At 67.6% G+C, this 229651-nt stretch carries 199 protein-coding genes, 1 tRNA gene, 2 pseudogenes and 1 riboswitch (1 of these 203 running past the window's edge); of the genes and pseudogenes, 105 read left to right on the plus strand and 97 right to left on the minus strand.

Annotated elements, in window-relative coordinates; genetic code table 11:
• Positions 1-490, minus strand: the 5' portion of a protein-coding gene (locus Q8X39_RS04535) for a MarC family protein (protein WP_305748445.1). Its footprint begins 113 nt before the window's first position; only the first 490 of its 603 coding nucleotides appear in the window; its start codon is at positions 488-490; its stop codon lies beyond the left edge, outside the window.
• A gap of 122 nt (positions 491-612) precedes the next feature.
• On the opposite strand from Q8X39_RS04535, the gene Q8X39_RS04540 reads away from it, so the two are divergent.
• Entirely contained in the window at positions 613-753 is a 141-nt protein-coding gene (locus Q8X39_RS04540) for a hypothetical protein (protein ID WP_305748446.1), read from the plus strand.
• Between the two features lie 359 nt (positions 754-1112).
• Here Q8X39_RS04540 and Q8X39_RS04545 read toward each other — a convergent pair whose 3' ends face one another.
• Complete coding sequence (locus Q8X39_RS04545) at positions 1113-1583, minus strand: hypothetical protein (RefSeq protein WP_305748447.1); 471 nt, start codon at positions 1581-1583, stop codon at positions 1113-1115.
• A 20-nt stretch (positions 1584-1603) separates the two neighbouring features.
• The gene (gene argH, locus Q8X39_RS04550) at positions 1604-3034 is read right to left on the minus strand and encodes an argininosuccinate lyase (RefSeq protein WP_305748448.1); all 1431 of its coding nucleotides are present in this window, start codon (positions 3032-3034) and stop codon (positions 1604-1606) included.
• A gap of 55 nt (positions 3035-3089) precedes the next feature.
• Here argH and Q8X39_RS04555 point away from each other — a divergent pair, with 55 nt between their 5' ends.
• Together Q8X39_RS04555 and Q8X39_RS04560 are read left to right on the plus strand one after the other, a co-directional pair.
• Complete coding sequence (locus Q8X39_RS04555; RefSeq protein ID WP_305748449.1) at positions 3090-4364, plus strand: sensor histidine kinase; 1275 nt, start codon at positions 3090-3092, stop codon at positions 4362-4364.
• A 10-nt stretch (positions 4365-4374) separates the two neighbouring features.
• Positions 4375-5229, plus strand: coding sequence for a LytR/AlgR family response regulator transcription factor (locus Q8X39_RS04560; protein WP_305748450.1), 855 nt, complete (start codon positions 4375-4377; stop codon positions 5227-5229).
• Between the two features lie 46 nt (positions 5230-5275).
• Here Q8X39_RS04560 and Q8X39_RS04565 read toward each other — a convergent pair whose 3' ends face one another.
• The 3 genes from Q8X39_RS04565 to Q8X39_RS04575 form a co-directional block, all read right to left on the minus strand.
• Positions 5276-6934 (minus strand): right-handed parallel beta-helix repeat-containing protein, encoded by a 1659-nt coding sequence (locus tag Q8X39_RS04565; RefSeq protein ID WP_305748451.1) that lies wholly within the window; start codon positions 6932-6934, stop codon positions 5276-5278.
• A 238-nt stretch (positions 6935-7172) separates the two neighbouring features.
• On the minus strand, positions 7173-8996 hold the full coding sequence (locus tag Q8X39_RS04570; protein ID WP_305748452.1) for a hypothetical protein: 1824 nt from the start codon (positions 8994-8996) through the stop codon (positions 7173-7175).
• Positions 8997-9461: 465 nt separating this feature from the next.
• The gene (locus tag Q8X39_RS04575) at positions 9462-11183 is read right to left on the minus strand and encodes a right-handed parallel beta-helix repeat-containing protein (protein WP_305748453.1); all 1722 of its coding nucleotides are present in this window, start codon (positions 11181-11183) and stop codon (positions 9462-9464) included.
• Positions 11184-11301: 118 nt separating this feature from the next.
• Here Q8X39_RS04575 and Q8X39_RS04580 point away from each other — a divergent pair, with 118 nt between their 5' ends.
• Positions 11302-12414 (plus strand): glycosyltransferase, encoded by a 1113-nt coding sequence (locus Q8X39_RS04580; RefSeq protein ID WP_305748454.1) that lies wholly within the window; start codon positions 11302-11304, stop codon positions 12412-12414.
• 40 nt (positions 12415-12454) lie between these two features.
• On the opposite strand, the gene Q8X39_RS04585 is transcribed toward Q8X39_RS04580, so the two are convergent.
• From Q8X39_RS04585 to Q8X39_RS04610, 6 genes are all read right to left on the minus strand, one after another.
• Entirely contained in the window at positions 12455-13462 is a 1008-nt protein-coding gene (locus Q8X39_RS04585) for an NAD-dependent epimerase/dehydratase family protein (RefSeq protein WP_305748455.1), read from the minus strand.
• Positions 13459-14622 carry a Gfo/Idh/MocA family protein gene (locus tag Q8X39_RS04590; RefSeq protein ID WP_305748456.1) on the minus strand — a complete coding sequence of 388 codons (1164 nt, stop codon included), beginning with the start codon at positions 14620-14622 and terminating at the stop codon, positions 13459-13461. Before Q8X39_RS04590 ends, Q8X39_RS04585 begins: the two co-directional genes overlap by 4 nt.
• 50 nt (positions 14623-14672) lie before the next feature.
• Entirely contained in the window at positions 14673-15815 is a 1143-nt protein-coding gene (locus Q8X39_RS04595; RefSeq protein ID WP_305748457.1) for a glycosyltransferase family 2 protein, read from the minus strand.
• A complete protein-coding gene (locus tag Q8X39_RS04600) occupies positions 15815-17017 on the minus strand; it encodes a hypothetical protein (protein ID WP_305748458.1) in 1203 nt (400 codons plus the stop codon). Before Q8X39_RS04600 ends, Q8X39_RS04595 begins: the two co-directional genes overlap by 1 nt.
• Positions 17018-17239: 222 nt before the next feature.
• Positions 17240-18430 (minus strand): glycosyltransferase, encoded by a 1191-nt coding sequence (locus Q8X39_RS04605; protein ID WP_305748459.1) that lies wholly within the window; start codon positions 18428-18430, stop codon positions 17240-17242.
• A gap of 20 nt (positions 18431-18450) precedes the next feature.
• On the minus strand, positions 18451-19869 hold the full coding sequence (locus tag Q8X39_RS04610) for an O-antigen ligase family protein (RefSeq protein ID WP_305748460.1): 1419 nt from the start codon (positions 19867-19869) through the stop codon (positions 18451-18453).
• Positions 19870-20130: 261 nt separating this feature from the next.
• Here Q8X39_RS04610 and Q8X39_RS04615 point away from each other — a divergent pair, with 261 nt between their 5' ends.
• Positions 20131-21327, plus strand: a complete 1197-nt coding sequence (locus tag Q8X39_RS04615) for a glycosyltransferase family 4 protein (protein WP_305748461.1) — start codon at positions 20131-20133, stop codon at positions 21325-21327.
• An 88-nt stretch (positions 21328-21415) separates the two neighbouring features.
• On the opposite strand, the gene Q8X39_RS04620 is transcribed toward Q8X39_RS04615, so the two are convergent.
• The 5 genes from Q8X39_RS04620 to Q8X39_RS04640 all read right to left on the minus strand — a co-directional run bounded on the left by Q8X39_RS04620 (position 21416) and on the right by Q8X39_RS04640 (position 27247).
• Complete coding sequence (locus Q8X39_RS04620) at positions 21416-22972, minus strand: lipopolysaccharide biosynthesis protein (protein ID WP_305748462.1); 1557 nt, start codon at positions 22970-22972, stop codon at positions 21416-21418.
• Positions 22973-23012: 40 nt separating this feature from the next.
• On the minus strand, positions 23013-23993 hold the full coding sequence (locus Q8X39_RS04625) for a polysaccharide deacetylase family protein (protein WP_305748463.1): 981 nt from the start codon (positions 23991-23993) through the stop codon (positions 23013-23015).
• An 87-nt stretch (positions 23994-24080) separates the two neighbouring features.
• Positions 24081-25337, minus strand: coding sequence for a GNAT family N-acetyltransferase (locus Q8X39_RS04630; protein WP_305748464.1), 1257 nt, complete (start codon positions 25335-25337; stop codon positions 24081-24083).
• 12 nt (positions 25338-25349) lie between these two features.
• Complete coding sequence (locus tag Q8X39_RS04635) at positions 25350-26405, minus strand: acyltransferase family protein (RefSeq protein WP_305748465.1); 1056 nt, start codon at positions 26403-26405, stop codon at positions 25350-25352.
• Between the two features lie 239 nt (positions 26406-26644).
• Complete coding sequence (locus Q8X39_RS04640; RefSeq protein WP_305748466.1) at positions 26645-27247, minus strand: PEPxxWA-CTERM sorting domain-containing protein; 603 nt, start codon at positions 27245-27247, stop codon at positions 26645-26647.
• Between the two features lie 328 nt (positions 27248-27575).
• Between Q8X39_RS04640 and Q8X39_RS04645 the strand changes: the two genes are divergently transcribed.
• Positions 27576-28769, plus strand: coding sequence for a GNAT family N-acetyltransferase (locus tag Q8X39_RS04645; RefSeq protein WP_305748467.1), 1194 nt, complete (start codon positions 27576-27578; stop codon positions 28767-28769).
• Positions 28770-28773: 4 nt separating this feature from the next.
• Here the strand turns inward: Q8X39_RS04645 and Q8X39_RS04650 are convergent, their stop codons facing one another.
• Positions 28774-29448: an RluA family pseudouridine synthase gene (locus Q8X39_RS04650; protein WP_305748468.1), complete on the minus strand. Its 675-nt coding sequence runs from the start codon at positions 29446-29448 to the stop codon at positions 28774-28776.
• Between the two features lie 103 nt (positions 29449-29551).
• On the opposite strand from Q8X39_RS04650, the gene Q8X39_RS04655 reads away from it, so the two are divergent.
• On the plus strand, positions 29552-30814 hold the full coding sequence (locus Q8X39_RS04655) for a mechanosensitive ion channel family protein (protein ID WP_305748469.1): 1263 nt from the start codon (positions 29552-29554) through the stop codon (positions 30812-30814).
• 57 nt (positions 30815-30871) lie between these two features.
• Here the strand turns inward: Q8X39_RS04655 and Q8X39_RS04660 are convergent, their stop codons facing one another.
• Complete coding sequence (locus tag Q8X39_RS04660; RefSeq protein WP_305748470.1) at positions 30872-32395, minus strand: fumarate hydratase; 1524 nt, start codon at positions 32393-32395, stop codon at positions 30872-30874.
• 366 nt (positions 32396-32761) lie between these two features.
• On the opposite strand from Q8X39_RS04660, the gene Q8X39_RS04665 reads away from it, so the two are divergent.
• Entirely contained in the window at positions 32762-33250 is a 489-nt protein-coding gene (locus tag Q8X39_RS04665) for an H-NS family nucleoid-associated regulatory protein (RefSeq protein WP_305748471.1), read from the plus strand.
• A gap of 659 nt (positions 33251-33909) precedes the next feature.
• On the opposite strand, the gene Q8X39_RS04670 is transcribed toward Q8X39_RS04665, so the two are convergent.
• Complete coding sequence (locus Q8X39_RS04670) at positions 33910-34131, minus strand: hypothetical protein (RefSeq protein WP_305748472.1); 222 nt, start codon at positions 34129-34131, stop codon at positions 33910-33912.
• Positions 34128-34445 carry a hypothetical protein gene (locus Q8X39_RS04675; protein ID WP_305748473.1) on the minus strand — a complete coding sequence of 106 codons (318 nt, stop codon included), beginning with the start codon at positions 34443-34445 and terminating at the stop codon, positions 34128-34130. Before Q8X39_RS04675 ends, Q8X39_RS04670 begins: the two co-directional genes overlap by 4 nt.
• A 113-nt stretch (positions 34446-34558) precedes the next feature.
• Here Q8X39_RS04675 and Q8X39_RS04680 point away from each other — a divergent pair, with 113 nt between their 5' ends.
• The 20 genes and pseudogenes from Q8X39_RS04680 to gpJ form a co-directional block, all read left to right on the plus strand.
• The gene (locus Q8X39_RS04680) at positions 34559-35032 is read left to right on the plus strand and encodes a hypothetical protein (protein WP_305748474.1); all 474 of its coding nucleotides are present in this window, start codon (positions 34559-34561) and stop codon (positions 35030-35032) included.
• The gene (locus Q8X39_RS04685; RefSeq protein WP_305748475.1) at positions 35013-36326 is read left to right on the plus strand and encodes a terminase large subunit domain-containing protein; all 1314 of its coding nucleotides are present in this window, start codon (positions 35013-35015) and stop codon (positions 36324-36326) included. Before Q8X39_RS04680 ends, Q8X39_RS04685 begins: the two co-directional genes overlap by 20 nt.
• A gap of 35 nt (positions 36327-36361) precedes the next feature.
• A complete protein-coding gene (locus Q8X39_RS04690; protein WP_305748476.1) occupies positions 36362-37858 on the plus strand; it encodes a hypothetical protein in 1497 nt (498 codons plus the stop codon).
• A gap of 3 nt (positions 37859-37861) precedes the next feature.
• Positions 37862-38428, plus strand: coding sequence for an NUMOD3 domain-containing DNA-binding protein (locus Q8X39_RS04695; protein ID WP_305748477.1), 567 nt, complete (start codon positions 37862-37864; stop codon positions 38426-38428).
• Positions 38429-38460: 32 nt separating this feature from the next.
• Positions 38461-39048: a phage scaffolding protein gene (locus Q8X39_RS04700; protein WP_305748478.1), complete on the plus strand. Its 588-nt coding sequence runs from the start codon at positions 38461-38463 to the stop codon at positions 39046-39048.
• 53 nt (positions 39049-39101) lie between these two features.
• Positions 39102-40028, plus strand: coding sequence for a N4-gp56 family major capsid protein (locus tag Q8X39_RS04705; protein WP_305748479.1), 927 nt, complete (start codon positions 39102-39104; stop codon positions 40026-40028).
• A 304-nt stretch (positions 40029-40332) separates the two neighbouring features.
• Positions 40333-40866, plus strand: coding sequence for a DnaT-like ssDNA-binding protein (locus Q8X39_RS04710; protein WP_305748480.1), 534 nt, complete (start codon positions 40333-40335; stop codon positions 40864-40866).
• Positions 40863-41177 (plus strand): hypothetical protein, encoded by a 315-nt coding sequence (locus tag Q8X39_RS04715; RefSeq protein ID WP_305748481.1) that lies wholly within the window; start codon positions 40863-40865, stop codon positions 41175-41177. Before Q8X39_RS04710 ends, Q8X39_RS04715 begins: the two co-directional genes overlap by 4 nt.
• On the plus strand, positions 41174-41479 hold the full coding sequence (locus Q8X39_RS04720) for a hypothetical protein (protein ID WP_305748482.1): 306 nt from the start codon (positions 41174-41176) through the stop codon (positions 41477-41479). The genes Q8X39_RS04715 and Q8X39_RS04720 overlap by 4 nt, the downstream gene beginning before the upstream one ends.
• Positions 41476-41877, plus strand: coding sequence for a phage tail terminator-like protein (locus Q8X39_RS04725; RefSeq protein WP_305748483.1), 402 nt, complete (start codon positions 41476-41478; stop codon positions 41875-41877). The genes Q8X39_RS04720 and Q8X39_RS04725 overlap by 4 nt, the downstream gene beginning before the upstream one ends.
• 33 nt (positions 41878-41910) lie before the next feature.
• Positions 41911-42822, plus strand: coding sequence for a phage tail tube protein (locus tag Q8X39_RS04730; RefSeq protein ID WP_305748484.1), 912 nt, complete (start codon positions 41911-41913; stop codon positions 42820-42822).
• 3 nt (positions 42823-42825) lie between these two features.
• Positions 42826-43443, plus strand: coding sequence for an NUMOD3 domain-containing DNA-binding protein (locus tag Q8X39_RS04735; protein WP_305748485.1), 618 nt, complete (start codon positions 42826-42828; stop codon positions 43441-43443).
• Positions 43436-43858 carry a hypothetical protein gene (locus tag Q8X39_RS04740; protein WP_305748486.1) on the plus strand — a complete coding sequence of 141 codons (423 nt, stop codon included), beginning with the start codon at positions 43436-43438 and terminating at the stop codon, positions 43856-43858. Before Q8X39_RS04735 ends, Q8X39_RS04740 begins: the two co-directional genes overlap by 8 nt.
• A 19-nt stretch (positions 43859-43877) precedes the next feature.
• Positions 43878-44180 (plus strand): phage tail assembly chaperone, encoded by a 303-nt coding sequence (locus tag Q8X39_RS20580; protein ID WP_455363812.1) that lies wholly within the window; start codon positions 43878-43880, stop codon positions 44178-44180.
• A gap of 12 nt (positions 44181-44192) precedes the next feature.
• Positions 44193-46877 carry a phage tail tape measure protein gene (locus Q8X39_RS04745; protein WP_305748487.1) on the plus strand — a complete coding sequence of 895 codons (2685 nt, stop codon included), beginning with the start codon at positions 44193-44195 and terminating at the stop codon, positions 46875-46877.
• A 9-nt stretch (positions 46878-46886) separates the two neighbouring features.
• Positions 46887-47234, plus strand: coding sequence for a phage tail protein (locus Q8X39_RS04750; RefSeq protein ID WP_305748488.1), 348 nt, complete (start codon positions 46887-46889; stop codon positions 47232-47234).
• Positions 47231-48844, plus strand: coding sequence for a phage head spike fiber domain-containing protein (locus tag Q8X39_RS04755; protein WP_305748489.1), 1614 nt, complete (start codon positions 47231-47233; stop codon positions 48842-48844). Before Q8X39_RS04750 ends, Q8X39_RS04755 begins: the two co-directional genes overlap by 4 nt.
• Before the next feature lie 113 nt (positions 48845-48957).
• Positions 48958-49569, plus strand: coding sequence for an NlpC/P60 family protein (locus tag Q8X39_RS04760; RefSeq protein ID WP_305748490.1), 612 nt, complete (start codon positions 48958-48960; stop codon positions 49567-49569).
• A gap of 21 nt (positions 49570-49590) precedes the next feature.
• On the plus strand, positions 49591-50589 hold the full coding sequence (locus tag Q8X39_RS04765) for a hypothetical protein (RefSeq protein ID WP_305748491.1): 999 nt from the start codon (positions 49591-49593) through the stop codon (positions 50587-50589).
• Between the two features lie 9 nt (positions 50590-50598).
• Positions 50599-52089: pseudogene (gene gpJ / locus Q8X39_RS20510) on the plus strand (TipJ family phage tail tip protein); the annotation flags it as partial.
• Positions 52090-54357: 2268 nt separating this feature from the next.
• On the opposite strand, the gene Q8X39_RS20515 reads toward gpJ, so the two are convergent.
• Entirely contained in the window at positions 54358-54735 is a 378-nt protein-coding gene (locus Q8X39_RS20515) for a pentapeptide repeat-containing protein (RefSeq protein ID WP_369538095.1), read from the minus strand.
• Positions 54736-56060: 1325 nt separating this feature from the next.
• Between Q8X39_RS20515 and Q8X39_RS04775 the strand changes: the two genes are divergently transcribed.
• The 5 genes from Q8X39_RS04775 (at position 56061) to Q8X39_RS04795 (ending at position 60721) form a co-directional block, all read left to right on the plus strand.
• Complete coding sequence (locus Q8X39_RS04775) at positions 56061-56639, plus strand: DUF4376 domain-containing protein (protein WP_305748493.1); 579 nt, start codon at positions 56061-56063, stop codon at positions 56637-56639.
• 30 nt (positions 56640-56669) lie between these two features.
• Complete coding sequence (locus Q8X39_RS04780; RefSeq protein ID WP_305748494.1) at positions 56670-57020, plus strand: hypothetical protein; 351 nt, start codon at positions 56670-56672, stop codon at positions 57018-57020.
• Between the two features lie 39 nt (positions 57021-57059).
• The gene (locus Q8X39_RS04785) at positions 57060-57461 is read left to right on the plus strand and encodes a phage tail fiber protein (RefSeq protein WP_305748495.1); all 402 of its coding nucleotides are present in this window, start codon (positions 57060-57062) and stop codon (positions 57459-57461) included.
• A 245-nt stretch (positions 57462-57706) separates the two neighbouring features.
• On the plus strand, positions 57707-58498 hold the full coding sequence (locus Q8X39_RS04790; RefSeq protein WP_305748496.1) for a hypothetical protein: 792 nt from the start codon (positions 57707-57709) through the stop codon (positions 58496-58498).
• A 9-nt stretch (positions 58499-58507) separates the two neighbouring features.
• The gene (locus Q8X39_RS04795) at positions 58508-60721 is read left to right on the plus strand and encodes a hypothetical protein (RefSeq protein ID WP_305748497.1); all 2214 of its coding nucleotides are present in this window, start codon (positions 58508-58510) and stop codon (positions 60719-60721) included.
• 230 nt (positions 60722-60951) lie between these two features.
• On the opposite strand, the gene Q8X39_RS04800 is transcribed toward Q8X39_RS04795, so the two are convergent.
• Both Q8X39_RS04800 and Q8X39_RS04805 read right to left on the minus strand, forming a co-directional pair.
• Complete coding sequence (locus tag Q8X39_RS04800; protein WP_305748498.1) at positions 60952-61089, minus strand: hypothetical protein; 138 nt, start codon at positions 61087-61089, stop codon at positions 60952-60954.
• Between the two features lie 464 nt (positions 61090-61553).
• Positions 61554-61739: a hypothetical protein gene (locus tag Q8X39_RS04805; protein ID WP_305748499.1), complete on the minus strand. Its 186-nt coding sequence runs from the start codon at positions 61737-61739 to the stop codon at positions 61554-61556.
• A gap of 742 nt (positions 61740-62481) precedes the next feature.
• On the opposite strand from Q8X39_RS04805, the gene Q8X39_RS04810 reads away from it, so the two are divergent.
• From Q8X39_RS04810 to Q8X39_RS04835, 6 genes are all read left to right on the plus strand, one after another.
• Positions 62482-62640: a hypothetical protein gene (locus tag Q8X39_RS04810; RefSeq protein ID WP_305748500.1), complete on the plus strand. Its 159-nt coding sequence runs from the start codon at positions 62482-62484 to the stop codon at positions 62638-62640.
• Between the two features lie 33 nt (positions 62641-62673).
• Positions 62674-62829 (plus strand): hypothetical protein, encoded by a 156-nt coding sequence (locus Q8X39_RS04815; RefSeq protein WP_305748501.1) that lies wholly within the window; start codon positions 62674-62676, stop codon positions 62827-62829.
• Between the two features lie 119 nt (positions 62830-62948).
• A complete protein-coding gene (locus Q8X39_RS04820) occupies positions 62949-63551 on the plus strand; it encodes a GIY-YIG nuclease family protein (protein WP_305748502.1) in 603 nt (200 codons plus the stop codon).
• Between the two features lie 220 nt (positions 63552-63771).
• On the plus strand, positions 63772-64236 hold the full coding sequence (locus Q8X39_RS04825) for a hypothetical protein (protein WP_305748503.1): 465 nt from the start codon (positions 63772-63774) through the stop codon (positions 64234-64236).
• On the plus strand, positions 64233-65168 hold the full coding sequence (locus Q8X39_RS04830) for a hypothetical protein (protein WP_305748504.1): 936 nt from the start codon (positions 64233-64235) through the stop codon (positions 65166-65168). Before Q8X39_RS04825 ends, Q8X39_RS04830 begins: the two co-directional genes overlap by 4 nt.
• Positions 65152-66540 (plus strand): VapE domain-containing protein, encoded by a 1389-nt coding sequence (locus tag Q8X39_RS04835; protein WP_305748505.1) that lies wholly within the window; start codon positions 65152-65154, stop codon positions 66538-66540. Before Q8X39_RS04830 ends, Q8X39_RS04835 begins: the two co-directional genes overlap by 17 nt.
• Positions 66541-67780: 1240 nt before the next feature.
• Here the strand turns inward: Q8X39_RS04835 and Q8X39_RS04840 are convergent.
• A complete protein-coding gene (locus tag Q8X39_RS04840; RefSeq protein WP_305748506.1) occupies positions 67781-68527 on the minus strand; it encodes a hypothetical protein in 747 nt (248 codons plus the stop codon).
• Between the two features lie 41 nt (positions 68528-68568).
• Complete coding sequence (locus tag Q8X39_RS04845) at positions 68569-69045, minus strand: hypothetical protein (RefSeq protein WP_305748507.1); 477 nt, start codon at positions 69043-69045, stop codon at positions 68569-68571.
• 90 nt (positions 69046-69135) lie between these two features.
• Here Q8X39_RS04845 and Q8X39_RS04850 point away from each other — a divergent pair, with 90 nt between their 5' ends.
• The 4 genes from Q8X39_RS04850 to Q8X39_RS04865 all read left to right on the plus strand — a co-directional run bounded on the left by Q8X39_RS04850 (position 69136) and on the right by Q8X39_RS04865 (position 72293).
• Positions 69136-69453 carry an HNH endonuclease signature motif containing protein gene (locus tag Q8X39_RS04850; protein WP_305748508.1) on the plus strand — a complete coding sequence of 106 codons (318 nt, stop codon included), beginning with the start codon at positions 69136-69138 and terminating at the stop codon, positions 69451-69453.
• A 375-nt stretch (positions 69454-69828) separates the two neighbouring features.
• Positions 69829-70875 (plus strand): tyrosine-type recombinase/integrase, encoded by a 1047-nt coding sequence (locus Q8X39_RS04855; RefSeq protein WP_305748509.1) that lies wholly within the window; start codon positions 69829-69831, stop codon positions 70873-70875.
• Between the two features lie 366 nt (positions 70876-71241).
• Positions 71242-71625, plus strand: a complete 384-nt coding sequence (locus tag Q8X39_RS04860; RefSeq protein ID WP_305748510.1) for a hypothetical protein — start codon at positions 71242-71244, stop codon at positions 71623-71625.
• Entirely contained in the window at positions 71622-72293 is a 672-nt protein-coding gene (locus Q8X39_RS04865) for a hypothetical protein (protein ID WP_305748511.1), read from the plus strand. The genes Q8X39_RS04860 and Q8X39_RS04865 overlap by 4 nt, the downstream gene beginning before the upstream one ends.
• 622 nt (positions 72294-72915) lie before the next feature.
• Here the strand turns inward: Q8X39_RS04865 and Q8X39_RS04870 are convergent.
• Positions 72916-73515, minus strand: coding sequence for a TIGR00645 family protein (locus Q8X39_RS04870; protein WP_305748512.1), 600 nt, complete (start codon positions 73513-73515; stop codon positions 72916-72918).
• A gap of 250 nt (positions 73516-73765) precedes the next feature.
• Here Q8X39_RS04870 and acs point away from each other — a divergent pair, with 250 nt between their 5' ends.
• A complete protein-coding gene (acs, locus tag Q8X39_RS04875) occupies positions 73766-75736 on the plus strand; it encodes an acetate--CoA ligase (protein WP_305748513.1) in 1971 nt (656 codons plus the stop codon).
• Positions 75737-75985: 249 nt separating this feature from the next.
• Positions 75986-77314, plus strand: coding sequence for an esterase-like activity of phytase family protein (locus Q8X39_RS04880; protein WP_305748514.1), 1329 nt, complete (start codon positions 75986-75988; stop codon positions 77312-77314).
• Between the two features lie 42 nt (positions 77315-77356).
• Here Q8X39_RS04880 and Q8X39_RS04885 read toward each other — a convergent pair whose 3' ends face one another.
• Positions 77357-78091: a helix-turn-helix domain-containing protein gene (locus tag Q8X39_RS04885; RefSeq protein WP_305748515.1), complete on the minus strand. Its 735-nt coding sequence runs from the start codon at positions 78089-78091 to the stop codon at positions 77357-77359.
• Positions 78092-78240: 149 nt separating this feature from the next.
• Here Q8X39_RS04885 and Q8X39_RS04890 point away from each other — a divergent pair, with 149 nt between their 5' ends.
• From Q8X39_RS04890 to Q8X39_RS04905, 4 genes are all read left to right on the plus strand, one after another.
• Positions 78241-78705: a hypothetical protein gene (locus Q8X39_RS04890; RefSeq protein WP_305748516.1), complete on the plus strand. Its 465-nt coding sequence runs from the start codon at positions 78241-78243 to the stop codon at positions 78703-78705.
• A gap of 10 nt (positions 78706-78715) precedes the next feature.
• Complete coding sequence (locus Q8X39_RS04895; RefSeq protein ID WP_305748517.1) at positions 78716-79531, plus strand: DUF2145 domain-containing protein; 816 nt, start codon at positions 78716-78718, stop codon at positions 79529-79531.
• Between the two features lie 83 nt (positions 79532-79614).
• Positions 79615-81570 (plus strand): MFS transporter, encoded by a 1956-nt coding sequence (locus tag Q8X39_RS04900; RefSeq protein WP_305748518.1) that lies wholly within the window; start codon positions 79615-79617, stop codon positions 81568-81570.
• A 65-nt stretch (positions 81571-81635) separates the two neighbouring features.
• Positions 81636-82010 carry a hypothetical protein gene (locus Q8X39_RS04905; protein ID WP_130482450.1) on the plus strand — a complete coding sequence of 125 codons (375 nt, stop codon included), beginning with the start codon at positions 81636-81638 and terminating at the stop codon, positions 82008-82010.
• Positions 82011-82166: 156 nt separating this feature from the next.
• Here the strand turns inward: Q8X39_RS04905 and Q8X39_RS04910 are convergent, their stop codons facing one another.
• The 5 genes from Q8X39_RS04910 to Q8X39_RS04930 form a co-directional block, all read right to left on the minus strand.
• Positions 82167-85658, minus strand: a complete 3492-nt coding sequence (locus Q8X39_RS04910) for a sensor domain-containing protein (protein WP_305748519.1) — start codon at positions 85656-85658, stop codon at positions 82167-82169.
• Positions 85655-87505: a PAS domain S-box protein gene (locus Q8X39_RS04915; protein WP_305748520.1), complete on the minus strand. Its 1851-nt coding sequence runs from the start codon at positions 87503-87505 to the stop codon at positions 85655-85657. The genes Q8X39_RS04910 and Q8X39_RS04915 overlap by 4 nt, the downstream gene beginning before the upstream one ends.
• Positions 87502-88533: an ABC transporter substrate-binding protein gene (locus Q8X39_RS04920; RefSeq protein ID WP_305748521.1), complete on the minus strand. Its 1032-nt coding sequence runs from the start codon at positions 88531-88533 to the stop codon at positions 87502-87504. Before Q8X39_RS04920 ends, Q8X39_RS04915 begins: the two co-directional genes overlap by 4 nt.
• A gap of 152 nt (positions 88534-88685) precedes the next feature.
• Entirely contained in the window at positions 88686-89771 is a 1086-nt protein-coding gene (gene serC, locus Q8X39_RS04925) for a 3-phosphoserine/phosphohydroxythreonine transaminase (protein ID WP_305748522.1), read from the minus strand.
• Positions 89772-89862: 91 nt separating this feature from the next.
• Positions 89863-91554, minus strand: coding sequence for a bifunctional metallophosphatase/5'-nucleotidase (locus tag Q8X39_RS04930; RefSeq protein WP_305748523.1), 1692 nt, complete (start codon positions 91552-91554; stop codon positions 89863-89865).
• Positions 91555-91684: 130 nt separating this feature from the next.
• Here Q8X39_RS04930 and Q8X39_RS04935 point away from each other — a divergent pair, with 130 nt between their 5' ends.
• From Q8X39_RS04935 to Q8X39_RS04950, 4 genes are all read left to right on the plus strand, one after another.
• Positions 91685-92821, plus strand: coding sequence for an NAD(P)H-dependent flavin oxidoreductase (locus tag Q8X39_RS04935; RefSeq protein WP_305748524.1), 1137 nt, complete (start codon positions 91685-91687; stop codon positions 92819-92821).
• Positions 92818-94239 carry an FAD-binding oxidoreductase gene (locus Q8X39_RS04940; protein ID WP_305748525.1) on the plus strand — a complete coding sequence of 474 codons (1422 nt, stop codon included), beginning with the start codon at positions 92818-92820 and terminating at the stop codon, positions 94237-94239. The genes Q8X39_RS04935 and Q8X39_RS04940 overlap by 4 nt, the downstream gene beginning before the upstream one ends.
• 139 nt (positions 94240-94378) lie before the next feature.
• Complete coding sequence (locus Q8X39_RS04945) at positions 94379-96340, plus strand: B12-binding domain-containing radical SAM protein (protein WP_305748526.1); 1962 nt, start codon at positions 94379-94381, stop codon at positions 96338-96340.
• A gap of 145 nt (positions 96341-96485) precedes the next feature.
• Positions 96486-97298 (plus strand): mechanosensitive ion channel family protein, encoded by an 813-nt coding sequence (locus tag Q8X39_RS04950; RefSeq protein WP_305748527.1) that lies wholly within the window; start codon positions 96486-96488, stop codon positions 97296-97298.
• A 34-nt stretch (positions 97299-97332) separates the two neighbouring features.
• Here the strand turns inward: Q8X39_RS04950 and Q8X39_RS04955 are convergent, their stop codons facing one another.
• Complete coding sequence (locus Q8X39_RS04955; protein WP_305748528.1) at positions 97333-98745, minus strand: methyl-accepting chemotaxis protein; 1413 nt, start codon at positions 98743-98745, stop codon at positions 97333-97335.
• Between the two features lie 351 nt (positions 98746-99096).
• Between Q8X39_RS04955 and wrbA the strand changes: the two genes are divergently transcribed.
• The 14 genes and pseudogenes from wrbA (at position 99097) to Q8X39_RS05020 (ending at position 111027) form a co-directional block, all read left to right on the plus strand.
• Positions 99097-99699, plus strand: coding sequence for an NAD(P)H:quinone oxidoreductase (gene wrbA / locus Q8X39_RS04960; RefSeq protein ID WP_305748529.1), 603 nt, complete (start codon positions 99097-99099; stop codon positions 99697-99699).
• A gap of 236 nt (positions 99700-99935) precedes the next feature.
• Entirely contained in the window at positions 99936-101054 is a 1119-nt protein-coding gene (locus tag Q8X39_RS04965; RefSeq protein WP_305748530.1) for a methyl-accepting chemotaxis protein, read from the plus strand.
• Between the two features lie 106 nt (positions 101055-101160).
• Positions 101161-101529, plus strand: coding sequence for a response regulator (locus Q8X39_RS04970; protein ID WP_305748531.1), 369 nt, complete (start codon positions 101161-101163; stop codon positions 101527-101529).
• Positions 101526-101873, plus strand: coding sequence for an STAS domain-containing protein (locus Q8X39_RS04975; protein ID WP_305748532.1), 348 nt, complete (start codon positions 101526-101528; stop codon positions 101871-101873). Before Q8X39_RS04970 ends, Q8X39_RS04975 begins: the two co-directional genes overlap by 4 nt.
• Positions 101874-101927: 54 nt before the next feature.
• Positions 101928-104297 carry a chemotaxis protein CheA gene (locus tag Q8X39_RS04980; RefSeq protein WP_305748533.1) on the plus strand — a complete coding sequence of 790 codons (2370 nt, stop codon included), beginning with the start codon at positions 101928-101930 and terminating at the stop codon, positions 104295-104297.
• A 236-nt stretch (positions 104298-104533) separates the two neighbouring features.
• A pseudogene (locus Q8X39_RS20585) lies at positions 104534-105232 on the plus strand (PAS domain-containing protein); the annotation flags it as partial.
• 6 nt (positions 105233-105238) lie between these two features.
• Positions 105239-106525, plus strand: a complete 1287-nt coding sequence (locus tag Q8X39_RS20590; RefSeq protein ID WP_455363814.1) for a methyl-accepting chemotaxis protein — start codon at positions 105239-105241, stop codon at positions 106523-106525.
• A gap of 10 nt (positions 106526-106535) precedes the next feature.
• Positions 106536-107087: a chemotaxis protein CheW gene (locus Q8X39_RS04990; RefSeq protein ID WP_305748535.1), complete on the plus strand. Its 552-nt coding sequence runs from the start codon at positions 106536-106538 to the stop codon at positions 107085-107087.
• 61 nt (positions 107088-107148) lie between these two features.
• A complete protein-coding gene (locus Q8X39_RS04995) occupies positions 107149-108024 on the plus strand; it encodes a CheR family methyltransferase (protein ID WP_305748536.1) in 876 nt (291 codons plus the stop codon).
• Positions 108025-108088: 64 nt separating this feature from the next.
• The gene (locus Q8X39_RS05000; protein ID WP_305748537.1) at positions 108089-108700 is read left to right on the plus strand and encodes a chemotaxis protein CheD; all 612 of its coding nucleotides are present in this window, start codon (positions 108089-108091) and stop codon (positions 108698-108700) included.
• A gap of 34 nt (positions 108701-108734) precedes the next feature.
• Positions 108735-109799 carry a protein-glutamate methylesterase/protein-glutamine glutaminase gene (locus tag Q8X39_RS05005; protein WP_305748538.1) on the plus strand — a complete coding sequence of 355 codons (1065 nt, stop codon included), beginning with the start codon at positions 108735-108737 and terminating at the stop codon, positions 109797-109799.
• 84 nt (positions 109800-109883) lie between these two features.
• Positions 109884-110183 (plus strand): hypothetical protein, encoded by a 300-nt coding sequence (locus Q8X39_RS05010; RefSeq protein ID WP_305748539.1) that lies wholly within the window; start codon positions 109884-109886, stop codon positions 110181-110183.
• 98 nt (positions 110184-110281) lie between these two features.
• Positions 110282-110809, plus strand: a complete 528-nt coding sequence (locus Q8X39_RS05015) for an ATPase (RefSeq protein ID WP_305748540.1) — start codon at positions 110282-110284, stop codon at positions 110807-110809.
• Positions 110806-111027 carry a hypothetical protein gene (locus Q8X39_RS05020; protein ID WP_305748541.1) on the plus strand — a complete coding sequence of 74 codons (222 nt, stop codon included), beginning with the start codon at positions 110806-110808 and terminating at the stop codon, positions 111025-111027. The genes Q8X39_RS05015 and Q8X39_RS05020 overlap by 4 nt, the downstream gene beginning before the upstream one ends.
• 42 nt (positions 111028-111069) lie before the next feature.
• Here Q8X39_RS05020 and Q8X39_RS05025 read toward each other — a convergent pair whose 3' ends face one another.
• The 3 genes from Q8X39_RS05025 to Q8X39_RS05035 all read right to left on the minus strand — a co-directional run bounded on the left by Q8X39_RS05025 (position 111070) and on the right by Q8X39_RS05035 (position 114248).
• Positions 111070-111972, minus strand: coding sequence for a response regulator transcription factor (locus Q8X39_RS05025; RefSeq protein WP_305748542.1), 903 nt, complete (start codon positions 111970-111972; stop codon positions 111070-111072).
• A 162-nt stretch (positions 111973-112134) separates the two neighbouring features.
• Positions 112135-112758 (minus strand): BON domain-containing protein, encoded by a 624-nt coding sequence (locus tag Q8X39_RS05030; protein WP_305748543.1) that lies wholly within the window; start codon positions 112756-112758, stop codon positions 112135-112137.
• A gap of 188 nt (positions 112759-112946) precedes the next feature.
• Complete coding sequence (locus Q8X39_RS05035) at positions 112947-114248, minus strand: PQQ-dependent sugar dehydrogenase (protein ID WP_305748544.1); 1302 nt, start codon at positions 114246-114248, stop codon at positions 112947-112949.
• A 132-nt stretch (positions 114249-114380) separates the two neighbouring features.
• On the opposite strand from Q8X39_RS05035, the gene Q8X39_RS05040 reads away from it, so the two are divergent.
• The gene (locus Q8X39_RS05040) at positions 114381-116735 is read left to right on the plus strand and encodes an ATP-binding protein (RefSeq protein ID WP_305748545.1); all 2355 of its coding nucleotides are present in this window, start codon (positions 114381-114383) and stop codon (positions 116733-116735) included.
• On the opposite strand, the gene Q8X39_RS05045 is transcribed toward Q8X39_RS05040, so the two are convergent.
• On the minus strand, positions 116729-118444 hold the full coding sequence (locus Q8X39_RS05045; protein ID WP_305748546.1) for a glycoside hydrolase family 3 protein: 1716 nt from the start codon (positions 118442-118444) through the stop codon (positions 116729-116731). The two genes, Q8X39_RS05040 and Q8X39_RS05045, sit on opposite strands and share 7 nt — an antisense overlap.
• 189 nt (positions 118445-118633) lie before the next feature.
• Here Q8X39_RS05045 and Q8X39_RS05050 point away from each other — a divergent pair, with 189 nt between their 5' ends.
• From Q8X39_RS05050 to Q8X39_RS05075, 6 genes are read left to right on the plus strand one after another with little or no spacing between them, the layout of a single operon-like run.
• Positions 118634-119713, plus strand: a complete 1080-nt coding sequence (locus Q8X39_RS05050) for a Gfo/Idh/MocA family protein (RefSeq protein WP_305748547.1) — start codon at positions 118634-118636, stop codon at positions 119711-119713.
• Between the two features lie 11 nt (positions 119714-119724).
• Positions 119725-120570, plus strand: coding sequence for a sugar phosphate isomerase/epimerase family protein (locus Q8X39_RS05055; protein WP_305748548.1), 846 nt, complete (start codon positions 119725-119727; stop codon positions 120568-120570).
• Complete coding sequence (locus Q8X39_RS05060) at positions 120567-121409, plus strand: alpha/beta fold hydrolase (RefSeq protein ID WP_305748549.1); 843 nt, start codon at positions 120567-120569, stop codon at positions 121407-121409. Before Q8X39_RS05055 ends, Q8X39_RS05060 begins: the two co-directional genes overlap by 4 nt.
• Positions 121409-122119, plus strand: coding sequence for a ribulose-phosphate 3-epimerase (locus Q8X39_RS05065; protein WP_305748550.1), 711 nt, complete (start codon positions 121409-121411; stop codon positions 122117-122119). The genes Q8X39_RS05060 and Q8X39_RS05065 overlap by 1 nt, the downstream gene beginning before the upstream one ends.
• Complete coding sequence (locus tag Q8X39_RS05070; protein WP_305748551.1) at positions 122116-123072, plus strand: ROK family protein; 957 nt, start codon at positions 122116-122118, stop codon at positions 123070-123072. Before Q8X39_RS05065 ends, Q8X39_RS05070 begins: the two co-directional genes overlap by 4 nt.
• A gap of 30 nt (positions 123073-123102) precedes the next feature.
• Entirely contained in the window at positions 123103-124293 is a 1191-nt protein-coding gene (locus Q8X39_RS05075; RefSeq protein WP_305748552.1) for an ROK family transcriptional regulator, read from the plus strand.
• 31 nt (positions 124294-124324) lie between these two features.
• Here Q8X39_RS05075 and Q8X39_RS05080 read toward each other — a convergent pair whose 3' ends face one another.
• The 4 genes from Q8X39_RS05080 to Q8X39_RS05095 form a co-directional block, all read right to left on the minus strand.
• The gene (locus Q8X39_RS05080; RefSeq protein WP_305748553.1) at positions 124325-125314 is read right to left on the minus strand and encodes a HupE/UreJ family protein; all 990 of its coding nucleotides are present in this window, start codon (positions 125312-125314) and stop codon (positions 124325-124327) included.
• Positions 125311-126156, minus strand: coding sequence for a peptidyl-prolyl cis-trans isomerase (locus tag Q8X39_RS05085; RefSeq protein WP_305748554.1), 846 nt, complete (start codon positions 126154-126156; stop codon positions 125311-125313). The genes Q8X39_RS05080 and Q8X39_RS05085 overlap by 4 nt, the downstream gene beginning before the upstream one ends.
• Before the next feature lie 212 nt (positions 126157-126368).
• Complete coding sequence (locus tag Q8X39_RS05090; protein WP_305748555.1) at positions 126369-128633, minus strand: hypothetical protein; 2265 nt, start codon at positions 128631-128633, stop codon at positions 126369-126371.
• A 165-nt stretch (positions 128634-128798) separates the two neighbouring features.
• Positions 128799-129248: a copper chaperone PCu(A)C gene (locus Q8X39_RS05095; RefSeq protein WP_305748556.1), complete on the minus strand. Its 450-nt coding sequence runs from the start codon at positions 129246-129248 to the stop codon at positions 128799-128801.
• Between the two features lie 153 nt (positions 129249-129401).
• On the opposite strand from Q8X39_RS05095, the gene Q8X39_RS05100 reads away from it, so the two are divergent.
• The 3 genes from Q8X39_RS05100 to Q8X39_RS05110 all read left to right on the plus strand — a co-directional run bounded on the left by Q8X39_RS05100 (position 129402) and on the right by Q8X39_RS05110 (position 134225).
• Positions 129402-130025: a TIGR02466 family protein gene (locus Q8X39_RS05100; RefSeq protein ID WP_305748557.1), complete on the plus strand. Its 624-nt coding sequence runs from the start codon at positions 129402-129404 to the stop codon at positions 130023-130025.
• Complete coding sequence (locus Q8X39_RS05105) at positions 130018-132696, plus strand: spermine/spermidine synthase domain-containing protein (protein WP_305748558.1); 2679 nt, start codon at positions 130018-130020, stop codon at positions 132694-132696. The genes Q8X39_RS05100 and Q8X39_RS05105 overlap by 8 nt, the downstream gene beginning before the upstream one ends.
• Positions 132697-132848: 152 nt before the next feature.
• Positions 132849-134225 (plus strand): DUF5666 domain-containing protein, encoded by a 1377-nt coding sequence (locus Q8X39_RS05110; RefSeq protein WP_305748559.1) that lies wholly within the window; start codon positions 132849-132851, stop codon positions 134223-134225.
• 38 nt (positions 134226-134263) lie between these two features.
• On the opposite strand, the gene Q8X39_RS05115 is transcribed toward Q8X39_RS05110, so the two are convergent.
• Positions 134264-135589 (minus strand): Do family serine endopeptidase, encoded by a 1326-nt coding sequence (locus Q8X39_RS05115; RefSeq protein ID WP_305748560.1) that lies wholly within the window; start codon positions 135587-135589, stop codon positions 134264-134266.
• A gap of 421 nt (positions 135590-136010) precedes the next feature.
• On the minus strand, positions 136011-136748 hold the full coding sequence (locus Q8X39_RS05120; RefSeq protein WP_305748561.1) for an IS5 family transposase: 738 nt from the start codon (positions 136746-136748) through the stop codon (positions 136011-136013).
• Positions 136749-137066: 318 nt separating this feature from the next.
• Here Q8X39_RS05120 and Q8X39_RS05125 point away from each other — a divergent pair, with 318 nt between their 5' ends.
• From Q8X39_RS05125 to Q8X39_RS05150, 6 genes are all read left to right on the plus strand, one after another.
• Positions 137067-138011, plus strand: coding sequence for a GSU2403 family nucleotidyltransferase fold protein (locus tag Q8X39_RS05125; RefSeq protein WP_305748562.1), 945 nt, complete (start codon positions 137067-137069; stop codon positions 138009-138011).
• 127 nt (positions 138012-138138) lie between these two features.
• Positions 138139-138534: a hypothetical protein gene (locus Q8X39_RS05130; RefSeq protein ID WP_305748563.1), complete on the plus strand. Its 396-nt coding sequence runs from the start codon at positions 138139-138141 to the stop codon at positions 138532-138534.
• A gap of 120 nt (positions 138535-138654) precedes the next feature.
• Positions 138655-139080: a hypothetical protein gene (locus Q8X39_RS05135; protein ID WP_305748564.1), complete on the plus strand. Its 426-nt coding sequence runs from the start codon at positions 138655-138657 to the stop codon at positions 139078-139080.
• An 84-nt stretch (positions 139081-139164) separates the two neighbouring features.
• On the plus strand, positions 139165-140103 hold the full coding sequence (locus Q8X39_RS05140) for a class I SAM-dependent methyltransferase (RefSeq protein ID WP_305748565.1): 939 nt from the start codon (positions 139165-139167) through the stop codon (positions 140101-140103).
• A gap of 39 nt (positions 140104-140142) precedes the next feature.
• Positions 140143-140853: a glutathione S-transferase N-terminal domain-containing protein gene (locus Q8X39_RS05145; protein ID WP_305748566.1), complete on the plus strand. Its 711-nt coding sequence runs from the start codon at positions 140143-140145 to the stop codon at positions 140851-140853.
• A 97-nt stretch (positions 140854-140950) separates the two neighbouring features.
• A complete protein-coding gene (locus Q8X39_RS05150) occupies positions 140951-142522 on the plus strand; it encodes a 3,4-dehydroadipyl-CoA semialdehyde dehydrogenase (protein ID WP_305748567.1) in 1572 nt (523 codons plus the stop codon).
• On the opposite strand, the gene Q8X39_RS05155 is transcribed toward Q8X39_RS05150, so the two are convergent.
• The 8 genes from Q8X39_RS05155 to Q8X39_RS05190 all read right to left on the minus strand — a co-directional run bounded on the left by Q8X39_RS05155 (position 142485) and on the right by Q8X39_RS05190 (position 149087).
• On the minus strand, positions 142485-142793 hold the full coding sequence (locus tag Q8X39_RS05155; protein ID WP_305748568.1) for a hypothetical protein: 309 nt from the start codon (positions 142791-142793) through the stop codon (positions 142485-142487). The genes Q8X39_RS05150 and Q8X39_RS05155 overlap by 38 nt on opposite strands.
• A gap of 49 nt (positions 142794-142842) precedes the next feature.
• Positions 142843-143709 carry an S-formylglutathione hydrolase gene (gene fghA / locus Q8X39_RS05160; RefSeq protein ID WP_305748569.1) on the minus strand — a complete coding sequence of 289 codons (867 nt, stop codon included), beginning with the start codon at positions 143707-143709 and terminating at the stop codon, positions 142843-142845.
• Between the two features lie 2 nt (positions 143710-143711).
• Positions 143712-144830, minus strand: coding sequence for an S-(hydroxymethyl)glutathione dehydrogenase/class III alcohol dehydrogenase (locus tag Q8X39_RS05165; RefSeq protein ID WP_305748570.1), 1119 nt, complete (start codon positions 144828-144830; stop codon positions 143712-143714).
• A gap of 138 nt (positions 144831-144968) precedes the next feature.
• Positions 144969-145796, minus strand: a complete 828-nt coding sequence (locus Q8X39_RS05170) for a TOBE domain-containing protein (RefSeq protein ID WP_305748571.1) — start codon at positions 145794-145796, stop codon at positions 144969-144971.
• Entirely contained in the window at positions 145793-146533 is a 741-nt protein-coding gene (locus Q8X39_RS05175; protein WP_305748572.1) for a sulfate/molybdate ABC transporter ATP-binding protein, read from the minus strand. Before Q8X39_RS05175 ends, Q8X39_RS05170 begins: the two co-directional genes overlap by 4 nt.
• Before the next feature lie 10 nt (positions 146534-146543).
• Complete coding sequence (gene modB / locus Q8X39_RS05180; protein ID WP_305748573.1) at positions 146544-147218, minus strand: molybdate ABC transporter permease subunit; 675 nt, start codon at positions 147216-147218, stop codon at positions 146544-146546.
• A gap of 57 nt (positions 147219-147275) precedes the next feature.
• Positions 147276-148040, minus strand: coding sequence for a molybdate ABC transporter substrate-binding protein (modA, locus tag Q8X39_RS05185; protein ID WP_305748574.1), 765 nt, complete (start codon positions 148038-148040; stop codon positions 147276-147278).
• A gap of 69 nt (positions 148041-148109) precedes the next feature.
• Positions 148110-149087 (minus strand): LysR family transcriptional regulator, encoded by a 978-nt coding sequence (locus Q8X39_RS05190; RefSeq protein ID WP_305748575.1) that lies wholly within the window; start codon positions 149085-149087, stop codon positions 148110-148112.
• A gap of 110 nt (positions 149088-149197) precedes the next feature.
• Here Q8X39_RS05190 and Q8X39_RS05195 point away from each other — a divergent pair, with 110 nt between their 5' ends.
• Positions 149198-150244, plus strand: coding sequence for a Gfo/Idh/MocA family protein (locus Q8X39_RS05195; protein ID WP_305748576.1), 1047 nt, complete (start codon positions 149198-149200; stop codon positions 150242-150244).
• A gap of 77 nt (positions 150245-150321) precedes the next feature.
• Here the strand turns inward: Q8X39_RS05195 and Q8X39_RS05200 are convergent, their stop codons facing one another.
• Entirely contained in the window at positions 150322-151068 is a 747-nt protein-coding gene (locus Q8X39_RS05200; protein WP_305748577.1) for a dienelactone hydrolase family protein, read from the minus strand.
• Between the two features lie 118 nt (positions 151069-151186).
• Here Q8X39_RS05200 and Q8X39_RS05205 point away from each other — a divergent pair, with 118 nt between their 5' ends.
• The 3 genes from Q8X39_RS05205 (at position 151187) to Q8X39_RS05215 (ending at position 154186) form a co-directional block, all read left to right on the plus strand.
• Positions 151187-151864: a response regulator gene (locus Q8X39_RS05205; protein ID WP_305748578.1), complete on the plus strand. Its 678-nt coding sequence runs from the start codon at positions 151187-151189 to the stop codon at positions 151862-151864.
• Positions 151861-153174: an ATP-binding protein gene (locus Q8X39_RS05210; protein ID WP_305748579.1), complete on the plus strand. Its 1314-nt coding sequence runs from the start codon at positions 151861-151863 to the stop codon at positions 153172-153174. The genes Q8X39_RS05205 and Q8X39_RS05210 overlap by 4 nt, the downstream gene beginning before the upstream one ends.
• A gap of 127 nt (positions 153175-153301) precedes the next feature.
• Positions 153302-154186: a restriction endonuclease gene (locus Q8X39_RS05215; protein WP_305748580.1), complete on the plus strand. Its 885-nt coding sequence runs from the start codon at positions 153302-153304 to the stop codon at positions 154184-154186.
• Between the two features lie 171 nt (positions 154187-154357).
• Here Q8X39_RS05215 and Q8X39_RS05220 read toward each other — a convergent pair whose 3' ends face one another.
• The 8 genes from Q8X39_RS05220 to Q8X39_RS05255 all read right to left on the minus strand — a co-directional run bounded on the left by Q8X39_RS05220 (position 154358) and on the right by Q8X39_RS05255 (position 166659).
• Entirely contained in the window at positions 154358-154675 is a 318-nt protein-coding gene (locus tag Q8X39_RS05220; protein ID WP_305748581.1) for a hypothetical protein, read from the minus strand.
• 733 nt (positions 154676-155408) lie between these two features.
• A complete protein-coding gene (locus tag Q8X39_RS05225; RefSeq protein ID WP_305748582.1) occupies positions 155409-156719 on the minus strand; it encodes an McrC family protein in 1311 nt (436 codons plus the stop codon).
• Positions 156720-156723: 4 nt separating this feature from the next.
• Positions 156724-158658 carry an McrB family protein gene (locus tag Q8X39_RS05230; RefSeq protein WP_305748583.1) on the minus strand — a complete coding sequence of 645 codons (1935 nt, stop codon included), beginning with the start codon at positions 158656-158658 and terminating at the stop codon, positions 156724-156726.
• Between the two features lie 19 nt (positions 158659-158677).
• Positions 158678-160402: an ATP-dependent nuclease gene (locus tag Q8X39_RS05235; RefSeq protein ID WP_305748584.1), complete on the minus strand. Its 1725-nt coding sequence runs from the start codon at positions 160400-160402 to the stop codon at positions 158678-158680.
• 42 nt (positions 160403-160444) lie between these two features.
• Positions 160445-162481: a site-specific DNA-methyltransferase gene (locus Q8X39_RS05240; protein WP_305748585.1), complete on the minus strand. Its 2037-nt coding sequence runs from the start codon at positions 162479-162481 to the stop codon at positions 160445-160447.
• A 35-nt stretch (positions 162482-162516) separates the two neighbouring features.
• The gene (locus tag Q8X39_RS05245; protein WP_305748586.1) at positions 162517-165270 is read right to left on the minus strand and encodes a DEAD/DEAH box helicase family protein; all 2754 of its coding nucleotides are present in this window, start codon (positions 165268-165270) and stop codon (positions 162517-162519) included.
• A gap of 342 nt (positions 165271-165612) precedes the next feature.
• Complete coding sequence (locus Q8X39_RS05250; RefSeq protein ID WP_305748587.1) at positions 165613-166380, minus strand: NYN domain-containing protein; 768 nt, start codon at positions 166378-166380, stop codon at positions 165613-165615.
• A gap of 203 nt (positions 166381-166583) precedes the next feature.
• Positions 166584-166659 (minus strand) — tRNA-Ala (locus Q8X39_RS05255).
• A 95-nt stretch (positions 166660-166754) separates the two neighbouring features.
• Here Q8X39_RS05255 and Q8X39_RS05260 point away from each other — a divergent pair.
• Entirely contained in the window at positions 166755-167621 is an 867-nt protein-coding gene (locus Q8X39_RS05260) for an alpha/beta hydrolase (protein WP_369538093.1), read from the plus strand.
• On the opposite strand, the gene Q8X39_RS05265 is transcribed toward Q8X39_RS05260, so the two are convergent.
• The 4 genes from Q8X39_RS05265 to Q8X39_RS05280 form a co-directional block, all read right to left on the minus strand.
• Complete coding sequence (locus Q8X39_RS05265) at positions 167622-168293, minus strand: RnfABCDGE type electron transport complex subunit B (protein WP_305748775.1); 672 nt, start codon at positions 168291-168293, stop codon at positions 167622-167624. It abuts the gene before it with no gap.
• Between the two features lie 4 nt (positions 168294-168297).
• Positions 168298-169539: a polyhydroxyalkanoate depolymerase gene (locus Q8X39_RS05270; protein WP_305748588.1), complete on the minus strand. Its 1242-nt coding sequence runs from the start codon at positions 169537-169539 to the stop codon at positions 168298-168300.
• Positions 169540-169805: 266 nt separating this feature from the next.
• A complete protein-coding gene (locus Q8X39_RS05275; RefSeq protein WP_305748589.1) occupies positions 169806-170669 on the minus strand; it encodes an HDOD domain-containing protein in 864 nt (287 codons plus the stop codon).
• Between the two features lie 141 nt (positions 170670-170810).
• Positions 170811-172976: a sodium-translocating pyrophosphatase gene (locus Q8X39_RS05280; RefSeq protein ID WP_305748590.1), complete on the minus strand. Its 2166-nt coding sequence runs from the start codon at positions 172974-172976 to the stop codon at positions 170811-170813.
• Between the two features lie 306 nt (positions 172977-173282).
• Between Q8X39_RS05280 and ppa the strand changes: the two genes are divergently transcribed.
• A complete protein-coding gene (ppa, locus tag Q8X39_RS05285; protein ID WP_305748591.1) occupies positions 173283-173825 on the plus strand; it encodes an inorganic diphosphatase in 543 nt (180 codons plus the stop codon).
• A 143-nt stretch (positions 173826-173968) separates the two neighbouring features.
• Positions 173969-175786 carry an ABC transporter ATP-binding protein/permease gene (locus tag Q8X39_RS05290; protein WP_305748592.1) on the plus strand — a complete coding sequence of 606 codons (1818 nt, stop codon included), beginning with the start codon at positions 173969-173971 and terminating at the stop codon, positions 175784-175786.
• Between the two features lie 325 nt (positions 175787-176111).
• Here the strand turns inward: Q8X39_RS05290 and Q8X39_RS05295 are convergent, their stop codons facing one another.
• Entirely contained in the window at positions 176112-177437 is a 1326-nt protein-coding gene (locus tag Q8X39_RS05295) for a GNAT family N-acetyltransferase (protein ID WP_305748593.1), read from the minus strand.
• Between Q8X39_RS05295 and Q8X39_RS05300 the strand changes: the two genes are divergently transcribed.
• Positions 177436-179148, plus strand: coding sequence for an NAD+ synthase (locus Q8X39_RS05300; RefSeq protein WP_305748594.1), 1713 nt, complete (start codon positions 177436-177438; stop codon positions 179146-179148). The two genes, Q8X39_RS05295 and Q8X39_RS05300, sit on opposite strands and share 2 nt — an antisense overlap.
• Positions 179149-179217: 69 nt before the next feature.
• Positions 179218-182118: a zinc-dependent metalloprotease gene (locus tag Q8X39_RS05305; protein ID WP_305748595.1), complete on the plus strand. Its 2901-nt coding sequence runs from the start codon at positions 179218-179220 to the stop codon at positions 182116-182118.
• 33 nt (positions 182119-182151) lie between these two features.
• Here Q8X39_RS05305 and Q8X39_RS05310 read toward each other — a convergent pair whose 3' ends face one another.
• Positions 182152-182415, minus strand: coding sequence for a hypothetical protein (locus Q8X39_RS05310; RefSeq protein ID WP_305748596.1), 264 nt, complete (start codon positions 182413-182415; stop codon positions 182152-182154).
• Here Q8X39_RS05310 and Q8X39_RS05315 point away from each other — a divergent pair.
• Entirely contained in the window at positions 182414-184165 is a 1752-nt protein-coding gene (locus tag Q8X39_RS05315; RefSeq protein ID WP_305748597.1) for a methyl-accepting chemotaxis protein, read from the plus strand. The two genes, Q8X39_RS05310 and Q8X39_RS05315, sit on opposite strands and share 2 nt — an antisense overlap.
• A gap of 33 nt (positions 184166-184198) precedes the next feature.
• Here the strand turns inward: Q8X39_RS05315 and Q8X39_RS05320 are convergent, their stop codons facing one another.
• A complete protein-coding gene (locus Q8X39_RS05320; protein WP_305748598.1) occupies positions 184199-186022 on the minus strand; it encodes an aminopeptidase P family protein in 1824 nt (607 codons plus the stop codon).
• A gap of 258 nt (positions 186023-186280) precedes the next feature.
• Here Q8X39_RS05320 and Q8X39_RS05325 point away from each other — a divergent pair, with 258 nt between their 5' ends.
• Positions 186281-186808, plus strand: coding sequence for a hypothetical protein (locus Q8X39_RS05325; protein WP_305748599.1), 528 nt, complete (start codon positions 186281-186283; stop codon positions 186806-186808).
• A gap of 12 nt (positions 186809-186820) precedes the next feature.
• Here Q8X39_RS05325 and pdeM read toward each other — a convergent pair whose 3' ends face one another.
• Both pdeM and Q8X39_RS05335 read right to left on the minus strand, forming a co-directional pair.
• Positions 186821-187489 carry a ligase-associated DNA damage response endonuclease PdeM gene (gene pdeM, locus Q8X39_RS05330; protein ID WP_305748600.1) on the minus strand — a complete coding sequence of 223 codons (669 nt, stop codon included), beginning with the start codon at positions 187487-187489 and terminating at the stop codon, positions 186821-186823.
• Between the two features lie 8 nt (positions 187490-187497).
• On the minus strand, positions 187498-190248 hold the full coding sequence (locus tag Q8X39_RS05335) for a ligase-associated DNA damage response DEXH box helicase (RefSeq protein ID WP_305748601.1): 2751 nt from the start codon (positions 190246-190248) through the stop codon (positions 187498-187500).
• Between the two features lie 161 nt (positions 190249-190409).
• On the opposite strand from Q8X39_RS05335, the gene Q8X39_RS05340 reads away from it, so the two are divergent.
• Genes Q8X39_RS05340 through Q8X39_RS05350 form a run of 3 tightly spaced genes read left to right on the plus strand, consistent with a single transcriptional unit; the run spans position 190410 to position 191778 of the window.
• On the plus strand, positions 190410-191210 hold the full coding sequence (locus tag Q8X39_RS05340) for a DNA/RNA non-specific endonuclease (protein ID WP_305748602.1): 801 nt from the start codon (positions 190410-190412) through the stop codon (positions 191208-191210).
• Between the two features lie 57 nt (positions 191211-191267).
• Positions 191268-191510, plus strand: a complete 243-nt coding sequence (locus Q8X39_RS05345; RefSeq protein ID WP_305748603.1) for a type II toxin-antitoxin system Phd/YefM family antitoxin — start codon at positions 191268-191270, stop codon at positions 191508-191510.
• A 4-nt stretch (positions 191511-191514) separates the two neighbouring features.
• Positions 191515-191778, plus strand: coding sequence for a Txe/YoeB family addiction module toxin (locus Q8X39_RS05350; protein WP_305748604.1), 264 nt, complete (start codon positions 191515-191517; stop codon positions 191776-191778).
• Positions 191779-191858: 80 nt separating this feature from the next.
• On the opposite strand, the gene Q8X39_RS05355 is transcribed toward Q8X39_RS05350, so the two are convergent.
• Entirely contained in the window at positions 191859-193214 is a 1356-nt protein-coding gene (locus Q8X39_RS05355; protein ID WP_369538094.1) for a TAXI family TRAP transporter solute-binding subunit, read from the minus strand.
• Between the two features lie 28 nt (positions 193215-193242).
• Positions 193243-194136 (minus strand): EamA family transporter RarD, encoded by an 894-nt coding sequence (rarD, locus tag Q8X39_RS05360; protein ID WP_305748605.1) that lies wholly within the window; start codon positions 194134-194136, stop codon positions 193243-193245.
• Positions 194137-194327: 191 nt separating this feature from the next.
• Between rarD and Q8X39_RS05365 the strand changes: the two genes are divergently transcribed.
• A complete protein-coding gene (locus Q8X39_RS05365) occupies positions 194328-196502 on the plus strand; it encodes a hypothetical protein (protein WP_305748606.1) in 2175 nt (724 codons plus the stop codon).
• 14 nt (positions 196503-196516) lie between these two features.
• On the opposite strand, the gene Q8X39_RS05370 is transcribed toward Q8X39_RS05365, so the two are convergent.
• A complete protein-coding gene (locus Q8X39_RS05370; RefSeq protein WP_305748607.1) occupies positions 196517-197755 on the minus strand; it encodes a hypothetical protein in 1239 nt (412 codons plus the stop codon).
• Positions 197756-197810: 55 nt separating this feature from the next.
• Here Q8X39_RS05370 and Q8X39_RS05375 point away from each other — a divergent pair, with 55 nt between their 5' ends.
• Entirely contained in the window at positions 197811-198386 is a 576-nt protein-coding gene (locus Q8X39_RS05375) for a hypothetical protein (RefSeq protein WP_305748608.1), read from the plus strand.
• A 204-nt stretch (positions 198387-198590) separates the two neighbouring features.
• Positions 198591-199709 carry a S1C family serine protease gene (locus Q8X39_RS05380; RefSeq protein ID WP_305748609.1) on the plus strand — a complete coding sequence of 373 codons (1119 nt, stop codon included), beginning with the start codon at positions 198591-198593 and terminating at the stop codon, positions 199707-199709.
• Positions 199710-199722: 13 nt separating this feature from the next.
• Here the strand turns inward: Q8X39_RS05380 and Q8X39_RS05385 are convergent, their stop codons facing one another.
• The 21 genes from Q8X39_RS05385 to Q8X39_RS05485 all read right to left on the minus strand — a co-directional run bounded on the left by Q8X39_RS05385 (position 199723) and on the right by Q8X39_RS05485 (position 220898).
• The gene (locus tag Q8X39_RS05385) at positions 199723-200028 is read right to left on the minus strand and encodes a GNAT family N-acetyltransferase (RefSeq protein ID WP_305748610.1); all 306 of its coding nucleotides are present in this window, start codon (positions 200026-200028) and stop codon (positions 199723-199725) included.
• 60 nt (positions 200029-200088) lie between these two features.
• On the minus strand, positions 200089-202620 hold the full coding sequence (locus Q8X39_RS05390) for a sensor domain-containing protein (RefSeq protein WP_305748611.1): 2532 nt from the start codon (positions 202618-202620) through the stop codon (positions 200089-200091).
• A 20-nt stretch (positions 202621-202640) separates the two neighbouring features.
• A complete protein-coding gene (locus Q8X39_RS05395) occupies positions 202641-204041 on the minus strand; it encodes a cyclic di-GMP phosphodiesterase (protein ID WP_305748612.1) in 1401 nt (466 codons plus the stop codon).
• A gap of 170 nt (positions 204042-204211) precedes the next feature.
• Entirely contained in the window at positions 204212-205129 is a 918-nt protein-coding gene (gene tolA, locus Q8X39_RS05400) for a cell envelope integrity protein TolA (RefSeq protein WP_305748613.1), read from the minus strand.
• Between the two features lie 43 nt (positions 205130-205172).
• The gene (locus Q8X39_RS05405) at positions 205173-205649 is read right to left on the minus strand and encodes an ExbD/TolR family protein (protein WP_305748614.1); all 477 of its coding nucleotides are present in this window, start codon (positions 205647-205649) and stop codon (positions 205173-205175) included.
• A 16-nt stretch (positions 205650-205665) separates the two neighbouring features.
• Positions 205666-206370, minus strand: a complete 705-nt coding sequence (gene tolQ / locus Q8X39_RS05410; RefSeq protein ID WP_305748615.1) for a protein TolQ — start codon at positions 206368-206370, stop codon at positions 205666-205668.
• Entirely contained in the window at positions 206367-206786 is a 420-nt protein-coding gene (gene ybgC / locus Q8X39_RS05415) for a tol-pal system-associated acyl-CoA thioesterase (RefSeq protein ID WP_305748616.1), read from the minus strand. The genes tolQ and ybgC overlap by 4 nt, the downstream gene beginning before the upstream one ends.
• A gap of 25 nt (positions 206787-206811) precedes the next feature.
• Entirely contained in the window at positions 206812-208425 is a 1614-nt protein-coding gene (locus Q8X39_RS05420) for a serine/threonine-protein kinase (protein ID WP_305748617.1), read from the minus strand.
• The gene (locus tag Q8X39_RS05425; RefSeq protein WP_407067965.1) at positions 208422-209645 is read right to left on the minus strand and encodes a pyridoxal phosphate-dependent aminotransferase; all 1224 of its coding nucleotides are present in this window, start codon (positions 209643-209645) and stop codon (positions 208422-208424) included. Before Q8X39_RS05425 ends, Q8X39_RS05420 begins: the two co-directional genes overlap by 4 nt.
• Before the next feature lie 82 nt (positions 209646-209727).
• On the minus strand, positions 209728-210219 hold the full coding sequence (gene nusB / locus Q8X39_RS05430; protein WP_305748778.1) for a transcription antitermination factor NusB: 492 nt from the start codon (positions 210217-210219) through the stop codon (positions 209728-209730).
• A gap of 38 nt (positions 210220-210257) precedes the next feature.
• Positions 210258-210722: a 6,7-dimethyl-8-ribityllumazine synthase gene (gene ribH, locus Q8X39_RS05435; protein WP_305748618.1), complete on the minus strand. Its 465-nt coding sequence runs from the start codon at positions 210720-210722 to the stop codon at positions 210258-210260.
• Positions 210723-210753: 31 nt separating this feature from the next.
• Entirely contained in the window at positions 210754-211854 is a 1101-nt protein-coding gene (gene ribBA, locus Q8X39_RS05440; RefSeq protein WP_305748619.1) for a bifunctional 3,4-dihydroxy-2-butanone-4-phosphate synthase/GTP cyclohydrolase II, read from the minus strand.
• 63 nt (positions 211855-211917) lie between these two features.
• Positions 211918-213048, minus strand: coding sequence for a bifunctional diaminohydroxyphosphoribosylaminopyrimidine deaminase/5-amino-6-(5-phosphoribosylamino)uracil reductase RibD (ribD, locus tag Q8X39_RS05445; protein ID WP_305748779.1), 1131 nt, complete (start codon positions 213046-213048; stop codon positions 211918-211920).
• A gap of 219 nt (positions 213049-213267) precedes the next feature.
• Positions 213268-214476: a hypothetical protein gene (locus Q8X39_RS05450; protein WP_305748620.1), complete on the minus strand. Its 1209-nt coding sequence runs from the start codon at positions 214474-214476 to the stop codon at positions 213268-213270.
• Positions 214466-215800: a hypothetical protein gene (locus Q8X39_RS05455; RefSeq protein WP_305748621.1), complete on the minus strand. Its 1335-nt coding sequence runs from the start codon at positions 215798-215800 to the stop codon at positions 214466-214468. Before Q8X39_RS05455 ends, Q8X39_RS05450 begins: the two co-directional genes overlap by 11 nt.
• Positions 215797-216606, minus strand: coding sequence for a prepilin-type N-terminal cleavage/methylation domain-containing protein (locus tag Q8X39_RS05460; RefSeq protein ID WP_305748622.1), 810 nt, complete (start codon positions 216604-216606; stop codon positions 215797-215799). Before Q8X39_RS05460 ends, Q8X39_RS05455 begins: the two co-directional genes overlap by 4 nt.
• Positions 216606-217061 carry a type IV pilin protein gene (locus tag Q8X39_RS05465; RefSeq protein WP_305748623.1) on the minus strand — a complete coding sequence of 152 codons (456 nt, stop codon included), beginning with the start codon at positions 217059-217061 and terminating at the stop codon, positions 216606-216608. Before Q8X39_RS05465 ends, Q8X39_RS05460 begins: the two co-directional genes overlap by 1 nt.
• Entirely contained in the window at positions 217055-217669 is a 615-nt protein-coding gene (locus tag Q8X39_RS05470; protein WP_305748624.1) for a GspH/FimT family pseudopilin, read from the minus strand. Before Q8X39_RS05470 ends, Q8X39_RS05465 begins: the two co-directional genes overlap by 7 nt.
• Positions 217670-217791: 122 nt before the next feature.
• Positions 217792-218235, minus strand: coding sequence for a transcriptional regulator NrdR (nrdR, locus tag Q8X39_RS05475; RefSeq protein WP_305748625.1), 444 nt, complete (start codon positions 218233-218235; stop codon positions 217792-217794).
• A 120-nt stretch (positions 218236-218355) separates the two neighbouring features.
• A complete protein-coding gene (gene glyA / locus Q8X39_RS05480) occupies positions 218356-219606 on the minus strand; it encodes a serine hydroxymethyltransferase (protein ID WP_305748626.1) in 1251 nt (416 codons plus the stop codon).
• 100 nt (positions 219607-219706) lie between these two features.
• A riboswitch (ZMP/ZTP riboswitch) is annotated at positions 219707-219837 on the minus strand.
• A 110-nt stretch (positions 219838-219947) separates the two neighbouring features.
• The gene (locus Q8X39_RS05485) at positions 219948-220898 is read right to left on the minus strand and encodes a lytic transglycosylase domain-containing protein (RefSeq protein WP_305748627.1); all 951 of its coding nucleotides are present in this window, start codon (positions 220896-220898) and stop codon (positions 219948-219950) included.
• Positions 220899-221156: 258 nt separating this feature from the next.
• Between Q8X39_RS05485 and Q8X39_RS05490 the strand changes: the two genes are divergently transcribed.
• Entirely contained in the window at positions 221157-222734 is a 1578-nt protein-coding gene (locus Q8X39_RS05490) for a UbiD family decarboxylase domain-containing protein (RefSeq protein WP_305748628.1), read from the plus strand.
• A gap of 285 nt (positions 222735-223019) precedes the next feature.
• Here the strand turns inward: Q8X39_RS05490 and Q8X39_RS05495 are convergent, their stop codons facing one another.
• A complete protein-coding gene (locus tag Q8X39_RS05495) occupies positions 223020-223814 on the minus strand; it encodes a YdcF family protein (RefSeq protein WP_305748629.1) in 795 nt (264 codons plus the stop codon).
• Between the two features lie 165 nt (positions 223815-223979).
• Here Q8X39_RS05495 and msrA point away from each other — a divergent pair, with 165 nt between their 5' ends.
• Positions 223980-224546, plus strand: a complete 567-nt coding sequence (msrA, locus tag Q8X39_RS05500; protein ID WP_305748630.1) for a peptide-methionine (S)-S-oxide reductase MsrA — start codon at positions 223980-223982, stop codon at positions 224544-224546.
• Here the strand turns inward: msrA and pdxH are convergent, their stop codons facing one another.
• Positions 224547-225197 (minus strand): pyridoxamine 5'-phosphate oxidase, encoded by a 651-nt coding sequence (gene pdxH, locus Q8X39_RS05505; RefSeq protein ID WP_305748631.1) that lies wholly within the window; start codon positions 225195-225197, stop codon positions 224547-224549. It abuts the gene before it with no gap.
• A gap of 322 nt (positions 225198-225519) precedes the next feature.
• Between pdxH and Q8X39_RS05510 the strand changes: the two genes are divergently transcribed.
• Complete coding sequence (locus Q8X39_RS05510; protein WP_305748632.1) at positions 225520-226146, plus strand: nucleotidyltransferase family protein; 627 nt, start codon at positions 225520-225522, stop codon at positions 226144-226146.
• A 64-nt stretch (positions 226147-226210) separates the two neighbouring features.
• On the opposite strand, the gene Q8X39_RS05515 is transcribed toward Q8X39_RS05510, so the two are convergent.
• On the minus strand, positions 226211-226891 hold the full coding sequence (locus Q8X39_RS05515) for a gamma-glutamylcyclotransferase (protein ID WP_305748633.1): 681 nt from the start codon (positions 226889-226891) through the stop codon (positions 226211-226213).
• A 144-nt stretch (positions 226892-227035) separates the two neighbouring features.
• On the opposite strand from Q8X39_RS05515, the gene edd reads away from it, so the two are divergent.
• Positions 227036-228865, plus strand: coding sequence for a phosphogluconate dehydratase (gene edd, locus Q8X39_RS05520; protein WP_305748634.1), 1830 nt, complete (start codon positions 227036-227038; stop codon positions 228863-228865).
• 47 nt (positions 228866-228912) lie between these two features.
• Positions 228913-229536 carry a bifunctional 4-hydroxy-2-oxoglutarate aldolase/2-dehydro-3-deoxy-phosphogluconate aldolase gene (locus tag Q8X39_RS05525; protein ID WP_305748635.1) on the plus strand — a complete coding sequence of 208 codons (624 nt, stop codon included), beginning with the start codon at positions 228913-228915 and terminating at the stop codon, positions 229534-229536.
• Positions 229537-229651 lie beyond the last annotated feature (115 nt).

Genomic DNA, 229651 nt, shown 5'->3' on the forward strand with positions numbered 1-229651 from the left:
GCCACACCCGGATCTTCTCGGCCAGCAGCAGCACCGTCGCGCAGATCACCATCGCGGCGGTCAGCGCACCGGCCCAGTCCAGCAGCCGCTCGGGCTGACGCGAGGCCAGCAGCAGCACCGTGGCCATCGCCGAAGGCCCGGCCAGCAGCGGCACCGCGAGCGGGAAGATGAAGGGCTCGCGCCCCGTGTCGTCGCTGCCGTAGATCTCCGAGCCACCCTTGAAGATCATGCGGATGGCAATGATGATGAGGATCACCCCGCCGGCCACTTCAAGCGAGCGCTCCGACAGGCGCATCAGCGTCAGGAAGTGCTGCCCGCCGACCATGAACAGCGCCAGCACCGCGAACGCGATGCATGCCTCCCGCAGGGCCACCCGCGTGCGCCGCTCCGGCGTCACGCCGCGCAGCACCGAGATGAAGATGGGGATGCTGCCGAGCGGGTCCAGCACGAGCAGCAGGAGGACGAGGGCGGAGGTGAAGCTGTGGTCCATGGGGCGGGATTGTGGCGGAGGGCTGCGCCGCGGCGCGGGCCGAACGGAGGGTATGCGGGCGCGAGAACCACATGAATCGGTCACTTGCCAGGTGCAAATTCGCATCGATAGACTCGTCCGCCATGCTCACCGACAACATCCTGAACGTGCTTGGATTGGTGTTTGTCGCCTACTGCGTCGGCTTGTTCGTCATCTTCTCGATTGGCTATCTTTCCCTCGGCCGCGTGGAATCAGACGACGAACTCGAAGAGCCGGACGACTGACACGAGTCATTCGGGCCCATCTCCGCTGACGCAGGGCAGCCGGCACAGCCGGTCGGATGACCGTGTTGGAACGGTCGATCCCCGCTCACGCGGGGCAGCCTCGCTCAAGGACACCCACCCTGCGGGCGAACCGTCCCGGCTGCCTTTGACCCTGTCCATGCGCTTGCTCCCAACCCGTGCAGGGGGCATCGCATCCGTGCCGGTTCATGGACTGAACCTGTCGTGTCGGACCTGCTCCCCTGGAAGGTCGCAGGCTAGGCAGCTTGCGCGGTGCTGCCAGCTACTTGAAACAGTAGTTTTTGCGTTCTCGAAACGCTTCGGATCGTGAGCGGCGGGGGTCGACCTCAGGCCGATGCACGTCAGGCATGGCGGCCCGCCCTCAATGTCTCGAACAGCCTCGCCTCACACGCCCCATCCCCGCACCGCCCGCAGGCATGTCGCCAGACAGGCCGCTGCCCGCGATCCCCGTGTTCATCGAGGCTCCGGGCCGCGCGCCGTGCCCGCCAAGTGGCGCCAGCCGCATCGGCATGGCCCGCCGCAGGCCCTGACAGCACCGCGTGTTCGACGCCCGCGCGGAACATCGCCGAGCGCAGCGCCGAGTCCGCTGGCGTGGCGCGGCCGTCGAGCGGGCCGTCGATGGGGCCGATCAGCACGAAGAAGACGCCCGCCGGCCAGTCCGGCGCATGGCCGGCGAGGATCGCCTGCGCGAGCGGGGATGCGTCAAGAACGTCGTGTTGGTCGGCTTTCCCGTCGATCAGCGCCTGTCGCAGTCGCGCACAGGCCGCCGGATCGGGGCCGATGACCGCGAGGCGCTCGGCGGCGGCGGTCATCGGTGCATCGCGAGGGGGGCTCAGGCCAGGCGGGCCTGGTGGCGCGCGATCTGGGCGCGCACCTGGGCCGGGGCGGTGCCGCCCAGCGTGTTGCGGGCGTTGAGCGAGCCGGACAGCGTCAGGGCCTCGGCGACGTCGGCCTCGATGCGGGCATCGAAGCCCTGCAGCGTGGACAGCGGCAGTTCCGACAGGTCCTGGCCCAGGCCGATCGCGGTCTTGACCGCGTGGGCGACGACCTCGTGCGCGTCGCGGAAGGGCAGGCCCTTCTTGACGAGGTAGTCGGCCAGGTCGGTGGCCGTTGCGTAGCCGCGCAGCGCGGCCCGCTCCATCGCGTCGCGCCGGACCTGCAGGCCGGCGCTGCGCGTGCCGTCGGCGGCCACTTCGCCGCCGATCATCTCGGCCATGATGCGCAGCGTGTCCTTGACCGTGTCGACCGTGTCGAACAGCGGTTCCTTGTCTTCCTGGTTGTCCTTGTTGTAGGCCAGCGGCTGGCCCTTCATCAAGGTGATCAGGCCCATCAGGTGACCGACCACGCGACCGCTCTTGCCGCGTGCCAGCTCGGCCACGTCGGGGTTGCGCTTCTGCGGCATGATCGATGAGCCGGTGCAGTAGCGGTCCGACAGGTTGATGAAGCCGAAGTTCTGGCTCATCCAGATCACGATCTCCTCGGCCAGGCGCGAGACATGCACCATCACCAGCGTGGCGAAGCCGCTGAACTCGATGGCGAAGTCGCGGTCGCTGACCGCATCCAGGCTGTTCTGGCAGACGCCCTCGAAGCCCAGCGTGCGGGCCACGCGCTCGCGGTCCAGCGGGTAGCTGGTGCCGGCCAGCGCGGCCGATCCGAGCGGCAGCCGGTTGACGCGGCGACGCAGGTCGGCGAGCCGCTCGGCATCGCGCGCGAACATCTCGACATAGGCCAGCAGGTGGTGGGCGAAGCTCACCGGCTGAGCCACCTGCAGGTGCGTGAAGCCCGGCAGGATGGCGTCGACGTTCTCGCTCGCCACATGCACCAGCGCACGCTGCATGTCGACCAGCAGCAGGGCGATGGCGTCGATCTCGCCGCGCAGCCACAGGCGCACGTCGGTGGCGACCTGGTCGTTGCGGCTGCGGCCGGTGTGCAGGCGCTTGCCGGCGTCGCCGACCAGCTGGGTCAGGCGGGCCTCGATGTTGAGGTGGACGTCCTCCAGTTCGAGCTTCCAGTCGAAGCTGCCGGACTCGATCTCGGCGCGGACCTGCACCATGCCGCGCTGGATGTCGGCCAGGTCCTGCGCGCCGATGATCCCTTGCGCGGCCAGCATGTCGGCATGCGCGAGGCTGCCGTCGATGTCGGCCTGCCAGAGCCGCTTGTCGAAGAAGACGCTGGCGGTGTAGCGCTTGACCAGCTCGCTCATCGGCTCGGAGAACAGGGCCGACCAGGCCTGGGACTTGGTGTCGAGTTGGTGGGTGCTCATGGCGCGTTGGCGATGCTTTTGGGGAGAATGTCGAGATTGTAGGGAGCCCCTTCCGATGTCCGACCGCCCCGTGTCCCGTCCGGCCGACGTGCCGCCGCCGCGCCCTTCGGCGCCGGCCCGCGACGATGCCGACATGGGCCCGACCACCTGGCTGGACGACCTGCTGCTGCAGAACGGCGACGTCACCTCGCCGGCCGGCTTGACCGGCGTGGCGACCGGCCACGGCCGGCTCGACGAGCCGCCGCGACCCGGCGACCCGGCGCTGCGCACCCCGCCCGCTGACGCCTTGCCCATCCCTCGCCCACCCGCGGGCCAGGCCGAGGCTTCCGCCTTCGACGTCTGCCAGGCCGGCGTGGTGCTGCGCGCGCTGCTGGCGGTGCATGGCGTGCTGGTGCTCGGGCTGGCCCATGTCGCGGTCGACCCGGCCGACTGGCTGGCCCGCAGCGCGCTGGTGGTGGCCATGGCGCTGCCCGCCACGCTGATGTGGCTGGCGCTGGTCTGCGCCCTGCGCGCGCGCTGGGAACGCCTGCCGCTGGCCGGCCAGTGGGCGGCGATGTGCGGCCTGGGCGCGCTGTGCGCGGCGCTGCCGTGGGGCCTGATCGTGCAGCTGGGGCTGGTCGCGCCGTCCGGCCTGGGCGTGCTGGCGCCGCTGGCAACCGGTGCGGCGCTGGCCGCCACGCTGTTCCAGGGCCTGCAGCTGCGCGCCCGGCTGCGTCTGCCGGCGAGCACGGTGGCGCGGCTGGCGGAGCTGCAGTCGCGCATCCGGCCGCATTTCCTGTTCAACGCGCTGAACAGCGCGGTCGCGCTGGTGCGGGTCGATCCGGCCAAGGCCGAGGACGTGCTGGAGGACCTCTCCGAGCTGTTCCGTGCCGCGCTCGTTGGCTCGGGTGACCAGGCCACGCTGGGCGAGGAGGTCGAGCTGGCGCGGCGCTACCTGGCGATCGAGCAGGTGCGCTTCGGCAAGCGGCTGCAGGTGATCTGGCAGCTCGACGCGGCGACCGACACGGCGCGCGTGCCGACGCTGCTGCTGCAACCGCTGGTCGAGAACGCCGTCAAGCACGGCATCGAGCCGGCGGCCGAGGGCGGCGTGGTGCACGTGCGCACGCAGGCCCACAAGGGCCAGGCGCTGATCAGCGTGACCAACACGCTGCCGCGCGCGGCTGAGACCCGCGCGGCCGCCGGCATGCGTGCCAGGGGCCAGGGCATGGCGCTGCGCAACGTGCGCGAGCGGCTGATGCTGCTGCACGACCTGACCATGCGTTTCGAGGCCGGCGTGATCGCCGCCGACCGCTACCGCGTGCGCATCGCGGTGCCCTTGAACGACCGCTGAGACACGCGCGATGGCCGATCACGACGGGGATCCCTCGACACGGCCGGCTGCGCTCGGTGCGCCGCTGCGGGTCGCCATCGTCGACGACGAGCCGCTCGCGCGGCTGCGCCTGCGCACGCTGCTGGGCGACTGCCTGGCCCCGCCGGCGCAGGTCGTCGCCGAGCTGGGCAGTGCCTCGGCCGCGCTGGAATGGCTGGCCCTGCACCGCTGCGACCTGCTGCTGCTGGACATCCACATGCCGGGGCTGGATGGCCTGCAGCTGGCCGCGCGGCTGCGTCACCAGGCCCATCCGCCGTCGGTGGTGTTCGTGACCGCGCATGTCGAGCATGCGCTGCAGGCCTTCGAGGTCCAGGCGCTGGACTACCTGACCAAGCCGGTGCGCCGGGCCCGCCTGCAGGAGGCGCTGGCCCGCGTCGCGCGCGGCTGGAGCGACACCCATCCGCAGGCGCTCCCGACCGCCGCGACGCTGCCTGCGCCGCTGGACGGGCCGTCGCCCGACGAGCCGATGCTGTGGATCGCCGACCGCGGCACGCGCCAGCGCCTGGCGATGTCGGAGGTGCTGGTGCTCAAGGCCGAGCAGAAGTACGTGACGGTGCGCACGGCCACGCGCACGCTGGTGCTCGATGAGTCGCTGGCCGAGCTGGAGCTTCGGCTCGGCCCGCGCTTCGTGCGCATCCACCGCAACGCCATCGTCGCGCTGCGGGCGGTGCGCTCGCTGCAGCGCCGGCCGGGCTCGATGGGCGAGGCGGCCGAGCAGGGCGAGGGCTGGGCGGTCTGCGTCGACCCGGACGGCGAATGGCTGGCGGTCTCTCGCCGCCAGCTCAGCGCGGTGCGCGAGGCGCTGGTGGGGGAAGGGCTGGGCTGAGGGGCCGGGCGGATCGGCCGGGCGGATGCACCGGGCCGAGAGGACCTCAGCGTTCCAGCGCGCCCATGTCCAGGGCCGCGCCGTTGCGGGTCCGCGCCGAGACCCGGCCATTGACCGAGATCTGGTAGACCGGCGTGATGCCCGCGGCGGCACCCACGCCCGCTTGCGCGGCATCGACCGGCACGCTGCCGGCCAGCGGCACCAGCGTGGCTGGATCGAGCGGCGAGGTGGTCCCGCTGCGCAGGTTGGCCGTGCCGTTCAGGGCGCCGGGCACGGCGTGATCGGCGTCGGAGTCCTGCCAGCCGGTCGAGATCCAGTTCTGGCCGAGTTCGACGATGCCGCCGGGGGTCCAGGCGCTGCCGTTCAGGTCGGTGGATTGCCGCACGTTGCGCTGCGAGAGGCTGACGCTGTCGCGCATGACGAAGACGTTGTTCCAGACCTGGGCGGTCTCTTCGGTGGTCGCGAGCTGGAACAGCCGGGCGCTGCCCCCGCCGATCACCAGCGTGTTGTGGAAGAAGTAGAGCGTGCCCTTGCGGAAGTTGGGCTCGCCCCAGCTCCCGCCCGGCGCCGAGCCGTAGTGGTCACCGCCGTAGTGGATGACGCTGCCGGTGTCCCCGCTCTTGACGATGACGTTGCCATAGACATGGCTGAGGCGGTAGGCCGGGTCGCGGGTCGCGGTGCGGGGAAAGTCCTCGGCCTCGACCAGGTCGATGGCATGGGCGCCGGCCTCGATCAGGTTGTAGCGCACCACCGTGCCGGAGGAGCGGTCCTTGATCGAGTTGCCACCGGCCCCGCTGCGCAGCGCGCGGTAGCGGTTGAACTCGATGACGATGCCCTGGCTGGCGGTGTAGGTCGTGTGCATCCGGTCGCTGCCGCCGATGCCCATGCCGGAGAAGTCGTTGCCCGCGATCCGGATGTCCTGGGTCACGGTGAAGTCGTTCTGGTCGATGCTGTCGTCGTTGGACTTGGTGAAGACCGCCATCTGGCTGTCGGTGATCTCGTTGTCCGCCAGGGTGATGTGGTGGCCGCGTTCGACCCAGATCGCGGCGCCGAAGTCGAGGTAGTTCCGGACATTGCCACCGGAGTCGACGAAGGCGTAGTCCGGATGCGCTCGGGTCAGGTGCAGGCCGTCGATCTGGATGTGGCTGGGCAGGCCGGTGTAGGCGCGTGCATCGTGCTTGATGACGATGATCGAGCGGCCTTCGTGGATGTCGCGATCGGCTGGCGTGTTGGCATAGAGCGGTGCCAGCGCGCGCCGCGCCACGGCGCCGTGGCCGTCGATGGTGGGCCGTTCATCCAGGCTGTTGCGCACGCCGCAGATCCGCACCGGGGCCTGCGCGGTGCCCTGGGCGGAGATCATGAACTTGCCCTTGTAGGGTGTCGGGCGCGGCAGGATGCGGACCGTGTCGCCGGCCTTCAGGCTTTCCCATGGCACCTGGTCCAGCTCGGTGTAGCGCTGGCCCGGCCCGACGGCATGGTCGACCGCGCCGGCGATGCCCGAAGGCTGGCACGCCGCCAGCGCCAGGGCGGCCTGCGGCGCAGCGGACGATGCCGGCGCGGGTGCGCCGCGGTCCTGCAGGCCGGGGCCACCCGATCCGGAGCCGCTGCCACAGGCGCTGGCCAGCGTCGTGGCCAGGATGGCGCCTGCCAGCCGGGCCAACCGGGCCATCCGGGCAAGGAGGCGCCCGGCGCGGTCATCGGACATGCGGGACGGCGAGGTGCAGGAAGTCAGCATCAGGATGGGTCGGAGTCGGGCCTGCAAGCATGTCCCTGCCCGGTGGCGAGGCCAAGTCAGCCGCATGGCCTGGCCGGCGTCATCCGTGCATCCGTCACTGCCGGGCCGTTGACTCCTCACGGAAGCGGCCGGAGATGAAAAAGACCCGGTGCCATGGTGGACACCGGGTCTCGGATCGGCCCCGTGCGGGCCGATGTCTTCGGGCCGATCAGCGTTCGACCGCGCCCAGGTCGATCGCCGCGCCGTTGACGTTGCGCACCACCGGCAGCCGGTTCGCATCGAGCTGGCGGTTGACCGGATGGGCGCTGGCGGCGGCCAGGCTGGCCACGCCGGTGTCGACAGCGGCCGAGCCGGTCAGCGGTGCGTAGCTGCTGGCGTCGTAGGGCGCACCGGTGCCGACCATCAGGTTGGCGGTGCCGGTCACGCTGCCCCGCAGCGTCACGCCGGCCTTGTTGGCCAGCCAGCCGCTGCGGATCCAGTTGATGCCCAGGTTCAGGTTGCCGTCCTTGACCCAGCTGGTGCCGACGCCGTCGTTCTCGGCTTCACGCAGCACCACCGCGGCGTCACCGTTGAACACGTTGTTCCAGGCCTGGACCGTCTCGTCGGTCGTCGAGATGCGGAACAGCTTGACCGAGCCGGTGGCGTAGGTGGTGTTGTTGAAGAAGTAGAGCGTGCCCTTGCGGAAGTTGCCCTCACCCCAGTTCGCACCCGGCGTGGAGCCGAAGTGGTCACCACCGTAGTGGACGAAGGCGCGCGCGCCGGTGCCCTGCTTGAGGATGTTGCCGTACACGAAGGTGCTGCGGTAGGCCGGGTCGGAGGTCGCGTAGAGGTAGAAGTCCTCGGCTTCGACCAGGTCCAGGCTGTGCGCGCCGCCCTCGAAGTAGTTGTAGCGGATCACGCTGCCGACCGAGCGGTCCTTGTGCTGGTTGCCGGTCGCGCCGGTGCGCATCGTCAGGTAGCGGTTGTATTCGAGGGTCAGTCCCACGCTCTGCAGGTAGGTGGTGTGCTCGAACCAGTCGTTGGCGATGCCGCTGTTGCTGAAGGTGTTGCCGGCCACGCGCAGGTTGCGGGTGCGGGCGAACTCGCCTTCGTCGCTCGACTTGCTGAAGATCGCCATCTGGCAGTCGCTGATCTCGTTGTCGGCCAGGGTCACGTTGTGGCCGCGCTCGACCCAGACGCAGGCCCCGAACATCGCGTAGTTCTTCGTCGCGCCGCTGGCATCGGTGAAGGTGTAGCTCGGGTGGGCCGAGCGGATCGCCAGGCCGTCGATCTGCACGTGCTGCGGATAGGCCTGGTAGGCCTGCGTGGCCAGCTGCTTGATGACGATGATCGAGCGGTTCTGGTGGATGTCGCTGACGCTGGCGCTGCTGCCGTAGGCCGAGGCGAGCTGGGTTCGGCTGACGGCGCCGTTGCCGTCGATGACGGGCCGTTCGTTGTTCGGGCCGCGCACGCCGCACACCCGCACCGGCGCGCTGGCCGTGCCCTGCGCGGCGATCAGGAACTTGCCCTTGTAGGGCGTCGCGCTGTAGAAGATCCGCACGGTGTCGCCGGCCTTCAGGCTTTCCCAGGGCACCTGGTGCAGGGCGGTGTAGGTCTTGCCGGCACCGACCTGGTAGTCGGTCGCGCCGGCCACGCCGGAAGGCAGGCAGGCACTCAGGCCCAGCACGGCCGGGGCGGCGCCGCCGGTGGAAGGGGCAGGGACCGGTGCAGGCGCGGGAGACGGTGCGGGTGCCGGTGCGGGGGCCGGGGCCGGAACGGGCGCAGGGGCCGGGGCGGGCGCTGGGGCAGGTGCCGGCGCAGGTGCGGGTGCGGGGGCCGGTGCCGGCGTGGGAGCCGGGGACCAGTTGCGACGGCGGCGCAGCGCCTCGGCGTCGGTCGCGGCGGCCGTGTCGGCGGCGACGGTCGTGTCGGTGCTGGCGTCGCCGCCGCCACCGCAGGCGGCCAGGCTGCTGAGCAGGATCCAGCCCATCATCAGGGCCAGGGGACGGGCGTGCCGGGGGGTGTTCTCGGGGGTGTGCTCGGGGGTGTACATCGGTGATCCCTTCGTCGTGGCGGTCCTGGTGGGGGACGGACCGTGTTGTCGTGGGATCACTATCGGCGGGGCTGGAACGGGGCCGGTTAGCAAAGGGCCGCAAAGGTAAGCGCGGCGTCCGGGCCGGCCTGCTTACACCTGACACGCAAATTCGATCGCGGCAACTGTGCCGCCTCAAGTCGAGGGTTGCTTCGTCGCATCGGCGTGCAGCAGTTCACGCCCGCGACGGGCGATCTTGCAACAAGGTGTGGCCCGATGGGGGCCTGGCGACCCATGCGGGTGACGGTCGAATGGCAACCCGGCTGACCATTCGATGCGCTTGCTGACATTCGGCTACAGGCCGCACGCCGGGCGGGGTGGCTCATCGAGTGAGCCTCTTTCAGTTCGTGATCGATTCGTGATTGATTCGGGATGGACGCGGGTTTCAGTCGGGATTCCCTTTGATCACCCGATCGGGGGGGTGGCTCACGGCATGAGCTCGAAGGCGCCGAGGTCGGGGGCGGAGCCGGTCTGCGGCCGGGGCGCGAGGCGGCCGGAGTTCACGTGCTGATGGGTCACGCCGAGGTTCTCGGCCGCCGCGCCGGCTGGCATGGTCAGCGGGGCGAGGCGGCCGAGGTCGTTGCCTGCCGCACCGGGGCGTGGCCGGCCGTAGCCGTCGAGGCCGGCCTCGGCGACGTCGATCACGCGCCCGCCGATGCGCAGGCGCAGGTCATGTCCGGGCGGACCATCGACCCGCTTGCCGCTGAAGAGGTTGGTGTCGGCCGTCTCGATCGTGCCGCGCTCCAGGCCGAGCCGAAGCTCGGCGCTGCCGAGGTTCTGGATGATGTTGCCGCGCAGGAGCACGCGCTGTTCCGGACCGGGCAGGTCGAACAGGGCGACCCACCACTGCTCGTTGCGGTCGACCCGCACGCGCACCGTGTTGGCATAGAAGTGGAGGGTGCCGCGGCGGAAGTGGCGCGGGTCGTTGTCGCCGCCCCAGTGGATCATCTTGATCGACCAGGCCCGACCGGCGCCCAGCCGGGTGTCGTTCTCGATCAGGTTGCCGTACACCCAGGCATGGGGATAGAGCGGGTCGCCGACGACCTGGGGCACGCCGTCCTCGATCTCGACCAGGTCGATCGCGCGGGCCGCAGCGATGACGTGGTTGAAGCGCACGACCGTGGCGCTCGACCGGTCCTTCATGGACGAGCCTCGGGCGCCCGCCATCAGCTGGCCGATGAAGTTGCCTTCGTAGAGCGCGCGGCGGGTCTGGATGTAGAGGTTGTGCTCGAACCAGCTGCCCGGCACGCCGTTGTCCCACAGCCGGCTGTTGCGCACGATGACGTGGTCGCTGGCTTCCTCGCGCGACTTGCTGTTGACGAAGACACCGTTGCCGTTGCGCGTGATGTCGCAGTTCTCGACCACCAGGTGCTCGACCGTGACCGCATAGATGCCGGCCGCGCCGCGCGAGTAGCGGCCGGTGCTGCCGTCCTGCGCGGTGTAGATCGACTGCGGGTGGCCGTCGGTGATGGTGAGGTTGCGGAAGTGGATGTGCTTGGCGCGATGGCCGAACGGGTCGCCGGGGGCGCGGAACAGCGTGAACACGCCCAGGTTCTCGCTGTGTTCCTTGTTGAAGAAGCGACGCGCGATGGCGTCCCGCGCGGTCACCGCGTTCGCGCCGCTGACCTCGGGCTTGCGGCAGTCGGCATCGGTGACGCCGTTGATCACGACCGGCGCCGTCTCGCTGCCTTGCGCACGCAGGCCGACCTTGGCCCGGTAGGGCTGCGCGCGGTGGTGGATGTTGACGACGTCGCCGGCCTGCAGGCTCAGCCAGGGCACCTGGTCCAGCTCGGTCAGGGGCTTGCCGGGGCCGACGTCGTAGGTGGTGCCGCTGCCCTTGAGTGCGGTCGAGCAGCCGTTGGCCGGCACCAGCGGCCGGGGCGCGGGCGGCCAGGGCTCGGTGTCCGCAGGCAAGGTGACGGGCAAGGTGGATGCGCCAGATGCGGCGGGCCGGCCGGCCTCGCCTGGGCCGCTGCTGGCGCCCGCGTCGGACGCGCTGCCGGGCATCGCGCCCGGGATCTCCTGGCCGGAGGCCTCGCTGGGCACGATCACGCGCTGCGCCATCGCCAGGCTGCCGGGCAGGCCGCCGATCAGCGCGAACAGGAGCAGGCAGCGGTGGGCAGCAGATATTCGGGCCTTGCGTGGCATGTGAACTCCTGAGGGTGTCGTGTCCGCGACAGCGGTCCGGTGGGCTGCGGACTGACCGCTAGCATGCGCGGCCGGATTGTCCGGTCTGGTTTTCATTGCAAGGCGGAGAGCCCTCGGAATGCGCGTGTTGCACGTGGTGGATTCCCTCGAATTCGGGGGACTGGAGCGGGTCGTGACCGACCTCGCGATCGAACAGAAGCGCATCGGCCATGAGGTCGCCGTCTTCAGCCTGCAGGCCACGACCGGCCTGGTGGGCGAACTCGAGGCGGCCGGGATTCCCGTGCTGATCGGCCACAAGCAGGGCTCGGCCGACCTGAAGCTGCTGCGCCTGCTGCGCCGGACGGTGATCGAGCGTCGCATCGAGCTCGTGCACAGCCACAACTTCGTGCCGAACTACCACGCTGCGGTCGCGACCTGGGGCCTGCTGTGGCGCAAGCCGACGCTGGTCAGCACGACCCACGACATGGGCACGCGGCTGTCGAACGCGCGGCTGCGCCGGCTCTACCGCTGGTCCTTGCGCCACACCGCCGGCGTGGCGATGGTGGGCCGGCAGGTCCACGACAGGTTCGTCGGTGAAGGCTATGTGCCGGCCAGCCGCGCGGTGACCGTGCTCAACGGCATCCCGGTCGAGCGTTTCGGCTGGTCGCCCGAGCGCCGCGAGCGCGCCCGCGCCACGATGGGCGTGGCCGCCGACGAGCTGCTGATCGGCGCGGTCGGCCGGCTGGTCGAGCTGAAGAACCACCGCCTGCTGATCGACCAGATGCCCGCGCTGCTCGAATGCGAGCCGCGCGCCCGGCTGGTCCTGATCGGCAGCGGCCCGCTGCACGACGAGCTGCAGGCGCGCATCGATGCGCTCGGCCTCGGCGACAAGGTGCGGCTGCTGGGCCAGCGCCGCGATGTGGCCGACTTGACGGTGGGCTTCGACGTGTTCGCGCTGCCTTCGCGCACCGAGGGCCTGTCGATCGCGCTGCTGGAGGCGGCCGCCAACCGGCTGGCCATCGTCGCGACGGCCGTCGGCGGCAACCCCGAGATCGTCCGCGACGGCGAGACCGGCCTGCTGGTGCCGGCCGACGACGGCTCGTCGCTGATGGAGGCGATGCTGCGCCTGCTGGACGACCCGTCCCTGCGGGTGCGGCTGGCCGCATCGGCCAGCGCCTGGGTGCGCGAGCATGCCTCGGTGGCCACGCTGGCGCGGGCCTACGACGCCTTCTACCGGCAGCGCATGGGCTGACGGTTGCGGCGGCCAGGACCCGCCGCGGCCGCCACCGGCCTCACTTGCCGTTGGCCTTCAGCCAGGTCCAGGTCTGGCCCAGGCCGTCCGAGGTCGGCACGCGCTGCGTCCAGCCGATCGCCTTCAGGCCGGCGTTGGTGTAGCGCAGCGGCGTGTACATCGAGCGCACCACGTAGGGCGTGAAGACCGCCGGCAGCTGGCCCTTCGAGCGTTCGTGGTAGGCCACCAGCCGGCGCGCGCCCCACATGAACAGCCAGAACGGCAGGCGGATCACGCGCAGCTTGCGGACGTGGCGGCGGTAGCCGGCGAGGTATTGCGCGCAGGTCGGCAACTCGTCGTCGACGACGCTGAAGCTGCTGCCATCGGCCGCGTGCAGCGTCGCCCGCGCGACCGCATCGGCGCAGTTGTCGACGTAGGTCAGCGGCAGCAGGGCCGGTCCACCGAGGCTGAAGAACCAGCCCATCACGTTCAGGCCGACCCGCGAGGAGAACGCGCCGCCGCCGGGGCCGTAGATCACGCCGGGGCGCAGCACGACGGTCTCGTAGCCATGCCGCGCCTTGCATTCGCGCAGCAGGTGTTCCTGGCGCGTCTTGGCGTAGCCGTAGGCACCGCGCTCGACGCCGACCGGCTCGATCGGGTGGTCATCGGCCAGCAGCGATCCGGCGCCCAGCGCCTCGGTGCGGTAGACCGAGAAGGAGCTGATCAGCACCAGGCGCCTGACGCCGGCCGCACCGGCGGCCTCGAACACGTTGCGGCTGGCGACCACGGTGTTGGCGAACATGTCGGCCGCCGCGCCCTTCATGCCGGCCGCGGCATGCACGACGGTGTGCACGCCCAGCATCGCGGCGTCGACCGCCGGCCGGCTCAGCAGGTTGGCGCCGACCAGCTCGATCGTGGCGGCGGGGAAGTCGCGCCGCAGCGCGTCGACGGCCTCGCTCGGGCCGACGTTGCGCACGTGCAGGCGCAGGTCGGTGACGCCTTGCGCGAGCAGGCTGCGGGCGATCTGGCGGCCGAGGAAACCGGCCGATCCGGTGAGCAGGACTTTCATGCGTGGGCCTCGGTCGGGGCGTCGTTGCGCGCGGCCGGCGTGGCCGTCGCGGCCGTCGCGACGGCTTCCTGGCGGGCAATGCCCTCGACGATCTGGTCGATGATGCGGGTCACGCGCAAGATCTGCGCGGCCGGCAGCGGGGCCGGGCCCTTGGCCTCGACGGCGTCGTAGTAGCGCGCGAGCAGCTCGCGCATGCACTGGAAGTAGTGGTACTCGTGGCGGCGGAAGCGGCCCAGGTTGCGCCACCCGTTGCCGGCGAACTGCCGCGCCTGCACCCAGGCCGGGAACAGCCGGCCGAGCGCGCTCGGCTGCGACCAGCGCGCGGTGCGCACCAGCGTGCGGGTGGTGTAGTCCAGCTCCAGCGAGTCCTGCGTGCCGATCACGCGCAGCTGGTGCTGCACCGGCCGGCCATGCGCGCTGACGTTGCCGGTCACGGTGATGCGGCCGCTGCGCAGGATGAAGCGCAGCTCGTCGGGCATCGCGTCGACGATGGCCGAGCCGGTCGGGCCTCGGCGGCGGAAGGCCAGCACCTGGGTCTCGATCTCGTCGCCCAGGAAGGGCACGACCTTGGCGAGCACGTGGTCGAGCACGTTGTGGAACAGCTTGCCGGGCAGGCGGTGGACCCAGTGGTTCGGGTCCGACATGACGGCCAGGCCGTAGTCGCCGGCCAGGTTGTAGCCATAGCTGGTGTCGAGGTGGACGATCTCGCCGAGCTGGCCGCCGGCGACCCACTGCGCCAGCTCCAGGCCCGGGGGCTCGTAGTTGTAGAGGTAGTTGACGCCGACCTGCCGGCCGGCCCGCTCGGCCAGCGCGACGATCTCGCGCGACTGGGCCTCGGTCAGCGCGAACGGCTTTTCCATGAAGACGTGGCAGCCGGCGTTGAAGCACAGCTCGGCCAGGAAGCGGTGCGAATCCGGCGGCGTGGCGATGTGGACCACGTCGGGGCGGCATTCGGCCAGCATCGCGGCGGCATCGGTGTACTGGCCGGGGATGCCCATCCGCACGGCCAGCTGCTCGGCCATCAGCGGCTCGCGGTCGCACACCGCGACCACCTCGCCGCGGCCGGTGGCGCGGATCTGTTCGACATGGCCGTCGGCGATCTTGCCGCAGCCGATGATGGCGATCTTGAGTCGGGGTGGGGCGTGGGGGGTGGTGGTCATCGGGGGCCGGGAAGAGGGTGGGGGCACGGGCGCGTCGGGACGCCGGGACGTCAGGTCTTGTCCCAGGTCGCGCGGGTCTGGCCGGCGAGGTGTCGCCACAGTCCCCAGACGGCGGCGAGGTTGAGCTGCGTGAAGACGGTGGCCAGGCTCACCAGGCGCAGCTTGCGCAGCCCCGGCGAGAGGCTGCCGGCCAGCGCGGCCAGGTAGAAGGCGGCCTGCAGCACGAAGGCCAGGGCATGGAAGGGCGAACCGTCCGCCGCCAGCCCGGCCGAGGCGAGCAGCGTCGCCAGCAGGAACCAGGGCGCCAGCAGCCGCATCACCTTGTGCGAGATGAACTGCAGCCAGACGCGGTTGCGGCGCGGGTCGAACAGCCAGCCCATGCGCGCGAAGGCCTGGTAGTTGCCGCTGAGCGTGCGGATCTTGCGGGTGCGCTCGCCGGCGATCTCGGCCTGCAGCTCGTCGTAGACCGGCACGCCGTCGTGCAGCAGCACGCGCTGGCCCTGCCGCACGATCTCCATCGGCACGAAGAAGTCGTCGAGGATGAAGTCTTCCGGGATCGGACGGAACAGCTCGGTGCGCAGCGCGTAGCAGGCGCCGGTCGTGCCCACGGTCGAGTCGATGCGGCTCTCGGCCTTGCGGATGGCCCGTTCGTAGCGCCAGTACAGGCCGACGCTGGCGGCGGTGCGGCTGCCGGGTTCGAGGTGCGTCAGCTCGCCCGAGCAGGCGCCCACGCCGGGCTGCTGCAGCGTGCGCACGAGCTGGCGCAGGGCATCCGGGTCGGTGCGCTGGCGCACGTCCATCAGCAGGGTGACGGGGCTGCGCACGCGCGCCATGGCGGTGTTGATCGCATGCGGCTTGCCGCGCCGCTGCGGCAGCGCGATCAGCTCGATGCCCGGTTCATCGGCGTAGCGCGCGACGGTGTCGTCGGTCGAGCCGTCGGAGACCAGGATGATGTGCAGCCGATCGGCCGGGTAGTCGAGCGCGCGCAGGTTGGCCAGCTTGGCCGCGATGCGCGCCGATTCGTTGTAGACCGAGATCACCACCGTCACGGCCGGCAGGTCGAGGTCCGAGGTGACGACCGACAGGCGGTCCAGCGGATCGGGCCGGCGACGCGCCAGCAGGGCCACCAGCGCCGGGTAGATCACGTAGACGTAGGCGATGGCCAGCGCCGACAGCCAGAACAGGGTGACCATCAGGCCACCTTGGCGTACGAGCCTTCGTCCGGGTGGACGCGGTAGGCCGGGCGCTGGATCAGCAGGTCGCGGTACTGGCCGGGCGATCCGCCCAGGCCGGCCTCGGCAGCCTTGGCGATGTTGTACATCTCGCGGGCGCTGACGAAGTGCGTCTGCCACTCGCGGCCGTCGTTGTACTTGGACAGCAGGTGCTCGAAGGCGCGCCGCATCGGCGTGCCCAGCAGCGTGTCGGTGTCGCGTTCCTGGGTGCCGTGGGTGTGGATCTTCACGAAGACCCATTCCGGCTTGCCCTCGACGTGCACGCCGGTCTCGATCCACTGGTCGACCCGCTCGGGCGTCGGCGGCGAGCTGGTGCGCACGTCGCCGTTCTCGATGCGCGGGATCAGGCCGAACTTGCGGTTGCGCCACATGAAGCCCAGCGGGCCCTGGATCAGCATCAGGTCGCCCTCGGCCTGGCCACCGACCTTCACGCGCTGGCCGGTGTCGTGCGACTTGCAGTGGTGCGGGTCGTCGGTGGCGTAGTAGATGCTGTTGATGGTCGAGGTCTGGCAGGGGTCCGGCGCGGCCGGCAGCGTGTAGTCGACGTAGCAGCCTTCCTCGCGCAGCACGATCAGCTCGTTGTCGACGCCGCAGCCCACGCCGTCCGGATGGGCGTTGTCGAGCGCCCAGTTGCCGTGGATGAAGGCCCATTGCGGCAGGCCGGTCTTCGGATCGACCGGCAGCGCGTCATGGCGGTCCACCAGCGTGCGGGTGAAGGAGCGCAGCTTGTCGCGCAGGCCGGCCTCGGTGTCCTTGTCGTGGTGCAGGTGGATCTCGATCTCGCCCAGGCCCATGCGGCACAGCGCGACGAGCTTGTCGAGGTGCTCCGGGCGGTACTCCTCGCCGGGGTAGAAGTAGCTGTGGATGGGCTGGCGGCCGTCGGCGTCGCGCAGGCCCTCGCACAGCTTCGGGTAGTCGTCCACCCAGCGTTGCACGCGCTGGCATTCGACCTCGTAGCTCGGCTGCTTCCACTGCGGCTCGTAGTGGTCGACGAAGCAGAAGATGACGTGCTTCGTGGTGCCGGCCGGCACCGGCTGCTTCGCGCGCCAGTCCTGGCGCAGGTACGCGCGCAGCCAGAGGTGGATGTTGCGCTGTCGCACGAACAGCACGAGGACGACGATCGCGGCCAGCAGGATGCCGACGAGGGCGAGCAGGAAGCTCATGGGTGGCGTGGTGGGTTGTGTTCGGTGAGCCAGGGCCCGAGCGGTCGGGCTGCAGGGCCGTTCCGAGGGTCGGGACGCGGGTCGTGTTCGGGTTGGGTTCCCCGGTCGCGGGACTCTAGCATCGGGTTTTCCCGGCGAGCCGAGGCCTCTTGCGGGCGACCGGATGTGGCCGGCGCCTCTGCGCAGAAGTGCGCGTGAAAAACGCCGGAAACCTGCGATGGATCAAGCGTGGACCGCCGCCCGGCGCTGCGCGACGACGGCCTCGCAGACCTTCAGCGTGTCGGCGGCCACGTCGTCCCAGGTGCGCCGGATGCGCGCGGCGATGGCCTGCTGGTCCCACTGGCGGGCCAGCACGCCGGCCAGCGCCTCGGTCAGCGCGGCGGTGTCGCGGGCGGGGATGAGCACGCCGTTGTGCGCATCGAGGATCTCGCGCATGCCGCCCACGTCGGTGCCGACCACCGGCCGCCCGCAGGCGACCGCCTCGACCACCACGTTGGGATAGCCCTCGCTCCAGCTCGGCAGGGTCAGCGTGTCGGCCGCGTTGATCCATTCGGCGACCTGCTCGGGCGGCAGCCCGCCGGGCAGGTGGACCCGGTCGGTCAGGCCGGTGGCGCGCACCAGGTCCATCAGCTGGGCCTTCATCGTGCCGTCGCCCACCAGCGCCAGGCAGACGCGCGGGTCACGCTGGGCCAGCGTCGTGAAGGCATCGACCAGCTCGCGCATGCCCTTGGCCTCGACGAAGCGGCCGACGTAGACGATCAGCTTCTCGTCGGCCTTCACGCCCAGCTTGCGGCGCAGCGTGGCCTGGTCCATCGGCCGGAACACGGCGGTGTTGAAGCCGTTGACGACGGTGTGGACCCGCTCCGGCGCGGCGCCGTAGTGCGCGATGGCGTAGCCGCGCATCGCCTCGCTGACGGTCACCAGCGCATCGGCGCCCTCGATGGCGCGGCGGGTCATGCGCGCGTTCAGGCCGTCGCGCACGTGGATGTCCGAGCCGAGCGCGCCGATCACGCAGGGGATGTCCAGCTGGCGCGCGGTGCGCAGCGCGGCATAGCCGTCCGGGTAGACCCAGTAGCCGAGCATCACGTCCGGCTGGAAGCGGCGCGCCCGCGGCGTCAGCGCCCAGCTCGCCAGGTGGCCGTTCAGGCCGCGGGTGAGCACCGGCAGCGCCGGGTAGGCGTAGTGCTCGACGTCGCAGCCGTCGAGCGTGTAGTCGGGGCCGACCTCGCCGTAGATGAAGCTGCGCGAGGTCAGCCCCGGCAGGCGCGGGTAGCGCAGGGTCTGGAAGAAGGTCCGCACCGTCGCGAGCCGACCCAGCGAACGCGCCGTCTCGTGGATGTAGCGCCCGCGCGTCTGGTCGAACGGGACCGGCAGCATGGGGGTGACGATGGCGATGCGCAGGGGAGCGTTCATGGGCAGCAGGGGGCGGCGGCTCAGAGCCGGTGGACAACGATGAAGCCGTAGACGGCCAGCACGGTGGTGATGACCATGACGAAGGTGTCGCGTCGCCAGGGCGGTGTCTCGGTCAGCAGGCCGGCACCCGGGTCGGGCGCGGGGCCGAAGGTCACGGCGCGGGTCGGCGCGGCGGCCGGCAGGCTGGCCCGGGCGATGGCGTGGTTGGCGATCCAGCTGGCCGAGGTCGCCAGGCCGAGCAGGAAGAACAGCGTCGGCGAATAGGTGCGCGACAGGAACCAGGCACAGGCGAGGAAGCCGACCAGCGCGGTGCGCATGTGGAGCGCCCAGCGGTGCTCGTCGGACGTCGCCGGCAGGTCCTTCACACCACGGCCGAGGTCCTTGAAGTTCAGCACGATCAGCGACAGCCAGAAGAAGTAGCCCACCAGCCCCAGCTCGGCGAAGGCGAGCACGTAGGAGTTGTGGGCGGTCAGGTAGTGGTGATCGGTGAAGTTGCCGAAGCCGGCACCCGAGAGCGGGTGCTCGCGCAGGAGCTGCAGGCCGACATGCCAGGACTCGATGCGCTCCTCGGCCGAACGCTCCTTCGACGAGAAGCCGCGCCCGCCGGTGGCCAGGCTGCCGGCGGCCGCGATCGCCACCAGCACGCCGCCGATCAACAGCGTGCGGGTGCGTCCATAGCGGTGCGCGAAACCCGCCATCACCATCGCGCCGACGCCGACGATCGCGCCGCGCGACTGGGTCAGGTACATGGCATAGCCCAGCAGGGCACCGGGCGCCAGCACCATCAGCGTGTTGCGCAGCCAGGCGCCGCGACGCCAGAAGGCCAGCAGCAGCGGCAGCAGCATCACCATGGCCTGGGCGAAGTCGTTCGGATCGTTGAGGAAGCCCGCGCCGCGGATGCGCCAGAGGTACCAGCCGGAGGTGTCCTTGGCCGGCACGATCTCGGACTTGACCACCTCGCTGAGGTCCTGTCCGTCGGCCTCGGCCTGCTCCAGCGCGGGGGTGATCTGGCTGACCACCAGCAGCGGCGCATTCACGCCGGTCCGGTAGGCCTGGATGCTGACCGCGCCCGCGCCGACCATGGCCAGCGCCAGGACGATCACCGACGCCTTCAGCCGCCCGAGGGTCGTGACGTTGAGGATGACCAGCACGAACAGCATCAGCGACGGGCTGAAGGTCGACAGCGAGGCCATCGCGCCGCCGGTCCAGCCGATGAAGACCTGCGACAGCGCCACCATCGTGGTCAGGCCCAGCAGCAGGCCCAGGTGCAGCCGGCGGGCGGCCAGTTCGCGGCGCAGCACCGACCGGGTCAGGGCGCTCACGAAGGCGATGCCCCAGATGAGCATCATCGGGCGGTACTCGCCCAGCTCGGGCGCGTACAGCTCGATCGGGCGGAAGAAGCTCATGAAGACGTAGAGCAGGAACAGCGCGAAGCTCATCGGCGGGGTCTGTGCTTTCCAGTCATGGGGCGGGACGCGGGGATGCGGCAGCGGCGGATGCTACTGGTGTCGACCCTGGGCTTCGTGAACCCGGTCGGGCAGTGCGTCACGCATCGCCGGACGGCGTGGGGCCGTGGCGGCAGGGGGCCCGCACACGCGGCCGGAAATCGTCGATCCGACACGCTCGCGCGGTCGACGCCCGATGGGCAGCCCCTACCATCCGGCCGGTTTCAAGACAGCGCCTGACCGAGGAATCCCCGTATGACGATGAACGCTGCGCCGCTCAAGCGCGTGCTCTACCACCACCGCACCCAGGGCAAGGCCGTGGAAGGCGTCCACATCCGCGGCATCGCCGATGCGCTGAAGGCCGAGGGCGTGGCCGTGGACGTGATCTCGCTGCCCGGCGCCGATCCGTATTCCAGCCCCAAGGCGATGTCGCCGACCCAGCAGGCGCGGCCCTGGATGAAGTGGGTCACCAAGCTGCCCGAGCCCTTCTTCGAGCTGGCCGAGCTGGGCTACAACCTCGTCGCCGGCTGGCGCATCCGCAAGTACCTGGCCGAGCACCGCGACGTCGAGCTGATCTACGAGCGCTACTCGCTGTTCATGTGCGTGACGGTGGCGATCGCCCGCGCCCGCGGCATCCCCATCATCCTGGAGATCAACGACTCGGCCATGGTCTACCGGGTCCGGCCGCTGTACTTCCTGCGCCTGGCCAAGTGGATCGAGGGCTGGGTGGTGCGCAACGCCACCGGGCTGGTGTTCGTCTCGGGCGTCTTCCGCGACCGGCTGCTCAAGGCGCACGGCACCATGGCCCCGGCCATCGTGACGCCCAACGCCGCCAACATCGACAAGTTCAGCTTCACGCAGGAACAGCGCGACCAGGCCCGGGCCCAGTGGAAGGTCGAGGGCCATGTGGTCTGCGGCTACCTCGGTGCCTTCGTGCCCTGGCACGCCATCGACCAGTTCGTCTACCGCATTGCCGATCGCCTGAAGGCAGCGCCGCACCTGCGCCTGCTGCTGGTGGGCGACGGCGCGACCTTCGACGCGGTGCGCGCGGCGGTCGAGCAGAAGGGCCTGACCGACCAGGTCGTGATGACCGGCCGCGTCGCGCATGACCAGGTCCCCGGCCTGCTGGCCGCGATGGACATGGCCGTGCTGCCCAGCGCGGGCGACTACACCTCGCCGGTCAAGCTGTTCGAGTTCATGGCCTGCGGCATCGCGCCGATCGCGCCGGACTTCGAGCCGATCCAGGAAGTCGTCGAGGCAGGCCGCACCGGCTGGATGTTCAAGGCCGGCGATCTCGAGCAGGCCGTGGAGATGGTGCTGGCGCACAGCCAGGACGTCGCGACGCTCAAGCAGGTCGGCGCCGCCGCGCGCCAGTACGTGACCGACAACCGGCAGTGGCGCCACAACATCCTGCAGCTGCTGGCGTTCCGCAAGTCGCTGGTCGGCCACTGAAGTTGGCCACCCGCTCCCGGCACCACGACCGGGGGCGTGACGAGCCGGCATCGACGGGCGCCCTGGGCGAGCGTCGTCCTTGCAGGTTTCAGGCGGCGTAGCGACGCAGCCCGGCGGTGAGGCGGCCGACCGGGCCGAAGCGGCGGGTCTGCTCGGCCAGGAAGTCCAGGTCCTCGGCGCTCCAGGCCCGCAGCCAGAAGGTCGCGGCGATGTAGAGGCCGACGAACGCGATGCCGGCGACGAAGGGTGCCAGCAGGCCGTCGACCCAGATCAGCGGCAGGCCGACCAGCCCGGCGGCCAGCACGGCGGCGGCGCACAGGCGCAGCATCGGCACGGTGGGCATGGTCATGCCGCCGACCCGCACGGCCACCAGCATCCAGGCCACCTGGATCACCACGGCGCTGCCGGCGTAGGCCATCAGCGCGCCGTTCAGGCCGTGCACCGGGATCAGCCACCAGGCAGCGGCACCGAACAGCAGCACCGAACCACCGGTCACGGCGGTGCGCACGCGCTGGCGGTCGGTGGTTGACAGCAGCGTGGCCAGCACGCCGGCCGGCAGCGTCAGGCCACCGAGCACCACCAGCACCTGGAAGGACAGCACCGCCTCGGCGTACCTCGCGCCGTAGAGCGTCAGCACCAGCGGCGCGGCCCAGAACACGCCCACGCCCGCCAGCAGCAGGCCGAAGGCATGGAAGACGCGCACCGCGTTGGCGCTGATGCGCTGGGTGCGTTCCTGGCCGCCCGAGCCAAAGCCGTGCGACATCAGCGGCATCAGCACCGAGTTCAGTCCCGAGGACAGCAGCTCGATGCCGCCGCGCGTCAGCGACATCGCCACGCTGAAGTAGCCCACCGCGTCCGCGCCGACATGCTCGTTCAGGAAGGGCACCATCATCGACGGCCCGTAGAGCACGGCCATCAGCGTCAGCAGCGCGGTCCACAGGTAGTGGTTGTTCACGCGGGCGGCCAGCGCCGGATCGAGCGGGGCCGGCGCCACCGGTGATCGCACCCGCTGCGCCATGCGCGAGAGCAGCAGCGGATGGACCACGCTGCTCAGCACGAACAGCGCGAGATAGGTCTCCAGCGAGGCGTCCACCAGCATCAGCGCGACCACGCAGGCGGCGTTGACGAGGCTGAGCACCGACATGGTCTTGGCCTCGATGCCGAAGCGGCCGTGGCCCTTGGCCATCGAGATGCCGAACAGGTACCAGGCCTTGGGCACCGAGGCGCAGGCGACGATCATCCAGACCGTGGACAGCCGGCCTTCCCAGCCGGCCGGGTGCAGCAGCGGCAGGGCCAGCGCGAGCGCGGCCGCCACCACCACGATCGAGATCCACTGGCGGATCCAGAACCAGCGGTGCAGGCTGTCCACGCCGGCCGGGTCGTTGCGGCCGAGGGTCTCGGAGACGTAGCGGATCGAGGTGGTCGTCAGCCCGTTGTTCATGAACATGACGACCAGGCCACCCAGCCAGACCAGGTAGGCATAGCGGCCGTAGTCGGCCGGACCGAGCGCGCGGGCCACCAGCAGGCTGGCCACCAGACCGGCGGCATAGGCGATGTAGGTCGACCCGGTCACCATCAGCGCGGCCCGCAGGGCGGCGGCCGCGCCGAAGCCCTTGTGGGTGGTCGAGGGAGGGGAGGTCGTCATCGCGGCGCCCGGTTTGCTGTCACCCAGGGGCAGGCCGGCATCAGCACTGCCCATGGCGCACGTAGGAAGAGGCCCGCATCAGTTGCAGGAACACCTTGGTGTAGGTGGTCTTGGACAGGGCCACGCGCGGGTATTCGTAGCGGTCGGTGTCCCGGTCGCCGACGCCGTAGGAGGTCGACACGGCCGAGGAATAGCCGGCCTCGCGCACGATCGCGGCATGGCGCGGGCCGTAGTCCGCGCCGGGCTTGCCGTTGGGGTAGGCGAAGGTCATCGGCGCGGTGCCCGTCAGGGCCGTCAGCGCGGCCCGGTTCTCGACGATCTCGCGCCTCGCGGTGGCGTCGTCGACGGTCGACAGGATCGGGTGGTTGACGGTGTGGCCGCCGATGGACATGCCCTCGCGCGACAGCGTCGTCACCTGCTCGGGCGTCATCATCACGTCCTCCGGCAGCGGACAGGCCACCAGGGCGGCCAGGGCCTCCGTGGCGGCCTGACGCTTGTGCGGCTCGTTGTGCTTGATGCCGCGCGTGATCACCGAGATCGCCCGCACCCGCGAGGCCGCGTCGCCCAGCTGCAGCGGCTCGATGCCCCAGTCGGCCAGGTCCAGCGGCCCGTCGGGCAGCCGGCGCACCGCTTCGAGCACCGTGTCGTTGAACATCCGGCCCTGGCCGAGAAAGCCCGAGGCCACGAAGAAGGTGGCCGTCAGGCCATGCCGGCGCAGCAGCGGCAGCGCGACGTCGTGGTTGTCGCGGTAGCCGTCGTCGAAGGTGATGCACAGCGTGCGCGGCTTGAGCCGGCCGTTGTGCAGCTCGTCGATCGCCGTCTCCATCGGAACCACGCGGAACAGGTCGGACAGCAGCTTGAACTGCAGGTCGGCCAGCGCCGCGTCGGGCACGCCCGGCTGGAGCGGGTCGGACCGGTCGAGCACGCGGTGGTACATCAGGACGGGCAGGCGCACGGGGCCCCTCGCGGCGTAGGCGAGGTTCGCGGTGGTGCGCAGGAGGCCGTGGGTGAGGAGGCTCATGTCGTTCGGCTCGGTGCCCTCGGGGGCGGGCATGCGTCTGGGTGGCCGCGCCGGTGAGGCGCAGGCTCGACGCAGTATCGGGACCTGTCAGTCCTCTTCCTTGGCAGGCTCTGAAGCCGGCACCACCTGGCGCGCGCGATGGTGATGTTTGACCTGCCGGACCCAGTTGCGCAGCCTTTTTTCGAGGCTGAAACGCAACGCCGGCTTGCGCCAGACCGACCAGGTCATGGTTTCCTGGACCGTCGCGACGGTGGCCTTGTACTGCGACTCGCCGGCCAGCAGGTCGTAGTGCGCGTGGCCAAGGCCGGCGTTGTGCTGGATCGCCAGCGTGTGCGTGACCAGGCCCGGCCGGCCGTGCTTGTCGAGCAGGCCGTAGTCGAAGCCGGACTGGTAGACGTAGAGGCGGCCGCCGCGCACGAAGGCGTAGAGGTAGCCCATCGGCCGCTCGCCGGCGCGCACCCGCAGCAGCTGCACGCCGCGCTCGGGCCAGGCCAGGCCGATCAGCCGGCGGTGGAACTCGAGGATGCCCGGCCCGGCGAAGGCGCCGCTCAGGCCGCGCTGCTTCCAGGTCATCTCATGCAGGCGCACCAGCTCGTCGAGGAAGGCCACCGCCTGGTCGGCGCTGGCGGCCTCGTCGACCGCCAGCGGGCCGATGACGCTCTGGTATTCCTTGATGCTGCGACGCACGAAGCGGCGCGAATGGCTGCTCAGCAGCGGCGTGAAGTCGAGCTTGGCCTCGCGCACCGCGTCGAGCGCGACGCCGGCCGAGCGCTTGGTCTCGTCCTCGGCCTCCAGGCCCTCGGGCAGCAGGCGGGCCCAGCCGTCACCGACCAGGCCGGGCAGGTGCAGTTCGGCGGCCGGACCGGCCACTTCGCGCCAGTGCGCCAGCATGGCCGCGCGCAGGGCGTCGCCGTGTTCTGGCAGGACCAGGAAGTCGTTGTGCTCGATGCAGATCTTGTCGATCACCGGATCGCCGCTGGCATGCAGGTGCCAGGCCTCGCAGAACGAGACCGGGCCGAGCTTGCGCCGGGTGCGCACCAGCAGCGCCAGGCCGACGACGTGGGCGTGCTGGCGTGCCTGCAGCAGCTGCACGTCGACGTGCGGCGGCAGCAGGCCCAGCCAGGCACCGATCCAGGGCCACGCCAGGAAGGCACTGGCCGAGGCGCCGACGCGGCTTTCGAGGCCGCGCCACATCGACTCGAGGCCGTGGACCTCGCGCAGCGGACGACAGCTCAGTTCCAGTCCGCCGAGCGCGGCGGACTCCGCGCCGATGCGGGCGGGCGGGGCGATGTTGAACGGCGCGGCGGCCGCAGCCTGCCGTTCGGTGACGGGAGCGAAGGACATCATCGAGGGGCTTCAGGCTGACTGCGCGGCAGCCGGCGACGCGGTGGTCACCAGCTTGGCCCAGCGGGGGCGGACGAACAGGAAGCGCAGCGCGCTGTCCTTGATCAGGCGGTGCAGCAGCAGCGGCACGGCCGCGCCGCACAGCACCGAGAGGGTGGCCACCAGGTGCATCGGCAGCTCGGGCAACTGGGCATGGACCAGCCGCGTGAACTGCGTCAACGGGATGTAGAAGCCCAGGTAGACCACGATCGAGTTGCTGCCGGCGTAGGACAGCCAGCGCAGCCAGGACACGTCGGCGATCAGGCTGCTCAACGCGATGATGGCGCTGATGCCGACGAAGCCGGCCAGCAGGTCCAGCCCGCCGACGTGGGTCAGGCCGGCGCTCACGGCAGCCTGGTTCAGGACCGCCCACAGCACGATCAGGCCCCAGGTCAGCGGCGGGCGCTGGCGGGCCTTTTCGGCCAGGTGATGGATCAGCGGCGCGCCGAAGTGGCCGCTCAGGAAGAAGACGTAGTAAGCGTTGAAGTTGTCCAGTGGCGCGAAGCCGGTGCGCACGTGGCTGGCCATCGCGGCCGCGGCGACCAGCCACAGCAGCCAGCGCGGCACGCGGTGCAGCAGCCGCGTGACGATGAAGAAGGCCGGCAGCGTCTGGATGAACCACAGCATGTGGTCCGGGTAGATCAGCTTCCAGATGTAGAGCTTGACCGTGGCGATCGCGCTGCCCGCCGCCGGTTCATGGCCCAGCACCGCCGTGTCGTAGGCCAGCAGGATGGCCACCCACAGCACCAGGAAATAGACGTAGTGCGCGACCTTGGTGTCGAGGTAGCTGCGCCAGGGCCGCTGGATCACGGCCGACAGGAACAGGCCCGACAGCAGGAAGAAGTCCGGCATGCGGAAGGGGCGGGCGAAGGCGGACCACGGGTCCAGCCAGCCGGCCTGTCCGAACAGCGCTTCGAGGTCGTTGCGGGCGTAGAGGCCGACCACCGCGATGATGCAGATGCCCTTGGCGATGTCGACCCAGCCATGGCGGCTGGATCGGGCGGCGCGAACCGGAGTGAAGCTGTTCATGCGGCGACGTGAAGACGGGTTGACGCGGGTCTGAGGGCTGAAGCAGCCGAAGAATACGGGTGAAACCCGTGGTTCATTCAGCTTCCAGCCAGCCGACTTCGGCAACTATTGCCGGCCCGGACGATTCATGCGGGGCGTCCCGATCCGGTCGTGAAAGGTCACCGCAGGCAAGAAAAAAGCGGGCCATGGCCCGCTTGTGCTTGTCGCGATGCGCCGATGACCCGGCGCGCCTGGCCTGTTCAGGCCGAGGCCTTGCGGCGCCGTGCCATGAAGCCGATGGCACCCAGGCCGGCCAGCATCATCGCGTAGGTCTCGGGCTCGGGAACTGCGGTGACGCTGACGCTGACGCCGTCGACGCGCAGCTCGCTGGTGGTGGCGAAGCGCACGCGGTAGTCGCCGCCGATGCTGTTGAAGGTGTGCGAGTTCGGGGTCCAGCCGGTGCTCGACAGCGCCGCAGGTGCGGGGTTGAGGCTCACGGCGGCGTAGCCGGTCGGGCTCCAGTGGTCCACGCTGAAGGTGCCGTTGCCCCAGGACAGGAAGTTCAGCGTGAAGTTGCCGGACGCCAGCGAGAAGCTCTGGTAGATCGCCGACGAGAACGGCGCGTAGGTCGGTGCGACCAGGCTGGCGTACTGCGAGCCGGCGCCGTCCGACAGCGAACCTTCCGGATTGACGATGCGCACGACGCCAGTGCTGCCCCAGCCATGGGTGCCGTAGCTGAGGGCGGTCGACGATTCGTCCGCATACGACGGCGCTTCGAACGAGCCGTTGACGATCTGGGCCTGGCTGCCCAGTGCCACCGCGCCGAGCGCGAGGGCGGTGAGGATCTGCTTGAACGACGACATGGCGTACTCCCTGGTGTTCCTGACGGGTCGGTGGTGGCGGTGCGGGGTCAAGGCACGACCTGTGGACATCAATCTATCGGACCCCGGCAGGCGCCGCACTCCCGCGCCTGCGGGGGAGTGGTCAGGTTCGTCACGAAATAACCCCCGTTTGAGGGGGTCGGATGGGTTAACTTCCGCCGCGTGACCTCCGCCCAGGCTGACGAGTGGAGGTTCACCTAGTATTCAGGATGATCTGGCCCGAGTCCGTTGCCGCGCGCTTGCAGGAACTGGCGCGAAGGTGACGCCATGTCGCGCCGCGGGCCGGCGAACGACCCTCCCACAAAAACCGATGTACGACGACAAAAAATGGTCGTTCCGCGTCACGCAAGGCACGAAGGGCCTGCAGGACCTGCTCGAGGAATGGCAGGCCCTGACCGATGCGTGGCCGGAACCGGCCCGGCTGGAACACCTGCACATGGCCGAATGGGCGCGGGCCTATGCCCACCACCTCGCGCCATCGCCCGGTCGCCTGATCTGGGCCAGCGTGCGCCATGGCGGCCGGCTGGTGGCACTGCTGCCGCTGGAGCGCACCGGCCGGCGCTCGCTGCGGCTGCTGACCAACGAGCACCTCTACCTGGCCGACGTCGTCACCGCCGAGGATGTGCGCGCGCTGTGGCCCGCCCTCTGGCGCTGGCTGCAGCATGACGCCGGCATCGCCTGGACCCGGCTCGAGATCGGCCGGCTGCGTGCCGACGCCTGGCTGGCCGAGGGCCTGCGCCTGTGCCCGCCGCAACGCATGTTCGACAACGCGGTCGGCGGCAGCGCCGACCTGGACGTCGATCGCAGCTACGACGCGCTGCTGAAATCGGCCAGCGCCAACCACCGCAGCAGCCTCGGCCGGGGCCAGAAGAAGGCCGCCGCGCTCGGCACGCTGCGCTACGAGTCCCACGCGACGCCGCAGGCGCTGGCCGAGGCCCTGCCGCACTTCATGGCGGTCGAGGTGTCGGGCTGGAAGGGTGAGCAGGGCGGTGCGATCGCCTGCCGGCCGGAATGGCAGGCCTTCTACGGCGAGCTGACGCAGACCCTGGGCACGCGGGGCGGCCAGCCCGGCCCGCGGGATCACTGCGAGATCGACCTGCTGTGGCTGGACGACCTGCCGGTGGCGACCATCTTCTGGCTGCGCACCGGCATGACGCTGGCGCTGCAGAAGATCGCCTACCGCGAGGACCTCGCGGCGGTCGGTCCCGGCAAGTTGATCCTGGCCCGGGCGCTGGAGCGGGCCTGCGCCGATCCGGCGCTGCGCCGCATCAGCTTCATCACCCGCTGCCCCTGGGCCGACGGCTGGCGCACCCAGGTCACGCCGGTGACGGCCCACATCGTCTATGCCGACCACCTGCGAGGCCGTCTCGCCGGACGGGTGCGGGAGCTGGCCCGGTGGGCCAAGGCGGCGCTGAAGGCATGGCGGTTCGGGCGCCGTCCACCGGCGACTCCGCCCGCTGATGCCGGTCCAGCCGGTCCCGCTGAACCGGCTGGACCGGCCTGAGCCCTCAGAACGGCGCCCCGGCCTCGAACACCCGCATGCCGCCGTCGCCCGGATGCGGCAGCTCCAGCCGGCAGGCATGCAGCAGCAACCGCGGCGACAGCGCCAGAACCTCCGGCGGCGCGTAGAGCGCGTCCCCGACGATCGGGTGGCCCAGCGCCAGCAGGTGGACGCGCAGCTGGTGGGTTCGTCCGGTGACCGGTTCGAGCCGGACCCGGCTGGTGCCCGGCAGCCCGTCGCGGTCCAGGCGTTGCCAATGGGTCCGCGACGGCTTGCCCTGCACCGGATCGACGATCTGGCGTGGCCGGTTCGGCCAGTCGCAGATCAGCGGCAGATCGACCGTGCCGGCGGCCTCGGCCGGGGTGCCGGCCACCACCGCCTCGTAGTGCTTGCGCACGCGGCGCTGCTCGAAGGCCAGGCTGAGCCGGCGCAGCGCGTCCGCGCCGCGCGCCATCACGATCACGCCGGAGGTCGCCATGTCGAGCCGGTGCACCACGCGGGCGTCCGGCCAGATCGCCTGGGCGCGGGCCGACAGGCAGTCCTGCAGGCTCTCGCCGCGTCCGGGCACCGAGGGCAGGCCGGCGGGCTTGTCGAAGACCAGCAGGTGGTCGTCCTGGTGCAGCACGACGAGGGGCACGTTGGCCAGCTCGGGCGGAATGCGGGTCTGGGGCAGCGGTGACATCGGCGTACACCTTGCCACAGAAGCCGGCGCGTCGGCTGGACCACAATCGCGCCCGTCTGCGGCCCGGCCGCGCTCCTGCCGGCCCGAGCCGGCCCTGTCGACGATGTTTGCTGCCGCCCCGGAACTCGACCAGCTGCTGATCGCCCTGACGCGCCGGGATGCGCTCTACGAGGCCCTCGCGCTCGCGGTGGCGCTGCTGATCGCCGCCAGCGTGGTCGCGCTGCTGAGGTCCCGTGTGCTCGCGGCCCGCGCGGCCGCCGGCCAGACCCAGCCGCTGGGCTCGATCTGGTTTGGCGACGCGCTGGTCGACGGCGTGCTGTTCCCGACGCTGGCGCTGGCGCTGGCCTACCTGGTGCGCCACCTGCTGCGCGATGCCGGGGTCACGCTGGCGGTCTTCAAGGTCGCGATCCCGGTGCTGCTGAGCCTGGCGATGATCCGCCTGAGCGTGCGCGTGCTGACCGTGGCCTTCCCCGAATCGCGCGGCATGCGGCTGGTCGAACGGACCATCTCCTGGATCGCCTGGGCCGCCGTCGTGATGTGGGTCACCGGCGTGCTGCCGGCGGTCATGGAAGGGCTGGACGACATCCAGTGGAAGATGGGCAGCCACCCGATCAGCCTGCGCACGCTGATCGAGGGCACGCTGTCGGCCGGCTTCGTGCTGATGGTCTCGCTGTGGATCTCGGCCGCGCTGGAAGCCCGCCTGCTGGCCGGCGTGCAGGGCGAGCAGCTGTCGCTGCGCAAGGCCGCGGCCAACGCGCTGCGGGCGATGCTGATGTTCGTCGGCCTGCTGGTCGCGCTCGGTGCGGTCGGCATCGACCTGACCGCCTTCAGCGTCATCGGCGGTGCGCTCGGCGTGGGCATCGGCTTCGGCCTGCAGAAGCTGGCCGCGAACTACGTCTCGGGCTTCGTGATCCTGGCCGAGCGCTCGGTGCGCATCGGCGACATTGTCAAGGTGGCGGACTTCGAGGGCCGCATCACCGACATCACCACCCGCTACACCGTGATCCGCGCCGTCAACGGCCGCGAGGCCATCGTGCCCAACGAGGTGCTGATCACGACCACGGTGCAGAACCTCTCGCTGACCGACAGCCGCCTGCTGCTGTCGACCGGCGTGACCGTGGCCCACGGCAGCGACGTCGCCACGCTGATCCCGGCGCTGGTCGCGCGCGTGACGGCGGTGCCGCGCGTGCTGGCCGATCCCGGCCCGGCGGTGCAGCTGCGCAGCTTCGCCAACATCGGCCTGGAGCTGGGCATCCACTTCTGGATCAACGACCCCGACAACGGGCAGGGCAACGTCATCTCCGACGTCAACCTGCAGGTGCTGGCGCTGCTGCGCGAGCACGGCGTGGACATCCCGCGGACCTGACGTGACAAGGCCCCGCATCGCGGGGCCTTGCGTCGAGGCCGGGGAGGCGTAGAGGGCTCAGGCTTCGACGACCGGAATTTTTCCGATCTTCGCCTGCCAGATCTTCGGACCCTCGATGTGGGCGCTGGTGCCGCCGGCATCGACGGCGACCGTCACCGGCATGTCGACCACGTCGAACTCGTAGATCGCCTCCATGCCCAGGTCCGCGAAGCCCACGACCTTGGCCGCCTTGATCGCCTTGCTGACCAGGTAGGCGCTGCCGCCCACGGCCATCAGGTAGGCGCTCTTGTTGTCCTTGATCGCCTGGATCGCGACCGGGCCGCGCTCGGCCTTGCCGACCATCGCGATCAGGCCGGTCTGCTCCAGCATCATGCGGGTGAAGCCGTCCATGCGGGTGGCCGTGGTGGGGCCGGCCGGGCCGACCACCTCGTCACGCACCGGGTCGACCGGGCCGACGTAGTAGATGACGCGGTTGGTGAAGTCCACCGGCAGCTTCTCGCCCTTGGCCAGCATGTCGGCGATGCGCTTGTGGGCGGCATCGCGGCCGGTCAGCATCCTGCCGTTGAGCAGCAGCGTGTCGCCCGGCTTCCAGCTCGCGACCTCGGCCGGCGTCAGCGCGTTCAGGTCGACGCGCTTGCTCTTGTTGTAGTCGGGCGCCCAGTGCACGTCGGGCCACAGGTCCAGGCTGGGCGCCTCCAGGAAGGCCGGGCCGGAGCCGTCCAGCACGAAGTGCGCGTGGCGGGTCGCCGCGCAGTTCGGGATCATCGCGATCGGCTTGCTGGCCGCGTGCGTCGGGTAGGTCTTGATCTTCACGTCCAGCACGGTGGTCAGGCCGCCCAGGCCCTGCGCGCCGATGCCCAGCGCGTTGACCTTCTCGTACAGCTCGATGCGCAGTTCTTCCAGCTTGTTGCTCGGGCCGCGGTCGAGCAGCTCGTACATGTCGATGTCGTCCATCAGGGCCTCCTTGGCCATCAGGACGGCCTTCTCGGCCGTGCCACCGACGCCGATGCCCAGCATGCCCGGCGGGCACCAGCCGGCGCCCATGGTCGGCACCGTCTTGAGCACCCAGTCGACGATGCTGTCGCCCGGGTTGAGCATGTACATCTTGGACTTGTTCTCGCTGCCACCGCCCTTGGCGGCCACCGTGACCTCGACGGTGTTGCCCGGAACGACCTCCATGTGGATCACCGCCGGCGTGTTGTCCCTGGTGTTCTTGCGGGCGAAGATCGGATCGTCCAGGACCGAGGCGCGCAGCACGTTGTCGGGGTTCAGGTAGCCCTGGCGCACGCCGGCGTTGACGGCGTCGTCGATCGAGCCGGTGAAGCCTTCCCAGCGCACGTCCATGCCGATCTTCAGGAAGACGTTGACGATGCCGGTGTCCTGGCAGATCGGGCGGCGGCCCTCGGCGCACATCCGGCTGTTGGTCAGGATCTGGGCGATCGCGTCCTTGGCGGCGGGCGATTCCTCGCGCTCGTAGGCGCGGGCCAGGTGGGCGATGTAGTCGGCCGGGTGGTAATAGCTGATGTATTGCAAAGCTGCCGCAACCGACTCGACCAGATCAGCGTATTTGATAGTAGCCACTGAAAACCCTTTACAAATCAACAAGTTAGCGCGTCGCAATAGACCAGTGTGACACCACTTGCTGTCAAAAACCTGTCTGTCACGATTTTGTGCAGGTCCACGCCGCACCCTGTGACACCCAAAAGCTCAATCATATCAACGACTTAGCTGCATATGCGCTGTCACATTCCGCAGCGTAGCATTTCCTCGCGGGCAGGTCCGTGCCCACAACAGCGTGTCTCCTACTTAGCTGCGCCCGCTAACAGCAGCCTCTTTTCCTCTTAGGGGGCTCGGCAAGATCAGCGGCATCTTTAGGTCGCCCTATGTGATCGTTTCTCGCAAACTAATCCTTATGCAATGTTGCATGTTGATTGTTAGGAGATTACGATGTCCGCTGCTAAGACCCCCGCTGTTACGCCCGCAACTGCAAAACCTATCAAGGAGCAACCGTCTATGGCTACCGAGAAGAAGCCCACCGTCGCAGACATCAATGCCGAAATCGCCCGCCTGCAAGCGCAGCGCGACGAGATGCGTGCATCCGAGATCACCGATGCTGTTGAAGGCTTCATCGCCAAGCTGAACGATGTCGGCCTCAGCCTGCAAGAAGGCATCGACCGCCTGAAGGAAAAGCTGCCGCCTTCCGCTGCAACCGCACCTAAGACGACTCGCGCACCACGTGCATCTAACGGCGAAGCCAAGGCACCGAAGTCCAAGAAGGCATTTGTGCGCGGCACCACCTACCACAACCCCGCAGAACCGGATAAGGACTGGGTTGCCGGAGGTGTTGGTGCAAAGCCAGGTTGGCTCGGTAAGTTGGTCAAGGGCAAGTCGTTCGAAGAGGCAAAAGCCATCTACGAAAAGTATGCAAAGACCTAAGCTGCACACAGCACCCAGTCAAGCCGCCCGCGAGGCGGCTTTTTTACGTTCATATCCAGCCGCTTTTCAGTGATAAAGCATAAATAACTATGCAAACAACAAAAGGAGAGCGATATGGCAGGTTTATTCATAATAGTGTTAGTCATTGGGGTCGCAGCAATATTGGTGCAGCCCGCTGGCAAGAGTGACGACAGCGATAATAACAACTAAAATACACACATAAAGGGGAAACAATGAGAGCATTTATATATTCAGCAGTGGCTACCGTGGCGTTACTGACTTCAGGCTGTGCGGCAGTTGCGCCAGCAGCAATCGTGGCAAGCACAATGCCAGATCGAGTCAATAAGAGCACCAAGCTGGCACCATACCCAGTAATCAATCCCATCGCGTTTGATAGGAACACAGACTACAGCGCAGCCAATAAACAACTGGCAATCAAATACAGCAGATATCAGTTTTGGCCTAATGCAGCTGAAATAGATGCCGAGTGTAGGCAGAAGATCAATCTCGTAGCTATCGCAAACGGATTGACACCATTCACCGAGACATTCCGCATAAAGCACGATAGAGATATGGTGTTTGGAATCAGCTACTGCTACGCATCAATGGAAATCCAGTAAGTAGCAGCACACAAGACGAAGCGCCCCTGGGGCGCTTTTTTATTGGCTGTTAGCTTGGGGTTTCAGCTTCTGCCCGCCCCCGACGGCAACAAACAGAACACCGATACCAGTGCCAAAGTTCATTAGATCGAACTGGCCTGTATGCACCGTGACATAGATTTGCAAGCCTAACGCAACCACAACCGCTGCACCACCCAGCACAGCAAGAAGCTCAAACGAAGTGCCGTCTTGTTCGGTGAATATGTCTTTCAGCAGCTTCATTTGCCGACCATATCCTTGATCGCAGCCATTAGCTCGATTCTCATATCCTTGATGTCTTGCTTCAAGTCTGCAAAGCCGGAACGTTGCTCGGCTCTAACCGATTCAAACTCTTTATCCATACGTGCTTCTATGCGGGCGACTTCGTCTTTGTGTGCCTTCTCTACAAGCTGTCGTTCCATTGCGTTTATCTTTTCCTCTGTGGAGGTGAATCGGTTATCGATGGCTGCTTTATCGCTGCTCCGTAGTGTGTTGATTATTCCGCCTGCTACTACAACGATCACGCCAAGCGCAGTCCATATTGTGATTGGGTCCATCGCCATCCCTTTTGTGCCAAGTTATTTTTTTATTTATCGACAAGATTGGATAGCTGCGGTCCAGCATTCAGTCCGCGTATAAATAGTGATGAATCTACAAAAGGAATCCTCAAATGGCTAAGAATCGCCCTTACAAGGAAACAAAGCGGGCTGACGTAAGTAGCGAAGGCCTAACCATCCGCCAGCAGGTCTACAACTTTGCGGCAAGTGGATATAGCAAGCGCAGCATCGCATCGAAGCTGGGTGTCAGTCTCAGTGACTTTGAAATCATCCTATCTGATGGATCTAATGGAATACAGATTGCGTATGACGCTGGCTGTGCAATGTTTGAAGAAGTTCATATCGAAGCACTGGAAGCGATTATGGATGACCCCGAAACAAGCAAAGGACTCAAGGCAAAGATTGCACGCGAGAACCTAAAGGCTAAATCGGAAGAGTGGGCTCCACAAACACGCGCAGTAAAGGTCACCGTTGAGAAAGGCCCAACTGAATACCAGTTCGAATCATTCACGGAAGCGGAGATAACCAACATCGTCCAAAGCAGTTTGGAGGCGGATAACAAGACTAATGCAGAAAAAGACAGCTAAGAAGATAAAGCTGCTGCCATATCAATCAGAGTTTCTACACGACGAAAGCAGATACGTTGCTCTTGTAGCCGGACTTGGAACAGGTAAGACCAAAGCAGCAACCTACAAGGCCCTCCACCTGTTGCAGATCAACAAAGGCTGCGACGGCATCGGATGCGAGCCCACTGGCCCACAGCTATCCATCTTCACAACGGAGATGAACAAGACGTGCCAGGAACTGGGCATCAAATACAACTTCAATGGCGGCGGTCGCAACAGCCCAGCGTTCTATGAGTTCGATATGGGCTATGGCCCGCAGAAGCTGTGGCTGGTATCAGCTGAGAACTGGCGTCGCACTTTAGTTGGATACAACGTCAGTTGGGGGTTCATCGACGAGTTCGACACCATCCCCGATAAGGACGACGCTGTAGCTTGTTGGAATGCACTGAATGACCGCATTCGTGATCCACGCGCCAAGTTACGCCAAGCGTTCTGCACAACCACACCTGAAGGCTATAAGCAGGTCGTGGAGGTGTTTGCAGAGGAAGTCTCTCCAGACGGATTAGTGACCAAAGCCAAGCCCAATCACAAGGTCTATCAGGTCGCTACTTCAGAGAACATATTCCTCTCACCCAAATACAAAGAAGACCAGCTGCGCCGCTATACGCCTACGCAAGCGCAGGCCAAGTTCTATGGCCGCTTTGTCAATGCATACGGTCATCGCGTCTATGACTGCTTTGATCGCACACGCAATGCAACCGAACTGACGATCAACGACTTCCCTGCGAACTCGATCTTGCACGTTGGAATGGACTTCAACGTAGGTGCAATGTCAGCGGTTATCAGCATCGTGCAAGGTGGTCGGGTCTATACCGTTGAAGAAATCATCGGTCCCGCTAACACCGATGCAATGGTCAAGGAACTCAAGTCGCGCTATCCCGGCCGCACCGTCTATGTCTATCCAGACAGCAGCGGTAAGAACCGTGCAGCAAGTGCAGATGGGGCTTCAGTCTCGTCAATCAGCAAGCTTCAAGCAGCTGGCTTCCAGTGCTTCTTCAAAGGCAATAACCCCAGCATCGTCAAAGAGCGAGTGCCAGCGGTCAATGCGCTTTACCTAAATGCATTAGGCGAATCACGCGCCTTTGTGAACATCACGCAGTGCCCGCAACTGGTCAAAGGCCTGGAACAACAGCAGTGGAAAGACGGTAAACCTGACAAGAGCAGTGGCTTAGACCACAGCTTGGATGCTTACGGCTACTTCTGCCACTTCAGATATCCAGTGCAAGGACAAGGGTCCATTTCTGTATACAACTGAGCTAAATAATAAAAACGAGACAAGGAAAGACTTATATGTTCGGATCAACAAACGATGCACCTGTAGCACTCGGCTTCACAGCAAAGCAGCTGGTAGATATGCTCAACAACGATCGTGCTGTTGATGCGATGAAGGCGTTGAACTATCTCGACGGCCAACAAGAGTCGGAGCTAATCAAAGTTCTAAACGACCCCGCACGCGGTCGCCAACGCTGGAAGGAACGCGGACTGACTCCGCGCTTCCGCAATCTAACCAAGATGGTTGTAGAGAAGTCGGGCTTGCTGTTCAAGGACGCACCGCCCACTCTTGAAATATTTGATGCAGGACTGGTTACTACAAACGAAGCGGCAACAGCGTTGCTCAATGAGTTGCTTACCCAAATCGAGTTTATAGAGTTCGGCATCAACTTTGACACTGCACTGAGATTGCTCAAGACAGCAATGATATTGGTTCAATGGGATGCGGAAGAAGCGCACTGGTGCTTCGATATCCTGCACCGTGGCAACTGCGAAGTGATCATTGATCCACGCTCACGCAAGCCTATCGGTATGGTGCATAGGACAGCAGACAATGAGTTCTGCGTATGGACGAATGAAGAGGTTATTGAAATCACGCAAGGAGAACACAGCCTGGGCGTGACCAACCGCGAAGCCAATCCATACGGAATCATTCCAATGGCGGTGTTCTACGACACCAATACACCACGCACTGGCTTTTGGGTTGAGCAAGATAAGAGTCTCGTGAATCTAAACGAGATGGTGAACTTGCATATCACTGATTCGGAATACTCGATCCTGTGGAGCAAGATGAGCACGCTGTTCACAAACATGCGTCCAGCAGGCGATGGGGATTCGAACTTTGAAGTGGCCGAAGTGGTCAACAGCCCACTGCCACGCATCGTGCCCACCAGTGCGCAGTCACCCGGCTACCTTGCAGGGCCTGGCAGTGCAGTGGTGCTGGACAGCATGGGCGTTGAAAGCCCGTTCGTCCGCTACGAGAACCCCAACATCGATCTCAAGCCGCTCAACGAAGTCGTTGACAGCTGGATCAAGGGCTACGCAGGTGACTGGAGCGTCCGCATTGAAGTGGCTGGACAAGGCCGCGCACAGAGCGGCTTCCAGCTGGTGGTCGAAGAGAGCGACAACCTCGACCTACGCAAGAAGCGCCAGCGCATGTTCGAAAGCGGCTTCAAGCGCCTTTATCGCGTCTTAGCTGCTGTGTTCAACACCGCCAGCGGGGTGACTGCGTTCCCACCCGATGCACAGCTTGTAGCGGTGTTTGACGACCCAGTCCTGCCAGTGGACATCCAAGTGCAGGAGACCGTGTGGGCGCAGCGCATAGCCGAGGGGCGTGCGACAACTATTGACTACTTCCAAGTGGTCTACGGCATCACACGCGAAGAAGCTGAGGAACGATATTTAGAAGTCATCGAATGGCAAAAGCGTGATGCAGTGCTGCGAAGCTCAATACAACCGATAGAGCCAGCACCGATAGACAGCACTACCGATTCGAGCAACGTAGCAGATAAGTAAAGGATGCAATCATTCTATATATATCTATATCGGGACCCCAAAGATCAAACGCCAGTTTACGTTGGAAAAGGTATCCACAACCGAGCTTACATACACGGATCAGCAAGCAGCAACCCAAAGCTAAAGAACCTAATCCGGTGTCGTCGAGCCGAGGGCTATGTTATCGAGCCAACTATCCATTACGAAGTAGATGAGGCAACTGCACTTGAAATGGAGAAGTTCTGGATCAACTTCTTCGGCCGAGCAGACCTTGGCGAAGGGACATTGTTCAATCTAACTGACGGTGGGGATGGATGCGGTGGGTGGAATAGAGGTCGAGTGCTGACTCCATCGCACAAAGCCGCTATCGGTGCTGCAAATAAAGGACGGAAGTGTCCACCGAACAGCGAAGAAGTTCGGAAGAGAAAGTCAGAGGCGGCAAAAGGTCGTCCAAAAACTGAAGAGCATAAAAAGAAGCTCTCGCTATCGCAAATCGGCAGAAAGAAAACACCTGAACAAGTTGAAAAGAACAGGCAAGCACAACTGGAACACAACCGCCGAAAACGAGAGCTTATTGAAAGTGATAAATAAAAAATCATAAGCCGGATGGCAAGGAGTTAGTTATGGCGGATGCCAATAATGTAAATAGTGCGGATGCACCACAAGAAACCCAAGTAGAAAGCACTCTAACAGCAGAGCAAATCCTTGCATTGCAAGACGAGTTAGCGACTACCAAAGTAAATCTTGAAAAGGCACGACGCGGAGAGAAGTTCAACCAGACAAAGCGCATTGAGCTTGAAGCTCAACTGAAAGACTTATCGGGTGCAGATGACTTCAAATCCAAGTTCGAAGCCGTATCCAGAGAGTTAGAAGACTTGAGAACAGCAAGTAAGAACCAGTTGATTGATAGCGTTCTAAAGGACGAAATCACTAAGGCAGGTGCTCGCTCAGTTTCGACGGTCCTAAAGCTTGTGGATCGTTCGAAGATTGCAGTAGCTGATGGACAGGTGGATGCCAAGTCCGTAGCCAGCGTAATCGAAGAACTAAAGAAAACAGACGCTGTGCTTTTCGAAGTTCCGAAAACACCAGATGTGAAGCGCCCAGGAGAGGCAGCACCGACCAGCAGTTTCAAGACTGAGATGGCCGCAGCTAAGACGCCAAAGGCTATTCAAGAAGTCCTACGCAAGTATGGAATGGGAAGCACGATATAACAATACATTCGCATAACAATATCCGCGAATAACAAAAATAAAGGGAGGCTCACATGCCGTTTACAACTAACCTAACAGGAACAACACAAGTCGATGACAGCATCCTAACCGCTTTTGATCAAGCAGTTTGGGTCGAAGTCGGACAGAACAACGTATCGGACGCGCTTATCACTAAGAAAGTGCAAATCGGTGCCAAGACAATCAATATGCCTAAGTGGGCACGTTCGGCTGTCGCAACAACAGCGTTGACAGAAACAGACGACATCACATCAACAGCAATCGCTGACACCAAGGTCACATTCACACCGCTTGAATACGGTAACGCATACACAATCACAAGCCTATCCAGCTTCCAAACTGGTGGACTTGTTGACTTGGCCGCTGCTGCATTGATCGGTGAGAACTACGCTTCCACAATGGACGCATTGGCAATCGCTGCACTTGATGCTTCGACAAACGCATACATCATCGGTGGCACAGCAGCTGGTTCGGTCACATCCGGTCAAGTCGCTTCGGACGTATTCCTAAACTACTTCTACAACAAGCTTGCTCGTAAGAACGTTCCAAGCATCAACGGTGCTTATGTAATGATGACTCACGATGACGTTATCGTTGACCTACGCGCTGCATCCGGTGTTGGTTCGTGGCAAGACGTGGTCAAGTATTCCGCTCCTGGTGAAGCACTGAACAACGAAGTTGGTATGTTCAAGGGCTTCAAGGTCGTTCGCAACAACCGTTCGACATTCGCTGACCAGACAGGCGCTGGAACCGTTGACCTATACAACAGCTACTTCTTAGGCCGCAACGCACTTGGCAAGGCCATCAGCAAGCAGGGCGAAGTTGTTCTAACAGGTCCATTCGATAAGCTAAACCGCTTCTACAACATCGGTTGGTATGAAGTATCGAGAACACAGATCCTTGACCAAGACGCCCTATGGGTTGGTCAGTGCGCATCCAGTGTTGGTGCTAACGCAGTCTAATCCTTAGTTGATTAGTAGAACAAAGCAGCCTCCGGGCTGCTTTTTCTTTGGGCGATCCGCATTGATAAATAAATCAAAAGGAATCACCAATGAGAAAAATGTTCGAGTTCAGTTGCCGTGAGTGCAATCACTACCAAGAGTCACTTGTTAGGGATGAGTCGGAATATCCGCAGTGCCCTGAAGGCCACGGACAGATGCAGAAGCTGATATCGACATCCACATTCCACTTTGTGGATGGTGCTGGCACAGACATGGGCAAGGCCTATGCATTCCGCAATCGCCCGCTTTGGGGAGGAACTAACTGATGACCACACTAATAGTCGAAGACGGCAGCAAGCCAGCAGGAGCTAACACCTATGTTGGACTTACAGAAGCTGATCAATACCACGTGAACTACGCCAATGTTGATTGGGCAGGCTACGACACAGAAAGCCGCAATCAAGCACTGGTGCAAGCTACACGCGCAGTCGATTTGCTGTATGGCGCACGCTATCAATCAGCAATCTATCCCAGCACCACACAAGAGCTTCTATTTCCCCGTATGTGGTTTGAAGACTTGAATGGTCGCATCGTCACAGACACAACCATACCCAAGTGCTTGAAGAACGCTGTGTGCGAGCTTGCATTGATGCAGATCAGCGGCACTGACATCCTTCCACAGAAGTCCACCGTAAAGAACGTCAAGAGCAAAAGCGTCAAGGCAGGTGAAGTGGCTACGTCAGTCGAATACTTCAAAGCAACTGATGGTGAGACATACAGCGGCTTCAACAAGATTGATATCACATTGCGCCCAATCCTAAAGGCTGCTGAAACAGGCAGCTGGAGGCTGACAGCGTGAGTTTCGATTACAGCAACCTACAAGTCGATATCACAGCCGTGATCGCAGAGTTCGGCCAGGTATGGTCTATCACACGCGGCACCGCTTCAGTAGGCAGAGCACGCGCTATTCGCGCCGCAGCGGACTTCAACAATGCGCGTGCTGGTATGCGACTCGCAGCTATTGGTGATGTGGTGCTGTTGTTCGACACCACAAGGGAGCTACTTCCAGGCGATACGGTCACTTGTGCCAAGAAGGCATACATCGTTTCGCGTGTCGAAGCAGTGCAGCCAGGAGACACAACCATCTATTACCGGGTCACTGCATCGTGAGCGACGGCAATCTAAGGCTTTTTATCGATCTGGAAACCAGGGCGCGTAAGTTCATTACCGAATGGTCGCTGGAGTTCAAAGAACGAGTGGAAGACAAGACGCCCGTCGTCACCGGCAACCTAAAGAACGGCTACTTCATCGTCAATAAACAATCCGGCTTTGAGTTCTCGAACATAGAAGAGTATTTCGGCTATGTGGAGAACGGAACCTTGCACTTCGCACCAAGACGAATGGTCGGCAGAACGCTGTTAGAAGCGGAAGACATAAGCCAAGTGGCTATGGAGAAAATCAATAAGAAATGAGCTACGCAGCAATCTATCAATCGATCGAAGCAACGGTCAAGACAGCACTGGGCACAACACCGCTTCAGCTGCCCAACACATTCATCAACACGCAAGGCGTCGCAGTCTTTGCACGCATCACCCATTTACCAGCAGCCGCATTCGCTGCAACGCTGGGCACAACGGGTCAAAACTCAAGACCAGGACTCTCGCAGGTTGATGTCTTTGTCCGCGCTGGAACAGGCTCTACAGCCCTTCCAGACACCATTGTTTCGGCATTCGGTCGAAGCACCCAATACACCTATGCCGATGGCAGTGTCTATGAACTTCTTGCTTATAGAGATGTCGGTAGTGCAGTTGAAGATGGGTATTGGCAAGAACGAGTCGTCATCCAGTGGAAGGCGATAACTAACAACTAATAAATATGAGTAATACTCAAAGGGAGACCACAAATGCCTAACTCAGTTGGATCACGCCACGACGTTGCCTTCATTGCGGAAGTAACACACGGCACCACACCCGCTACACCTTCTCTTGTTGCTTTGAACTATGACGGCTTCGATTTGAACCGCAAAGTATCAAACTTCGAAGACACAACCATTCGCTCAGACGGCAACGTAACTGATGTCTATCAGGGCAACTACACCGTCGAAGGCCAGCTATCACAACCGCTGCGTCCTACTGAAGCTGACACGCTATGGGAGTCGTTGCTACGCGGCACTTGGACAACCAACGTCCTAAAGAACGGAACCACACGCAAGTCGATCACGATGGAGCGTGCATTCCAAGACAACACACTATTCCAATCTTTCACTGGCGTTGTGGCTACTGGCCTAAAGCTATCGATTGGCAACAACTCAATGGTCAAGGCTGTATGGGCACTTCAAGGCCTAACAGCAACCGTTCCAAGCGGCACAACCATTGACGCTGGTTCAGGCTACACAGCAGCTTCCGCACTGACACCGTTTATTGAAGGCTCGGCAACGGTCTTCACAGAAGGCGGATCGACCATCGCCTATCTAACAGACTTCTCGTTAGACATTCAGAACGGCAGCAAGGCATTGAGCGCACTGGGTGCAAGTAACCCATCGGAAGTGCTTGGTGATCAAACAATGGTCAAGGGCACTGCAAAGGCCTACTTCCCAAGTGCTGCACTCTACACAAAGTTCTTGAACAACACATCATCGACATTCCAGATTGCAATGACTTCGGGTGCCAACTCGTTGACCATTCTGCTGCCGAAGATTCGTTATACAAACGTCGCCGTCCCAGTCAATGGCACAGGCCCGGTAGAACAAGAAATCGCGTTCACTGCTGTGTATGACTCGACAGAAGCCGCTTCGATCAAAGTGACGAGAGTTTGAGTTTTGAGGTATCACTATACCTATTTGATATTCAACTCGCTGTGCGGTTACTTCTACTACGGTGTCCGCACAACACCAGAAGATGTATTGCCTGAAGATGATACTTATATGGGGTCGAGCAAGCACTTGCAGGCCCTATACAAAAGATTTCCAGTAGCTTGGGTAAAGACGGTCATCAAGACCTACGACACACGAAGTCAAGCCGAGTTTGCCGAATACGAACTAACGACAGCCGAAGCGTTGAGTAACCGCTATTGTGTAAATAGAAGGCGTGGTGGGCTCGGTTGGCGTCTTGGTGCTCCTTGTAAAGAGGAAACCAAGAATAAGATAAGTTGCGCCAAGACTGGTTATAAGCACACAGAAGAGTGGAAGCAAGAAAACTCAAAGCGCCAGAAGGGCCACACCTTTGGATCAAGCGTGCTAATGGCTGAGCTTGGCATTGAACCCAAGCAACCAAAGACGGAACGCACTGCATCCGATGAAACCAAACAAAAAATGCGAGCAGCAAAGTTAGGAAAGAAACGAGACCCGGAGACGATTGCTAAAGTCAAAGCTGGTCAGCGAGCCTTCTACGCAAAACTAAAAGAACTAAAGAGAATAAAGGAAGCGTCTAATGACTAAACCATCGTTCAAAGAAATCCTCCGTCCCAAGCGTGCGGAGGTCAAGATCATGCATCCGGTCTATGGGGAAACAGAAGCCATCGTCTATCTCGTCGGTGGTTTCTCCAAGCAGTTCCGCGATGCACGCGACAGACTGATAAAGGAACTTGGGCCAGATGTGGATATCACAAAGGCCGATAGACCAACTCAAATCAAGTTCTTCGCAGAGCTTTATGCCAGTTGCGTGATAGGTTGGAATGAAGTGCTGACTGATGCGCACGCAGAGTTCAGCTATGACGCTGCATTGCAGCTATTCACTGATGCTGAAATCGAGTGGATAGGTGGTCAGCTATCGACCTTCATAAACGACTCAGCTAACTTTTTTCGACCAGAGCCTTCTGTCGTGGGTCAAGTGGGCAGCACACCAAACGAATGACCCCGAGCATGCGCGCCGATTGGAGAGCTTCCTTAGGCAAGCACGCGACGCAGGTGACAGCGATTCAGTCGCTGATCTAACACACCAGCTTGATCAAGTCCGTGAGCCACCAGTAACCGTTCCGCGTGCTGCTTGGCTCCGCGGCATCTATTTGCGACTGAGCAATAGACGAAGCTCGTCTATGAATGGCCCTGAGCCTATCCAGTTCAGCGAGATAGCTGCATTCCTAACTCTGCATCAACTGACACTTGAGTCCTGGGAGATACAGCTTCTGGAGACTATGGATATAGCTTTTCTCCAGTCGATAAATATACCTGAGTAAAGAGGTATATCAATGGACATAGTCAAGCTATTTTTCAAGGCCGATGCAAGCGAAGTAGATGCAGCACAGAAGAAGGTCGCTGACCTCGGCAAAGAGGTAGCAGACACCGAACGCAAGATGAAGACTGCTGAAGGGCAGACAGGCGGCTTTACGGGCGCGTTTGAGGCAATGGGTGGACCGCTGGGCGAAGCATCCAGCCGTCTCAAGGGATTCAAGGACAACATTGACGAGATGGTCGGTGCGTTCAACGGACTGGCTTCCGTGGGTGCAGCAGGCTCGCTGTTGGCTGTAGCTGGCGCGGCTGGTGTCCTGGCCGCGATCCGTTTTTCGGGCACGCTGGATGACATCGGGGACTTGGCTGAAAAGTTCGGTCTATCCGCCAGCCAGGCTAACTTGCTGGACCAGCAGCTGAAGTCCGCAGGCACCAGCATTGAGACCTACTACGCAGGCCTACAGCGGGTGTCCAACGCACTTGCCAAGGCCGACGAGGACGGCAAGAAGGCATCCGAAGCACTCAACGACTTGGGCATCAAGGTCAAGGACGGCGCAACACCAGTTGAGGTGCTGACCAGCGTCACAGCCGAATACGGTGCCAAGCTGCGTGAAGGCAGCGTCAGCGCCACAGAGGCCGCTGCACTACAGCAAGTCCTGGGTAGGAACTACCGCGAGGTGATCGTTGCTGCTGAACAGGCAGCTACCGCCCAGGAGCGATACAACTCGTTTGCACAAGCCGGTGTAGGCATCACCAAGGACGGTGTCGCTGCTGCAGGCGACTACGAACGGGCACAGAACGATGTGACCTTCGTGCTGAACGCAGTCGGATCCAAGCTGGTTGCTGATGTGATCCCCGCCTTCACCAATCTCATCAACGCATTCGTAGAGAGCTACAAGGCTGGTGGCGCCGTCAAAGGTGCGTTCGAAGCCATCGTGTTTGCTGCGAACGTGGTGATGGTTCCTATCCGCTTGATGATCGATGGCTTCATCACGCTCGATGCCTTGATGACCAGCGTTGGCAAGGGCTTGGGTGCAATCGCTGCGGCTGCTTCAAGCGGCTCGATGGCTCCCTTCAAGGAGTGGGCAGCGGAGTCACAGCAAGCGTTGGATCGTGCTGCACAGCGCGTCTCAGAGAACAAGCTATGGGGGCAAGGCACCGACGAGCTCGCCCCGGCCAAGTCACCCGCAATCACACCGCCTACACGTGGTGGCAGCGGCAAGACAGGCAAGGACAACACGCAAGCAGAGATGAATGCGCTGCTGGAACGCGGCGTAGCCATCCGCTCACGCGAGATTGATGCACTCAAGGCACTCAACGGGGAAAACGACGCCCTACTGAAGATCACACGCGACTACGACGCACTGATTGCACAAGCCGAATCCAAGAAGTTCTCCAGCGTTGCAGTCAAGCTGCAAGGGATGAAGGAAGAGGCGCTGAACACAGAACGCCAGATCCAGGCAGTCAAGGAAAAGAACAAGGCTGAAGAAGAGTCCAAGCGCATAGGCGCTGGTGTAGCTGCAATCCTCCAACAACAACAAGACATCACAGCCGGTGTGAATGGCGAGAACGTCGAAATGATAAAGCTTGAGCGCGAGATAGCAAAGGCCGAGTCAGATGCATTGGCAATAGGCAATCAATCATTAGCACTCAAAGTTCGTGCTCAAGGCGAAATGGCAAAGGCGTTGCTGGATGCGCGCCAGCAGACTGCGGAGGAAGAGCGCCAAGCCGCTGCACGCGCCAAGCTTCTTACCATATCCCAAGAACTGAACGCAATGAGTTCGAAGTGGATGAAAGACGCAGGCTTGCAGTCATTCAACTCCATCATTGGGCGCAGCTTCTCTCCACAAGAACAAGCATTGATGGCTAACAACGATCTTCGTGATCGCATTGAGTCGGAGTCATTTGCAAAGCAGGACTCCTTACAAACCTATGCAAACCAAGTCCGCGACAAGGACCCGTTGCAAGCCAAGGCAATAGAAGAACAGATCAAGACATTGCAGACCAACACCGAGGCTGCATTGGCAACACTGAGTCTGAACTTTGCGCAAGCACGCAAGGACTCGGACAACGCTTGGAAGGGTATGACAGCAGGTGCTAAGGCATTCGCTGACTCGATACCGACCGTGAATAAGGCGTTCAGTGACTTTGCACAGAAGGGCATTGGTGAGTTCAGCAACAGGCTGGTGTCGCTGATCACAACTGGCAAGTTCGGCTTCAAGGATATGGTCAACTCAATGCTGCAAATGCTGGCACAGCTGACCGTGCAGCTATTGGTTGTGAGACCCTTGTTAGCTGCTTTTGGCCTGGGAGGTGCAGTAGCTGGTGGAGCCATAAAGACTCAAGCCAATGGTGGTGCCTGGAGCGGTGGCGTGCAGATGTTTGCAGACGGTGGTGTGTTCGGTAGCCCCACACTCTTTAGACACTCAAGTGGTATAGGCGTGTTAGGTGAAGCCGGTCCCGAGTCTGTTATGCCATTGCGCCGCAACAGCCGTGGTCAGTTGGGTGTTATCGCTGAAGGCACAGGTGGCGGAACAAACATCCAGATTGGACAGATACAGGTCAATGTCCAAGGTGGTCAAACAAACGAACAAACAGGGCAAGTCGTTAGCAGCGCAATCGTTGAAAGGATGCGCCAAATAGCTGATGCTCGCATATCAGATGCTACACGCTCAGGCGGAATCATCCGTCGTGCAATGGCATAAGGAGAAGGGATGCCATACGCAATGGTTCTAACAACAAAAATACGCCAAGGCGTCAGCCGCACCAGCAAGCAACGGATTCGGCAAGCTGTCTTCGGTGACGGCTACTCGCAGGAAGTGCCGGACGGAATCAACGCACAGATGGATGTGCGCCAGAACGTAGGGTGGGACTCACTGACAGCAGCAGAAGTGGGCACAGCCAGGGCCATGCTGGATGCAGTAGGTAGCACGGACTACATCAGCTGGACCCCGCCAGGGGAGTCGGTAGAGAAGCGTTGGAAGGTGACCAATGAGGGCTACACCGAGACCTACACCGGCACGCTGACCAACATCACGTTCAACCTGCGCGAGGTGCCATGACCAGCTTGATCACCGACTACCTACGCCAACACGCGAATGACGAGCACGTAGAGCTCTACCAGATCGATCTAACCAGCCGTGGCGGCTCCGTGCTGTTCCTGTCGCCCAACGTCACCGACGCGGGTGCAGTGGTCTTCAACGGCAACACCTACACGCCCATGCCCATCACGATGTCCGCACCCCGTGTGGGCACTACAGGCACCCTTCCACAGCCCCAACTTTCGGTCGGAGTCACTGAGAGCGCCCTGGTGCGTGCGGCGCTTGTAGCGTATGGGGACTTGGCTGGCGTGCCAGTGACTCGCTTCAGCACTCGCACCAAGTATTTGGACGAAGCTTCGTTCAATCGCATCAACGCGCTGAACTACTCAGAGACCTTCAACGCTGCCATCTGGACCAAGACAGGCACAACGGTCACACCCGACGCCACTACTGCACCCGATGGGTCAGGAACAGCGGATGCCATCTTCGAGACTGCTACCACTGCGCAGCACTTCATCACCACCGTGAAGTCGTTTGGCACCTTTCAGTCGGGCGATTGGGTGAACTACTCCTGCTACATCAAATACAACGGAACCCCTTATGCATTGCTTTATGCATCAGCCAACTCCGGTGGTGGCATAGGTGGAGGTGTGTTGATTGATACGCAGACTGGTGCGATAGCTGCATACAACAACCAAACAAACGTATTCAATCCAAGTTCCGTTGATGTAGGTGGCGGGTGGTTCAAGGTGTCATTCACATCAACTACCACTGCAACTGGACCTATGTCGATCTACCTATCTGCTACAGCAAACGGTGGTGCTCCTGCTTATGCAGGGAATGCAGCCAATGGCGTGTATCTATGGGGCGCTCAACTACAAAAAGTGGACTCGGTTTCAGTTGATGCAGCAACAATGACTCCATCAGGACTGGCAACGATTACGCTGAACACTGCTACACAAACCGACCCATTGGGCGGAACGACATCCGACATCCTTGCAGACACAACTGGTGTCAGTGGAACGCACTACGCATCACAGAACGTATCGGGCTTCACCAAAGGCCAGCGAGTCACATATACAACACACTGCCGCGCAGGTAGTGTTTTGACCAAGGTGATGATTCGCTTTCTCGCAAGCACAGCACTGGCGACAACTGCTTACGCAAACATCGATCTTTCAACTGGGTCTGTTATGAGTCAGTCGAACTTGACTCAAGACCCAGTGATCAAGGCGCTGACCAATGGCTGGTATCGCATCAGCATCACAATCGACACCACTGCGGATGGCATCTTGAATCCGGCCATCATGCTATTGAATGCCGCCAATACCAACACTTATGTGGGAACTGGTGCAGGCGTCTACATATGGTTTGGTTCGCTCTCTTGGAACGATGGGTTGATGCCTTATCAGATGACCACCACAACGCACCAGCCCTATGCCGATCCCACTGCAACTTCGCCAGTGGATAGGTTCATCGTCAGTCAACTGCTGGACTTCGGTCCCGAAACGGTGACTTGGAAGCTATGCACGCCGATTGACCGTCCTAACCTGCGACTTCCACGATTGCAGTATCTCCCTGATCCAGTTGGTAATCACATTTGGGTGCCTGGTATGAGAAGGGTGCAGTGATCGGGGCCTTCCAGGCACAGGCTCAAGCAGCCTACCCCAACGAGACAGGCGCAGTGGTCATCAACGGCCAGCTGCACCCAGTGCGGAACGCAAGCGCGGATCCCACGCGCTACATGGAGTTCGACGCCCTTGATCTTGGGCTGCTTGAACTTCGACACGGCCGCATCGAGGCCTACCTACACAGCCACCCCTACGACAGCAGCAGGCCGTTCAACGACACGCACTACCGGCCTGAGTGGGCTTCGCATCGAGACATGGAGATGTGGATTGCACTGGGCGTGCCGTTTGGGATCGTGGCCACAGACGGACACGGCTGTAGTGATGTGCTTTGGTATGACGACCGCAACCGTGCCCCGCTTGAAGGGCGCGAGTTCGTGCATGGGCTTCACGACTGCTATTCCATCATCCGCGACTACTACCTGAGTGAGTTGCAGATTGACTTACCCAACTTCCCGCGTGGTTGGGGCTGGTGGAACGAAGGGCAGAACCTCTATCTGGAAGGCTTTGAACAAGCAGGCTTCCAAGAGATACCGCGTCAAGAAGCCCGCGTAGGTGACTGCATCATCTACAAGATCGGCACTGCATATCCAAATCACGCATCGGTGATCGTTGGGCCGGATGCCATCTTGCATCACCTAATCGATAGGCTGAGTCGCGTTGAAAAGAAGTCCCGTTGGTCCAGGCACGAAGCCTTAGCGGTGCGTTACGTAGGAGTCGATAAATAACTTATCACAAATAGGTTATTGATGACGAAGACGATTTACCTACATGGACCACTCGCTGAACGCTACGGACACGAGCCATTCACATTCAAAGCAAACAACGCAAGGGATCTGTTCTCGGGCTTGAAGATCATATGCCCCGGATTCCTAAACGAACTGCGCCGATACAGCAGCCTTGCAATCATCAAGCGTGATGGGGATCGAGTTGAGGGTGTTAGACAAGACGAATACACACTGAACTTCGGTCAATGGCAGGAACTGCACGTCATAGCTGGCGTGACGGCTGCTGGTGGTGAAGCGTTCGCTGCCTGGGCTGTGTCTGCGTTTGGTGCAACTGGAACAACGGCGACCTTCGTTTCGTTTGCTGCACAGGCTGTCTATGCCATTGCTGTGTCCTACGCAGTGTCGGCTGTGATCCAGTCATTTCAATCTACCCCAACAACCGAGAAGGCCAAGGCGACAAACGAGTCATCGCTATTCGACGGCCCTGCCAACAACAAACAACCAGGCTCAAGAGTTCAACTGAACTACGGTGTATTCCGCGTAGGTTCAGTGACGGTCAATCAAAAGATGACCGCTATCAGACAAGCACTCGCAGCCAATGACACCGTATCGCTGCTTGAGTCAACTACCAAGGTCATCAATATATTCACGAATGACCTGTTCACGACAGCACCGACCGTCACCAACTTTGTAATCAACGGCACCACAACTGCTGCGGGTGCGACTTACACATCAGGTGGACGCTCATACACGCTACTGGCAAACGGTCAGCTGACCATCGTAGCGGGAGCAGGTGCAGCGACGACAACGATTACCGTGAATGCAACCGACTCCGGTAATCCAATCAATCAAACCGTCACCGTCACTATCACAGCAAAGAGATATGAAGACTATCGCTCAAGTGGCTCAAGCACTCGCAGCACTGGCGTTGATTACACAGGTGGCAGTTCTACTGGCAATAGTGGATCAGGTTGGGACAGCGGTAGCGATACATCGGGCTATGGCTCGGGCACAGCATAAAGGGATCAGATGGATAACAACATTATTTTGGAAGGTGGCAAAGGTGGCGGTGGTGCTGCCTTTAGCGAGCAAGACAACACACTCAAGTCGAACACCTATGTTTCAACGCTTGAGGCCATAGGCTACGGATTGCAAGGCGGATTGGTGAATGGACTTGAATCCGTCTATCTCGACAACACCGCCCTGGTTGCAGCAGACGGCACCTACAACTTCAACGATGTCAGCGTGGCTGTCAGAGATGGCAGTGCATCGCAAACGGTCATCACCGGGTTCGAGAACATCGCATCGCCAGTGGTGGTCAACACGGATGTGGTTGCAGCAACGCCAGTGCAGCGCACGGTGTCAGCGGCCAGCGTGGCCGCAGTAGGCGTGACGATCCGCTTGCCCAACGGCCTCTACAACCAGAACACAACCAACAACTCGCTTGAGAAGACCACGCTTCGCTTCCAGATCAAGACCAAGCTGACTGCTTCGGGCAGCTTTGTGACGGTGCTGGACAAGACCTACAACGACAAGACAACCGGCCCCTACGAAGAGACCTTCCGCATCGACCGTCCAGCAGGCACTGGCACTTGGGATGTGCAGGTGGTTCGCGTCACAGCAGACAGCGGTGCTTCAACGCTGCGCAACAGCTTGAACTTCGCGTATCTCGTTGAATACGAAGCCGAGACACTGACCTACAACAACGTGGCATTGCTGGGCGTGTCCTTGAACGCTCAGGGTGTCAATGCAAGCCGCATCCCCGTTATATCAGCTGATTGGTATGGACGGATTATTCAAGTGCCAAACGTGCTGGACACCAAGACTCGGGTGTTCTCCGGCGTGTGGGACCTTGCAACCTTCAAGAACGACTGGTGCAACGACCCGGCCTGGGTGCTGTATGACCTCGCCACAGACACAGAAGTGGGACTTGGGCTGGATCCCAACGAGATCGACATCGCTTCGTTCTACAGCGCATCCATCTACAACAACACGCAGGTGTCATTCACTGGCTCCGACAGCGTGACGGTCTATGAGCCACGCTACTCGTTCAACTACCAGATCACGGAGGCCTTCACAGCCATTGAACTGCTGAACCAGGTAGCGGGTGCAATGAATGCCACGCTGCTATGGGTCAATGGACAGCTGACGCTGATCCAAGACCGTCCCGACACGTTCAGCCACGTGTTCACAAACGCCAATGTCGTTGGTGGCCGATTCAGCCGCGCAGGCACGCCCTACGACACGCGCTACACGGTTGCCAACGTGACTTGGAACGCCCCTGCGGACGGTTTCAAGCAGCGCATCACCTCCGTGCAGGACGCGGCTGGGATCGCCTTGTATGGCTACAACGAAGCCAACATCGCTGCATTCGGCTGCACCTCGATGGCCCAGGCTACACGCTACGCCAAGCACTACCTCTACTCATCGCTCTACACACCGAACACGATCAGCTTCACAGCAGGCGAGGTGGGCGCACTGGTGGTTCCTGGCGACTTGATCCGCGTGTATGACAACGTCTATGCAGGCGCCAATGCAGCTGGACGACTGCTGGCAGGCAGCACCACAACGGTCTTGAACTTGGACCGTGCAGTCAGCTTGAGTGCTGATGCGACGGTCACGGTATGGGGTATGGACGGCACGCTTTTTACGGATGTCGCAATCACCACAACTGGCACCGCCTCAACGATCACGCTGACCACTGCACTGGCATCCGCACCAACAGAAGGTGCCATCTTCCAGATCACCACCAACGGCGTGAGTCCAGAGACTTACCGCGTGATGGACCGTGAAGAGAAGGAGCCTGGGCAGTTCTTGATCACAGCTGGTCTCTACACAGCCAACAAGTGGACCTATGTGGAAGGCGGCTTGGCACTGCCGGTCCCGAAATACAGCAACATCACCGCGCCCGTAGTCAGCGCACCAACAGGGCTGTCGGTCTACGAAAAGAACATCTACACAGACCTGTCAGTCAGTCGCGTGCTGCACGTTTCGTGGGTGCAGCCGGTCAATCAGATCGTCACAGGCTACCGCGTCACCTACACCTTCAACGGCGGCACAAGGACGGTCACGGACGTCAAGCTGCCCTACATCGAGATTGATGCGGTCACAGGCACGCTGTCGCTGACCGTCCAGGCGCTGTCATACCGAGGCATCCCAAGCCGCAGTGCTGCACTGACCTACACGGTGGTGGCAACGGAGACAACTGGCTCGACGCTGAACGCACCAACAACGCTGGTGGTGGCAGGCACAGCAGGCACCACATTCACGACGCCTGACTTGATCGTGCAGTGGACCAACCCTTCCACGAACGGCACCACAAAGGACAGCGTGGCGCGCTTCAAGGTCGAGGTCTACAACGGTGCAACGCTGCTGAGAAGCCAATACGTTGAAGCTGTTCCGCCCGGTCAAACGCAAACCTACACCTACGCCTATGACAACAACGTGGCGGACGGCGGACCAAGACGCTCGATCATCATAAAGGTCTACTGCCAGGACGGCTCAATGAAGCTATCCAGCGCAGCGACTGCGACCTTCACAAACAACGCACCAGCGGTGCCAAGCGGATTGACCGTATCGGGAGGCGTTGGACAGGTGTTCATAACCAGCACGCTACCAACTGACACGGACTACGCGGGCACATTGGTTTGGGCATCGCTGACAACTGGCTTTACACCCGGTGCAGGCAACTTGGTTTATGACGGCTCAGATAGCGTCATCACAATCAAGAGCTTGGGTGCAGGAGCGCACTTCATAAAGGTTGCGCACTACGACTCGTTCGGCAAAGACTTTGCAGGAACGGGCTTGAACGTATCCACACAGCAGACCACAACGCCATCTGCAGGCGCTGGCATTCCATCAGGAACAACAAACCCAGGCACTGGCGCACAAGGCGATCTGTTCTTCAATACGACAGATAACAAGCTCTATCGCTACACGGGTTCAGCTTGGACCGCTGCTGTTCCAACCGTGGACCTAACTGGCACGGTTTCAACTGCACAGATAGCAGACAGCGCTCTGACAGCGGCGAAGTTCGCATCGACCATCAAGCCAGTTGAAGTTGTTGCAACGCTACCGACTACAGGCAATGTGGCCGGTAGAACCGTGTTCTTGACTACTGATAGCAAGCTGTATAGATACGACGGCACCAACTTTGTAGCCACCGTTCCAACATCCGATCTAACTGGAACTATTGGAACCACGCAGATTGCTGATAGTGCGCTGACTGCTGCCAAGTTCGCTTCAACAATCAAACCTGTTGAAGTGGTGGCTACTTTACCGACTACAGGTAACGTTGAAGGTCGCGTAGTCTACCTAACCACCGATAACAAGATATACAGATATGACGGTGCTGCATTCATTGCAACCGTTGCTGGCGCCGACATTGCTGCCAACTCTATAACAGCAGGACAGATTGCTGCTGGAGCAATAGGTGCAGACGAGATTGCGGCAAATGCGATTACCACAAAGGCATTGCTGGTTACTGGCAATAACTTAGTTGCGAACTCGGACTTTGCCACAGGCGACTACTCGAACTGGCGCATATGGGCTGCTCCAAGCAATCAAGCCATTCTTGCGGCAACAGATGTGTTGGTCCCTGCGGGTGCTCCGGCAAACTACGTATGTCGATTCTTCTTTACTTCAGCATCAGTCAACATTGCGACGTTTGCAGCGGTTAGCGCCTATTCGGATGCTGGATCAGCGAATGATGGTTTTGACGTCTTGCCAGGTAACGTGTATGACGTCCGCATCAATGCGGTCAAGTCAGCTGACTATGTTGCTGGATCGTCAAACGTGATGGCATATTTCTATAAGAATGATGGCACCTGGACGACAAACTTGGTTGCTATAACAGGCAATCCGCTGCTGACAACTTCTTGGTCTGAACTGAAGGGCTCGTTCACTGCACCTGCTGGGGCGTTGAAGTGCTGGATGTATGTTATCGCTCAATCCGTTACTGCTGGATCCTTCTTCTGGACGCGATTGAGAGTCAAGGAACGCGCGAATGCAGACTTGATTGTAGATGGTGCTGTAACTGCGGCAAAGATTGCTGCCAACACAATCACAGCAGGTCAGATTGCATCTGGTGCAATCACAGCAGACGAGATTGCTGCTAATGCAATAGCAACCAGCAAGCTGTTGGTCACAGGTCGTGGTGCCGCCCACAACGACGATCCGATGTTTACGGACACAAGTGCTTGGACGCTGACCGGAACTGGCACGACGTTCAACGTCGGAACAACAGCAACTGGAAATGCAGGTTCGTCATACCTATCGAACTCAACCGGCGCTTCGGATGCGCGTGCGTTCAGTCGTCGGATGCCAATCAATCCGAACAAGACTTATAGTTTGACAGCAAATGTATTTGCGGGAACTGGAAACAACCGCAATATGTATATCGTTGCGAACTTCTTCAATGCAGCAGGCACGCAGCTGGCGACTACACCAAACTGGGGAGGAACCTTCTCAGGCTACATATACGGTGCCCAACCAACCATTGGAGTCTGGACAGAGGTAGGTGGCAAGTTCGGTGACAGCGTAGCAGCACGCCCTATACCTGCAACAGCAGCATTCGTTGAAGTAGGTGTTTGGTTCCAGTATTCGGGCGCTGGCACTTCAGCTGTGCAGCAAGCTTGCCAGAACCTGCGCTTTACTGAAGCAGTAGAAAGCGCATTGATTGTGGATGGAACGATCACAGCAACACAGATAGCAGCTGGATCGATAACAGGAGATAGGCTGACTGCCAACACCATTACAGCAGGTCAAATCGCTGCAAGCACGATAACAACATCACAGATTGCTGCTAACACCATAGCAGCGGGGAACATTGCAGCTGGTGCGGTGACAACAGCTAAGTTGGCAGCTGGTGCGGTGACTGCAAACGAAATAGCAGCCAACACAATAACTGCTGCGAAGATTGCAGCAGGAACGATAACTGCGACTGAAATAGCAGCGGGGACGATTACAGCAGCAAAGATGGCTGCAGGAACTATCACTGCAAACGAAATAGCCACCGGAACCATTACGGCTGCAAAGATGACGGCTGGAACTATCACTGCTGCAAGTGGAATCATTGCAGATGCGGCCATTACAACGGCCAAGATTGGCACTGCGCAAGTCAATACCTTGCAGCTTGCGGGTCAGGCAGTAACTATCCCACTGGGATCTACGTCTACAACTGGAGATGCAAGCATTACCTATACCAGCACAGGTGCTCCAGTTATTATTATTTTCAGCACGGTGCTAATCGACGGCGCAAATGGAAACTATTGGGCTTCAAGTTCGAATCTAAAGAAGGGCACAACAACGATAAGCACTATTGGTGATTCGGGGGTGACAAATACAAGTGGAACCCAATATCACGCACTTACATCGTGCTATTACGATACGCCGTCGGCTGGATCAGTTACATACACGGTGAACAACACCATTGTATCTGGTTCTGATGTGACATTTTCAAAGAACACAATAACCCTAATCGAGGTAAAGCGATGAGATACATAGTATTTGGAGTGAACGGGGCGATTTTACGAACGGTCGATTGTCCAGAAGAGTTCGCATCGATGCAGGCACAGGAGAATGAATCGATTCTTCAATCAGATATCGGTGACGGCTCTACTCACTATGTCAGCGATGGGCAGTTGATTGAGTTGCCTATAAAGCCGAATGCATATTCAGTGTTTGATTTTCAGCAGCAGACATGGATTGATCCACGCACGCTGCTTGAGGTGCAGCTTGCAAAGTGGGAAGAGATAAAGGTCAGCCGGTCGGTTGAGATAGACACCACGATGAGCACTCCATACGGGCCATTCCAATGCCGTGCTGAAGATAGACAGAACATCACCGACTCAATCCTGCTTGCACAGACGCTGACTGCAATGTCGCAGCCGGTAGCCATTCAATGGACCTTGGCAGACAACAGCGTCACAACGCTTGACGCTGCACAGATGGTCACGGTGGGCTTGCTGCTGGGGCAGAAGGTGCAGGCAGCGCATGCAAAGGCGCGTGTCCTACGCACTGCGATTGAAGCAGCAACAACCATAGCTGAAGTGGAAGCCATCAGCTGGTAAATACTGGAAAGGAGTCCTATGAGTAATATTTTGAACTTAGAAATCGAACAAGGCAGCAGCTACACCTACACATTCAATCTTCTGGATATGTTGGGTGATCCATTTACGCTGACTGGCTATGACGCACGGCTACAGGTTAGACGCAGCTACGGTGCATCCAGCGTGCTGATCAACTGCACACTCTCAAACTCCAAGCTTGCAATCGTTGGCAATGCAGTGGTTTTGACGCTGACTCCTGCCGACACATCCAGCATCCGATTTGCGGAAGCTGAGAGCGAGACTGACGAATGGGTCTATGACTTGGAAATCGTAAGTCCGCTGAGTAAGGTATTCAAAGCAGCCAAGGGAACGATAACCATCCACAGAGAGGTTACTCGATAATCATAAATATAGTGGTCTACACAACCAAAGGAGACCACTATGCCAGCAACAACATTCCTTGCCAATAAGCTATTAGAACACCAAGTAGGTAAAACAGCCTACACAATGCCAACCGTCTTTGTTGGCCTAAGCTCCACAACTCCAGCCCTTGCAGGCACCGGCATCACAGAGCCTTCGGGTGGCTCATATGCCCGCGTAGCCACATCGGGTGCAACCTGGGCCACAGCCGCTTCAGGTTCTATCTCCAACGCTGCTGCGATCACATTCCCTACAGCTACAGCTGACTGGGCTGCTGCTGCCAACCTGACTTACGGTGTTCTATACGATGCATCGACCGCAGGTAACGTTTTAGGCTATGGCGTTTTGACCGTTGCAAAGAACGTGTTGAACGGTGATACAGCGTCAATCGCAATCGGCGGACTGACAATCACAATCAGCTAATCGGCCAGTTGGGGCTTAGGCCCCGCTATCAACCTACAACAATAGGAGGCCGATATGGCACAACACGTAGAAAACATAATCGACGAGAGCGATGCTCCGATCTTCACGCTTACTGCTGACACAGGGATGCGTGGCACTGCCATCACAACCGTTGGCATTTGGTATACGGAATCACAGATTACTCAGCTGGTCAACGCACTTGCTCGCTGCAATCAGTTCCTTGTGGATGAAGGAGCAGCTGGGTAATGGCAATCACAACATTAGATCAATACATTGGCGCTTCCAAGCAGAGCGTTCAATATGTCAAGACTGCTTCTCGCACAACCATAGCGGCTGCTTGGTTTAGCTTATTTGAGTTAGCTGGTAGCCCGGGTGCAGGCACGCTGGCAGGCACATCAACCACGACTGGCGTTGTTCCTACAGATACGACAGCTGGCTTTCCGCTGTTGAACTTCACGACTGGTAGCGGCTACATCAGCAGCGTTGACTTCAGTGGGTCGGTTGCTGCACGCATTCGCGTTTATGACTGCTTATGGAAGGGTGGCGCATATGCGTTCAACGCTTCTACTACTGGTCAAACACCTACTTCGTATTCGACACGAGTTCCAGGCGGAACAGACTACACAGGAACACAGATTTGGGTCGAAACGGTCACTGCATTTACAGGTAACCAGACATTCAACGTCACTTACACCAACCAAGATGGCACTACAGGTAAGACAACTGGTGCGGTCGGTATTGGTGCAGCACCTACTCTTGGTCGTATGTGGCAGCTACCGCTTGCGGCTGGTGATGTGGGTGTTCAAGGCGTTACCGGTGTAGTGGGTGCAACAGGAACAGCCGGAACAGCAAACATCCTTGTTCTTCGACCTCTATGGACTGGCCGTGTGCGCATAGCTAACGATGGTGACATTCACGGTCTGGACAAGACTGGTATGAATGAAATATTTCCTACTTCAGCCTTGTTCGTTGCTATTGCGCCTGATGGCACTTCATCGGGCATTCCTGAGCTATCGATTGAAGTAGCAAACGGATAAAGGAGACTTATGGGTCTACTCAGCCGTCAGTTTGGTCAGTTCTCTCAAGGGCGTTCTGCATTGGGTGCAACAGCACTCTATGGCAGATACTCTCCAGCGACCCGCATTACAAGTGGTTTATATGGATTTGCACTTCCTACGCTGTATGACATTGGGTGGCTTGCAGGTTCTTCTGCGTCTGCCCAATCTGGAACTGATGCGTGGACAGGTGCTGCCAATGTGCTGTCGTCGGATGACACCTATGCACAGCAAGTCCTGCCTGCAAGCACTACGGGTGTTTCGCTCTTGGTTACTGGATTCACTGGTCTAAGCGTTCCTTCGGATGCAACGATTATTGGCTTCCAAATAGAGGCAGAGGGCGCAGTGACCGCTGGGTCAATGACATTCCTTCAGTTTCAAATCAACGATGCTGTCACCACCTATCCTGCCACTCGCGCAGCACGAAGCTATCCTATAAACACTGCAACCGATTCGTTTGTTATCACTGGCTCCACTGCTGATGTCTTTGGTGGCTTGCGTGAAGGTGCTTCGGGTCCGTTCCGTGATTGGCTACCAACTGACTTGGACTCCAACACTCGTATTCAGATAAACGCCACTTCTGGTGCCGGTGGCGGCACGATCAGATTGGATCGTGTTCGTCTAAAGGTCATCTACTCCAGATATGACGCACCGGCAGGTGGATCAAAGGACTTTGCGCTGTCGATTGCAGAGACTGAATCGGTTGCTAATGCACTCCGTCGCACTCGCACGATCAATGCTGCATTGGTTGAGAGTGTTGCGATTGCGATTGCATTGGATGTGTCGGGCGGGGTCGTCAAGGACTTCGCGTTCTCTATTGCAAACGCTGAAGCACACACAATCGCGTTGGGTCGTTCGCGTCGTGTTGCGCTCACTTCAGCTGAAGTAGAAGCGGTGTCCATTGCTGCGCTGGCGCGTGCGCGGGGTCTTGCTGCATCTGTGGCTGAAGTGGAGTCGATCACAAACGCACTTCGCAGGACTCGCACCATTGCTGCAACCAATGCGGAAGTGGAGGCTCACGCATTGAGTGCCCAACGCACGCGCATCGTTACGGCATCGCTGGTTGAAGCTGTAGCGCACGCAATCACGCTGGACAAGACTGGGGACACAGGCAAGGTCTTCGCATTCACGATGGCCCAGGCCGAGGCACACACCGTAGCCGTGGCGCGTGCAAGGTCAGTGGTGCTGACTGCTGCGGAGGTTGAAGCGGTGTCCGTTGCTGCGCTGGCGCGTGCCAGGACGATTGCTGCGTCGGTGGGTGAAGTGGAAGCTGTATCCGCTGCGGTAAGGCGCACACGCGCAGCCAGCTTCGCCCTGGTCGAGACTGAATCGATCACAGCCAACTTCAGCAAGCTCAAGGCATTGACGCTGACGCTTGCGGAGACCTACTCGCACAGCTTCAGCTTCGTGAAGGTCAAGCTGTTGTCGCTGGCCGTTGCGGAGAGTCAGGTGTTGACCATTGCAGGCTTGAACCGCATCAGGACGGTCGCTGCCACGTTGAACGAAGTGCTGACGCAAGCCACCGCTCTACAACGCAGCAGAACCGTCACAGCAACGGTTGCCGAGGTGGAGGCTGTCGTTGATGCCTTGAGGCGTGTCCGTGCGCTGCAAGAGGCGATTGCGCAGGTCGAAACCGTAAGCATCACAGCCAGCAAGCTCAAGGCGTTGACGCTGACGGTGGCCGAGCTGGAAGCGGTCGCCGTAACGCTGCTGAAGTTCAAGAGCTTGGCGTTCAGCAGCACGCAGACCGAGACCTTGAGTCCGCAGCTACGCCGCACAAGGACCGTCGCTGCTTCGGTTGTGGAGAGCCAGGTCCTGGCAGGTAGCTTGAGGCGCTTGCGTGCGGAGGCGTTCAGCGTCTTCCAGGCCGAGGGCATCACTGCTGCGGTCAAGCGTGTGCGGGTGGTTGCGCAGACGATCTCAAATGCCCTGGGCTACAGCTTCACGGTTGATGTCACTACGCAGCAGGGCGACACGCCGCAGATCACGGTGTTGGTCAGTTGGCAGGAGTTCGAGTCGGTAGCTGGTGCGCAGCGGCTTGTGACGCGGTCTGCGACCTTGCTTGCCATCCAAAAGGCATCCGGCACAGCAACGGTTGTCACGGCCGGATCGGGTAGCAGCGTGGTGGTTGAAATGGAGTCTGCTGGTGTTGCTGTGATTACAGCGGGTTCGGGGACAACATCTGTTCCGGGAACGTCCAGCTGATCACCGAATGTTTTAGGTAGTCCTTTAGATCCCAGTGATGGGCGTAGAGGATTACCAGCAACAGCGACCACTCGCTTTCATCTGATAGCTCTATTTCGTATGCATCCCTGAGCGTAGGTGAGTAGGGTGGCGGCATATTGAATGAAGTCAGCATTGCTTCATCCACTTCGTCTATAGGTGATCTACGCAAGGCGTTGAATAGGTCGTCAAGTTCTAAATCTCTATCCATATCACTGATCCTTCAAGAACTTGAGCATCAACTCAATCTGATGGATCATTTTCTTCAATCGTGCCTGCTGTTGCACGTATTCTTCAAGTGCCAGCGTCAGCTGTGCCAAGGCTTGAAATAGTTCGTCTTCGTTCTTCATTGTTATTCTCCTGTGCTGTCACTAACGGCTAACTCATATTCGCATTGAATAGCTGGTGTTAGGCGCCGTGCAGTCTTGTTTATTTCTTTTAGTCTATCGATCAACTCAGTGTGAGTGATCCGTCCCCGGTTCTCTAAATCCAATGCATCAAGTGCATTACGGATCAGTTGGCTGGTCTCGCTCATTCTTTGGCGTGTATCTATAGTATTTGTGATGCGTGTTTCCTTTGGCTAACTGAGTGTTCCTGTATTGCTCAAGCTTCTCTGGCTTGTTGAGGCGCAAGTTCCTGTGGTATTCGGCTTGATACTGGGCATAGGACGAACTGCGTTTCCTAAGCTTGTTCCTATAAAGCCTGTCGCATTCGACGCAGCGACCGCTGTGTGAATGGCGCAAGCTCAATCCTTCTTCGTCGTGATGACCGTGCCTGCAGCCAGGCCCAAGGTATTTGTTTGGTGGGACTTCCATTAGGCGCGTCCCCATAAGATCCAAATCTCGTCATCTAAGGTGCTTGGCTCGTAGCCTTTCAGTCTCAAGATGATCTTTTCTTCTTCTGTAGTTGGTGCATATGCTGACCCGATAACTCTTACCTGTCTTCCGAGAATGCCCTTGGCCATCTCTGCTGGTGTTGGGCGATGTTTGTTTTGTTCCATTCTGGTTCTCCTTTGTTGTGCATATATTTATGCTTTATCAACAGAAGACCGTTCGAAATGGGGCAAAAAGATTCGGAATGACTCGCTAAATAGCTCATGTATAAAAAACAAGACCCCGAACTCACCAAGCTCTGCAACCTATACGGCTTATCGCGTAATCACGCCTGCCAATGGCGACTCAAGTGCAGGCGGCTTGGTTGGGATTTGTGGAGCTACACGCGACCAAAGAAGGAGCGGATCGTGCCCTTGGACCCTCCTGACGATCCCTCAACGCGCTGCTACGTGCTGGATGGGGGCAGCTGGCGATTGGCTGGCAAGTTGGAGGTGCAGGCCTACGTTCGATCGTGACACTACGGACAGGCTCCGACGGGGGCCCGAGCCACGGGCATGCGTCAGGGACAATATCGCCTGAAGGCTTCATCGGAGTTGAAAAAGTGAGCGTGCCAGGGGTTCTTCGGCAGACGGCATCCACTTCTCACGACGACGATCCGACACTGACGCAGCACCACGTAGGAAGGCAGCACATGGACAGCCAGAACGCTTCGACCCCTAAGACCAGCAGCCGCGCTGGTGCGTTGGCGCCTGTGCAGATCACGGTGCCGGACCAGCTGGCGCACTTCTCAAAGGACTCGCCTTGGGTGCGGCTGAGTGCGCTTGTGGTGATCCAGGGGGCGAAGGTTGCGTGCGCTGTTGCAGCGGCCGGTGGTGTTGGGGTAGCAGCCTACGTGCTGCGACACGCTGGGTGACGCTGACGAAGTGCGTCACGCTGGACTTCAGCAAGGAGGACCGCGACTTGCTCTGCTTCGACTGCGCCGACCTCTACAACATCCATGACTCGATCTACGGCGCTGGCGGCTTGCTGATCACACCTTTGGGGGATGGAGCGGCACTGCGCCTGTGACTACGCTAAATAGGTAGAGCACAGGAGGCGCAGATGAAGACATTAGAAGATTTGGAGATTGAATACGCAGATTACGTTATTGAACAGCAGCTAAAGCCGGGAGCGGTTCCGGTTGATCCGTTTGCTGTTTGGCTGATTGAACGCATTCCAGAACTGATCGATGACGATCTAAGTAGCTCAGTTGATTGATAAATAAACACGCAATCGGTCATTGCATATTTCCTATCAGTAGGCCCCGTGTAGCAATACGTGGGGCTTTTTTACGGCCATATCGGATGGTTTTTGGATGGATTCTGGTAAATAATAATATGAAAACAGAATACATCTATGCACTATACGACGTTAGGACTGGTGACTACTTCTATGTGGGTCGCACCAATGACCTAACAAGACGAATGGGCGAGCACTTACGTAATGCACGCGCTGGTCACACGGAACACAAATATCAGAAGATTAGGCAGATTGAAGACGCTGCCAGCTTGTTTGATTACGAACTGCTGGACACGATTGTTGATGTCTCACAGCCTTATGAAGAGTTTTGGGTCTATCAGCTGCTGTGCGAAGGCTGCGATCTAACCAACATGAAGGCTGGTGACGCAAAGCAGGCAGCGGAGGCTGATGCGATGCGCAGCATGCAGGGGCGTGGAGCGCGCTACAGCGACGCAGCCACGTTCCTGGATGCTCGACAGCGTGAGGTGGAGGAAGCTGCTGCAAGGGCTGCTACAGCGCGTCTGCACGCCAGGGCAAAGCGCCAGGAGCGTGCAGAGGAAGACTGGGACCCCATGCGCGTGCTGTTCGACTACGAGCGAGTTGACCAGAAGTTCGTGAGCCCCTGGATGCGTGAGCGCGAAGCACGGCGCTTGGCTGAGAAGGGCCGTGGGCACGTCCACCGAGGGCCGATACGCAAATGAGCGGTGTTTTGCGGCTCAAGTCATAAATAAGTGTGGTCAATGCAACGTTGATCAGTCTTGCTAACAAATCATCAAAACCGCACTGCCCCTTGACTGGGGCTTTTCGGTGGGTAAGGAGTGATGATCCAGACTCAAGCAAGACTTAGAAGAAATGACTCCTCTAAGTTTATAAACACGCATCTATAACTCTGGAGGGGGTTTTATGAGAATAACAAAAAGAATGAAATACTTCGGCATCTTCCACGCTGAAGCCAAAGAACTCAAAGTGCCTTTACTCGATTGCTGCGCAGGCGCAGTCGGCCTTGGCAATACAAAGCAAGCTGATTGGGTGGTCGACGCATACAACGCATATGCATATGAATGGGACTACATTGAGCATCTACCAAGAACTGAAGAGAATGACCAGATCTGGCGAGATTATATGAATGGCGAAGACAAGTTCAGTGGAGCCAAAGACACTACATATAAAAACTACGTAGGGATAGCATTCAAAGGAGAGTGGGCTGTCACTATTATGCTTCGCGGCGCTGCACCATTTAGAAGTCCAGTCAATAAAAGCACGGTGACGGGAGTCTACATTCACTATTTTGCAAAGGGCATACAGGTTGCAGGCGATAGCTTTGATCAGTGGCTATTAGTTGAGAAAATCAAAGGCAGACTATATGCCAAGGGTAGGGATATATGAAGATTACGTTCTTCAAATCTGAATGGGAGACCTACACGCCCGAGGAAATGTGTATGGAGGCATCTTGGGATGTGATAGCGGATATGCTAACCACGTTCGTGCAGGTGCCAAGTAAAGAAGCTACCGAGATGTATAACTTATGGAGCTTCCGAGTGCAGGATGGACAGATACACCGCTGCAAGGATGATTGCATTGCGCTTCACGGCTTGGTGCTGGACTACGATCAAAACCTATCAATGGTTGATGCGGTAGAGCAGTTTGCTGGCTTTGAGTGCGCTATCTACACCACGTTCAATCACGGCGTGGGCGGTCGGGACAAATACCGCGTGGTGCTGCCATTTGCAGAGCCTATGCCGGTAGCAGAGTTCAACAAGAAGCGGTGCGCGATGATCGAGGCCTTTCCAGGCGTTGATAGAGCCAGCTTCTCACGCTCACAAGCTATCTTCCTGCATAGCGGGCCTGACGCCGCACAGGCATTCAGTGCGCGTATGAGCGGGCATTACTTGGATTGGACGGTGTTCGAGGATGAAGAGGTTGTTGAATACACCACTGCACCGGCACGTGATCGCCGGGTTGATCCAGACTTTGACTCAGCATACCGACGCGCAGTGATTGAGTCGTTGGCAAGTTGCCGTGGCTTTAGGCACTTGAATGCGCTATCTATAGTGATCTTGCTAAAGAGTTGCGGAGCAACCTTTGAAGATTACTGCGCTGTGGTGTCGATTGCTGGGGACCAAGACTCCTGCATACAAGAAGATCGCAGCAGGACTGAAGCTTGGGCCGCTGTGCCCGACGATGTAAGAATAGGCAGAGATAAAAGAGATAAGTTTATAGCTAAGTTCGAAGGAAAGCCGGTTCGGGTTGAACGCATAAGCTTGTTAGAACAAAAAATACAAAGATTGAGAGGGGAACTAAATGAGATTACTAAGTGATATAGAGAAGAAGAGAGCGGAACTGGAGAAGGCTGAAGCCGAGTTTAGGATGTTGCAGGCAAGTTTGGATATTGGGTTCCCCGATACAAACGAGAAGGGCTTCCCGATCACCACGCTGGCTAACACTGAGGCACTACTGGCACACTACAAGATAACGGTGCGCTATAACGAGATGAAGAAGGAACCGGAAATAATCATTCCGCAGAAGCAGTTCCACGGTGACACCAAGAACAACGTCCAGATCACTTGGATACGTGACTTGGCGCGTCAAGCTAACCTACCAGTCACGGACATTAGCGAGCACCTGGACTTGATCGCAAACGCCAATGCCTACCATCCTGTGCGTGAGTGGATGCGGAGCATTACTTGGGACGGTGTTAGCAGGTTGCAGGACTACTATGACACTATAAAGAGCACGACCCCACAGAAGGAACTCTATATGCGCAAGTGGGCGCTGAGCGTGGTTGCAGCTTGCTTCAGGGAAGACTACCGCTTTGGTGCAGAGGGTGTCTTGACCTTCTTAGGCGGACAGGCTGCAGCTAAGACCACTTGGGCAGGAACGCTGTTCCCCCGCGTCGCTTCAGTTGATAACTGGGTCACTACGGGCTGCACCATCGATCCGCACAACAAGGACACACTACTGATCGCGCTATCCAGTGTGATCACGGAGATGGGGGAAATGGGCACCACATTCCGCAAGAGCGATAAGGAGAGCTTGAAGCAGTTCCTAACGCAGAAGGTCGATAAGCTGCGTCCGCCCTATGCTGAGAAGGTCAACAGCTACAGCCGACGCACGGTGTTCTTTGGCACCTCAAACGAACTGCTGATCTTGAATGACACAGAGAACAGACGCTTCTGGCCCATAGCTGATGTTGAGTTCCCTGCACACAACTTAGATGTCGAGCAGTTCTGGGCCGAGATGTATGCAATGTATCGTGCAGTGCTGCCCTTATGCGATACGCGCAGCGACAGCATCACTTCGGGTGAATGGGGTTGGTTCCTTAGCCCCGAAGAACGCTCACAGCTGACCGTCGATCAGGAGGACTTTAGAACTATCAGTCCTATCGTTGAGAAGCTACAGCACGCACTCTACCCTGCTGACGAGTGCGATGGCGCTAATGCGGAGTGGCTTGGTGCGACCATGATTTGCGAGCGTGCTGGTATCTTCAACCCCAATAGAGCACACGCCAACGAGGCTGCGGAGTGGTTGAAGACACAAGGCTACACCTATCGCAAGAATACAAAGCAGTATCGGATAGCCTTTGAGACGACCTACAACCGTGGTGAAGTCGGCTATGTGCATCGTGAACCGCGTGCTACGGCCCCGGATCTATCGTCGGTAAGGCTGGTGCGCACATCAAAAAACCGCTGAAGTGACTATGAGTGACTATCTATTGCTTGAGATAGTCACTCATAGATCAGTCGAGATAGCGTGAAATAGGGTCGAGATAACGTAAGATAGGGTCGAGATAGGTGCATATATACTACTAAGTTACTATAGTTACTATAGTTACTATCTATTTATAAACTAATATAGCAATAGCAGTATGTATGTATGCACAGACCTTGTTTTCGATAGTAACTTAGTAACGATAGTCACGCCGGTTCTTGTTGCGCGGGTGGAGCAGCTATGAAATCGCAACGACGCGCTGACCCAATAGATAAATAAAACTGAACGCTCACGCCATTGCGTTCCTCCTAAGAAGTAGGCCCCGAGTAGCAATACCCGGGGCTTTTTTTGTGCGCGATAAATATGCATATGGATGACATTGACCGCTTACTAATCAAAGCAAAGAAAGCTCTTGAAGAGAAGGAGCCACCTTGGAACGAAGTTCGCAAGAAGATGTTTATTGAGAGCTATATCAAGAACAACGGCGTTCGCAATGCAATCGCACGCGACTTGGGAATACACAGGAGTTATGTGTTTCACCTAATCCAGAAATATGAGCTTATTTAGAAAACAAAACAGCGAAATGCCTTTGTGCAGCGAATGATTGAGTGCCGTGGGCAATGATTGACACCCGCCTCCGGTATTTTTTTGTCAACCTAAAAATCGCCTTTGTTACGACTTTTACATGTTGTGGGATCTACCGCCACACAGCCATTCGTAACCCAGGTTGACGTAACCGTGATTACATAACCCTCGTGGTGGTCTCTTCAGAATGAATAAAGGTCAACCGATATATTAGACGAAAGTCGTTATTATTCTGTAGCCATTACAGCCAAGGCCGCGAGGCTTGCAGCCTCGCGTAGACCGTGACAATCAAGTGACACACCCTAAGAGACCGTCGCGAGGCTGCATAACCTATTGATTACTGGAAGGTTTTCAAGCCTAAGAACGGTCGAGTCAGGGTGTGTCGTATATGGTGTATTACTTACACCACCTTGATAAACGTGATTGCACTCTGTCAACCTATTGTGCTTTCATTGTGTCGGGTCGAATAGCTGTTCAATGTGCCAGGACATTGGTTGACAGAGTGGGGCACCCGCGTTTGGAAATGGAGTGATGCGGTTGCGATGGCATCTTTATTTTGGACAGCTAAAAACCCTCGGGATACCACCCTTCGATAACCGGGCTCCATTATTCAAACATCGGAAGCGTGCCATAGCTCCTATTCTTTTGGCTGCGTTCTCTTTTTGATACCCGGAAATATTGCTGTTCGACTCTTGATCAAGTCAGCCCTGGTCTTAGGGTCGCTCTCGAAAACATCAGACAGGCTTGTCGGCACGAACCCCTTCCGTTCCGTAATCAGTTTTTTTACTTGTAGTTCATCCTCGCCGTTCTCCTTTCTGACGCGATTGCCAACTTCTTGCAATGCCTCAGATAGTTTTGAGATTTCTTCAACAGAGTTAGAAAACAATGGCTCGCCTTTAGCGGTCAGTTTATGCGCTTCGATTGCCGCTTCAATCGCTGCAACTTCAATCATTGCAGTCTGCGCTCGGAACAACGCCCGTTGTGCAAGCGATTGACTTGCAAGCTCGGCGCGTGAAGCAGCCATCTCTTCCCGCTGCAATCGAAGTTCTTCCCGCTGCAACTTCAGCTGTTCTTGCTGCGTTCGAAGGGATAGAAAAACAGCTAAGAACGCGAACCCGCTGAACAGCGAGTTGACGACACCAAACGTATCGCCAATCTGCCCGCGCGTCGGCCAATCCTTGCCTATCAATATTGCAAGCGCGGGTATCGTTACCCATAGCACCAATACGGCCCAATACATTCCTTTCCGACTATCTTCAGGTGCCGCTGGTTTCTCAGCTTGAGCAGCTTCCACAGACTCTTCGTGCTCAGTGTGTTCGACTTGCGGAGTAGTCTCGTCTACTTCAGTAGTCTCAGCGGATTGCTTTTGGTTATCTTCACTCACGATCATCCTCCTTCAGTTGTCTATAGTTCAGTGCTTGAGCGTCATTCGTTTTGCGATCTGACAATGACATATGCGGCATAGAACCGAACACCGAATGTCAGCACAACCATACCGAACAACAAACCGACTCCGCTCCATTGCGAATGGAACGCTGCTGCCAACATGCCGATTGGAACAACACCAACACCAGCAATGATCAAGCCTATGAATACGGCCCATCCGCCCCAAAGTTCGTAGGAGAAGAGAAACCCACTCAACCAGGCTACCACTCCAAAGTAATAGGAGAACAGCATCATTGCATGACCAGCAATAGCTCTGGTTGCACGCAGGAAGGACATTGGAAGCGCGACAAGTAAAGTTATCGCTACCAAGATCCATCCAATCTCTATCATTGTCGGAAGGACATTTCCTGAGATCCAATGGATTCCCAAGAAGAGAAATCCGACAACAATACCGATGATTGCCATTATTGCAAGCAACACGGCAATAGATCCAATACCTTTGAGTCTTTCAAGCATGTAGCCTCCCATTGGCACTTGTTGCGTCGTTCGATTGTGAAGCCGCGTCTGTGCGTTGTCCAACACAGGGCGCACCAGACTAAATAGTGCGTGGACCATCTGCGCACCTATGCACGCCTCATCGACCAAGCCCAAGCCCGCCTGCTGCTGTCCAGCCACGGCTACCACCTGCACCACATCGTGCCCAAGAGCCTGGGCGGCACTGACGACACCAGCAATCTGGTCTTCCTGACCCACCGAGAGCACGTGACTGCTCACACCCTCCTGGCGCACATCTGGCCCAACCAGTGGTTTGCGGTGCAGATCATTGCGCTTCGCACGCGCCAGCGCCTACCGCGTTGGAAGCGGCGTCGCATCACGTGGCAAACAGCATTGGTGCATCGGCTTGCACGCGCTCGCGGCGTGTAATACGCGACATACCGCATTCGTAAAGAGGTCCGAAACGGATCACATTCGGCTAAATATGTGACCCATAAAGGACTGATTTACTATGCAAAACACACCAAAAATAGCCGAAATAAAACATATGGTAGTGCGACCTATCGCTAACGGAATGATCGTGGAAATCGAGACGGATTCTGACGATCTAACCTTCAGCTTCAAGACCTACCGCCAAGTGCTGCGCTTCCTAAAGAGCTTGGAAGCGCCTAACCCTAACCAAAAGAAAGCAACCGATAGACCCGGCGCATAACCACGACTCAGCTGTTCCGGTCGCCCTGTAACAAGAAAATCAGCACACTTGACTCAGCACGCCTAAATAGGTGTCTAAACAAGGAGTCCAAGATGGCGTTGATAAAGAGAGGCAATGTGTGGCACGTTCGCGTGCAGATAGCGGGCGTGATGATTGCGCGCTCAACCAAGACCAGCAATAAGCGGCAAGCTGAGATGCTGGAAGCAAAGTGGGTGAATGAGGTTCACTCAGAAGTGGTCGTAGCTGGGCGCAGGCCCGTTACCGTGCAGCGGGCGTTTGAGGTGTTCTTAGAGAGCAGGCGTGGCACAGCTGGATATGAAAGCTGTGCGGTCAAGCTCCGTGCATTCGATCCCTTCCTGAAGAGGCAGCTTACGGAGGTCACCGCCGCGGAACTGCGTGCGCGTGCGCTGGAGCTTGTTGATGAAGGCTATTCGATCAACACGATCAACGTATCGATCATTTACTGGAATGCGATCCAGAACCACTGCACCAAGGCTGGCTACACGGCTGGCGTGAAGATCAAGCGCCTAAAGGGCGGGGAAGGGCGCGTGCGCTTCCTATCGGACACAGAAGTGGATCAGTTGCTGGCTGCACTGGACCCCGAATCGGGCGCTTACCGGGAGCGGCGCAAGGCGCAAGACAACCTGGACTTCACCGTGCTGCTGCTGCACACAGGCGCACGCGAGCAGGAGATTGCGCGGCTCAAGCTGAGCCAAATAGATCAAGCGGCCGGCACCATCACCATCCACCGCAGCAAGGGCGGCACGGACACCACGCTGAAGATGAGCCGTGCCGTGGTCGAGCTTGTGGCGCGCAGGATGGTTGCTGCTGAGGCCCCGCTGCCTGAAGGCCAGTCGCTGCATGGGCGTGCGGACGAGACGCACCTGTTCCCCGAGCGTGCCAAGGGGCGCTACAACAACGAGTTCATCAACAAGGCTGCAGCCAGAGCCGGGCTCCGGGACGTGACCTGCCACGTGATGCGGCACACCTTCGCGTGTCGGATGCTCCGCGCAGGGCTGTCGCTCAACGAGGTGCAGCACTTGCTGGGGCACAGGCACCTGACCAGCACGATGCGCTACGCGCACCTTGTGCCCAATCTGACAGCCACCCGGGCTGCTGAGGTGCTGGACGCCAGCTGACGCGCTGCAAGACCCCCTACAAGCCCCGCAAGGGGCATTGACCCCGTAGGCGGTGTGGGCTTAGGCCCAAATCGAACCCATAGTGCAAAAGCCCCTCCCGAAGGGGCTTTTCTCATTTACGGGCATCGCTCTAAATCCACCGAAAAACGCGCAATCCTGGGAAAAACTTTGCCCGGGTAAGGGGTAGGTATAGGTCGGTCGTTTTTATTGGCTCCGACGTTTCTATATCTTCCGAGCTAACTTTGACAAGCGGTCTCGCCGGCTCCTACATTTGAGTCCTGCCGCAGCAATCAACAGCAGCACGTAAGTCAGACGCCTAAAGGAGGCCCTGACGAGCGTGCAGCCTGCGGCATGGAGAGATAACTCATGACTTATAAAAAGGACTGCATCGTATGTGATGTGAAGATAGCGAACGAAGACTCCGTGTGGGTCTATGTGCGCATTGATCGAACGGCGTGGGATCAGCTCACGCCCACTCAGCGATATGCCTTCGTTCACTTGCTTATTCGTGACAAGCTTGTGGATGGAGTTATTTTTGATTCATTCTCTATCCTGGGCCAAGAGACCAACGGGTGGCGACCTGTTTATGAGACAGGCAACGGTATCAAAGTAACGATTGCTGATCTTGAGCAGTTCGGTGCCATTGGCTACAAGTGGGAGCTCAAGGGCTTCACTACTGAAGCCGAGATGTGGGAGTGCGAAGGCTTCAGCGACGACGAGGACCTTGAAGACGAAGAGGAGGCAGCATGAGCATCGACCCTAAAGACCTGTTCCTGCGTGCCGAGTGGCGGCGCGATGACCAGCTGGTGCAGTCTGCGCACTTCCCTTGCCCGGTGGATGTGTGGGATAGCTGGTCGCCTCGGGAGCGGTATACCTACTTCCGAAAGCGGGCGATTGAACAATGCGAGCCCGGCATCGAAAAGGATTGCACGCTGCATATGGACTGCAAGTGGCTTCGTTTCGAGATCGACGGCATGATTGTTGACACCGTCGAAGAACTTATCAAGGACGACTTCCTCCAGGAAGAGTGGCACCTCTATGGGCACGAATCCAAGGAGGAATACGAAGCCGAGGTGTGGGACGACGATGATGATGAAGGCGATTACGGGGTCTGGATGATTGCTTTCAGGGTCTATTGCACTTTTCATCACCACGGATCACATTGGGAGGATGCCCTGGTCGAGTCCGATAAGTGGGACCAAGCTGATCCACCTCGGCGTGTCGAACTGCTTTATGAAGCAGCCAAGGAAACGTGTCTGGAGGCCGGTTATGGCCCGGTCGAAGGGGTTTTCGTCGTTCACGAAACGGATCACGTCGTCACGCTGTCGCAGGTGGCCCTTTTCACGTCTCAGGCGGCTGTAGATATGAAGTTCGCCAAGCTCGAGTTCGTTAGGGAGGACGAAGTTGAGAAAGCGTAAGTTCCGCTATGTGCGACTTTGGCTGCTGAAGGCTCGGTCCCGCAGGCGTTGGATATCCAGCGGAGGGTGGCGCCGATAGAAAAAGCCCCCAGGACTTACACCCTGGGGGCTAATGATGCGGTTTCACATTTTGTTGGCGTCTAAAACCATCACCTAAAAGCCGCCTTAGAGCACTCTCACGGGTGCAATAAGGGATTTTGTGATCGGCCAGCCGGGGAGGGCAACCGGAAAGCGAGGGCCTGTGCCCCGTCACGCCGTGCGTAACTTTTGTTGAACTCCGCTGCACGCTATATTGCACACACAGCGGGGTCAAAGCACCAAAAAATCCAATCAAATCAATGACTTGCGCCAGAAATGTCGTGTGTTAGCGGCAGATGCTGCTTTTTACTTGAAGTTATCCAAGCAAGTCGTTGATTTCATTGACTTTTTAGCCGCGTGCTGAATAGCTGATGTACTGCAGCGCGGCGGCGACGCTCTCGACGAGGTCGGCTTGACGGATGGTGGTCATGGCGGTCACGGGGGGGTGAGCAGGCAAGGCGGTCAGTTTAGCCAGCCGACCCCCGCCACAGCCTGACAGGTGTCACCCCGAACGCGCTGCGCGCGCGGTCGGGATCCGTCGTCGTCAGTGGTGACCGCCGTCCTTGGCCGGCACCGTCATGAGCTTGTCGGTGTAGGCGATCGCCAGCGCCGACAGCAGGAAGACCACGTGGATCGTGGTCTGCCACAGCAGCACCTTCTCGGTGTAGTTGTCGGCGTTGATGAAGGTCTTGAGCAGGTGGATCGAGCTGATGCCGATGATGGCGGTCGCCAGCTTGACCTTCAGGACCGAGGCATTGACGTGGCTGAGCCACTCGGGCTGGTCGGGATGGTCCTCGAGCCGCAGCCGCGACACGAAGGTCTCGTAGCCGCCGACGATGACCATGATCAGCAGGTTGGAGATCATCACCACGTCGATCAGCGCGAGCACCACCAGCATGATGATGGTCTCGTTCAGGCCGCTGACCGGCACGTCGCTCTTGTAGCCGATGCTCTTGACCAGCTGCTCCAGCGCGTGCTGGTTGCCGAAGGCCGCCTCGATCAGGTGGACCAGTTCGACCCAGAAGTGGAAGACGTAGACCGCCTGCGCCAGGATCAGCCCCAGGTAGAGCGGCAGCTGCAGCCAGCGGCTGGCGAAGATCAGGTTGGGCAGCGGGGCGAGCTTGACTTGTGCAGGGTCCTTCATCGGGCTCTTCTGGGGTTCGGGATCGGGTTGGAGGGGCGCCACCGGGGTGGTGGCATCGGGAAAACCGGAGCGATTCTAGGGTTGGGCCATGTCAGGATGACGGCGGATTCGCGAGCCCCGGCCACTTGCCTGACGGCGGGTTGACAAGCCGCTGCACCGCAGAGTCAGGGGCTCGTAAGAGCCCCTTTCTAAGGTGCGGCCCAATCACGTAGACCCATCCAGACCCCACTGAACTGTCGGAGACAAGCACATGAGCGAAGCCGAGATCAAGCTGTACAACCCGAGCGCCGCGGTCCAGGCCGCTGCCCATGTGTCCGGCATGGCGGCCTACCAGGCCCTCTGCGACGAGGCCGAGCGCGACTACGAAGGCTACTGGGCCCGTCTGGCGCGTGAGCTGCTGTCCTGGAAGACGCCGTTCACCAAGGTCCTCAACAGCGACCACGCGCCGTTCTTCAAGTGGTTCGAGGACGGCACGCTCAACGCGTCCTACAACTGCCTGGACCGCAACGTCGAGCGCGGCCTGGGCGACAAGACCGCCATCATCTTCGAGGCCGACGGCGGCGAGGTCACCCGCGCGACCTACAGCGAACTGCTGGCCCGCACCAGCCAGATCGCCAACGGCCTGAAGGGCCTGGGCATCACCAAGGGCGACCGGGTCGTCATCTACATCTCGATGTCGATCGACGGCGTCGCGGCCATGCAGGCCTGCGCCCGCATCGGCGCGACCCACTCGGTCGTGTTCGGCGGCTTCTCGGCCCAGTCGCTGCGCGACCGCATCGAGGACACCGGCGCCAAGGCGGTCATCACCGCCGACTTCCAGGTCCGTGGCGGCAAGCAGCTGGCGCTCAAGAGCATCGTCGACGAGGCGATCGCGCTGGGCGGCTGCGACTCGGTGGCCAACGTCGTCGTGGTCAAGCGCACCGGCGCGCCGATCAGCATGACCGCCGGCCGCGACATCTGGATGGACGACCTCGTCGCCGGCCAGTCGACCACCTGCGAGCCGACCTGGGTCGAGGCCGAGCACCCGCTGTTCCTGCTGTACACGTCCGGTTCGACCGGCAAGCCCAAGGGCGTGCAGCACAGCACCGGCGGCTACCTGCTGCATGCCGCGCTGACCACCAAGTGGACCTTCGACCTGAAGGCCGACGACGTGTTCTGGTGCACCGCCGACATCGGCTGGGTCACCGGCCACACCTACATCACCTACGGCCCGCTGGCCCTGGGTGGCACCGAGATCGTGTTCGAGGGCGTGCCGACCTACCCGGACGCCGGCCGCTTCTGGAAGATGATCCAGGACCACAAGGTCTCGATCTTCTACACCGCGCCGACGGCGATCCGCTCGCTGATCAAGGCCGCCGAGGCCAACGACGCCGTGCACCCGAAGAGCTACGACCTGAGCAGCCTGCGCCTGCTGGGCTCGGTCGGCGAGCCGATCAACCCGGCCGCCTGGGAGTGGTACCACCAGCACATCGGCGGCGGCCGCTGCCCGATCGTCGACACCTTCTGGCAGACGGAGACCGGCGGCCACATGATCACCCCGCTGCCGGGCGCGACGCCGCTGGTGCCGGGCTCCTGCACGCTGCCCTTCCCCGGCATCCAGGCCACCGTGGTCGACGAGACCGGCAAGGAAGTGCCGTGGGGCCAGGGCGGCATCCTGGTCGTCAAGAAGCCGTGGCCGTCGATGATCCGCAACATCTGGGGCGACCCGGAGCGCTTCAAGAAGTCCTACTACCCCGAGGACTTCAAGGGCCAGCTCTACCTGGCGGGCGACGGCGCGATCCGTGATGCCAAGACCGGCTACTTCACCATCACCGGCCGCATCGACGACGTGCTGAACGTCTCCGGTCACCGCATGGGCACGATGGAGATCGAGTCGGCGCTGGTCAGCTGCACCGAGCTGGTCGCCGAAGCCGCCGTGGTCGGCCGTCCGGACGACACGACCGGCGAGGCCATCTGCGCCTTCGTCGTGCTCAAGCGACCGCTGCCGGTCGGCGATGAGGCCAAGGCCATCGCCAAGCAGCTGCGCGACCACGTCGGCAAGGAAATCGGCCCGATCGCCAAGCCCAAGGACATCCGCTTCGGCGAGAACCTGCCCAAGACCCGCTCCGGCAAGATCATGCGCCGCCTGCTGCGCTCGATCGCCAAGGGCGAGTCGATCACGCAGGACACGAGCACGCTGGAGAACCCGGCGATCCTCGGCCAGCTCGGCCAGAACTACTGACGGCCCCACCCTGCGGGCACGCAGGGTTGCCCCCCGAGGGGGCTGCGCGGGCCGGCTTGGGGCGGCCCGGCGCTCGTCCCGCGAGCGCCACCGACCCTGGCCCTGACGCCCCGCCCTGCGGGGCGTTCGCGTTTCTGGTGCATGGCTGGGAAGGGCCGGAAACGGCCGGGAAGGGCCGGTCCGCCTTCACCGCAGGGACACGTGCGCGACGGAGGATGGGATGGCCCTCAACCCACCCCGAAGGTCCCCATGCGCACGTCGTCGAACCTGAAACTCGGATCCATCTCCCTCGCAGCCCTGCTGCTGGCAGGCGTGGCTCACGCCCAGACCCTGACCGGCTGGGCCCAGATGTCGGCGGCCACCTTCTCGGATGGCCCGACCTCCGGCCAGTTCATCACGCCGAACGCCTTCGGCACCCACCTGCCGCCCTACGTCGGCAGGCAGCCCGTCCAGGGCTTCTCGGGCGTTCTCAAGGGCCCGCGCAAGAACACCTTCCACTTCCTGGTCGACAACGGCTTCGGTGCCCAGGGGAACTCCGCCGACAACGTGCTGCGTGCCTACGCGCTGGCGATCGACTGGCACACCGTCCAGGGCGGCAGCGGGACCGTCACGCCGGCCGACTGGCAGTCCGGCAGGCCGCGCGCCAGCTTCGATGCCGCGAGCCGGCTGCAGCTCAACGACGCGCGCCGCAACCTGACGCTGCCGATCCAGGCCGACAGCACGCACTACTACGGCAATCCGGCGAATCCGCTGGTCGACCCGGCCATCCGCGACGGCCGCCTGCTGACCGGCGCCGACTTCGACATCGAGTCCTTCCGCCGTGACCACAAGGGCAACTTCTGGTTCGGCGACGAGTTCGGTCCCTACCTCGTCAAGACCGATGCGAAGGGCACGGTCCTGCGCAGCGAGATCCCGATTCCGGGCGTCCAGGCGCCGCAGAACAAGGACGTCGTCGCCGGCAAGGCCGTCGCCAACCTGCCGGGTTCGGGCGGTTTCGAGGGCCTGGCCATCGACCGCAGCGGCCATCGCCTGTACACGCTGCTGGAACGCACCGTCACGGGCGATCCGGTCGGCACGCTGCGCATCGACGAGTTCGACGTCGACACCGAGTCGTACACCGGACGCCGCTTCGTCTACCCGCTCGATGCCAAGGGCAGCAACATCGGCGACATGGTGGCCTTCGACGACCAGCGCTTCGTCGTGCTCGAGCGCAACAACGGCACGGCCACCACGCCGAACCTGGCGCCGTTCAAGAAGGTCTACCTGATCGATCTCGAGGACGTCTCCGCCGGGGGTGTCGTGCGCAAGACCGAGCTGGTCGACCTGATGAACCTGGCCGATCCGCACGACCTGGACGGTGACGGCAGCACCGTCTTCACCTTCCCCTACGTCACGATCGAGAACGTGCTGGTGCTGGACCCGCGCACGCTGCTGGTCGTCAACGACAACAACTTCCCGTTCGGTGGTGGGCGCGCCGCTGCCTCGGACAAGACCGAGTTCCTGCGCATCCGCCTGCCGGTGTCGCTGGTGCCCGCCGCACGCGACGCCGATCGCGACGCCGATCGCGACGACGAGTGAGTCCGGCGCGACGGGCGCAGGCCGGGAGGCCGGTGCCCGTCGTCAGCCGCGCTTCAATTCCGCGAACGGTCCGAACAGCCAGGACCGCATGCCGATGACCAGCGTGTAGGGCCGCTTGTGCGCCTCGGGCAGGCGCTGGTCGGCCAGGTGCTGGTGGGCGAAGTCCTGGGCGACGCGGCTCAGGCGTTCGTGGAAGGCGTCGGCCTGGGCGTGGCCGATCTCGCCGTGGACCAGGGTGAGCAGCTCGCCCTCGGCATCGAAGCCGCCGGCGTAGTAGTCGGGCACGACGGTGCGGCGGAAGTAGTCCATCACCGGCCCCATCGGCCGCCAGCGGAAGGTCTTGGCCAGGCGCAGCCGGTAGCGGTTCAGCGGCTTGAGCTCGATCACGCCCAGCCGGTCGAGTTGCACGAAGTAGCGCACCAGCTCGGCCTCGTCGTAGCGGTAGCTCGCCAGCACCTGCTCGAAGGTCCACTGGCTCAGGCAGCAGATCGCCGCCAGCAGCAGCTTGCGGTCGGCCACCACCGCGCGCTCCTGTTCCAGCGTCAGCTCGTGACGGGCCGGCTGCTGTTCGGCCACCCGCTGCGCGAGTTCGGCGAAGTCGGTGCGCAGCACCTGGCAGATCGCGTCGATGCGGCTCAGCGGCATGTCGCCCTGCGACAGCATGCGCTTGACGCTGGACTCGGCCATGCCCAGCGCCACGGCCAGCTGCGCATAGGTGATGCCGGCGGTCTTCAGCTCGCGCTTGATGACCTGGATCAGGTCGGCGGTGGTCGACATCGGGCGGGTCTCCTGAGGATGTGTGGCCATCGGTATTGCGATTCGATACCGATGGTGCGTGTTGATGATATGTCGTGCCTTCTCGTTGCACCTTCGGGTCGACCCCCGCACGATGCGTTCCTCGTCAACCCCAGCCTCCCGGAGACCCCATGAAGCCCCTTGCCCTGACCCTGCTGCCGCGCCGCCTGCTGCCACGCCGCCTGCTGGCCGTCGCGCTGATCTCGACCCTGGCCTGGACCGCCCCGGCCCGGGCCCAGCGCGATGCGGTCGTCGACGCCAGCGCGGCATCCTCGGCCGCGCTGAGCCTGCCGGTGGCCGCCGTCGCGTCGACCGGTTTCGTCGTGCTGGGCGGTGCGGCGGTGCTGACCGTCGTGGCCGTGCAGGCCTCCGCCACCGGCACCGTCTGGGTGCTGGAGCGCGCCTCCGACGGTGCCCGCGTGGTGCTGCGGTTCTCCGGCAGGCTGGCGCGCGGTGCGGCGGTCGGCGCGGGCACGGCACTGAGCGTCACGACCGTCGCCGCCGGCACGCTGCTGTCGGCCTCCGGCGAGCTGCTGTGCTTCGTGCCGCGCCCCGAGGCGAGCGCCCTGATGCACGACCAGCGCCTGACCTTCTGAGGAGCCGGCCATGAACCGATCGATCCGTCGTTTCCCGGCCGTGGCCGCGCTGGCAGCCCGGGTGGCCCTGGTGGCCCTGGCCGCAGCGAGCCCCACCGCCCAGGCCGGCCAGAACTGCGAGGCCCGGCCGCTGCGCACCGAGTCGGCCGCCCAGGCGCTGGAACTGGCCAGCCGCGTGGGCGATGCCCTCGACGCCACCGGCGCGCGGGTCGTGCTGCTGGCGCGGGCCGGTCGCAACCTCGATGAGTGGGGCCTGCGCTGGTCGCACCTGGGCCTGGCCTACCGCGACGACGCGGCCGGCGGCTGGCAGGTGGTCCACAAGCTCAATGCCTGCGGCACGGCGACCGGCGACCTGTTCCGGCAGGGCCTGGGGCCCTTCTTCCTCGACGACGTCTACCGCCACGAGGCCGGCGTGCTGGTGCCCACGCCCGCGCTGCAGGCCGCGCTGCTGCCCCTGCTGCGCGACGACAGCCGCGTCACGCAGTTGCAGCACCGTGCCTACAACATGGTGGCCCACCCCTGGTCGACCCGCTACCAGCAGAGCAACCAGTGGGTGCTGGAGACGCTGGCCCTGGCCGCCGAGCCGGCCATCGCCGACCGCTCGGGCGCGCAGGCCTGGCTGCGCTTCAAGGGCTACCGGCCGACCGTCCTGCGCATCGGCCCGGTGCAGCGGCTGGGCGCGCGCGTGGGCACGGCCCACATCGCCTTCGACGACCACCCGGACGCCGACCGCTACAGCGACCGCATCGCCACCGTGACGGTCGAATCGGTGTTCGCCTTCCTCGCCGGCAGCGGCCTCGGCACGCCCCCGCAGGTGCTGCGATGAACACCGCCGCAGGACCGTCCGCCGGCGGGCCTTGCACCACAATCGTCGGCGTTGATCCCGCCGGTCCCACCCGTGAGCAGCCCATGACCCATGCCTCTCCGTCGAACGAGTCCAGCCAGTTCGACCTGCTGCGCCAGCGCCGCTTCGCGCCCTTCTTCTGGACCCAGTTCCTCGGCGCGGCCAACGACAACTTGTTCAAGTTCGCCTTCACCGTGCTGGTGACCTACCAGCTGCAGGTCGCCTGGCTGCCGCCGGCGCTGGCCGGGCTGGTGATCGGCGCGCTGTTCATCCTGCCCTTCGTGCTGCTGTCGGCCACCAGCGGCCAGCTGGCCGACAAGTTCGACAAGGCGCGCGTGATGCGGGCGGTCAAGAACCTCGAGATCGCCATCATGGCGGTCGCCGCCTGGGGCTTCCTGCTCGACGATGCCGGCCTCAAGGTGGTCGTGCTGCTGGGTTGCGTCTTCCTCATGGGGCTGCACTCGACGCTGTTCGGCCCGGTCAAGTTCGCCTACCTGCCGCAGCACCTGGGCGAGCAGGAACTGACCGGCGGCAACGGCATGGTGGAGATGGGCACCTTCGTCGCCATCCTGCTGGGCAACGTCGCCGGCGGGCTGCTGATCGGCCTGCCGGAGATCGGCGCAAAGGCCGTGGCCGTCGCCTGCCTGGCCGTCGCCGTCGCCGGCCGCCTGGTGGTGCAGCGCGTGCCCGACACGCCCGCAACCGACCCGGACCTGCACATCAACCACAACCCGTTCACCGAGACCTGGGCCAACCTGAAGCTGGCGCATGCCAACCTCGTGGTGTTCCGTTCGCTGCTGGGCATCTCGTGGATGTGGTTCTTCGGCGCGGTCTTCCTGAGCCAGTTCCCGTCCTTCGCCAAGGAGGTCCTGCACGGCGACGAGCGCGTGGCCTCGCTGCTGCTGGTGGTGTTCTCGATCGGCATCGGCGCGGGCTCGCTGCTGTGCGAGGTGCTGTCGCGCCGCCATGTCGAGATCGGCCTGGTGCCGCTGGGTGCGATCGGCATGAGCGTGTTCTCGATCGACCTGTACGTCGCCAGCCGCGGCCTGCCGGCGCCGGCCGGTGGCGTCGCCCACACGCTGGGCAGCTTCCTGGCCCAGCCGGCGCACTGGCGCGTGATGCTGGACCTGGCGCTGCTGGCGCTGTCGGCCGGCCTCTACAGCGTGCCGATGTACGCGCTGATCCAGCTGCGCTCGCCGGCCAGCCACCGGGCCCGCATCATCGCGGCCAACAACATCCTCAACGCGCTGTTCATGATCGCCAGCTCGCTGCTGGCGGGGTTGCTGCTGGCCTCGGGCGCCAGCATCCCGCAGGTCTTCCTGGCGACCGGCCTGGCCAACGTGCTGGTGGCCGGCTACATCTTCCTGCTGGTGCCGGAATACCTGCTGCGCTTCGTCGCCTTCGTGCTGACCCACGTCGTGTATCGCGTGCGGCTGCGCGGCCAGGCGCACCTGCCGGTGCAGGGCGCGGCCATCGTCGCGGCCAACCACGTCAGCTACGTCGACGCGGTGCTGCTCATGGCGATCAGCCCGCGGCCGATCCGCTTCCTGATGGACCACCGCATCTTCGCGGTGCCGGTGCTGGGCTGGCTGTTCCGGCTCGCCAAGGCCATCCCGGTGGCGCCGCAGAAGGAAGACCCGGTGGCCTACGAGCGCGCCTTCGAGCAGGCCCGCGCGGTGCTGGCCGGCGGCGACCTGCTGGGCATCTTCCCGGAGGGCGGCATCACCCGCGACGGCCAGTTGCAGCCCTTCAAGGGCGGCATCATGAAGATCGTCGCCAGCCACCCGGCGCCGGTCGTGCCGGTGGCCCTGCGCAAGCTCTGGGGCTCGACCTTCTCGCGCATCGAGGGCGGCCAGGCGATGGTGCGGCCGTTCCGGCGCGGCGTCTTCAGCCGCATCGAGGTGCTGGTGAGTGCGCCGATCGGGCCCGCGCAGCTCAGTCCGGAGGGCCTGCAGCAGGTCATCCAGCACAGCCTGGATGTGCCTTTGCCACGACGCCGCGCGCAGACCGGCATGGCATGATCCGCGCCCCGCGTCGGGACCCAAGCGTCCGGTGCGGATCTTCCAACCCCACACCGCCTTGCACCATGGACCTGAAGCTGCCGATCACCATCAACGACGAACTCAGTGACGACGTCATCGAGTCCACCGGCATGCTCGACCTGGCCAGCGGCGAGATCCGCGACGTGAAGTACCTCGAACACGACCTGGAGGCCGACGGCTTCCCGGCCGAGTCCGAGGACTACGAGTTCACCTGCGGCATCCTGCGCAACGGCAACAAGGAAGTCGAGTTCCGCATCGAGGTCGACGTGGTCGGCCGCAAGTACTCGATCACGCCGACCGAGCTGCTCGAACTCAAGGGCCGCGCCGCCAAGCTCTTCACCGCCCCCCCGCCGGAAGTGGCCGCCGCCGCAGCCGCTGCCGCCGCCAAGGCTGCCGCGAAGAAACGTCCCCGGAAGTGATTGCCTGAGGCGAGAGCCCGTCGGACACAGGGTGTCCGACGGACCGGGCGACGGACACGGGGTCGTCCGACGGGCTGGTGCCGACGGGCCTCCCGACCCCTCCCTTGCCGACCAACGTGACCCTCTGCGGTCATGCCGCGTGCTCACCCCTTGCGGTCAGCCCTCGCCCTCATCCCCTCGCATGCCCTGCACCCGCAGCAGCGCCGCGAACTCGTCCGGGGGGATCGGGCGGCTGCACAGGAAGCCCTGGTAGCGATCGCAGTGCTTGAAGCGCAGGAAGGCCAGCTGGTCGACCGTCTCGACGCCCTCGGCCAGCACGCGGATGCCCAGGCTGTGGCCCATGGCGATGACCGCCGCGGCGATCTCCATGTCGTCCGGGTCGTTGGGGATGTCGGCGATGAAGCTGCGGTCGATCTTCAGCACGTCCAGCGGGAAGCGCTTGAGGTAGGCCAGCGACGAGTAGCCGGTGCCGAAGTCGTCGATCGCGATGCCCACGCCGATCGCACGCAGGCGCTGCAGCACGTGCAGCGCCTCCTGCTCGCGTTCCATCAGCGCGCCCTCGGTCAGCTCCAGCTCCAGGCGTTCGGCCGGCAGGCCGGTCTCGATCAGCGTCTGCATGACCTGGGCCGCCAGGTCGACGTGGCGGAACTGGCGCGGTGACACGTTGACGGCCAGCGTCAGCGGCGGCAGGCCCTCGTCCAGCCAGGCCTTGCCCTGACGGCAGGCCTCGGCCAGCACCCAGGCGCCGATGTCGCCGATCAGGCCGGTGGTCTCGGCCACCGGGATGAAGCGGCCAGGCGGGATCAGGCCGTGTTCCGGGTCCATCCAGCGCACCAGCGCCTCGGCGCCGACGATGCGACCGCTGTGCAGCTCGACCTGCGGCTGGTAGTGCAGCAGCAGCTGGTTCTCGACCAGCGCGCGGCGCAGCCGGGTCTCCAGGTGCAGGCGCTCGCGGGCGGACTGCGTCATCTCGTCGGCGAAGTAGCGGTAGACACCGCGTCCGTCGCCCTTGGCGCGGTAGAGCGCCGCGTCCGCACCTTGCAGCAGCGCCTGCGCGTTCTGGCCGTGGTCGGGGTAGATGCAGATGCCGATGCTCACGCCGACGTTGACCTCCACGCCGTCGCTGCTGCGCCAGGGCTGCGACAGCGCGCCCAGCAGCTCGCTGGCCAGGCGGGCCGCGTCGTCGTCGTAGCGCAGGTCGTGCATCAACAGCGCGAACTCGTCGCCGCCAAGCCGGGCCAGCGTGTCGGACTGGCGCAGCCGGCCGGTCAGGCGCTGCGCGACGTGCTGCAGCAGCTCGTCGCCGGCCAGGTGGCCGTAGCTGTCGTTGATGTCCTTGAAGCGGTCCAGGTCCAGCAGCAGCACGGCCAGGCGGCGGTTCTCGCGCTGGGCCTGGTGCAGCGCCTGCTCGATCTGCTGGTTGAACAGCAGGCGGTTGGGCAGGCGGGTCAGCGGGTCGTGGTGGGCCAGGAATTCGAGCCGGGCCTCCGAGTCCTTCATCAGCGAGATGTCGGCGAACACGCCGACGTAGTGCGAGAACTTGCCGGTGACGTCGCGTACGCCGCTGATCGACAGCAGCTCCGGGACCAGCTCGCCGTCCTTGCGGCGGTTCCAGATCTCGCCCTTCCACTGGCCGGTCTGGTCCAGCTGGGCCCACATCGCCTCGTAGAAGCTGGCCTCGTGGCGGCCCGAGCTGAGCATGCGCGGCGAGCGGCCCATGACCTCCGCCTCGGTGTAGCCCAGCAGGTCGGTGAAGGCCCGGTTGACCGAGACGATGCGGCGCCGGGCGTCGGTGATCATCACGCCCTCCTGGGTGCTGTCGAGCACCTGGGCGGCCAGGCGCAGGCGTTCCTCGTCGCGCAGCCGGTCGGTCAGGTCCGACAGCACGCCCGAGAAGCGCATCGGCTTGCCCTGGGCGTCGCGGTGGCACATGCCGCGGCCGTGGAACCAGCGGTTCTCGCCGTCGTAGCAGAGCATCCGGAAGGTCGCGTCGAAGCGCGTGCCGTCGTCGATCGCATCGCGTGCGGCGGCGCGGGTGCGCTCGCGGTCCTCCGGGTGGACGTGTTCGAGCGGCCGGAACGCCGACGCGAACGGTGCGTCACCGGCATAGCGCAGCAGCCGCTCGCAGCTGCTGGAGTAGCTGCCCTGACCGGTCTGCAGGTCGACGTCCCAGAGGCCGTCGCCGGTGCCGTCGATGGCCAGCAGCAGGCTTTCCTCGGTGCGGCGCTGCGCCTGCCGGGCGTTGCGCTCGCCGGTGATGTCGCGGGCGACACCCAGCACGACCTCGTCGCCGGCGCGGGCGGTGCGCATCTCGAACCAGTGCTCGCCGTCGGGCAGCGCCAGGCTGTATTCGAAGGGATCGGGCTGCTCGCCGGCGAGGGTGCGGCGGATGCGTTCCTCGGCCTGCGCGGCCAGCGCCGGCGGCAGGAACTCGTTCAGGCGCTTGCCGACGAAGCTGTCACGCGGGCCCAGCAGGTTCTGCTCGTTGCTGGTCCAGACATCGACCAGCCGGGCATCGGCGTCGAACAGGAAGATCAGGTCCGGCAGCGCCGAGACCACCGCGCGCAGCTGGGCGGCGCTGGCCGCCAGCGCGACCTGGGCCTCGCGCTGGTCTTCCAGCAGCGACAGCAGCGCCAGGCGCGAGCGCTCGGCCTCGGCCAGCAGCTCGCGGTTGCGCTGGCCGGCCTGTTCGAGCACGTGCAGGTTGTGTCGCTCGCGGGTGACGTCGCGGCCGACCGAGATGACGCCGTGCGGGCGCTGGTCCGGCCCGAGCAGCGGCGAGATCACGAGGTCGATGCTGGCCTGTGCGCCGGCCTCGCCGGTGAGCTGCGCCTCGCGCCGGATCGGCTCGCCACGTTCGAGCACCTGCCGGTCGATGTCGACGGTCTCGCTCGGTGCGCCGCCGCGGTAGACCTCGTCGGGCGTGCGGCCGATGATCTCCGCCGCCGGCCGGCCGATCAGCCGCTCGGCGGCCGGGTTGACCAGCTGGTAGCGCCCGCCGATGTCACGCACCGCCAGGCAGTCGGGGATGCTGCGGATGATCTGTTCGAGCTGGGTGCGTTGCAGGTGCAGCGCGTCCTGAGCGGCACGCAGCTCGCTGATGTCCTGGATGGTCGAGATGAAGCGGGTCGGCGCATGGCCCGCATCGGCCGCGCCGCGCCGCCGGTCCTCGTGCGCGAGGGTGACCGTCAGCAGCACCCAGACCGAGCTGCCGTCCGGACGCAGGTAGCGTTTCTGCATCCGGTAGAAGGGGATGCGGTGGGCCAGCAGCTCGGCCATCTGCTGCAGGTCGGCGTCGAGGTCGTCCGGATGCGTCAGCTCGTGGAAACGCATCGCCAGCAGCTGTTCGGGCGTGCGGGAGACGATCTCGGCATAGCGCCGGTTGACGTGGCTGAGTCGGCCATCGGACTCGGTCAGGCTCATGCCGACATCGGCCAGGTCGATCAGGTCGCGGAACTGGGCATGCGCGGCCTCGGCGATGCGGCGTCGGCGCAGCGCCCAGGCCAGCAGCCCGCCGGCCAGCAGCGCCGCGATCCCGGCCTGGCCCAAGGCCGTCGGCCCCCATCCGGCCGAGCCCAGGGCGGCCACGCCGAGGCTGGCGGCGAGGACAAGTGCAGCGCAGGCGGCCGTGCGGGTCGTGTCGGTCACGTGGGCGTGTCGGGATCGGTCGGGTGGGTGGGGGCGGACGGGCTGCCGGACGCGTCGGCGGGCCCAGGCGCGCGCGCGGCTGCCGGGTCGGAAATTGTCGTCGCCTCGCCGGCCCGGTAACGCGGCGGCAGGCCCAGGCGTGTGCGCAATTCGTTGACCTCGGCCTTCAGTTCGGCAACCCGCTCCTCGCGGTCGATCACGCCGGCCTGCCAGCGCCGCAGCTCGTCGAGCTGGCTGGCCATGCGCTGGTCGGCCTCGCGTTCGCGGCTGGCGTCGATGGCCTGCAGCACATGGCCCTGGAAACGGCCGTCGGCGCTGCGCCGCGGCACGGCCTTGACCAGCACCCAGGCGTGGCTGCCGTCGAGCCGGCGCAGCCGCAGGTTCTGCTCGAAGCTGCCGGGCTGGGCGATGGCGCGACGCCAGTCCATCCAGGCCGCGTCGAGGTCCTCGGGGTGGACCAGGCTGAGCCAGTCGGTCTCGCCCAGCGCCTCCTCGGCCTGGCCGGTCCAGGCCAGCCAGGGCTGGTTGCACCAGACGCTGCGGCCGTTGGCATCGGTCGTCAGGATCAGCGAGTGACCGGCGTTGGCCAGCGCGCGGTAGTGCAGTTCGCTCTCGGCCAGCGCCTGTTCCAGTCGGTAGGACTCGGTCACGTCGCGGAACACGATGACCACGCCGCGCAGTTCGCCGCGCCCGTTGCGCAGCGGCGCGGCGCTGTCGGCGATGTGGGTGCGGCGGCCCTGGCGCGACACCAGCACGGTGTGGTTGGCCAGCCCGACCACCAGGCCGGTTTCCAGCACGCGCTGGACCGGGATCTCGGCCGGCGCGCCGGTCTGGGCATGCTCGATGCGGAAGACCTCGCCGACCGGCCGGCCGCAGGCCTCGTACTCGCGCCAGCCGGTCAGCGCCTCGGCCGCCGGGTTGAGCAGCGTGATGCGCTGCTGCGCGTCGGTGGCCAGCAGCGCGTCGCCGGTCGAATACAGCACGGTCGACAGCCGGTCCTCGCTGGCGAGCAGGTCGTCGCGGTGCTGTCGCAGCGTGTCGACCATGTGGTTGAAGGCGACGGCCAGCTCGGCGACCTCGGCCGGGCCGGTCTCGGGCGCATGCAGGCTCAGGTCGCCACGGGCCCAGCGCTGGCTGATCGCCTGCAGCCGGCCCAGCGGCCGGGCCAGGCCCAGCTGGATGAGCGCGGCAACGACCAGGATCAGCGCCAGCTGGGCCAGCAGCTCGGGTGAACGCTCGCGCACCTCGCGCAGCGCCAGGTCGTCAAGTGCGCCGGCCAGTTCCATGCGCAGGTAGACCACCGAGCTGGCCAGCTGGCGTGGCTGGCGCAGGTCGACGGTGCGACCCAGGTAGCTCTGCAGTCCGGTCAGGCGCGTGCCGTCCGCGCCGACGTGCATCTGCGGCAGGCGCGTGGCCAGGCTGGCGTTCATCCAGGCCGGGTCCCAGTCGGGGATCGTGTCGGCGGCCTGCCGGCCGATCCAGCTGCGCCGGTGGGCATGGCGGATGCGGCCGTCGGCGTCGATCACGGCGACCTCGCGCACCAGCGGAAAGGTCATCAGGTGGCTGATCTCGCGCCAGACGCGGTCGATGTCCAGCGTCTGTCCGGCCGACCCGGTCGACGACAGCGCCGAGGCCGAGCCCGGTTCATCGACGTCGCTGTCGAGCCGCACCAGCCGGTGCATCTCGGTGTGCATCTGGTGGCGTGCGGTCTGGGCCAGCCGGTCGACCGAGGACGTCCGGGCGCTCCACAGGCTCGATCCGGCCGTCGCCAGCAGCATCAGCGCGACGGCCAGCGGCAGGCTCACCCGCAGCGGCAGACGCAGGGCCTTGCGCCAGGGCGACGTCATGTGCTCGCACCCCGGTCGGCGTCGGCCGAAGGCAGCGTCTGCGGCAGCGCCTCGACGCTGCTCAGGCCGTCCAGCGGCGGACGGCGCGGCAGCATGTGGCTCATCTGCATGATCTCGACCAGCGATTCGGCGCTGGCCTGCAGCAGCGGCGCCGAGCCGCCCAGCCACTGCCGGTTGGCGACCAGGTCGGGCAGGAAGAGGCCCTCGTAGGCCTGTTTCAGCTCGGCCGGCGACAGGGCCAGCTGGGCCTGCAGCGAGTCCAGCAGCCGCGCATCGGCCTGCTGCCAGCGCGCCAGCATCTCGAAGTGCGCGGACACGATGCGGCGCAGGCCGACCGGATGCCGTGCCAGCACCTCGCGCCGCACCGCCAGCACGTCGACGATGGCGCCGGGCATGGAGCGGCTGTCGAACAGGCGCTTGCCGCCCAGCGCGATCGCCTGGCTGACGACCGGCTCGAAACTCACCAGCGCGTCGACCTGGTACTCGCGCCAGGCCGAGAGATGTTCGGCCACCGTCATCACCACCGGCTCGACCTGCTCCAGCCGCAGGCCGGCGCTGCGCAGCGCCGCGTGGAGCACCAGCGCGCCGACGGCGCTCTGCTCGACGCCGATGCGCCGCCCGGCCAGGTCGGCCAGGTCGCGCACGCCGGGTCGGGCGACCACCGCGTCGCCGCCGCGCGATTCGTCGAACACCAGCACCGCCACCAGGTCCAGGCCATCGGCCCGCGCGGCCAGCAGCTCGTCGAGCGTCAGCGCGCCGGCCTCGACCGTGCCGGCGGCCAGCGCCTGCAGCACGTCGGACGCCGCCGGCATCTCGATCAGCCGCATCCGCCTCGCATCGAGCCGACCGAGTTCCTGGGCCGCATGCACCAGCGCATAGCCCGGCCAGACGTTGCTGGCCAGGCGCAGCAGCGGCTCGTCCCGGGCGCAGCCGGCCAGCGGCGGCAGGGCCAGCGCGATCGAGCCTGCCGCACCCAGGCGCAGCACCTGCGCCAGCCAGTCGCGGCGGGCAGGGGCGCGGATGGGCATCCGGGGAGGGCGGTCAGGTTCGTGCATCGGGCGCTCGCGGTGGGCTCCAGGGGATCGGGGCCGGATCACCCCAACCGGCGAGCTTGGGGATGCGGGCCGTCGGGCCGGTTGATCTGCATCAAGCGCGGCCTCGCTTCGGAAACGGTTTCGACTCAGCCGTGGCGCCGCGCGAAGTCCTTCATGTGGTCGACCAGGCATTGCACGCCCGCGACCGGCATGGCGTTGTAGATCGACGCGCGCATGCCGCCGACCGAGCGGTGACCCTTGAGCTGGACCATGCCCAGCGCCTCGGCCTCGGCCAGGAAGGGCGCGTCCAGGCGCGCGTCCGGCAGGCGGAAGGGCACGTTCATCCGCGAGCGGTCCGGCAGCGCGACCGGGTTGACGTAGAAGCCGCCGCTGGCATCGATGGTGTCGTACAGCATCGCGGCCTTGCGGCGGTTCTGCGCCTCGATGGCGACCAGGCCGCCCTGCTCCTTGAGCCAGCGGAACACCAGTCCGGCGATGTAGATCGCGTAGGTCGGCGGGGTGTTGAGCATCGAGCCGTTGTCCGACTGCTGCGCGAAGTCGAAGGCGCAGGGCGTGATCGGCAGCGCGTGGCCCAGCAGGTCGTTGCGCACCACCACCAGCGTCAGGCCGGCCGGGCCGACGTTCTTCTGCGCGCCGCCGTAGAGCAGGCCGAACTTCGTCACGTCCAGCGGGGCCGAGAGGATGTTGCTGGAGACATCGGCCACCAGCGGCACGTCGCCGCTGTCGGGCGTCCAGTGGTATTCGACGCCGCCGATGGTCTCGTTCGAGCAGATGTGCACGTAGGCCGCGTCCGGGTCCAGCTTCCAGGTCTCGAAGGCGGGGATGTGGTCGAACTTCGTGGTCGCCGAGCTGGCCACCTCGTTGATGCGGGCATAGCGGCTGGCCTCGCTCATGGCCTTGCTCGACCAGGTGCCGGTGTTGACGAAGTCGATGCTCGTCTTCGAGCCCAGCAGGTTCATCGGCACGATGGCCATCTCGCCGATCGCGCCGCCCTGCAGGAACAGCGTGCGGTAGTCGTCCGGCACGCCCAGCAGCTCGCGGAACAGCGACTGCGCCTCGTCCAGGATGGTCATGAACTGCGGACCGCGGTGGCTCATCTCCATCACCGACATGCCCGAGCCGTGCCAGTCGAGCATCTCCTCGGCGGCCTGGCGCAGCACGCTCTCGGGCAGGACGGCGGGGCCGGAGCTGAAGTTGTGGACGCGGGTCATGCCGGGGCTCTCCTGGGACGGGTCGGGGAGGGTGGGAAAACGGGGTGGGCCGGGGAGGATACCCAATGCGGGCTGCCGGCCCGGGCGGGACTCAATCCAGTTTCTGGATGCGGTCCAGCCGGCCGGGCTGGACGCGGTCGTTGCCGCGGAACCAGACCTCGATCGCGTCAAGGTCCATCAGGCCGGTGCGGCGATCCTCGCCCTGTGCCAGCACGGTGAAGCCGTCGCCGCCGGCGGCCAGGAAGCTGTTGACGGTGACGCGGTAGCGCCGTTGCGGCTCGATCGGCTCGCCGTGCAGCCGCAGGCTGCCGGGCACCACGCGCTGGCCGACCGGCGCGCTGGCGCGCCACTGGTAGCTCAGGCCGCGCGAGACCTGCAGCATGCGCGGCTTGGGCTGGTTGAGCCACTGCTGCTCCAGCACCTGGGCCAGCTGCGCGCCGCTCAGGCTCAGCGTGACGAGGTTGTTGTAGAAGGGCTGGACCGCGAAGACGTCCTCGTAGCGCACCTGGCCGTCGTCGCCCGGCTTCAGGTCGGCGCGCAGGCCGCCGGGGTTCATCAGCGCGATCTGGGCGCCGCCGCTGGACGGGTGTTCGGTCGCCCTGAGCTGCGAGTCGGCGACGACCTGGCCCAGCGTCGATTCGCCGGCGGGGCTCTCGTCGCGCGTCAGCGGCGCGCTGAGGCGCCCGACGATGCGGCGCGCCAGCGGCGCGGCCAGCGGCTCCCAGGTGGCGATCAGGCGGGTCTGCGCGGCCTCGCGGGCGAACTGGTCGTGGCGCACGACGACGTTGGCGGCACGCGCCTCGACCACGTCGCGGCTGCGCCGGTCGATCGTCAGGTCGATCTCGCTGAGCACCGTGCCGTACTTGTCGGCACTGGTCACCAGCCGGCCGGCGATGCGGCAGTTGTAGGCCCGGTGGGTGTGGCCGCTGACGACCACGTCGACGGCCGCATCGAAGCCCTCGACGATCTTCACGATGGGGCCGGAGATCGACGGACATTCGTCCGGTCCGCCGCTCGGGAAGCCGCCCTCGTGGATCAGCACCACGATGGCCTCGACGCCCTGGCCGCGCAGCCCGGGCACCAGCGCGTTGACGGTGGCGACCTCGTCGCGGAATTCCAGCCCGGCCACGCCGCTGGGCGTGACGATGCCCGGCGTGTCCTTGAGCGTCAGGCCGATGAAGGCCACCGGGATGCCCTCGAAGCGCTTGATGACGTAGGGCGGCAGCAGCGGCCGGCCGGTGGCGGTGTCGATCGTGCTGGCGGCCAGGTACTGGAACCTCGCGCCGCCCCAGGACGCGTTCGGGCCGCGGCAGCCGTCCTTCGGGTGGCAGCCGCCCTGCTGCTGGCGCAGCAGCTCGGCGCGGCCCTGGTCGAACTCGTGGTTGCCGACCGCGCTCGCCTCCAGGCCCATCAGGCCCAGCGCCTCGATCGTCGGCTCGTCGTGGAACAGCGCCGACAGCAGCGGGCTGGCGCCGACCAGGTCACCGGCCGCGACGAAGACATGGTTCGGGTTTTTCGCCCGTGCCGCCTGCACCGCGCTGGCCAGGTATTCCGCGCCGCCGGCCGGCACCGCAACGGTCTTGCCCGGATCGGCCGGATCGGCCAGGCGGATGCCGCCCAGCGGGGGCTTCAGGTTGCCGTGGAAGTCGTTGATCGCGATCACCTTGACCCGCACCGGCGGCGGCGGCGTGCTCGCGCAACCGGTCACCAGGGCGGCCAGCAGCAGGACGGACGAGGCCACGCGGAGCGCGGCAGCGGCACGGTTCGGGCGGGGTGCGTTCATGGGTGGCAAGTATCGGCGCGGCATCGCGCGGGAAGGCCGCTGGACAGCGGCGACGCAACACCCGCCTGACCTGCCGCCGGCCCGTGCGGGCAAACTGTCGCGTCTCGATGCTTGTTCGGAAGTCGACGACATGAACCGATGGACCCGCCTGGCCGGCACGCGCCTGCCGCTGATCCAGGCCCCGATGGCCGGCGTGCAGGACCACCGCCTGGCGGCGGCGGCCGGTGCGGCCGGCGCGCTGGCCTCGCTGCCCGTCGCGATGCTCACGCCCGAGGCCCTGCGCGACCAATTCGAGGCCCTGCGTGCGGTCCATGACGGGCCGGTCAACCTCAACTTCTTCTGCCACGTGCCGCCGCAGCCCGACCCGGCCCGGGAGGCCGGCTGGCGCGCCGCGCTGGCGCCCTTCCATGCCGAATGGGGCATCGACCCGGCCACGATCCCGTCCGGTCCGGGCCGCACGCCCTTCGACGCCCCGATGGCCGCGCTGCTGGCCGAGCTGCGGCCGGAGGTCGTCAGCTTCCACTTCGGCCTGCCCGAACAGGCCCTGCTGGACGCGGTGCGCGCGACCGGCGCGCGGGTCATCGCCTCGGCCACCACCTGCGACGAGGCGGTCTGGCTGGCGCGCCAGGGCGTCGACGCCGTGATCGCCCAGGGCCTGGAGGCCGGCGGCCACCGCGGCACCTTCCTGCCCGAGGGCATCGACCTGTTCCGCGCCGACATCGCCCAGGTGCGCGCCATGCCCTTCGACCCGCTGGCCGCGATGCCAGCCCAGCCCGGCCTGTTCGCGCTGCTGCCGCAGGTGGTGCGTGCGGTGCCGGTGCCGGTGATCGCCGCCGGCGGCATCGCCGATGCGGCCGGCGTGCGTGCGGCCTTCGCCCTGGGCGCCTCGGCGGTCCAGGTCGGCACCGCCTTCCTGTGCTGCGACGAGGCGCGGACCTCCGACCTGCACCGCGCCGCACTGCGCGGCAGCGCGGCCGACCGCACGGCGCTGACCAACGTCTACACCGGCCGCCCGGCGCGTGGCCTGGTGACCCGCCTGATGCGCGAACGCGGCCTGCTGGACCCGCTCGCGCCGGCCTTCCCGCTGGCGGGCGCTGCACTGGCGCCGCTGCGTGCGGCGGCCGAGGCGGTCGGCTGTGCCGACTTCAGCCCGCTCTGGTCCGGCCAGAACGCGAGCGGCTGCCGGGCCGTGCCGGCCGCCGAGGTGGTGCGCTCGCTGTTCGACGGCGTGGCCTGGCAGGACGCCCCGGCCGGGGATTCGGCATGAACGACCTGTCGTCGCTGCGCGCGGTCTACGACGGCCGCCTGCTGACCGAGCCGGCCGACATGGCGCCCTTCCTGACCGACTGGCGCGGCAAGTGGACCGGCCGCGCCTGGGCGGTCGCCCAGCCCGACACGGCCGGGCAGGTCGCGGCGATCGTGCGCTGGTGCCATGCCCGCCGCATCCCGGTCGTGCCGCAGGGTGGCAACACCGGCCTGTCCGGCGGCGCGACGCCAGACGACAGCGGCGCGGCGCTGCTGCTGTCGCTGCGCCGGCTGCGGCGGGTGCGCGAGGTCGATCCGCTCAACAACACCATGACGCTCGAAGCCGGCCTGACCCTGCTGGAGGCCCGCCAGGTGGCGCAATCGGCCGGCCGGCTGTTCCCGCTCAGCCTGGCCGCCGAGGGCAGCTGCACCATCGGCGGCAACCTCGCCACCAACGCCGGCGGCGTGCAGGTGCTGCGGCATGGCAACGCGCGCGAGCTGTGCCTGGGGCTGGAGGTCGTCACGGCCGAGGGCGAGCTCTGGTCCGGCCTGCGCGGGCTGCGCAAGGACAACACCGGCTACGACCTGCGCGACCTCTACATCGGCAGCGAGGGCACGCTCGGCGTCATCACCGCCGCCGTGCTCAAGCTGGTGCCGCCGCCGGCCGCGCAGGTGGCGGCCTTCGTCGCGGTGGCCAGCCCGGCCGACGCGGTCGAGCTGCTGCAGCGGGCCCAGGCCGCGCTCGGCCCGCGGCTGACCGCCTGCGAGCTGGTCAGCGACGTCTGCCTCGGCCTGGTCGAACGCCACATGCCGGCCTGCCGCTCGCCGCTGGCGCGGCGTTCGCCGTGGTACGTGCTGATCGAGCTCAGCGAGCCGCGCGACGAGGCTGCCGCGCTGGCCGCGCTGGCGTCGCTGCTGGGCGACGCGCTGGAAGCCGGCCGGGTGCAGGACGCGGCCGTGTCGAGCTCGCTGGCGCAGTTCAAGGCCCTGTGGGCCTTGCGCGAGAACGTCTCCGAGGCCCAGGGTGCCGAGGGCCGCACCATCAAGCACGACATCGCGTTGCCGATCTCGCGCCTGGCCGACTTCATCACCCGCACCGATGCCGCCATCGCCGCGCGCTGGCCCGGCCTGCGCCTGGTCACCTTCGGCCACCTGGGCGACGGCAACCTGCACTACAACGTCTCGCCACCCGCCGACCGCTGCGGCCCGGCCGGTTCCGCCGACGCGGCCTGGTTCCTGTCCCACGAGGCCGACCTGAACCGCCTGGTCCACGACGCCGTCGCCGCGCTGGGCGGCTCCATCTCCGCCGAACACGGCCTGGGCGTGCTGCGGCGCGACGAGGCGGCGCGCTACAAGAGCCCGGTCGAACGGGCGTTGCAGGCTGCCCTCAAGCAGGCGCTGGACCCTTCCGGGATCATGAATCCCGGCAAGGTGATGTGAGCCCCTCGCCCGGCGGGTACGCCGGTCGATCCCCCTGGGGATGCGGGCCGGCTTGGGGCGGCCCGGCGCTCGGCCCGAAAGCCCTCGTGATGCCTGGGGTGCCGGACAATCCGGGCGCTCCTTCCTGCCTCCGCCCCGCATGCCCCTGCCCACCACCCTCAGCCCCACGCCGCGCATCCTGAGCGTCATCGCGCCGATGACGCAGCTCAACACGCCCTATCCGTCGAGCGCCTACCTGACCGGCTTCCTGCGTTCACGCGGACACCAGGCCGTGCAGGAGGACCTGGCGCTGGCGCTGGCGTTGCGGCTGCTGTCGCGCGAGGGGCTGGGTGCCGTGCGGGAGCGCATCCTGGCGATGCCGGACGGGCAGCGCGGGCCGCTGGCGCAGGGCTTCCTGGACGAGGCCGGGCGCTACCTCGCGACCATCGGTCCGGCCATCGCCTTCCTGCAGGGCCGCGACAGCACCATCGCCCACCGCATCGTCAGCCGGGCCTTCCTGCCCGAGGGGCCGCGCTTCGCCAGCCTCGATGCCTACGAGGATCCCGACGATCCGGACGGCGGCGACCCGCTCGCCTGGGCCTTCGGTGCGCTCGGTCAGCAGGACCGCGCGCGGCACCTCGCGACGCTCTACCTCAACGACCTGGCCGACGTGGTGCGCGAGGCCATCGACCCGCGCTTCGAGTTCGTCCGCTATGCCGAGAGCCTGGCGATGAGCCAGCCGACCTTCGACCCGCTGGCGCAGGCCCTGGCCGCACCGCCGACGCTGGTCGACGAGCTGCTGCACGGCCTGACGATGGACGCCTTCGCGCGCCACCGGCCCGAGGTCGTGCTGGTCTCGGTGCCCTTCCCGGGCGCGGTCTACGCGGCCTTCCGGATCGCGCAGGCGATCAAGGCCCACGCGCCGGCCACCGTCATCGTGCTGGGCGGCGGCTACGTCAACACCGAGCTGCGCACGCTCGACGACGCCCGCGTGTTCGACTGCTTCGATGCCGTCACGCTCGACGGCGGCGAGCGCCCGCTGCTGGCGCTGCTGGAGCACCTGTGCGGCCGGCGCGGACCGAGCCGGCTGGTGCGGACCTTCGTGCGCGATCTGCCCGATGCCGATCACCCGGAAGGCCGCGTGCGGCTGGTCAACTTCGTCGAACCGGACATCCCCTTCGAGCAGGTCGGCACGCCGACCTGGGACGGCCTGCCGACCGACCGCTACCTGTCGCTGCTGGACATGCTCAACCCCATGCACCGGCTGTGGAGCGACGGGCGCTGGAACAAGCTCACCGTCGCGCACGGCTGCTACTGGAAGAAGTGCAGCTTCTGCGACGTCGGGCTGGATTACATCGGCCGCTACGACGCGGCCGGCGCCGAGGTGCTGGTCGACCGCATCGAGGCGATCGTGGCCGAGACCGGCCAGACCGGCTTCCACTTCGTCGACGAGGCCGCGCCGCCGAAGTCGCTCAAGGCCCTGGCCGCCGAGCTGCAGCGTCGCGGCACGGCCATCAGCTGGTGGGGCAACGTGCGCTTCGAGAAGAGCTACAGCCGCGAGCTGTGCGAGCAGCTCGCCGACAGCGGCTGCATCGCCATCTCGGGCGGGCTGGAGGTCGCCTCGGACCGGCTGCTGGCGCTGATGAAGAAGGGCGTCTCGGTCGACCAGGTCGCGCGCGTCACGCGGGCCTTCACCGAGGCCGGCATCCTGGTCCATGCCTACCTGATGTACGGCTTCCCGACCCAGACCGTGCAGGACACCGTCGACGCGCTGGAATACGTGCGCCAGCTGTTCGCCGAGGGCTGCATCCAGTCGGGCTACTTCCACCGCTTCGCCTGCACCGTGCACTCGCCGGTCGGCCTCGACCCGGCGGCCTACGGCGTCACGCTGCGGCCGCTGCCCGAGCCGCCACCGGGGCGCGTCTTCGCCCGCAACGACATCGGCTTCGACGACCCGACCGGCGTCGACCACGACGCCCTCGGCATCGGCCTGCGCAAGGCGCTCTACAACTACATGCACGGCATCGGCCTGGAAGAGGACGTGCGCCAGTGGTTCGACTTCCACGTCCCCAAGACCCGCATCAACCGCCAGCGCATCGCCCGGGCGCTGGCCGAGGGTTGACCGGGCGGCTGCCCCACCCCTGTGGCGCCCCGGCCTCAGCCGTGATGGAAGGCGCAGATTCTGCTTGGGTTGTAACCCTGAATCGGCAGAATCGCGCGCCGAGCGCCGGCACCTGCCGGTGCCGTCCACACCGGAGGGAACCGAGATGAACATGCAGGCCATCGAGAGCTTTCTCAGCACCACGCTGACCGAACTCGCCATCAAGATCGCCGCGGCGATCGCGTTCTGGATCATCGGCCGCTGGCTGATCGGCAAGGTGGTGTCGGTGATGCAGGCGGCGATGAACCGCAGCGCCGTCGATCCGACGCTGACCAAGTACCTGGGCTCGATCGTCGCCATCGCGCTGAACATCACCCTGGTGCTGGGCATCCTGGGCTATTTCGGCATCCAGACGACCTCGTTCGCGGCGATGCTGGCGGGTGCCGGCGTGGCGATCGGCGCGGCCTGGAGCGGCATGCTCGGCAACTTCGCGGCCGGCGCCTTCATGCTGGTGCTGCGGCCGTTCAAGGTCGGCGACTTCGTCCAGATCGGCGGCACGGTGGGCACGATCCACGAGCTGGGCCTGTTCGGCACGGCCATCATCACGCCCGATAACGTGCTGACCCTGATCGGCAACACCAAGATCTTTGCCGAGAACATCGTCAACTACTCGGCCCGCCCGGTGCGCCGCGTCGAGCGCACCGCCCAGCTGGCCGGCAGCGTCGATCCGCTCGACGCCATCGCCCGCTTCAAGGCGGCGGTCGCGCAGATCCCGAACGTCGCCACCAGCCCGGCGCCGGAGGTGAACCTGCTGGACATCAACCTGGTCGGCTGCGTCATCTCGGTGCGCCCGTACTGCCACACCGACCACTACTGGCAGGTCTATTTCGACACCAACGAGACGATGGTGCGGGTCTGCCAGGAAGCCGGCTGGCCCGCGCCGACGCCGGCCCAGATCGTCCGGACCGTCGCGGCCTGAACGAGCGCGGCGGCTCGGCCGCTGCGTGCAGGGCTCAGGACGCGACGCCGAAGCCGTCCAGCACCTTCGACAGCCGACCGGCCTGCTCGCTCAGGCTGGCGGCGGCGGCGGCCGACTGCTCCACCAGCGCGGCGTTCTGCTGGGTCATGCGGTCGAGCTGCTCGACCGCGTCGTTGACCCGGGCGATGCCGCCGGACTGCTCGTCCGACACGCTGCTGATCTCGGCCAGCGTGTCCGAGACGCGCTGCACCGACTGCACGATCTCCTGCATGGTCGAACCGGCCCGCTGGACCAGCACCGCGCCGGCCTCGACCTGCGTCATCGAGCCGCCGATCAGCGACTTGATCTCGCGCGCCGCCTCGGCCGATCGACCGGCCAGGCTGCGCACCTCGCTGGCGACGACCGCGAAGCCGCGGCCCTGCTCGCCGGCACGGGCGGCCTCGACGGCGGCGTTGAGCGCCAGGATGTTGGTCTGGAAGGCGATGCCGTCGATCACGCCGATGATGTCGCCGATCTTGCGCGAGCTGGCCTCGATGCGCGACATGGTGCCGACCACCTCCGAGACCTCGGCGCCACCGCGATGGGCGACCACGGCCGCGCTGCCGGCCAGCTCGTTGGCCCGTCGGGCCGACTGGGCCGACTGCTGCGCCGAGCCGGTGATGTCGGCCATCGACGAGGCCGCCTGCTGCAGGCTGGAGGCGGTCTCCTCGGTCCGGTTGGACAGGTCGATGCTGCCTTGCGCGATCTCGTGGCTGGCCTGGTCGACATGGCCGACCGACTGCTGCAGCGCCTGCACCGCCTCGCGGACCTGGACCAGCGCCCCGCGCAGCGCCGCGCCGGCGGGGGTGCGGGCCTCGGCGCTGGCGCTGCTCAGGTCGATGCGGGCGTGGCCGTGGGTGCGGTCGCCCTGCAGGCGCTCGACCATCCCCGCGAGTTCCAGGCCCTGGCGGGTCTGCTCGCGCATGGTCATCGCGAAGGTGACCTCCAGCGCCGTCTGCAGCACCACGTAGGTGGCATGCAGGAAGACCGCCGGCAGGCTGGGCGAGGTGATGCAGTAGACCTCCAGCCCGGCCGCCTGCAGGCGGTCGAAGCCGACGTGATGGACCGCGAACAGCCCGGCGGTGAAGACGATCGGCCGCCAGTCCTGGTAGACCAGCAGCAGCGCGAGCAGCGCGAAGACGCCGAAGTGGAACTCGCTCGTGCCGCGTCCCAGCTGGATGTGCAGCGCCACCGAGGCCGCCAGCGTGGCCGACAGCACCAGCCGCGACAGCAGCGTGCCGCGCGCCATGCCGACCGCCGCGCCACCCAGGGCCAGCAGCAGCGCCGAGCCGATCAGCGCCAGGCCCATGCCGCCGTAGTGGCTGGCGATGGCCACCGCGGCCGCTGCGCTGGCGGCCAGCGTCGCCAGCAGGATGACGTCGGCACGGTCGCCAACGCTGTTGCGCACCGAAGGGCTCGGGCGGGAAAGGGATCGGGATGGCACAGGGGACTCCGGGGACAGCAGGAATCCATGCAGTCTGGGGTCCGCACCTGGGCATCCAAGGGCGGAACAGGGGCGGCGCAGTCGGGCTCTTCGTTTTCCTTGATGGGCGTGCGGCCGCCGATGCCGGGTGCCGGCGGGCCCGCCGGCCCGACCCACCCGGCCCCGGCACCGTTCGCCGCGATTGAACGCAAGGCTCAAAACCATCGGGCCTGCGTGGCGCCCGTCCTTCCCACAATGCAGGTGTCCGCTGCGACGGTGCCCTTCGGGCGTGCGCGCCGCGGTCCCCATCCACAGTCGTCAGCGCAGGAGTCATCCATGGCCAAGGTTCTCGTTCTCTATCACAGCTTCTACGGTCACGTCGAAGCGATGGCCCATGCCGTCGCCGCCGGCGCGCGCGAGGTCGCCGGTGCCCAGGTGGACGTCAAGCGCGTGCCCGAGACCGTGCCCGCCGACATCTTCGCCAAGGCCCACGGCAAGGCCGACCAGGCCGCCCCGATCGCCGAGCCGGGCGAGCTGGCGAACTACGACGCGATCATCTTCGGCACCGGCACCCGCTTCGGCAACATGACCGCCCAGATGCGCAACTTCCTGGACCAGACCGGCGGCCTGTGGGCGACCGGCGCGCTGGTCGGCAAGGTCGGCTCGGTGTTCGTCTCCAGCGCGACCCAGCACGGCGGCCAGGAAAGCACCATCCTGACCTTCATCCCGACCCTGCTGCACCACGGCATGGTCTACGTCGGCCTGCCCTATGCCGAACAGCGCCAGACCGGCCTGGACGAGATCAAGGGCGGCAGCCCCTACGGCGCGTCGACCATCACCGGCAGCAACGGCGAGCGCATGCCCAGCGAGCAGGAGCTCGGCATGGCCGGCTTCCAGGGCCGCCACGTGGCGACGATCGCGACCAAGCTGTTCGGCTGACACGGCCAGGACGCATGTCGCATGCAGGCCGCCTCCGGGCGGCCTTTTTCATGTCCGCCCGATCGCGTCGCCGGGCGCCAGCGGGCAAACCGGGTTGACCTGGATCAAGGGGGTCCCGATCCCGGCCCCGATCGGCGGTCTGGGCCGGGATCACCCCTTTCTTCGGGCTATCCGGATGGCGGCCAGCAGCGAAAGTCTCGACACCCCGTCGTGTCCCGACCTCACCTGCTGTTGCCATGTTCTCACTCACCTCTCTCCTCTGGCCGGCCCTGTTCACCGCGGCCTGGCTGTGTGCCGGCCTGCTGCAGATCGGCTGGGCCGGCTGGCTGACGGGCGCACTGCTCGCGGCCTGGGCGCTGGGTCTGCCGCAGCGCTGGCGTGACCGGCTGGCCGGTGGCGCGCCGCACGAGGCGTCCCAGGTCGTCTCGGTCAGCGAGGCGGCCCGTCGCATCGACGAGGCCACCCAGCTCTGGACCCAGCACATCCAGGGCGCACAGGCGCAGATGCGCGAGGCGACCGAGCGCCTGATTGGCGGCTTCCGATCCATCCTCGACCAGCTCGACGAGATCACCCATGCCGATGCCGGCACCGACGACGACTCGGCGCTGGTCCAGCGCGTGAACATGCTGGCCGACTGCGAACGCGAGCTGCGCGCACTGGTGCAGGGCTTCGGTGCCTTCATCGAGTCGCGTGACCAGATCCTCGGCACCGTGCGTTCGCTGGACCGGGTCTCCAGCGGCCTGCGCACCATGGCCGAGGACGTCGACGGGCTGGCCCGCCAGACCAACCTGCTGTCGATCAACGCGGCCATCGAGGCGGCCCGCGCCGGTCCGGCCGGACGCGGCTTCGGCGTCGTCGCCGCCGAGGTGCGACGCCTGTCGACCGCCTCGGGCGAGACCGGCCGGCGCATCGGCGAGCAGGTCCGCCAGTTCGGCGAGCAGGTCCAGGACACGCTGGCCCAGGCCACCGAACGGGTGCGCGACGACCAGAGCCTGATCCAGCAGTCGGAGAAGACCGTCAGCGCGGTGATCGAGCGGGTCGACCACACGGTGGAGGTGCTCAACGCCCGCACCGTCGACCTCGCCCAGCGCAGCGACGCGGTGCGCGGCCAGGTCGAGCAGCTGCTGATCGCCTTCCAGTTCCAGGACCGGGTGCAGCAGATCCTCGACCAGATCACCCAGTCGATGGCCTCGACGCGGGCCTGCCTGCACGAGGCCGCCGAGACCGGCCGGATGCCGCAGGCGCAGGACTGGGAGGCGCTGCTGAGCGCGGGCTACACGACGGCCGAGCAGAAGGACCTGAGCATCGATCCGGGCCAGGCCACGCAGGCCTCCGGCGGCGCGGTGTTCTTCTGACGCCGGATGTCCATCGGTCGGTTTTTCACCGTCTTTTTCGGCTTTCGGGCCGCCACGGGTCGACCGATCCTCACCACCTGATCCCTACCTTCACGGCGTTCCGCTCATGAGCAAGACCATCCTGATCGTCGACGACTCGGCCTCCTTGCGCCAGGTCGTCTCCATCGCGCTGACACGAGCCGGCTACGACGTGATCGAGGCCGGCGACGGCATGGACGCGCTGACCAAGCTCGACGGCCGCAAGATCAACCTTGTCGTCAGCGACGTGAACATGCCGCGCATGGATGGCATCACCTTCGTCTCGCAGATGAAGGCCAATGCCCGCTACAAGTTCACCCCGGTGATCATGCTGACCACCGAGAACGGCGGCGACCGCATGCAGCAGGGCAAGGCGGCCGGGGCCAAGGCCTGGATCGTCAAGCCCTTCAACCCGCCGGTGCTGCTCGACGCCGTGGCCAAGCTGGTGCTGCCATGAACGACGCCGTCGCAACGGACACCGCCCTCGCGGCAACGCCTGCCGTGAGCTGCACGCTGCCCGCCGAACTCACCATCTTCACCGCCGCCGAGACCCGCGATCGCCTGCTGGCCCTGCTGGCCCGGGCCGAGGCCGAGGACCTGCCGCTGCACGTGGACGCGTCCGAGGTGCTCGACGTCGACGGCGCCGGCGTGCAGCTGCTGGTCTCGCTGTCGCGGCAGTGCGAGCGCGACCGGCGTTTCCTGCGCCTGCTGTCGCCCGCCGACGCGCTGGTGCGTGCCTGCCAGGTGCTGGGCCTGAGCTTCTGGCTGTCCGCGCAGACGCCGAGCGCCGACACCGCCTGATGTCCCTTGCGGCGTGCGCAGCGCCGCTCCCGCCTTCTTCCACCGGAACGGATGATGAAGAAAAAGACCCGTGACATCGACCTCGGCTTCGTCGCCGAAGCGCTGCCCTCGTTCATCAACGAGGCCACCGAGCAGGTCGAGCAGATCGAGCAGCTGCTGCTGCAGCTCGAGGAAGATCCCGGTGACCGCGACAAGCTGGACGCGCTCTTCCGCTGCGCCCACACCGTCAAGGGCTCGGCCGGCATCTTCGGCCTGGACCGTGTCGTCGCCTTCACGCACGACGTCGAGACCTTGCTGGACCGCCTGCGCGAAGGCCGCATCGACCTGGACCTGCAGGCCAGCACGCTGCTGCTGCAATGCAATGACCAGATCCGCCTGCTGGTCACGCAGGCCGCCGACGCGCAGTCCGAGACCGACGAGCAGCTGGCCTATCGCCACGAGCTGACCCGGCGCCTGCAGGCACTGCTGGGCGCACCGGCCGAGGCCGCACCGCCTGCGGCCGACGCAGCGCCGACGGGCGCGCCGGCGGTGCCGCGCTGGCACCTGTCGGCCACCTTTGGTCCGGACACCTTCCGCAACGGCATGGACCCGCTGTCGGTGCTGTCCTACCTGGACACGCTGGGCGAGGTGCATGCGATCCGCTGCGACGTCGAGGCCGTGCCGCCGCTGGACCGCATCGACCCGGAAAGCTGCCACGGCGCCTTCCAGTTCTCGTTCGACAGCGAGGCCAGCCGCGAGGAGATCGAGGCCGCCTTCACCTTCGTGCGCGACGACTGCACCGTGCGCCTGATCGCGCCGGGCGCGCCGGTGTCGCACTTCCGGGCCCTGATCGAGGCCATGCCCGATCAGCCGCGCGTGGGCGAGATCCTCGTGGCCATCGGGGCCATCTCGCGGGCCCAGCTCGATGCCGGCCTGGCCGAGCAGGAAGCGGTGCGCGCGGTCGCACCGGGGGCCGTGCCGCGCCTGGGCGACCTGCTGCAGGCCAGCACCGGCATCGATCCGGAGGTCATCAGCGCGGCGGTCAGCAAGCAGCAGGCCGAGGTCCGCAAGCCGGTGCGCGAGTCGCGCGCTGCCGAGCCGGCCGGCCACGCGGGCGACGAACACCGCTACATCCGTGTCCAGGCCGACCGCCTCGATGCGGTCATCAACCTGCTGGGCGAACTGGTCACGGCCGGCGCCGGTGCGGCCATGCTGTCGCGCCAGACCCGCCAGACCAGCCTGGTCGAGGCCCACGTGCACATGGGCCGCCTGATCGAGGAGATCCGCAACGGCACGCTGCAGCTGCGCATGGTCCCGATCGGCGAGACCTTCAGCCGCTTCCGCCGGGTCGTGCGCGACACCGCCGCGCAGCTCGGCAAGGAGGTCGCGCTGGAGATCCTGGGCGGCGAGACCGAGCTGGACAAGTCGATGGTCGAACGCATCGTCGACCCGCTGATGCACCTGGTGCGCAACAGCCTGGACCACGGCCTGGAAAACGCCGAGGAGCGCGTCGCGGCCGGCAAGTCCGGCACCGGCACGCTGATGCTGAGCGCGCGCCACGAGTCCGGCACCATCCTGATCTCGATCGAGGATGACGGCCGCGGCATCTCGCGCGAACGCGTGCTGCAGCGCGCCTGGCAGCGCGGGCTGGTCGAGCCTGGCGTGACACCTTCGGATGCCGAGATCCTCAACCTGATCTTCGCGCCCGGCTTCTCGACCGCCGAGCAGGTCACCAACCTGTCGGGCCGCGGCGTCGGCATGGACGTGGTCAAGCGCAACATCGAGGCGCTGCGCGGCAGCGTCACGGTCCACAGCCTTCCCGGTCGCGGCACCCAGATCCTGATCCGCCTGCCGCTGACGCTGGCCATCATCGACGGCTTCCTGGTCAGCTCGGCGCAGTCGCGCTTCGTGCTGCCGCTGGCTTCGGTGATCGAGGTCATCGAGGGCCGGCGCGAGTGTGTCGACCGCATGGACCGGCTCGACGACGGCGACACGCTCGACAGCGGCCGGCGCTGCGTCGAGCTGCGCGGCGAGATGCTGCCGGTCATCGACCTGCGCACGCTCTACGACCTGGAGGCGCCGCCGGCCGAACTGCCCAGCATCGTCGTGGTGAAGGGCCATTCCGGTCCCTTCGGCATCGCCGTCGATGCGCTGATGGGCCAGCACCAGACCGTCATCAAGCCGCTCGGCCCGATCTTCCGGTCGCTGCGTGGCATCTCCGGTTCCTCGATCCTGGGCAACGGCGAGGTCGCGCTGATCCTCGACGTCCAGTCGCTCGGCCAGCTGGCCGAACGCACGCCGCCGCCACCGCCGCCTGCGTCCGGACGACGACGAGGCGCCAGAACCGACACCGCGACCGCCAACGCCACCGTCAACGCCAACGCCAACGCGACCCCCACCGACACCGACACCGCTCGCACGAACCTCGAAGGACAGACCCCATGAACCCGAACCAAGCCTCCTGGATTGCCCGCCTGTTTGCCGGCTCCGCCCTGCGTGACGCCGCCGCCGAGGTCCAGCGCACCGAGCAGGCCCGGCTCGAGTCCGAGCGTGCGCGTGCCGCCACCGAACGCGAGCGCGCGGCCGCCGAACAGGCCACCGCCGCCGAGAAGGCCGCCCGGGCCGAGCTGGCCGCGCGGCTGGCCGAGGTCGAGTCCGAGCTGAAGGTCCGCACCGACATCATGAACGTCACGAGCATCGTCTCGTGGTCGGACAAGAAGGGCGACATCCTCTCCATCAACGACAAGTTCATGGAGGTCTCGAAGTACGGCCGCAACGAGCTGATCGGGCATCCGCACAACACGACCCGTCACCCGGACATGCCCAAGGAGACCTTCAAGTCGCTGTGGCAGACCATCGGTCGCGGCGAGATCTTCCGCGGCGTCATCAAGAACCGCGCCAAGGACGGCACGCCCTACTACGTCGACGCGGTGGTCGCGCCGATCCTGGGCGCCAACGGCAAGCCCGAGAAGTACCTCGGCGTGCGCTACGACATCACCGAGGTCGAGCTGGAGCGCCACAACGCACGCGGCATCCTCGGCGCGATCGACCTGTCCTACGCCTACATCGAGTTCGACCTGAAGGGCCAGGTGCTCAAGGCCAACGCGAACTTCCTCGGCCTGATGGGCTATCGCGAGGACGAGGTGGTCGGCCGCCACCACCGCATGTTCGTCGAGCCGACCTATGCGGTCTCGCCGTCCTACGAGCAGTTCTGGCGTGACCTCAACGACGGCAAGCCACACAGCGAGGTCTTCAAGCGCATCACCAAGTCGGGCCAGGAGGTCTGGATCCAGGCCGTCTACGCGCCGGTGCGCGACGAGATGGGACGCGTCAACAAGGTCGTCAAGATCGCCACCGACGTGAGCGCCGAGGTCAAGTCGCGCCAGATGCTGACGCTGGCCGTCGAGCAGGCCCAGGAAGTGGCCCAGGCCGCCGGCGCCGGCGACCTGACGCGCCGCATCCCGCTGGAAGGCAAGACCGGTCCGATCGCGGCCCTGTGTGTTGGCGTCAACGCGTTGATGGAGACCACCTCGGTGATCTCCGCCGACGTCGGCCGCGTGCTGGCCGCGCTGGCCAACGGCGACCTGTCGCAGCGCATCACCGCCGACTACGCCGGCACCTTCGGCCAGCTCAAGGCCGATGCCAACGCGACCAGCGAGACGCTCGCGGCCATCATCGAGGACGTCGGCCGGGTCTTCTCCGGCCTGTCCACCGGCGACCTGAGCCAGCGCATCGTGCGCGAGGCGCAGGGCATCTTCGAGCAGGTCAAGCTCGACGCCAACTCGACCAGCGAGAAGCTCGCCGGGATCATCGAGGAGGTGCGCGGCGCGGCCGACCAGCTGACCAGCGCGTCCAGCCAGGTCAGCGCGACGGCCCAGTCGCTGTCGCAGGCGGCCAGCGAGCAGGCCGCCTCGGTCGAGGAGACCACCGCGTCGATCGAGCAGATGTCCGCCTCGATCTCGCAGAACAGCGACAACGCCAAGGTCACCGACGGCATGGCCGCCAAGGCCTCCAAGGAAGCCGAGGAGGGCGGCGAGGCCGTCACGATGACGGTCAAGGCGATGAAGCAGATCGCGGCCAAGATCAGCATCGTCAACGACATCGCCTACCAGACCAACCTGCTGGCGCTGAATGCGGCCATCGAGGCGGCGCGGGCCGGTGAACACGGCAAGGGCTTCGCGGTCGTCGCCGCCGAGGTCCGCAAGCTGGCCGAACGCAGCCAGGAAGCGGCCAAGGAGATCGGCGACCTCGCCTCCAACAGCGTGTCGACCGCCGAGCGCGCCGGCAAGCTGCTCGACGAGATCGTGCCGTCGATCAAGAAGACCTCCGACCTGGTGCAGGAGATCTCGGCCGCTTCCGAGGAACAGAGCTCGTCGGTGACGCAGATCGGCGGCGCGATGGGCCAGCTCAGCAAGGCCACGCAGCAGAACGCGTCGGCCTCCGAGGAACTGGCCGCGACCAGCGAGGAGCTGTCCGGCCAGGCCGAGCAGCTGCAGCAGGCGATCTCCTTCTTCCACGTCGGCGGTGGCGATGCCGGCCGCCGCACGGTGGTCGACTTCGACGGCGGCCAGCGTCGCCGCAGTGCCCCGGCGGCCAGCGCCCGGCCGGCAGTGGCCAGTCCTTCGGCGCGTGGCACCGGCACCCTCGGCGCCGCGAACTTCCGGCCTTACTGAGGAGACCGGCATGACGGCCGCTCCCTCTCCTGTCACGGCCGATGCGGCGGGGTCCGATGACCTCGATCCGGCCGCCTCGCAGTTCCTGACCTTCTGGCTCGGCGAGCGCGTCTTCGCCGTCGGCATCGAGGCGGTGCGCGAGATCATCCAGTACGGCCAGATGACGCTGGTGCCGCGCACGCCTAGCTTCGTGCGCGGCGTGATCAACCTGCGCGGCTCGGTCGTGCCGGTGATCGACCTGCAGGCCCGGCTCGGCCGCGGCCGGGCCGAGGTCGGCGAGAAGACCTGCATCGTGATCTTCGAGGCCCATCGCCAGACCAGCCACCAGGTCGAGCGCGTCGAGCTTGGCCTGATGGTCGATGCGGTCAGCGAGGTCATCGACATCGACGCCGCCCAGGTCGAGCCCGCACCGCCCTTCGGCAGTGCCGTCGGCCGCGAGTTCATCCGCGGCGTGGTGCGTCGCCAGGAGCGCTTCATCACGCTGCTGGAGACCGGCCACGCGCTCGACATCGAGGCACTGGCGACCCTGTGCGACCAGGAACAGGAGCGGCTGGCGGCCTGATCGCCGGACGCTCCTGCCTGCGCCCCATGCACCCCACGAGCCTTCCCACGCAAGCCCAGCCATGAGCCTTGACCTCAGCCATCCCCCGGTGCTCGGCGCCTTGCCGCCGCAGCCGACCGTCGACGACTTCTCCGACCGCACCTTCGGCCGCATCACCGCGCTGATGTACGAGACGGTCGGCCTGTCGATGAACGAGACCAAGAAGTCGCTGGTGGCCTCGCGCCTGGCCCCGCGCATCCAGCGCCTGGGCCTGCGCGGCTACGACGACTACCTCGCGCTGCTGCTCGACGAGCACGAGGCGGCCGAGTTCCAGATGGCGGTCGACCTGCTGACCACCAACGAGACCTACTTCTTCCGCGAACCGCACCACTTCGAGCTGCTCGAGAAGGAGCTGATCGCGCGCCACAGCCGCGCCCCGCTGGCGCTGTGGAGCGCGGCCTCGTCCTTCGGCGACGAGGCCTACAGCACCGCGATGCTGCTGACCGAGCTGCAGAAGTCCGGCCAGATCGGGCCGGACTGGAGCATCCTCGCCACCGACATCAGCCACCGCGTGCTGCTGTCGGCCAAGGAAGGCGTCTACCCGGTCGACCGGCTGCGCCATGTCAGCCCGGAGCGCCTGAAACGCCATTGCCTGCGTGGCGACGGGCCGGCCGAGGGCCAGGTGATGGTCAAGGAAGAGGTCCGCTCGCGCGTGCGGTTCGGCCAGCTCAACCTGTGCCGCCCGATCACCGGCATCGGCCCCTTCGACATCGTCTTCCTGCGCAACGTGCTGATCTACTTCGATGCCGAGACCAAGCGCGCGGTGATCGACCGCGTGGCCGCGACCATCAAGCCCGGCGGCATCCTCTTCATGGGCACCGCCGAAGGCCGCGCCCATGCCGAGTCCGGGCTGGAGCCGCTGGTGCCCGGCGCCTTCCGCAAGCCGGTCAAGCGCTGAGATCGCCGACCCCGCCGAGCCCACCGAGCCCCATGCGTCCACCGAGTCCACCGAGCCATCCCGCATGCCAGCCCTGACCGCACCCGCCAGCCTGGCCGACGTCTTCCCGCCGCCGCGCGTGCACCTGCTCAATCCGGGTGACGTGGTGGTGGCCGCGAGCGGCAACCGTCTGGACACGCTGCTGGGCTCGTGCGTCGCGGTCACGCTGGTCGACCCGCGCGGCACGATCGGCGCGATGTGCCACATCGTGCATGCCAGCGACAGCGACGCGCGTCGCGCGCCCGACACCCACCATGCCCGCGATGCGCTGCAGGCCATGGCCGATGGCCTGCTGGCGCGCGGCATCGCGCCGCGCCTGTGCCTGGCGCGGGTCTACGGTGGCGCGAACATGTTCCCGGGCCACTACCCGAGCCGCTACCCGAGTCATTCCCCGGGCCACGACCCGTGCCCGGCGCGTGCCGGCAACGGTGAAGGCCCGCACGTCCCTCAGCAGGTCCAGCAGCACGTCGGCCAGCGCAACGTCGCTCGGGTGCTCGAACTGCTGGCGGCCGGCGGCATCCGCGTCGTCGAGCAGTCGGTCGGCGGCAACGGCTACCGCAAGCTCAGCTGGCGCATCGGCCTGGACCTGCCGCAGTGCACGGTGGTCGATGCCGCCGCCCCTTCCGATCCCGCCTGAGCCACCGCCTCAGGCCCAACGTCCGCGAGTTCCCATGCCGTCCATCCAGGTCTATGTGGTCGACGATTCGGCCGTCGTGCGACAGACCGTCGCGCATCTGCTCGCCGGCCTGGCCGACATCGAGCTGATCGGCAGCGCGCCCAATCCGCTGATCGCCGCCGAGGCGCTGCGGCGGCTCAGGCCCGACGTGCTGCTGCTCGACATCGAGATGCCCGGCATGGACGGCCTGACCTTCCTGCGCCAGCTCATGGCGAGCAACCCGATCCCGACGGTGATCTGCTCGACGCTGACCAACGAGGGCGGCAAGGTCGCGCTCGAGGCGCTGGCCGCCGGCGCGGTCGCCGTGCTGGGCAAGCCCAAGCTCGGCCTCAAGCAGCACCTGCAGGACAGCCGGCTGGAGCTGATCCAGACCCTCAAGGCGGCGGCCCGTTCCAAGCCGCGCCGACGCAGCGCCGAATGCGCGGCCAGCGAGCCGACGCCCTCGCCGCTGCGCAGCGGCACGGCCGCTGGCGTGCATGCGCTGGCGATCAACAAGCCCGTGGTGATCGGCAGTTCGACCGGCGGCACCCAGGCCATCGAGTGGGTGTTGCGGCAGATGCCGGCCGATGCGCCGGGCATCGCCATCACGCAGCACATGCCGGAGAAGTTCACCGCGCTGTATGCGCAGCGGCTGGACGGCCTGTGCGCGATCAACGTGCGCGAGGCCCGCGACGGCGACCGCCTTGAACGCGGCGTCGCGCTGATCGCACCGGGCGGCAAGCACATGCAGTTGCGCAAGGCCGGCGGCCAGTACTACGCGGTCGTCAGCGACGGGCCGCCGGTCAACCGCCACAAGCCCTCGGTCGACGTGCTGTTCCGCTCGGTGGCCGAATGCGCCGGCCGCAACGCGCTGGGCATCATCATGACCGGCATGGGCGACGACGGCGCGCGCGGCATGCTGCAGATGCACGACACCGGCGCGCGCACCGTGGCGCAGAACGAGGAGACCTGCGTGGTCTTCGGCATGCCCAAGGAAGCGATCAAGCTGCACGCGGTCGACGACATCCTGCCGCTGGAGGCCATCGGCCGGGCCATCCTGCAGTTCGACGCGCGGGCCTGAACGGCCACTGGGCCGGACACAGCCACGGGCCCTGCCAGGTTGCATCCGTCATCGGCGGCTGCGCTGGCGCAACGCACCGGCAGCGTGCCCGTCGCACACTGGGCCCAGGGCCGAAGGGTCGGCCTGATGTGCCTGGCGCGCCTGTTGCGCCTGATGTGCCTGGCGCGCCCGATGAGCTGGATGTCCGCGATGTTCCGAGTCCTGTCCTCCCTGCTGTTCGCCAGCCCGCTGGCACGGGCCGCCACGCCCGAGACCGGCAGCAACTGCCTCGCCCTGCTCGGCGGCCGCCTCGACGCCCGCTGGGGCATCCCGCTGGCCATCGTGGCCGGCGCGCTGGTGGCCTGGGGGCTGGTGGTGGTGGTGAGGCGCTTGCTGAAGGGCTGATGTACCTGCCAGGCCCGCCTGGCCTGCAGGCGGGGCCCGTCTAACATCTTGACCAGGCACTGTCGCCGGGTTGCGCTGAACCGATGGTTCGGCCGGAGATGCTGAGCGTGGAACGCAAGGTCATCATCATCGCGGGACCGAACGGGGCTGGGAAAACCACCTTCGCGCGGGAGTTCCTGCCCCATGAAGCCGGGTGTCCGGTCTTCCTCAACGCCGACCTGATCGCTGCCGGTCTCGCGCCCTTCGCACCGGAACAGGCTGCTCTCCAGGCCGGCCGGGTGATGCTGCAGGAGCTGGATCGACACTTCGCCCAGGGTGTCAGCTTTGCCTTCGAGACGACCCTGTCGGGCCGTGGTTACCTGTCGCATGTGCAGGCCTGGCAGCGTGCTGGCTACAAGGTCAAGCTGATATTTCTGCGGCTGGACAGTGCCGAAGAGGCGATCGCACGGGTCGCGCAGCGCGTGAGGCAAGGCGGACATCACATCCCGGCCGATGTGATTCGTCGACGGTTCCGCACCGGCCTGAGCAACTTCGAGAGCCTCTATTCGCCCCTGGTCGATGCCTGGGTCCTCTACGACAATGCTGGAACCGTGCCGGTGCTTCTGGACTGGAACGAGAAGCCATGAACCCTCACACCATCGACACCGCACGCGACGATGACCTGCGACTGTCCATGCCTGCCATGCAGCGGGCTGCGCGGCGGGCGTTGGAGTTGGCGCGGCAATCGGGAACGGCCATCGTCGTGACTCGCCAGGGCGTGATCGAGACCATCTATCCGCCGCCCGTCGGGACAGGGGCCGTGGCAGCAGGGGAACCCGGCGCGAGCTACGGCGATGTCACCTGAGGGTGTGCGCACCACGCGGCCGCGTGGCGACCGGCCAGAGGCTCAGTACAACGTCTCGACCGCCGCATCGAAGCGGTAGCCCGCGCCGCGCTCGGTCACGATCAGGGTGGGGTGGAAGGGGTCGGCCTCGATCTTGCGGCGCAGCCGCAGCACCTGGACGTCGACCGTGCGGTCGTAGACCTCGGCGTTGTGCAGGCGCGAGAGCGTCAGCAGCTGGTCGCGGCTGAGCACGCGCTGCGGCGCGCTGCAGAAGGCCAGCAGCAGGCTGAACTCGCCATTGCTCAGTTCGAGCCTGCGGCCGTCCGGCGCGTTCAGGCGGCGGGTGCGCAGGTTCAGCTCCCAGCCGGCGAAGCGGCAGGCGCGGCGCGGGTCCTCGCGGACCGCCACCGCGCCGTTGGCCGTGGGCGTTGCCGCGCTGGCCACGGTGGCCGCCAGCAGCGCGCCGGCCGGCGGCTGCGCGCGGCGCAGCACGGCGCGGATGCGCGCGAGCAGCTCGCGCGGGCTGAAAGGCTTGGTGATGTAGTCGTCGGCGCCCAGCTCCAGGCCCATCACGCGGTCGGCTTCCTCGGCCAGGCCGGTCAGCAGCACGATGGGCAGGGTGGGCACGCGCTCGCGCAGCTGGCGGGCCAGGTGCAGGCCGTCCTCGCCGGGCAGGCGCAGGTCCAGCACGACCAGGTCGATCGCGTCGCGGTCGAACTGGCTCATCATCGACCGGCCGTCGGCGACCGCGCTGACGCGCAGGCCGTGCTCGCCGAGGTAGTCCTGCAGCAGCTGGCGCAACGACGGGTCGTCGTCGACGACGAGGATGTGCGCGCTGCCTGCCGCTGCGGTGGTCTCGCGGGGGCTTGCGGACGGCTCTGACGGACGCTCGTCCGTCGGCGGCCTGATCGGCGCCAGGCCCGTGTTCATCGAGGTCGTCGCGGATCGGGGCAGGGTAGTGTTCACGCGGGGTACTCCGCCTGTCGCCCGTGATCCGGGACCGCATCTGGGCTCAGGCGAGGCCAATGTAGCCGTCCCGGGCTCGACCCCGCTGCAATCCCGGGCTTGCGACATGAAGCAGGCCGCCGCCGGCCGCGGACCGGACGGACCGGTCCGTGGCCTGGCCCGTCATTCGCTGGCCCACGAACGGAAGCTGGTCTGCACCTGGGTCACGCCGGCGACCTGGCGGGCGGCCTGGTAGACCGCCTGTTCGTCGGCGGCCGAGGCCAGCCAGCCGCTCAGGCTGACGCGGCCATCGCTGGCTCGCACCATCAGCTCGGTGTTCTTCTGCTCGAAGGCACCGGACTGGATCAGTGCCTGGCGGACCTTGGCGGCCAGCGCGTCATCGGACGGGATGCCCGTGCTCATCGGGCCTGCGGCGGTCGGGGCGCTGTACAGCTCGGGGTCGGCCAGGCCGACGCGGTAGTCCGGTTCGGTCGACCAGGCGCGCAGCCGCGTCGACACCGATTGCACGCCGTCGACCTGGCGGGCGATCTGGCTGGCCGGTGCGACATCGTCGGCGTGCGAGACCCAGCCGCTGATCTGGACGCGGCCCTGATCGGCCGTGATCGTGAGGTCGGTCTGGGCGTCCTGGAAGGGCGCGGCGGCCAGCACGGCGGCTTGCACCTTGTTGGCCAGTGCGCGGTCGGCGTCGGTGTTGCCGACGACGCCACCGGCCTGGGCGGCTCCGGTAGCGACCAGGCTGGTCAGCAGGGCGGCGGCAGCGGCGACTCGTTGGAAACGCGTGTTCATGATGGGTGTCCTTGCAGGTCAGTGGGGGTCCGCAGGCTGTGTCCGTCTGCGGTGAGTCCAATGTCCGTTCGGCGCGTTACCCGCCGGCTGCAAGGCCCGCAGCAGCGGTTGCGTCTGCAACCGTGCCGTCATGACCGATGTCACCGTGTCACCCTTGATGTCACGCGACGCGTCGCCACGCGGGTGTGTCAGGCCCCGGTCACGCGCCAGATCACGTTGCCGACGTCATCGGCGACCAGCAGCGAATGGCCGTCCGTGCCGATCGTCACGCCGACCGGGCGGCCCCAGGACTCGCTCTCGTCGGGCGCCAGGAAGCCCGACAGGATGTCGCGCGGCGCGCCAGCGGGCTTGCCGTCGACGAAGGGCACGAAGATGACCTTGTAGCCACTCAGCGTGCTGCGATTCCACGAGCCGTGCTGGCCGATCACCATGCCGTCCGGATAGCCCGGCAGCGTGCCCGCCGGCATCCAGCACAGGCCCAGCGAGGCGGTGTGGCCGCCCAGCGCGTAGTCGGGCTGGATCGCGCTGGCCACGCGGGCGGCGTTCTGCGGCACGCGGTCGTCGACGGTCCGGCCCCAGTAGCAGTACGGCCAGCCGTAGAAGCCGCCCTCGCGCACGGAGGTCAGGTAGTCCGGCGGCGTCTCGTCGCCAAGGCCGTCGCGTTCGTTGACGACGGTCCAGAGCGCGCCGGTGACCGGCTCCCAGGCCAGGCCGACGGGGTTGCGCAGGCCCTCGGCAAAGAGCCGCGTCTGGCCGCTCTGGCGATCGTGTTCCCAGATGCAGGCGCGGCCTTCCTCGGCTGGCAGGCCGTCGTCGCCGATGTTGCTGAGCGAGCCCACGCCGATGTAGAGGCGCCGGCCGTCCGGGCTGGGCAGGACGCTGCGGGTCCAGTGGCCGCCCTGCTTGAAGCTCGCGAGCGTCGTGCCGGGCGCGTCGATGCGGGTCTGGCCGTCCTGGTAGGGGAAGGCGACCAGGCCGTCGGTGTTGCCGACGTAGAAGGTGCCGTCCAGCAGCGCCATGCCGAAGGGCTGGCGGAGGTCCTTCAGGAAGGTGTGCTGCACCTCGGCCACGCCGTCGCCATCGGCATCGCGCAGCAGCGTGATGCGGTTGGCGCTCTGGCCGGTGGCGGCCGCGCGGGCCATGGTGCTGACCATCGCGTAGTCGAACAGCGAGTTGATCGTGCCGGGCAGGAAGCAGGCCTCGGCCACCGTCACGTCGCCGTTGGGCAGCACCAGCATCCAGCGCGGATGGTCCAGGCCGCTTGCAAAGGCGTTGACCTGCAGGCCGGCGGCGGCGACCGGCTTCGTGCCCGGTGCCCAGCCGCGCGCGGTCGGCATCTTCAGGGTCGGCAGGATGCCTTGCGGGCGGGCCTGCGGGATGCTGGGCTGCGGCCCCATCGCCTGGCGTTCGACGGTGCCTTGCCGGCGCCGCCAGCGGATCGCGACGTGGCCGAGTCCGGCGACGACCTGCGACATCAGTTGGGTGAACACGCCTGGGCCTTGCATGGATGGGTCTCCTGTAGAAGGCGCGGATGGTAAGCAGGCCCGATGACCGATGTAACCGGCCTCACCTGGGTTGCGGCGGCGACAGGTCCGGGACGTTCGCGCTAGGCTCACGCCGCCATGAACGATGCCGACCTGACCGATCCGCCCTCGCCCTGGGCCGCGCCGCGCTGGCATGAACTGCTGCGCACCCGCAGCGTGCTGGCCGTGCTGGTCGGCGAGGCGGCGGTGGCCCTGCTGGTGGCCGGCGGGCTGTGGACGCTGCGGGCGCAGACGCTGGAGGCCGAGATGCGCACGCTCGGTGCGCTGGCCGGCGCCATCGCCGCGCAGGCCGACAGCACGCTCGGCACCGCCGATGCCGTGCTGCGCGCCACCCGGGCCGAACTGGGCGACGGCCTGGTCGACCCGGCCCATGCCAGCCTGCACGAGCTGCTCAAGGCCCGCGTCGCCGCGCTGCCGCGGGTGCGGGCGCTGTCGGTGCTGGATGCGCAGGGCCACATCGTCGCGACCTCGCGCGTGGCGAGCGCGCCGGCCGGCGGTCCGGCGTCGAGCCGGCCGGGCGGGCCCGCCTCGCTGGCCACGCGCGACTTCTACGTCGGCGCGCAGCGCAACGGCCCGGCCGGGCTCTACATCGGCGAGCCCTTCCGCAGCCGCCAGTACGGCGGCGAGGTCTCGGTCGGCTTGTCGATGGACTGGCGCGATGCCGACGACCGCTTCCGCGGCGTGGTCGTGCTGGTCACGCAGCCGGACTTCCTCGACGGCGGCTACGCGGCGGTCATGCCCTCGCCGGACATCGCCGTGGCGCTCTACCGGCGCGACGGCCTGCGCGTGTCGCAGCCGGCCGACGAGCGTGGCGACACGCTGGTGCCGGCCACTTCTGCGTCGACCACCACTGCGTCGACCACTTCTGCGTCGACCACTTCTGCGTCGACCACTTCTGCCTCGGCCAGCCCGCCCGCCAGTCCGGCCGGCGGCCCGGCACTCGAAGCCCCCATGCCGCCCGAGGTGCTGCGCGCGCTGTGGGACGACCCGGAGGCCACGCAGGGCCTGCGCTACACCACCCGCGACGGCCGCCAGCGCCTGGTCGCCGTGCAGCCGCTGGCGCACCACCCGGTGCTGGTCGTGCTGGGCCGCGACCAGGGCGCGGCGCTGGCCGACTGGACCGCGCTGGCCGGCGTGATCGGCGCCTTCGCCGCATCGGCCCTGCTGATGACCTGGCTGCTGACGCTGCGCCATGCCCGCGAGGCGGCGCTGCGGCGGGCCTCGCAGGCGGCCTGGGCGGCCGACCAGGACCGCGCGCTGCGGGCCCGCAAGCTGGAGGCGCTGGGCACGCTGGCCGGCGGTGTCGCGCACGACTTCAACAACGTGCTGGCCGCGGTGATCGGCTGGGGCGAGCTGGCGCGCGGCCAGGCCGACGACGGCTCGACCCAGGCCCGCCAGCTCGACCAGGTGCTGCAGGCCGGCCAGCGCGGCAAGCTGCTGGTCGAACGCATCCTGTCCTTCAGCCGGGGCACGCCGTGCCGGCACGACACGCTGTGGCTGCAGCCGGTGGTCGACGAGGCGCTGCGCATGCTGGAGGCTTCGCTGCCGCCGGGCATCGTCCTGACGCGCCAGCTGCAGGCGCCGCAGGCCGCGATCGACGGCGACGCCACGCTGATCCACGAAGCGGCGATGAACCTGTGCACCAACGCCATCCAGGCCATGCCCGAGGGTGGCACGCTGCGCGTGTCGCTGGGCGTGGACATGCTCAGCCGCCCGCGCCTGCTGCATGCCAGCACGCTGCAGCCCGGCCGCTACGCGCGCCTGAGCGTGACCGACAGCGGCCCGGGCATCCAGCCAGAGGTCATGGCGCGCTTGTTCGAGCCCTTCTTCACGACCCGCTCGGCGCTGCGAGGCACCGGCCTCGGGCTGGCGGTGGTGCACAGCGTGATGGCCGACCTGGGCGGCGCCATCGACGTGCAGAGTCCATCCGGCCAGGGCGCGACCTTCTCGCTCTACTTCCCCTGCGTCGACACGGTGCCGGCCCCGCCGCCACCGGCCGTGACCGAGGCCGACCTGCCACGCGGTCGCGGCGAGGTGGTGCTGGTGGTCGACGACGAACCCGCGCTGGTCGAGCTGGCCGAGGAGATGCTGGCCGAGCTGGGCTACGAGCCGGCCGGCCTGAGCGACAGCGCGCTGGCGCTGGCCCGCTTCGATGCCACGCCCGACCGCTTCGACCTGGTGCTGACCGACGAGCTGATGCCCGGCCTGTGCGGCACCGCGCTGGCCTGCGAGATCCGGGCCCGCCGGCCGGACCTGCCCATCGTGCTGGCCAGCGGCTACGGCGGCCCGCAGCTCGACGAGCGTGCGGCAGCCGCCGGCATCACCGTGCGCGTGAGCAAGCCGCTGACGCGCGCCGAGCTGGCCCGGGCACTGGCTCAGGCCCTGAGCCAGCCGCAGCGGGACGGGCCGGGCGTTCGATGGCGTGCTCAATAGGCCGCGTCCGGCAGCCCGCAGAACGCGTCCACCGGGCTGATGCCGGTGTAGGGTTCTTCGCCCAGCAGCCGGCGCAGCACCGCGTCCTGCACCGGCCGGGCCGCCGTGTAGGCGTTGACCACGCAGGGCATGCGCGGTGCGTCGTAGAGGTAGTAGGGCTGGCCGAAGGACACCAGCACCGTGGGGATGTCGTGCCAGAAGCGCCGCATGCCCAGGCGCCAGTCGCCGTGCACGCGGGCCCAGTCCAGGTAGATGTGCGACTGCACCAGCAGCGATTCCTGCGCCAGCAGGTAGAGCACCAGGTCGGTGTCGGCCGGCGTGGGCGGGTTGGCGGGGTCGAAGGCGCGGACCTCGAAGCCGCGCTCGCGCAGCTGGTCGGGCAGCGTCAGCGGCATCGGTGGCTGGCCGGCGAAGCCGTCGCGGGCCGGGTCGGTCAGGACGACGATGCGGCGATGCGTGTCCAGGCTCAGCGGCAGCGTGCCGCGCACGTCCTTGACCTTCGTGACGCTGGCACCCGCCACGCGCGCCTCGACCTCGACGTGCTCGGTGCGGCGCACCGTCGCGCGGGCCTGTTCGAGCGGCGGCAGGCGCTCGTCCAGCGTCATGCGGTGCAGGCCCAGCGCGGCCTTCAGGCCCAGCACGCGGGTGACCGCCTGCTCGATGCGGGCCTCGCTCAGCCGGCCGTCCGACAGCGCGCGCATGACGTGCGCGAAGTCGACCTCGAAGGGCGCCGGGAACAGGAACACGTCGCAGCCGTTGGCGATCACCTCGGGCGCGAAGGTGGCCCGGTCGGCCCAGCTGCCCAGGCCGGCCATGGCGCAGGCGTCCGACACGATGAGGCCGTTGAAGCCCAGCTCGCCGCGCAGCAGCGTCTCGTTGAGCAGGCGCGACACGCAGGCCGGCCGGCAGGTCTCCAGGCCGCTCTCGCCGTGCGCCTGTGCATAGGCCGGCAGGGCGATGTGGGCCGACATCACGGTCATCAGGCCGTCGTCGATCAGCTCGCGGTAGATGCGGCCGTAGCGGGCGTGCCAGTCGGCCGGCGACAGCGGGTTGATCGTGGTGACGAGGTGCTGGTCGCGGTCGTCGAAACCTTCGCCGGGCCAGTGCTTGGCGGTCGCGGCGATGCCGTGGCGCTGGAAGGTGCGGACGTTGACGCGGGCCTGTTCGAGGATGGTTGCCGGGTCGCTGCCGTAGGAGCGGGTCGCGACGATCGCGCTGCGGAAGGCCGCGTTGATGTCGACCACCGGCGTGAAGGTCCAGTTGTAGCCGAGCGCCCGGGCCTCGCGGGCCAGCACCGTCACCGCCTCCTCGGCCAGCGCGGTCGAGCCGGTGGCGGCCAGGCCAAGCTGGTTGGGCAGGCTGGTGCCGAAGGGGATGCCGATCGCGCCGCCCTCGATGTCGCCGCTGATCAGCGGCGGGATCTCGCAGCGTTCCAGCAGCGCGCGGGTGGCCTGCCAGCTGGTCGCCAGGTCGGTGCCGGCAAAGCGCGTCACGCCGCCGACGCGCAGGCCGGCCAGCCGGTCGATGGTGGCCGGGTCGTCGCCGTGGCAGGCCAGGTTGAAGAGCTGGCGCACCTTGTCCTCGGTCGACAGGGTGCGCAGCAGGCCCTCGACCCAGGCGATGCCGGCGTCGTCGAGGTGGAAGGGGGCGAGGCGCAGGGCCGACAGGGTGGGCGTGTGCATCGGGTTCAGCGGGCTCAGCGGGCTCATCGGGACATCCTTCTCGGCCAGGGCAGGGAAGGCGCACGATAGCCGCCGCGCGAGGCCGCTCGCCATGCTCGCAAGCCATGAGCCGGACCGTGTCGAGCCCCTGCCCGTGCGGTCTCAGGGTTTGCATCGATGAACAACAAACCTCATCGACGCTAAATTTGTTCTGCAAGCAAACAAAGGACGCAAGCCATGCCATTCACGAAGGACGACCGCCTGCTGCGCGTGGGTGTGCTGGGCTGCGGCCCGATTGCCCAGGCGGCCCATTTCGAGAGCTGCACCAAGGCGCGCAACGCCGAGCTGCATGCCATCTGCGACGTCGCCGAGGACCTGCGCCAGCGCATGGCCGCGACCCACGCGCCGCGCAGGCAGTACGGCGACTACGCCGCGATGCTGGCCGATCCGGAGGTCGACGCGGTCATCGTCGCCACCTCCGATGCCTTCCACGTGCCGGCGGCGATCCAGGCCCTCGAAGCCGGCAAGCACGTGCTGTGCGAGAAGCCGCTGGGCGTCACGGTCGAGGAGACGCTGGCGCTGCAACGTGCCGTCGAGGCCAGCGGTCGTGTCCTGCAGGTCGGCCACATGAAGCGCTTCGACGCAGGCCTGCAGGCCGCCAAGGCTTTCATCGACGACGAGATGGGCCAGCTGCTGGCGCTGAAGGTCTGGTACTGCGACTCGACCCACCGCTACACCATGACCGACGCGGTGCAGCCCTTGATGGTCACCAGCGCGGCGCGCCGCCAGCCGGCGCAGGACCCGAAGGCCGACATGCGGCGCTACCTGATGCTGGCGCATGGCTGCCACCTGGTCGACACGGCGCGCTACTTCGCCGGTGACATCGTGGCGGTCAACGCGCGGCTGTCCGAACGCTACGGCGCACGCTGCTGGTTCATCGAGACCGAGTTCGCCAATGGCACGCTGGGCCACATGGACCTGACCGTCGCGGTGCGCATGGACTGGCACGAGGGTTTCCAGATCTACGGCCAGCACGGCAGCGTGCTCGGCAAGACCTACAACCCCTGGTACTACAAGAGCAGCGACGTCGACATCTTCCACGAGAAGGACGCCACCACCCGCCGCCCGCTCGGTGCCGACGGCCACTTCTACCGTCGCCAGCTGGAGGCCTTCGCCGACGTGATCCTGCACGGCGCGCCGATGACCGGTGCCAACGTGCGCGATGGCGTCGAGTCGGTCCGCGCGATGGTGGCCATCGCCCGCAGCGCCGAGAGCGGCCGGCCGGTGCGGCTGGCCGATGTCGAAGGCGGGCTGTGATGGGGGCCGCCATGCAGCTCGGCATCTTCGCCAAGACCTTCCCCGGCCGCGACCCGCAGACCGTGCTGGCGGCGGTGCGCGCGGCCGGCTACACGGCCACGCAATACAACATGGCCTGCTCCGGCCTGGCCGCGATGCCCGATGCCATCGAGGTTCCCGCGACGCAGGCGGTGGCGCAGGCGGCGCGGGACCACGGCATCGCGATGACCGCCGTCTCGGGCACCTACAACATGATCCACCCCGATGTGGCCGTGCGCGAGACCGGCCAGGCCCGGCTGGCGACGCTGGCGGCGGCCTGCGCCGGGCTGGGCACCCGTGTCATCACCTTGTGCACCGGCACGCGCGATGCCCACGACCCGTGGCGCGGCCATGCCGACAACGACACGCCCGAGGCCTGGCGCGACCTGCTCGCCGCGATGGAGACGGCCATCGCGATCGCCGACCGCCATGACCTGCTGCTGGGCATCGAGCCCGAACTCGCCAACGTCATCAGCTCGGCGCAGAAGGCCCGCGCGCTGATCGACCAGCTCGGCAGCGACCGGCTGCGCATCGTGCTGGACCCGGCCAACCTGTTCGAGGTGGCGAGCCTGGCCGAGCAGCGCGAGACCGTCGCCGCCGCGATCGACCTGCTGGCCGACCGCCTCGTGATGGGCCATGCCAAGGACCGCCATGCCGACGGCCGCTTTGCCACCGCCGGCACCGGCGTGCTGGACTACCCGCACTACCTGGCCTGCCTGACGCGCGTCGGCTTCGACGGCCCGCTGATCACGCACGGCCTGGGCGCCGACGAGGCGGCCGGCGTCGCCACCTTCCTGCGCGGCGCGCTGGCCGAGGCCGGCATCGGGGTGCGCGCATGAACCTGGCCCGCCTGCATCCTGGCGAGCTGCGGCGCGAGGGTCTGGCGCTGACCTTTCACGATGTCGGCGATGCCGTCGGTCGCCTGCCCTTCGTCTTCCAGCACGGCCTGTGCGGCAGCGTCGCGCAGACCGCCGAGGCCTGTCCCGACACGCTGGACGACGGCCGCGAGGTCCGCCTGCTGACGCTGTCCTGCCGCGGCCACGGGCCGTCGCCGCTGGGCGAGCCGGCGCGGCTGTCGATCGCGACGCTGGCCGACGACGTCGCCGCGCTGATCGAGCAGGCCGGCGTGGGCCCCGTCGCGCTGGGCGGCATCTCGATGGGCGCGGCCATCGCCCTGCGCCTGGCCGTGCGACGGCCCGACCTGGTGGCGAGCCTGGCGCTGGTGCGGCCGGCCTGGGTCACCGCAGCGGCGCCCGTGAACGGTCGGCCCAACCTCGAGGTTGGCGACTGGCTGGCCCGCCTGCCGCCGGCAGCCGCCCTGGCCGCCTTCGAGGCCAGCGCGACCGCGCGCTGGCTGGCCGAGGTCGCGCCCGACAACCTGGCCTCGCTGCGCGGCTTCTTCAGCCGCGAGCCGATCGCCGAGACGGTCGAGCTGCTCAGGCGCATCCCGGCCGACGGGCCCGGCGTGAGCGACGACGACGTGCGCGCGATCCGCGTGCCGGTCAGCGTCATCGGCCATGAGGCCGACGCGATCCACCCGATGGCCCATGCCCGCGCGCTGGCCGCCCTGATGCCGCACGCCCGCCTGGTCGAGATCACCCCCAAGGCGCTCGACAAGGCCGCCTACCTGAACGACCTGCACGCCGCCTTGCGGCAACACCTCCGGAGCTTGGCCTGATGTCCACTTCTTCCCGTCCCGCACCCGGCTGGTTCGACCGCCTGCCGACCACCCGCCCGATCGCCGAGTTCTCGGTCTGGTCGGCCGACCTGCTGAACATCGGCCGCGACCTGCAGCGCATCCACCCGCATGCGGACCTGCTGCACATCGACGTCGCCGACGGCCATTTCGCGCCGGCCTTCCTGTTCTTCCCCGACCTGCTGGCACGCGTGCGGGCCGCCAGCGACGTGCCGGTGCATGTCCACCTGATGGTCGAGGACAGCATCCTGGCCGCGCAGATCGACCAGTTCGCCGACGCCGGGGCCGACGTCATCACCGTGCATGCCGAATGCCCCAGCGTGGCCTCCGGTGCGCTCGACCACATCCGCCGCCGTGGCTGCATCCCCGGCCTGGTGCTGCGGGTCGAGACGCCGGTGGCGACGCTCAGGCCCTACCTGGCGCAGATCCAGTTCATCACGCTGCTGGGCACCGCCATCGGCGTCAAGGGCAAGGGCCTGCACGAGGACGCGCTGGACCGCCTGCGCGAGGCCCGCGCGATGGTCCGCGAGGCCGGCCTCGACGGCCGCATCCGCGTCATCGCCGACGGCGGCATCCGCCACGAGACCGTGCCGCAGCTGCGCGCGGCCGGTGCCGAGGGCGTCGTGCTCGGCTCGCTGGCCTTTGGCGATGCCGACCTGGACGCCCGCATGGCGTGGCTGGCCGCGCAATGACAGGCACCGCCGCAGCACGTTCGCTCGCCGTGGGCGTGGACCTCGGCGGCACGCAGGTCCGCACGGCCCTGATGCGCGCCGACGGCGAGCTGCTGGCGCGCGCGGCCGAGCGGACCGACCTGGCCGGTGGGCCGCGCGCGGTGGTCGGCCAGATCAGCCGCCTGGTCGCGGCCGTCACGCAGGACGTCGCACCGGAACACCTGGCCGGCGTGGGCGTCAGCTCGCCGGGGCCGCTGGACAACGTCGCCGGCGTGGTGCTGAGCATCTCGACCATGCCGGGCTGGGTCGACATCCCGCTGGTGGCCTGGCTCACCGAGGCGCTGCAGCGGCCGGTGGTGCTGGAGAACGACGGCGTCAGCGCGGCCATCGGCGAATGGCGCCACGGTGCCGGCCGGGGCCTGAGCGACTTCGTCTACGTGACGGTCAGCACCGGCATCGGCGGCGGCGTGATCGCCGGCGGCCAGGTGCTGCGCGGACGCCGCAGCATGGCCGCGCACATCGGCCACATGACGACCCAGCCGCAGGGCGAGACCTGCACCTGCGGCAACCAGGGTTGCTGGGAAGCGCAGGCCTCCGGCACCGCCTTCGGTGACCGCGCACGACGCGAGCTGGCCGGCCGCCCGGACAGCGCGCTGGCCACGATCGGTGCGGCGCTGGACGGCCGCCACGTGATGGACGCGGCCCGTGCCGGCGACGCGCTGGCACGGGACCTGGTGGCGCACGAGGCCGCCGAACTGGGACTGGGGATCGTCAACCTGCTGCACATCTTCAGCCCGCAGGCGGTGGTGATCGGCGGGGGCGTGTCGGCCGGCTTCGACCTGCTGCAGGCCGGCATCGCCGAGCAGGTGCGACGCCGCGCGCTGCCGCCGTTCCGCGACGTGCCGGTGGTGCCGGCGGCGCTCGGCCCGAACGCCGGGCTGGTCGGCGCGGCCTCGCTGGTGCTGGCGGCCTGACGGCGACCTCCGGAGCGATCGACCGTGTCCATGCCCCGTGCCGTTCGGCACATCAACGAGGTCCGCATCCTCGACACGCTCTACCGCGTGGGCGTCACCACCCGGGCCGACCTGGCGCGCGAGCTGGGCCTGATGCGCTCGACCGTCGGCAACCTGATCGTCGGCCTGATCGAGCAGGGCCTGGTCCGCGAGACCGAGGTCAGCGGCGCGGCAACGGCCGGCCGCACCGGGCGTCCCGGCCAGCTGGTGCAGCTGCACGCCGGCCATGCCGCCTTCATCGGCGCGGACATCGGCGTGGGCCACCTGTCGGTGGTGGCGATCGACCTCGCGGGCCAGGTGATCCACAGCCGCACGATCGGGTTCCGGGCCGAGGTTGGCGCGGTCGATCCGGCCATCGACCGTCTGGCCGGGCTGACCGAGGCGCTGCTGCGCGAGCTGCCCGCCGGCCAGGCGGTGCAGGGCCTGAGCGTGGTCGTGCCCGGCCTGGTCGACCCCGACGGCATCGTCGTGCGCGCGCCGGTGCTCGGCTGGCAGCAGGTGCCGGTGCAGCGCCTGCTGGCCGAACGGCTGGGCTGGGACCGGCCGCTGAGTTCCGAGAACGACGCCAACGCCTTCGCCGCCGCCGAGCTGTTCGGCCGCGACCGGGCACCCGGTGCCGAGGCGCTGTTCGTCTACCTCGACGCGGGCGTCGGCGGCGGCATCGCCAGCGCCGGCCGCCTGCTGCGTGGCCAGCGCGGCCAGGCCGGCGAGATCGGCCACATCCACCTGGGCGAACACGGCTTCGAGTCGCGCACGGCGGTGCAGGGCTCGTTCGAGAGCTACGTCGCGCGCGAGGCCGTGCTGGCGCGCTTCCAGCACCACGGCGGCACGGCCCGGGACCTCGACGCCTTCCTCGCCGCGCTCGACGCCCAGGTCCCGGCCGCGTGGCGCACGCTGTCGGAATGGGCCTGGTGGATGGGCCGCGGGCTGGCCTCGCTCATCAGCGTGCTCGACCCCGGCCGCATCGTGCTCGGCGGCCCGGTGGCCGCGCTGTTCGAGCCGGCCCGTCAGGAGGTGCTGGCCTCGGTCCGCAAGCACCTGGTGCCGCCGCTGCAGCTGCCGCGCATCGAGGTCTCGTCGCTCGGCACCGATGCCTGCGCGATCGGCGGCGCGCTGCTGCTGCACCGCGCCCACCTGTCGATCGACGAGCGCCTGGTGTATGGGGCGGGCGGGCCGGGCTGAGGGCATCGCGTCGGCCTGCCCGCGACCCCGCTCAGGCCAGGATGCGCACCACCCGGGAGATCGTCCAGAACGCCGCCATCGAGCCGATGGCGTAGAGCGCCGGCGTTCGGGCGATGCGGGTCTCGGGCCAGCGCGAGAGCGTGCGGGCCAGGGCCCAGCACAGGGCGACCACGCCCAGCTGGCCGAGTTCGACGCCGACGTTGAAGGTCAGCAGCGCGACCGCGAAGTGCTGCTCGGGCATGCCGATGTCGGACAGCGCACCGGCGAAGCCCAGGCCGTGCACCAGGCCGAACAGGAAGGCGACCAGCGCCGGCCAGCGCCGCGACAGCGTCTGGCGCTGGTGCAGCGCCTCGCCCGCGACCAGCAGGATGGACAGCGCGATGGTGGCCTCCACCGGCGGCGGGCGCAGCGTCAGCAGGCCGCTGGCGCTGAGTGCCAGGGTCAGGCTGTGAGCCACCGTGAAGGCCGAGATGGTCAGCACCAGCTGGCGGTTGAAGCCGACCAGGAACAGCAGGCCGACCACGAACATCAGGTGGTCGATGCCGCTGAGGATGTGCTCGAAGCCCAGCAGCGTGTAGGCGCTGGCGATCTCGCCGACGCCGCGCTTGTCATCGGCGCCACCGTACAGGCGCACCGACGGCTGGGCCGAGGTCAGCGTGTAGACGCGGCTCTGGCCGTCCTGCCAGACCACCTTGACCATCGCGGCCGAGTAGCGCTTGCCGATGCCGTCGATGCGCAGCGGGCCGCTCAGGCCGTCCGCGCCGCAGCGCAGCGACGGGCCGTCGGCGCGGCAGCCTTCGGGCCAGACCGGCTCCAGCTCGCGGCTGGCCGGGCGGTTGCCCACCGCGGTCCATTGCCACAGGTAATCGGTGGTTGAGAACTGGCGGACTTCCATCTCCGCCATGCTCATCTCGTGCGCGGCGACGGGCCAGGCCAGCAGCGCGAGGCAGGCGAGCAGCAGGCCGCGCAAGCCGCGCAATCCACGCAAGCCGCGCCGCAGCAGGATCTGCAGCCCGCTCATCGCGCGTCCGCCTCGATGCGGATGCTGTACTTCTTGGCCAGCGCACGGACCGCGTCGGTGCGCAGCTGCGACATGCGGGCGTCGGTCCAGTCCTGCAGCACGACGTTGCGCAGCTCGTCGAAGTCGGCCGGCTTGCCGCCCTGGCGGCCGTCCAGGCGAATGGCCCGCCAGCCCTCGCGCGAGGGCAGCGCCATCCAGGTGCCGGTGGGGGCCTTGGCCAGCTCGGTGGCAAACGCGTCGCCATAGCCCTGCTGGACGTTGGCCTGCGGCCGCCCCTTGAAGGCGCGCAGGCCGGCGTTCTGCTCGCCGGCCACGCCCTTGTTCAGGGCCTCGACGAAGGCGCGGATCGCGGCCTCGCCGGTCTCGCCGGCCAGCACGGCTTCCTCGAAGTCGTAGCGGGCCGGTTCATCGTATTTCGCGCGGTTCTCCTCGAACCATCGGCGCAGTTCCTGCAGCTCGACCGGCGGGGCCTTGAGGTTGGCGTCGACGACGCTCAGGGACTTGAAGATCACGCGCTCGCGGATGGCGGTGTCACCCTTGTCGACCTGCAGCGCCAGGCCCTCGCGGTAGAGCACCTCGTTGTCCAGCCAGGCCTTGCGCAGGGCCTCCAGCTCGGCGGGGTTGGGCTCGCGGCCACGGCTGGCCTTGAAGAGCTGGCGGGCTTCCTCGTCGACCTGGGCGTCGACCACGATGGTGCGGGCGTCCATGGCGCGGCCGTTCACCACATGGTCGATGCCGAAGATCGCCGCGCCCAGCAGCAGGAAGTGCAGCAGCGGTTCGCGGGTCCAGGCGGGCAGGCCGGCGATGCGCTGGCGCAGCGCTTGGGAGGCGGGCGGGTTCACGGGGAGCGCGTCGGACATCGGCAACGGGGTGGACATCGTCGTGGGTGCACCAGGCAGGAAAGGGATCGGGAGGGGAAGGCGGCCGATGGCGGGCATGCCTCGGATCGGCCGTCAGAAACGGCAAGCGCCGCGCGAGGGTTCGCGCGGCGCGTCAGGCCTGGCCGACCCGTCCGGGCGGCCGCAGCCGCGAGGACGGGTCAGCGGCCCGGGTCTCAGCGCAGGCCGGCGACCTTGGTGCTGCCGCGCACTTCCAGGTAGATCGGGTTGCTGTAGAACCAGAGGTCGGACCAGGCGGCCACGTCGTAGGCGACGTACTTGACGCCGTTGATGAGCGGCAGGTGGGCCGGGCAGCCGTCGATCGTGTTGCCGGTGTAGTTCACGCTGTTGGACGGCACGTTGCTGCCGACGACCGTGCACGGGATCTTCAGCGAGCCGACCGACGTCGCCGTCGTGGTGGTCGCGTTGGTGTGCAGGTCAGGCAGCGGGTTGCCGCTGGCATCGGTCTCGAACGGCACGTTGGCCGGCAGGTTGCTGCCGCGCAGGCGGACGAACTGCGAAGCCTCGACCGCGGACAGACGGAAGCTCATCTTCTTGAACTGCGCATCGTCGCGGAAGGTCGACCAGGACTGGGCGTTGAACGTGCGCAGCATCTTTGCCGACGTGTTCTTCGCGCCGGCCGGGACGGTGCCCATGTCCGGGTTGGCCAGCCAGGTGCGCGGCCATTCGCCGGCGTAGTCGGCCGAGCCTGCGGTCTTGTAGCCGGTGACCAGGCCACCGATCACGTCGACGTGGTCCAGCACCGGCTTGTTCAGCGGCTGCTGGATGCCGACCTGGGCCAGCGACGGGTTGGCGAAGGTGTAGGGCGAGTAGTTCGCGCCCGACGGGTCGCGCAGGGCGACCGCGACGATCACGCTGGCGCCACGCGGCACGACCAGCTTCTCGCCCATCGTGGCGCAGCCGTCCTCGTCGACGGTGGCGTTGCGGCGAGCCGCCTTGACCGCCATCTCCTCGACTTCCGACGCCTTGCGGCCGCCTTCGGCCACGCAGGCCACGAAGGCCAGGCGGTCGATCAGCTGACCGGCCGAGACGAAGGTGTTGCCGGTGCGCAGGCCGTCGACGATGCGCTGGGGCATCGTGCGGGCGGCAGCGCCCTCACGCTCGTGGTCGTCGTCCTTGCGCTGGACCAGCGTGTAGTTGCGCTGGTATTCGCCGGGGTAGAAGTCCTGGGTCGAGCGACGGTCGTCCGGACCGAAGCTGCCGCGGTTGTGCCAGTCCGAGCTGGCGAAGAACCACCAGTTGCGGCCTTCGCCCAGCAGCGCGTCCCACACGCCGCCGACCTGGGCACCGTAGACGCCGGTGCCGCCGTAGGTGGTGCCGCCGACCGAGTCCACCAGCACGCCGCCGATGTTGTTGCGGGCGGGGAAGTACTCGCCACGCTCCGACGACGCGCCGTGACCCGGCTGGGTCTCGAAGCCGAAGGCGATCTTCGGCGCGACGTTGTTGAAGTTGCGCAGGTGCTCGATGTTGAAGCCGTTGTTGCCGTTCGGGTTGAACGGGCCGGCGCGCTCCAGGTGGGCGGGCACGTAGTAGCTGCCGTTCGGATGGTGCTCGGCCATCCACTTCAGGGCCTCGACCGTCTTCAGGTGGCCGCGCTCGCCGGCGCCGGCGCCGCCGGCCGGGACCAGCTTCTTGGCCAGGTCGTTCCAGCTCGGATCGGCCGCGTTCGCGCTGCCGGTGACCGAGCAATCCCAGTTGTTGCCCACGCCGCTGGTGGTCGTGGTGTTGCCACGGCTGGTGTCGGTGACGTTGCGGTCAAAGCAGTAGGACCACTGCGCCAGCGCATTGGCATTGCCCAGGGCGACATAGCCCGGGCCGGTCGGCAGGCGCGACGCTTCCGGACGGTTCGGGATCTGGCCGGTGATGACCGACATCGAGGCATGCTCGTGGCCGGCGACGACCGACTCCATGCCCATGAACATCGGCTTGTTCTGGTAGGCGGCCAGGTACTCCAGCAGCGGGTACTGGAATTCCTGGATCGACTGCCAGCGCCACATGTTGCGCGACGGTGCGGTGCCGGACACGGCGCCCTTGACCTCGACCGGCGGGTTGGTGTTCTGCCAGGTGGTGCTCGGGCCCTGCAGCGTGCCGGCCGCGTCGAAGACCAGCGGGTAGGCCGGGGTGGCCAGGCTGGCGTCCTCGGCCAGCGTGCAGTTGCGGTTGCCGCTGCCGCCGTGGCCTGCTTGCACGAACCAGTCGAGGCCCCACGGCGTCTCGTTCTTGTCGGTGGACTTCTTCACCAGCTTCTGCATCGAGATGGAGCCATCCGAGCAGGTGGTGTGGTTGTGGAAGTCGCCGGCCACGTAGGTGCCGGAGGGCTTGCCGGCGGTCGCGCCGTCGGCGACGCCGCCGAGCGCGAGCACGCCGAGGGCGGCCACGGCCGCGCAGGCGATCGGGTGACGCTGGAAATCGAACTTCATTGGGTGGCTCCTGGGAGTTCGTGTGAAGGGGACCGCCGCAGCGGACGGGACGGGATCACCCGTTGCCCGACGCGACCGTCGTGAAGGAAAACTGATTGTTGATTTCGGGCATGTCTGCGCCGTGACCGGCCCGTGACGGGCCCGGTCGGTCGGCGCATCGGCGCCTCAACGGAAGCGCGGGTAGTCGACGTTCAGCGTCGCCAGCACCATGCCGCCCTGCTCGAAGACCAGCCGCATCGGGTAGGTGCGGGCGATCTCCAGCGGATGGCGCAGCCCCAGCAGGCGCAGGCGGTGGCTACCGCGCTCGTCCAGCACCGACACCTGGCCTTCGGGAATCTCGAAGGCCAGCGCACGGGCCTCGCCGTCGACCACCAGCTCGGCGCCTTCGGCCACCGGGGTGATGACCTCGATCAGGCGGTCGGCCACCGTCACGTCGTCGAAGTTCATCGACACCAGCGTGGTGGTCGCGCCTTCGGGCGTGGCACGGGTCCAGGGGTGGACCACGCGCAGGTTGGCGGAAAAGTATTCGCAGGCACGGGCCTGGGGCAGCAGCGTCGCGCCCGCCAGGGCGGCACCGGTGCCCAGCAGGCGGCGGCGGGTGTAGGCAGCTTTCATGAAGACTCCTCGAAGTCGAAAACTTGAGATGGGCTCGTAGAGGTCGTTTCGGTTTTGCCGGACCCTAGGTCGGGACCGTGACGCTGACGTGACCAACCTTGTCGCGCGCCGGCCGCATGGACGCTGCGCGAGGTGCTCCGGACAATCCGTGGCATGCAAGACGTGATCGGCCTCTTCCCCACCCCGCTGCTGCGCATCCCGGATGCCATCGGACCGGCCCTCTGCCAGGGCCTCGTGACGCACTTCAGCGCCCAGGCCGACCGCGAGAACAACGCGTCGGCGAACCTGTCCCACACGGCGATGCTCAAGCCCTCGGACAGCCCCCTGCTGGTCGAGGTGGCGCAGGCGGTCACGCCGCACCTGAGCGAGTTCGGCGTGCTGCTGTTCGGCGAGCGGCTGGGCTGGTCGCTCAAGGAGATGTGGGTCAACGTGCTCGAACGCGGCGGTCGCCAGGCCATGCACAACCACGCCAACAGCTTCATCTCCGGCGTGGTCTACCTGACGCCGACGCACCCCGACGCGCGCACCGTCTTCATGAAGTCGCCCGGCAGCACCGACTTCGCCTTCCGCAACGACCACGCCGGCACCGTGACCGGCCCGTACAACGCCGACAAGTGGATCAGCCCGCAGCCCGAGCCGGGCTCGATGGTGCTGTTCCCGAGCTACCTGATGCACGCGGTGCCGCCCAACCCGGGCGAGCGCCGCATCTCGCTGGCCTTCAACGCCATCCCGACGCGGCTGGATTCGTGGGGCTACACGGTGTCCTTCAGTGGCTGAGGCCGGCCGGCTGCCGGACCGCCGGCTCGCGCTGGCGGTGCTGCTGACGACCCTGTCGGGCTGTGCCGCGCTCGGTGACCAGATCGTCTGGACCCGCCAGGGCAGCCTCTGGCTCGGCCAGGAGACCGCCGCGGTGCTGGCGGTGCTGGCGGCCTTCTTCGGCGGGCTGGCGCTGGGCGGGCTGGCGCTCGGCCCGAGGCTGGCCGGCAGCCGGCATCCGGCGCGCTGGTATGTCGGCCTGGAGCTGCTGATCGCGCTCTGGTGCGTCGCGCTGGCGCTGTGGCAGGCACCGGTCAGCCGCTGGATGCTCGACCTGATCGGCGACCGGCCCGGCCCGCTGTGGCACGCGCTGGTCGCCTTCGTCGGCACCTTCGTGCTGCTGCTGCCGGCCACCGCCGCGATGGGCGCGACGCTGCCGGCGATGGAGCGCCTGCTGGGCCTGCACGACCCGGTCGACGGCCGCGCCCATCCTGGCCTGCCCGCGCTCTACGCCGGCAACACCCTCGGTGGCGTGCTCGGCGTGCTCGCCGCCGCCTTCTGGTGGGTGCCGGCCTGGGGCCTCGGCCGCAGCGCGCTGCTGTGTGCCGCGCTCAACGTGGTCTGCGCGGCCGGTGCCTGTTGGCTGGCCCGGACCGGGGCGACGGTGCATGGATTGAAACGCGCGGCCGCGCCCGTGGCCAGCGCTCCCGGCCGCGCGTCGCCCGGCACCTTCGGCCATCCGGCCGCCGTGCTCGCCTGGACCGGCCTGCTGGGCATCGGCCACGAGGTGCTGGTGGTGCGGGTGCTGACCCAGGTGACCGAGAACACCGTCTACACCTACGCGCTGCTGCTGGCGGTCTACCTCGTCTGCACCGCCGCTGGCGCGGCCCTGTTGCAGCGGGTCCGTCCGCCCGAGGACGACACCGCCATGCAGCGCCGCTCGATGCAGCTGGCGCTGGCGCTGGCCTGGGCCTGCCTGCTGTCGGGACTGGCGCTGTGGGGGGCGGGCTGGATCCGCGCCCAGGCGGGCATCGCCTTCGGAGCCGGCCTCGGCGCGGCGCTGCGGGCCGAGGCGCTGCTGGCGCTGGCCGCCTTCGGCCTGCCGGCGCTGGCGATGGGCGCGCAGTTCGCGCACCTGGCGATGCAGGCGCGACGCCGCGGCCTGGACCTGGGCCGCGCCTTTGCCGCCAACACCGGCGCGGCCGCGCTGGCGCCGCTGGCGGTGGGCGTGGTCCTGATCCCGCTGCTGGGCAGCGCCTGGACCTGGCTGCTGATCGTCGCCGGCTACCTGCTGCTGGCCCAGCGCAGCGCGGCGGCCTTGCCGGGCCAGCGGCCCTGGCGCGGGATCGCCGTGCCGGCCGTCGCCTGGGCGCTGGTGGCCGTCTGGGCGCCGCCGCTGGCCCTTGTCGACGTCCCCGAAGGCGGCCAGCTGCTGAGCCACCGCGAAGGCCCGGCCGCCGCCGTCAGCGTGGTCGAGGACGCCGGTGGCGTGCGCACCCTGCGCATCGACAACCGCCAGCAGGAAGGCAGCAGCGCGACCCGGCTGGCCGACGGCCGCCAGGCCCTGCTGCCGCTGCTGCTGCACCCCGCACCGCGAACGGCGCTGTTCCTGGGCCTGGGCACCGGCGTGACCGCATCGACCGCCGCCAACGACCCGGCGCTGCAGGTCGACGTGGTCGAGCTGCTGCCGGAGGTGATCGAGGCCATGCCCTGGTTCGCGGCCCACGACGGCAGTCCCGGTGCGGCCCGGCTGCGCGTGCAGGCGGCCGACGCGCGCCGCCATGTGCGGGTCTCGCGCCAGTCGCACGACGTCATCGTGGCCGACAACTTCCACCCGGCCCGCAGCGGCTCGGGTGCGCTCTACACCGTCGAGCACTTCCAGTCGGTCGACCAGCGCCTCGCGCCCGGCGGCCTGTTCTGCCAGTGGCTGCCGCTGCACCAGCTCGACCTGGGCAGCCTGCGCAGCATCGTGCGCAGCTTCCTGACGGTCTGGCCCGAAGGCGTCGCGGTGATCGCCACCCACAGCCTGTCGACGCCGGTGCTGGGCCTGATCGGCCGGCGCGACGGCCTGCGGATCGACCCGGCCGCCTTGCACCAACGGCTGGCCGATGCGGCGGCCGGCCTGCAGCCCGCCCGCCACGGCTACGTCGATGAACTGGCCCTGCTGGGCAGCGTGGTGGCGACGCCCGACGCGCTGGCCGCCTGGTCACGCGATGCCGAGCCGAACACCGACGACCACCCGGTCGTCGCCCACCTCGCGCCACGCATCACCTACGCACCCGATTCGCGCCCGGCCGACCGCCTGCTGGCGCTGCTGGGCGAGTGGCAGGTCAGCCCCGGCCGGCTGCTGGTGGACGGTGCCGACGCGGGCCTGACGTCGCGTCTCCTGGCCTACCGCCAGGCGCGTGACCGCTACCTGCAGATCGGCCGCGACGCCCGAGCGCTGGCCGACGTGCGCCGCATGCTGGCCCAGGTCGGCGAGCCCTTGCGCCAGGTGCTGGCCCTCAGCCCGGACTTCCGCCCGGCCTACGACCCGCTGCTGCGCATGGCCGACGCACTGGTTGCCGTCGACCCCGCGGCCGGCCGGGCGCTGCTGGCCGACCTGGTGCGGCTGCAGCCGGCCTGGCCGGAAGCGGGCGAGCGCCTGAAGGCGCTGGCGGCGATGCCCGCCGATCCGGTCGACGCCCGCTGACCTCGCGGGGTCATCCCGCCACCCTTGGAGCTGCCTTAACGGGATCGACTTTCCCGGGACTTGGCCTTGCTGGTCGTGGGTTGAAATGGGATGATTTCCCACATGCAGGGAGGCAAGTGCTTCTTTTGCCCCAACCCCACCGGAGTCACACCATGTCCCATGTCCCCCAGCTACCTGCCTCGCGCGGCCGATCCTTCGCGCTGACCGGCATCGCCGTGGCCACTTCCCTGGTCCTCGTGGCCTGCGGCGGCGGCGCGTCCAACGGCACCGGCGCGTCGGCCAGCGGCTCGACGGCGGCCGGCACGATCAGCGGCTTCGGCTCGGTGATCACCAACGGCGTCCGCTACGAACTGAACGGCACCACCCTCGTCGACGAGAGCACCGGCACGACGACCACCTGCAGCGACAACCTCGGCAACTGCGGCCTGAAGATGGGCATGGAGGTCGAGATCGAGGCCGACGACGTCCGCCGCAGCAGCGACGGTTCCACGCCGAGCGCCGATGCGAAGGCCATCCACGTCGGTTCCTCGATCCTCGGCCCGGTCACCTCGGTGGCCGCCGACGGCAATTCGATCGTCGTGCTGGGCCAGTCGATCGCCCTGACCACCAACACGCGCTTCGAGGGCGGCATCCAGCCCGTCGCGGGCCAGGTGGTCGAGGTCCATGGCCTGCTCGACCGGTCGGTCACGCCGGTGCGCTTGTCGGCCAGCCTGGTCGAGGTCAAGTCGGGCCCGGTCAGCAGCTACCGCCTGCGCGGTCGCTTCGACAAGGCGGCGGGCACCATCGGTGGCGAGCCGATGTCCTTCGCCACCCTGACCGGCGAGGACCTGGCGCGCTACGCGGCGGCGATCGATGGCCAGGTTGTCCGGGTCAAGCTGTCGACAACGGCGGCCACGGACGGTCGCTGGGTCGTCACCGCCTTCAAGTCCGGTGAACGCCGCTACGGCTCGGCCGACCATGGCAAGCATTCAGAACAGGAAGGCTTTGTCGAATCGGTCACCACCGCCACGCCGGCAGGCGCGACCGCGCCGGTGGTGACCGGTCTGGTCGTGAACGGCAACGCCATCACGGTGCCGGCCGGCTTCCTCGGCCTGGAGGGCGGCAGCCTGGACCAGCTGGTGGTCGGCGCCCGGGTCGAGGTCGAGGGCCAGGTCCTCGACGGCGCGCTGGTGGCCAGCAAGATCGAATTCAAGAAGGCCAGGAAGCGCTCCGAGCGCGGGGCCGACGATGCCTCCCAATCGCAGGAGTTTGAAATGCACGGCACGCTCGCCCTCGGCACCCAGCCGAACACCCTGGTCGTTCGTGGCCTGACCTTCGACCACAGCGACGAGGCGGCGATCCGCCTGCCCGCCGGGGTCACCCTGGCCGACGTCCTGACCTGGGCGGAGCAGGGCAAGTTCGTCGAGATCAAGGGCTACCTCATGGCCGATGGCTACACCTACAAGCTCAAGAGCATCAAGCTTGACAGCCGCCCGACGACGCCCGCCCAGGCGGCGTCGGGGGCCGCCGCGTCCGGATCGGCGACCTGAGCCGAGGTCGACCCAGCGCCTGAACGGCAGCCTGTTCGTCAGCCCAGCTGCACCGGCACGAACAGCTGCTGACCGTCGCGCGAGACCAGCAGCGCGACCTGGCGCGGGTGCTTGGCGAGCACGTCCTTGACCTGCTCCAGCCGCTCGACCGGCTGGCCGTTGAGCGAGAGCAGCACGTCGCCCGGCTCGATGCCTGCGAGCTGCGACGGGCCCGAGACCTGCTCGACCAGCAGGCCGTGGTCCAGCCCGGCGCGCTTCAGTTCCTGCCGGTTCAGCGGCCGGATCGCCAGGCCCAGCGCGCCCTGTTCCGGCGCGGCCGAGGCGCTGTCCTGCGAAGGCTCGGCACGGCCCAGCGTCACGCGCAGGTCCTCGCCCGACCTGTCGCGCCAGATCGCCAGCTTCATGCGTTCACCCGGCCGGGCCAGCCCGACCCGGCTGGACACGTCGCCGGCCACCTGCACGGGCTGGCCGTCGACCGCCGTGATCACGTCGCCCGACTTCAGCCCGGCCTTGGCGGCCGCGCTGCCCGGCATCACGCTGGCGACCAGCGCGCCGTCCGGCGCCTTCAGGCCGAAGGACGCGGCCAGCGGCGCCGACAGGTCCTGCAGCGTCACGCCCAGGCGGGCATGCTCGACCTTGCCGGACATCACGATCTGGTCCTTGACGTGCATCGCCACGTCGATCGGGATCGAGAAGGCCAGGCCCTGGAAGCCGCCGCTGCGCGAGTAGATCTGCGCGTTCACGCCGATCACGCGGCCTTCGGCATCGAACAACGGGCCGCCCGAATTGCCGGGGTTGATCGCCGCATCGGTCTGGATGAAGGGCACCACGTTCTCGCCCGGCAGCGAGCGGCCCTTGGCGCTGACGATGCCCTGCGAGGCCGTCTGCTCGAAGCCGTAGGGCGCGCCAATCGCCAGCACCCAGTCACCGACCTGGGCGCGCTGCACGTTGCCCAGCGTCACGACGGGCAGGCCGCTGGCGTCGATCTTCAGCACCGCGATGTCGGTGGCCGGATCGCTGCCCAGCACCTGGGCCGCGAACTCGCGCCGGTCCGACAGCTTGACGGTGACCTGCCGCGCGTCGCGCACCACGTGGGCATTGGTCAGCACCAGCCCGTCGGCGCTGACGATGAAGCCCGAGCCCTGGCCCCGGAACGGCTGCACACCCTGCGGCGGCAGGCGCAGGCCGGGAACGCCCCGGAAGAAGCGGAAGAACGGGTCGTCGGCCGACGGCGCGGCGTCGTTGCCGGCCTCCTCATCGCTCGCCTGCCGCAGCCCGGCGACGGTGACCCCGACGACCGCCGGTCCCTGCGTCTGCACGATCGCGCGGTAGTTCGGCACCTGCGCCGCCGGCAACGCGGCCATCGGCGCGGACGGGATCGCTGACGGGGTCGCTGACGTCGCCGCAACAGCGGTCGTCCTGTCCCGCTGCAACCAACCCGTCAACGACCACCCATCGGCCGCCCCGGCTGCCAGCGTGACAACCAACAGCATCGACGCCAGCGCGGTGGCGGTAAGTTTGCGGTTCGTGGACATGCATGTGCTCCTGTTCCAGTCCTGCGCCGACGCGGGGATCGCGTCGTGCCTGGGGGGCAGTGTGGGGAGGGGAGGTGAGGGCGGGGTGAGGGGGAGGTGAGGCGGGGGTGAAGGTGAAGGCTCAGGGACACTTCCTGAAACCCGCTCCACGTCGTTGATTGCGGCATGAGGACCGCCGGGTTCAAGCAGTCGGAGCGCAGGAGGCCGTCAACGGCCCCATTCAGGCCCCTCGCGGCGCGCCTTTTGGCCTTCAGGCAGGCCGTGCAGACGCACCTGCGCTCATGACCAGCCACGCCAGTCTTCGCGCGTTGCAGGCCGCGCACTGCAGCGTGATGGCCAGCGCCTTGCGCGCCAGCGTCATCGCGCGCACGCACTTGCCGCCCTGCTGGGCCAAGCGGGCGAAGACGTGTTCGACACGCGAGCGCATCCGGTTGATCGTGCGGTTGCGCTGCTTCAACCGGGTTTGGGCCGTCCGCCCGGGCATGGCCCGGCGCGCGATGCCATCGGCAAGCTCGTGTTGTTGCAGCGTCTGCCGGTTGGCCGCCCTGTCGTAGCCCCGGTCGGCCAGCAGGCGGTCTCGGGTGTTGGCCGCCTGCAGCACCTCGGGCAGTTGCTGGCCGTCGTCGGCGTTCGCCGGCGTGACCTTGAGCGTGCGGATGAGCTTGTAGCGCGCGTCCACGTTGCCGTGCAGCTTGTAGCCGTCGTAGCTCTTGCCGTGCTTCTGCGTCCAGCGGGCATCACGGTCGATGTGCGCCAGTCGCTTCTTGCTCCAGCCTTCAGGCGTCTGGCCCTTGTTGAGCGCTTCGCGTTCGGCGGTGTGGGCCTGCGTGATCGGTGCCTGCACGATGCTGGCGTCCACGATCTGCCCGCCGCGCGGGATGAAGCCGTGCGGCTGCAACTGCTGGCTCAGGGTCTCGAAGATCGCCCGTCCACCCAGCCCGCCTTGGGCCAGGCGCTGTCGGAAGCTCCACAGCGTGCGCGCGTCCACCCTTCTTGCGATCGGCCCGAGGGCAAGCCGCATCCACCGCTGCGGCCAACGCGTTGAAGTCCACCAGCGCATTGATCGCCACCAGCGTCTGCACGTAGCCCTCGACCTTGGCCTTGCGCTGGCGCGCCAGGGACAGGTCGTCGACCGCTTCTTCCGGGAAGATGCTCGAGGGCTTGATGCGCGGCGCGATCATGCGCCGCGTGGTGCCGGCTCATGGGCCGAGCGAACAGGGGGTTTTCGAGAAGTTCCCACACGCAAGTCCTTGTCACACAACGCTTGGCCGTATAAATTCGACTTCTGATTTCTCTACGGCCAACGATGGACTACCTACCCCTGCCGGACAACGCCGCGCGACAGTTCATCGATGCGATGACGGTGTTCAATGAGCATCGACGCGCCCGGGCGGAGGCTACCAAGCACGCCGGCGGGATGTACTGGAAGCGCCAGGCGGGCTATGAGTACCTGGTCAAGACCTTGCCGGACAACCGGCAGCGGCGCATCGGGCCTCGCAACGAGGAGACCGAGCGCACGCTGGAAGCCTTCACGCAGCGCAAGGCGGCATCCGAGTCCCGGCTTCGCTCGTTGCGCGAGGCCCTGAAGGAGGCCGAGCGGCTGAACAAGGCCCTGAAGGTCGGGCGCGTGCCTCAGCTGGTGGTGGATCTGTTGCGCACGCTCGATGAGGTCGGCCTGGGGCCGCACTTCGTCGTCGTCGGCACGCACGCGCTCTATGCCTACGAGGCTGCGGCCGGCGTCCGGATCGTGCAGGACGCGCTGGCGACGCAGGACGTGGACCTGTTGTGGGACGCCCGTCGCCGGGTCCAGTTCATCACCGATCTCGAACGCCTCGACTCGTCGATGCTGGGCATCCTGCAACGCGTCGACGCGAGCTTCCGCCGCAAGGAACTGAACAACGAGACCGCCATCAACGATCGTGGCTTCGAGGTGGACTTCCTGCGGCGTGTGCCGGTCGAAGGTGATCCACACCCCTTCCGCTTCTCGGACGACGAGGGCGATCTGTGGCCGGTGCAGGCCCTGCGCGCTTCCGTGCTGACCGATGCCCCGAAGTTCGAGCAGGTGGTGGTCTCGGCCACCGGGAAGATGGCGCTGATGCGCACCATCGATCCGACGACCTTCGTGGCTTTCAAGCGCTGGTTGAACGACGCCGCGCCGCAGCGCCCGCCGCTCAAGCGCCGACGCGATGCACGACAGGCGGACATCGTTCAAGCCCTCCTCGACGACGGCCAGCTGCTGCCTCAAGCCTGACCACCGCACCCCGCGCGTGCGCTTTGGGACGCCAGCCCGCGCCCCACGCCCCCCCGCTCCGGGATACCCACACCCGCGTTCGCCCCGCATCCCCCTAGGATGAACGCGTCACCCCGGAGCCCTCCCGATGCCTGCCCGCCGGTCCCTCGCCCTGATGCTGACGCTCGCCTGGCTGGCGACGGGGCTGCAGGCCGCACCCGCCGAGCTGACCTTGCCGAGTTGCGTCGCGGGCAGTCCGCCCATCCAGCTCCCCGTCTCCACCGAGCAAGCCCTGCTCACCCCCGCCGACCGCCAGCACTTCCAGACCGCCGCCGAGCAGCGCTATCCGCTCTACCAGCGCGGCGGGATGGTTCCGGCGCAGGTGCTGTTGCTGAAGCGGGAGGGGCGCTGGGTCTACGTGACGCTGTGGCGCCACGGGCATCGCGGGACCTGCGTCGCGGCGCTGTTCGCGGCCGAGCGCTTCGACTTCACGCCGGCCTGGCTGGCGAAGTACCGGCCAGCGCCGCTGGACGCGCTGGATTGACCGGCGGGCGGTGCTGCGTCGCGTTCCCCGAAGGACGCAAGGGATTGCGCCATCCGCCGTTCAGCCTGCCCATTCCCGGGGTGGCGGCGGATGCCCCGGAGGGCATGATCGCGGCCCATCATGTCCGACGACCTCCGCGCCCCTCCGACCCGTGCCTATGCCGGCGGCCCGACCCTGCCGGGCGAGCCGGTGCAGATCTGGATCCGCTCCAACCACCCCAGTGACCGCAGCCAGGACGTCGTCGTGACCGTCCGGCCCGGCGAGTCGCACGAAGGGCTGAGCTACGCGCACATCGCCGCCTCGCTGCAATCGCACGGCTGGGTCGACCTGCCGCGCCGGACGGCGGCGGTGGCCGAGCCGGTCGCGGTGCTGCGCGAGGTGGCCGCGGCCTATGTCGCGCGCTTCCCCGGCGAGACCGTGCCGCAGCCCTTCGCCATCGCCGACGAGGAGGTCGCCCGGGTCCTGCAGGCGGCGATCGCGGCCGGTCGGCCGGTGCCGGAAGACCACGACTGGTGGTGGTTCGTGCCGGGCGACGCGGCGGGCTGAGGCCGTCCGGGGCGAGTCGGCCACGCACCGGCAGGGCCCGGGCGGCCTGCCTAAACTCGCCGACCTCTCACGACCGATGCCCCCATGCAAGCCCTGCTCGACGCCATCGCCACGATGGCTCTGCCCACCGATGCCGTGCGCGTCTTCCACGGACGCGGGGGGCGGCATCCGGGCTGCGAGCACTGGACGCTCGACGCCTGGCCGCCGGTCTTCGTGCTGACGAGCTTCCAGCCGGTCGAGGCGTCCGAGCTGACCCGCGTCGGCGAGGCCCTCGCGCGGCGCTGGGCCGAGGTCGCGCCGACCGGCGAGACCCTGAACTGGGTCTTCCAGCAACGCCAGCCCGGAGGCCGCGTCGAGACCCGCCTGATGGCCGGCGCGGTGCCCGATCCGCATGTCGTGCACGAGGACGGCACGGCCTACCTGGTACACGTGCTCAAGGGCCAGAACCACGGCCTGTTCCTGGACATGGCGGCCGGGCGGCGCTGGGTGCGCGAGCATGTGCGGCAGTGGCCGGGCCTGAAGGTGCTGAACCTGTTCGCCTACACCTGCGCCTTCTCGGTCGTGGCGATGCAGGCCGGCGCGCGTGGCGTCGTCAACCTGGACATGGCCGACGGCGCGCTGGCGATCGGGCGGCGCAACCACACGCTCAATGGCCTGCCGGCCAGCGCGGCGGCGGGCGTCTCCTTCCTGGCCCACGACCTCTTCAATTCCTGGGGCAAGGTCGGCCGCGCCGGTCCCTACGACCTGGTCATCGTCGACCCGCCCAGCTACCAGAAGGGCAGCTTCGTCGCGACCAAGGACTACGCCCGCCTCATCCGCCGCCTGAGCGACCTGCTTGCGCCCGGCGGACATGTGCTGCTGTGCCTGAACGCGCCCGAGCTGGGCACCGGCTTCCTGACCGCGCAGATGACCGAGCTGGCGCCGTCGCTGCGCTTCGTCGAGCGGGTGGCCAACCCGCCCGCCTTTGCCGACGTCGACGACGAGCGCGCGCTGAAGGTGCTGGTCTACGCGGCGCCGGACTGAATCCCGCCCCCCCCATCCACCCACCCACGAGGACCTGCCATGAGCATGCTGGACGACTTCCCCATCACCCGCCGCTGGCCGGCGCAGCACCCGGAGCGGCTGCAGCTGTACTCGCTGCCGACGCCCAACGGCGTCAAGGTCTCGATCGCGTTGGAGGAGAGCGGCCTGGCCTACGAGCCGCACCTGGTCCGCTTCGACACCAACGACCAGATGACGCCGGAGTTCCTGTCGCTCAACCCGAACAACAAGATCCCCGCCATCCTCGATCCGGACGGCCCGGGCGGGCGGCCGCTGGCGCTGTTCGAGTCCGGCGCGATCCTGGTCTACCTGGCCGACAAGACCGGCCAGCTGATGCCGCTGGACCCGGCGCGGCGCTACGAGACGCTGCAGTGGCTGATGTTCCAGATGGGCGGCATCGGGCCGATGTTTGGCCAGCTCGGCTTCTTCCACAAGTTCGCCGGCAAGGACTACGAGGACAAGCGCCCGCGCGACCGCTACGTGGCCGAGTCGCGCCGCCTGCTGGGCGTGCTGGACCAGCGGCTGCGCGGCCGCGCCTGGGTCATGGGCGACGACTACACGGTGGCCGACATCGCCATCCTCCCGTGGGTCAACAACCTGGTCGGCTTCTACGGCGCGGGCGAACGGGTCGGCTGGGCCGACTTCCCCGAGGTGCAACGCGTGCTGGCCGCCTTCCTGGCCCGTCCGGCGGTGCAGCGTGGCCTGAACATCCCGGCCCGGCCGGCGGCCTGAGCGTCGAACGGCGGCAACAAGATGAACTATGTTGCCTAGTTGACGTAGTGATGCATTAAAGTTCCGGTCATCCGCCCACCGCATGCAAGGAACCGCGATGACCGAACTCCTCCCCAACTTCGTCCACGGCGCCTGGGTCACCGGCACCGGCGCCGGCACCCCGCTGGTCGATCCCGTCACCGGCGCCGAGCTGGTGCGGGTCTCCAGCGCCGGGCTGGACCTGCCGCGCGCCTTCGCCTTCGCCCGTGAACAGGGCGGGGCGGCGCTGCGGGCCATGACCTTCGGCCAGCGCGCCGAGCGGCTGGCGGCCATCGCCAAGCTGCTGCAGTCCCACCGCGAGGCCTACGGCGCGATCGCGCTGGCCGACTCAGGCACCACGGCGGCCGACACGGCGGTCGATGTGGACGGCGGGATCTACACGCTGGGCCAGTACGCCCGCTGGGGCGCGAAGCTGGGCGACGCGAAGGCGCTGCTGGACGGTGGCGCGACGCCGATGAGCAAGGACGGCGTGTTCCAGTCCCAGCACCTGCTGGTGCCCACGCGTGGCGTCGCGCTGTTCATCAACGCCTTCAACTTTCCGAGCTGGGGCCTGTGGGAGAAGGCCGCGCCGGCGCTGCTGGCCGGCGTGCCGGTGATCGTCAAGCCGGCCACCGCGACCGCCTGGCTGACCCAGCGCATGGTCGCCGACGTGGTCGCCAGCGGCCTGCTGCCCGAGGGCGCGCTGTCGGTCATCTGCGGCAGCTCGGCCGGGCTGCTGGATCAGCTCCAGCCCTTCGACGTGCTGAGCTTCACCGGCTCGGCGCAGACGGCCGAGCTGATCCGCTCGCATCCGGCGGTGGTCAGGCATTCGGTGCGCGTCAACATCGAGGCCGACAGCCTCAACTCGGCCCTGCTGATGCCCGGCGCGAGCGACGAGGCCCAGGCCCTGTTCGTGCGCGAGGTGGTGCGCGAGATGACGGTCAAGTCCGGCCAGAAGTGCACCGCGATCCGCCGTGCGCTGGTGCCGCAGGACCGCTACGAGTCGATCGGCGCGGCCATCGCCGCGAAGCTCGCCGGCATCACCACCGGCGACCCGCGCGACGCGTCGGTGCGCATGGGCGCGCTGGTCAGCCGCGAGCAGTTCGACGCCGTGCAGGCCGGCATCGTCGAACTGGCGACGCAGGCCCGCGTGCTGTTCGACGGCCGTCGCCAGCCCCTGGTCGGTGCCGACCCGGCCGTCTCGGCCTGCCTGGCGCCGACGCTGCTGGCCTGTGACGACCCGGACGGCTCGGACCTCGTCCACCGCGTCGAGGTCTTCGGCCCGGTGGCCACGCTGATGCCCTACCGCGACCTGGCCCACGCCCAGGCGCTGATCGCCCGCGGCGAAGGCTCGCTGGTGTGTTCGCTCTACGGTGACACGGACGGTGAACATGCCTCCGCACTGGCGGCCTGCGCAACCGAGCTGGCGGCCTGCCACGGCCGCGTCCACATCGTCAGCCCGTCGGTGGCGACGACCCAGACGGGGCACGGCAACGTCATGCCGCAGTCCCTGCACGGCGGCCCCGGCCGGGCCGGCGGTGGCGAGGAACTCGGCGGACTTCGTGCGCTCGGCTTCTACCTGCGCCGCGCGGCGGTGCAGGCCGACGGCGCGGTCATCCAGTCGCTGGGCGCCTTGCCGCTGACGGTCTGAGCGCCGTCCGGCGGCCCGCGCCGCATCGCTTGCACGCGTCCAGCTCGAAGCGGTAGCCGACGCCGTCGATCACGAGCTGACCGGGAAGCTGCTGCGCGAGCGTGCCGACCTCCAGGGCCTCGATGTCTCCGGCGGTGGCGTCCAGAGGACGCTGGCGATCTCCCACCCCTTCGACCGCCGGGCTGACGAGATCGTCGCGGCCACGCTGCATGCCCGCAAGGCCGCCACCGAGCCGGGCAGCCGAGCGGTGCAGGTGCCGTTCGAGCTCCACACGCGCGAGAACCTGTGATCGGCCGCGCCCTTGCGGCGCGGCCGGCGCCTCAACCCCGCAGCTGCTGCGCGTGGTGCCTCAGGTGGTCGTCGATGAAGCTGGCGATGAAGTAGTAGCCGTGGTCGTAGCCGGCCTGGCGGCGCAGCGTCAGCGGCTGGCCGACGGCGGCGCAGGCGGCCTCGAAGGCGTCCGGGTGCAGCTGCTCGGCCAGGAACTTGTCGGCCAGGCCCTGGTCGATCAGGATGCCGCCAGGGTAGGGCGCGGCCTTCTGCGCGGCCATCAGCAGGCTCGCGTCATGAGCCACCCAGGCCGACTCGTCCTGGCCGAGGTAGCCGGTGAAGGCCTTGCGGCCCCAGGGGCAGCGGGTCGGCGCGCAGATCGGCGCGAAGGCCGAGACGCTGCGGAACATGCCCGGATGACGCAGTGCCAGCGTCAGTGCGCCGTGGCCGCCCATCGAGTGGCCGGTCAGCCCGAGCCGATCGCCATCGAGGCCGAACTCGGCCACCACCGCCGGGATCAGCTCCTGCAGCAGGTAGCTCTCCATGCGCCAGTGACCGGCCCAGGGCGCGTGTTCGGCATCGAGGTAGAAGCCCGCGCCGACGCCGAAGTCCCAGTGGTGGTCCTCGCCGTCGACACCCGCCCCGCGCGGGCTGGTGTCGGGCATCAGCAGCGCCAGGCCCAGCTCGGCGGCCAGGCGCTGCGCGCCGGCCTTCATCGTCGCGGTCTCCTCGGTGCAGGTCAGGCCGGCGAGATAGGTCAGCAGCGGCACCTTCTGCCCCGCGACGGCCTGCGGCGGCAGGAACAGCGCGAACTTCATCGGCAGGCCGATGACGCCCGAGGCGTGCTTGAAGAAGCGCTGCACGCCGCCGAAGCAGCCGTGTTCGCTGACGGGTTCGAGGCGGTCGAAGCTCGCCATGTTCAGAACTCCACGACGGCGCGGATGGACTCGCCGCGCTTCATCAGCGCGAAGCCCTCGTTGATGTCGGCGAGCCTGAGCTTGTGGGTGATGAGGTCGTCGATGTTGATCTTGCCGTCCATGTACCAGTCGACGATCTTCGGCACGTCGGTGCGGCCACGTGCGCCGCCGAAGGCCGAGCCTTCCCACTTGCGGCCGGTCACCAGCTGGAAGGGCCGGGTGCTGATCTCGGCACCGGCCTCGGCCACGCCGATGATGATGCTGCGGCCCCAGCCCTTGTGGGTGCACTCCAGCGCGTCGCGCATGACCTTTGTGTTGCCGATGCACTCGAAGCTGTAGTCCGCGCCGCCATCGGTCAGCTGCACGATCGCGTCGACCAGCGAGCCGCCGGCAGCGGCCACGTCCTTCGGGTTGATGAAGTGGGTCATGCCGAACTTCCGGGCCATGGCTTCCCGGCCGGGGTTCAGGTCCACGCCGATGATCTTGTCGGCCCCGACCATCTTCGCGCCCTGGATCACGTTCAGGCCGATGCCGCCGAGGCCGAACACGACCACGTTGGCGCCCGCCTCGACCTTGGCGGTGAAGAGCACGGCACCGATGCCGGTGGTGACGCCGCAGCCGATGTAGCAGACCTTGTCGAAGGGCGCGTCCGGGCGGATCTTCGCCAGCGCGATCTCGGGCACGACGGTGTGGTTGGCGAAGGTGCTGGTGCCCATGTAGTGGAAGATGGGCTTGCCGTCGAGGCTGAAGCGGCTGGTCGCATCGGGCATCAGGCCCTTGCCCTGGGTGCCGCGGATGAGCTGGCACAGGTTGGTCTTGCGGCTCAGGCAGAACTTGCACTGGCGGCATTCGGGCGTGTAGAGCGGGATGACGTGGTCGCCCTTCTTCAAGGTCGTCACGCCGGGCCCGACATCGACGACGATGCCCGCGCCTTCATGGCCGAGGATGGCCGGGAAGATGCCTTCGGGGTCCGCACCCGACAGCGTGTAGTAGTCGGTGTGGCAGATGCCGGTGGCCTTGATCTCGACCAGCACCTCGCCGAAGCGCGGCCCGTCCAGATCGACCGTCTCGATGGTCAGCGGCTGGCCGGCCTTCCAGGCAACGGCGGCTTTCGTCTTCATGGTGTCTTCCTCGTGGTGTTGGTGGGGATCGGGCCGGTCGTCCAGGCCGGTCGGGCGGGGCCTGCAGCGCGCGGGATTGTGCCCAAGCGATGCCCTGCGTGGCATGACAGGCGGTTGACCCCGCCGCCGCGTTGTCCGTCAGGCCAGCACCGCCAGGATCACGTCCGAAGCCTTGACCAGCGCGACCGCCGGGATGCCTTCGGCGAGGCCCAGGGTGTCGACGCTGGCGCTGGTCACGGTGGCGACGAGCTGGCCGCCGCCGGTGAGGGCCAGCACCACCTCGGCATTGACCGCGCCGGGGCGCACGGCCGCGACGGTGCCGGCAAGCTGGTTGCGGGCCGAGAGGCGCGCGCCGTCCAGGCCGGTGGCCAGCAGCACATGGGCCGAGGGCACCAGCACGATCACCGCGAGCTGGGTGCGCAGGCCCAGCGATTCGGTGCCGTCGCGCGGGATGATGGCGACGACGCGGGTGCCGCCGGCCAGCGTCACCTCGACCTCGTCGTTGACGGCGCCGGAACGCACGGCGGTGACGGTGCCCAGGAACTGGTTGCGCGCGGTGGTCTTCATGTTCAGGGCCTGCAGCAGCGAGTAGTCCTGGTCGAGGTCGAAGGCCTGTTCGGCCAGCATGGCGACGAAGCGCTGGTGGACCGCGTCGAGCTGCGTGTAGCGCTGCACCAGCCGTTCGCCATGCGCGGTCAGCCGGGTCGATCCGCCGCCGCGACCGCCGGTGCTGCGCTCGACCACCGGCTCGCCCGAGACCCGGTTCATCGTGTCGATCGCGTCCCAGGCGGCCTTGTAGCTCATGCCGTAGGCCTTGGCCGCCTGCGTGATCGAGCCGTGTTCGGCGACGCTGCGCAGCAGCGCGATGCGGCCGTGGCCGCCCAGGCTCTCGTCGCCCGAGGTGATCCACAGCGAGCCCTTGACCGCCAGCGGCCGGGCCTTGCTGTCGCGTCGGCGTGTCGTCATGCCGGCACCTCGTTGACCACCCGGCCGGCCTCGATCTGGACGACGTGCTGGGCCAGCGCCTGCACGTCCTCCTCGTCGTGCGTGATCAGCAGCAGCGGCAGGTCCAGCTCGGTCTGCAAGGCCAGCAGCTCGGCCCGCAGGCTGCGGCGCAGGCCGCTGTCGAGCGCGGCGAAGGGCTCGTCGAGCAGCAGCGCACGGGGCCGGATCGCCAGCGCCCGCGCGAGCGCCGTGCGCTGGCGCTGGCCGCCCGACAGCTGGTGCGGCAGCTGGCCGGCCAGCGAGCGCAGGCCGAAGGCGTCGATCCAGCGTTCGACCTCGGCATCGGCGGCCTCGCGGCCGGGGTTGAGCCAGCCGGTGCGGCGGCCGAAGGCGATGTTCTGGCGCACGCTCAGGTGCGGGAACAGCGCGTAGTCCTGGAACATCAGCCCGAAGGACCGCGCCTGCGGGCTGAGCGAGCGGCCGGCGGCGGTGTCGCAGATCTCGCGTCCGGCCACGGCGATGCGGCCGGCGTCGGGCCGGTCGATGCCGGCGATCAGGCGCAGCGTCTGCGACTTGCCGGCGCCGGACGGCCCGTGCAGCACGACCCGCCGGGCCGTGCTGCGCCACTGCACGTCGAGCGTGAAGCGGGCCTCGCCCTGGCGCAGCCGGCGTTGCAGGGCGATGTCCCAGGTCCAGGGTGATCCGGCATGAGGGGCGGGATCGGGTGTGGGATCGCGTGCGGGATGAGGTGCGTTCATGTCGGGTTCCTCAGCCCCGTGCCGCGACGCGGCCGGGCAGCAGGCGGCCGACGCTCAGCAGCACCGCCAGGCAGACCACCGAGGTGACGGCGACGAGGAAGTCGGCCGTGGCGTCCTGCCCGGCCTGGACCGCCTCGTAGACCGCCATCGACAGCGTCTGTGTCTTGCCGACGATGCTGCCGGCCACCATCAGCGTGGCACCGAACTCGCCCATCGCGCGGGCGAATGCGAGCAGCAGCCCGGCCAGGATGCCGCGCCAGGCCAGCGGCAGCGAGACGCGCAGGAAGACCGCCCACTCGCCCAGGCCGAGCGAGCGGGCGGCGTCCTCCAGCTGCGGCTCGACGGTCTCGAAGGCGGCCCGCGCGGCCTTGAAGACCAGCGGGAAGGACACCACCGCGGCGGCCAGCACGGCGGCCTGCCAGGTGAAGACCAGCCGCAGCCCGAACTGCTGCAACAACCAGCCGCCGAGCGCGCCCTGGCTGCCGATGACGACCAGCAGGTAGTAGCCCAGCACGGTCGGCGGCATGACCATGGGCAGGGTCAGCACGGCGTCGATCAGGTCACGACCGGGCAGGCGCCGGTGCGCCATCAGCCAGCCCAGGCCGACGCCCAGCAGCAGGTTCAGGGCGGTGGCCCAGCCGGCCACCTTGAGCGTCAGCGCGAGCGCGGTCCAGGCGGTGTCCATGTCGACGGGTCGGGGCTGATCGTTTCGGGCTGTTCGTTCCGGGCTGAACGGTGCCGCTCAGGGCCGGCCGAAGCCGTGCCGCGCGAACACCGCCTGCGCGGCGGGCGAGCCGAGGAAGTCGACGAAGCGGGCCGCGTCGACCGGGTTGGGCGCGCCGACCAGCGGCGCGGCCGGGTAGCGCACGGGGCTGCGGGTGGGCACGGTCAGCGCGACCTTGACCTTGTCGGGCATCAGCGCGGCATCGGTGGCGTAGACGAAGCCGGCGTCGACCTCGGCCCGCGCGACGTAGTCCAGCGCCTGGCGCACGCTGCTCGCGCCGATCATCTTGGGCTCGACGGCGCGCCACAGGCCGGCCGCCTCCAGCACGCCCTGGGTGTAGCGCCCGACCGGCACGCTGGCCGGCAGGCCGATGGCGATGCGCCCGTAGTCCGGCTGCGCCAGGTCGCCGATGGCCGCCGGCATGCGCGCCGCCCGGGCCGGCACGATGACGACCAGCGCATTGCGCACGATGTCGCGCCGCTGGGCCGCCAGCACCAGGCCGCGGGCCTGCGCCTGGTCCATCGTTTCCTGGTCGGCGCTGGCGAACACGTCGACCGGCGCACCCTTGGCGATCTGCTGCAACAGCGCCCCCGAGGCCCCGAAGTTCAGCTGCACCTGGGCACCGGGATATGCCACCTCATACAACGGTGCCACCTCGCGCAGCGCGTTCGTCAGGCTGGCGGCGGCGGAGACGGTCACCTCGGCGGCGAGTGCCTGCATGGCGATGACGAGACTGGCAAGTGTCAGGGCGGCGTGGCGCAGGCGAGGGAGCAGGGGCAGCATGACGAGGGGCGGGAGGGGCCGTGATGTCCATCAGGATACAGCGAACGACGGTCCCCCACGACCGGGGCTTCACCTCACCGACGTGTCCAGCGCGTGCGCGCCGCGCTGCAGGCGCTCGATCAGGAACTGCGTGCACAGGCGCAGGCGCACGGTCTGGTCGAGGCGGGCGGCGGTGACGGCCCAGACGTCGGCGCCCTGGTGGTAGCCGGGCAGGACGCGGACCAGCTCGCCGCGGCGCAGCTGCTCGGCGACGTCCCAGCTGGCCAGCAGGATGATTCCGCGGCCGTCCAGCGCCCAGTTGCGCACGATGTCGCTGTGGTTGGAGCCCATCGGGCCGGTGACGCGCACGGAGGCCGGGCCGTCCGGGCCGCTCAGGCGCCAGACGCCGAAGGTCTGGTGGCGCTCGCGGTAGAGCAGGCAGTCGTGGCCGGCCAGTTCGGCGAGGTTCTGCGGCAGGCCGCGCCGGGCGACGTAGGACGGCGCGGCGCAGAGCACGCGGGCGTTGCGGGCGACCGGGTGGGCGATCAGGTGCGGCTCGGCGACCTCGCCCATGCGGATGTCGATGTCGAAGCCCTCGGCCAGCAGGTCGACGCGGCGGTCGAGCAGCTCCAGCCAGATCTCCAGCCCCGGATGACGCGCCTGCAGCTCGGCCAGGATGGGCGAGACATGGTGGCGGCCCAGCCGCAGGCTGGTGCTGATGCGCAGCGGGCCGCTCAGCGTGACCGGCTCGCCGGCCGCCTCGGGCGTCATCGCCACGCTGTCCTGCAGCCGGTCGGCCGCCTCCAGCACGCGCAGCGTCCAGGCCAGTGCGGCGTCGCCGGCCTCGCTGATCAGCACCCGCCGGGTGGTGCGGTGGAACAGCGCCACGCCGAGCGCCCGCTCCAGCTCGGCCACCCGCTTGCTGACGTAGGCCGGCGACATGCCCAGCTCGGTCGCGGCGGCAACGAAGCTGGCGCGGCGCGCCACCAGCGCGAAGACGCGCAGGTGGTCGAGGTCCCAGCCCTTGGCGGGCGGCTTGGGGATCGGTGCGGGGGCGGGACGGGCCATTGGTGACGGTTCGTGAATTGAGTCGCGACGCAGATCCGGATTACAAACCGGAACGTCAGCATTAACGTTGCGGCTCCGACCCCTCACTTCCGGTTTCTCCAGGATCCCCCATGAGCAAGACCCGCATGGCCGTTGCCGGCGCCGGCTACATCGGCCAGGCCCACATCGAGGCCATCGTGCAGGGCGACGGCACGGCGCTGGCCGCCATCGTCGACCCGTCGCCGGCCGCGCACGCGTTGGCCGAGGCGCACGGCGTGCCGCTGCATGCGACGCTGGACGCGCTGATCGCGCACGACCGGCCCGACGGCATCGTGCTGGCCACGCCCAATGCGCTGCATGTGCCGCAGACGCTGGCCTGCATCGCCGCCGGTCTGCCGGTGCTGCTGGAAAAACCCGTGGCACCGACCGTGGCCGAAGCCGCCGAGCTGGTCCGGGAGGTCGAGGCGCGCGGCGCGCGGGTGCTGGTCGGCCACCACCGCGCCCACAGCCCCATCATGGCCAAGGCCCGCGAGGTGATCGCCGGCGGACGGCTCGGGCGGCTGGTCGGCGTGATGGGCAGCGCCACCTTCTACAAGCCGACCGAGTACTTCGAGGCCGGCCCGTGGCGGCGCGAGAAGGGCGGCGGTCCGATCCTGCTGAACCTGATCCACGAGGTCCACAACCTGCGCATGCTGTGCGGCGAGATCGCCGCGGTGCAGGCCTTCTCGTCGAACGCGGTGCGCGGCCATGCGGTCGAGGACACGGTGGCGATCAACCTGCGCTTCGCCAGCGGCGCGCTGGGCACCTTCCTGCTGAGCGACACCGCCGCCTGCGCGCGCAGCTGGGAGCAGACCAGCTGCGAGAACCCGGCCTATCCGAGCTACGACGACGAGGACTGCTACGTCGTCACCGGCACGAACGGCAGCCTGTCGGTGCCGACGATGCGCCTGAAGACCTACCCGCGCCCGGAGGACCGGTCGTGGTGGAAGCCGTTTGACGTCGACCGCGTCGACCTGGTGCGCGACGACCCGATCCGCCACCAGATGGCCCACTTCGCCGCCGTCGTGCGTGGCGAGGCCGCCCCCCTGGTCAGCGCCCGCGACGGCCTGAACAACCTGCGCATCACCGAGGCGGTGGTCGAGGCGGCGGCGTCGGGGCGGGTGGTGGAGGTGGGGTGAGGTGAGGTGAGGTGAGGTCAGGTCAGGTCAGGTCAGGTCAGGCGCGGGCCGGCGGCGAGACTAGCCTGGGTGCCGCTTCAGCCCTGGAACGCTGAACCGAAGAACCCGATCGCCTGAGCCCACGCCGCGTCGGCGCAGGCCGGGTCGAAGCGGGGCCCCTCGTCGCGCATGAAGGCGTGTTCGGCCGGGTGCAGGCGCTGCTCGACGCGCACGCCGGCCGCGCGCAGGCCGGCCTCGACGGTGGCGCGGCCTTCGGGCGGGATGTGCGGGTCGTGTTCGCCCCAGACCAGCAGCAGCCGGCCGCCGATGCGCGGCAGGGCGGCGAGCGTGCCGGCATCGGCGTCCTGGCCCAGCTTGCCGTTGTGGACGCCGGTGGCGTAGAAGCAGACGGTGGCCTGCACGTCGGCCTGCAGCGCGGCGCGCAGCGCCAGGTGGCCGCCGATGCAGAAGCCGGCGGCGCCGATCCGGCCGGGCGTGACGGCGGGGTGGCGGCCGAGCCAGTCCAGCGCGTCGCGGCAGTCGGCGTCGAAGGCGGCGACCGGCGTGCGCAGCGCGTTGTCCAGCCCGCGCGTGCGGCCGGCGTCGTCGAAGGGGATGGCGGTGCCGGGCGCTTCGAGCCGGCGGTAGATGTCCGGCGCCAGCACGGTGTAGCCATGGCCGGCCAGGCGGACGCAGGCGCGCTGCATCGGGCCGGTGACCTGGAAGATGTCCGAGTAGAAGACGATGCCCGGCCAACGGCCCGGCGCGTTCGGGCGCGTCAGCAGGCAGCGCATCGTGGCGCCGTCGGCGGTCGGGATGTCGACCGGTTCGGTGGTGACGATCATGGGCGGAGGTCCTGTCGGGCGTGAGGTGAGGCGGGCGTGAAGGTCGCGAGTTTGCCGTCTGGACGGGTACACGCCACTGCCAGAATGAAGCGTCCCTTGCCTGATGGAGCCCCGTCCCATGCGCGTCCTGCTGGTCGAAGACGACACCATGATCGGCGAGAGCCTGCGCGAGGCGCTGCGCCGTCAGGGCATGGCCGCCGACTGGGTGCGCGACGGCGACGCGGCCGATGCGGCACTCGCCACCGAACGCTTCGACGCCGTGCTGCTGGACCTGGGCCTGCCGCGCCGCGACGGCCTGAGCGTGTTGCGTGCGCTGCGCGAGCGCGGCGACACCACCCCGGTGATCGTGCTGACCGCCCGCGACGCGCTGCCCGACAAGGTCGCCGGCCTCGATGCCGGTGCCGACGACTACCTCCCCAAGCCCTTTGAACTGGACGAGCTGCTGGCCCGCCTGCGCGCGCTGCGGCGCCGCCACGAGGGCCGCGCCCTGTCGGTGCTGCAGGTGGCCGACCTGCGGCTCGATCCGGCCACCCACGAGGTCAGCCGCGCCGGCCGGCCGGTGCTGCTGTCGGCGCGCGAGTTCTCGCTGCTGCAGCTGCTGCTCGAACGCCCCGGCGCGATCGTCTCGCGCGCCCAGCTCGAAGACCGCCTCTACGGCTGGGGCGAGGAGGTCGAGAGCAACGCCATCAGCGTCTACATGCACCAGCTGCGCAAGAAGCTCGGCGACGACCTGCTGCACACGGTGCGGGGTCTGGGTTACTACGCCGGCCCCGCCAAGGACGGCCGCTCGACATGAGCCTGCTCGACACGCTGCGCGGGCGGCTGTTCGCCTTCCTGCTGATGCTGGCGGGCATGACCGCAGTCGGCGTGGGCGGCGGCACCTGGCTGAGCGTGCGGGCCGAGGCCGACGGCCTGTTCGACTACCAGCTGCAGCAGATGGCGCTGTCGCTGCGCGACCAGGGCGGCGTGACCGATGCGGAGTCGGCGGCCCTGTCCAACCCGGACCTCGACTACCTCGTGCAGGTCTGGTCGGTCGAAGGCCTGTCGCTCTACAGCAGCCGCCGTCCCGGCGTGACCGAGGCCCTGCCGCCGCGCGCGGTGCTGGGCTTCAGCGACCAGCGCATCGGTGACGAGGACTGGCGCGTCTACGGCGCGGCCACGCCGCTGCGCGTCATCCAGGTGGCGCAGCCGCTGTCGGTGCGACGCCGTCTGGCGACCTCCGCCGCGTTGCGCAGCATGCTGCCGATCGCGCTGGCCGCGCCGCTGGCGGCCGGGCTGATGTGGTGGCTGATCGGCGTCTCGCTGGCGCCGCTGCAACGGGTCGTGCAGGCGGCCCGGTCGCGCGACGCCGCCAGCCTCGACGCCTTGCCGACCACCGGCCTGCCGGGCGAACTCCAGCCGCTGGTCGGGGCCTTCAACGGCCTGCTGGCGCGGCTGTCGACCGCCTTCGAGCAGCAGCGCACCTTCGTCGCCGACGCGGCCCACGAGCTGCGCACGCCGCTGACGGCGCTGAAGCTCCAGCTCGGCCTGCTGCAGGGCGCCGCGCCCGGCCCCGAGCACGATGCCGCCGTGCAGCGCCTGGGCGCCGGCATCGACCGCGCGGCCCACCTCGTCGAGCAGCTCCTGGCGCTGGCCCGGGCCGAGCCGGGCGCGGCCTCGGCACCGATGCAGCCGGTCGACCTGGCCGACATCGCCCGCCTCGCCCATGCCGATGCGGCCTTGCTGGCCGAGCGCCGCGGCGTGGTCATCCACTGCGAGGCCGAGCAGCCCGTGCCGATGCAGGGCGATGCCGCGGCGCTGCGCAGCGCCATCCGCAACCTGCTGGACAACGCGGCCAGGTACGGCGCCCGGACCGTCCGCCTGCGCGTGACGACCGAGTCCGGCCAGCCGCTCCTGCAGGTCGACGATGACGGCCCCGGCATCCCTCCCGAGCTGCGCGAGCGCGTCTTCGACCGTTTCCAGCGCGGCGAGGCCCAGACCGGCCAGGTCGACGGCAGCGGCCTCGGCCTGGCCATCGTGCAGGCGGTGGCACGGCGGCATGGGGCGAGGGTGGGGCTGGGGGTGTCGGAGATGGGGGGGGTGAGGGTGGAGATGGGGTGCGGATAGTGCTGAAAGGTCGGGCGATTGCGGCGCAGGCGAGGCACTTTTGCGCGAATCGTGGACGTTGGTGCGGGAGTGGCCTTGCTGGGCAGCAAGAATCGCGACGGTCGATTTTTCGAGTTCAGGGAGAACCATGTCGCGTCGTCGTCGTTCCAGCCCCGCCGAGAGGCTGCTTGACCTGGTGTCCCGCTTGCCCTGGTGGGCCGATGTATTGCTGGCACTGCTCAGCCACGTCTGGCTGCATCGGCTGGCCGGTCGGCCGATGACCGCCATGGCGCAGCCGGGGCAGCTGGGCGAGCTGCTCACGCAGACCCTTGCCACCACCCTCGCGAGCTGGGGCCAGTACATCGTGCCCTCGCTGTGCCTGGCGGGTGCCGGACTGTCCGCCTGGCGACGCCGAGAACGTCGGCAATTGATGGCGGACGTCGTGCAGGCCCGCTCAGCCGACGCCGTGGACGGCCTGAGCTGGCAGCAGTTCGAGCAACTCGTCGGCGAGGGCTTCCGCCAGCAGGGTTACCGCGTGACCGAGACAGGCGGCGGCGGCGCGGACGGCGGGGTGGACCTGGTGCTGACGAAGGGCACGGAGAAGTTCCTGGTCCAGTGCAAGCGATGGCGGGCACAGCGGGTCGGCGTCGACGTGGTGCGCGAGCTGTACGGCGTCATGGCCGCCCGGGGCGCGACCGGCGGATACGTGGTGAGTTCAGGGCGCTACACCGACGATGCCCTGGCGTTCGCCCAGGGTCGCAACGTTCGTCTGATCGACGGCCCGCGACTGCAGGCCTTGCTCCGCCAGGGCCGCCGCGCTTCGCCCGATTCGCCCAATGGTCGGAGCGCACCTCCCGCGAACCCGCGCTCCCGTCCTCCGGAGGTCGTCGACTTCCCGGCCAGCGCGCCTTCCTGCCCGCTCTGCGGCAAGGCCATGACCCGCCGCACCGCCCGCCGCGGCACCCACGCGGGCACGGCGTTCTGGGGGTGCACGGGGTATCCGGCTTGCAAGGGGACGAGGGCGATGGGGTGAGGCGAGATCGCTTCGGCTCATCAAGCTGCGCGATCGCAGCTTCGCACCGGCCGCGCACGCCGTTCTCGACGCCTTGCGTGAACTGGCGCTGCCCCTGCGCACCGCAGTTGCCGCTGCGGGACCTGGCGGTCGCTGACCGCGTGGATGTTGGGCGAGCAGGGCGGGCCAGGGTCAGCAGCGGGGCGGTCCCGGGCCCTGCACCCAAACCCCCGCCTCCCTCAACCACCGCATCCCCTGCCGCAGGCTGTCGAACTGCGTGAGCACCACGCGCACGAAGCTGGCCGGGTCGTCGAAGACCTCGCGGCCGAGCAGGCCCAATTCGAGCTGGGCGCGGGCGACGGTGTTGGCGTCGAGGTGGTAGGTGACATCCGGCAGCCTCGGGCCGCCGAAGTCCAGGGGCTCGAACAGCAGGTGCAGCGAGCGGTCGGCGCGCATCGTCACCGTCACCCGTGACTGCTCGGCGCCGTTGCCGTCGACGAGCTGGTGCATGGCGCTGACCTTTTCCGGGGATGACGCCGTGTCGGCCTGCGTCAGCTGGCGCAGGAAGGCATAGAAGGCCGGGTCCTGATTGCCGTAGAGCCGCAGTTGCAGCGCCCGTTCGGCGAGGCGTTCCTCGTCGCGTCGGCGGCGCAGCAGGTCGACCTGCCAGTCGGCCCAGTGGCCGCAGTTGAGCAGCAGGTCTAGCCATAGCGACCAGGCGCACTGCGTCGGGTCCAGCGCCTGTCAAGCGACACCCAAACCCATCCCCAGGGGGGTAGTTTTGCGTGGCGGCTGACAGCGCCGCCCATCCTGCCGTGCCGGCGGTGGCGCTGACGAGGGCGCTCGGGTCGTCCTGAACCAGTCCCCAGCCATCCGGCCAGATCGACGGCCCTGGCCGGCCGGACGGCTGCCACATGACGTAGACCCACTGGGCCGGGTAGCGGTCGACGTGGTCATCGGACTCGACCCGCCGGGCCTCGTCCAGCCGCAGGACGGCGGCGCTCCAGCGGCCCGATGGATCCAGCGCGGGCGCGGGGCCGGGACGGGGGCGGAAGGGCGGGAAATCGTTGACGGCGGTCCACATCGGCGGCTCCTGGGATGACCTGCCGATGATGGGGAGGGGGCGGGCTCAGTTCGTGAGCCAGTCAGGATTTGGGCGGATCGCGCTGGCCCAACCAGCGGTTTACCTCGGCGGCTGATCTGGAAATCAAAACGAAATCTGGTGCAGTCGACCCGCCATCTATTAATGGATTTCGGTTGGGTTGATTGAATCTGATGAATCATCTGACCATAAGGGCACCAGCTTCACTGTGATTGTGATGTCGCCTTCCAGCTCCGCTGTCATGAGCTTGAACACCGGAGATCGCCGGAGGTTTACGAGTTCGGAAGGTCGTGGGTAAGCCAGTTCCAGCGAGGTACAGCCATATCGCAATGCATATGCGAGCAGTTGGTACGCATCGGCCTCTTCCACGCCGAAGTTGGCCGCCAATGGATTCAATCGTTTCCACTTCGCATCGACGATGCGGTCAATGCCTGAGGCTCCACCGTCTTCGCCGACGTGCCAGACCGTGATATCCGGCTTCAGCATGAACGCTTCGAGCGGGCCGTGAGTTGCCAGCGGCAGCGGGGGGCCTTGCGTGTGTACGACGCGACTGGAACCTGAATCGGCTTCCTCCAGCTTGGCTGTGTGGGCCTCGAACAGCTTGTTCATGTCAAACAGCAAACCCGGGGCTTGCGATGTTCCCGCGCTCATGGCTGGGCTGGCCATGGCCAGCAGCCATTCGCACCATGTCAGCAACTGGCCATAGCGATGGGTCGTGCGGTCACGGGGCAGGCGCGCCACGTCTGCCGACGAGATCCTCGTAGCCGACACGCTGGCATACCGGGTGTACGTCTCAAACCACATCCGCTGCGTACTGGCTCTGCTTGGCCATGTTCGGCACGCTTCCAGCGTCGCCTTGACGGCGCGGTTGTAGGCGTTGTCAACGGTGAACTCGTCATACTCGCAATGAAGCAAATGGGGCCGCGCCAGATTGCGGCGAACGTGTCCGTGTGCCTGGAAGCGCCCTTTGATGACAACCAGGTCTTCAGCCGTCCCCACATACCGACTCAACTGGCCGCGCCTAGCTTGTTCCAGCGCGCATTTGAGGAATGCCTCAATGAAGACGTCCAGAAGCGGGGCGTGGGCAGCCTGCTGCGGAACCGGTCCGATCTTGGTGAGGGTCACCAATCGGGCACTGTGCAACATGGCCATGAGGGCGCCCCGGGCTTGCTTCAACTCGTCGGGTGTCCGGAGGTCTGACATGCCGACCTTGGGCAAGACTTCCACGACGCAGTTTGGCAGTCGAACGATGCCGCAGTGTTGGGCGAGCTTGATGCCACCTGAGTGCCGCTGGCAGAACCCTCGACGCAGTTCATTGAGTCGAAGAAGCGCCTGCGCCTCAGTCTCCGAAAATACTGGGAAGTTGTCCGCCGATGTGCCAGGTTCATCACCATGCTCGACGATGGGGATGACCTCGTGCTCCAGAACTGTGATGGTGCGCAGGCCTCCCATTGCATCAACCCCCGTTCTGCGCGGGGCCTGGACCTTCTTCAGGTTGAATCACGGCTTCGACCGTTGGTGCCTCGTGGATGTATTTCCCCCCGTAAAGCGACATCACTTGAGCTTCGCTCCAGGTGCCAGGATCTCCTACCGAGAAGGTCGGCCGCGCTTCCGTGCCGACATCCTGCTTGGCACCAGGGAACAGCTCTGACGGCGACAGAGACCTGGACCTGAAGAACACGCTTTCCTTGCTGTTTCCAGTCAAGACGAGACGCACCTTTTCCATATCTTCGAAGAAGTACTCCTGGAGCAAGGGGATCACGCGCTGCGCCAGTACCTGTTGCAACTCGGCGAGGGAAGTGATGCCCATGAAGACCGCATGTCCGATGGCATGGTCTCGGTCCAGGAGGTATTCAAGTCGGTCATTCAATCGCTGGAGCAAGGCCCGCAGGTCAACTGCTCCCACCATCGCTGGCTCGATGAGGTCGGGCTCGGGCGGGCACTCCTGGAAGCGGAAGCGTCGTCGAAGGGCGATGTCCATCATTGCAATGGAACGGTCCGCCGTGTTCATGGTTGCCACCAGGTTCAGGTTGTCGGGGACACCAAAAGGCGCCGACAGCCCTGGCAGCGTCACCCAAGTGCCCGCGTCATTCGGCGTGCTGCCTGCAATCACTCGCTTGCTCGGCTCGATCAATGTGATCAACTCGCCGAAGACCTTGGCGACGTTCGCTCGGTTGATCTCGTCGATGAACAGGGTGAATTGCTGTGTCGGGTTGGCATGTGCCTTCTCACAAAGCATCAGGAACGGACCTTTGTGAAAGGCAACCCCAATGCCCGAGCCATTCTCGGAAGGCACTGGTCTCAGGCCTCCAATGAAATCTTCGTAGGAGTAGCTGGGATGGAAAGCCACGAAAGCAAAGTCTTCGCCTTCGTCAAAGGCGGCCTTCATCCGCGCCTGCATGTCATGCGTCTTGCCAGTGCCGGGCGGTCCGTACAGGATCAAGTTATCGGCAAGACGCAGCGTGGGTTTCGCGTTCGTTGCGGCCTCAACATCGTACTCCGGGTCAGGCTCATGCGCGGACAACGGTACAAGATTCGCCACTGGGCCGTATCCACTGCCAGTCACGGCCGATACTTTGCCTGCGGGCGCTACCGGCTTCTTGATCAGCGTGCCGACAGGCAATACGTAGTAGTCAACGGCGCCGGGGTGCTGCACCTCCAGGCGTCTGCGCAGGTCTTCCAGGGCGGCATCCATGGCCGGACGGCTTTCGCCCAGGGCTCGCGTCCATATCTTGTGTGCTCTGGCCACCTGAAACTTGTTTCCTTGACTGAAAATTCTTTCAAAAGTGTCCGGAAAAAGAACATGGCACAGCGTGTGATAGAGCTGCCTCCCCTTGCCTGACGGTATTCCATCCAGCCATTGCGCGAAGCCGTGAGCATCCTTCAGCAGTGCCTCTCGATCGCTGCGGGGCTTGTTGATGAATGCTGAAAACGCCTCGACGGCGAATGCAATTTCCATCCAAAGGTAGTTGTTGTAGCCCGGTCCTGCGCTGCCCAAACCTGACAGCACCGGCATCGTCAAGAAAGCTGACATTGAAGGAAATGGTGCCGCTGGGTTCATGTTCCAGATGCGCTCCAGCGTCCTCACCTTTGTTGGCGCTCGCAGGTTGGTTGGGCCAAGTTGCACGATCCAAAAGACCTCTGTCATCAGTGCGACATCAAGCGCTTGACAGGTGGACAACTGGCTGGCGAGTTTTTCGTAGAAGCGGCCATCACCCACGTCGGGCTGCTTGACGTAGTTGTCTATCAGGGCTTGGAAGTGGCCGTTTGTCCAAAGGGGCAGGGAGTCCAGGAACAATGACTCCTGGTCAAGCAGGCAGCGTTGCTTGAACCTGTCGGCTGCTTCGAAGATCTGAGCAGCGAGGGGGTGATTGGGGTTGTAGCGGCTCATGCTGATTTCAAGTTTGGTGTCAGGCTATGGCCAAGGCTGCGCAAAAGTGGTCACGTAGGGCTTTCAGGCTGGAAGGTTGAATCTTCCCTCCAGTGATCGCCTTCATGATTTCAAGCGGCTTCTTGTCGTTGCCTTTAGGCACAGACAGGTCAAGAAATTCCTCCAGGCATCCTGTGAACTTCACCGGCGGCGCCAGCGTCATCGGATTGGCGCATGTATCGATCAAGTCGTTGACGGCACCATGAAGGTTCTGTCCGTGGTCGTCGTCCAACATGATTCCATGTGGAATGCCATAGGCCTCCAGCAGCGCCATGTATCGATGCAGGTTGAATTTACCAAGGGCATCGATGACACAGATGCGATGCCGCGCCAAATCGTGCCACTCGTTCGCGAGTAGATAGTTGAAAAGGGCCCGCTCAGTCGCGCCTTCGACCAATAGCACTCGGTCAGCAAAGAACAGCGAGGCCCGCTCGCCGTCCAGCCAAAGCTGGAATCGAAACCGTTCCTCCTGCTCGGCGATGTGCGCCTCCGGTGGGGCGGCCATCATGTCTCTGGCCCGTTTTTTGGTGTTGTCGGGAATTTTCGGGTCGTCGATGAAGGCCTGCAAGGCGACCATCAACTCTCCACCTCGGTCAAATAGATCCTTGATCTGTCCGCCCCGGGGTTGGAATGCCTGACTCGAACCGTTGCTACGCTGAATCCGAACCAACTGGCCGATGTGCTCAGCCGCCTTGCCGGCAAATGTTGTCGAGTGGGTCGTGATGATCACCTGCTGGCCGGGTTCAGCGCCAAGGCGGCGCAGGTGATAGGCCATGCTCTCCTGCTGGCTGGGATGCAGGAAAGCCTCCGGCTCCTCAAACAAGACCAGCGAGAACGTCGGATTGAATTCTTTCTTGTCTGCCTTCTTCTCGTCCTTGAACGTCGGTGCGAGTCGGATCAGTTCATAGATGACAGATCGTTGGAAGCCATGTCCATAGCGATCGAGATCAAACCCAAATTCGCCATTGGCCGAATCGACGAATTCAAATCTCACGAGCGACTTCGAAATGTCCTCGGGCGCTACGGCGCCGACCGACAAGTCGATCTTGATGTTCCAAGATGCGATCGCGTTGTTCAGTGGCGCCGAAATCTCACTCAGGAATCCACTGTTCTGGCGAGCCTCATTGTTCAATTTCTCGAATGCCGCCGAGACTTCCTTGAAGGCCTCGCTCTTGGCGACGACTTTCTTCAGCAGAAAGTTCAACATGTTTCGCAGCGGAGATGGTCCCGACATCTTTGTCTGCTCTGCGGGCGTGGTCAGTGCTGGTACAAAGACGATTTGACCAACCTTGGCAGCGCCGACGTTCTTGGCGCCGTAGAACAATTCCGTGTCGAGGGCTCCGCTTATCAGCCCGAAGATGTTGCTCTGACCAGATTGGACCCTTGTCTTGTCGTCAGACTTGAAATAGCGTCGAACCGTCAGTTGCTGGTTGTTTGCGCCGGACTTGTATTTCTCGGCCAGGCCGCTCCATTCGTCGTCATCCAGGGCGAATGTCAGTTGTACCCATGACTCTTGATCCACAGTGCTGGCCCTGGGGAAGTCATCCGACGACCACTTCAGGTCGTCATAGAACGCCCTGAGTGCATTCATGACGGTACTTTTGCCCGCATTGTTTGCGCCGACGAGCAATGTGTAGTCGTGAACCTCGATGCAGAGGTCGATGATGGACCGATAGTTGTGGATTCTGAGTTCTTGAATCTTCATTTTGTGGCTCCCTGAACGATTCTTTCGAAGGGTAGAGTCGGTTTAGTCGATTGCTTTGGTCACAATCACTTCTTCCCCCAGCATGTCGATGATCTTGACGGCTACCGTCGAGCCGGCGGGCTGTGCAGGCATTTCATATCGCCCGTTCACCAGGTCTTGCTTGCGTTCCGGCACGTCGGCCAGCGCCACGTTGAAAACTTGGCCGTCGTACTGTGGGTCGATCAAGATGCAATCGACCACGGCGCGCCAATCGGTGATCTGGGCACGGAACACGCCTTGCTCCAGGTTCAGGCGCTGCATGATGGTGGGCGATACCACATCCTGCACCTCGACCACCAGCTTGGCGCTGGCCCCGTCGCCCATGCGTTCGGCGTTGACCTGGGCGGTCAATGGCTCGTGCTTGATGATGCCGCCGAGCTTGCGATCGGTTCGCAACTCAACCACATGCAGCTTGTTGACCGGTCGGTTGCGGTTGTAGGTTTCCACCCAAGCCCGCGCGTCATGTTGCCAGCCGAGGCAGACCACCATCACGTCGCGCTCTTCGGTCGGCCGTGTCTTCAGTTCATTGCGGACCGCCTCCAGGTCCAGTGGCGTCAGCGGATGATTGAACGGCACGATCTTGACCAGGCGGCCTCCTTGAGTGCCTTCGAAGAATGAGTCGGTACGCGTACGCGTGACACCCAGATGTTGACAGGCCAATTCGACAACTTCATTGTGTTGGATTTGGAGGTCGTAGTCGTTGACTCTGTAGGTGGCGAAGCCGAGCTGGCTTGGCTTCTGGCAAGTCTGCGCTATTCCGATCAGGTCGCCTTGCTGAGGTACGCAAGCATCAGCTGCCTGGGTTTTCATTAGGTCCTGGATGCGTTTGGCCGTCGTTTGAATTGCTCCTTTGTTGATGTCACAGCCGATCCAGCGTCGGCCGAGTCTTTGCGCACTGACTGCGGTAGTTCCAGAGCCTAGGAAGCAGTCGAACACGATGTCTCCGGGGTTCGAAGAAGCCGAAATCACGCGGTCGATCAATGCCTCAGGCTTCTGCGTTGGGTATCCGAGAAGTTCCTGGGACTGGTTGTGAATTGGTTTGATATCAGACCAGATGTCCTGGGCCGTTCCACCTTGCTCAATCGCCTCATCCATGTAGCGCTTGAGGCGAGGCATGCCACCCTCGCTCTTTGGCCAATGAATTCGACCTTCTACCTCCCATTGCTCCAGCTGCGAAACGCCCACCTTCCAGTGGTTGCCCTTCTCGGCTGGCTGAATGCCCCGCCAAGACTTGCCGGTTTCACCTTTGCGAAGCCCTCTTGCGGTCAGATCCGACCGCGCGTAGCGACGCCCCGTTCCCTCCTCCGTCTGATCGAAAAACTGCTCCAGATAGGTCTCCCGAAGTTCAGTCCGCTGTGGATTCCAAACTCGATCGGGGGCGCCGTAGTAGTAGATGGTGTCGTGAATAATCCCAAATCTTCCTGAGTCGTTGTGCGCGCTTAGTCGTTGCCAAATAATCTCATTGACAAACGAGTCGGCACCAAATACCTCGTCAAGAACCAAACGGAGGTAGCTGTTTCGAGAAGGGTCGCAGTGCAGATAAATTGCGCCGTCCGGTGCTAGAAGCATCTTCAACATAAGCAGACGCTCGTACATGAACTGCAGATAATTGTCGTTTGCCCAGATGTCGCTGTACTGCACTTGCTCGCCCAGCGTGTAGTCCTCGCCATCGATCTTTACCGTGCCCTTGGCGCCGCGCAGTTGCACCTTGCGCACATAGTCCGCACCGCTGTCGAACGGCGGGTCGATGTAGATCAGCTTGACCTTGCCTCGAAAGCCATTGGCCAGAAGATGTGCGAGCACGTCCTTGTTATCGCCGTGATACAGCAATCCCCCCTTTGGCAAGTCCTTGGGCCAATCGCTCCAATCGGCTTCTTGGAGGGCCACGGGCTGGCCGCCCGTCGCATCGAATCGCTCGATGGCCTGGGCCGGGTAGGAGCGGACCCTGGAAAGAGGTTTCTTCCCCACCCAAGTGAGCATGGGGCGGCCTTTCGCTTTGGCGACGGTCACGTCCTTCGACTTCTTGATGCTTTCATTCATGGCTTGTCTGTGTTCCAGGTGTCGTCGTTGGCGAATCAAGCGCCGCGAATGAAGTCGCGGACCTGCGCGTAACCCTCGGCCTTGAGAGCGGTGTCGGCAAACATCACGTGGTAGGCCAGCTTGTCGGGGTTCAAGCCCTCCCACTGCTTCAGCGCCACGGCCTTCTTGCCTTCCAAGGTCTGCGCGGCTTCTCCGCGACCCAGCCGCGCCAAGTCGCCCTTGATGTCCGGGCTGTAGCTGTCGCGCTTGATCTCAATCACGAGGTGCTTGCCATCCGCGCGGCGCAACACAAAGTCAGGCGTGTACCGGTGCCAGCGGCCGTCGTCGCCCAGGTACTCCGCGTAGAGATCGGTCTTGGCCGGGTCGGTGATGCCGCCCGTGAACCAAACCCCTTCGATCTGATGAGGCTGCGTCTGCAACTGGGTCAGTGCCCAGTGCAGAAACTCGGCCTCCGGGCCGGAATCGAAGTTGTAGCCCTCGTAGTGGAAGCTGCTGGCAAGTGCGTGTGCGGTGTCATGCGTGTCTCGTGCCGTCAGGTACAGCGCTTCGCGTTCCTTGGCAAAGTTGATACGTGCCGTGTAGACCGGGTGACCCGCACGCTCGGATAGTTCGAAGCCGTCGGCCTTGACCAACGCAATGGCCACATCGATTTCTTCGAAGTGCTCTTCATAGTCCGAGCTCTGGGCTTCGATCTGCCGGCCCAGCGCGACCAGGTGGTGATCCGGGATGTCGGTGCCTGTGCCATAGGCGCTGCGCAAGGCCGCCAGCACGTCGCCGGCGGACAAGTGGTAGTTGGCAGCGAGTTCGGCGGCGGCCGCGTAGCTGTCCAGTACCGGGGGCGGTGCCGGCAACACATCGTCGCCGCCATCGACCTTCTGAAGGGCGGTCATGCCCGAGGCTGCCTGCACCGGCGTCAATGTCTCCACCGTCACGCCTGCCGGCGCAGCCACGTCCGGTACCGTCAGCTGCAGCGGTGCGGCTGCGCCGCTGTCGGCCTTGCGGCGGTAGCGCAGCACGCGCTTCTTGATCAGCAGCGGCGGCAGGTGTGGGCGATGCAGAGTGATTTCGCGCTCGACGCGTTCGGCCTGCTGCGCGTCCAGGTCCTTCAGGGACGTGCCATAGGTTTCGGCCAGTTGCGACTCCAACGTCTTGCGATTGCTGTCCGTCAGATAAACCCGAGCCGGGTGCTTGTTGCCAGGCACTTGGCGTAGACATCGGGTGGCTGCCTGAAGCACGAAGTTGTTGCTGTTGACCAGCTTTCGGACCAGCGCCGTGGCGAACAGGCTGGGGCAGTTCCAGCCTTCGGTACCCATGTTGACCAACAGCAGCACACGCTCAGGCGCTTCGGGGTTTCGGGCAACTGCTTCGAACTTGCGACGTGTCGCTTCACTGCTCTTGCCATCGACGGCCAGGATGGTGTCCGCGCCGATGCCGCGTTGGGCGATTGCTGACTCGACCGACCCACGGAGTTCATCCCGGGCTTCAATGCTGGGGAAATACAGTGCCAAACGAGCAGGTGCACCGTTGGGAAGGGTGACGGCCCAATAGTCGCGCACGAAGTCCTCGATGACATTGGAGACCAACGTGTCCGCCTCGCCGTCGCCCAGATCGAACACCTTGATGTTTTTGGCGAGTTCCTTCAACACGCCATCGCGGATGCCTTCGCCCAGGCCGTACCAGACCACCACATCCCGCAGAGGCTGTCGCTCGAAGTAGGGTGTGCCGGTGGCATTGATCACGACGATCAGATTCGTTTCCTCGGCGAGGTAGTCGATGGTGCGGCGGACCTTCTTGATGCCGTCATCCTTGAACACGAGTTCGCCGCTCTCCTTGTCCTTCTCCCACTTGCCCAGCAGCTTCTGCCCGTAGGTGTGGTGGGCTTCGTCTGAAAAAACGGCGAGGTGCGGCAGCGATGCCACGGCTTGCAGGCGAAGGTTGGCAAGCTCGGTCTGCTCCTCTGCTTTCGTGCCAGCGAACAGCTGCGCTTGCGGGCCGATGCCGCGCATATTGGGCCTCTGGATGCGGATCTTCTCTGTGTTGGTGACGATGACGTTGAAATTGCTGCCCCATACGATGGGGATCTGCTTGTCGCCATCACGTGTGAACGTCAACTTCAAGCTGGCTGCGAACGGCCTGTACATGCGCGGAGGCAACAGCTTCTCGTACGGCACGTCGGACAGTTCGCGCAGTGCGCTGAGGATGGTCTTGCCCGGGGCAAAGAGCAGTGCGTTCTGTACGAAGGGCCCGTCCGGATACTCCATGGCCAAGGCGAACTCGGTGGCCACGATGGAGCCCATGAGGATCGTCTTGCCTGCGCCCATGGCCAAGGCCAAGATATAGCTGGCGTAGTCCAGTGTCAGAGACTCCCGCAAGCTCTCCAAGGCGTACTTGCGGACGAAGGCGTTGTCGGTCTTGACTCGTTCCAGGCAGCCTTCCAACCCCTCATCAGCAATGAAGCTGACGATGTCGGGATGTGTCAGTCCCATGGCCTCACGCCGGTCTTTGGGCTTCGGAAACAGCTTGGCGTAGAGGTCGGGAATTCTGGGCGTCTCAAGCACGAGACGGAGAAGCCAATAGGTCTCCAGCGCTCTGAACTGTGCTCGTCGAAGGTAGCGAAGCTGGCCGGTTTCGTTGTCCTCGGTGGCGAATTCCAGAATCTCGCGGATCGCGGGAAACTGATCGCAGGGATAGTTCGCGTCGCGCCATTCGTCCACTCGTTGTGCAAGTGCTTGATAGAGATAGGGCATATGCGCTGGTTGCTTGTTCAGGCTGGACTTTCCGCGCTTCAAGCGAGCGAATCCAGATGCTGAATACTGTTAAAGATGTTGGACTTGGCCGGCCAATCTTGAACCGATGTATGGAATACGAGCATCGTTGTGAGACGCCTCCTTCGGAGGGCTGAGGTTGTCTGCCACCAAGCTGATGACTCGAACTCAAGGCCGTCGATATTCATGTTCATCTGACTTCTGAGCACATAGCTGGTCGGTTCGTTGGACATGGAGACCTACAGCATCAGGTCCGGTCGGTGCAAGGTCGTGATGAGCAGCCTGACTCAGCATGAGCGCTCAGCGGATGGTGCCGGTACAGAAGGCTTGCCTCGGAACAGGCGAAGGTGGCGAGGGCTTGGCTGTTCATGGGTTGGTGGTAGATCCTGTGACATCGACCGGCGAGGCCAGCGCGACGGTCCAATGGCTGCCAGCTTCCTGCCGCGTGTCCAGCAGGTCGTAGGTTTTGAGCATGCCGACCAGCCCGGAGTGGCCATACGTCTGTGGAGAGAACGAGGGGTCGGTGCGGCGCAGGTAGGAGCCCAGTTCGCTGACGGTGATGCGGCCGGTCGCCGAGTCCGCCGCAAGCAGCTTGACGGCGCTGACGACCGACCGTGGCCGCTGCTTCGGCTTGGGCGCGGCAGGGGCCTTGACCACGGGCACCGCAGGCACGCCCGGCGGCGTGGCGACCACCGCCTCCGGTGCGACCCATTGGAAGAACTGGTCACTGGCGTTGCGCAGGTCCTCGGGCGTCTTGGCCTCGCCGATCACGTGCACGGTGGCGCCACGCTCGCGCAGCTTGCGGCACAGGCCGGCGAAGTCCGAGTCGCTGGTAACCAGGCAGAACGTCGTGGCGCGCTGGTCGAACAGGGCCTCGATCGCGTCCATCGCCAGCGCGATGTCGGAGGTGTTCTTGCCGGCGGCGTAGGCGTACTGAAGGCAGGGCGTGAATGCCTGCTGCACCAGCACCGTCTGCCACTTGTTGGCCAGCGCCGTATGGCTGCCAAAGCCGCGCCGCAGGACCACCCGGCCGAACTGAGCGGCGACCCGCAATGCGTAGTCGAGGATGGCCGGATCTGCGTTCTCGCAATCGACCAGCACGGCCACTTTGGCTTCCGGTTCTCCGGCTGACATGGCAAGTTCTCCCTGACAGCTTGCTGCCACCTGCCGTCCGCCGGTGGGCAAGAGGTTCGTTCTCGATGGATCCGTCCATGGTAGCCAACGAGGGTCCGAGCCGAGGGCAGGGCGTGGCTGCCGAGGCCTGACCAGGGATCGGTCCTACGCCCCCAAAGCAAAGGGCCCTGCATCGCTGCAGGGCCCTGGCTGTTTCATTCGTGTGGTGGAGAGGAGGAGGATCGAACTCCCGACCTTCGCATTGCGAACGCGACGCTCTCCCAGCTGAGCTACCCCCCCACGAATGACGCGGAGTGTAGCAGGGCGCTATCGGGGGCTGGTGTGGCCTTGGTGTAGAAATCGGGCACTTGTGGTCCAGTGATGGGGGATGGGGGATGGAGATGGCTGGGGACGGGATCAACCAGGCGGCGCTGGATGCGCTCTATGACAACCGCGCGCGGGTGCCCGAGCATGGGCAGATCTTCGAGCGCTGGGCAGGCGCGTCGGCGCGGGCGAGGGAGCGTCTGCCGGGCGTGCAGGTGGACCTGGCCTATGGACCGACAGCCGGGCAGCGGCTCGACGTGTTTCCTTGTGACGAGGACGGCGCGCCGGTGCTGTTCTTCATCCACGGCGGCTGGTGGCGCTCGCTGGACAAGTCGCAGCATGGCTTCGTCGCGCCGGCCTTCGTGCAGGGCGGCGCGACGGTGGTGGTGCCGAACTACGACCTGTGCCCGGCCGTGTCGATTGGCGAGATCGCGCAGCAGATGACCCGGGCGCTGGCCTGGACCTGGCGCGAGATCGGCCGGTTCGGTGCGGACCGGCGCCGGCTGCTGGTCGTCGGGCATTCGGCCGGGGCGCACCTGGCGGCCATGATGCTGGCGTGTGACTGGGCGCATGTCGGTGCCGACCTGCCGACCGACCTGGTGCGGCGTTCGGTCGGGCTGTCCGGGGTCTACGACCTGGAACCGGTCTCGCGCGTGGGTTTCCTGCGCGATGACCTGCGGCTGGCCGCGGCCGACGTGCCGCGCTGGAGCCCCGCATCGTTTCCGGCGCCCAGGGGACGCCACGCGGCCTTCGTCGGTGGCGACGAGAGCACGGCCTTTCTGGCCCAGAACGCCGCGCTGGCGCGGGCCTGGGGGCCGCGCGCGGTGCCGGTCTGCGAGACCTTGCCCGGCCTGAACCACTTCACCATCGTCGACGAACTGGCCGAGCCCGGTACGCGCGCGCAGTCGCTGGTGTTCGAGTGGCTGGACGAGGTCTGATCAGCCTGCGTCCGGCTTGCGCTGCGAGCGCGCCCGCGCCAGCGCGGCCTGGATGACGGCGCGCTTGCGGGCGAGTTCCTCGCCGTGGGCGTCGCGGGTCAGGGTCTCGAGGTTCGCGAGCTTGTGCTCGGCCTTGCCCTGCAGCGTGCGGGCGTGGCGTTCGCGCAGCCGCTCGCGGCGGGCCTGGCGTTCGCGGTAGAGCCGGCGGGCCTCGTCGGCCTGCGCCACGCTCCAGGCCGACCAGCCGCTGCGGCCTGGCGTGACGACCTCCAGCGCGATGCAGTCGACCGGGCAGGCGGGGATGCACAGCTCGCAGCCGGTGCAGTCGGCCTCGACGACGGTGTGCATGCGCTTGTGGCTGCCGACGATGCAGTCGACCGGGCAGGCCTTGATGCACAGGGTGCAGCCGATGCACCAGTCCTCGTCGATCCAGGCGATGGTGCGCGGGCCTTCATGGCCGCAGGCCGGATCGAGCGCCTGCACGGCCTGGCCGGTGATGTCGGCCAGGCGCTGGACACCCTCGGTGCCGCCGGGCGGGCAGCGGTTGATCGGCGCCCGGCCGGCCACGATCGCCTCGGCATAGCCGTGGCAGTCCGGCTCGCCGCAGCGGGTGCACTGGGTCTGCGGCAGCGCCGCGTCGACCTGTGCGATCGTGTGGACCGGCCGTGCCAGACGGTCAGCCCTGGTGCTTGAGGATGAAGGAACGGATCTCGGGATAGGCCATCTCGCGCCAGCGGCGGCCCGAGAAGATGCCGTAGTGGCCGGCGCCCTGGACGATGTAGTGGCGCTTGCTGGCCTCGTCGATGCCGCTGCACAGGCCTTGCGCGGCCTCGGTCTGGCCGGCACCGGAGATGTCGTCCAGCTCGCCTTCGACCGTCAGCAGCGCGGTCTTGGTGATGTCCTGCGGACGCACCGCCTGGCCGCGCACCTTCCACGTGCCGTAGACCAGCGCGAAGTCCTGGAACACCGTCTTGATGGTGTCGAGGTAGTACTCGGCCGGCATGTCCAGCACGGCGTTGTACTCGTCGTAGAACTTGCGGTGCGCGTCGACGCTGTCGTCATCGCCGCGGATCAGGTCGAGGAAGTAGTCCCAGTGCGAGTTGACGTGGCGATCGGGGTTCATCGCCACGAAGCCGGTGTGCTGCATGAAGCCCGGGTAGACGCGCCGGCCGACGCCGGGGAAGTTCTGCGGCACGCGGTAGATGACGTTGCTCTCGAACCACTCGTGGCTGCGGTTCATCGCCAGGTTGTTGACCGCGGTGGGGCTCTTGCGGGCGTCGATCGGGCCGCCCATCATGGTCATCGTGCGTGGCGTGGCCTCGCCGTTGCTGGCCAGCAGCGAGATCGCGGCCAGCACCGGCACGGTGGGCTGGCAGACCGAGATCACGTTGACCTCGGGGCCGATCTGGCGGATGAAGTCCTGCACGTAGGCGACGTAGTCGTCGAGGTGGAAGGCGCCGTCCGACAGCGGCACCATGCGGGCGTCGACCCAGTCGGTGATGTAGACCTTGTGGTCCTGCAGCAGCGTGCGCACGGTGTCGCGCAGCAGCGTGCTGTGGTGGCCCGACAGCGGCGCGACGACCAGCACGGCCGGCTGGGCGCGCATGCGCTCGAGCAGCTGGGCGTTGTCGGTGTAGCGCTTGAAGCGCAGCAGGCGGCAGAAGGGACGCGCCTCGACGGTCTGCTCCTGCACCGCGACGTCCACGCCACCGACCTTGACCGAGGTGATCTCGAAAGCCGGCTTCTCGTATTCCTTGGTCAGCCGGTGCAGCAGGTCGAAGCCGGCGGCCATGCGCTGGGAACCTGGCGCATTGGCGAACGGCGACATCGGATGGCTGTACAGCTTGGCCGACGCGCTGGCGAATTCGGCGAACGGGCTCAGCAGGGCACGCTGGGTTTCATAGAGCTGGTAGAGCATCGCGCATCCTTTTGGGGCAATCGGGGCCGATCGGGTCACGGCAGACAGCATGAGGGTTGCATGCTGCACCGCAACATTCTATCCGGGACACCCCGAAGCCGGAGCTTCCCGAAGGCTTTGACCGGCATCAAGTCGGCAAAAGTGCGAGCTTGCGGGGCGGCGCTGAAAGGGTGCTGACAGCGTGCTGGACAGGACCACGAAGGACGCCTGGACAGCCGTTCGACGCCGGGTGGGACCGCCACGCCGCCGTCCCCCAGGGTGAGGGATCAGGCCGGCTGCAGGTGATCGAAGACCGGCAGCAGGGCGTCCTGCCAGTGGGTCAGCTCGTGCTCGTGGATCTGCAGATGGCGCAGGCAGTCGCCGCCACGCTGGATCCACTCGGGCGCGTCGGGCTGGCCCTCGTGGCTGTGCACCAGGTGCTCGGCGACGACGGTGGCGGCCAGCAGCACGCGCACCGGCTCGGCGATGCTGCGGTCCTGCATCGCCTCGACCTCGTGGTGCAGGCGGATGGCGGTCTTCAGGTCCTCGGGCAGGCCCCAGGTGCGGGCGACCAGCGCGCCGACGATGGTGTGGTCGGTCTTGTGGTTGAGCTGCTCGGTCAGCGTGTGGGTGCGGTCGATGCGCGCGCGCGCCTCGACCAGCGTGGCGGCATAGCCCGGCAGGCCCTGCAGCATCACCGGGATGCCGACATCGCAGAACAGCCCCAGCGTGTGGGCCAGGTCCGGCGAGGTGCCATAGAGCTGGCGGCCGATGTAGCCCATGGCCAGCGCGCGGCGCGAGGAGCCGAGCCAGAAGGTCTCCAGCAGCGGGTGGTTCAGCGGCAGCGCGCGGGCGGTCAGGAACTGGGTCAGCAGCACGGCCGTCTGGCGCAGGCCCAGCAGCGACATCGCCTGCGGCACGTTGTCGACGCCGCGGCCGCGGCTGTAGACGGGGCTGTTGGCCGCGCGCACGAGCGAGGCGGCCATGGCGACGTCGGCCGAGGCGATCGCGGCGACGGCGTCCCAGTCGGGATCGGCTTCGGCCATCACCGCCTGCAGCCGCGTCAGCAGCTCGGGGCAGGGCGGGATGGTCAACGTCCGCACGGGGCCCGAGCTTCGGGCATGGTCGAGTTCTTGATCGATGGAGGACATGGCCGGACGTGGAGCGGACTGAGCGCCCACTCTAGGTTGCCCTCGGCGGCCCTGAAAAGGAGAACAGCGCGGACGAAGCCGCGCTGTTCGCACTGGACATCGACCGGGCGGAACGGGCCGCCGGGTCGATCGGGCCGCGCCCTACTGGCTGGCCGCCGGAGCGGCAACCGGTGCGGAGGCCGCGGCCGACTGGACCTGCGCGGCCGGCTCGGCATGCGCGGCCCTGGGGGTCTGGGCCGCACCGGCCGGCAGCAGCGGCACGATCAGCAGCGCCACGATGTTGATGATCTTGATCAGCGGGTTGACGGCCGGGCCGGCGGTGTCCTTGTACGGATCGCCGACGGTGTCGCCGGTGACGGCCGCCTTGTGCGCCTCGCTGCCCTTCTTGTGCAGCGTGCCGTCGGTGTCCTTGAAGCCTTCCTCGATCAGCTTCTTGGCGTTGTCCCAGGCGCCACCGCCGGTGCACATGGAGATGCCGACGAACAGGCCGGTGACGATGGTGCCCATCAGCAGGCCGCCGAGTGCGGCCGGGCCCAGCAGCAGGCCGACCAGGATGGGCGCGACCACCGGCAGCAGCGAGGGCACGATCATTTCCTTGATCGCCGCCGTGGTCAGCATGTCGACCGCCGCGCTGTAGTCCGGCTTGCGCTTGCCGGCCATGATCTGGCCGTCGGCGAACTGCTTGCGCACCTCGACGACCACCGCACCGGCCGCGCGGCCGACCGCCTCCATCGCCATCGCGCCGAACAGGTAGGGGATCAGGCCGCCGATGAACAGGCCGACGATCACCTTGTGGTCCGACAGGTCGAAGGTCAGCGCCATGCCGCGCGCCTCCAGCGCGTGGGTGTAGTCGGCGAACAGCACCAGCGCGGCCAGGCCGGCCGAGCCGATCGCATAGCCCTTGGTGACGGCCTTGGTCGTGTTGCCCACGGCGTCCAGCGGGTCGGTGATGTCGCGCACGCTGGCGGGCAGCTCGGCCATCTCGGCGATGCCGCCGGCGTTGTCGGTGATCGGGCCGTAGGCGTCCAGCGCGACGACGATGCCGGCCATCGACAGCATCGAGGTCGCCGCGATCGCGATGCCGTACAGGCCGGCCAGCGCATGCGCCGCATAGATCGCCACGCAGATGAAGGCGACCGGCCAGGCGGTCGACTTCATGCTCACGCCCAGGCCCGCGATGATGTTGGTGCCGTGGCCGGTCGTGGAAGCCTGCGCGATGTGCTGCACCGGGCTGAACTGCGTGCCGGTGTAGAACTCGGTGATCCAGACCATCGCGGCGGTCAGCAGCAGGCCGACCACGCAGGCGCCGAACAGGCTGGTCGCGCTGGCGCTGGCGCCGCCGGCCATCTGCACCGGCTGCGGGAACATCGCGTGGGTCACGAAGTAGAAGGCCACCAGCGACAACAGGCCCGCGACGACGAGGCCCTTGTAGAGCGCCGGCATCACGTTCTTCATGCCGGGGCTGGCCTTGACGAACTGGCAGCCGATGATGGAGGCGATGATGGACACGCCACCCAGCGCCAGCGGGTAGACCACCGCGGTCAGCGCCGCGCCGGTCACCATCAGCGCGCCCAGCGCCATCGCGGCGATCAGCGTGACGGCGTAGGTCTCGAACAGGTCGGCGGCCATGCCGGCGCAGTCGCCGACGTTGTCGCCCACGTTGTCGGCGATCACGGCTGGGTTGCGCGGGTCGTCCTCGGGGATGCCGGCCTCGACCTTGCCGACGAGGTCGGCGCCGACGTCCGCGCCCTTGGTGAAGATGCCGCCGCCCAGGCGCGCGAAGATCGAGATCAACGAGGAACCGAAGGCCAGGCCGAGCAGCGGCTTGAGCGTCTCGCTGGCCACGTTGGTGCCGCCGGTGATGGCGTAGAAGAAACCGGTCACGCCCAGCAGGCCCAGGCCGACCACCAGCATGCCGGTGATGGCGCCGCCGCGGAAGGCGACGTCCAGCGCCGGGCCGATGCCGCGCGTTGCCGCCTGCGCGGTGCGCACGTTCGCGCGCACCGACACGTTCATGCCGATGAAGCCGCAGGCACCCGACAGCACCGCGCCGAGCACGAAGCCGGCCGCCGTCAGGCCACCCAGGAACAGCGCGATCGGGATCGCCAGCACCACGCCGACGACGGCGATGGTGCGGTACTGCCGTGCCAGGTAGGCGGCCGCACCCTGCTGGACCGCCGCGGAGATCTCCTGCATGCGGGCGTTGCCCGCGTCCTGGCCCAGGATCCAGCTGCGGGTGACGAAGCCGTAGATGACGGCTGCCACGCCACAGAGCAGCGCCAGCATCAGCGCCGTGGATGACGACATGGGGTTTCCTTCCTCATCGATTGATCATCGGGAGCGTCGGGGGCGCAGACCGCCCGTCCAGCGCATCGTGCCTGCGGTGCCTCCTGGGAGGCCGGGCCATGCTAGGGGAAGGGTTTCAGCGCCCCGACCCGTGTTTTCCAGCACGTTCCATCGCAGGACCGGGCCGGCTGATCTGGGTCAGCCGCGCAAGGCCGCCGCAAGCCCCGACCGTAGAATCCGGGCGATTCCCGGTTGACGGCAACCCGGCTTTCGCAGCCGGAAGCACGCCTCGCCGACCCCGTCCTACCCACCACCTGGCCGATCCCCATGAGCCTGCACAACGTCACCCCCGGCAACAAGGCACCCGAGCAGTTCAACGTGATCATCGAGATCCCGATGAACGCCGACCCGATCAAGTACGAGGTCGACAAGGAAACCGGCGCAATCTTCGTCGACCGCTTCATGACCACGGCCATGCACTACCCGTGCAACTACGGCTACATCCCGCAGACCCTGGCCGATGACGGCGATCCGGTCGACGTGCTGGTCATCACGCCCTATCCGCTGACCCCCGGCGTGGTCGTGACCTGCCGCCCGATCGGCGTGCTGAAGATGGACGACGAGGCCGGTGGCGATGCCAAGCTGCTCGCCGTGCCGATCGACAAGATCCTGCCGATCTACACCCACTGGCAGAAGCCCGAGGACATGAACCAGATGCGCCTGAAGGCGATCCAGCATTTCTTCGAGCACTACAAGGATCTGGAAGTCGGCAAGTGGGTCAAGGTCCAGGGCTGGGAAGGCCCCGAGTCGGCCAAGGCCGAGGTCACGACCGGCATGGAGAACTACGCCAAGGCCGAACAGAAGGCCTGACCGGCGCGAGCCTCGCGCTCGACCGCTTCCGCACCCGCGCAGAGGGCCCCGAGGGGCCCTCTTCTTTTTCCGCCACCGATTGATTTAGTCTCGCGGCTTCGTGCCCGCGGGGCGGGCGTCATCGATGGCTTGCACGAGGTGTCATGAACTGGAATCAGGAGTTGCTCAACAGCGCGCTGTGGCTGCTGCGGACCTATGCGGTCACGCTGGTGGCCTTCGTGGCCGTGATGGCCCTGCTGGCGCGCACGACGGCCTGGGGTCGGCAGTTCTGGGCCCTGAGCGGATCGTGGTTCTGGCCGACGGCCGCCGAGCGCGGGGGACGGCCACGCACCTGGCGCGACTGGAAGCCGCTGATGGGCGTGGCGCTGATCCTGTTCTTCGTGCTGCTGACGGTGCGGATGAACGTGCTGTTTTCCTTCTGGTACAACGGTTTCTACACGGCGCTGCAGGGGCTGGACCAGCCGGCCTTCTGGACCCACATGAACCTGTTCGCGCTGCTGGCCGCGTTGCACGTGACGCGCGCACTGGTCAACGCCTACATCCGCTCGTCGTTCTCGATCCACTGGCGCGAGTGGATGAACGACCGGCTGCTGACCCGCTGGCTCGACGGCCGCGCCTACCACCTCGGTCGCTACGCCAGTCCGGAGGTCGACAACCCCGAGCAGCGCATCCAGCAGGACGCCACCAGCCTGGTCAGCGACACGCTGGGCCTGTCGATGGGCCTGGTCGGCGCGGTGGTCTCGGTGGTCGAGTTCACTGGCATCCTCTGGGGCCTGTCCGGCCCGCTGGCCGTGGCCGGCACCGAGGTGCCGCGGGCGATGGTCTTCCTGGTCTATGTCTACGTGCTCGTGGCGACCTTCTTCGCGGTGCGCATCGGCCGTCCGTTGATCGGGCTGAACTTCCTCAACGAGAAGCTGTCGGCCACCTACCGCTACCTGCTGATGCGCCTGCGCGAATACGGCGAGAGCGTGGCGATGTACCGCGGCGAGGCGGCCGAGCGCGTCACGCTCGAGCGAGGCTTCATGGCCGTCATCGGCAATGCCTGGGCAACGCTGTGGCGCTCGCTGAAGTTCGACGGCTACAACCTGTCGATCAGCCAGGTCGCGGTCGTCTTCCCCTTCCTGATCCAGGCCCCGCGCCTGTTCGCCGGCACCATCAAGCTCGGTGACGTGATGCAGACCGCGCAGGCCTTCGGCCAGGTCGAGGAGGCGCTGAGCTTCTTCCGCACCTCCTACGACTCCTTCGCCAGCTACCGCGCGGTGCTGGACCGCCTGACCGGCTTCACCGGCAACACCGACGCCGCCCGCGCGCTCCGGATGCCCGCCATCGCGCACCGGCCGCAGGGCCTGATGCTGGACCACCTGACCGTGCGCCGCCCCGATGGCCAGGTGCTAACCGAAGGCCTGAGCCTCCAGATCGACCCTGGCCAGGCGCTGCTGATCCGGGGCCCGTCCGGTGCCGGCAAGACCACGCTGCTGCGCAGCCTCGCCGGCCTGTGGCCGCATGCCGAGGGCAACGCCGCGCGGCCCGACGATGCCGACTGCCTGTTCCTGTCGCAGAAGCCCTACCTGCCGCTGGGCACGCTGCGCCACGCGCTGGCCTACCCGCGCGCCACGCTGGGCGACGCCCAGGCGCGGGCCATCCTCGAACAGGTCCAGCTGGGCCACCTGGTCGACCAGCTGGAGGTCGACCGCGACTGGTCGCAGGTCCTGTCCCCCGGCGAGCAGCAACGCCTGGCCTTCGGCCGCGTGCTGGCCACGCGCCCGGCGCTGGTCTTCCTCGACGAAGCCACCTCGGCCACCGACACCGGCCTCGAACACGGCCTCTACACCCTGATCCGCCGCGAGCTGCCGCAAGCCGTGCTGGTCAGCGTCGGCCACCGCGAGACGCTGGCGCCGCTGCATGACCGGGTGCTGCAGATCCGCAAGGGCGGGGGGTGGGAGCTGGGGGCGGTGGGCTGATCAGCTGCCGCTGGTGCGCGTCCGGCGGGTCGGGCACTGGGTGTCCGACCCGCCGCCACACAGCGTCGCCGGTTGGCGACGGGCCATGGCGCGTTGAGCACGGCGTACACGCATCGCGGCACCGATCCTCGTCGCCATCGGGCGACGCGGGCCAACGGTAGGTCGGACACCCCGTGTTCGACGCGGTGGTGCCCATGCGCGCGGAACCGAAACCGTGTTCACCGCGCCCGGAGGTGCCGCTCGGCATCGCATTCAAAACCCCGTTGAACCAGGTTTTGGAACGGTGGCCCATCGGCGCCAGCCCGTCGGACACGGCGTGTCCGACCTACCGGGTTCGATCTGGCGCCGGTTGTTCAGGCGTCGTGCCGTCGAGCGCTCCGGCCTTGAACGGGTTGTGCTCCCCCAGCTCATCCACATACGCCGCCATGCCCTCGCCCTCGCGCGCGAGGTGGCGGGCCACCGCATCGTGGAAGCCGGGGTCGGACAGGACGTGGGCCGACCAGGTCGTGACCGGGAGGAGGCCGCGGGCCATCTTGTGCTCGCCTTGCGCGCCGCCTTCGAAGCGTTGCCAGCCGTGGGTGATGCACCACTCCAGCGGGGTGTGGTAACAGGCCTCGAAGTGCAGGCAGCGCACCGGCTCGGTCGCGCCCCAGTAGCGGCCCCAGGCGACGCGGCGGTCGGGGTCCAGCGCGATCAGGGATCGGGCGATCGGCACGCCCTCGCGTGAGCCGGTCACCATCAGCCAGTGTTCGGGCAGCTCGCGCGCCATGCGGGTGAAGAAGTCGCGGCTCAGGTAGGGCGTGCTGTGGTGGGCCCGGTAGGTCAGCGTGTAGCAGTGGTGGAAGTGGTCCCAGTCGGCCTCGGTGATCTCGCGGCCGACGAGGGTGTGCATCGTCACGCCGGCCTCGCGCACGTAGCGCCGTTCCTGCTGGACCTTCTTGCGCTTGTCGCGCTGCAGGCTGGCGAGGAAATCGGCCATGTCGGCATAGGGCTGCGGCTGGCGGTTCTCCCAGTGGAACTGGACCGTGCGGCGCAGCAGCCAGCCGGCCGATGCGGCGCAGCGGCGGTCGGCCTCGTCCATGAACAGGATGTGGGCCGAGGACAGGCCCATCGCCTGCATCTGCTGCTGCATCACCCGCAGCAGCCGCAGCCGACCGGCGTCGTCGCGCGCCAGCAGCCGCGTGCCGGGCACCGGCGTGAAGGGCACCGCGCCGAGCAGCTTGGGGTAGTAGCGGCCGCCGGCGCGCTCCCAGGCATCGGCCCAGGCCCAGTCGAACACGTACTCGCCGTAGGAATGGCGCTTGATCCACAGCATCGCCGCAGCCTGCAGCGCGCCGGACGGTTCGCGCGCGGCCAGCACCAGCGGCTGCCAGCCGGTCTCGGCGCAGGCGCTGGCGCTGTCGACCAGCGCGGCCAGGAAGGCGTGGCGCAGGAAGGGCGTAGGCTGGCCGGTGTCGGCCAGCAGGGCGTCCCAGTCGGCTGCGTCGACCTCGTCCAGGCCGGCATGCAGGCGCCATTGCCAGGCGTCGATGTCGGGCCGGGGCGACCCGACCGGGGCTGCGCGCGGGTGTCCTTCACCGGCGCCGTCCGGGGGCTCGCCGCTACCATGCCAAGCAACCCTGCTGCCGCGATCTTCCGCACCGCTTTCCATGTCCTCACCGACCTCCGTGTCGTCCGCCGCCGGCCTGGCGGTGGCGCTGTTGCAACTCAATCCGACCGTGGGCGACCTGGCCGGCAACGTGCGCCACATCGCCGCCGCCGCGCGGTCCGCGCATGCGGCCGGTGCCCGCGTCGCCGTGGCGCCGGAGCTGGCGCTGTGCGGCTATCCGCCCGAGGACCTGCTGCTGCGCCCGGCCTTCCTCGACGCCTGCGAAGCCGCGCTCGCCGAGCTGGCCAGCCAGCTCGCCGACCTGGCCGACCTGTTCGTGGTGATCGGCCATCCGCGCGACCTCAAGCGTGAACTGGCCGGCCATGCGGGGCATGTTCGCACGCGCTCCTGGGCGCTGCAGGGCTGCCTGAACATGGCCTCCGTGCTGCACGGCGGGGCGGTGGTGGCCAGCTACGCCAAGCGCGAGCTGCCCAACTACCAGGTCTTCGACGAGCGGCGCTACTTCGTCAGCGGTCGTGATGCCGGCCTGGCCCCGGTCGTGATCGAGGTCGACGGCCGCCGGCTGGGCCTGCTGATCTGCGAGGACGCCTGGTTCGACGAGCCGGCCGAGGCCGCCCGCGCGGCCGGCGCGGACGCGCTGCTGGTGCTCAATGCCTCGCCCTTCCACCTCGGCAAGCCGGCCGAACGCGAATCCCGCATGGCGGCGCTGGCGCAGCGCATCGGGCTGCCGCTGCTGTATGCGCACCTGGTGGGCGCGCAGGACGAGGTGGCCTTCGACGGCGCATCCTTCGCGGTCGATGCGCAGGGCCGGCTGGCCGCCCGCGCGCCGATGTTCGAGGAAGCCACGCTGGTGGTCGACCTGCTGCCCGGCGGCGCGCTGCGCGGCCCGGTCGCCGAACTGCCCGAACTGGAGGCGCAGGCCTGGGGCGCGCTGGTGACCGGCGTGCGCGACTACATCGGCAAGAACGGCTTCCCGGGCGCGCTGATCGGCCTGTCCGGCGGCATCGACTCGGCGCTGGTGCTGGCCATTGCGGTCGACGCGATCGGCGCGGCGCGGGTCCGCACGGTCATGATGCCCAGCCCCTACACCGCCGAGATCTCGTGGATCGACGCGCGCGACATGGCCGAGCGCCTGAAGGTGCGCTACGACGAGGTCAGCATCGTGCCGATGTTCGACGCCTTCCGCGCCACGCTGACGCCGCTGTTCGAGGGCCGTCCGGAGGATGCGACCGAGGAGAACATCCAGGCCCGCATCCGTGGCACGCTGCTGATGGCGCTGTCCAACAAGTCCGGCTCGATCGTGCTCACGACCGGCAACAAGAGCGAGATGGCGACCGGCTACTGCACGCTCTACGGCGACATGGCCGGCGGCTACGCGGTCATCAAGGACGTCGCCAAGACGCTGGTCTACCGCCTGGCCTCATGGCGCAACCGGCAGGCCGACGGCCCGGTCATCCCCGAACGCATCATCACCCGGCCGCCGTCGGCCGAGCTGCGGCCCGACCAGACCGACCAGGACAGCCTGCCGCCCTACGAGGTGCTGGACGCGATCCTGGCGATGTACATGGAAGAGGACCGCTCGCTCGACGAGATCGTCGCCGCCGGCTACGCCCCGGCCGACGTCGAGCGCGTGACCCGGCTGATCAAGTTCAACGAGTACAAGCGCCGCCAGGCACCGATCGGCCTGCGCATCACGCACCGCGGCTTCGGCCGCGACTGGCGCTACCCGATCACCTCGAAGTTCCGCGCCTGAGCGGGTCGGGCCGAGTCGTCCGCCCCGCTCCGATCGAGCCTCCCACCAAGCCCCGAGACACGAGCCCCGATGCCGCCACGCCCGAACGCCGCACCCGTCCGCCTGTCCCTGTCCCTGTCCTTGCCCCTGTCCCTGTCCTTGCTGACGCTGCTGGCGGCCTGTGCGCAGACCGGCGGCACGGTCGAGCCGGGCCCGGCCGCTGCCCCGGCTCCGGCCGCCGCCGCGACGGCCAGCGCCGCACCCGCGCCGTCCCGCGCGGCACCGGGCGCCGGGCCGGCTTCCGCAGCGACGGCGACGCAGGCGACCCCGGCCGCCCCGCCCGCGCCGGGCCAGCCGCCGGCCTTCGCCACCGTCATCAAGGACGCCCGCCGCAGCGAGGGCCTGCTGCCGGTCTGGCAGCGCGAGGACAAGGTCTGGTTCGAGCTGGCCGAGTCCGACTTCAACCAGCCCTTCTTCCTGTCGCCGAAGATCGCCGGCGGCATCGGCGAGGGCCGGCTGAGTGGCGGCCTGATGCTGGGCGGCGGTGCCTGGGTCGAGTTCCGGCGCGTGCACAACCAGGTCCAGCTGATCGAGCGCAACGCCGACTACATCGCCCGGGCCGGCACGCCCGAGGCCCGCGCGGTGGCTGCGGCCTACTCGCCCAGCCTGGTCGCCAGCACGCCGCTGGCCAGCGCGCCGCACCCGGAGCGCAAGACCGTGCTGATCGATGCCGCCGCGCTGCTGATGGGCGACTGGCCCGGCCTGGCCAGCGCGTTGCAGCGCAGCTACCGCCAGAACTACGGCTACGACGGCCGCAACTCGGCCATCACCTCGGTGCGGGTGCAGCCCGAGCTGATCGTGTTCGAGCTGCAGAACCACTATGCCGCGCCCAACCTGAGCTTCCCGCAGCCCGGCGCGACACCGCCCGGCGCGCCGCAGCCGTCCTTCCCGAGCACGCTGCCCGACCCGCGCAGCCTGTTCCTGCGGCTGCACTACTCGCTGACGCGCTTGCCGGCCGAGCCGATGCGCCCGCGTCCGGCCGACCCGCGCATCGGCCACTTCACCACCGTCATCCAGGACTACAGCGACGACCTGGCGCGCAACGCCAAGGTGCGGCACGTCAACCGCTGGCGGCTCGAGAAGAAGGACCCGTCGGCGGCGCTGTCCGAGCCGGTCAAGCCGATCACCTACTGGATCGACCGCAACGTGCCGCTGAAGTACCGCTCGGTCATCAGCGACGGCATCCTCGAATGGAACACCGCCTTCGAGAAGATCGGCTGGCGCCAAGCGATCGAGGTCCGCATCCAGCCTGACGATGCCAGCTTCGACACGCTCGACACCGGCGTCGCGTCGGTGCGCTGGATGCTCAGCGCCCAGCCCGGCCTGGCTGGCATCGGCCCGAGCCACGTCGACCCGCGCAGCGGCGAGATCCTCGACGCCGACATCGCCTTCGAAGGCAACTCGCTGCGCTTCCAGCGCCTGCTGCGACGCCAGATCCTGGCCGAGGGCGGGCAGACGGACTGGTCGTCGGTGCTGCAGGTCGGCTCGGCCGGCAGCCAACCGGCCAGCAGCGGACTGGCCAGCAGCGGACCGCTCGCCCCGGCGGCCGCGCTGCGCGCCGCGCTGACCGGTGCGGATGCGCGCTGCCAGGCCGCCGAGCAAGGCGCGTCGCAGCTGGGCTATGCGCTCGAACGGCTGGCGGCCGATGCCGGCACGCCCGGGGTCGACGAGGAGGCCACCGAGGCGGCGGCCGAGGCGCTGGTGCGCGTCTACCTGAAGAACCTCGTGATGCACGAGGTCGGCCACACGCTGGGGCTGCGGCACAACTTCCGCGCCTCGCATGCGGTCGACAGCGCCCGGCTGGACGATGCCGAATGGACCCGCGACCACCCGATGTCCGGTTCGGTGATGGACTACGTGCCGGCCAACCTGCCGCGGCCCGGCGCACCGGCACCGGTGGCCTACCAGCAGCAGCTGGGGCCTTACGACTTCTGGGCCATCGAGTACGCCTACCGCAGCCTCGGCCCGGCCGACGAGCGTACCGAACTGGCCCGCATCGCCGCGCGCAGCGCCGAACCCGAACTTGCCTTCGGCACCGACGAGGACGCCGGCCTGGGCCTGGATCCCGAGACGCTGCAGTTCGACCTCGGCAACGATCCGGTCGCGCACGCCGCCCGGCGCATCGAGATCGCCCGTGACCTGATCGCGCGGGCCGAGCGCCAGAGCCTGGCCGACGGCGATGAATACGCCCGGCTGCGTCGCCGCGTCGCCTACGCGCTGCTCGACACCGGCAGCGCGGCCGGCGTCGCGCTGCGCCAGATCGGCGGCGTGCGCACGCTGCGCGACCGGGCCGGCAGCGGCCGCGATCCGCTGCAGCCGGTGCCGGCGGCGCGGCAGCGTGCAGCGCTCGACCTGATCGCCCGTCAGGTCCTGTCGGCCGACGGGCTGGTGGTCTCGCCGACGCTGCAGCGCAAGCTCGCGCCCGACTTCTTCGACCGGGCCGAGAACCTCGGCCTGGGCGGCCCGACGCCGACCGAGTTCATCCCCGACCTCGTGCTGGGCGGCCTGCAGCGCAGCGTGCTGGCCCAGCTGATGAGCGACACGCTGGGCCAGCGCCTGCTGGACCACCAGGGCAAGGCCAGCGGCCCGGACGACGCGCTGACGCTGGCCGAGCTGCTCGACCGGGTCCGCGCCGAGGTCTGGAGCGAGCTGGCCCGGCCCGCCGCCGGTCGCATCGAGCCGCTGCGCCGCGACCTGCAGCGCGACCACGCCACCCGCCTGTCCGGCGCGCTGATGCGGCCGTCACCCGGCCAGCGCGCGGAGCTGCGCAGCCAGCTGCGTGCCCAGGCCCGCGAGCTGCACGCCAGCCTGCGTCGCAGCGTCGCGGCGCGGGTCTGGGACGCGCCCTCACGTCGCCACCTGCAGGACCTGCTCGACGATCTGGGCGAGGCGCTGGACGCCAAGGTGGTGCGCTCGGTCAGCGGCGGCTGACCGTCGTGGCTGAGGTCGGCGGTCGGTGAGCAACTACCGGTCGTGCGCAGCCGCTTGGATTTTTTGATCGCCGTCCGCTGCGTGGATGGCATCCTGATCCACGCAGGCGTGGCGCGACACGCGGGCCGGACGCTTCGAATGGGGGCGGAAGGCTTGCGTGTTCTGCGCCTTCTTCGCGGTCTGCGTGGTCTGCGCGTTTGCCGGTGCGGCATCCCGCAACTCGTGGCTTGCCGGTGAGGCCGGTGCGCGAAGAATGGCGGACATCCGCCACACCTGCGCCTTCGTCGCCATCGCCATGCCCACCATCGCCCCGTCGTTCCTCCAGCGCCTGACGCTGAACGTCGCGCACCGCCTGGCGCTCGGCTTTGCCGCGCTGCTGCTGGCGATCGTTGGCGTGGGCGGCGTGGCGCTCTACCAGCTCGACCGCCTGCAGCGCGAGTCCGAGGCTGCCGAGGCGCGCCTGGCCAGCCGGCTTGAACTGACGCTCACGCTGCAATCCGGCATCGACCGCGTCGCGCTGCATGCCCGCAACCTCGCACTGGCCGAGGACACGCTGGCCCGGACCCAGGAGGCGCGGCTGCTGAACCAGGCGCTGGCCCGCGTCGATGCGCTCGAACGGCGCCTGCGCACGCTCGACTGGGACGGCGCCAGCCTCGGCCTGCTCGACGGCTGGAGCGCGGCAGCCGGCACGGTGCGGCCACGCCTGGACGCGCTGACCCGCGCGGGTCGCGCCGCCAGCCCTGCCGGCGCGGATGGCTTGCCTGCCGCGCTGGCCCAGCTGCGTCCGGTCGAAGCCGCCTGGCAGGAGCAGACCCAGGTCCTGATCGACCACGTCGGCGCCCAGGCCCAGGCCGCCGCGACGGCGCGGCGCGTCGAACACCCGCAGGTCCGCGAGCAGCTGGCGACGCTGCTGATCGTCTGCCTGCTGGCCGGTGGCTGCATGGCCTGGATGCTGGTGCGCCCGCTGGGCCAGGTGCTCGGGGTGCGCGAGATGCGCGAGATGCGCCAGCCGGCCCGGACAGACCGACGCGGGGCGCAGGCCATGCCGGCCCAGCCCGAACGTGCGGCCCCGACGGACGCCGCGGCGATCGACCTGACGCAGCCGGCTGCGCCGGCCACGCCGGCCGTGTCCCCCGCGCCGACGGCGCCCGAGCCGCCGATGCCCGCGCCCGTCGAGGTCATGCAGGAGCTGCTCCAGCGTGTCCAGTCGAACCCGGCGCAGCCGGTCTCGCCGGCGCGTGAAGCGGCCACGGCCCTGGGCGCGGCGGATGCCGCGCCTGCCGTCCTGGCCGATCCCGACCGGCTGGTCGCCAACGCCGTGCAGGTCGCCGAGCGCGGCAGCGAGGTCGTCACGCAGGTGGTCTCCAACATGGAGGACATCTCCGCGTCGAGCCAGAAGATCAACGAGATCCTGGCCACCATCGACGGCATCGCCTTCCAGACCAACTTGCTGGCGCTGAACGCCGCCGTGCAGGCGGCACGGGCCGGTCACGACGGCCACGGCAGCCACGGTGCGGTGGCCGGCGAGGTGCGCGGCCTGGCGCAGCGCGCGGCCAGTGCGGCGCGCGAGATCAAGGGCCTGATCAATGCCTCGCTCGACAAGGCCGAGGCCGGTGGCCGGCTGGTGCGCGATGCCGGCGCGACGATGGATGCGATCGTCTCGTCGGTCCAGAGCGTCACCGAACTGGTCGGCCAGATCGGCAACCAGGCCGAGAGCCAGACGCCCGAAACCCTGCAGCAGGCCGACCGCTCGGTCCGCCACCTGGACCAGCTGACGCGCCAGAACGCCGCGCTGGTCGAACAGAGCGCCAGCGCCGCCGATGCGCTGCGCGACCAGGCCGAGCGGCTGCAGAAGGTCGTCGCCGCCTTCCGGCTGCTGCAGCAGACCCAGGAAGCGGCCTGGACCGCCCACACCGCCATCCACAGCGCCCGCACGACCTCGCGCGGCGACACGCTGCCCGGCGGCCTCGATGACCTGCCGCCGGCCGCCCGCCCGCGAGGCAAGGACGGGGAGCCGCCGGCGGGCGGGGACTGGAAGAACTTCTGACGACAGGCCGGGTCGTCGGACCCGGCCGCGCGCTCAGATCGGCTCGGTCCGCCGCAGCAGCCAGTCCAGCGCGTCGCCGGTCACCCGTGGCGACAGGCGCTGGCGGACCTCGGCGTGGTAGGCGTTGAGCCAGGCGCGCTCGTCCGGGCGCAGCAAGGCCGGGTCGATGCAGCGGGTGTCGATCGGGCACAGCGTCAGGGTCTCGAACTCGAGGAAGTCGCCGAAGCCCTCGTTGACCGCTGCCGGCACGTTGAGCACCAGGTTCTCGATCCGCACGCCCCACTGGCCGGCACGGTAGAGACCCGGCTCGATCGAGGTGATCATGCCCGGCTGCATCGCCATCTGTGGCTCGGGAATGGCCGGGGAGATGCTCTGCGGTCCCTCGTGCACGTTGAGGAAGTAGCCCACGCCGTGGCCGGTGCCGTGGCCGTAGTTCAAGCCGGCTTCCCACAGCGGCGCGCGTGCGATCGCGTCCAGCATCGGCGAGAGCGTGCCCAGCGGGTAACGGGTGCGTGACAGCGCGATCGTGCCCTTGAGCACGCGCGTGTAGTCGGCCTTCTGGGCCGCGCTGGCCAGGCCGATCGGCCAGACCCGCGTGATGTCGGTGGTGCCGCCCAGGTACTGCGCGCCCGAATCGATCAGCAGCAGGCCCTCGGCGACCAGGCCGTCCGGCGTCGAGATCGGCGCATGTGATTCGGGCGTGGCACGGTAGTGCGGCATCGCGCCGTTGGCGTTGAAGCCGGCGATGGTCGGGAAGCTCAGGCTGACGAAGCCGGGCTGCCTGGCGCGCTCGGCGCTGAGCCATTCGTCGACCGTCAGCTCGGTGATCGCCTCGCGGCCCAGTGCGGCCTCGAAGCGGGCGTAGAAGGCGCACATCGCGGCACCGTCGACCTCCATCGCCGTGCGGATGTGGGCGGCCTCGGCGGCGGTCTTGCGGCTCTTGGCCAGCGTGCTGGGGTTGATCGCCTCGATCACCTGCACGCCCGCACAGACCGCCTCGCGAAAGCCCAGCGTGATGCGGCGCGGGTCCAGCAGCAGCTTCGCGCCGTCGGGCAGCGCGGCCAGCGCGGCGGCGGCGCCGTCGTAGGGCGCCAGCACCAGGCCGTCGCTGGCCAGCGTGGCGGCCAGGGCCGCATCGACCTTGCCGGCACCGACGAACAGGGTCGCCGCGCCGCCGGCCGGGATCAGCAGGTGGGCCAGGAAGACCGGGTTGTAGTCGACGTCCGCGCCGCGCAGGTTGGTGATCCAGGCGATGTCGTCGACGGTCGAGACGAAGTGGTGGCTCGCCCCCTGGGCCTGCATCGCCGCACGGACCTGGGCCAGCTTGTCGGCCCGGCCGACGGCGGCCTCGGGCGGGCGGTGCTCGTAGACGGCGGCCGCCGGCAGCGCCGGGCGGTCGGACCAGACCTCGGCCAGCAGGTCGACATCGGTGCGCAGCGCGATGCCGTTCGGTGCCAGCGCCTCGGCCAGCGCCTTGGCACTGGCCAGGCCCATCACGGTGCCGTCGACCGCCAGGGCCTGCCCGTGGGCGACCAGCGGCGCCAGCCAGCCGACCAGGTGGCCGACCGCGCCGTTGGGCACCTTGACCAGCTCGACGCCGGTGCCGGCGAGTTCGAGCTCGGCCTGGACCCAGTAGCGGCTGTCGGCGAACACCGCCGCGCGTTCGGCGGTGACGATCAGCGTGCCCATCGACCCGGTGAAGCCGCTGTAGCGCACCCGGCCCTGCCAGCGCTCGGGCAGGTATTCGGACAGGTGCGGGTCGGACGAGGGCACCAGCACCGCCGCCAGGCCGTGGCGGTGCAGCGCGAGGCGCAGTTCGGTCAGACGCTGGCGGATCGGGTCGGTGCGGGTGTCCATGGGCGGGGCGTCTTTCAGGAAGAGGTGACCGGTCGATTGTGGCAAGCGCCCGGGGCGATCCCGCCGCCCTGGCACGCAAGTCCTTTGGCGCCCGGGCGGAAGGCACATCCTGTGACGTTGGACACGTTTGTCGACGCCTTGTCACGCGTCGTCGCTAGTGTGCGGTCGACTCCGGCACCGCCGACGCCGACGCCGACCGCATGCCGGAGCGGAGCGGCCGCCTGTCGTCCTGGGCTGCCACCATCCGATCCTCACACCATGTCCGCTTCACCCGTCCTGTTCAAGACCGACCTGGGCCGCGCGGTGTTGCGCGACCGGGCCTTGCCACAGGCCCAGGGGCTGAACCGGGCGCGGCGCTCCCTGCTGATCATGGTGGACGGCCGCCGCACGCTGCGCGAGCTGGGCCCGGCGATCGACGCGCTCGGGCTGGTCCGCGAGGACCTGCAGTGGCTGGTCGACCGACGCCTGATGCGCTGGGGCGACGCCACCGGCTCGCCGGTCCTGGCCGGCGAGGCCGGGCCGACCCGTCCGGCCGGCAACCGCTCCGTGGCGGGCGCGAAGCTCTATGCGCTGGACCTGCTCGGTCGCTTGCTCGCGCAGGAGGACGCACCCTTGCGCGAGGCGGCCCGCGCGGTGACCCATGACGCACACCTGATGCCCTGGCTGCGGCAGTGCGCCGTCGACATCGCCCGCCGCAGCACCGAGGACCGGGCCGCGCTGTTCCTGGTCAAGGTGCAGTCGATGGTGCCCGAACACCTGCTCGACCCGATCGGCGATCCGGCCTGAGCGGCGCGGCCCTCAGGGCAGCCGCCACACCCGTCCGTCCGCCACCGCGACCAGCGTCACGCCGGCCGTGCGGTGCACGACATGGCCGCCGGTGAACTCGCCGAAGGCCGGCAGCACCAGCGCACGCGGACCGGCCTGGAAGCAGGGCAGGCGCACGCTGTCCAGTCCACGCCCGATGCGCACGACCGGGTGGACGTGGCCGGCGATGACGTAGGCCGGCGCGGCCGTCGCCGGGTCGTGGCACAGGGCCAGGCCGGCGCAGGCCAGCGGCTCGTCGACGACCTCGATGGCCAGCTCGGGCGGTGGATCGCCGGCATGGTCGTCGTGGTTGCCGCGCACCAGCGTGATCGCCAGCCCGGCATGCCGTGACCGCCAGCCGGCCAGCGCGGCCAGCGTCGCCGGCGCCCGGCCGCTGGCCGCGTGCAGCAGGTCGCCCAGCACCACCAGACGGCGCACCGGCCAGCGCGCCAGCAGGGCGTCCAGCCGGGCCAGGTTGGCCTCGGTCGTGCCGGCCGGCACCGGCACCCCCAGGCGGCGGAAGCTCGCGGCCTTGCCGATGTGCACGTCGGCCACCAGCAGCAGGCCGGCATCGGCCAGCCAGGCGGCTCGCTCGGGCAGCAGCGTCAGCGGGCGGCCGTCGGGCAGCGGGTGGTCCAGATGCGGGGTCCAGGCGGGCGGCATGGCAGATGTCAGGGCTTGCGTTCCCGCCGCCGACGCGGCGACTTCACGGCGGCCGGATCGGCTGGCGCGGGCTGGCCCTGGGCGGCGGCTTCCAGCTCGGCCAGCAGGCGCTGCACGCGCTGGTTCAGCGGCTCGTTGCTGATGCGTTCGCGCAGCCGCTCGACCATCAGCGGGAAGCCGAAGGGCGTGATGCGCGCCGGCCGGGTCATCACGACCTCGCCGGCGGCCATGCGGGCCAGGCAGCGCTGCAGCCGCTCGACGTCCAGCTCCTGGGCCAGCGTCTCCGCCTCGGCCTGCGCGAGCAGCAGGTTGCCGGGGTCGAACTTGCGGAACACGTCGAAGAACAGGCTGGACGAGGCCTGCACCTGGCGCGTGCTGCGCGGCGCGCCGGGGTAGCCGGTGAAGACCAGCCCGGCGACCCGGACGATCTCGCGGAAGCGGCGCTGCGACAGCTCGGTCGCGTTGAGGGCCTGCTGCAGGTCGGGCATCAGCCGCTCGGCCGTCAGCAGCCCGCGCCCGGCCGAGCCGGGGCCTTCGGGCAGCAGCAGCGCCGGCCAGTCGAAGGGCGTGCGCGACAGCAGCTCGAAGCCGTGGTCGTTCATCGACAGGCTGAAGGTGCCGGGCCGGTCACGCGCGGCCCGCCAGGCCAGCAAGGCGCCCAGTCCGATGTGGACCATGCGCCCGGCCAGCGGGTAGCAGAACAGGTGGTGGCCCTCGTCGGATTGCAGCAGTTCGAAGACCAGCCGGCCGGTACGCGGCAGGGCCGACTGGCGCGCCTGCAGCGCCAGCAGCGGGGCGAGGGTGCGCAGCTCGGGCGGGGTGTCGTCCGGCAGGTCGGCGTGTGGGGTGGAGGGCCGCTCGGCCGCAGCCGCCTCCAGCGCCGGCAGCAGCGGCTCGGCCCGTGCGAGCAGGGCCAGCACGCTGTCGGCCAGCTCGCTGGACAGCGGCATCTTGCCGCCCTGCCAGGTCGGCACCGCGCCCTGGTTCTTCGGTGCCGGCTTGACGTAGGCGGTCAGGTCGCGCACCCGCACCAGCTGCAGCACCCGGCCGCTGAAGATGAAGCAGTCGCCCTCGCGCAGGCTGGCCAGGAAGCCTTCCTCGATCGAGCCGAGCCGGCCACCGTTGAGCCACTGCACGCTCATCGACGCGTCCGACACGATGGTGCCGATGGCCATGCGGTGGCGCCGCGCGACATCGCGCCGCATCACGCGGTGGCGGCCGTCGGCCGGGTCGCGCTCGATGCGGTGGTGTTCCGGATAGGCCGCCAGCGCGTCGCCGCCATGCACCGTGAAGCCCAGGCACCAGTCGAAGGTCTCGCGGTCCAGGTCGCGGTAGGGCCAGGCCAGCCGGACCTCGTCGAACAGCGCATCGGGCTCGAAGCCTTCGCCGACGGCCAGCGTCAGCAGGTGCTGGATCAGCACGTCGATCGGCCACGGCGGCGGCTCGCGCGACTCGATGCGGCGGGCCAGCGCGGCCTCGCGCGCGGCGGCGCCTTCCAGGATCTCCAGCGCATGCGTGGGCACGACCGTGATGCGCGAGGGCCGCCCCGGCGCATGACCCGACCGCCCGGCGCGCTGCAACAGCCGCGCAATGCCCTTGGGCGAGCCGATCTGCAGCACCCGTTCAACCGGCAGGAAGTCCACCCCCAGGTCCAGGCTGCTGGTGCAGACCACCGCCTTGAGCGCGCCGTTCTTCAGCCCGGCCTCGACCCACTGGCGCACGGCGGGATCGAGCGAGCCGTGGTGCAGCGCGATCAGCCCGGCCCAGTCCGGCCGCGCTTCCAGCAGCGACTGGTACCAGACCTCGGCCTGCGAGCGGGTGTTGGTGAAGACCAGGCAGGACGCGGCGGCGTCGATCTCGCGCACCACCTCGTCGCGCAGGCGCAGGCCGAGGTGGCCGCCCCAGGGGAAGCGCTCCAGCGTCTCGGGCAGCAGGGTGTCGACCGTCAGCGCCTTGGGCAGCGAGCCCTGCACCCGCACGGCGTCTGGGCCGGCCAGCGCCTCGGCCGCCAGCGCCAGGTTGCCCAGCGTGGCCGACAGGCCCCAGACCCGCAGCGCCGGGTTGAGCCGGCGCATCCGGGCCAGCGCCAGCATCACCTGGGTGCCGCGCTTGTTGCCGAGCAGCTCGTGCCACTCGTCGACGATCAGCACCTCGGCATCGGCCAGCACCGCCGAGCCGTCGGCCAGCGCCAGCATGAGGCTCAGGCTTTCCGGCGTCGTGACCAGCGCGGGCGGCCAACGGTGGCGCTGGCGCGCCTTCTCGGCCGCGGCGGTGTCGCCGGTGCGCATGGCCACCGTCCAGCCCATGCCGATGCCGTCGCAGGCGGCCTGCAGCGCCTGGGTGGTGTCGGCCGCCAGCGCCCGCATCGGCGTGATCCACAGCACCCGCGGACCGGTGCGCGCGGGCGGTTCCGGCCGCGCCCGGCAGACCGCCAGCGCACCGAACCAGGCCGCCAGCGTCTTGCCCGCGCCGGTGGTGGCGTGCAGCAGGCCACTGCGGCCGTCGCGCATGTGAGCCCACACCTCGCGCTGGAAGTCGAAGGGCTGCCAGCCGCGCCGGGCGAACCAGTCCTCGGCATCGGCGGCGACCGGTCCGGCCGGCCGACGTGGCGTGGACGGGCCCGGCGAGCGAGCGGGCGCTGACGTCGCCCGCTCGCGCCGCGCCTGGGCCCGCCGCAAGGCGCTCAGCTGCGTGCCCACGTTGGGGCCCGGCGGCAGGCCGCCACGCCAGGGCGGGTCGTCGGGTGGGTGGGCACTCACGGTCGGGAAGGTCGGGTGGCGTCGGCGGTTGGAAGGCGGGCTGGTCAGGGGCAGGACGTGCCGCTTGGGGTCAACCTTCTGGGGGAATCAGCCGCAACAGCTTAGCGCGCACCGCTGCCTAGACTGGCCCGCGCCCCATCCAGCCCTGAAGCGAGACCCCGATGCGCCTGCCCGCCCTGACGATCTGCCTGATCCTGATGACGCTTGGCGCCTGCGGCGGCGGCGGTGCCGATGCCGGCAAGAGCGTCTTCGACCCTTCTGGCGACAACGCCGGCGCGCACCGCGTCGTGCCGCTGAACCACGGCGCCTACCAGCTCGACTACGACTGCGACGACCGGCTCGCCGTGCGCTACGCCTACACGCTGACGACCGACACCGGCCACGCCGTCCGGCCAGACGTCTACACCCAGGTCGATCCCCTGCTGCCAGCGGGCTGCCCGGCGCAGCTGAGCGCGAATGCGTACGCCGCACCGGGCTGGGCGCGCGGCCACCTCGTCGCCGCCAACCACATGGACGCCAGCGACGCGCTGATTGCCCAGACCTTCCTGATGAGCAACATCGTCCCGCAGCGGGCGGCCTTCAACCAGGGCATCTGGGCCGAGGCCGAGGCCATCGCCGAATGCTGGCGCGACGTCGCGCCGGTCCAGGTGATCGGCGGCGTGCTGGCCAACGACAGCGCCAACGACCTGTTCCGGACCTCGCACGGCGTCGCCACGCCGGACGTGTTCTGGATGATCCTGGTCAGCGCCGACCCGGCCCGCCCGGGCCAGCAGCGTGCGCTGGCCTGGTGGATCCCCAACATCGATGCCACCGGCACGCTGGAGAGCCGCCGCGTCAGCATCGCGACGATCGAGGCCAGGGTCGGCGCCAGCCGGGTCGGCCTGCCGGCGCTGGCGGCGGCGCTCAAGACATCGGTCGGCGCGGCCTGGGGCGTGCCGGCGGGAGGGTGTCTGGCGGGGTGACGTGTGGGAGTGGACTTGTCGTACGAAAAGTCGTACGCTCTTCGGGAGGAGACCACCATGACTGTCCTGTCCGCCAGTGAAGCCCGCGCCAAGCTCTATCGACTCATCGATGAGGCGGCCGAATCCCATCAGCCGGTCCTCATCGCCGGCAAGCGGGCGAGCGCCGTGCTGGTGTCGGCCGAAGACTGGTCAGCGATCCAGGAAACCCTCCACCTGCTGTCGGTGCCGGGCATGCGCGAGTCGATCAGGGAGGGCATGGCCGAACCTCTCGACACGAGCGTTTCGACGCTCGACTGGTGACCGGGTGGCTTGGCAACTGCTGTTCGCCCGCCATGCGCAGAAGGACGCGCTGAAGCTGGCGGCTGCAGGCTTGAAATCCAAGGCGCAGGCCTTGCTCGATGTGCTGGCCGAAGACCCTTTCCGCAACCCGCCTCCCTACGAGAAACTGGTCGGTGACCTGGCTGGCGCCTATTCGCGACGCATCAACATCCAGCACCGTCTCGTCTACGAAGTCATGGTGGAGCAACGCGTGGTTCGGGTCCTGCGCATGTGGACGCACTACGAATGACGCGGGACCGGGTCTTGCCGCCCTGCGACCGCTGCGGCCCGACGCTCCGCCCCATCACCCCACCCAATCACCCCGCCCCATCACCCCGCCTGCAACCGCCGCCGCACCAGCTGGATGTGGCTGCGCAGCGCGTACAGCTCCTCGGCATGCGACAGGGGCACCGGCAGGCGTTCGACGCGGGCGTCCAGGGCCTTGAGCTCGTCTTCCAGGCCGGTGACGGCCTCGGGCGTCAGGGCGGCGTCGCTGGCGCGTTCCTCGATGTCGCGCAGCGTGCCGTACCAGCGGAAGATGCGCGAGCGGATCCGCATCGTGTAGAGCGGCGGGACGATGCGCGACAGCGGGATCACCACCGCGACGATCGACACCAGCACCACCCACATCCGGTCGATCAGGTTGGCCAGCCAGAACGGCAGGTAGCGCTGCAGCAGCGGCGTGCCGCTCTCGTAGTAGCGCTGGGCCTCGGTGGCGAGCGCGTAGTCGCTCGCGCCGGCCTGCGGGAACTCGCCCTTGCGCTGGAACCAGTTGCCCTCGCCGTGGATGCGCCCCGCCGCCTGCACCAGCAGCTGCTGCAGGGCAGGATGGGTGTCCTCGCGCACGACCAGCGTGGCGTTGGCGGCCAGCAGGTGCAGGTCCTGGCGCGGCAGGTCGCGGGCGAGGTCGACCACGCCGCGCGGCAGCAGCACCGGCTGGACCTGCGGCACGCGCCGCGCGTAGGCCTCGGCCTGGGCGAAGTCCAGCAGCCGGATGCCCGGCGTGATCAGCAGCATGCGCACCAGCGGCGACTCCGGCGCCGAGACCAGCGCCATCGCGTCGATGCGGCCGGCCAGCAGCTCGACCACCGCCGGCGTCGGCTCCAGCCGGCCGAGCTTCTGGGTGCGCGGGTCGATGCCGTTGGCGTTGAACAGCCGGCGCATCACGTTGGTGACGCCGCTGCCCTCGTGGCCGATGTTGATCTTCCAGCCCTTGAGCTGCGCCAGGCTGTCGAGCGTGCGGCGGTCGTGGCGCTCGACCGCGGCGGCCTCGCGGTAGAACACCCAGACCGGCTCGCGGAACAGGTTGCCCAGGCTGGCCAGGCCTTCGGGCGGGGCCTCGTCCGGGCCCAGCTCGTCCTGCGCGCCGCCCTGCACGAAGGCGGCCTCGACCTCGCCGGACTGCAGCAGCGCCAGGTTCTCCTGCGAGCCCTTGGTGGTGCGCAGCTCGACCTCGATGCCGTGCTTCTTCAGCGCGCTGGCGTAGCGCGGGCCGAACTCGGCGTAGGCGCCCTGGGCCGGGCCGGTGGCCAGCACCATGCGCTGGGGCGGCGTCGGGCTCAGCACGCGGTAGGCCAGCACCATCAGGCCGATGGCCAGCAGCAGCACGGGGCCGGCGGTCAGCAGCAGGTCGCCGATCTGCAGCAGGGTGGTCTTGAGCTTGCGCATGGGGAAGGGGAGGGTCACGGGGTCGACAGGTTCAGGGACGGGGGGCTCAGACCGGCTCGGCGTCGACCGGGTCACGCGGCCGGTGGCGCCACAGCATTTCGGCGCTGAAGACGGCGCAGGCGATCCAGATCAGCACGAAGCCCTGCAGCCGCGCGCCGCCGAAGGGCTCGCCGAACAGCCACACGCCCAGCGCCAGCTGGATCGTCGGGCCGATGTACTGGAGCATGCCCAGCAGGCTCATCGGGATGCGCTGGGCCGCCGCGCCGAAGAAGATCAGCGGGATGGCGGTCAGCGGTCCGGCGGCCGCCAGCAGCAGCTGCGTACCGGGGCTGGCGTGCGCGAAGGCGGTGCCGCCGTGCAGGCCTGCCCACAGCAGGCCGACCCCCGCGATCGGTGCGAGCAACAGGCTTTCCAGTGTCAGGCCTTCGAGCGTGCCCAGCGGTGCGCGCTTGCGCAACAGGCCGTAAGTCCCGAACGAGGCCGCCAGCGCCAGCGAGATCCACGGCACCTCGCCGGTCTGCCAGGCCAGCCAGCCGACCCCGGCGGCGGCCAGGCCGACGGCGGCCTTCTGCGCCAGCGCCAGCCGCTCGCCCAGCACCAGCCGGCCGAGCAGCACGTTGAACAGCGGGTTGATGAAGTAGCCCAGGCTGGCCTCGACCACCCGGCCATGCGTGACCGCCCAGACGTAGATGAACCAGTTGCCCGCCAGCAGCACCGAGCTGCCGACGAAGGTGGCCATCACCCGCCGGTCGGCCAGCGCCACGCGCAGCCAGGCGGTGCGGCGCAGCGCCACCATCAGCACGGCCATGAAGACCAGCGACCAGACCACGCGGTGCGCCGTGATCTCCAGCGCCGGGATCTCCGAGACCAGCCGGAAGTACAGCGGGAACAGCCCCCACAGCGCATAGGCCGTGGCGGCCTGCAAGGCGCCGCGGCGCATCAGTCGGGACGCCGCAGGGGCGGCGTGGCGGGGCGGTTCAGGCGGCGCATGGCGGTGCGGATCAGGGCAAACACGGGGTCGGCAGGATAGCGGGGCACCGGCCGCAGCGCCCGGCGCCGAAACGCGGATTCCAGTCATTGATGCGCTGCGGGCGGGCCTGAAAGATCGATCCCGTATTCCGGGAGCACGACTTGAACAAGACGATGAACGCGGCGCTGGCCTGGACCACGGCGCTGTTCCTGAGCGGCCCGACCGGTGCGGTCGAACCCTCGCGGACCGAGCCGGTCCGGCTCGAATGGATCGTGCGGGCCGTGGCCGCGCAAGGCCAGGCCGACCGCGTCGAGGTCCGCCGCGAGTCCACCGCCCAGGTGCCGGCACCGGGCGAGCCACTGGAGCTGGTCAGCGCGTCGGCGGGCGTGCTGACGATCCTGCGGGTCACGATGGACGGCGCGGTGACGCACGCCGAACACCTGCTGCCGGCCTTCGACTCGCGCTATCCGGAGGTCCTGGTGCATCCGCGCAGCGGCGCCATCCTGATGCATGGACATGCCCGCTCGGTGCTGCAGGTGGTCGAGTGGCGGCGTGACGGCAGCCTGATCGAGCGGCTCTACCTGAGCCATCCGGAGATCGCGTCGCTGTACCAGCGCCAGGTCAACGACAGCGTGCAGCTGCTGGGCGACGCCACCGACGGCTACTGGGCGCTGGACCGCCGCAACGGCACGCTGCTGCGCATCCAGCCGGGCGACATGACCGACCGGGCCGAGGTGACGAAGTTGGCGACCGCACCCGACTGCTGCCGCGCGGCCGCCATCGGCGCCGAGCGCACGCTGTGGCTGCTGGGCGCCGGCGGCGTCGTGCAGCGCATCGGCCCGCAGGGCGAGGTGCTGGCGCGCACCCAGGTCAATTTCGACGCCCGGGGTGACCGCAGCTTCGGCGACGGCCGCCTGTTCCCGGCCGCGACCGGCGTGGCGCTGCTGTCGCCCGACCAGACGCAGCTGGTCCTGCTGGATGGCCAGGCCCAGGTGCGCAGCCGCCATGCGCTGTGCGCCGCCCGCCCGGTGGGGCCTGCGACGGTGGCCAAACCTGGCGGCAGACCCGGCGACCAGGCCGCCGAGAAACCCCTGTCCTGCGCACGCGAGGCAAAGCGCGCCGGCCGGCTGAGCGCCTTCGCCTACGCGATCGGCCTGGCCGACGGCCGCGTGCTGGCCGGCGATGGCGAGCGCATGGCCGTGTTGTCACCCGACGGCGGGATGCGCCTGCTCGGCGGCTCGTCGCCCTGCGACAGCGACCTGGAGGCGCTGCGCCGACGCCCCGCCGGGACCACCTTCCAGCCCTGCCATGACGACAGCTTCCGGGCCACCGCGCTGCAGCGGTCCGAGCCGGGCGTGCCGGTGTCGACCTGGCTGCTGGCCTCGCCGGACGATGGCCTGCGCCACCGTTACCTGCTGAGCTGGCCGGAGTCGGGCGGGTCAGCCACCCCGGCTTCCACCCCTGCTTCCAACCCGTCATCCGGCATGACGCTCGGCCTGCCCCCGCCCACGGGCGGCTTGCTGCAGGGCCTGTCGTCGCAGGCACGCGACCTGCGCACCCGGCTGGAGGACACCTTCGTCGACCTGCGCCACGGCGCCCGGCCGCCGAACGGCTGGGACGAGACCACCGTCGGCCGCCTCATCGGTGCCGAGCTTTACACCCGGGCCGTGCTGTCCGAGGGGGCCGATCACCTGCCGGACCGCGAGGGCCAGCCTGGCTCGGTGCTGCGTTACCTGCGCCGCGAAACCAGCGATTTCGCGGTGCTCGATCCGCGCACCGTGCTCGTCTACACCTGGAGCCGGGGCGACAGCGCCTTCTGGCGCTACGACGTCGCCACCCGGCGCTTCGACGGCCAGCGCCTGCGCCTGCGGCCCCAGCCCGCCGCCTGTGGCGGGGCGATGCGGGCCGAGCCGACGTCCTTCGAGTCGCAGCTGACCAATGCCTGGGGCGGCGAGACGCTGCTGCTGGACAACGGCCGGCGCCAGATCGGCCTGATCACGCCGGACCTGAAGCTCAGCCTGCTGGCTTGCCTGCCCGCCCCGATCGCGCAGGGCCTGCCGCGCAGCGGGCGCAGCGTCTGGCGGATCGGCGCGGCCGCGCGTGACCTCGACGGCCGCTGGTGGCTGGGCATGAGCGACGGCAGCGTGCTGCTCCAGTTCGGCGAGACCTTCGTCCCGGCCGATTTCCGCAGCGGCACGGCCGACGACGCGGTGCCCGGACGCCAGCGCCAGCGGCTGCGCGGCATCGTCCAGCTGCTGCCCGGGCCGGCCGGTGGGATGCTGGTGATCGCCCCCGGCGGCATCGCCCGGCTCGACCGGGTCGGTGGCGCGCCGTGAGCCGGTCCAGGCCGTCAGGGCGAGGCGGGGCAGAGCGTCAGCCGGCGCGCGCAGTAGGCCTTGCGGACCTCGGGCTCGGTGGCCTGGGCCCCACGCTGCATCTGTTCGCGGGTCAGCGGCAGCGGCGAATCGGCCAGGGCCCGGCGCAGCCGGGCCGAACCGCCGGCCAGCACCGCATCGACGTAAGGGGACCATTGCGCGTCGCTCAGGGCCCGGCGGCCACCACGGAAGACACCCAGCATGTTCGGGTTCGGGTCCAGCAGCAGGCGCTCGAAACGGGCTTGCGTCAGCTCGAAGTCCTTGCGCTGGACGCAGCGGTAGCGGACCGTGAAATCGGCGTCCTGACAGGCCCGTTCCAGCTGCGCCGGGGTCGGGCGCACGTCGGCACGTTCGAGCGTGAAGGTGCGCACGTGCGGGTCCGGGTCGGTCAGGCCGGCCTCGACCTGTTCCGGGCTGAGGCGGGCGCTGGCCAGGCTGTACCAGAGCCGGCGCAGCGGCAGGTCGGTGCTGGCCAGGCCGCGGGCCAGCTCCTCGGCGGTCGGCTGGAAGTCGGGCCGCCGGGTGATGCGGAAGGCCACGTCGAAGCCGCCGCTGACCAGGGCCAGGCGGGCTTGCGCGATCGGGATCTCGCCGCCGCCCGGTGCGGACGCGGACGGGCTGGCCCGCGCCTTCTCGCGGTCACGCTCAAGTTCACGTTCCCGCTCCCGGTCCAGCCAGCCCACGATGGCCGCATCCCCGGCCCCGCGCAGCAGCTGCCGGTCGGCCTCGGTCAGGCTGACCGCGCGGTTGCTCACCAGCTGGCGCAGCACCGGCAACTCGCGCTGGCCGAGGATGCGTTCGACCAGCTCGCGCGTCAGGTCCGGCCGGCCGGCGGCGGCCAGGCGCAGCAGCAGCAGCGGGCTGTCGATCGCCGCCCGCAGACGGGCCGGGTCCAGCACCACCGGCGGGACGGGCCGGTCCGTCAGCTCGGTCAGCAGCCCGAGCCGGCCCTCGCGCTGCAGCGTCGCGAACTCGGCGCCCAGGCGCTCGACCTGGGTCGGATCGGTCGACCGCAGGGGGTGCGACAGCCAGTGCAGGTCCAGTCCGGCCGCCCGGGCCGCGCCAGTCAGGGCCACGAGCATCAGCACCAGTGCCGCGACCAGCCGGACCGTGATCCTCGGCAGGTGGCCGGCGCGTCGTGCTGCCGTCCCGCCAGGAAGCTGTTTCCAACGTTCTTCCCTCTCGCTTTTCCACTGCAGCAGGAGCTGTTCCATGAAGGTCCTTTCGTGTCGTGATCTGTCCGTTCGAAGCGGGTTGTGCGCCTGCGCCGTGGCCCTGGCTGCGGCCAGCCTGCCAGCGCCTGCGGCCGCACAGGCGGGGGTGACGCGCCAGCAGGCCAGCCGGGCGGCCTGGCGCTTTGGGTCGCTGGCGCTGATGAGCCTGCTGACGCACCGGCTGCACCAGCGCGGACTGGCCCGCATCGACCTGTGCCTGGCCGCGCCGGCGCAGGCCGTCCGCCGGCACGAGATGAGCCAGGCCTGGTCGCGGCTGCACGAGGTCTCGCTCGGCCGGGCCGACCGCATCCTGTCGATCGCGTTCTACGAGCGCGTACCCGTGGTGAAGGGCGGCGGCGATGGGTCGGGCTCGCTCGACGAGCAGGGCTGGCGCGACATCGTCGCCCTGCGGCCCCAGCTGCCGATGCTGGCCTACCTCGCCGGCCGCCAGGAACTGCTGGCCCAGCCGGCCGGCAACTGCGAGGCCGAGCTGGCGCGCATCGCCTCCGGCGAGGACAGCATGGACCGGCAGCTCGCGCGCCGCGACGCGGGCTACCCGGACCTGATGGCGCTGGACCTGGACCACCCGGAGCGACTGGGCGACCCCGAGCGGCGCGGCATCGACCGGTGATGGCCGATGGCGTGGAAGGCCGGTGAGGCAGGACGGGTTGGCGGTCGACATGCCGGCTTTCTAGGGCGGCGCGGACCGGCTGAACATCACCGAAACAAGTCGAAGCGACGCACGCACGGCCCTTGAATGACGGCGCGTCGGCCTCATGCATCGGCGGGTCGGCTAGCCTTCGCCCCTTTGACGGCGCTGCATCCCCATCCCGCCATGAACCTGCTCCGAACCCTGGCCCGCGCCTGCGCGCGCCACGTCCCGCTGGCGCTGCCGGCCACCCTGGCTGCCCTGGCCGCGCTGCTGGCGGCCCCGCTGATGACCGATCCGGCCGGCGCGGCCGATGCCCAGCCGCGTGCGGTCAGCCCGCGGGGCGCGCTGCTGCCCGACGAGGCGGCGGTCGTGCGGCTGTTCGAGGAAACCGCGCCGTCGGTCGCCTACATCACCACCGAGACGGTGCAGCGCAACGCGCTTGGCGGGGCCGAGGTCAGCCAGGGCGCCGGCAGCGGATTCGTCTGGGACAGCGCCGGCCACGTCGTCACGAACTACCACGTGATCGACGGTGCCCGCCGGGTCTTCGTCCAGCTCGATGCCGGCAAGCCGATCGAGGCCGAGCCGGTCGGTGGTGCACCCGAGTACGACCTGGCGGTGATCCGCCTGAAGACGCTGCCGCGTGGCCTGCGTCCGGTGCCGCTGGGCAGCAGCCGCGACCTGCGCATCGGCCAGACGGTCTACGCCATCGGCAACCCCTTCGGCCTGCAGCGCACGCTGACCAAGGGCCTGGTCAGCGCGCTCGACCGCGAGCTGCCGACCGCCAACTTCCGCGAGGTCGTCGGCGTGATCCAGACCGACGCGGCGATCAACCCCGGCAACTCCGGCGGGCCGCTGCTGGACAGCGCCGGGCGGCTGATCGGCGTGAACAGCGCCATCCGATCGGCCAGCGGCAGCAGCTCGGGCATCGGCTTCGCCATCCCCGCCGACCTGGTCAACCGGGTCGTGCCGGCGCTGATCAGCAAGGGCCATGCGCCCTTGCCCGGCATCGGCGTGACCCCCGTGCGGCCGGACCTGGTGGCGCGTGCCGGCATCACCGGCGTGGTGCTGGCCGAGGTCGGCCGTGGCACCCCGGCAGCCCAGGCCGGGCTGGTGGCGATGAACCGCCGCACCGGCGACCTGGGCGACGTCATCACGGCGGTGAACGGCCGCGCGGTCGAGTCGCTGTCGGACTTCGTGGTCGAGCTGGAGCGGGCCGGCGTGGACACGCAGGTCGAGCTGACGGTCAAGCGCGGCGAGCGCGAGCGCCGCGTCCGGGTGCGGGTGATCGACCTGCGCGAGTGAGCCCGGGCCTGCCTTAGAGCGACTGCCCCGGCGCCAGCAGGTCCTGGGTGTCGCGGTGTCGGCGCATGTAGGTGCGCACGTAGGAGCAGCTCGGCACGACCGTCAGGCCTTCGGTGCGGACCCAGTCCAGGGCGACCCGGACCAGCGCGGCGGCGATGCCTCGGCCCTGCAGGGCCGGCGAGACCTCGGTGTGGTTCAGCACGATGCTGCGGCCGTCCTCGCGCCAGCGGTAGGCGGCCTCGCAGAGGTGGCCGTCGACCTCGGCGATGAAGCGCCGGTGCTCGGGCTGATGCTGGATCGTGATGTCGGGCGTGCTCATCGCGCCAGTGTCGCGCAGGTGTGGCCGGCCTCGGGTGGCCGGCAAGGCGCTGTCTGGCGATCAGGCGATCAGCCGTTGCGGCGGGTCGACCAGCGCCTCGAAGTCCGGCACCGTCAGCGCACCGGCGACCAGGAAGCCCTGGAAGGACTCGCAGCCCAGCTCGCACAGCGCGCGGTGCTGATCGATCGTCTCGACGCCCTCGGCGATGACCTCCAGCCGCAGCGCCTGGGCCAGCTGCACGATGGTGTGCGTGATGGCGCGGTCGCTGGCGTCCTCGGGCAGGTTGCGGATGAACTCGCGGTCGATCTTGAGCCGGTGGATCGGCAGGCGCTTGAGGTAGCGCAGGCTCGAATAGCCGGTGCCGAAGTCGTCGATCGCCAGCCGCACGCCCAGGTCGGCCAGCGCCTGCAACTGCTGCAGGTGGGCGTCGACGTCGTCGAGCAGCAGGCTCTCGGTCAGCTCCAGCTCCAGCAGCCCGGGCGGCAGGCCGGCCTCGGCCAGCGCGCGGGCCACGCCGTCGACGAAGCCGGCATCGCGGAACTGCAGCGCCGAGACGTTGACCGACACCGGCATGCGCCGGCCGTCGCGGTGCCAGCGGGCGGCCTGGGCGACCGCCTCGTGCAGCACCCAGTCGCCCAGCTCGGCGATGAAGCCGGTTTCCTCGGCCACGCCGATGAACTGGCCCGGCGAGACCGGGCCGCGCTGCGGGTCGGTCCAGCGGCACAGCGCCTCGGCGCCGATCACGCGGCCGTCGTGCAGGTCGACCTGGGGCTGGTACTGCAGCCGGAAATGGCCGGCGGCCAGGCCCAGCCGCATCGCCTGGTCGAGCTGGATGCGCGCCAGCAGGTCGCGGTTCATGGCCGGTTGGTAGAAGCGCAGCTCGCCGCCCTGCTGCAGGCGGGCGTTCTGCATCGCGCTGTCGGCGTTGCGCAGCAGCATGTCCGCGCTCAGGCCGTCACCGGGGAACAGCGCCACGCCGGCGCTGGCCTTGACGGTCAGGCTGACGCCGGCCTGGGCCAGCGCCAGCGGCTCGGCCATGGCCAGCAGCAGGCGCCGGCCGGCGGCCTCGGCCTGTTCGGCATCGGCGCCGTCGAGCATCAGCACGTAGCTGTCGCCGGCCAGACGGCCGAGCGTGTCGCCGCCGCGCACCTGGGCGCCGAGCCGGCGCGCCATCTCGGCCAGCACCAGGTCGCCGCAGCCGTGGCCGAGCGAGTCGTTGATGCGGTCCATGCGCTCCAGGCCGAACATCAGCAGCGCGAAGCCGCCACCGCCGCGCCGTTGGCGCTCGATCTCGGCCTGCAGCTGCTGCTCCAGGCGGATCCGGTTGGGCAGGCCGGTGAGGCTGTCGGTCTCGGCCAGCTCGCGCAGCCGGCGCTGCTGGGCGACCCGCTCGCGCAGGTCGCGCAACACGACGATGCAGGCGCCGACGATGTCGGCCCCGGCAACGGTCCCGGCAGCGGCCCCGCCAGCGCCGCCGATGGCGGCACGGGTCTCGCCCGAGCCGGCATGCGCGATCAGGTGGACCTGCACCGGCACGGCCGCGTCGCTCGCCAGGAGCTGGAGCTCGCCGCACCAGGGCTGGCCGGGTCCGACCCGGGCCAGCAGCTCGGCCGGTGACTGCGCCCCGCCGCCCAGCAGGCGGTCCAGCGGCTGGCCGATCAGGGCCTCGCGCGGCTGGCCGGCGAGCGCACCGGCGGCCGGGTTGGCGGCGATGACGGCATGCTGTGCGTCGAGCACCAGCAGCGCGTCGAGGCTGCCGTCGAAGACCTGCGCGGCCAGCTGCAGGCGCGCCTCCTGGGCCAGCGCCGGGCTCAGGTCATGCCAGACCTGGATCCAGCCGACCGGCCGGCCGTGGCCGTATTGCGGCAGCAGGCGGCGCTCGAAGATGCGGCCGTCGGCGCAGGCGATGCGGTCGACCGCGCAGCGCGCGTCGGCGCTCAGCGAGGCATCGCCCAGAGCGGCCTGGCGCTCGCGCAGCACGTCCGCATAGCCGAGTGGATCGGCCAGGCGCTCGCTCAGGTGGCCGAGCAGGCGGGCGTCGTCCCAGCCGTCGAGCGCCTCGGCACCGCCGGGGAAATCCCACAGCGCGGCGCAGGCCGCGTTCAGGCCGCGCACCCGGCCGTCCAGGTCGGTCACCAGGATGGCGTCGCGGCTGGAGGCCAGCGTCGCGCCGAGTTCGCCGGCCAGGCGGCCGACCTCGGCGGCCAGGCGCTGTTCGGCATCGCGGTCGATCCAGCTCAGCAGCCAGGCGTCGCGGCCGTCGGCCAGCACGACCGGGGCGATGCGGCGTTCGACCGCCACGGCGACGCCATTGGCGCGCAGCACCAGGCTGTCGGAATGCAGCGTCAGGCCGTCCAGCAGCGCGGCCGGGTCGGCAGCCTCGAACCAGAACAGCTGGTCCTCGGGCGTGGCGGCCAGGCCGGCGGCGTCGCGGCCGACCAGCGCGGCCGGGTCCAGGCCCAGCAGCGTCGCGGCGGCGGTGTTGGCCGCCAGCACCTGCTGCGTGCCCGCGTCGATCAGGCAGGCCGCCTGAGGCAGGCCGGCCAGCCAATCGGGCACGGGTGTGGGCAGGTCGTGGGGGGCGGGCGTCATCGGCGTGTCCGTGGTCCCGCTCAGGCGACCTGGGCCGCGCGCGCGCGGGCCGGCTCGAGGTCGTGGGCGAAGTAGCAGTGGATGCGCCCGCGCGGCGACAGCGTGTCGACCACCGTGCGCGGCAGGTGCTGCGGGTGCAGGCTGCGGCGGATGCCCAGCGCCGGCTGGTCGTTCAGGTGCAGCAGCGGCGTGTCCTCGGGCGCCACGCGCGGGTCGTGGATGCGCACCGTCGGGCGCAGCGGCCGGGCCGGATGCACCGCCACGACCAGCGCCAGGCGGTCGTCGCTGAGCTGCACGATCGAGCCGGGCGGGTAGACGCCCAGCAGCTTGATGAAGGCGGCCAGCACGACCGGATCGATCTGGGCCCGCTGGTGCGCGAACAGGTGGGCCTGGGCCTCGTGCGGCGTGCGCATCGGCTCGCCGGCGGGCGGATTGCACAGCCGGTCGTAGCGGTTGACCAGCCCGACCACGCGCGCCGGCAACGAGATCGCCGCGCCCGACAGGCCCTGCGGCAAGCCGCTGCCGTCGTGCCATTCATGGTGCTGGCCGATCACGCGCAGCACCTCCGCATCCAGGCCCATCGCCATGCCCAGGCGCACGCCCTGGGCGACGTGCTCACGGCATTCGCGCAGCAGCAGCGCCGGGTTGCTGGCGTCGGCGTTGCGCAGGTGGTCGGGCAGCAGCAGCTTGCCGACGTCGTGCAGCAGCGCCCCCATCGCCAGGTCCTGCAGCGCCGCGCCTTCCAGCCCCAGGCTGCGGCCCAGCAGCAGGCTCAGCACGGTCACGTTCAGCGCGTGCTGCGACTGCGCCGTGCCGGCCGCCTCGCCGATCACGCGCACGGTGGTGTCGGGGTCGCCGAGCAGTTCATCGCACAGGCCGTTGGCCAGCGCGGCGGCGGCCTGGTGGGCCTGCTGCGGCCGCGAGACGGCGTCGCGCATGACGCTCTGCCAGCCGCGCGTGGCCTGGGCGTGGACACGCTCGCTGTGGGCGAGGCTGTCGCGCTGGGACTGCAACTGGGCACGGAGGCGGCGCTGGGCGCCGTCGTTGCGGAAGGTGTCGAGCAGCGGGTTCGGCGCACCGGCCGCGACGGCCAGCGGAGATGCGGCGGCGGTGGTCTTCTCGGGTGTCTTCTCGGGCGTCCGCGCGGCCGGCACCGCAGGGGCGTCGCGCTGGGCGTCGTCCTTCGTGTGCTGCCACTCGCTGCAGGCGTCCAACAGCGCCTGGGCGTCGCTCATCGACCGCTGCACGCGGACCTCGCGCACGCCGAGGCGGCGCAGGGTGTCGATCTCGTCGCTGCCACCGAGCCGGAACCGTCCACGCGGGAAGGGATGGCTCATCCAGCCCAGGTCCAGGTGGATGAACAGGCCGGCGCGGAGCAGGTCCACGGGCAGCATCAGGAAGTCGTCGGAGGCGGCAGGCATCGGCGGCAGGTGGTGGATGGGCCGATGGTTCGACCCCTGCCGCATTTATCGGGCCTGACCAAAGTCAACTTGAGCACGCCCGTTCGCCTCGGTCCGCTGCCGTCGCACCGACCGTGACGGGTGGCGCACCCGTTACGTTTGGCGGACGCTGGCCTGCCCGGCCAGGCCGCTCAGCGCTGGGTCGGGTCGAAGGTCAGCACCATCACCGGCGGAACCCGCCCATCGATGTCGGCCGGCAGCATGTCGGTGCGGGTGATGGCCCGCAGCACCGCCTGGTCCCATTCGGGGCTGCCGCTGGACTTGAGCATGCGCGAGGCCAGGATCTTGCCGTCCGGCGCGACCTTGACCTCGACGTCCGCAACCATCGTCGAGTCGCGCGGACCGCTGTAGATGATGTTGGGAAACACGCGGCCGCGGATGCGCCCGGCGTAGCTGGCCGACGGTGCGGCCGAGACGGCGGCCCGGCCGGTGCTCGGCGCCGGGTTGTTGCCGACCGCGGGGTTGTCGCTGCCCAGGTCCCGGTTCATGCGGGCGAGGTTTTCCTGCCGCTGGCGGACCAGCCGTTCCTGCTCGGCCTTGTCGACCTTGTCCCTGGCCGCCTTGTCGGCGGCCTCCTTGGCAGCGCGGGCCTTGTCCTTGTCCTTCTCGGCCTTGTCTGCCTTTTCCTTGTCGGCCTTGAGCTTCTCGGCCTTGAGCTTGTCCGCCTTCTCCTTCTCGGCCTTTTCCTTCTCGGCCCTCTCCTGCGCCGCCTTTTCCTTCTCGGCCTTCAGCTTCTCCGCCTTGCGGATGGCGATGTCGGCTTCGGCCTTCGGCGGCGCCGGGGGCGGCGGGGCCGGTGTCGGGCGCGGCGCAGGGGCCGGCGTGGGCGCGGGCGGCGGCGGCGGAGGAGGCGGGGAGGCCATCGGCGCGGCGATCTGCGGCACGGCGGCCCACAGTTCGGCCGAGACGGTGTTGACGTCCTGGCGGCGCCAGGCCACGCCATAGGCCAGCGCGGCGACCAGGCCGACGTGGACCAGCAGCGCCAGCGTGAAGCCGGTGCCCATGCCGTCGGGCGACGGCGGGCGGTGGAGGGCGTCGAAGGTGTTCAAGTCGGGATCGGGGCAGTCACGACGATCGGGGAGCCGGCCAGCCTCAGCTGCCGGTGGTGCGCACGGCCAGGCCGACGCGCGGCACGCCGGCCTTCTGCAGCGTGTCCATCACCTTGACGACGGCCTCGTACTTGACGCCCTTGTCGGCCGAGATGATGACCGGCACCTGCTGCGCGCCACCCGGCGCACCCTGCTGCAGCGCCTGCACCCGCGCGGCCAGCTGGCGCAGGGCAATGCGCTCGCCCTCGGCCGGCTTGCCGTCGGCGACCGGCGGCGCACCGGGCGCGGCGCTGATCTTCAGGCGCAGCGTCTCGGCGCTGTCGAGGATGACCTCGACCACCCGGTCGGGCTGGCGCTGGGCCTGGCCGATGGTCGGCAGGTCGACCACGCCCGGGGTCATCAGCGGGGCGCTGACCATGAAGATGATCAGCAGCACCAGCATCACGTCGATGAAGGGCACCATGTTGATCTCGTTCATGGTGCGGCGGCGTCCATGGCCGCGACCGGCGACGGCGGGCATCGGGGCGGCTCCCGGCTCAGCGCGACGCGCCCTGGGGGGCGGTCACGCCCTGGCCGACGTTGCGGGCCAGGATGTTGGAGAACTCTTCCATGAAGGTCTCGAGCTGGATCGCGACGCGGTCGATGTCGCGGGCGAAGCGGTTGTAGGCGATCACCGCCGGGATGGCCGCGAACAGGCCGATGGCGGTGGCCACCAGCGCCTCGGCGATGCCCGGCGCGACGGTGGCCAGCGTGACCTGCTGCAGGTTCGACAGGCCGGTGAAGGCATGCATGATTCCCCACACCGTGCCGAACAGGCCGACGTAGGGCGAGACCGAGCCGACCGTGGCCAGGAAGGACAGGTTGTGCTCGATGGTGTCGAGCTCGCGCTGCAGGCTCGCGCGCATCGCGCGGCGCGCGCCGTCGAGCAGCGCGCCCGCGTCGGTCACGCGGCGCTCGCGCAGCTTGAGGTACTCGCGCATGCCGGCCGCGAAGATGCGCTCCATCGGCGCGCCAGCCTCGGCGTTGCGCTCGCTGGCGCCGTAGAGCTCCTGCACGTTGCGGCCGGACCAGAACTCGCGCTCGAAGTCGTCGTTGCCGCCCTTGACCTTGCGCAGGCCGATCAGCTTGCCGAAGATCACCGCCCAGCTGGCCAGCGAGACGCTCAGCAGGATGGCCATGACGAGCTGGACGACCAGGCTGGCCTGGGTGACGAGGTGCAGGATGTTCAGGTCCTGGTTCATGCGCGGGGTGGGTTCAAGAGTCGTTCGAGAAGGTCGTCGGGCAGGCGGCACGGCGCGAAACGCGTCGCATCGACACAGCCGACACGGATGCGGCCCTCGGCGAGCACCACATCGCCGCGCCGCACCTGCTGGTCGAGCAGCAGGCTGGCCCGGCCGGGCCGTTCGCGCAGCTCGACGGTGACCTCGAGCGCGTCATCGAGCCGGGCCGGCTGGCGATAGCGGACCGAAGTATCGGCGACGACGAAGAGCAGGCCCGTTTCGAGGCGCAACCGCTCCTGCGACAGGCCCAGCGCGCGCAGCCATTCGGTGCGGGCGCGCTCGAAGTACTTCAGGTAGTTGGCATAGAACACCACGCCGCCGGCGTCGGTGTCCTCCCAATAGACCCGCACGGGCCAGGAAAAGCGTTCGGCTTGCATCGGGTTCGGGGTGTTCGGGCCGGGCTCAGCCACGGCCGACCGCCCACCAGCCCAGCAGCAGCAGCAGGCCCAGCACGGTGGCCGTGACGGCGGCGGACAGCCAGGGCGGACGCGGCGGTTCGGTCGGGGCATCGGGATCCGGGTCGGCGGTCGGATGCGCGGACGACGGGTCCGTCGGCGTCGCGTCGGCCAGCCGATGGACGTCGTCGCGGCCCGGCGCCGGGTTGTGCGCCGGCGGCAGCACCGCGATGCCGGCGTCCGGCCGCAGGCGTGCGACGCCGGCCGGGCCCGGCCGGGCCGGTTGCCGATCGGGGTGACGCAGGTCGGGCGTGCTGGGCAGCAGCAGGTCCGGCGAGGTCGGCAGGAAGCCGGTCGGCGGATGGGTCGGCGCGAAGTCGCTCGGCGCCGCCGGTGGGTGGGCGACCGGGGTCAGGCGCGGGCGTTCGGCGTGGACCGGGGCGGCGACGGGCGGCGGTGCGGGCACGGGTGCGGGGGCTGGAGCAAGTGCGGGTGCCGGTGCCGGTGCCGGTGCGGCAACCGCCGCCGCCGCCGCGACCGACGGCTTGGGCGCACCGGTGCCGGCGTCCGTCAGCGTGGCCAGCCAGGTGCGCAGCTCGCGCGCCAGCGCGCCGGCGCTGCGCGGGCGGGCGGCGGGGTCGACCTCGATGGCCTGCATCACCACCGCTTCCAGCACCGCCGGCAGGCCCGGCAACAGCCGCGAAGGCGGCAGCGCACCGCCTTCGCGGACCGCGCGGCGGATCTCGTCGAGCGTGCCGCCGTTGTAGGGCCGCTGGCCGGTCAGCAGCTCGTAGAGCACCACGCCGAGCGAGTAGACGTCGCTGCGCGCATCGCACTCGCGGCCGTCGTACTGTTCGGGCGCGGCGTAGTAGGGCGAGCCGAAGGCGGCGTCGTCGACGTCGTGGTGGACCAGCCGGGCCAGGCCGAAGTCCAGCACCATCGGCCGCGTCCGCCCGACCATGAAGATGTTGGCCGGCTTGACGTCGCGGTGCACCACGCCCTTGCTGTGGGCGTAGCCGAGCGCATCGGCGACCCGCCGCACGATCAGCGCGGCCTGGTCGGCACCCGGCCGCCAGCCGCCACGCAGCAGCTCGGCCAGGTCCTTGCCGCGCAGCAGCTCCATGGCGATGTAGGCGCCCTCGGGGCTGACCCCGGCGTCGTGCACCGTGACGATGTGCGGGTTGCTCAGGCGGGCGGTCGCGCGTGCCTCTTCCAGCACGCGGGCCGACAGCGTGGCGCGTTCCTCGGGCGTGCCGTGGATGCTGATGAGCTTGACCGCGACCTGCCGCGCCAGCACCGAGTCGTAGGCCGACCAGACCGTGCCGACGCCGCCCGAGCCCAGGCGCTCGTCGAGCCGGTAGCGGCCGGCTGGCCCGATCTGCGGCGGCGGCGCCGGATGGCTGGCCGAGGCCGGTATCTGGCCCGGCTCGGTGTCCTCGTCGCCATCGAGGCGCTGGGTGTTCTCGTGCCAGTCGCTCATCGAGCCGGACAGGCTGAGGTCGATCGGCGCGCCGTCCGGCGTCGGGTCGGCCCGGTGCGCGTCCATCGGCCAGTCGCCCGCACTGGGCGGCGAGCCGGCGTTGAGCGGGGCGGCATCGCCCCAGGAGGTCGGCTCGCTCATGCTCGGGGTGTGTTCAGGGCGCGGTCCAGCCGACGGACCGCCTCGTGCAGCACGTCCATCGAGCTGGCGAAGGACAGGCGGGCGTGGTGGCCGGTCTCGGCATGGCCGAAGTCGCGGCCCGGCGTCAGCGCGACGTGGGCGCGGTCCATCATGTCGAGGCAGAAATCCCAGCTGCTGGCGGCATGCGCGCGGGTGTCGAACCAGACGTAGAAGGCGCCGTCGGGCCTCACCGGCACTGGCAGGCCGATGGCTTCGAGCTGCGGCACCAGCCAGTCGCGGCGGGCCCGGAACTCGGCCCGGCGGCGCTCGCATTCGGCCAGCGTGTCGGGCTCGAAGCAGGCCAGCGCGGCATGCTGGGCCAGCGCCGAGGCGCAGATGTAGAGGTTCTGGGCCAGCTTCTCGACCGGCGCGACCAGGGCCTCGGGCAGCACCAGCCAGCCCAGTCGCCAGCCGGTCATGCCGAAGTACTTGCTGAAGCTGTTGATGACCAGCACGTCCTCGCCCAGCGCCAGCGCGCTGCGGTCGTGGGCGTCGTCGTAGCCGAGTGCGAGGTAGATCTCGTCGACGATCGTGATGCCGCCGCGGGCGCGCACGACCTCGACGATGCGGGCCAGCTCGTCCGTCGCGATCGAGGTGCCGGTCGGGTTCGACGGCGAGGCCAGCATCACGCCGCGCGTGGCCGGGCCCCAGGCTGCCGCCACCGAGGCGGCATCGAGCTGAAAGCGCTGCGCCGCGCCCGAAGGCAGCAGGCGTGGCGTGCCGCCGGCGGCCGTCACGAAGTGGCGGTTGCACGGGTAGCTCGGGTCGGGCATGAGGATCTCGTCGCCCGGTTCGACCAGTGCGGTGCACAGCAGCTGCAGCGCGGCCGAGGCGCCGGCCGTCACCACGATGCGGGCCGGGTCGATGTCCAGGCCCCAGCGCTGGCCGTACCAGCGCGCGATGGCCTCGCGCAGCGCGGGCGTGCCGGTGGCGGCGGTGTACTGGGTGCGGCCGTCGGCCAGGGCCGCGCGGGCGGCCTCGACCACACGCGGCGGGGCGGTGAAGTCGGGTTCGCCGATGTTCAGGTAGAGCATCGGCTCGCCGCCGTGGGCCGGGTCGCAGGCCGGACTGGCGGCGATGCGGTCGGCGGCCTTGGCGCACTCCATCACCCAGAACGGCTCGATCTGGTCGACTCGACGGGCCAGGCGCCAGGGGCTGGCGGGAACGGGGCTCGGGTTCACGGGCGGTAGCGCCGGGCGGGGCGCGCTGGAGTGGACCGTAAGGGCTGGCGCCGCCACCCGTCGGGCTGCGGCGCCTGGGGCGTCAGCCGGCCGGACGGCGGTTGCGCTGCGCGGCGACCTCGGTCGGACGCAGCACCAGCGCGGTCTTGTCGAGCACGCCATTGACGTACTTGTGGCCGTCGGTGCCACCGAAGGACTTGGCCAGCTCGACGGCCTCGTTGATCGCGACCTTGTAGGGGATGTCGACGCAGTGCTTGAGCTCGTAGGTGCCGATCAGCAGCACGCCGTGCTCGATCGGCGACAGCTCCTGGACGCGCCGGTCCAGATGCGGCGTGATCAGCGCGTCGAGCTCGTCGATCTGGGCGATGCAGCCGTGCAGCAGCGCGACGAAGTGGGCGTTGTCGCTCTTGGCGTGCTCTTCCTGCTCGCGCATGTGGGCATCGACCACGCCGACGTCGGCGCGGCTGATCTGCCACTCGTACAGGCCTTGCAGCGCCAGCTCGCGCGAACGGCGGCGGGCCGACTTCGGGCGCACCGCGCCGGGCGCACCGCCTGCGGGACGGGGCTTGTGCACCGGACGGGCGTCGGACTTCGATTCAGGCTTGGGCGCGTTCAACTCAGGTCTTCCAGCAGGTTGGCCATCTCGACGGCCACGCGGGCCGCGTCACGGCCCTTCTCGTCGGCGCGGGCCCAGGCCTGCTCGTCGTTCTCGACGGTCAGGATGGCGTTGGCGATCGGCGTGCCGTGGTCCAGCGACACCCGGGTCACGCCGGCGCCGCTCTCGTTGGAGACCAGTTCGAAGTGGTAGGTCTCGCCGCGGATGATGCAGCCCAGCGCCACCAGCGCGTCGTATTCCTTCTGCTCGGCCATGGCCTGCAGCGCCAGCGGCACCTCCAGCGCGCCGGGCACGGTGACGTGGCGGATGTGCTTGGGCGCGACGCCCAGTGCCTGCAGCTCGGCCATGCAGGTCTCGAGCAGCTTCTCGGTGATGGCGGCGTTGAAGCGGGCCTGGACGATGCCGATGCGCAGGTCGTGGCCGTCGAGTTCGCCGGCCACGCCCTTGTCTGCGTCTTTCATGTTCTCGATCCTGGTCGGTGTTCGGGGTGGATCAGCGGGCTTCGGTGGTCGGCATGAAGCCGGTCACTTCGAGGCCGTAGCCGCCGGTCATGCTGGGGATGCGGCGCTGGTTGCTCATCAACCTCATGCGACGCACGCCGAGCTGGCGCAGGATCTGGGCACCCACGCCGTAGGTGCGCAGGTCCGAGCCGCTGCGCTGCGGCTCGAAGCCGTCGGGCTTGATCTGGGCGAGCAGCTGTTCGGCGTCGCCGGCGGCGTTCAGCAGCACCGCGACACCGCAACCGGCCTGCTGCAGCGTGCTCAGCGCCTGAGGCAGCGACCAGGAGTGGCGCGGCGTGCCGGTGTCGAGCAGGTCAATGACCGAGAAGGGCTCGTGCACACGCACGAGCACCTCGTCCTCCGGCTGCCAGTCGCCCAGGCTGAGCGCGAAGTGGATCTGGCCGGTGCGGTCGCGGAAGGTGCGGCAGTCGAAGCTGCCCCAGGCGGTCGACAGGCGCTGGCAGGACAGCGTCTCGATCAGCGTCTCGTTGCGGCTGCGGTAGGTGATGAGGTCGGCGATGGTGCCGATCTTCAGGCCGTGCTGTTCGGCGAAGACCTCCAGCTGCGGCAGCCGGGCCATGGTGCCGTCGTCGTTCATGATCTCGCAGATCACCGACGAGGGCGTCAGGCCGGCCATGCGGGCGAGGTCGCAGCCAGCCTCGGTATGGCCGGCGCGCATGAGCACGCCGCCGTCCTGGGCCTGCAGCGGGAAGACGTGGCCAGGCTGGACGAGGTCCGAGGGCTGGGTCTCGCGGGCCACCGCAACCTGCACGGTGCGGGCCCGGTCGGCCGCCGAGATGCCGGTGGTGACGCCGGTGCGCGCCTCGATCGAGACGGTGAAGGCGGTGCCGTGCTTGGTGCCGTTGCGCGTGGCCATGGGCGGCAGGCCGAGGAACTCGCAGCGTTCGCGCGTCATGGTCAGGCAGATCAGGCCGCGACCGAACTTGGCCATGAAGTTGATCGCCTCGGGCGTCACCAGGTCCGATGCAAGGACCAGATCACCTTCGTTTTCGCGGTCTTCCTCGTCGACGAGGATGACCATGCGACCGGCGGCCAGCTCGGCCACCAGCTCAGGAATGGGGGAGATGGGCATGGGCGCGATTGTAGGCGGGCGGGTCTGGAGCATCGCCCCGCCGGGGCTCGCGCGAAGGCCGCTTCAGGCCCCGGAAGGGCCGTGCCAGCCGGCCAATCTGCCACGTGGACGGGCCCGCAGGCAGAGGTCGGCGCCGACCGGGCGGACCTCGGTCCACTCCAGCTCGACGGCCTGGTCCAGCGAAGCCAGCGGACCCCAGTGCCACATGCCGCGACCCAGGCCCAGCACCTTGGGCGCGAGGTAGACCAGGAACTCGTCGACCAGCCCTTCGCGGACGAAGGACCCGTTGAGCCGCTCGCCTGCCTCAAGGTGCAGCTCGTTGACGCCTTGAGAGGCCAGGTCGGTCAGCATCGCAGCCAGGTCGACCTTGCCATTCGGTCCGCCGGGCAGGTGGACCAGCTCGACCGCCGCCGCATCCGGCCGGGCACGCACGGCGGCCAGCCAACCGGCTTGCGTGGCGGCATCGGCGCTGGTGTAGAGCCGCACCGCACCCGGCGCGGCCAGCAGGCGCGCCGTCGTCGGCGTGCGCAGCGGCGCGTCAACCACCACGCGCATCGGTTGGCGCGGTGTCGGCACCAGGCGCACGTCCAGCCTCGGATCGTCGTCCAGCACGGTGCCCACGCCGGTCAGCACGGCGCTGGCGCGACGACGCCAGGCATGGCCGTCGGCGCGCGCGGCCTCGGCGGTGATCCACTGGCTGGCGCCGTTCTCCAGCGCGGTGCGGCCGTCCAGGCTGGCGGCGACCTTCAGGCGCACCCACGGTCGCTGGCGCAGCACGCGCGAGAGGAAGCCGATGTTCTGCTCGCGCGCCTCGATCGCGCCGAGTCCCTGCTCGACCCGGATGCCTGCCGCCGCGAGCCGCGCCAGGCCTTGTCCGGCCACTTGCGGGAAGGGGTCGGTCAGCGCAGCGACGACGCGGCCCAGCCGCGCGTCGACCAGCGCGTCCGCGCAGGGTGGCGTGCGGCCGTGGTGGGCACAGGGTTCGAGCGTGACGTAGGCCGTCGCGCCGGCCAGGTCGTGGCCGGCGGCCCGGGCCATGCGCAGGGCCATCACTTCGGCATGTGGACCGCCCGCGCGCTGGGTGTGGCCACAGCCGATCAGCCGGCCGGACGCATCGGTGATGACGCAGCCGACGCGCGGATTCGGCTCGGTCAGCCCATAGCCCCGCTCAGCCAGCGCGAGGGCCAGGCCCATCGCCGCGTGGTCGGCCGGGCTGTAGCCCACCACCGGCGTGATCGCCAGCGGTTCAGGCAGCGGCGAGGGCAGGGGCACGGGTTCGATGGGCAGGGCAGGGGCGGCGGTCATGTCGGTGAGCGGTCGGTCGGTTGGCGGTCGGTCGGCAGTCGGAGCGGCTTGCGATTTCAACCCAGATTCGATCCGCCAACGCGGCTGACGCAGCCCGTGGACGGGTGTTCAGGGCGGCTGGTGGCGCACGGTCGAGTGGTCCACCCAGCTCATCGCGGCCGAGCCGGGCGGCCCGGAGGCGGTGTCCCGAGGGCATTCGGCGCCGGCCAGCACGACGAGGAAGTTCTGGTCGCCCAGCGGGCCGTCGACCGCGAGGTAGATCGCCGGATGCTCGGCGTTGCCGATGCGGCCGTCGTGGTCATGGTCGGCGCTGTAGCGGCAGACCCGCCGCGCTGGCGCGTCCGGCGGCAGGCTGTCGACGCTGCCGATCGTCCAGCCGACCGGCACGATCTCCAGCCGCCCGGACCAGGTCAACGATGTGCCGCTGGTGGCGACCACGCACAGGTAGCGCACGACGCCCGGCGCCGACAGCACGGCCGGGTCTGGGACGGACGCCGGTGCGTCGTGCTCGCAGCGGGTTTCCGGCGCGGAGGCGGAGGCGGTGGCCGGACGCATCTCGAAACCCATCGGCAAGGCGGCCGACAGCGGGTTCTCGGCCTCGGCCGGGCCAGGATGCGCGAGGTCGGTGGCGAAGCGCACCACGCCGCCCAGCAGCTGGCCGCCGTAGGCGACGCAGTCGCTGGCTTCGGCGACGGTCGATGGCCGGGTCGTCAGGCCGCCGCAACGGGCGACCACCGCGCCGCTGGCGTCGTCGATCAACCAGACCTCGGGCAGATCCTTGTGCGGTTGCCAGGCGCTGCGGCCATCGCCCAGCGGGACGGCGCTGCGCGGGATCAGGGCCTGCCGGGGCCTGGCCAGCGGCCGTCCCGCGACATCGAGCATGGCCGGTGCGCGCGCCAGCAGCGCCAGCGCGGACAGCCGGGCCTCGTGCGCTGGCCGGGCGTTCATCAGGGTGTGCAGCGCCAGGGTCTGCGCCACGCCCAGCCGGTCGGTCCAGCCGAGCACGGTGCGCCGGTCGCGCAACTCGGGCATGCCGGCCGGGTCGGCGGGCCGGTCCTCGTGGCTGAGCAGGAAAGGCGACACCGGGGCCGCATCGCCCGGTTCAGTTGCGTCGATCGACAGCCCCGCGCGCAGGTCCTCGTGCAGGGATTGCGCCAGTGCCAGCGCCTCGACCCGCTGGCGATCGAGTTCGGCGCCGGTCTCCATCAGCGTCTGCAGGCGCATCAGCGCGCCGAGCGCGACGCTCAGCACCAGCAGCGCGACCAGGACCTCGACCAGCCCGATGCCGGCGGGCCGCACACGCCGTTCAGGGGCCATGGTCACGCCAGCTGCCGGGCAGCACGGTCCAGGTGCCGACCGCGCCACGCAGCCGGGCCAGGGTGGACGGGCGGTGGACCAGGTCGAGCGAGCCGTCCAGCCTCGCCTCGCCCCAGCTGCTGATCGCGCCCAGCCAGCGTGCGCGCGCCGCGTCGAGGGCATCGGCCTGCCAGTCCAGCGACGCCGTGATCAGCCAGCCGTCGGCCTCGACCGGCCCGCGCAGCCGCGTCGCGCCGTCGACGATCAGCAGCAGCGGCCGCTCGGCGCTGCCCCAGCGGCCGCCATCGAGCTGGAGGCTGCCGTCGACCCAGAGCACGCGGCTGCCGTCGGCGACAGCGGCCTTCAGGTGCGCGCCCGTGCAGCCACCCTCCGGGCAGGCCACATGGCGCAGGCTGGGCAGGCTGCGCAGGAGGTCCGGCGTGGCGTGGAAGTGGTGCCACCAGCGCGCCGCCGGGTTGCGCAGGGCGGCGATGTCGGCCTGCACCGAATCGCCGGCCGGACGACCGGGCAGACCCTGCACCGAGCTGCCGGTGGCCTGCACGATCTCGGCGCCCGATTCGACCGAGGCGCCGGTCTGGCCGGCTTCTCCCTGGATGACCCGGCTGCCCGAGCCGAGCACGACCAGGCCGCCGGCCGCCAGCGCCGCGTCGGGCAGGTGGGCCACATCGGCCAGCAGCGTCAAGGTCGTGCTCACGCGCCGTCGGGCCTCCGGCACGAAGTCATCGCCGGCCGGGTCGGTGCCGCAATCGTCGCTGGCGTGACTGCAGGCGGCCACGCGCAGCGTCAAGGTTCCCGACGCGGGCCCGGCCTGCAGCTGCAAGGTCCAGCCGGCGTGAGGTCGGCCGTCCGCCGGTGCCAAGGCCGATCCGGTCGGCGAGGGCGGCGTTGCCGCGACGGTGAGGCTGGTCGCCCAGCGGCAGATCCAGTCGTGCTCGCCGTCGACGCAGGCCAGCGCGGCGTTGTCGTGGCGCGGCAGCGGCGCGGCGGGGGTGGGCCAGTTCAGCAGCCGCTCACGGGCCGGCAGCAATGCCAGGGCGGCAGCCGGATCGGACAGGTCAGCCTCGGACGGGGCGCGGCCGTTGCCGTCGAGCCCGCCTGGGTGATTCAGGTGGGCGACGGCCCAGGCCAGGCCGGCTTCGGCGGCCTCGTGGGCGCTGGCGCCGCGCACCTCAAGGGCGACCCGACGTGTCCGCCCGATCAGCGCCTGCTGGCTGTGCAGCAGGAACAGCAGCAGGCCCAGCAACAGCAACAGCAGCACCGGCAGGCTGCCGGCGCCGGTCTGGCCGGGACGGGCCGGGTGCCGGCATCGAGCGGCGGCCGTCATGGCGCGGGGCACTGGCCGCGTAACTCGTCGTTGCGCACGCGCACGGTCCGGCTGCGGCGTTGCGGGCGATCGGGTGCGGCAGGGTCGTGCCCGACCAGGTCCAGCGTCAGCCGCCGGATCACCAGCTTCGGTGGACCGGGCGTGTCGCCGCCGGTACCGCGCGGCGGAGGGCAGTCCGCCCGCAGGTCCAGGATCCGATCGCTGCGGCTGACCTGCCAGTGCGTGATGCGCAGGCGCTGGGGATCGGTCAGGGCTTGCCAGTTGTCGCCCGCGCCCGGCAGCAGCGACGGCCCGGACTGGCGCAGGTCCAGCGCCTGGGTCGAGGCGTTCAACCGCAGGGCGCCGGTCTCGTCCGGGTCACGGGCCATGTCCTCGCGCAGATCCGGGTGGTCGGTGCTGGCGCGGCCGTAGCTCCAGGCCGGAACGCGGGTCTCGGTCGTCGCGGTGACGGGGCTGCCGTCGATCTCCGCCGGGGCCGCTGGCTGCATCGCGGCATGCGGATTCGCGGGCGGCATGGCCGGTGGTTCGGGAGCGCCGACCGTGTCGACCGGCACCCGCGCGTCATCGGCCCGCCCCCAGTGACCGGCGCGACGCAGCTCGCGAGCGGCCAGGTCGGCGACCGTGTCCAGCGCCAGGCCGAGGCGGACGTCGGCGAGCAGGCGTCGCTGGGCGTCCAGCCGCGCCAGCAGCAGCGTGGCGGCCGCGCCGACCAGCAGCAGGCCGAGTGCCAGCGCGACCACCAGCTCGATCAGCGTCAGGCCTGCAGCGGTCTTGCGGATGATCGGCCCTGAACGAGTCCGGCGCATTACCAGCTGCCCCAGCAGCGGCGGTTGCCGTCGCTGTCGTTGTCCAGGTGCTCGCTCGGTCCGGAGCGCCGGCGCAGCTGGCCGCGGTCCACCTCGATGGCCATCCGCTGGCATGGCTGGTCGTCGGCCTGCCGCCCGATCGCCATGGCCTGCACGGTGTAGGCCGTGGCCGCCCGCGCCGGGTCCAGCCCGATCGACAGCCGGTAGTGGCCGGCGTCGCTGAGGTCCGGCAGGCCGAGTCCGTCGCTGCCGAGCGTGTCGGCATAGGCCGGCGACCGGCTTCGGTGCTGTTCCTGGGCCTGCTGCAGCCGGGCGAGCGCCACGTGTGCGTCGCTGCGGCGCAAGCGCTTGATCTGGCCGTCGTAGCTGGGCCAGGCCAGGGTCGAGAGGATGCCCAGCAACGCCAGCCCGACCATCAGCTCGACCAGGCTCCAGCCGATGGCGCGTCTCAGCACGACACCACCCCGCGCCAGCGCGGCAAGGACGGGTCACCGCCGGTGACGCTGCACAGGCGCACGCGCCCGAGCAGGTTGACGACGTGGCGCAGCGCCGGCAGGCCGGGGCCGCGCAGCTCGATGCTGCCGCTCGGGCTGACGCTGCCCTGGCGCGGATCGACCCGAAGGCTGGAGATGTTGGCCTGCAAGGTCAGCTCGGTCGGTCGCCAGGTACGGGCCTGCAACAAGCGCGCGCCGTGTTCGCAGCGAGGCATGAGGACGCCTTGTCCGTCGGCGTCACAGGCGCAGCGGTCGGCCTCGCCGCTGTGCAGCAGGTAGCAGCTGCCGGCGGCGCTGCTGCGGAAGGTCAAGCGCAGGCCCTCGTTCTGAGCGATGGCGGCCGCACGCAGCAGGTCAAGGTCGGCCTGCAGCTGGGCCGAGGCGGCCTCGACGCGGCGCCGCGCGAGGTGCTCCTGCCAGCCCGGTCGCAGGGCACCCAGCAACAGGCCAATCACCGCGAGCACCAGCAGCGCCTCGATCAGCGTATGGCCACGTCGGCATGACGCACCGCCGTGGGCGGGAACGGGCGCGGCGAGCTTGGGCAGGAGGGGGGGCAGGTGGCAGGACATGGCGGGCGGTCTCGGACCGGGCCAGTCTGCTTGCGGGTACCGGGAAGTCGTCTCCCCACGGAGAGGGAGCCCCGCGCGCGCCTACCCCCATCGGAGGGGAGGCGCGGCGGGCGCCGGTCCGATCAGATTTCCTTGATCAGCCGGCTGAAGGCGTCGATGTCCTCGAACTCGCGGTAGACCGAGGCGAAGCGCACGTAGGCGACCTTGTCCATGCGCTTGAGCTCGCGCATCACCAGCTCGCCGATGCGCGAGGTGGTGACCTCGCTGGAGCCGCTGGTGAAGAGCTTGTCCTCGATGCGGGCGATGGCCGCGTCGATCAGGTCGACGCTGACATTGCGCTTGCGCAGCGCCAGGCTCATCGAGGCGCGCAGCTTCTCGCGGTCGAACTCGCGCCGGTCGCCGTTCTTCTTGACCACCGCCGGCATCGCCAGCTCGGCGCGTTCGTAGGTGGTGAAGCGCTTGTCGCAGGCACTGCAGCGGCGTCGCCGCCGCACGGCATCACCCTCGTCGGACTCGCGGGTCTCGACGACGGTGGTTTCCTCGTGGGCGCAGTAGGGGCAGCGCATCACTCGTTCAGTGGCCGGGAGCCTGGGGGCTCATCGTCATCCGGCCGCCGCCGGGCCGCCCCAAGGCGGCCGGAGCCCCCGCGGGGGGTGGCGAAGCGGCGCAGCTGCGAGCCTGGGGGCTCATCGGTACACGGGGAAATCGCGGGTCAGTTGGGCCACCTGGCCTTTCACCCGCTCGATCACGGCCTCGTCGTTCGGCGCTTCCAGCACGTCGGCGATCAGGTTGGCGACCCGGCGGGCCTGGTCTTCCTTGAAGCCGCGGGTGGTCATGGCCGGCGAGCCCAGGCGGATGCCGCTGGTCACCATCGGCTTCTGCGGGTCGTTGGGGATGCCGTTCTTGTTGCAGGTCATGTGGGCACGGCCCAGCAGCGCCTCGGCTTCCTTGCCGGTCAGGCCCTTGGGTCGCAGGTCGACCAGCATCACGTGGCTCTCGGTGCGGCCCGAGACGATGCGCAGGCCGCGCTGGGTCAGGGTCTCGGCCATGACGGCGGCATTCTTGACGACCTGTTCCTGGTAGGCCTTGAACTCGGGCTGCAGGGCCTCCTGGAAGGCCACGGCCTTGCCGGCGATGACGTGCATCAGCGGGCCACCCTGGATGCCCGGGAAGATCGCGCTGTTGATCTTCTTGGCGACCTCGTCGCCACGCATCAGGATCAGACCGCCGCGCGGGCCGCGCAGGGTCTTGTGGGTGGTCGTGGTGACGACATCGGCATGCGGCACCGGGTTGGGGTAGACGCCCGCGGCGATCAGGCCGGCGTAGTGGGCCATGTCGACCATGAAGTAGGCGCCGACGGCCTTGGCGACCGCGGCGAAGCGCTCGAAGTCGATGCGCAGCGCGAAGGCCGAGGCGCCCGCGATGATGAGCTTGGGCTTGTGCTCGTGGGCCAGCCGCTCCATCGCGTCGTAGTCGATGTCTTCCTGGGCGTTCAGGCCGTAGCTGACGACCTTGAACCATTTGCCCGACATGTTCAGCGGCATGCCGTGGGTCAGGTGGCCGCCTTCGGCCAGGCTCAGGCCCATGATGGTGTCGCCCGGCTGAAGCAGGCCGAAGAACACGGCCTGGTTGGCCTGCGAGCCGGAGTTCGGCTGCACGTTGGCATGCTCGGCACCGAACAGCTTCTTGGCGCGGTCGATGGCGAGTTGCTCGACCACGTCGACGTATTCGCAGCCACCGTAGTAGCGCTTGCCGGGATAGCCCTCGGCGTACTTGTTGGTCAGCTGCGAGCCCTGCGCGGCCATGACGGCCGGCGAGGTGTAGTTTTCCGAGGCGATCAGCTCGATGTGCTCTTCCTGGCGGACGACTTCGGCGTCCATCGCGGCGGTGAGTTCGGGATCGATGGCTGCCAGGGTGTGGGTGGCGCGGTCAAACATGTGGGCGGTCCGATGTCTAGGGTTGCTGGCCCTCGACCGACGGCAACGTCCATCGGCTCGACCGATGACCAGGCATCGGAGTCGACGGAGCTGACGTGGAGGAGGTTGCCCAGGCGCACGGCGGAAACCGGCAGGTCCCAAGAACTTGGGTCGCTGCGGTCCACGCTCCCTGGTGGTGACCCACCTCGGACCGCGTTGCGCGGCCCTTGAACGCCAGTTGCGTGGCGGGACGAGTGTAGCGGAAGGAGGGTTTTTTCGACCCCTCCGGCGCGCCCGCGGGGCGGGGGCCGGAGACGATCGGTGCCGGCGCGCCGAGGGCGTCCGGCCGGCTCGTCAAGGCGTCACTGCACCAGGGCGACCTGCGCGCCGGTGCTGCCGGCGCCGGCGATCTTGGCCGTCTTGGCGGCCTTGACCGGGGCTGGCTTGACCGCAGCCTTGCCGGCCGGCGCCTGGGCCGGGGGCAACTCGGGCTCGACCGCCGGAGCGGTCTGGGCCGTGGCCACCGGCGGCACCGGCAGGCGCGCGGTCGGCGGCACCGAGCGGCCTTGCAGCAGCTGGGTCATGAACTCCTGCTCGGCCATGACCTTGAAGGCGTAGCCGCCGTCGTCGGACAGGTTGGCCGCGCCGACGTAGTGGCGCAGGCCGCCTTCGACCGAACCGGCCGTGGCGATGCAGTCCTTGAGCACCTGCACGCCGACGCGAAGGTTGGTCAGCGGGTCGAAGGCCGCGTGGTTGCCGCCGAAGGCCTCGTACTTGTCATCGTGGACGCGGGTCATGACCTGCATCAGGCCCTGGGCGCCCACCGAACTCTGGGCGAAGGGATTGAAGCTCGACTCGACCGCGACGATGGCCAGGATCAGCGTCGGCTCCAGGCCTACCCGGCGGCCCAGGCTCCAGGACTCCTGCACCAGCCGGGCGACCGGCTCCGGTGCGACGCGGTAGCGGCGCGACAGCCAGTTCGCGACCACGGACTGCTGCCGGTTGAGTTCCGACGGGTCGACCGCGGTGGCGCGATCGACGGCCGACAGGTCGCCGTGGTCGAACAGGTCGCCGGCGTCGGTCGAACGGGCTTCCTGACGCTGCAGGAGCCAGTCGAGCGCTTGCGCCTCGAGCGTGCCGCGGACATCGGCGCGACCACCCACCACGAAGGTGGCACTCAGCACGGCCAGACCGAGCACGGCCAGACTGTTGTGACCCACGGCCAGAAGGCCGTGACCCAGATCTGCAAGAAACACCCGCGTCGATGCGAGAACGCACTCGCGCAGCTGTGCCCAGGATCGGAATGTGGACATGACACTCCTTTCGGTTCACAGGCGAGGTGCCCAGCGAATCACAGCCGGAGGGGTGGCTGGGCTGGCACCTCGATAATCCCGCCGCTTGGGACTGCTGGAACTGAGCCGGCGATGCGCACAGGGCTCAGGTGCGGCGGGGTCGAGTGGCCGGGGGTGCTGTACTGGTGAAAACCCCAGGCCGGTTGAACGGGGCGGATTCTATGCACCGCCCAAATAACCGGTCAACTATGAGACTTTGATCTCTTATCCCGAATTGTGATGAAGTACCCAGATCTCCGCGGCTTTCTCGAACTCCTCCGGCAGCGTGAAAAACTGCTCGATGTGGGGGATCCCGTCTCGACCCACCTCGAGATGACCGCCCTGTCGGACCAGGTGCTGCGGGCCGGCGGGCCGGCGCTGCTGTTTCGCGTGCCATGCAACGGTCACAAACGCTTTCAGGCCCCGGTGCTCACCAACCTGTTCGGCACGCCCGAGCGGGTCGCGCTGGGCATGGGGGCCGACAGCGTCGCCGCCCTGCGCGACATCGGTCACCTGCTGGCCAGCCTCAAGGAACCTGAGCCGCCGCGTGGGCTGAAGGATGCCGGCCGGCTGATCCAGATGGCCAAGACGGTGTGGGACATGAAGCCGTCGACGGTGCGCCACCCGGTCTGCCAGCAGGTCATCGTCGAGGGCTCGGACATCGACCTGGCCGACCTGCCGGTGCAGCACTGCTGGCCGGGCGACGTCGCGCCGCTGATCACCTGGGGACTGGTCATCACGCGCGGCCCGCAGTCGGTGCCGCGGCCGCGGTTGCGCCAGAACCTGGGCATCTACCGTCAACAGGTGATCGGCCGTCGCGAGGTGATCATGCGCTGGCTGGCCCATCGCGGCGGCGCGCTCGACTTCCGCGACTTCGCCCGCGCCAACCCCGGCCAGCCCTTCCCGATCGCGGTGGCGCTGGGCGCCGATCCGGCGACCACGCTCGGGGCCGTCACGCCGGTGCCCGACAGCCTGTCCGAATACCAGTTCGCCGGCCTGCTGCGCGGCGCCCGCACCGAGCTGGCGGCGTCCTCGGTCGGCGAAGGTGACCTGAAGCTGCAGGTGCCCGCCACCGCCGAGATGGTGCTCGAAGGCCACATCCCGACCGCCGAACCTGGCTGGACCGGCGTCAGCGACCACGGCGTGCCGCTGGCCGAGCGCGGTGGCTACCTGCACGCGCTCGAAGGCCCCTACGGTGACCACACCGGCTACTACAACGAGCAGGACTGGTTCCCGGTCTTCCGGATCGACCGGCTGACGATGCGCGACAATGCCATCTACCACTCGACCTACACCGGCAAGCCGCCCGACGAGCCGGCCGTGCTGGGCGTGGCCCTCAACGAGGTCTTCGTGCCGATCCTGCAGAAGCAGTTTCCGGAGATCGTCGACTTCTACCTGCCGCCCGAAGGTTGCAGCTACCGCATGGCGGTCATCAGCATCCGCAAGAGCTACCCCGGCCACGCCAAGCGGCTGATGTTCGGGCTGTGGAGCTACCTGCGCCAGTTCATGTACACGAAGTTCATCGTCGTGGTCGACGACGATATCGACGTGCGTTCCTGGCAGGAGGTGATCTGGGCCATCACCACCCGGATGGACCCGGTGCGCGACACCACGCTGGTCGAGCACACGCCGATCGACTACCTCGACTTCGCCTCGCCGGTGTCGGGCCTGGGCGGCAAGATGGGGCTGGATGCGACCAACAAGTGGCCCGGCGAGACCCACCGTGAATGGGGCCGCACCATCACGATGGACCGCGACGTGAGCCAGCGCATGGACGCGCTGTGGACCCGCCTGCAGGCCGGCCGCCCGGCGCCGTGACGGTTCGATGACCTTGCGTCGGCGCTGTCAATTGAGCGTCATCGATGACGGCGCGGCCGTCGATCGAAACGCTTGGGTTGCGACCCCCCGGACCCGGCGCTAAGGTTCACCCGTCTGCCGATGAAGGCAGGCACTGCCCTCCGCGCAGTCTCTGCGTGGAAGGGACCCCGGACGATGATCCTCCGGAGTCCCGACGGGAGGCCTCGTGCCCCCACCGGCCCGCCGCGAAACCCTGGTTTCCGGCGGGCCATCTCTTTTTTGGGGGCGTTCCAGGCCCGCGCCCCTTCAGGCCCCGACCCACAGCCCCAGCAACTCGCGCAGCAGGTTGTGCACGTCGCGTGCGCCGGCCGGGCTGGGCAGCAGGTCCAGCACCGGGCGGTCGGCCGGTTGCACGCGGGCGACCGGTGCGGGCGTGACCGGCAGGTCCGGCGCGGCTTCCCGGAAGGCCCGCAGCGCGCGCGGCATGTGCGAGGCATGTGTGACCAGCACGATCTGGCGCACGCCGGCCGAACGCAGCAGCGCGACCGTGGCCGCGGCGTTCTCGCGGGTGTCGCGGGATCGGTCCTCGGTCCAGCGCAGCGGCAGGCCGAAGTCCTCGCGGGCGATGCGCGCGGCGGTCTGCGCCTCGCTCGGGCCCTCGCGCTGGGCCCAGCCGATGCCGCCGCTGTAGGCGATCGGCCAGGTCATGCGCCGGGCCAGCCAGACGCCGTGGCGCAGCCGCTCCAGGCCCTGCTCGGTCAGGCCGCTGGCGCCGTCGAGGGCCTCGTCCTGCGCGCGCCGGCCGGCACCGAGCACCACGATGGCGACGGCATCCGGCGAAGTCGCCGAGACCTGCAGCAGGTCCCGCGCGTTGGCGTCCAGCGCCGCCGGCGGCTTCAGCACGTGGTCCTGCAGCCAGCGCGCGCCGAGCCCGCAGGCGCTCAGCCACAGCAGAGCCAGCACGAGCGCCAGCGTCCAGGTGCACGCACGCGGCCAGCGCCGCAGGCCGGCCAGCGCGGCCAGGCCGACCAGCAACGGGCTGGCGGGCGGCAGGATCAGGGCGGTCAGCACCGGCTTCAGGTCGGCGAGCAGGTCGAGCATGGGCAAGCAGGGAAATGGAGAGATGGGCGAAGATGCCTGGTCTCGCATCATCGCCAGCCGGATCCCTGCCTTGACTGCGGCATCGTTCATGCCGGGTCAGGTCGATGAATCCGGCACGCGCATCGAGCGATCCGCCGACAGGCGCAGTCCTTTCAGGAGCCCGACATGACCGTACCGATCGACCCGCCGTTTCCCGCGCCTGCCGAGTCCGTCATCACCCTCGGGGGCGGCTGCTTCTGGTGCACCGAGGCGGTCTTCCTGCAGGTCCGCGGCGTGCGGGCGGTCGAGAGCGGCTACTGCAACGGGCATGTCGTGCGGCCGACCTACGAGGCGGTGTGCCAGGGTGACACGGGCCATGCCGAGGTGGTGCGGCTGCGCTTCGATCCGGCACAGGTCGACCTGTCCGAGCTGCTGCAGATCTTCTTCGCGGTGCATGACCCGACCACGCTGAACCGGCAGGGCCACGACGTCGGCACGCAGTACCGCTCAGGCATCTACTGGCATGCGCCGGAACAGGTCGAGGTGGCCCAGGCCGTGATGCGCGAAGCCGCCGAGGCCTGGCAGGCGCCGATCGTGACCGAGCTGCTCCAGGAGGCCAACTACTGGCCGGCCGAGGCCTACCACCAGCGCTACTACGAGCGCCATCCCCATCAGGGCTATTGCGCTCACGTCATCGCGCCCAAGCTGGCGAAGTTCCGCAAGGTCTTCGCGCGCCTGCAGATCGAAGACTGATCAGGGCGCGAGGCGCTCGCGCACCCACTGGCCGGTCTGCGTCGCCGCAGGGTCGTGGCGGTAGACCAGCCGATCGTGCAGCCGCGACTTGCGGCCCTGCCAGAACTCCCAGCGATCGGGCACCAGCCGGAAGCCGCCCCAATGCGGCGGACGTGGCGGGTTCAGGCCGTGCTCGACGGCCGCCTTGGCCGCATTCGTGACCAGCACCGTGCGCGAGGCGATCACCTGGCTCTGCGGCGAGGCCCAGGCGCCGAGCCGGGAATCGAGCGGCCGCGAGGCGTAGTAGGCGTCGGATTCCTCGTCGCTGACGCGTTCGACGCGGCCCTCGATGCGCACCACGCGTTCGAGTTCGACCCAGTGGAACTGCAGCGCGGCGAACGCGTTGCCGGCCAGCTCGCGTCCCTTGCGGCTGTCGTAGTTGGTGTACCAGACGATGCCGCGCTCGTCGCAGCCCTTGATCAGCACGATGCGGGTGGACGGCCGGCCGTCCGCACCGACCGTGGCCAGCGTCATCGCGTTGGGCTCGGGGATGCCGGCGGCCAGCGCGTGTTCGAGCCACTGCTCGAACTGCTGCAAGGGGCGCGCGGCGGCGGCGGCCTCGTCGAGTTCACCTTGTTCGTAGGACTTGCGCAGGTCGGCGATGGGCTTCATGCAGGCAGTATAGAAATCGGCCTGGTGGGTCGTGCGGTTGCGGGATCGCGCTGCAATCGATCCCGTCGGACAACGTGCGCCAGCGCACCGATCCGGACCCCTTTCTGGCCGTCCTGTCCGCCTAGCACTTGCACTTAAGTGAACTCACCACTTCCGACAGAACGGGTCCGACGCGCACAGTGACGATCCATCGGACCGACGCGCGCCAAGCCGGCTCGGTCGAGGACCAGAAAGCAGACATGACCGCACGCATCAGGGAAGCCCGCGTGTGCCCCGAGCAGCGCCGCTGGCGCGATGCACACGGGCACGGCGTCGCACGATCATGAACCCCGACCGCAACGAGCCGACCGTCGTCGTGGTCGGCGCCGGGCGCGGCCAGCGCTTCGATGGCGAGGGCCACAAGCTGGCCCAGACCTTCGGCGCCAGCACGGTGCTCGAGACCACGCTCGAGACGGTCGTTGCCAGCGGCCTGCCGATGGTGCTGGTGACCACCGCACCGCTGGTGGCGCTGGCCCAGCAGGTGATCGCCGCGCGCGACATCGTGCTGCTGCCGCCGGTCGGCTCCTACACCGGCGAGCCGTTGGGCATGGGCTACACCATCGCCAGCGGCGTCGCGGCGCGGGCCCATGCGCGCGGCTGGCTGGTGTTGCCGGCCGACATGCCGCTGCTGCGGCCCGACACGCTGCGCAAGGTGGCTCAGGCGATGAGCCAGTACCCGGTCGTCTACCCGCAGCACCGTGGCCGGCGTGGCCACCCGGTGGGCTTCTCGCCCGAGCTGTACACCGAGCTGATCAGCCTCAGCGGCGACGAGGGCGCGCGGCGCCTGGTGGCCCGCTACCCGGCCCATGGCATCGACGTCGACGACGCGGGCGTGCTGGTCGACATCGACACCCGGCGTGACCTCGAGGCCGCCCGCGCCTTGCAGCGCGAGCCGGCTGCGGACGTCTGATCGTCCGGCGGGGTACAGCAGGGTTCAGCAGCACTCAGCGTCACCCGGCGTCACGCCGCGTCACTCAGCGAGCGCTGCCGGAGCCAGGCGGACCTGAAAGGCCGTGCAGACCGTGCAGACCGTGACGACGCGCGAGCGCCACCAGCGCCTGCACCTGCGGATCGCGGATGCCGTGCTGCTGCAACGCCCGGGCGGTGTCGAGCAGGTAGTCCAGCGTCGTCCCGTGGCGGCCGCGTGCGTGGCGCAGGATGTCGAGCAGCTCGGCCTCGTCCATGCCGCGCGCGTGGCGTTCGCTGTGGCCGGGCAGGGTGAAGCCGAGGGCGCTGACCGCCATCTGGCTGGCCTGCGCGCGCAGCCAGTGCGGCCGGTAGGGACTGCCTTCCATCTCGCGCAGCCAGAGCGCCTCGAAGACCGCCTCGGCCTGATCGTCCGGCACCCGCTGGACCACGCCCGCGCAGGAGCCGCCGGGCAGCAGCGCGAACACCAGCCCGGGCCGATGCGGCGTGCCGCGGTCGCGCAGCGAGCGCATGCGCAGCGCCCGGTGATGGCCCCAGACCCGCGCCGGCAGCGCCTGCATCGGCTCGAAGGCCGGCTTCCAGATCAGCGAACCGTAGGCGAAGACCCAGAAGCCGTGGCCATGCGCCAGGCGGTCCTGGACGTCCTGCCAGACCTGCGTCCGGGAGGGCATCGAGGCGGCCGGTCCCGGGTCCCGGCGCAGGCTCTGGAAGGGGTCTCGCGCGCTCACGGCAAGAGTGTCGCCGGAGACCTTTCCGGCGTCCCTTGATTTGACGCTGTAACTAAGTTTCGTTCTAATCGACCCGTCGGTTTCATGCCCGGATCGCTGCCGAGCCCGGGTCCCCTCCGCCCCGTTTCCAGCCGCACAGCCCCGATGAAGTCCTCCGTCATTGCGCCCATCAGCGACATCACCGCGCGCATCCGCGAGCGCAGCCGTGTCACCCGCGAGGCCTACCTCGCCCGCACCCGCGCGATCGCCCAGCGCGACCGCGGCGCCGACCGCATGGGCTGCGCCAACGTTGCCCACGCCTTTGCCGCCTTGCCCGGTTCGGACAAGTTCCGCGTCGTGGCCGAGAAGGCGCCCAACATCGGCGTCATCACGGCCTACAACGACATGCTGTCGGCCCACCAGCCCTACGAGGGCTTCCCGGCCGTGATCCGCGACGAGGCTCGCCAGCACGGCGCCACCGTCCAGGTCGCCGGGGGCGTGCCGGCGATGTGCGACGGCGTCACGCAGGGCCTGCCCGGCATGGAGCTGAGCCTGTTCTCGCGCGACACCATCGCGATGGCGACCGCCGTCGGCCTGACCCACGACGTGTTCGATGCCGCGCTGCTGCTGGGCGTGTGCGACAAGATCGTGCCTGGCCTGCTGATCGGCGCGCTGCACTTCGGCCACCTGCCGTGCGTCTTCGTGCCGGCCGGCCCGATGAGCACCGGCCTGTCCAACAGCGACAAGTCCAAGGTCCGCGAGCAGTTCGCGCAGGGCCTGGTCGGGCGCGACAAGCTGCTCGAGGCCGAGTCGGCGGCCTACCACGGCGCGGGCACCTGCACGTTCTACGGCACCGCCAACAGCAACCAGATGCTGCTGGAGGCCATGGGCCTGCACGTGCCCGGATCGGCCTTCGTGCACCCGCATGCCGAGCTGCGCGAGCAGCTCACCCGCGAGGCCGTGCGCCAGGTCCTCAAGCTGCGCAAGGGCCAGCGCTACACGCCCATCGGCGAGCTGGTCGACGAGCGCTGCATCGTCAACGCCATGATCGCGCTGCTGGCCACCGGCGGCTCGACCAACCACCTGATCCACTGGGTCGCGGTAGCCCGTTCGGCCGGCATCCTGATCGACTGGACCGACTTCTCCGACCTGTCCGCCCACGTGCCGCTGCTGGCCCGTGTCTACCCCAACGGCAAGGCCGACGTGAACCAGTTCCAGGCCGCAGGGGGCCCCGGCTTCGTCCTGCGCGAGCTGCTCGACAGCGGCTGCCTGCACGGCGACGTCATGACCGTGGCCGACGGTGGCATGGCGGCCTACGGCACGCTGCCGGCGCTGGCGGCCGACGGCCAGCTGGGCTGGACGCCGCTGCCGGCCGAGTCGGGTGACGAGTCCATCGTTCGCAAGGCCGGCGCGCCCTTCAGCGCCACCGGCGGCCTCAAGCTGCTGCAGGGCAACCTCGGCCGCGGCGTGATGAAGGTCAGCGCGGTCCCCGAGGACCGCCACGTCATCGAGGCACCGGCCATCGTCTTCGACAGCCAGGACGCGCTGCACGTCGCCTTCAAGAAGGGCGAACTGGAGCGCGACTTCGTCGCCGTCGTGCGCTTCCAGGGCCCCAAGGCCAACGGCATGCCCGAGCTGCACAAGCTGACGCCGCCGCTGGCGGTGCTGCAGGACAAGGGCTACCGCGTCGCGCTGGTGACCGACGGCCGCATGAGCGGTGCGTCGGGCAAGGTGCCGGCGGCGATCCACGTCAGCCCCGAGGTGCTGGGCGGCGGTCCGCTTGGCAAGGTCCGCACCGGCGACGTCGTGCGCGTCGACGCGGTCGCCGGCACGCTCGATGCCCATGTCGACGCCGCCACCTGGGCCGCCCGCGAGATCGAGACCCGCTCCGACGCGCTGGCCGACGACGCCGGCCACGGCCTGGGCCGCGAACTGTTCGCCGGCATGCGCCGCAACGTCGCCACCGCCGAGGAAGGTGCCGTGAGCTGGCTCTGAGCCGGCACGCGCACCGACCCGTCCCCACCTTCCCCAGGAAACACCGCATGAACACGCTCGATCTCGTCCAGCACGGACCCGTCATCCCCGTCATCGTCATCGACCGCGTCGAGGACGCCGTGCCGCTGGCCCGCGCGCTGGTCGCCGGTGGCGTCAGGGTGCTGGAGGTGACGCTGCGCACGCCCGCCGCGCTCGACTGCATCAAGGCCATGATCGCCGGCGTGCCCGATGCCATCGTCGGCGCCGGCACGGTGCGCTCCATCGCCGATGCGCAGGCTGCCAAGGACGCCGGCTGCCAGTTCGCCGTCAGCCCCGGCTACACCCCCGAGATCGGCCGCGCCTGCCTGGACATCGGCCTGCCGCTGCTGCCCGGCGTGTCGACCGCCAGCGAGGTCATGATGGCCAACGCCGACGGCTACCGCTTCCTCAAGCTGTTCCCGGCCACGGCGGTCGGCGGCGTGAACCTGCTGAAGGCCTTCGCCAGCCCCTTCCACGACGTCGTGTTCTGCCCCACCGGCGGCATCACGCTGGAGACCGCGCCGCAGTTCCTGTCGCTGCCCAACGTGAAGGTCTGCGGCGGCTCCTGGCTGACGCCGGCCGATGCGGTCAGGTCGGGCGACTGGGCCCGCATCACACAACTCGCGGCCGACACGCACAAGCTGCGCGCCTGAAGCGGTCCGCACCACGAAGAAGGCCGGCATCGCGCCGGCCTTTTTTCATGTCCGCGCCGATCGTGGCGGCCGGCACGCCTTTCGCGGATCGGCTGGCGTACCCGCCAGACGAGGG

Source organism: Leptothrix discophora, assembly GCF_030705305.1.
In the GTDB taxonomy this organism is placed as follows: Bacteria; Pseudomonadota; Gammaproteobacteria; order Burkholderiales; family Burkholderiaceae_C; genus Sphaerotilus; species Sphaerotilus discophorus.

Bases quoted from the DNA above. Each gene is read 5' to 3' on its own strand.
- Q8X39_RS04540 (WP_305748446.1), top strand. From the start codon at position 613: ATGCTCACCGACAACATCCTGAACGTGCTTGGATTGGTGTTTGTCGCC.
- Q8X39_RS04545 (WP_305748447.1), bottom strand. From the start codon at position 1,583: ATGACCGCCGCCGCCGAGCGCCTCGCGGTCATCGGCCCCGATCCGGCG.
- argH (WP_305748448.1), bottom strand. From the start codon at position 3,034: ATGAGCACCCACCAACTCGACACCAAGTCCCAGGCCTGGTCGGCCCTG.
- Q8X39_RS04555 (WP_305748449.1), top strand. From the start codon at position 3,090: ATGTCCGACCGCCCCGTGTCCCGTCCGGCCGACGTGCCGCCGCCGCGC.
- Q8X39_RS04560 (WP_305748450.1), top strand. From the start codon at position 4,375: ATGGCCGATCACGACGGGGATCCCTCGACACGGCCGGCTGCGCTCGGT.
- Q8X39_RS04565 (WP_305748451.1), bottom strand. From the start codon at position 6,934: ATGTCCGATGACCGCGCCGGGCGCCTCCTTGCCCGGATGGCCCGGTTG.
- Q8X39_RS04570 (WP_305748452.1), bottom strand. From the start codon at position 8,996: ATGTACACCCCCGAGCACACCCCCGAGAACACCCCCCGGCACGCCCGT.
- Q8X39_RS04575 (WP_305748453.1), bottom strand. From the start codon at position 11,183: ATGCCACGCAAGGCCCGAATATCTGCTGCCCACCGCTGCCTGCTCCTG.
- Q8X39_RS04580 (WP_305748454.1), top strand. From the start codon at position 11,302: ATGCGCGTGTTGCACGTGGTGGATTCCCTCGAATTCGGGGGACTGGAG.
- Q8X39_RS04585 (WP_305748455.1), bottom strand. From the start codon at position 13,462: ATGAAAGTCCTGCTCACCGGATCGGCCGGTTTCCTCGGCCGCCAGATC.
- Q8X39_RS04590 (WP_305748456.1), bottom strand. From the start codon at position 14,622: ATGACCACCACCCCCCACGCCCCACCCCGACTCAAGATCGCCATCATC.
- Q8X39_RS04595 (WP_305748457.1), bottom strand. From the start codon at position 15,815: ATGGTCACCCTGTTCTGGCTGTCGGCGCTGGCCATCGCCTACGTCTAC.
- Q8X39_RS04600 (WP_305748458.1), bottom strand. From the start codon at position 17,017: ATGAGCTTCCTGCTCGCCCTCGTCGGCATCCTGCTGGCCGCGATCGTC.
- Q8X39_RS04605 (WP_305748459.1), bottom strand. From the start codon at position 18,430: ATGAACGCTCCCCTGCGCATCGCCATCGTCACCCCCATGCTGCCGGTC.
- Q8X39_RS04610 (WP_305748460.1), bottom strand. From the start codon at position 19,869: ATGAGCTTCGCGCTGTTCCTGCTCTACGTCTTCATGAGCTTCTTCCGC.
- Q8X39_RS04615 (WP_305748461.1), top strand. From the start codon at position 20,131: ATGACGATGAACGCTGCGCCGCTCAAGCGCGTGCTCTACCACCACCGC.
- Q8X39_RS04620 (WP_305748462.1), bottom strand. From the start codon at position 22,972: ATGACGACCTCCCCTCCCTCGACCACCCACAAGGGCTTCGGCGCGGCC.
- Q8X39_RS04625 (WP_305748463.1), bottom strand. From the start codon at position 23,993: ATGAGCCTCCTCACCCACGGCCTCCTGCGCACCACCGCGAACCTCGCC.
- Q8X39_RS04630 (WP_305748464.1), bottom strand. From the start codon at position 25,337: ATGTCCTTCGCTCCCGTCACCGAACGGCAGGCTGCGGCCGCCGCGCCG.
- Q8X39_RS04635 (WP_305748465.1), bottom strand. From the start codon at position 26,405: ATGAACAGCTTCACTCCGGTTCGCGCCGCCCGATCCAGCCGCCATGGC.
- Q8X39_RS04640 (WP_305748466.1), bottom strand. From the start codon at position 27,247: ATGTCGTCGTTCAAGCAGATCCTCACCGCCCTCGCGCTCGGCGCGGTG.
- Q8X39_RS04645 (WP_305748467.1), top strand. From the start codon at position 27,576: ATGTACGACGACAAAAAATGGTCGTTCCGCGTCACGCAAGGCACGAAG.
- Q8X39_RS04650 (WP_305748468.1), bottom strand. From the start codon at position 29,448: ATGTCACCGCTGCCCCAGACCCGCATTCCGCCCGAGCTGGCCAACGTG.
- Q8X39_RS04655 (WP_305748469.1), top strand. From the start codon at position 29,552: ATGTTTGCTGCCGCCCCGGAACTCGACCAGCTGCTGATCGCCCTGACG.
- Q8X39_RS04665 (WP_305748471.1), top strand. From the start codon at position 32,762: ATGTCCGCTGCTAAGACCCCCGCTGTTACGCCCGCAACTGCAAAACCT.
- Q8X39_RS04670 (WP_305748472.1), bottom strand. From the start codon at position 34,131: ATGAAGCTGCTGAAAGACATATTCACCGAACAAGACGGCACTTCGTTT.
- Q8X39_RS04675 (WP_305748473.1), bottom strand. From the start codon at position 34,445: ATGGACCCAATCACAATATGGACTGCGCTTGGCGTGATCGTTGTAGTA.
- Q8X39_RS04680 (WP_305748474.1), top strand. From the start codon at position 34,559: ATGGCTAAGAATCGCCCTTACAAGGAAACAAAGCGGGCTGACGTAAGT.
- Q8X39_RS04685 (WP_305748475.1), top strand. From the start codon at position 35,013: ATGCAGAAAAAGACAGCTAAGAAGATAAAGCTGCTGCCATATCAATCA.
- Q8X39_RS04690 (WP_305748476.1), top strand. From the start codon at position 36,362: ATGTTCGGATCAACAAACGATGCACCTGTAGCACTCGGCTTCACAGCA.
- Q8X39_RS04695 (WP_305748477.1), top strand. From the start codon at position 37,862: ATGCAATCATTCTATATATATCTATATCGGGACCCCAAAGATCAAACG.
- Q8X39_RS04700 (WP_305748478.1), top strand. From the start codon at position 38,461: ATGGCGGATGCCAATAATGTAAATAGTGCGGATGCACCACAAGAAACC.
- Q8X39_RS04705 (WP_305748479.1), top strand. From the start codon at position 39,102: ATGCCGTTTACAACTAACCTAACAGGAACAACACAAGTCGATGACAGC.
- Q8X39_RS04710 (WP_305748480.1), top strand. From the start codon at position 40,333: ATGACCACACTAATAGTCGAAGACGGCAGCAAGCCAGCAGGAGCTAAC.
- Q8X39_RS04725 (WP_305748483.1), top strand. From the start codon at position 41,476: ATGAGCTACGCAGCAATCTATCAATCGATCGAAGCAACGGTCAAGACA.
- Q8X39_RS04730 (WP_305748484.1), top strand. From the start codon at position 41,911: ATGCCTAACTCAGTTGGATCACGCCACGACGTTGCCTTCATTGCGGAA.
- Q8X39_RS04740 (WP_305748486.1), top strand. From the start codon at position 43,436: ATGACTAAACCATCGTTCAAAGAAATCCTCCGTCCCAAGCGTGCGGAG.
- Q8X39_RS04745 (WP_305748487.1), top strand. From the start codon at position 44,193: ATGGACATAGTCAAGCTATTTTTCAAGGCCGATGCAAGCGAAGTAGAT.
- Q8X39_RS04750 (WP_305748488.1), top strand. From the start codon at position 46,887: ATGCCATACGCAATGGTTCTAACAACAAAAATACGCCAAGGCGTCAGC.
- Q8X39_RS04755 (WP_305748489.1), top strand. From the start codon at position 47,231: ATGACCAGCTTGATCACCGACTACCTACGCCAACACGCGAATGACGAG.
- Q8X39_RS04760 (WP_305748490.1), top strand. From the start codon at position 48,958: ATGGAGTTCGACGCCCTTGATCTTGGGCTGCTTGAACTTCGACACGGC.
- Q8X39_RS04765 (WP_305748491.1), top strand. From the start codon at position 49,591: ATGACGAAGACGATTTACCTACATGGACCACTCGCTGAACGCTACGGA.
- Q8X39_RS04775 (WP_305748493.1), top strand. From the start codon at position 56,061: ATGAGATACATAGTATTTGGAGTGAACGGGGCGATTTTACGAACGGTC.
- Q8X39_RS04785 (WP_305748495.1), top strand. From the start codon at position 57,060: ATGCCAGCAACAACATTCCTTGCCAATAAGCTATTAGAACACCAAGTA.
- Q8X39_RS04790 (WP_305748496.1), top strand. From the start codon at position 57,707: ATGGCAATCACAACATTAGATCAATACATTGGCGCTTCCAAGCAGAGC.
- Q8X39_RS04795 (WP_305748497.1), top strand. From the start codon at position 58,508: ATGGGTCTACTCAGCCGTCAGTTTGGTCAGTTCTCTCAAGGGCGTTCT.
- Q8X39_RS04800 (WP_305748498.1), bottom strand. From the start codon at position 61,089: ATGAAGAACGAAGACGAACTATTTCAAGCCTTGGCACAGCTGACGCTG.
- Q8X39_RS04805 (WP_305748499.1), bottom strand. From the start codon at position 61,739: ATGGAACAAAACAAACATCGCCCAACACCAGCAGAGATGGCCAAGGGC.
- Q8X39_RS04815 (WP_305748501.1), top strand. From the start codon at position 62,674: ATGAAGACATTAGAAGATTTGGAGATTGAATACGCAGATTACGTTATT.
- Q8X39_RS04820 (WP_305748502.1), top strand. From the start codon at position 62,949: ATGAAAACAGAATACATCTATGCACTATACGACGTTAGGACTGGTGAC.
- Q8X39_RS04825 (WP_305748503.1), top strand. From the start codon at position 63,772: ATGAAATACTTCGGCATCTTCCACGCTGAAGCCAAAGAACTCAAAGTG.
- Q8X39_RS04830 (WP_305748504.1), top strand. From the start codon at position 64,233: ATGAAGATTACGTTCTTCAAATCTGAATGGGAGACCTACACGCCCGAG.
- Q8X39_RS04835 (WP_305748505.1), top strand. From the start codon at position 65,152: ATGAGATTACTAAGTGATATAGAGAAGAAGAGAGCGGAACTGGAGAAG.
- Q8X39_RS04845 (WP_305748507.1), bottom strand. From the start codon at position 69,045: ATGCTTGAAAGACTCAAAGGTATTGGATCTATTGCCGTGTTGCTTGCA.
- Q8X39_RS04855 (WP_305748509.1), top strand. From the start codon at position 69,829: ATGGCGTTGATAAAGAGAGGCAATGTGTGGCACGTTCGCGTGCAGATA.
- Q8X39_RS04860 (WP_305748510.1), top strand. From the start codon at position 71,242: ATGACTTATAAAAAGGACTGCATCGTATGTGATGTGAAGATAGCGAAC.
- Q8X39_RS04865 (WP_305748511.1), top strand. From the start codon at position 71,622: ATGAGCATCGACCCTAAAGACCTGTTCCTGCGTGCCGAGTGGCGGCGC.
- Q8X39_RS04870 (WP_305748512.1), bottom strand. From the start codon at position 73,515: ATGAAGGACCCTGCACAAGTCAAGCTCGCCCCGCTGCCCAACCTGATC.
- acs (WP_305748513.1), top strand. From the start codon at position 73,766: ATGAGCGAAGCCGAGATCAAGCTGTACAACCCGAGCGCCGCGGTCCAG.
- Q8X39_RS04880 (WP_305748514.1), top strand. From the start codon at position 75,986: ATGCGCACGTCGTCGAACCTGAAACTCGGATCCATCTCCCTCGCAGCC.
- Q8X39_RS04885 (WP_305748515.1), bottom strand. From the start codon at position 78,091: ATGTCGACCACCGCCGACCTGATCCAGGTCATCAAGCGCGAGCTGAAG.
- Q8X39_RS04890 (WP_305748516.1), top strand. From the start codon at position 78,241: ATGAAGCCCCTTGCCCTGACCCTGCTGCCGCGCCGCCTGCTGCCACGC.
- Q8X39_RS04895 (WP_305748517.1), top strand. From the start codon at position 78,716: ATGAACCGATCGATCCGTCGTTTCCCGGCCGTGGCCGCGCTGGCAGCC.
- Q8X39_RS04900 (WP_305748518.1), top strand. From the start codon at position 79,615: ATGACCCATGCCTCTCCGTCGAACGAGTCCAGCCAGTTCGACCTGCTG.
- Q8X39_RS04905 (WP_130482450.1), top strand. From the start codon at position 81,636: ATGGACCTGAAGCTGCCGATCACCATCAACGACGAACTCAGTGACGAC.
- Q8X39_RS04915 (WP_305748520.1), bottom strand. From the start codon at position 87,505: ATGACGTCGCCCTGGCGCAAGGCCCTGCGTCTGCCGCTGCGGGTGAGC.
- Q8X39_RS04920 (WP_305748521.1), bottom strand. From the start codon at position 88,533: ATGCCCATCCGCGCCCCTGCCCGCCGCGACTGGCTGGCGCAGGTGCTG.
- serC (WP_305748522.1), bottom strand. From the start codon at position 89,771: ATGACCCGCGTCCACAACTTCAGCTCCGGCCCCGCCGTCCTGCCCGAG.
- Q8X39_RS04930 (WP_305748523.1), bottom strand. From the start codon at position 91,554: ATGAACGCACCCCGCCCGAACCGTGCCGCTGCCGCGCTCCGCGTGGCC.
- Q8X39_RS04935 (WP_305748524.1), top strand. From the start codon at position 91,685: ATGAACCGATGGACCCGCCTGGCCGGCACGCGCCTGCCGCTGATCCAG.
- Q8X39_RS04940 (WP_305748525.1), top strand. From the start codon at position 92,818: ATGAACGACCTGTCGTCGCTGCGCGCGGTCTACGACGGCCGCCTGCTG.
- Q8X39_RS04945 (WP_305748526.1), top strand. From the start codon at position 94,379: ATGCCCCTGCCCACCACCCTCAGCCCCACGCCGCGCATCCTGAGCGTC.
- Q8X39_RS04950 (WP_305748527.1), top strand. From the start codon at position 96,486: ATGAACATGCAGGCCATCGAGAGCTTTCTCAGCACCACGCTGACCGAA.
- wrbA (WP_305748529.1), top strand. From the start codon at position 99,097: ATGGCCAAGGTTCTCGTTCTCTATCACAGCTTCTACGGTCACGTCGAA.
- Q8X39_RS04965 (WP_305748530.1), top strand. From the start codon at position 99,936: ATGTTCTCACTCACCTCTCTCCTCTGGCCGGCCCTGTTCACCGCGGCC.
- Q8X39_RS04970 (WP_305748531.1), top strand. From the start codon at position 101,161: ATGAGCAAGACCATCCTGATCGTCGACGACTCGGCCTCCTTGCGCCAG.
- Q8X39_RS04975 (WP_305748532.1), top strand. From the start codon at position 101,526: ATGAACGACGCCGTCGCAACGGACACCGCCCTCGCGGCAACGCCTGCC.
- Q8X39_RS04980 (WP_305748533.1), top strand. From the start codon at position 101,928: ATGAAGAAAAAGACCCGTGACATCGACCTCGGCTTCGTCGCCGAAGCG.
- Q8X39_RS20590 (WP_455363814.1), top strand. From the start codon at position 105,239: ATGCTGACGCTGGCCGTCGAGCAGGCCCAGGAAGTGGCCCAGGCCGCC.
- Q8X39_RS04990 (WP_305748535.1), top strand. From the start codon at position 106,536: ATGACGGCCGCTCCCTCTCCTGTCACGGCCGATGCGGCGGGGTCCGAT.
- Q8X39_RS04995 (WP_305748536.1), top strand. From the start codon at position 107,149: ATGAGCCTTGACCTCAGCCATCCCCCGGTGCTCGGCGCCTTGCCGCCG.
- Q8X39_RS05000 (WP_305748537.1), top strand. From the start codon at position 108,089: ATGCCAGCCCTGACCGCACCCGCCAGCCTGGCCGACGTCTTCCCGCCG.
- Q8X39_RS05005 (WP_305748538.1), top strand. From the start codon at position 108,735: ATGCCGTCCATCCAGGTCTATGTGGTCGACGATTCGGCCGTCGTGCGA.
- Q8X39_RS05015 (WP_305748540.1), top strand. From the start codon at position 110,282: ATGCTGAGCGTGGAACGCAAGGTCATCATCATCGCGGGACCGAACGGG.
- Q8X39_RS05020 (WP_305748541.1), top strand. From the start codon at position 110,806: ATGAACCCTCACACCATCGACACCGCACGCGACGATGACCTGCGACTG.
- Q8X39_RS05030 (WP_305748543.1), bottom strand. From the start codon at position 112,758: ATGAACACGCGTTTCCAACGAGTCGCCGCTGCCGCCGCCCTGCTGACC.
- Q8X39_RS05040 (WP_305748545.1), top strand. From the start codon at position 114,381: ATGAACGATGCCGACCTGACCGATCCGCCCTCGCCCTGGGCCGCGCCG.
- Q8X39_RS05045 (WP_305748546.1), bottom strand. From the start codon at position 118,444: ATGAGCCCGCTGAGCCCGCTGAACCCGATGCACACGCCCACCCTGTCG.
- Q8X39_RS05050 (WP_305748547.1), top strand. From the start codon at position 118,634: ATGCCATTCACGAAGGACGACCGCCTGCTGCGCGTGGGTGTGCTGGGC.
- Q8X39_RS05055 (WP_305748548.1), top strand. From the start codon at position 119,725: ATGCAGCTCGGCATCTTCGCCAAGACCTTCCCCGGCCGCGACCCGCAG.
- Q8X39_RS05060 (WP_305748549.1), top strand. From the start codon at position 120,567: ATGAACCTGGCCCGCCTGCATCCTGGCGAGCTGCGGCGCGAGGGTCTG.
- Q8X39_RS05065 (WP_305748550.1), top strand. From the start codon at position 121,409: ATGTCCACTTCTTCCCGTCCCGCACCCGGCTGGTTCGACCGCCTGCCG.
- Q8X39_RS05070 (WP_305748551.1), top strand. From the start codon at position 122,116: ATGACAGGCACCGCCGCAGCACGTTCGCTCGCCGTGGGCGTGGACCTC.
- Q8X39_RS05075 (WP_305748552.1), top strand. From the start codon at position 123,103: ATGCCCCGTGCCGTTCGGCACATCAACGAGGTCCGCATCCTCGACACG.
- Q8X39_RS05080 (WP_305748553.1), bottom strand. From the start codon at position 125,314: ATGAGCGGGCTGCAGATCCTGCTGCGGCGCGGCTTGCGTGGATTGCGC.
- Q8X39_RS05090 (WP_305748555.1), bottom strand. From the start codon at position 128,633: ATGAAGTTCGATTTCCAGCGTCACCCGATCGCCTGCGCGGCCGTGGCC.
- Q8X39_RS05095 (WP_305748556.1), bottom strand. From the start codon at position 129,248: ATGAAAGCTGCCTACACCCGCCGCCGCCTGCTGGGCACCGGTGCCGCC.
- Q8X39_RS05100 (WP_305748557.1), top strand. From the start codon at position 129,402: ATGCAAGACGTGATCGGCCTCTTCCCCACCCCGCTGCTGCGCATCCCG.
- Q8X39_RS05110 (WP_305748559.1), top strand. From the start codon at position 132,849: ATGTCCCATGTCCCCCAGCTACCTGCCTCGCGCGGCCGATCCTTCGCG.
- Q8X39_RS05115 (WP_305748560.1), bottom strand. From the start codon at position 135,589: ATGGCCGCGTTGCCGGCGGCGCAGGTGCCGAACTACCGCGCGATCGTG.
- Q8X39_RS05125 (WP_305748562.1), top strand. From the start codon at position 137,067: ATGGACTACCTACCCCTGCCGGACAACGCCGCGCGACAGTTCATCGAT.
- Q8X39_RS05130 (WP_305748563.1), top strand. From the start codon at position 138,139: ATGCCTGCCCGCCGGTCCCTCGCCCTGATGCTGACGCTCGCCTGGCTG.
- Q8X39_RS05135 (WP_305748564.1), top strand. From the start codon at position 138,655: ATGTCCGACGACCTCCGCGCCCCTCCGACCCGTGCCTATGCCGGCGGC.
- Q8X39_RS05140 (WP_305748565.1), top strand. From the start codon at position 139,165: ATGCAAGCCCTGCTCGACGCCATCGCCACGATGGCTCTGCCCACCGAT.
- Q8X39_RS05145 (WP_305748566.1), top strand. From the start codon at position 140,143: ATGAGCATGCTGGACGACTTCCCCATCACCCGCCGCTGGCCGGCGCAG.
- Q8X39_RS05150 (WP_305748567.1), top strand. From the start codon at position 140,951: ATGACCGAACTCCTCCCCAACTTCGTCCACGGCGCCTGGGTCACCGGC.
- fghA (WP_305748569.1), bottom strand. From the start codon at position 143,709: ATGGCGAGCTTCGACCGCCTCGAACCCGTCAGCGAACACGGCTGCTTC.
- Q8X39_RS05165 (WP_305748570.1), bottom strand. From the start codon at position 144,830: ATGAAGACGAAAGCCGCCGTTGCCTGGAAGGCCGGCCAGCCGCTGACC.
- Q8X39_RS05170 (WP_305748571.1), bottom strand. From the start codon at position 145,796: ATGACGACACGCCGACGCGACAGCAAGGCCCGGCCGCTGGCGGTCAAG.
- Q8X39_RS05175 (WP_305748572.1), bottom strand. From the start codon at position 146,533: ATGAACGCACCTCATCCCGCACGCGATCCCACACCCGATCCCGCCCCT.
- modB (WP_305748573.1), bottom strand. From the start codon at position 147,218: ATGGACACCGCCTGGACCGCGCTCGCGCTGACGCTCAAGGTGGCCGGC.
- modA (WP_305748574.1), bottom strand. From the start codon at position 148,040: ATGCTGCCCCTGCTCCCTCGCCTGCGCCACGCCGCCCTGACACTTGCC.
- Q8X39_RS05190 (WP_305748575.1), bottom strand. From the start codon at position 149,087: ATGGCCCGTCCCGCCCCCGCACCGATCCCCAAGCCGCCCGCCAAGGGC.
- Q8X39_RS05195 (WP_305748576.1), top strand. From the start codon at position 149,198: ATGAGCAAGACCCGCATGGCCGTTGCCGGCGCCGGCTACATCGGCCAG.
- Q8X39_RS05200 (WP_305748577.1), bottom strand. From the start codon at position 151,068: ATGATCGTCACCACCGAACCGGTCGACATCCCGACCGCCGACGGCGCC.
- Q8X39_RS05205 (WP_305748578.1), top strand. From the start codon at position 151,187: ATGCGCGTCCTGCTGGTCGAAGACGACACCATGATCGGCGAGAGCCTG.
- Q8X39_RS05210 (WP_305748579.1), top strand. From the start codon at position 151,861: ATGAGCCTGCTCGACACGCTGCGCGGGCGGCTGTTCGCCTTCCTGCTG.
- Q8X39_RS05215 (WP_305748580.1), top strand. From the start codon at position 153,302: ATGTCGCGTCGTCGTCGTTCCAGCCCCGCCGAGAGGCTGCTTGACCTG.
- Q8X39_RS05220 (WP_305748581.1), bottom strand. From the start codon at position 154,675: ATGCACCAGCTCGTCGACGGCAACGGCGCCGAGCAGTCACGGGTGACG.
- Q8X39_RS05225 (WP_305748582.1), bottom strand. From the start codon at position 156,719: ATGGGAGGCCTGCGCACCATCACAGTTCTGGAGCACGAGGTCATCCCC.
- Q8X39_RS05230 (WP_305748583.1), bottom strand. From the start codon at position 158,658: ATGAGCCGCTACAACCCCAATCACCCCCTCGCTGCTCAGATCTTCGAA.
- Q8X39_RS05235 (WP_305748584.1), bottom strand. From the start codon at position 160,402: ATGAAGATTCAAGAACTCAGAATCCACAACTATCGGTCCATCATCGAC.
- Q8X39_RS05240 (WP_305748585.1), bottom strand. From the start codon at position 162,481: ATGAATGAAAGCATCAAGAAGTCGAAGGACGTGACCGTCGCCAAAGCG.
- Q8X39_RS05250 (WP_305748587.1), bottom strand. From the start codon at position 166,380: ATGTCAGCCGGAGAACCGGAAGCCAAAGTGGCCGTGCTGGTCGATTGC.
- Q8X39_RS05260 (WP_369538093.1), top strand. From the start codon at position 166,755: ATGGAGATGGCTGGGGACGGGATCAACCAGGCGGCGCTGGATGCGCTC.
- Q8X39_RS05270 (WP_305748588.1), bottom strand. From the start codon at position 169,539: ATGCTCTACCAGCTCTATGAAACCCAGCGTGCCCTGCTGAGCCCGTTC.
- Q8X39_RS05275 (WP_305748589.1), bottom strand. From the start codon at position 170,669: ATGTCCTCCATCGATCAAGAACTCGACCATGCCCGAAGCTCGGGCCCC.
- Q8X39_RS05280 (WP_305748590.1), bottom strand. From the start codon at position 172,976: ATGTCGTCATCCACGGCGCTGATGCTGGCGCTGCTCTGTGGCGTGGCA.
- ppa (WP_305748591.1), top strand. From the start codon at position 173,283: ATGAGCCTGCACAACGTCACCCCCGGCAACAAGGCACCCGAGCAGTTC.
- Q8X39_RS05290 (WP_305748592.1), top strand. From the start codon at position 173,969: ATGAACTGGAATCAGGAGTTGCTCAACAGCGCGCTGTGGCTGCTGCGG.
- Q8X39_RS05300 (WP_305748594.1), top strand. From the start codon at position 177,436: ATGTCCTCACCGACCTCCGTGTCGTCCGCCGCCGGCCTGGCGGTGGCG.
- Q8X39_RS05295 (WP_305748593.1), bottom strand. From the start codon at position 177,437: ATGGAAAGCGGTGCGGAAGATCGCGGCAGCAGGGTTGCTTGGCATGGT.
- Q8X39_RS05305 (WP_305748595.1), top strand. From the start codon at position 179,218: ATGCCGCCACGCCCGAACGCCGCACCCGTCCGCCTGTCCCTGTCCCTG.
- Q8X39_RS05315 (WP_305748597.1), top strand. From the start codon at position 182,414: ATGCCCACCATCGCCCCGTCGTTCCTCCAGCGCCTGACGCTGAACGTC.
- Q8X39_RS05310 (WP_305748596.1), bottom strand. From the start codon at position 182,415: ATGGCGATGGCGACGAAGGCGCAGGTGTGGCGGATGTCCGCCATTCTT.
- Q8X39_RS05320 (WP_305748598.1), bottom strand. From the start codon at position 186,022: ATGGACACCCGCACCGACCCGATCCGCCAGCGTCTGACCGAACTGCGC.
- Q8X39_RS05325 (WP_305748599.1), top strand. From the start codon at position 186,281: ATGTCCGCTTCACCCGTCCTGTTCAAGACCGACCTGGGCCGCGCGGTG.
- pdeM (WP_305748600.1), bottom strand. From the start codon at position 187,489: ATGCCGCCCGCCTGGACCCCGCATCTGGACCACCCGCTGCCCGACGGC.
- Q8X39_RS05340 (WP_305748602.1), top strand. From the start codon at position 190,410: ATGCGCCTGCCCGCCCTGACGATCTGCCTGATCCTGATGACGCTTGGC.
- Q8X39_RS05345 (WP_305748603.1), top strand. From the start codon at position 191,268: ATGACTGTCCTGTCCGCCAGTGAAGCCCGCGCCAAGCTCTATCGACTC.
- rarD (WP_305748605.1), bottom strand. From the start codon at position 194,136: ATGCGCCGCGGCGCCTTGCAGGCCGCCACGGCCTATGCGCTGTGGGGG.
- Q8X39_RS05370 (WP_305748607.1), bottom strand. From the start codon at position 197,755: ATGGAACAGCTCCTGCTGCAGTGGAAAAGCGAGAGGGAAGAACGTTGG.
- Q8X39_RS05380 (WP_305748609.1), top strand. From the start codon at position 198,591: ATGAACCTGCTCCGAACCCTGGCCCGCGCCTGCGCGCGCCACGTCCCG.
- Q8X39_RS05385 (WP_305748610.1), bottom strand. From the start codon at position 200,028: ATGAGCACGCCCGACATCACGATCCAGCATCAGCCCGAGCACCGGCGC.
- Q8X39_RS05390 (WP_305748611.1), bottom strand. From the start codon at position 202,620: ATGACGCCCGCCCCCCACGACCTGCCCACACCCGTGCCCGATTGGCTG.
- Q8X39_RS05395 (WP_305748612.1), bottom strand. From the start codon at position 204,041: ATGCCTGCCGCCTCCGACGACTTCCTGATGCTGCCCGTGGACCTGCTC.
- Q8X39_RS05405 (WP_305748614.1), bottom strand. From the start codon at position 205,649: ATGCCCGCCGTCGCCGGTCGCGGCCATGGACGCCGCCGCACCATGAAC.
- tolQ (WP_305748615.1), bottom strand. From the start codon at position 206,370: ATGAACCAGGACCTGAACATCCTGCACCTCGTCACCCAGGCCAGCCTG.
- ybgC (WP_305748616.1), bottom strand. From the start codon at position 206,786: ATGCAAGCCGAACGCTTTTCCTGGCCCGTGCGGGTCTATTGGGAGGAC.
- Q8X39_RS05420 (WP_305748617.1), bottom strand. From the start codon at position 208,425: ATGAGCGAGCCGACCTCCTGGGGCGATGCCGCCCCGCTCAACGCCGGC.
- ribH (WP_305748618.1), bottom strand. From the start codon at position 210,722: ATGAAAGACGCAGACAAGGGCGTGGCCGGCGAACTCGACGGCCACGAC.
- ribBA (WP_305748619.1), bottom strand. From the start codon at position 211,854: ATGCCCATCTCCCCCATTCCTGAGCTGGTGGCCGAGCTGGCCGCCGGT.
- ribD (WP_305748779.1), bottom strand. From the start codon at position 213,048: ATGGGCCTGGCCCTCGCGCTGGCTGAGCGGGGCTATGGGCTGACCGAG.
- Q8X39_RS05450 (WP_305748620.1), bottom strand. From the start codon at position 214,476: ATGGCCCCTGAACGGCGTGTGCGGCCCGCCGGCATCGGGCTGGTCGAG.
- Q8X39_RS05455 (WP_305748621.1), bottom strand. From the start codon at position 215,800: ATGACGGCCGCCGCTCGATGCCGGCACCCGGCCCGTCCCGGCCAGACC.
- Q8X39_RS05460 (WP_305748622.1), bottom strand. From the start codon at position 216,606: ATGCGCCGGACTCGTTCAGGGCCGATCATCCGCAAGACCGCTGCAGGC.
- Q8X39_RS05470 (WP_305748624.1), bottom strand. From the start codon at position 217,669: ATGTCCTGCCACCTGCCCCCCCTCCTGCCCAAGCTCGCCGCGCCCGTT.
- nrdR (WP_305748625.1), bottom strand. From the start codon at position 218,235: ATGCGCTGCCCCTACTGCGCCCACGAGGAAACCACCGTCGTCGAGACC.
- glyA (WP_305748626.1), bottom strand. From the start codon at position 219,606: ATGTTTGACCGCGCCACCCACACCCTGGCAGCCATCGATCCCGAACTC.
- Q8X39_RS05485 (WP_305748627.1), bottom strand. From the start codon at position 220,898: ATGTCCACATTCCGATCCTGGGCACAGCTGCGCGAGTGCGTTCTCGCA.
- Q8X39_RS05490 (WP_305748628.1), top strand. From the start codon at position 221,157: ATGAAGTACCCAGATCTCCGCGGCTTTCTCGAACTCCTCCGGCAGCGT.
- Q8X39_RS05495 (WP_305748629.1), bottom strand. From the start codon at position 223,814: ATGCTCGACCTGCTCGCCGACCTGAAGCCGGTGCTGACCGCCCTGATC.
- msrA (WP_305748630.1), top strand. From the start codon at position 223,980: ATGACCGTACCGATCGACCCGCCGTTTCCCGCGCCTGCCGAGTCCGTC.
- pdxH (WP_305748631.1), bottom strand. From the start codon at position 225,197: ATGAAGCCCATCGCCGACCTGCGCAAGTCCTACGAACAAGGTGAACTC.
- Q8X39_RS05510 (WP_305748632.1), top strand. From the start codon at position 225,520: ATGAACCCCGACCGCAACGAGCCGACCGTCGTCGTGGTCGGCGCCGGG.
- edd (WP_305748634.1), top strand. From the start codon at position 227,036: ATGAAGTCCTCCGTCATTGCGCCCATCAGCGACATCACCGCGCGCATC.
- Q8X39_RS05525 (WP_305748635.1), top strand. From the start codon at position 228,913: ATGAACACGCTCGATCTCGTCCAGCACGGACCCGTCATCCCCGTCATC.